This is a genomic window from Pseudomonas trivialis (assembly GCF_036864995.1).
Taxonomy (GTDB): domain Bacteria; phylum Pseudomonadota; class Gammaproteobacteria; order Pseudomonadales; family Pseudomonadaceae; genus Aquipseudomonas; species Aquipseudomonas trivialis.
Window position 1 is genome coordinate 3,440,531 of record NZ_CP142151.1, and the last position, 228,294, is coordinate 3,668,824.

General features: G+C 60.8%; 192 protein-coding genes, 14 tRNA genes and 16 pseudogenes (2 of these 222 only partly in view). 87 read left to right on the plus strand and 135 right to left on the minus strand.

The genetic code is table 11. The features are described 5' to 3' along the window. Window positions 1-436 (plus strand): annotated as a pseudogene (locus tag VRB54_RS14900) (M14 family metallopeptidase); it begins 715 nt to the left of the window's first position. A 222-nt stretch (window positions 437-658) separates the two neighbouring features. Here VRB54_RS14900 and VRB54_RS14905 read toward each other — a convergent pair. Together VRB54_RS14905 and VRB54_RS14910 are read right to left on the minus strand one after the other, a co-directional pair. Further along, on the minus strand, window positions 659-1,213 hold the full coding sequence (locus VRB54_RS14905) for a cytochrome b (protein WP_338477805.1): 555 nt from the start codon (window positions 1,211-1,213) through the stop codon (window positions 659-661). Then, window positions 1,210-2,292 (minus strand): catalase family peroxidase, encoded by a 1,083-nt coding sequence (locus tag VRB54_RS14910; protein ID WP_338477806.1) that lies wholly within the window; start codon window positions 2,290-2,292, stop codon window positions 1,210-1,212. The genes VRB54_RS14905 and VRB54_RS14910 overlap by 4 nt, the downstream gene beginning before the upstream one ends. Before the next feature lie 171 nt (window positions 2,293-2,463). On the opposite strand from VRB54_RS14910, the gene VRB54_RS14915 reads away from it, so the two are divergent. After that, window positions 2,464-2,970: a sigma-70 family RNA polymerase sigma factor gene (locus VRB54_RS14915; RefSeq protein WP_338477807.1), complete on the plus strand. Its 507-nt coding sequence runs from the start codon at window positions 2,464-2,466 to the stop codon at window positions 2,968-2,970. Next, entirely contained in the window at window positions 2,967-3,704 is a 738-nt protein-coding gene (locus tag VRB54_RS14920; RefSeq protein ID WP_338477808.1) for an anti-sigma factor, read from the plus strand. The genes VRB54_RS14915 and VRB54_RS14920 overlap by 4 nt, the downstream gene beginning before the upstream one ends. Here the strand turns inward: VRB54_RS14920 and VRB54_RS14925 are convergent. The 7 genes from VRB54_RS14925 to VRB54_RS14955 all read right to left on the minus strand — a co-directional run bounded on the left by VRB54_RS14925 (window position 3,701) and on the right by VRB54_RS14955 (window position 10,066). Continuing rightward, window positions 3,701-4,681, minus strand: coding sequence for a spore coat U domain-containing protein (locus tag VRB54_RS14925; protein WP_338477809.1), 981 nt, complete (start codon window positions 4,679-4,681; stop codon window positions 3,701-3,703). The genes VRB54_RS14920 and VRB54_RS14925 overlap by 4 nt on opposite strands. 70 nt (window positions 4,682-4,751) lie before the next feature. Then, the gene (locus VRB54_RS14930) at window positions 4,752-7,061 is read right to left on the minus strand and encodes a fimbria/pilus outer membrane usher protein (protein ID WP_338481113.1); all 2,310 of its coding nucleotides are present in this window, start codon (window positions 7,059-7,061) and stop codon (window positions 4,752-4,754) included. A 111-nt stretch (window positions 7,062-7,172) separates the two neighbouring features. Then, window positions 7,173-7,961 (minus strand): molecular chaperone, encoded by a 789-nt coding sequence (locus VRB54_RS14935; RefSeq protein ID WP_338477810.1) that lies wholly within the window; start codon window positions 7,959-7,961, stop codon window positions 7,173-7,175. Window positions 7,962-7,986: 25 nt separating this feature from the next. Beyond that, on the minus strand, window positions 7,987-8,475 hold the full coding sequence (locus VRB54_RS14940) for a Csu type fimbrial protein (protein ID WP_057007578.1): 489 nt from the start codon (window positions 8,473-8,475) through the stop codon (window positions 7,987-7,989). Between the two features lie 2 nt (window positions 8,476-8,477). Then, window positions 8,478-9,020, minus strand: coding sequence for a Csu type fimbrial protein (locus VRB54_RS14945; protein ID WP_209982974.1), 543 nt, complete (start codon window positions 9,018-9,020; stop codon window positions 8,478-8,480). A gap of 18 nt (window positions 9,021-9,038) precedes the next feature. Further along, the gene (locus VRB54_RS14950; RefSeq protein ID WP_338477811.1) at window positions 9,039-9,581 is read right to left on the minus strand and encodes a spore coat U domain-containing protein; all 543 of its coding nucleotides are present in this window, start codon (window positions 9,579-9,581) and stop codon (window positions 9,039-9,041) included. Then, complete coding sequence (locus VRB54_RS14955) at window positions 9,575-10,066, minus strand: spore coat U domain-containing protein (protein WP_338481114.1); 492 nt, start codon at window positions 10,064-10,066, stop codon at window positions 9,575-9,577. Before VRB54_RS14955 ends, VRB54_RS14950 begins: the two co-directional genes overlap by 7 nt. Window positions 10,067-10,258: 192 nt before the next feature. Here VRB54_RS14955 and zapE point away from each other — a divergent pair, with 192 nt between their 5' ends. Together zapE and VRB54_RS14965 are read left to right on the plus strand one after the other, a co-directional pair. Then, window positions 10,259-11,350: a cell division protein ZapE gene (zapE, locus tag VRB54_RS14960; RefSeq protein ID WP_338477812.1), complete on the plus strand. Its 1,092-nt coding sequence runs from the start codon at window positions 10,259-10,261 to the stop codon at window positions 11,348-11,350. 40 nt (window positions 11,351-11,390) lie between these two features. After that, complete coding sequence (locus VRB54_RS14965) at window positions 11,391-12,692, plus strand: leucine-rich repeat-containing protein kinase family protein (RefSeq protein WP_338477813.1); 1,302 nt, start codon at window positions 11,391-11,393, stop codon at window positions 12,690-12,692. Between the two features lie 270 nt (window positions 12,693-12,962). Here VRB54_RS14965 and VRB54_RS14970 read toward each other — a convergent pair whose 3' ends face one another. Both VRB54_RS14970 and VRB54_RS14975 read right to left on the minus strand, forming a co-directional pair. After that, window positions 12,963-13,670, minus strand: a complete 708-nt coding sequence (locus VRB54_RS14970; RefSeq protein ID WP_057007583.1) for a YebC/PmpR family DNA-binding transcriptional regulator — start codon at window positions 13,668-13,670, stop codon at window positions 12,963-12,965. A 100-nt stretch (window positions 13,671-13,770) separates the two neighbouring features. Further along, window positions 13,771-14,628, minus strand: coding sequence for a LysR substrate-binding domain-containing protein (locus VRB54_RS14975; RefSeq protein WP_338477814.1), 858 nt, complete (start codon window positions 14,626-14,628; stop codon window positions 13,771-13,773). A 112-nt stretch (window positions 14,629-14,740) separates the two neighbouring features. Between VRB54_RS14975 and VRB54_RS14980 the strand changes: the two genes are divergently transcribed. The 3 genes from VRB54_RS14980 to VRB54_RS14990 all read left to right on the plus strand — a co-directional run bounded on the left by VRB54_RS14980 (window position 14,741) and on the right by VRB54_RS14990 (window position 17,359). Beyond that, a complete protein-coding gene (locus tag VRB54_RS14980) occupies window positions 14,741-15,853 on the plus strand; it encodes a 2-aminoethylphosphonate--pyruvate transaminase (protein ID WP_338477816.1) in 1,113 nt (370 codons plus the stop codon). A gap of 3 nt (window positions 15,854-15,856) precedes the next feature. Continuing rightward, on the plus strand, window positions 15,857-16,684 hold the full coding sequence (phnX, locus tag VRB54_RS14985; protein WP_338477818.1) for a phosphonoacetaldehyde hydrolase: 828 nt from the start codon (window positions 15,857-15,859) through the stop codon (window positions 16,682-16,684). Window positions 16,685-16,798: 114 nt separating this feature from the next. Continuing rightward, window positions 16,799-17,359 (plus strand): cytochrome b, encoded by a 561-nt coding sequence (locus tag VRB54_RS14990; protein ID WP_338477819.1) that lies wholly within the window; start codon window positions 16,799-16,801, stop codon window positions 17,357-17,359. A gap of 308 nt (window positions 17,360-17,667) precedes the next feature. Here VRB54_RS14990 and VRB54_RS14995 read toward each other — a convergent pair whose 3' ends face one another. Together VRB54_RS14995 and VRB54_RS15000 are read right to left on the minus strand one after the other, a co-directional pair. Continuing rightward, window positions 17,668-18,558, minus strand: coding sequence for a 1-aminocyclopropane-1-carboxylate deaminase/D-cysteine desulfhydrase (locus tag VRB54_RS14995; RefSeq protein ID WP_338477820.1), 891 nt, complete (start codon window positions 18,556-18,558; stop codon window positions 17,668-17,670). A gap of 57 nt (window positions 18,559-18,615) precedes the next feature. Continuing rightward, a complete protein-coding gene (locus VRB54_RS15000) occupies window positions 18,616-20,655 on the minus strand; it encodes an NADPH-dependent 2,4-dienoyl-CoA reductase (RefSeq protein WP_338477821.1) in 2,040 nt (679 codons plus the stop codon). Between the two features lie 338 nt (window positions 20,656-20,993). Between VRB54_RS15000 and VRB54_RS15005 the strand changes: the two genes are divergently transcribed. The 4 genes from VRB54_RS15005 to VRB54_RS15020 all read left to right on the plus strand — a co-directional run bounded on the left by VRB54_RS15005 (window position 20,994) and on the right by VRB54_RS15020 (window position 26,534). After that, window positions 20,994-22,619 (plus strand): methyl-accepting chemotaxis protein, encoded by a 1,626-nt coding sequence (locus VRB54_RS15005; RefSeq protein WP_338477822.1) that lies wholly within the window; start codon window positions 20,994-20,996, stop codon window positions 22,617-22,619. A 52-nt stretch (window positions 22,620-22,671) separates the two neighbouring features. Beyond that, window positions 22,672-24,174 (plus strand): bifunctional diguanylate cyclase/phosphodiesterase, encoded by a 1,503-nt coding sequence (locus tag VRB54_RS15010; protein WP_338477823.1) that lies wholly within the window; start codon window positions 22,672-22,674, stop codon window positions 24,172-24,174. Window positions 24,175-24,364: 190 nt separating this feature from the next. After that, on the plus strand, window positions 24,365-25,495 hold the full coding sequence (locus VRB54_RS15015) for a carbon-nitrogen hydrolase family protein (RefSeq protein ID WP_338477824.1): 1,131 nt from the start codon (window positions 24,365-24,367) through the stop codon (window positions 25,493-25,495). 4 nt (window positions 25,496-25,499) lie between these two features. Next, window positions 25,500-26,534, plus strand: coding sequence for an AraC family transcriptional regulator (locus tag VRB54_RS15020; RefSeq protein WP_338477825.1), 1,035 nt, complete (start codon window positions 25,500-25,502; stop codon window positions 26,532-26,534). Between the two features lie 235 nt (window positions 26,535-26,769). Here the strand turns inward: VRB54_RS15020 and VRB54_RS15025 are convergent, their stop codons facing one another. From VRB54_RS15025 to VRB54_RS15075, 11 genes are all read right to left on the minus strand, one after another. Then, window positions 26,770-27,573 carry a DUF2242 domain-containing protein gene (locus VRB54_RS15025; RefSeq protein ID WP_338477826.1) on the minus strand — a complete coding sequence of 268 codons (804 nt, stop codon included), beginning with the start codon at window positions 27,571-27,573 and terminating at the stop codon, window positions 26,770-26,772. Between the two features lie 179 nt (window positions 27,574-27,752). Continuing rightward, the gene (locus VRB54_RS15030) at window positions 27,753-29,627 is read right to left on the minus strand and encodes a SurA N-terminal domain-containing protein (RefSeq protein ID WP_338477827.1); all 1,875 of its coding nucleotides are present in this window, start codon (window positions 29,625-29,627) and stop codon (window positions 27,753-27,755) included. A 229-nt stretch (window positions 29,628-29,856) separates the two neighbouring features. Beyond that, entirely contained in the window at window positions 29,857-30,129 is a 273-nt protein-coding gene (locus VRB54_RS15035) for an HU family DNA-binding protein (RefSeq protein ID WP_003174819.1), read from the minus strand. Window positions 30,130-30,278: 149 nt separating this feature from the next. Beyond that, window positions 30,279-32,675: an endopeptidase La gene (gene lon / locus VRB54_RS15040; RefSeq protein ID WP_338477829.1), complete on the minus strand. Its 2,397-nt coding sequence runs from the start codon at window positions 32,673-32,675 to the stop codon at window positions 30,279-30,281. 172 nt (window positions 32,676-32,847) lie between these two features. Then, complete coding sequence (clpX, locus tag VRB54_RS15045) at window positions 32,848-34,131, minus strand: ATP-dependent Clp protease ATP-binding subunit ClpX (protein ID WP_003238279.1); 1,284 nt, start codon at window positions 34,129-34,131, stop codon at window positions 32,848-32,850. A gap of 112 nt (window positions 34,132-34,243) precedes the next feature. After that, a complete protein-coding gene (gene clpP / locus VRB54_RS15050; protein ID WP_003238276.1) occupies window positions 34,244-34,879 on the minus strand; it encodes an ATP-dependent Clp endopeptidase proteolytic subunit ClpP in 636 nt (211 codons plus the stop codon). A 91-nt stretch (window positions 34,880-34,970) separates the two neighbouring features. After that, entirely contained in the window at window positions 34,971-36,281 is a 1,311-nt protein-coding gene (gene tig / locus VRB54_RS15055) for a trigger factor (protein ID WP_057007596.1), read from the minus strand. A gap of 395 nt (window positions 36,282-36,676) precedes the next feature. Beyond that, window positions 36,677-36,752, minus strand: a tRNA-His gene (locus VRB54_RS15060). A 76-nt stretch (window positions 36,753-36,828) separates the two neighbouring features. After that, window positions 36,829-36,913, minus strand: a tRNA-Leu gene (locus VRB54_RS15065). Between the two features lie 56 nt (window positions 36,914-36,969). Then, window positions 36,970-37,045 (minus strand) — tRNA-His (locus tag VRB54_RS15070). Between the two features lie 32 nt (window positions 37,046-37,077). Then, window positions 37,078-37,154: transfer RNA gene (locus VRB54_RS15075), tRNA-Arg, on the minus strand. Between the two features lie 276 nt (window positions 37,155-37,430). Between VRB54_RS15075 and folD the strand changes: the two genes are divergently transcribed. Together folD and pbpG are read left to right on the plus strand one after the other, a co-directional pair. Beyond that, window positions 37,431-38,285 carry a bifunctional methylenetetrahydrofolate dehydrogenase/methenyltetrahydrofolate cyclohydrolase FolD gene (gene folD / locus VRB54_RS15080; protein WP_338477830.1) on the plus strand — a complete coding sequence of 285 codons (855 nt, stop codon included), beginning with the start codon at window positions 37,431-37,433 and terminating at the stop codon, window positions 38,283-38,285. A gap of 209 nt (window positions 38,286-38,494) precedes the next feature. Continuing rightward, window positions 38,495-39,418 carry a D-alanyl-D-alanine endopeptidase gene (gene pbpG / locus VRB54_RS15085; RefSeq protein ID WP_209983012.1) on the plus strand — a complete coding sequence of 308 codons (924 nt, stop codon included), beginning with the start codon at window positions 38,495-38,497 and terminating at the stop codon, window positions 39,416-39,418. 85 nt (window positions 39,419-39,503) lie between these two features. Here pbpG and VRB54_RS15090 read toward each other — a convergent pair whose 3' ends face one another. Next, the gene (locus VRB54_RS15090; RefSeq protein ID WP_338477831.1) at window positions 39,504-40,166 is read right to left on the minus strand and encodes a peptidase C39 family protein; all 663 of its coding nucleotides are present in this window, start codon (window positions 40,164-40,166) and stop codon (window positions 39,504-39,506) included. Between the two features lie 188 nt (window positions 40,167-40,354). On the opposite strand from VRB54_RS15090, the gene VRB54_RS15095 reads away from it, so the two are divergent. Continuing rightward, window positions 40,355-40,522 carry a hypothetical protein gene (locus tag VRB54_RS15095; protein WP_163001008.1) on the plus strand — a complete coding sequence of 56 codons (168 nt, stop codon included), beginning with the start codon at window positions 40,355-40,357 and terminating at the stop codon, window positions 40,520-40,522. Here the strand turns inward: VRB54_RS15095 and VRB54_RS15100 are convergent. Next, a complete protein-coding gene (locus VRB54_RS15100) occupies window positions 40,503-40,907 on the minus strand; it encodes a hypothetical protein (RefSeq protein ID WP_338477832.1) in 405 nt (134 codons plus the stop codon). The two genes, VRB54_RS15095 and VRB54_RS15100, sit on opposite strands and share 20 nt — an antisense overlap. A 192-nt stretch (window positions 40,908-41,099) precedes the next feature. Here VRB54_RS15100 and VRB54_RS15105 point away from each other — a divergent pair, with 192 nt between their 5' ends. The 13 genes from VRB54_RS15105 to VRB54_RS15165 all read left to right on the plus strand — a co-directional run bounded on the left by VRB54_RS15105 (window position 41,100) and on the right by VRB54_RS15165 (window position 56,286). Next, window positions 41,100-44,321 (plus strand): efflux RND transporter permease subunit, encoded by a 3,222-nt coding sequence (locus VRB54_RS15105; protein WP_338477833.1) that lies wholly within the window; start codon window positions 41,100-41,102, stop codon window positions 44,319-44,321. Next, window positions 44,311-45,474: an efflux RND transporter periplasmic adaptor subunit gene (locus VRB54_RS15110; RefSeq protein ID WP_338477834.1), complete on the plus strand. Its 1,164-nt coding sequence runs from the start codon at window positions 44,311-44,313 to the stop codon at window positions 45,472-45,474. The genes VRB54_RS15105 and VRB54_RS15110 overlap by 11 nt, the downstream gene beginning before the upstream one ends. Window positions 45,475-45,490: 16 nt before the next feature. Further along, window positions 45,491-46,867, plus strand: a complete 1,377-nt coding sequence (locus tag VRB54_RS15115; protein WP_422396110.1) for an efflux transporter outer membrane subunit — start codon at window positions 45,491-45,493, stop codon at window positions 46,865-46,867. Between the two features lie 494 nt (window positions 46,868-47,361). Continuing rightward, complete coding sequence (locus VRB54_RS15120) at window positions 47,362-47,820, plus strand: REP-associated tyrosine transposase (RefSeq protein WP_338477835.1); 459 nt, start codon at window positions 47,362-47,364, stop codon at window positions 47,818-47,820. A 120-nt stretch (window positions 47,821-47,940) separates the two neighbouring features. Then, window positions 47,941-48,306: a copper homeostasis periplasmic binding protein CopC gene (gene copC / locus VRB54_RS15125; protein WP_338477836.1), complete on the plus strand. Its 366-nt coding sequence runs from the start codon at window positions 47,941-47,943 to the stop codon at window positions 48,304-48,306. Between the two features lie 3 nt (window positions 48,307-48,309). After that, entirely contained in the window at window positions 48,310-49,164 is an 855-nt protein-coding gene (gene copD, locus VRB54_RS15130) for a copper homeostasis membrane protein CopD (RefSeq protein ID WP_338477837.1), read from the plus strand. Window positions 49,165-49,324: 160 nt separating this feature from the next. Then, on the plus strand, window positions 49,325-50,587 hold the full coding sequence (locus tag VRB54_RS15135) for an OprD family porin (protein ID WP_338477838.1): 1,263 nt from the start codon (window positions 49,325-49,327) through the stop codon (window positions 50,585-50,587). A 232-nt stretch (window positions 50,588-50,819) separates the two neighbouring features. Next, the gene (locus VRB54_RS15140) at window positions 50,820-51,635 is read left to right on the plus strand and encodes an NAD(P)-dependent oxidoreductase (RefSeq protein WP_338477839.1); all 816 of its coding nucleotides are present in this window, start codon (window positions 50,820-50,822) and stop codon (window positions 51,633-51,635) included. 30 nt (window positions 51,636-51,665) lie between these two features. Continuing rightward, window positions 51,666-52,541 carry an SMP-30/gluconolactonase/LRE family protein gene (locus VRB54_RS15145; protein WP_338477840.1) on the plus strand — a complete coding sequence of 292 codons (876 nt, stop codon included), beginning with the start codon at window positions 51,666-51,668 and terminating at the stop codon, window positions 52,539-52,541. A 52-nt stretch (window positions 52,542-52,593) separates the two neighbouring features. Then, a complete protein-coding gene (locus VRB54_RS15150; RefSeq protein ID WP_338477841.1) occupies window positions 52,594-53,556 on the plus strand; it encodes a TRAP transporter substrate-binding protein in 963 nt (320 codons plus the stop codon). Window positions 53,557-53,619: 63 nt separating this feature from the next. Continuing rightward, on the plus strand, window positions 53,620-54,147 hold the full coding sequence (locus VRB54_RS15155; protein WP_338477842.1) for a TRAP transporter small permease: 528 nt from the start codon (window positions 53,620-53,622) through the stop codon (window positions 54,145-54,147). A gap of 1 nt (window position 54,148) precedes the next feature. Next, on the plus strand, window positions 54,149-55,429 hold the full coding sequence (locus tag VRB54_RS15160; RefSeq protein WP_338477843.1) for a TRAP transporter large permease: 1,281 nt from the start codon (window positions 54,149-54,151) through the stop codon (window positions 55,427-55,429). Next, window positions 55,429-56,286, plus strand: a complete 858-nt coding sequence (locus VRB54_RS15165; protein WP_338477844.1) for an aldose 1-epimerase — start codon at window positions 55,429-55,431, stop codon at window positions 56,284-56,286. Before VRB54_RS15160 ends, VRB54_RS15165 begins: the two co-directional genes overlap by 1 nt. 325 nt (window positions 56,287-56,611) lie before the next feature. On the opposite strand, the gene VRB54_RS15170 is transcribed toward VRB54_RS15165, so the two are convergent. From VRB54_RS15170 to VRB54_RS15185, 4 genes are all read right to left on the minus strand, one after another. Further along, window positions 56,612-57,757 carry an HlyD family secretion protein gene (locus tag VRB54_RS15170; protein ID WP_338477845.1) on the minus strand — a complete coding sequence of 382 codons (1,146 nt, stop codon included), beginning with the start codon at window positions 57,755-57,757 and terminating at the stop codon, window positions 56,612-56,614. Next, window positions 57,754-59,397 (minus strand): MFS transporter, encoded by a 1,644-nt coding sequence (locus VRB54_RS15175; RefSeq protein WP_338477846.1) that lies wholly within the window; start codon window positions 59,395-59,397, stop codon window positions 57,754-57,756. The genes VRB54_RS15170 and VRB54_RS15175 overlap by 4 nt, the downstream gene beginning before the upstream one ends. Before the next feature lie 454 nt (window positions 59,398-59,851). Next, window positions 59,852-60,658, minus strand: a complete 807-nt coding sequence (locus tag VRB54_RS15180; RefSeq protein ID WP_338477847.1) for a sulfite exporter TauE/SafE family protein — start codon at window positions 60,656-60,658, stop codon at window positions 59,852-59,854. Then, entirely contained in the window at window positions 60,659-61,903 is a 1,245-nt protein-coding gene (locus tag VRB54_RS15185; RefSeq protein ID WP_338477848.1) for an FAD/NAD(P)-binding oxidoreductase, read from the minus strand. Window positions 61,904-62,071: 168 nt separating this feature from the next. On the opposite strand from VRB54_RS15185, the gene VRB54_RS15190 reads away from it, so the two are divergent. Next, window positions 62,072-62,935 (plus strand): MBL fold metallo-hydrolase, encoded by an 864-nt coding sequence (locus VRB54_RS15190; RefSeq protein ID WP_338477849.1) that lies wholly within the window; start codon window positions 62,072-62,074, stop codon window positions 62,933-62,935. Window positions 62,936-62,975: 40 nt separating this feature from the next. Here the strand turns inward: VRB54_RS15190 and bkdR are convergent, their stop codons facing one another. Next, on the minus strand, window positions 62,976-63,464 hold the full coding sequence (gene bkdR, locus VRB54_RS15195; RefSeq protein ID WP_338477850.1) for a Bkd operon transcriptional regulator BkdR: 489 nt from the start codon (window positions 63,462-63,464) through the stop codon (window positions 62,976-62,978). A 195-nt stretch (window positions 63,465-63,659) separates the two neighbouring features. Between bkdR and VRB54_RS15200 the strand changes: the two genes are divergently transcribed. The 5 genes from VRB54_RS15200 to VRB54_RS15220 all read left to right on the plus strand — a co-directional run bounded on the left by VRB54_RS15200 (window position 63,660) and on the right by VRB54_RS15220 (window position 69,756). Beyond that, window positions 63,660-64,895, plus strand: a complete 1,236-nt coding sequence (locus tag VRB54_RS15200; RefSeq protein WP_338477851.1) for a 3-methyl-2-oxobutanoate dehydrogenase (2-methylpropanoyl-transferring) subunit alpha — start codon at window positions 63,660-63,662, stop codon at window positions 64,893-64,895. 2 nt (window positions 64,896-64,897) lie between these two features. Further along, window positions 64,898-65,956, plus strand: a complete 1,059-nt coding sequence (locus VRB54_RS15205) for an alpha-ketoacid dehydrogenase subunit beta (protein WP_338477852.1) — start codon at window positions 64,898-64,900, stop codon at window positions 65,954-65,956. Next, window positions 65,957-67,207 carry a dihydrolipoamide acetyltransferase family protein gene (locus VRB54_RS15210; RefSeq protein ID WP_338477853.1) on the plus strand — a complete coding sequence of 417 codons (1,251 nt, stop codon included), beginning with the start codon at window positions 65,957-65,959 and terminating at the stop codon, window positions 67,205-67,207. It begins immediately after the preceding gene. Between the two features lie 4 nt (window positions 67,208-67,211). Continuing rightward, the gene (gene lpdA, locus VRB54_RS15215) at window positions 67,212-68,591 is read left to right on the plus strand and encodes a dihydrolipoyl dehydrogenase (protein WP_338477855.1); all 1,380 of its coding nucleotides are present in this window, start codon (window positions 67,212-67,214) and stop codon (window positions 68,589-68,591) included. Window positions 68,592-68,736: 145 nt separating this feature from the next. Then, window positions 68,737-69,756, plus strand: coding sequence for a branched-chain amino acid aminotransferase (locus VRB54_RS15220; RefSeq protein WP_338477856.1), 1,020 nt, complete (start codon window positions 68,737-68,739; stop codon window positions 69,754-69,756). A 126-nt stretch (window positions 69,757-69,882) separates the two neighbouring features. Here the strand turns inward: VRB54_RS15220 and VRB54_RS15225 are convergent, their stop codons facing one another. The 5 genes from VRB54_RS15225 to VRB54_RS15245 all read right to left on the minus strand — a co-directional run bounded on the left by VRB54_RS15225 (window position 69,883) and on the right by VRB54_RS15245 (window position 75,126). Then, window positions 69,883-70,776 carry a GNAT family acetyltransferase gene (locus VRB54_RS15225; protein ID WP_338477857.1) on the minus strand — a complete coding sequence of 298 codons (894 nt, stop codon included), beginning with the start codon at window positions 70,774-70,776 and terminating at the stop codon, window positions 69,883-69,885. A 258-nt stretch (window positions 70,777-71,034) separates the two neighbouring features. Continuing rightward, complete coding sequence (locus tag VRB54_RS15230; RefSeq protein ID WP_338477858.1) at window positions 71,035-71,868, minus strand: TIGR03915 family putative DNA repair protein; 834 nt, start codon at window positions 71,866-71,868, stop codon at window positions 71,035-71,037. Beyond that, window positions 71,865-73,085 carry a putative DNA modification/repair radical SAM protein gene (locus VRB54_RS15235; RefSeq protein ID WP_057007625.1) on the minus strand — a complete coding sequence of 407 codons (1,221 nt, stop codon included), beginning with the start codon at window positions 73,083-73,085 and terminating at the stop codon, window positions 71,865-71,867. The genes VRB54_RS15230 and VRB54_RS15235 overlap by 4 nt, the downstream gene beginning before the upstream one ends. A 100-nt stretch (window positions 73,086-73,185) precedes the next feature. Then, window positions 73,186-74,523 (minus strand): lysine N(6)-hydroxylase/L-ornithine N(5)-oxygenase family protein, encoded by a 1,338-nt coding sequence (locus VRB54_RS15240; protein ID WP_338477859.1) that lies wholly within the window; start codon window positions 74,521-74,523, stop codon window positions 73,186-73,188. 120 nt (window positions 74,524-74,643) lie between these two features. After that, window positions 74,644-75,126: a sigma-70 family RNA polymerase sigma factor gene (locus VRB54_RS15245; RefSeq protein ID WP_338477860.1), complete on the minus strand. Its 483-nt coding sequence runs from the start codon at window positions 75,124-75,126 to the stop codon at window positions 74,644-74,646. 281 nt (window positions 75,127-75,407) lie between these two features. Here VRB54_RS15245 and VRB54_RS15250 point away from each other — a divergent pair, with 281 nt between their 5' ends. The 5 genes and pseudogenes from VRB54_RS15250 (at window position 75,408) to VRB54_RS15270 (ending at window position 81,932) form a co-directional block, all read left to right on the plus strand. Then, a complete protein-coding gene (locus tag VRB54_RS15250) occupies window positions 75,408-76,556 on the plus strand; it encodes an efflux RND transporter periplasmic adaptor subunit (RefSeq protein WP_338477861.1) in 1,149 nt (382 codons plus the stop codon). A 1-nt stretch (window position 76,557) separates the two neighbouring features. Then, on the plus strand, window positions 76,558-78,531 hold the full coding sequence (locus tag VRB54_RS15255; RefSeq protein WP_338477862.1) for a MacB family efflux pump subunit: 1,974 nt from the start codon (window positions 76,558-76,560) through the stop codon (window positions 78,529-78,531). Then, window positions 78,524-79,935, plus strand: a pseudogene (locus VRB54_RS15260) (efflux transporter outer membrane subunit). Before VRB54_RS15255 ends, VRB54_RS15260 begins: the two are co-directional and overlap by 8 nt. A 106-nt stretch (window positions 79,936-80,041) precedes the next feature. After that, the gene (locus VRB54_RS15265) at window positions 80,042-80,797 is read left to right on the plus strand and encodes an alpha/beta hydrolase (RefSeq protein ID WP_338477863.1); all 756 of its coding nucleotides are present in this window, start codon (window positions 80,042-80,044) and stop codon (window positions 80,795-80,797) included. Between the two features lie 271 nt (window positions 80,798-81,068). Then, complete coding sequence (locus VRB54_RS15270; protein WP_209983072.1) at window positions 81,069-81,932, plus strand: LysR family transcriptional regulator; 864 nt, start codon at window positions 81,069-81,071, stop codon at window positions 81,930-81,932. 16 nt (window positions 81,933-81,948) lie between these two features. On the opposite strand, the gene VRB54_RS15275 is transcribed toward VRB54_RS15270, so the two are convergent. After that, on the minus strand, window positions 81,949-84,351 hold the full coding sequence (locus VRB54_RS15275; protein WP_338477864.1) for a TonB-dependent receptor: 2,403 nt from the start codon (window positions 84,349-84,351) through the stop codon (window positions 81,949-81,951). Window positions 84,352-84,591: 240 nt separating this feature from the next. Between VRB54_RS15275 and VRB54_RS15280 the strand changes: the two genes are divergently transcribed. Next, window positions 84,592-85,020, plus strand: a complete 429-nt coding sequence (locus VRB54_RS15280; RefSeq protein WP_338477865.1) for a VirK family protein — start codon at window positions 84,592-84,594, stop codon at window positions 85,018-85,020. A gap of 51 nt (window positions 85,021-85,071) precedes the next feature. Here the strand turns inward: VRB54_RS15280 and VRB54_RS15285 are convergent, their stop codons facing one another. Both VRB54_RS15285 and VRB54_RS15290 read right to left on the minus strand, forming a co-directional pair. Continuing rightward, complete coding sequence (locus VRB54_RS15285; RefSeq protein ID WP_338481116.1) at window positions 85,072-85,383, minus strand: cupin; 312 nt, start codon at window positions 85,381-85,383, stop codon at window positions 85,072-85,074. Between the two features lie 150 nt (window positions 85,384-85,533). Continuing rightward, window positions 85,534-85,809 (minus strand): annotated as a pseudogene (locus VRB54_RS15290) (energy transducer TonB family protein); the annotation flags it as partial. A gap of 364 nt (window positions 85,810-86,173) precedes the next feature. Between VRB54_RS15290 and VRB54_RS15295 the strand changes: the two are divergent. Next, window positions 86,174-86,329, plus strand: a pseudogene (locus tag VRB54_RS15295) (site-specific integrase); the annotation flags it as partial. An 87-nt stretch (window positions 86,330-86,416) separates the two neighbouring features. Here VRB54_RS15295 and VRB54_RS15300 read toward each other — a convergent pair. The 9 genes from VRB54_RS15300 to thrS all read right to left on the minus strand — a co-directional run bounded on the left by VRB54_RS15300 (window position 86,417) and on the right by thrS (window position 93,872). Further along, window positions 86,417-86,493 (minus strand) — tRNA-Pro (locus VRB54_RS15300). Between the two features lie 90 nt (window positions 86,494-86,583). After that, window positions 86,584-86,940, minus strand: a complete 357-nt coding sequence (locus VRB54_RS15305) for a MerR family transcriptional regulator (protein WP_003174972.1) — start codon at window positions 86,938-86,940, stop codon at window positions 86,584-86,586. After that, window positions 86,921-87,223 (minus strand): integration host factor subunit alpha, encoded by a 303-nt coding sequence (gene ihfA, locus VRB54_RS15310; RefSeq protein WP_002553164.1) that lies wholly within the window; start codon window positions 87,221-87,223, stop codon window positions 86,921-86,923. Before ihfA ends, VRB54_RS15305 begins: the two co-directional genes overlap by 20 nt. A gap of 3 nt (window positions 87,224-87,226) precedes the next feature. After that, window positions 87,227-89,605: a phenylalanine--tRNA ligase subunit beta gene (gene pheT / locus VRB54_RS15315; RefSeq protein ID WP_338477866.1), complete on the minus strand. Its 2,379-nt coding sequence runs from the start codon at window positions 89,603-89,605 to the stop codon at window positions 87,227-87,229. Window positions 89,606-89,631: 26 nt separating this feature from the next. Next, window positions 89,632-90,648 (minus strand): phenylalanine--tRNA ligase subunit alpha, encoded by a 1,017-nt coding sequence (pheS, locus tag VRB54_RS15320; RefSeq protein ID WP_209983088.1) that lies wholly within the window; start codon window positions 90,646-90,648, stop codon window positions 89,632-89,634. Between the two features lie 109 nt (window positions 90,649-90,757). Beyond that, window positions 90,758-91,114, minus strand: coding sequence for a 50S ribosomal protein L20 (gene rplT / locus VRB54_RS15325; RefSeq protein WP_003234252.1), 357 nt, complete (start codon window positions 91,112-91,114; stop codon window positions 90,758-90,760). A 29-nt stretch (window positions 91,115-91,143) separates the two neighbouring features. Next, window positions 91,144-91,338 (minus strand): 50S ribosomal protein L35, encoded by a 195-nt coding sequence (gene rpmI / locus VRB54_RS15330; RefSeq protein WP_002553160.1) that lies wholly within the window; start codon window positions 91,336-91,338, stop codon window positions 91,144-91,146. 60 nt (window positions 91,339-91,398) lie between these two features. Beyond that, window positions 91,399-91,950, minus strand: coding sequence for a translation initiation factor IF-3 (infC, locus tag VRB54_RS15335; RefSeq protein ID WP_015884933.1), 552 nt, complete (start codon window positions 91,948-91,950; stop codon window positions 91,399-91,401). Then, window positions 91,950-93,872 carry a threonine--tRNA ligase gene (gene thrS / locus VRB54_RS15340; RefSeq protein WP_338477867.1) on the minus strand — a complete coding sequence of 641 codons (1,923 nt, stop codon included), beginning with the start codon at window positions 93,870-93,872 and terminating at the stop codon, window positions 91,950-91,952. The genes infC and thrS overlap by 1 nt, the downstream gene beginning before the upstream one ends. 366 nt (window positions 93,873-94,238) lie before the next feature. On the opposite strand from thrS, the gene VRB54_RS15345 reads away from it, so the two are divergent. Further along, the gene (locus VRB54_RS15345; RefSeq protein ID WP_082638466.1) at window positions 94,239-94,553 is read left to right on the plus strand and encodes a hypothetical protein; all 315 of its coding nucleotides are present in this window, start codon (window positions 94,239-94,241) and stop codon (window positions 94,551-94,553) included. 288 nt (window positions 94,554-94,841) lie between these two features. Further along, window positions 94,842-95,054 (plus strand): cold-shock protein, encoded by a 213-nt coding sequence (locus VRB54_RS15350; RefSeq protein WP_003234260.1) that lies wholly within the window; start codon window positions 94,842-94,844, stop codon window positions 95,052-95,054. A 73-nt stretch (window positions 95,055-95,127) separates the two neighbouring features. Here the strand turns inward: VRB54_RS15350 and VRB54_RS15355 are convergent, their stop codons facing one another. Further along, window positions 95,128-95,448 (minus strand): I78 family peptidase inhibitor, encoded by a 321-nt coding sequence (locus VRB54_RS15355; protein ID WP_338477868.1) that lies wholly within the window; start codon window positions 95,446-95,448, stop codon window positions 95,128-95,130. Window positions 95,449-95,591: 143 nt separating this feature from the next. Further along, window positions 95,592-95,900: a hypothetical protein gene (locus VRB54_RS15360; RefSeq protein ID WP_338477869.1), complete on the minus strand. Its 309-nt coding sequence runs from the start codon at window positions 95,898-95,900 to the stop codon at window positions 95,592-95,594. A gap of 173 nt (window positions 95,901-96,073) precedes the next feature. On the opposite strand from VRB54_RS15360, the gene VRB54_RS15365 reads away from it, so the two are divergent. Continuing rightward, the gene (locus tag VRB54_RS15365) at window positions 96,074-96,286 is read left to right on the plus strand and encodes a hypothetical protein (protein ID WP_209983098.1); all 213 of its coding nucleotides are present in this window, start codon (window positions 96,074-96,076) and stop codon (window positions 96,284-96,286) included. Between the two features lie 33 nt (window positions 96,287-96,319). Here the strand turns inward: VRB54_RS15365 and VRB54_RS15370 are convergent, their stop codons facing one another. The 7 genes from VRB54_RS15370 to VRB54_RS15400 are packed head-to-tail and all read right to left on the minus strand — an operon-like array spanning window position 96,320 to window position 103,286. After that, window positions 96,320-97,348 carry a nucleoside hydrolase gene (locus VRB54_RS15370; protein ID WP_338477870.1) on the minus strand — a complete coding sequence of 343 codons (1,029 nt, stop codon included), beginning with the start codon at window positions 97,346-97,348 and terminating at the stop codon, window positions 96,320-96,322. 26 nt (window positions 97,349-97,374) lie between these two features. Then, on the minus strand, window positions 97,375-97,779 hold the full coding sequence (rbsD, locus tag VRB54_RS15375) for a D-ribose pyranase (protein ID WP_338477871.1): 405 nt from the start codon (window positions 97,777-97,779) through the stop codon (window positions 97,375-97,377). After that, window positions 97,776-98,693, minus strand: coding sequence for a ribokinase (rbsK, locus tag VRB54_RS15380; protein ID WP_338477872.1), 918 nt, complete (start codon window positions 98,691-98,693; stop codon window positions 97,776-97,778). Before rbsK ends, rbsD begins: the two co-directional genes overlap by 4 nt. A gap of 23 nt (window positions 98,694-98,716) precedes the next feature. After that, on the minus strand, window positions 98,717-99,739 hold the full coding sequence (locus VRB54_RS15385) for a LacI family DNA-binding transcriptional regulator (protein ID WP_338477873.1): 1,023 nt from the start codon (window positions 99,737-99,739) through the stop codon (window positions 98,717-98,719). A 3-nt stretch (window positions 99,740-99,742) separates the two neighbouring features. Further along, window positions 99,743-100,756 carry an ABC transporter permease gene (locus tag VRB54_RS15390; protein WP_338477874.1) on the minus strand — a complete coding sequence of 338 codons (1,014 nt, stop codon included), beginning with the start codon at window positions 100,754-100,756 and terminating at the stop codon, window positions 99,743-99,745. Then, the gene (locus VRB54_RS15395; RefSeq protein ID WP_338477875.1) at window positions 100,716-102,269 is read right to left on the minus strand and encodes a sugar ABC transporter ATP-binding protein; all 1,554 of its coding nucleotides are present in this window, start codon (window positions 102,267-102,269) and stop codon (window positions 100,716-100,718) included. Before VRB54_RS15395 ends, VRB54_RS15390 begins: the two co-directional genes overlap by 41 nt. Window positions 102,270-102,326: 57 nt before the next feature. Then, complete coding sequence (locus VRB54_RS15400) at window positions 102,327-103,286, minus strand: sugar ABC transporter substrate-binding protein (protein WP_338477876.1); 960 nt, start codon at window positions 103,284-103,286, stop codon at window positions 102,327-102,329. Window positions 103,287-103,778: 492 nt separating this feature from the next. On the opposite strand from VRB54_RS15400, the gene VRB54_RS15405 reads away from it, so the two are divergent. The 3 genes from VRB54_RS15405 (at window position 103,779) to VRB54_RS15415 (ending at window position 105,963) form a co-directional block, all read left to right on the plus strand. Then, window positions 103,779-104,867 carry an asparaginase gene (locus VRB54_RS15405; protein ID WP_338477877.1) on the plus strand — a complete coding sequence of 363 codons (1,089 nt, stop codon included), beginning with the start codon at window positions 103,779-103,781 and terminating at the stop codon, window positions 104,865-104,867. A gap of 150 nt (window positions 104,868-105,017) precedes the next feature. Beyond that, entirely contained in the window at window positions 105,018-105,269 is a 252-nt protein-coding gene (locus VRB54_RS15410; protein ID WP_338477878.1) for a DUF1654 domain-containing protein, read from the plus strand. Window positions 105,270-105,273: 4 nt separating this feature from the next. Next, on the plus strand, window positions 105,274-105,963 hold the full coding sequence (locus VRB54_RS15415) for an endonuclease I family protein (RefSeq protein ID WP_338477879.1): 690 nt from the start codon (window positions 105,274-105,276) through the stop codon (window positions 105,961-105,963). A 28-nt stretch (window positions 105,964-105,991) separates the two neighbouring features. On the opposite strand, the gene VRB54_RS15420 is transcribed toward VRB54_RS15415, so the two are convergent. Beyond that, window positions 105,992-106,372: an SPOR domain-containing protein gene (locus tag VRB54_RS15420; RefSeq protein ID WP_338477880.1), complete on the minus strand. Its 381-nt coding sequence runs from the start codon at window positions 106,370-106,372 to the stop codon at window positions 105,992-105,994. A gap of 246 nt (window positions 106,373-106,618) precedes the next feature. Here VRB54_RS15420 and csrA point away from each other — a divergent pair, with 246 nt between their 5' ends. The 3 genes from csrA (at window position 106,619) to VRB54_RS15435 (ending at window position 107,648) form a co-directional block, all read left to right on the plus strand. Then, window positions 106,619-106,813 carry a carbon storage regulator CsrA gene (gene csrA / locus VRB54_RS15425; RefSeq protein WP_003192511.1) on the plus strand — a complete coding sequence of 65 codons (195 nt, stop codon included), beginning with the start codon at window positions 106,619-106,621 and terminating at the stop codon, window positions 106,811-106,813. A gap of 199 nt (window positions 106,814-107,012) precedes the next feature. Continuing rightward, complete coding sequence (locus tag VRB54_RS15430) at window positions 107,013-107,267, plus strand: hypothetical protein (protein WP_209983121.1); 255 nt, start codon at window positions 107,013-107,015, stop codon at window positions 107,265-107,267. A gap of 84 nt (window positions 107,268-107,351) precedes the next feature. After that, complete coding sequence (locus VRB54_RS15435) at window positions 107,352-107,648, plus strand: hypothetical protein (protein ID WP_338477881.1); 297 nt, start codon at window positions 107,352-107,354, stop codon at window positions 107,646-107,648. Between the two features lie 19 nt (window positions 107,649-107,667). Here the strand turns inward: VRB54_RS15435 and VRB54_RS15440 are convergent, their stop codons facing one another. Beyond that, window positions 107,668-108,345: an HAD family hydrolase gene (locus VRB54_RS15440; RefSeq protein WP_338477883.1), complete on the minus strand. Its 678-nt coding sequence runs from the start codon at window positions 108,343-108,345 to the stop codon at window positions 107,668-107,670. Window positions 108,346-108,542: 197 nt separating this feature from the next. Between VRB54_RS15440 and VRB54_RS15445 the strand changes: the two genes are divergently transcribed. The 4 genes from VRB54_RS15445 (at window position 108,543) to VRB54_RS15460 (ending at window position 111,372) form a co-directional block, all read left to right on the plus strand. Further along, window positions 108,543-108,803 (plus strand): DUF2790 domain-containing protein, encoded by a 261-nt coding sequence (locus VRB54_RS15445; RefSeq protein WP_338477884.1) that lies wholly within the window; start codon window positions 108,543-108,545, stop codon window positions 108,801-108,803. 42 nt (window positions 108,804-108,845) lie between these two features. Further along, the gene (locus VRB54_RS15450) at window positions 108,846-109,517 is read left to right on the plus strand and encodes a heavy metal response regulator transcription factor (RefSeq protein ID WP_338477885.1); all 672 of its coding nucleotides are present in this window, start codon (window positions 108,846-108,848) and stop codon (window positions 109,515-109,517) included. After that, the gene (locus tag VRB54_RS15455) at window positions 109,514-110,911 is read left to right on the plus strand and encodes a heavy metal sensor histidine kinase (protein ID WP_338477886.1); all 1,398 of its coding nucleotides are present in this window, start codon (window positions 109,514-109,516) and stop codon (window positions 110,909-110,911) included. The genes VRB54_RS15450 and VRB54_RS15455 overlap by 4 nt, the downstream gene beginning before the upstream one ends. 215 nt (window positions 110,912-111,126) lie before the next feature. Continuing rightward, window positions 111,127-111,372, plus strand: coding sequence for a hypothetical protein (locus tag VRB54_RS15460; RefSeq protein WP_338477887.1), 246 nt, complete (start codon window positions 111,127-111,129; stop codon window positions 111,370-111,372). 62 nt (window positions 111,373-111,434) lie between these two features. Here the strand turns inward: VRB54_RS15460 and VRB54_RS15465 are convergent, their stop codons facing one another. Beyond that, window positions 111,435-111,860 carry a GNAT family N-acetyltransferase gene (locus VRB54_RS15465; protein ID WP_338477888.1) on the minus strand — a complete coding sequence of 142 codons (426 nt, stop codon included), beginning with the start codon at window positions 111,858-111,860 and terminating at the stop codon, window positions 111,435-111,437. A 492-nt stretch (window positions 111,861-112,352) separates the two neighbouring features. Between VRB54_RS15465 and VRB54_RS15470 the strand changes: the two genes are divergently transcribed. Beyond that, on the plus strand, window positions 112,353-112,775 hold the full coding sequence (locus tag VRB54_RS15470; RefSeq protein ID WP_338477889.1) for a hypothetical protein: 423 nt from the start codon (window positions 112,353-112,355) through the stop codon (window positions 112,773-112,775). A 180-nt stretch (window positions 112,776-112,955) separates the two neighbouring features. On the opposite strand, the pseudogene VRB54_RS15475 reads toward VRB54_RS15470, so the two are convergent. From VRB54_RS15475 to VRB54_RS15500, 6 genes and pseudogenes are all read right to left on the minus strand, one after another. Beyond that, a pseudogene (locus VRB54_RS15475) lies at window positions 112,956-118,668 on the minus strand (S8 family serine peptidase). An 893-nt stretch (window positions 118,669-119,561) separates the two neighbouring features. Continuing rightward, window positions 119,562-120,335 carry a hypothetical protein gene (locus VRB54_RS15480; RefSeq protein ID WP_338477891.1) on the minus strand — a complete coding sequence of 258 codons (774 nt, stop codon included), beginning with the start codon at window positions 120,333-120,335 and terminating at the stop codon, window positions 119,562-119,564. A gap of 57 nt (window positions 120,336-120,392) precedes the next feature. Next, entirely contained in the window at window positions 120,393-121,817 is a 1,425-nt protein-coding gene (locus tag VRB54_RS15485) for an HlyD family type I secretion periplasmic adaptor subunit (RefSeq protein WP_338477892.1), read from the minus strand. Window positions 121,818-121,822: 5 nt separating this feature from the next. Continuing rightward, window positions 121,823-123,967: a type I secretion system permease/ATPase gene (locus VRB54_RS15490; RefSeq protein WP_338477893.1), complete on the minus strand. Its 2,145-nt coding sequence runs from the start codon at window positions 123,965-123,967 to the stop codon at window positions 121,823-121,825. 43 nt (window positions 123,968-124,010) lie between these two features. Beyond that, the gene (locus VRB54_RS15495; RefSeq protein WP_338477894.1) at window positions 124,011-125,429 is read right to left on the minus strand and encodes a TolC family outer membrane protein; all 1,419 of its coding nucleotides are present in this window, start codon (window positions 125,427-125,429) and stop codon (window positions 124,011-124,013) included. 441 nt (window positions 125,430-125,870) lie between these two features. Then, a tRNA-Val gene (locus VRB54_RS15500) sits at window positions 125,871-125,947 on the minus strand. Window positions 125,948-126,131: 184 nt separating this feature from the next. Between VRB54_RS15500 and VRB54_RS15505 the strand changes: the two genes are divergently transcribed. Further along, complete coding sequence (locus VRB54_RS15505) at window positions 126,132-127,415, plus strand: FAD-binding oxidoreductase (RefSeq protein ID WP_338477895.1); 1,284 nt, start codon at window positions 126,132-126,134, stop codon at window positions 127,413-127,415. A gap of 232 nt (window positions 127,416-127,647) precedes the next feature. On the opposite strand, the gene VRB54_RS15510 is transcribed toward VRB54_RS15505, so the two are convergent. The 19 genes and pseudogenes from VRB54_RS15510 to leuC all read right to left on the minus strand — a co-directional run bounded on the left by VRB54_RS15510 (window position 127,648) and on the right by leuC (window position 146,543). Then, window positions 127,648-127,724 (minus strand) — tRNA-Asp (locus VRB54_RS15510). A gap of 106 nt (window positions 127,725-127,830) precedes the next feature. After that, window positions 127,831-127,907: transfer RNA gene (locus VRB54_RS15515), tRNA-Asp, on the minus strand. Window positions 127,908-127,962: 55 nt separating this feature from the next. Further along, a tRNA-Val gene (locus tag VRB54_RS15520) sits at window positions 127,963-128,038 on the minus strand. A 106-nt stretch (window positions 128,039-128,144) separates the two neighbouring features. Then, complete coding sequence (locus tag VRB54_RS15525) at window positions 128,145-128,924, minus strand: SDR family oxidoreductase (protein ID WP_338477896.1); 780 nt, start codon at window positions 128,922-128,924, stop codon at window positions 128,145-128,147. Then, window positions 128,921-130,131, minus strand: a pseudogene (locus tag VRB54_RS15530) (O-succinylhomoserine sulfhydrylase). Before VRB54_RS15530 ends, VRB54_RS15525 begins: the two are co-directional and overlap by 4 nt. 69 nt (window positions 130,132-130,200) lie before the next feature. Then, complete coding sequence (gene purF, locus VRB54_RS15535) at window positions 130,201-131,706, minus strand: amidophosphoribosyltransferase (RefSeq protein WP_003234313.1); 1,506 nt, start codon at window positions 131,704-131,706, stop codon at window positions 130,201-130,203. A gap of 41 nt (window positions 131,707-131,747) precedes the next feature. Then, window positions 131,748-132,305, minus strand: a complete 558-nt coding sequence (locus tag VRB54_RS15540; RefSeq protein WP_003234314.1) for a CvpA family protein — start codon at window positions 132,303-132,305, stop codon at window positions 131,748-131,750. Window positions 132,306-132,498: 193 nt separating this feature from the next. After that, window positions 132,499-133,143: an SPOR domain-containing protein gene (locus tag VRB54_RS15545; RefSeq protein WP_338477898.1), complete on the minus strand. Its 645-nt coding sequence runs from the start codon at window positions 133,141-133,143 to the stop codon at window positions 132,499-132,501. Then, on the minus strand, window positions 133,127-134,434 hold the full coding sequence (gene folC, locus VRB54_RS15550) for a bifunctional tetrahydrofolate synthase/dihydrofolate synthase (protein ID WP_338477899.1): 1,308 nt from the start codon (window positions 134,432-134,434) through the stop codon (window positions 133,127-133,129). The genes VRB54_RS15545 and folC overlap by 17 nt, the downstream gene beginning before the upstream one ends. Next, entirely contained in the window at window positions 134,431-135,351 is a 921-nt protein-coding gene (gene accD, locus VRB54_RS15555; RefSeq protein WP_003234319.1) for an acetyl-CoA carboxylase, carboxyltransferase subunit beta, read from the minus strand. The genes folC and accD overlap by 4 nt, the downstream gene beginning before the upstream one ends. 245 nt (window positions 135,352-135,596) lie before the next feature. Further along, window positions 135,597-136,217: a phosphoribosylanthranilate isomerase gene (locus tag VRB54_RS15560; RefSeq protein ID WP_338477900.1), complete on the minus strand. Its 621-nt coding sequence runs from the start codon at window positions 136,215-136,217 to the stop codon at window positions 135,597-135,599. 64 nt (window positions 136,218-136,281) lie between these two features. Beyond that, window positions 136,282-137,106: a tRNA pseudouridine(38-40) synthase TruA gene (gene truA, locus VRB54_RS15565; RefSeq protein WP_338481117.1), complete on the minus strand. Its 825-nt coding sequence runs from the start codon at window positions 137,104-137,106 to the stop codon at window positions 136,282-136,284. Between the two features lie 170 nt (window positions 137,107-137,276). Next, a complete protein-coding gene (locus tag VRB54_RS15570) occupies window positions 137,277-139,853 on the minus strand; it encodes a FimV/HubP family polar landmark protein (RefSeq protein ID WP_338477901.1) in 2,577 nt (858 codons plus the stop codon). Between the two features lie 161 nt (window positions 139,854-140,014). Then, the gene (locus VRB54_RS15575; RefSeq protein ID WP_338477902.1) at window positions 140,015-141,025 is read right to left on the minus strand and encodes an aspartate-semialdehyde dehydrogenase; all 1,011 of its coding nucleotides are present in this window, start codon (window positions 141,023-141,025) and stop codon (window positions 140,015-140,017) included. Between the two features lie 238 nt (window positions 141,026-141,263). Further along, window positions 141,264-142,376 carry an aspartate-semialdehyde dehydrogenase gene (gene asd, locus VRB54_RS15580; RefSeq protein WP_003234328.1) on the minus strand — a complete coding sequence of 371 codons (1,113 nt, stop codon included), beginning with the start codon at window positions 142,374-142,376 and terminating at the stop codon, window positions 141,264-141,266. A 64-nt stretch (window positions 142,377-142,440) separates the two neighbouring features. Further along, window positions 142,441-143,523 (minus strand): 3-isopropylmalate dehydrogenase, encoded by a 1,083-nt coding sequence (gene leuB / locus VRB54_RS15585; protein ID WP_003234330.1) that lies wholly within the window; start codon window positions 143,521-143,523, stop codon window positions 142,441-142,443. Between the two features lie 52 nt (window positions 143,524-143,575). Then, window positions 143,576-144,340 carry a class I SAM-dependent methyltransferase gene (locus tag VRB54_RS15590; protein WP_338477903.1) on the minus strand — a complete coding sequence of 255 codons (765 nt, stop codon included), beginning with the start codon at window positions 144,338-144,340 and terminating at the stop codon, window positions 143,576-143,578. A 129-nt stretch (window positions 144,341-144,469) separates the two neighbouring features. After that, the gene (gene leuD, locus VRB54_RS15595) at window positions 144,470-145,114 is read right to left on the minus strand and encodes a 3-isopropylmalate dehydratase small subunit (RefSeq protein WP_209983181.1); all 645 of its coding nucleotides are present in this window, start codon (window positions 145,112-145,114) and stop codon (window positions 144,470-144,472) included. A gap of 10 nt (window positions 145,115-145,124) precedes the next feature. After that, window positions 145,125-146,543, minus strand: a complete 1,419-nt coding sequence (gene leuC / locus VRB54_RS15600; protein ID WP_209983183.1) for a 3-isopropylmalate dehydratase large subunit — start codon at window positions 146,541-146,543, stop codon at window positions 145,125-145,127. Window positions 146,544-146,683: 140 nt separating this feature from the next. On the opposite strand from leuC, the gene VRB54_RS15605 reads away from it, so the two are divergent. Both VRB54_RS15605 and VRB54_RS15610 read left to right on the plus strand, forming a co-directional pair. Next, on the plus strand, window positions 146,684-147,574 hold the full coding sequence (locus VRB54_RS15605; RefSeq protein ID WP_209983185.1) for a LysR family transcriptional regulator: 891 nt from the start codon (window positions 146,684-146,686) through the stop codon (window positions 147,572-147,574). Between the two features lie 66 nt (window positions 147,575-147,640). Further along, complete coding sequence (locus VRB54_RS15610) at window positions 147,641-149,758, plus strand: putative bifunctional diguanylate cyclase/phosphodiesterase (protein ID WP_338477904.1); 2,118 nt, start codon at window positions 147,641-147,643, stop codon at window positions 149,756-149,758. Window positions 149,759-149,768: 10 nt separating this feature from the next. Here the strand turns inward: VRB54_RS15610 and VRB54_RS15615 are convergent, their stop codons facing one another. The 11 genes from VRB54_RS15615 to uvrB all read right to left on the minus strand — a co-directional run bounded on the left by VRB54_RS15615 (window position 149,769) and on the right by uvrB (window position 158,865). Next, window positions 149,769-150,356 (minus strand): hypothetical protein, encoded by a 588-nt coding sequence (locus VRB54_RS15615; RefSeq protein ID WP_338477905.1) that lies wholly within the window; start codon window positions 150,354-150,356, stop codon window positions 149,769-149,771. A gap of 377 nt (window positions 150,357-150,733) precedes the next feature. Further along, on the minus strand, window positions 150,734-151,879 hold the full coding sequence (locus VRB54_RS15620; protein ID WP_338477906.1) for a hypothetical protein: 1,146 nt from the start codon (window positions 151,877-151,879) through the stop codon (window positions 150,734-150,736). A gap of 438 nt (window positions 151,880-152,317) precedes the next feature. Then, window positions 152,318-153,277, minus strand: a complete 960-nt coding sequence (locus tag VRB54_RS15625) for a tRNA-dihydrouridine synthase family protein (RefSeq protein ID WP_338477907.1) — start codon at window positions 153,275-153,277, stop codon at window positions 152,318-152,320. A 55-nt stretch (window positions 153,278-153,332) separates the two neighbouring features. Then, the gene (locus VRB54_RS15630) at window positions 153,333-153,767 is read right to left on the minus strand and encodes an acyl-CoA thioesterase (RefSeq protein WP_231423067.1); all 435 of its coding nucleotides are present in this window, start codon (window positions 153,765-153,767) and stop codon (window positions 153,333-153,335) included. 38 nt (window positions 153,768-153,805) lie between these two features. Continuing rightward, window positions 153,806-154,345 (minus strand): TetR/AcrR family transcriptional regulator, encoded by a 540-nt coding sequence (locus VRB54_RS15635; protein ID WP_338477908.1) that lies wholly within the window; start codon window positions 154,343-154,345, stop codon window positions 153,806-153,808. 181 nt (window positions 154,346-154,526) lie between these two features. Further along, window positions 154,527-154,602, minus strand: a tRNA-Glu gene (locus VRB54_RS15640). A gap of 79 nt (window positions 154,603-154,681) precedes the next feature. After that, window positions 154,682-154,757 (minus strand) — tRNA-Ala (locus VRB54_RS15645). A gap of 49 nt (window positions 154,758-154,806) precedes the next feature. Further along, window positions 154,807-154,882: transfer RNA gene (locus VRB54_RS15650), tRNA-Glu, on the minus strand. Window positions 154,883-154,960: 78 nt separating this feature from the next. After that, window positions 154,961-155,036: transfer RNA gene (locus VRB54_RS15655), tRNA-Ala, on the minus strand. A gap of 147 nt (window positions 155,037-155,183) precedes the next feature. Then, window positions 155,184-156,665, minus strand: coding sequence for a glutamate--tRNA ligase (gene gltX / locus VRB54_RS15660; protein ID WP_003234349.1), 1,482 nt, complete (start codon window positions 156,663-156,665; stop codon window positions 155,184-155,186). A gap of 184 nt (window positions 156,666-156,849) precedes the next feature. After that, on the minus strand, window positions 156,850-158,865 hold the full coding sequence (uvrB, locus tag VRB54_RS15665; protein ID WP_338477909.1) for an excinuclease ABC subunit UvrB: 2,016 nt from the start codon (window positions 158,863-158,865) through the stop codon (window positions 156,850-156,852). Between the two features lie 364 nt (window positions 158,866-159,229). Here uvrB and VRB54_RS15670 point away from each other — a divergent pair, with 364 nt between their 5' ends. Together VRB54_RS15670 and VRB54_RS15675 are read left to right on the plus strand one after the other, a co-directional pair. Then, the gene (locus VRB54_RS15670) at window positions 159,230-160,426 is read left to right on the plus strand and encodes an amino acid aminotransferase (protein WP_338477910.1); all 1,197 of its coding nucleotides are present in this window, start codon (window positions 159,230-159,232) and stop codon (window positions 160,424-160,426) included. A gap of 99 nt (window positions 160,427-160,525) precedes the next feature. Next, the gene (locus VRB54_RS15675) at window positions 160,526-160,741 is read left to right on the plus strand and encodes a hypothetical protein (RefSeq protein WP_015372505.1); all 216 of its coding nucleotides are present in this window, start codon (window positions 160,526-160,528) and stop codon (window positions 160,739-160,741) included. A 257-nt stretch (window positions 160,742-160,998) separates the two neighbouring features. On the opposite strand, the gene ptrR is transcribed toward VRB54_RS15675, so the two are convergent. Continuing rightward, window positions 160,999-161,862: a putrescine utilization regulator PtrR gene (gene ptrR / locus VRB54_RS15680; RefSeq protein ID WP_338477911.1), complete on the minus strand. Its 864-nt coding sequence runs from the start codon at window positions 161,860-161,862 to the stop codon at window positions 160,999-161,001. A gap of 102 nt (window positions 161,863-161,964) precedes the next feature. Between ptrR and VRB54_RS15685 the strand changes: the two genes are divergently transcribed. Further along, window positions 161,965-163,356 (plus strand): aldehyde dehydrogenase family protein, encoded by a 1,392-nt coding sequence (locus VRB54_RS15685; protein WP_338477912.1) that lies wholly within the window; start codon window positions 161,965-161,967, stop codon window positions 163,354-163,356. Between the two features lie 12 nt (window positions 163,357-163,368). On the opposite strand, the gene VRB54_RS15690 is transcribed toward VRB54_RS15685, so the two are convergent. Both VRB54_RS15690 and VRB54_RS15695 read right to left on the minus strand, forming a co-directional pair. Further along, window positions 163,369-163,674: a protealysin inhibitor emfourin gene (locus VRB54_RS15690; RefSeq protein ID WP_209983207.1), complete on the minus strand. Its 306-nt coding sequence runs from the start codon at window positions 163,672-163,674 to the stop codon at window positions 163,369-163,371. A 28-nt stretch (window positions 163,675-163,702) separates the two neighbouring features. After that, complete coding sequence (locus VRB54_RS15695) at window positions 163,703-164,764, minus strand: M4 family metallopeptidase (protein WP_338477913.1); 1,062 nt, start codon at window positions 164,762-164,764, stop codon at window positions 163,703-163,705. A gap of 133 nt (window positions 164,765-164,897) precedes the next feature. Here VRB54_RS15695 and VRB54_RS15700 point away from each other — a divergent pair, with 133 nt between their 5' ends. The 4 genes from VRB54_RS15700 to VRB54_RS15715 all read left to right on the plus strand — a co-directional run bounded on the left by VRB54_RS15700 (window position 164,898) and on the right by VRB54_RS15715 (window position 168,914). Continuing rightward, window positions 164,898-165,827, plus strand: a complete 930-nt coding sequence (locus tag VRB54_RS15700) for a DNA/RNA non-specific endonuclease (protein WP_338477914.1) — start codon at window positions 164,898-164,900, stop codon at window positions 165,825-165,827. Window positions 165,828-166,138: 311 nt separating this feature from the next. Beyond that, window positions 166,139-167,152: an ABC transporter substrate-binding protein gene (locus tag VRB54_RS15705; protein ID WP_231423073.1), complete on the plus strand. Its 1,014-nt coding sequence runs from the start codon at window positions 166,139-166,141 to the stop codon at window positions 167,150-167,152. Further along, entirely contained in the window at window positions 167,149-168,153 is a 1,005-nt protein-coding gene (locus VRB54_RS15710) for a FecCD family ABC transporter permease (protein ID WP_057008049.1), read from the plus strand. The genes VRB54_RS15705 and VRB54_RS15710 overlap by 4 nt, the downstream gene beginning before the upstream one ends. Further along, window positions 168,150-168,914: an ABC transporter ATP-binding protein gene (locus VRB54_RS15715; RefSeq protein WP_338477915.1), complete on the plus strand. Its 765-nt coding sequence runs from the start codon at window positions 168,150-168,152 to the stop codon at window positions 168,912-168,914. The genes VRB54_RS15710 and VRB54_RS15715 overlap by 4 nt, the downstream gene beginning before the upstream one ends. Here the strand turns inward: VRB54_RS15715 and VRB54_RS15720 are convergent. Then, window positions 168,906-172,730 (minus strand): ATP-binding protein, encoded by a 3,825-nt coding sequence (locus tag VRB54_RS15720; RefSeq protein WP_338477916.1) that lies wholly within the window; start codon window positions 172,728-172,730, stop codon window positions 168,906-168,908. The two genes, VRB54_RS15715 and VRB54_RS15720, sit on opposite strands and share 9 nt — an antisense overlap. 175 nt (window positions 172,731-172,905) lie before the next feature. Then, the gene (locus VRB54_RS15725; RefSeq protein WP_338477917.1) at window positions 172,906-173,130 is read right to left on the minus strand and encodes a hypothetical protein; all 225 of its coding nucleotides are present in this window, start codon (window positions 173,128-173,130) and stop codon (window positions 172,906-172,908) included. 331 nt (window positions 173,131-173,461) lie between these two features. On the opposite strand from VRB54_RS15725, the gene VRB54_RS15730 reads away from it, so the two are divergent. Then, window positions 173,462-173,890 carry a hypothetical protein gene (locus tag VRB54_RS15730; protein ID WP_338477918.1) on the plus strand — a complete coding sequence of 143 codons (429 nt, stop codon included), beginning with the start codon at window positions 173,462-173,464 and terminating at the stop codon, window positions 173,888-173,890. Between the two features lie 61 nt (window positions 173,891-173,951). Here the strand turns inward: VRB54_RS15730 and VRB54_RS15735 are convergent, their stop codons facing one another. The 4 genes and pseudogenes from VRB54_RS15735 to VRB54_RS15750 all read right to left on the minus strand — a co-directional run bounded on the left by VRB54_RS15735 (window position 173,952) and on the right by VRB54_RS15750 (window position 176,650). Continuing rightward, entirely contained in the window at window positions 173,952-174,884 is a 933-nt protein-coding gene (locus tag VRB54_RS15735) for an alpha/beta hydrolase (protein ID WP_338477919.1), read from the minus strand. Continuing rightward, window positions 174,884-175,324, minus strand: coding sequence for a tryptophan-rich sensory protein TspO (tspO, locus tag VRB54_RS15740; protein ID WP_003234380.1), 441 nt, complete (start codon window positions 175,322-175,324; stop codon window positions 174,884-174,886). The genes VRB54_RS15735 and tspO overlap by 1 nt, the downstream gene beginning before the upstream one ends. Window positions 175,325-175,602: 278 nt before the next feature. Then, the gene (locus VRB54_RS15745) at window positions 175,603-176,136 is read right to left on the minus strand and encodes an AAA family ATPase (protein ID WP_338477920.1); all 534 of its coding nucleotides are present in this window, start codon (window positions 176,134-176,136) and stop codon (window positions 175,603-175,605) included. A 113-nt stretch (window positions 176,137-176,249) separates the two neighbouring features. Beyond that, window positions 176,250-176,650 (minus strand): annotated as a pseudogene (locus VRB54_RS15750) (GFA family protein). Between the two features lie 668 nt (window positions 176,651-177,318). On the opposite strand from VRB54_RS15750, the pseudogene VRB54_RS15755 reads away from it, so the two are divergent. The 4 genes and pseudogenes from VRB54_RS15755 (at window position 177,319) to VRB54_RS15770 (ending at window position 182,373) form a co-directional block, all read left to right on the plus strand. Further along, window positions 177,319-178,395: pseudogene (locus tag VRB54_RS15755) on the plus strand (SagB/ThcOx family dehydrogenase). Window positions 178,396-178,397: 2 nt separating this feature from the next. Beyond that, a pseudogene (locus VRB54_RS15760) lies at window positions 178,398-179,374 on the plus strand (diiron oxygenase). Next, a pseudogene (locus VRB54_RS15765) lies at window positions 179,367-180,577 on the plus strand (MFS transporter). Before VRB54_RS15760 ends, VRB54_RS15765 begins: the two co-directional pseudogenes overlap by 8 nt. Before the next feature lie 1,175 nt (window positions 180,578-181,752). Further along, window positions 181,753-182,373 (plus strand): hypothetical protein, encoded by a 621-nt coding sequence (locus VRB54_RS15770; RefSeq protein ID WP_338477921.1) that lies wholly within the window; start codon window positions 181,753-181,755, stop codon window positions 182,371-182,373. Between the two features lie 190 nt (window positions 182,374-182,563). On the opposite strand, the pseudogene VRB54_RS15775 reads toward VRB54_RS15770, so the two are convergent. Both VRB54_RS15775 and VRB54_RS15780 read right to left on the minus strand, forming a co-directional pair. Then, window positions 182,564-182,788: pseudogene (locus VRB54_RS15775) on the minus strand (IS66 family transposase); the annotation flags it as partial. A gap of 78 nt (window positions 182,789-182,866) precedes the next feature. Then, on the minus strand, window positions 182,867-183,385 hold the full coding sequence (locus tag VRB54_RS15780) for a nucleotidyltransferase family protein (RefSeq protein WP_422396111.1): 519 nt from the start codon (window positions 183,383-183,385) through the stop codon (window positions 182,867-182,869). A 375-nt stretch (window positions 183,386-183,760) separates the two neighbouring features. Between VRB54_RS15780 and VRB54_RS15785 the strand changes: the two genes are divergently transcribed. Next, the gene (locus tag VRB54_RS15785) at window positions 183,761-183,997 is read left to right on the plus strand and encodes a DUF6124 family protein (RefSeq protein ID WP_338477923.1); all 237 of its coding nucleotides are present in this window, start codon (window positions 183,761-183,763) and stop codon (window positions 183,995-183,997) included. A 3-nt stretch (window positions 183,998-184,000) separates the two neighbouring features. Here VRB54_RS15785 and VRB54_RS15790 read toward each other — a convergent pair whose 3' ends face one another. Together VRB54_RS15790 and VRB54_RS15795 are read right to left on the minus strand one after the other, a co-directional pair. After that, window positions 184,001-184,234 carry a hypothetical protein gene (locus VRB54_RS15790; RefSeq protein WP_032870736.1) on the minus strand — a complete coding sequence of 78 codons (234 nt, stop codon included), beginning with the start codon at window positions 184,232-184,234 and terminating at the stop codon, window positions 184,001-184,003. A gap of 120 nt (window positions 184,235-184,354) precedes the next feature. Beyond that, a complete protein-coding gene (locus tag VRB54_RS15795; RefSeq protein ID WP_003234402.1) occupies window positions 184,355-184,654 on the minus strand; it encodes a hypothetical protein in 300 nt (99 codons plus the stop codon). Window positions 184,655-185,087: 433 nt separating this feature from the next. Between VRB54_RS15795 and VRB54_RS15800 the strand changes: the two genes are divergently transcribed. Together VRB54_RS15800 and VRB54_RS15805 are read left to right on the plus strand one after the other, a co-directional pair. Then, window positions 185,088-186,302 carry an aldose 1-epimerase family protein gene (locus tag VRB54_RS15800; RefSeq protein WP_338477924.1) on the plus strand — a complete coding sequence of 405 codons (1,215 nt, stop codon included), beginning with the start codon at window positions 185,088-185,090 and terminating at the stop codon, window positions 186,300-186,302. Window positions 186,303-186,701: 399 nt separating this feature from the next. Next, the gene (locus VRB54_RS15805) at window positions 186,702-186,953 is read left to right on the plus strand and encodes a hypothetical protein (protein ID WP_338477925.1); all 252 of its coding nucleotides are present in this window, start codon (window positions 186,702-186,704) and stop codon (window positions 186,951-186,953) included. A 147-nt stretch (window positions 186,954-187,100) separates the two neighbouring features. Here the strand turns inward: VRB54_RS15805 and VRB54_RS15810 are convergent, their stop codons facing one another. The 3 genes from VRB54_RS15810 to VRB54_RS15820 all read right to left on the minus strand — a co-directional run bounded on the left by VRB54_RS15810 (window position 187,101) and on the right by VRB54_RS15820 (window position 189,880). Next, on the minus strand, window positions 187,101-187,535 hold the full coding sequence (locus VRB54_RS15810; protein ID WP_338477926.1) for a barstar family protein: 435 nt from the start codon (window positions 187,533-187,535) through the stop codon (window positions 187,101-187,103). Between the two features lie 85 nt (window positions 187,536-187,620). Next, window positions 187,621-188,112, minus strand: coding sequence for an N-acetyltransferase (locus VRB54_RS15815; RefSeq protein WP_338477927.1), 492 nt, complete (start codon window positions 188,110-188,112; stop codon window positions 187,621-187,623). 331 nt (window positions 188,113-188,443) lie between these two features. Then, window positions 188,444-189,880 (minus strand): IS1182 family transposase, encoded by a 1,437-nt coding sequence (locus VRB54_RS15820; RefSeq protein WP_338477716.1) that lies wholly within the window; start codon window positions 189,878-189,880, stop codon window positions 188,444-188,446. 166 nt (window positions 189,881-190,046) lie between these two features. Between VRB54_RS15820 and VRB54_RS15825 the strand changes: the two genes are divergently transcribed. The 4 genes from VRB54_RS15825 to VRB54_RS15840 all read left to right on the plus strand — a co-directional run bounded on the left by VRB54_RS15825 (window position 190,047) and on the right by VRB54_RS15840 (window position 192,497). Next, window positions 190,047-190,343: a DUF7660 family protein gene (locus VRB54_RS15825; protein ID WP_338477715.1), complete on the plus strand. Its 297-nt coding sequence runs from the start codon at window positions 190,047-190,049 to the stop codon at window positions 190,341-190,343. 258 nt (window positions 190,344-190,601) lie between these two features. Further along, window positions 190,602-190,754: a hypothetical protein gene (locus VRB54_RS15830; RefSeq protein ID WP_338477928.1), complete on the plus strand. Its 153-nt coding sequence runs from the start codon at window positions 190,602-190,604 to the stop codon at window positions 190,752-190,754. Window positions 190,755-191,371: 617 nt separating this feature from the next. Further along, window positions 191,372-191,824, plus strand: coding sequence for a hypothetical protein (locus tag VRB54_RS15835; protein WP_338477929.1), 453 nt, complete (start codon window positions 191,372-191,374; stop codon window positions 191,822-191,824). Between the two features lie 217 nt (window positions 191,825-192,041). Continuing rightward, the gene (locus tag VRB54_RS15840; protein WP_338477931.1) at window positions 192,042-192,497 is read left to right on the plus strand and encodes an isoprenylcysteine carboxylmethyltransferase family protein; all 456 of its coding nucleotides are present in this window, start codon (window positions 192,042-192,044) and stop codon (window positions 192,495-192,497) included. Window positions 192,498-192,534: 37 nt separating this feature from the next. On the opposite strand, the gene VRB54_RS15845 is transcribed toward VRB54_RS15840, so the two are convergent. From VRB54_RS15845 to VRB54_RS15865, 5 genes are all read right to left on the minus strand, one after another. Beyond that, the gene (locus VRB54_RS15845) at window positions 192,535-192,981 is read right to left on the minus strand and encodes a GNAT family N-acetyltransferase (protein ID WP_338477932.1); all 447 of its coding nucleotides are present in this window, start codon (window positions 192,979-192,981) and stop codon (window positions 192,535-192,537) included. Window positions 192,982-193,135: 154 nt separating this feature from the next. Beyond that, window positions 193,136-193,546, minus strand: a complete 411-nt coding sequence (locus tag VRB54_RS15850) for an SgcJ/EcaC family oxidoreductase (protein ID WP_338477933.1) — start codon at window positions 193,544-193,546, stop codon at window positions 193,136-193,138. A 229-nt stretch (window positions 193,547-193,775) separates the two neighbouring features. Next, window positions 193,776-194,981 carry a methylaspartate mutase gene (locus tag VRB54_RS15855; protein WP_338477934.1) on the minus strand — a complete coding sequence of 402 codons (1,206 nt, stop codon included), beginning with the start codon at window positions 194,979-194,981 and terminating at the stop codon, window positions 193,776-193,778. Between the two features lie 49 nt (window positions 194,982-195,030). Continuing rightward, entirely contained in the window at window positions 195,031-195,486 is a 456-nt protein-coding gene (locus VRB54_RS15860; protein WP_338477935.1) for a cobalamin B12-binding domain-containing protein, read from the minus strand. Between the two features lie 14 nt (window positions 195,487-195,500). Beyond that, window positions 195,501-196,499, minus strand: a complete 999-nt coding sequence (locus VRB54_RS15865; protein ID WP_338477936.1) for a fatty acid desaturase — start codon at window positions 196,497-196,499, stop codon at window positions 195,501-195,503. Between the two features lie 238 nt (window positions 196,500-196,737). Between VRB54_RS15865 and VRB54_RS15870 the strand changes: the two genes are divergently transcribed. Beyond that, window positions 196,738-197,619, plus strand: coding sequence for a LysR family transcriptional regulator (locus VRB54_RS15870; protein WP_338481118.1), 882 nt, complete (start codon window positions 196,738-196,740; stop codon window positions 197,617-197,619). A gap of 18 nt (window positions 197,620-197,637) precedes the next feature. Here the strand turns inward: VRB54_RS15870 and VRB54_RS15875 are convergent, their stop codons facing one another. The 3 genes from VRB54_RS15875 to msrA all read right to left on the minus strand — a co-directional run bounded on the left by VRB54_RS15875 (window position 197,638) and on the right by msrA (window position 200,069). Beyond that, entirely contained in the window at window positions 197,638-198,624 is a 987-nt protein-coding gene (locus tag VRB54_RS15875) for a quinone oxidoreductase (protein WP_338477937.1), read from the minus strand. Between the two features lie 9 nt (window positions 198,625-198,633). After that, on the minus strand, window positions 198,634-199,254 hold the full coding sequence (locus VRB54_RS15880) for a LysE family translocator (protein WP_338477938.1): 621 nt from the start codon (window positions 199,252-199,254) through the stop codon (window positions 198,634-198,636). Window positions 199,255-199,562: 308 nt separating this feature from the next. Continuing rightward, complete coding sequence (msrA, locus tag VRB54_RS15885) at window positions 199,563-200,069, minus strand: peptide-methionine (S)-S-oxide reductase MsrA (protein WP_338477939.1); 507 nt, start codon at window positions 200,067-200,069, stop codon at window positions 199,563-199,565. 471 nt (window positions 200,070-200,540) lie between these two features. Between msrA and VRB54_RS24655 the strand changes: the two are divergent. From VRB54_RS24655 to VRB54_RS15905, 5 genes and pseudogenes are all read left to right on the plus strand, one after another. Continuing rightward, window positions 200,541-201,260: pseudogene (locus VRB54_RS24655) on the plus strand (PAS domain-containing protein); the annotation flags it as partial. A 63-nt stretch (window positions 201,261-201,323) separates the two neighbouring features. Continuing rightward, a pseudogene (locus tag VRB54_RS24660) lies at window positions 201,324-201,545 on the plus strand (methyl-accepting chemotaxis protein); the annotation flags it as partial. 244 nt (window positions 201,546-201,789) lie between these two features. Continuing rightward, window positions 201,790-203,412, plus strand: coding sequence for a methyl-accepting chemotaxis protein (locus VRB54_RS15895; RefSeq protein ID WP_338477941.1), 1,623 nt, complete (start codon window positions 201,790-201,792; stop codon window positions 203,410-203,412). A 93-nt stretch (window positions 203,413-203,505) separates the two neighbouring features. Then, complete coding sequence (locus tag VRB54_RS15900; protein WP_338477942.1) at window positions 203,506-205,269, plus strand: S8/S53 family peptidase; 1,764 nt, start codon at window positions 203,506-203,508, stop codon at window positions 205,267-205,269. A gap of 31 nt (window positions 205,270-205,300) precedes the next feature. Then, window positions 205,301-205,786, plus strand: a complete 486-nt coding sequence (locus VRB54_RS15905) for a GNAT family N-acetyltransferase (protein WP_338477943.1) — start codon at window positions 205,301-205,303, stop codon at window positions 205,784-205,786. 1,049 nt (window positions 205,787-206,835) lie between these two features. Here VRB54_RS15905 and VRB54_RS15910 read toward each other — a convergent pair. The 3 genes from VRB54_RS15910 to VRB54_RS15920 form a co-directional block, all read right to left on the minus strand. Further along, window positions 206,836-207,921, minus strand: coding sequence for a GlxA family transcriptional regulator (locus tag VRB54_RS15910; protein ID WP_338477944.1), 1,086 nt, complete (start codon window positions 207,919-207,921; stop codon window positions 206,836-206,838). A 23-nt stretch (window positions 207,922-207,944) separates the two neighbouring features. Continuing rightward, window positions 207,945-209,351 carry an amino acid permease gene (locus VRB54_RS15915; RefSeq protein WP_338477945.1) on the minus strand — a complete coding sequence of 469 codons (1,407 nt, stop codon included), beginning with the start codon at window positions 209,349-209,351 and terminating at the stop codon, window positions 207,945-207,947. A gap of 136 nt (window positions 209,352-209,487) precedes the next feature. Further along, complete coding sequence (locus tag VRB54_RS15920) at window positions 209,488-210,219, minus strand: BPL-N domain-containing protein (RefSeq protein WP_338477946.1); 732 nt, start codon at window positions 210,217-210,219, stop codon at window positions 209,488-209,490. A 155-nt stretch (window positions 210,220-210,374) separates the two neighbouring features. On the opposite strand from VRB54_RS15920, the gene VRB54_RS15925 reads away from it, so the two are divergent. Then, window positions 210,375-211,001: a glutathione S-transferase gene (locus VRB54_RS15925; protein ID WP_338477947.1), complete on the plus strand. Its 627-nt coding sequence runs from the start codon at window positions 210,375-210,377 to the stop codon at window positions 210,999-211,001. 304 nt (window positions 211,002-211,305) lie between these two features. Here VRB54_RS15925 and VRB54_RS15930 read toward each other — a convergent pair whose 3' ends face one another. The 4 genes and pseudogenes from VRB54_RS15930 to VRB54_RS15945 form a co-directional block, all read right to left on the minus strand. Further along, a complete protein-coding gene (locus tag VRB54_RS15930) occupies window positions 211,306-213,042 on the minus strand; it encodes an OPT family oligopeptide transporter (protein ID WP_338477948.1) in 1,737 nt (578 codons plus the stop codon). 75 nt (window positions 213,043-213,117) lie between these two features. Next, window positions 213,118-215,256, minus strand: coding sequence for a methyl-accepting chemotaxis protein (locus tag VRB54_RS15935; RefSeq protein ID WP_422396061.1), 2,139 nt, complete (start codon window positions 215,254-215,256; stop codon window positions 213,118-213,120). A gap of 185 nt (window positions 215,257-215,441) precedes the next feature. Further along, the gene (locus tag VRB54_RS15940) at window positions 215,442-216,137 is read right to left on the minus strand and encodes a tRNA (adenine(22)-N(1))-methyltransferase (RefSeq protein ID WP_338477950.1); all 696 of its coding nucleotides are present in this window, start codon (window positions 216,135-216,137) and stop codon (window positions 215,442-215,444) included. Between the two features lie 16 nt (window positions 216,138-216,153). Continuing rightward, window positions 216,154-216,521: pseudogene (locus VRB54_RS15945) on the minus strand (addiction module antidote protein). Window positions 216,522-216,811: 290 nt separating this feature from the next. Here VRB54_RS15945 and VRB54_RS15950 point away from each other — a divergent pair. After that, the gene (locus VRB54_RS15950) at window positions 216,812-216,973 is read left to right on the plus strand and encodes a DUF2986 domain-containing protein (RefSeq protein WP_069665338.1); all 162 of its coding nucleotides are present in this window, start codon (window positions 216,812-216,814) and stop codon (window positions 216,971-216,973) included. A gap of 1 nt (window position 216,974) precedes the next feature. Here the strand turns inward: VRB54_RS15950 and VRB54_RS15955 are convergent. The 4 genes and pseudogenes from VRB54_RS15955 to VRB54_RS15970 form a co-directional block, all read right to left on the minus strand. Continuing rightward, window positions 216,975-218,187, minus strand: a pseudogene (locus VRB54_RS15955) (YeeE/YedE family protein). A gap of 89 nt (window positions 218,188-218,276) precedes the next feature. Further along, a complete protein-coding gene (locus VRB54_RS15960) occupies window positions 218,277-219,071 on the minus strand; it encodes a DNA/RNA non-specific endonuclease (RefSeq protein WP_338477951.1) in 795 nt (264 codons plus the stop codon). Window positions 219,072-219,200: 129 nt separating this feature from the next. Continuing rightward, a tRNA-Asn gene (locus VRB54_RS15965) sits at window positions 219,201-219,276 on the minus strand. A gap of 60 nt (window positions 219,277-219,336) precedes the next feature. Further along, entirely contained in the window at window positions 219,337-220,233 is an 897-nt protein-coding gene (locus VRB54_RS15970) for a LysR family transcriptional regulator (RefSeq protein ID WP_338477952.1), read from the minus strand. A 98-nt stretch (window positions 220,234-220,331) separates the two neighbouring features. Here VRB54_RS15970 and lldD point away from each other — a divergent pair, with 98 nt between their 5' ends. Together lldD and VRB54_RS15980 are read left to right on the plus strand one after the other, a co-directional pair. Continuing rightward, entirely contained in the window at window positions 220,332-221,474 is a 1,143-nt protein-coding gene (lldD, locus tag VRB54_RS15975) for an FMN-dependent L-lactate dehydrogenase LldD (RefSeq protein WP_338477953.1), read from the plus strand. Between the two features lie 183 nt (window positions 221,475-221,657). Next, window positions 221,658-222,584, plus strand: a complete 927-nt coding sequence (locus VRB54_RS15980; RefSeq protein ID WP_338477954.1) for a GGDEF domain-containing protein — start codon at window positions 221,658-221,660, stop codon at window positions 222,582-222,584. 21 nt (window positions 222,585-222,605) lie between these two features. Here VRB54_RS15980 and VRB54_RS15985 read toward each other — a convergent pair whose 3' ends face one another. From VRB54_RS15985 to VRB54_RS16000, 4 genes and pseudogenes are all read right to left on the minus strand, one after another. Further along, window positions 222,606-223,373 carry a TenA family transcriptional regulator gene (locus tag VRB54_RS15985; protein WP_422396112.1) on the minus strand — a complete coding sequence of 256 codons (768 nt, stop codon included), beginning with the start codon at window positions 223,371-223,373 and terminating at the stop codon, window positions 222,606-222,608. A gap of 78 nt (window positions 223,374-223,451) precedes the next feature. Next, window positions 223,452-225,913, minus strand: a pseudogene (locus tag VRB54_RS15990) (EAL domain-containing protein). Between the two features lie 71 nt (window positions 225,914-225,984). Next, on the minus strand, window positions 225,985-227,778 hold the full coding sequence (locus VRB54_RS15995) for an ABC transporter ATP-binding protein (protein WP_338481119.1): 1,794 nt from the start codon (window positions 227,776-227,778) through the stop codon (window positions 225,985-225,987). A 1-nt stretch (window position 227,779) separates the two neighbouring features. Further along, a protein-coding gene (locus tag VRB54_RS16000) for a DsbA family protein (protein ID WP_338477955.1) crosses the window boundary here: on the minus strand, window positions 227,780-228,294 show its 3' portion. 121 nt of this gene lie beyond the right edge of the window; 515 of the gene's 636 nt are visible here — the last part of the coding sequence; its start codon lies beyond the right edge, outside the window; it ends in the stop codon at window positions 227,780-227,782.

The following is a 228,294-nucleotide window of genomic DNA, read 5'->3' on the forward strand; positions in this document are numbered from 1 at the left end:
GCGCCAGCCAGGAAATGAGCCCCGAAGTGCTGTTCGTGCAGCAACAGATGGAAAAGTACGGCGTGGACCTGTTCCTCGATATCCACGGCGACGAAGAAATCCCCTACGTGTTCACCGCCGGCTGCGAAGGCAACCCAGGCTACACGCCGCGCATCGAAGCGCTGGAAAAACACTTTCGCAGCCACCTCAGTGCCTTGACCCGCGACTTCCAGACCACTCACGGCTACACCCGCGACCTGCCGGGCGAAGCCAACATGACCCTGGCCTGCAACGCCGTGGTCAGAAGTACGATTGCCTGTCGCTGACCCTGGAGATGCCGTTCAAGGACAACGACGATGCTCCCAACCCCAAAACCGGCTGGTCAGGGGATCGCTCCAGGCAACTGGGCAAGGATGTGTTGAGTACCGTGGCGGATATCGCCACGAGCCTGCGCTGATCCATTTACAGGGTGCACCTGACATTTCAGGCAGCCACACTCCGGTGGCGAGTGGGCTTGCCCAGCGTTGGGCTGCGCAGCTGCCCTAAAACCTTGCTCCGGGCAGTGTCAGGTACACCGCGTTTTCATTGACTGGGGGCGCTGCGCGCCCCAACGCGGGGCAAGCCCGCTCGCCACAGAGGCTCCAGTTTGCTGCGCGACCGCGCTAGGAGCCTCCCGCAGTTAGCGCTCATCTGCTCCAGCATTTCGCCCTGTCATACTCTGCAACACCCCATCGCGCCGAATCCACCCGTGAAACAGCGCCGCCGCCAGGTGCGCCAACACGGTAAAAAACAGCACATACGCCAAAAACCCATGGGCCCTGCGCAACAGCGCAAACAACGGCGCATTCGCTGCCACCAGGGCCGGCAACTGCACCGAACTGCTGAGCATCACCGGGTCCCCGGCCGCTGAAATCATCGCCCAGCCAAGCAATGGCAACACCAGCATCAACCCATACAGCAGCAGATGAGACGCCTTGGCCGCCAGCACCTGCCACAGCGGCAAATCAGCCGGCAGCGGCGGTTGACGCGTAGAAAAGCGCACCACCAACCGCACAATAACCAACGCCAGAATCGCGATGCCCAGCGGCTTGTGCAGGTGCAGCAGCCACTCATGCCGTTCCGATACCGATGCCGCAAGCCCTGCACCGATAAACAGCATGGCAATGATCATCAGCGCCATCACCCAATGCAGAAGGCGCGCCAGCGGAGCAAAAAAACGTGGTTGAGCACTCATGGTTTCGACTCCTGCGGGGCACTGTGCAGCGGGCTGACTTCACCGGCGCGGCGCAGATACGAACTGGCATAAGCCGCCGAACGCGCAGCCAACAATGGGTCACTGGAGGCTTCAATACCGCTCGGCAAGATCAGCGGGTCGAAGTTGATGTCACGGCAATCGCCATCCGCCTGCGGCTGGCTGCCTTGCAGCACCAGCGTGCCGGCGTTCAGCACCTTGTGTTCACCACTCCAGGCCTTGCTTGCGTCGTCCACCGGATCACCGGGGTTAGCCAGGGTCATGTTCAGTTGCCACCGTAGCGGCCCGGCAGTCAGGCGCTGCACCAGGTCCTTTTCCAGAAAGTCGCTGCCCGACGGTGCGACATCGCCCGCTGCATCCTGACTCTGCGGCACCACGCCCCACCGTACGGCCTGGCGCTTGCCCTCGGTATTCACCAGGTAAAACGCGTTGATGCCGTTATAGGACTCGGTGGCATAACTGGCAGAAGGCTTCGCTGTCTTGACCCACGCCAGAAACGCCGCCGTCTCAGGGTGCGCGGCAAAAAACGCCGGCATGTTCGCCGGGTTCGGCTTGCCGGTGGCCGGGTCGGGCGCACCGGCCTTGAGCATCTGGTAGAACGCCTCGGGCGTGCCCACCGGGAACACCGGCATGCTGTTCATGCCCGTGCGCCATTGCTGGCCGTTGGCCTGGCTGAACTGCACGGCAAAACTGCGGATCGGCACACTGCTGTCCGGCGCGTAGGGGTTGCCGCTGGGCAAGGCGAACCGGCCGATCACCGGCGTCCTCGCCTCGCTGAACACCTGCGCGCGGGAGTACGCGCGTGCCTCGGCGCTGCTCTCGAAATATCCCGCCACGCACACGCCTTTGGCATGGTTGCGTCGAAAACCCGGATGCACACCGTTGTTGGTTTCCAGCGCGTTGACCAGGGTCTTGGGACGCAAGCGTTGTGGGTCGAGTGTGCCGTTGACGTAGGCAAACGCCCCGGCTACAACCGCAACCACAGCGCCGATACCGGCGAGCCGTGCGATCAGGCTCGCCGTGCTCAAAGGAGGACGCGGCGGTGATGAGTGATCTACCATGAAGGAACTCCAGGGCCAATGGCCTTAGGGATGAAACATAAGGTCGGAGCATTGAGACGAATGCCGATCCACCCTATTCCCCGGCGCTGGATTTATTTTTTCAGCGCGGGGGGAATAACCTTCAACGCCGGACGTCTCTCAAGTCCAAGCGTAGTGGACAGCCAGACGCCCATGCATGCACTCGACGAACCGCTACGTGAACTCATCCCCAGGCTGCGGCGTTTTGCCGTGTCCCTGACCCGTAACGCCAGCAGCGCCGACGACCTGGTGCAGTCGACACTCGAGCGAGCGATCATTAGCTGGGCCGACAAACGCGTCGAAGGTGACCTGCGCGCCTGGCTGTTCTCGATTCTCTATCGCCAGTTTCTCGACGCCCACCGTCGCAGCCGACGCTACGCGCGCATGCTCGAATTCTTCACCGGACGCGACGACGCGCAGCCGTCGGTAGAGCGCACGGTGATGGCCCAATCCACCCTGCAAGCCTTCGATAAACTCAACACCGAGCAGCGCGCCCTGCTGTTGTGGGTGTCGGTCGAAGGCCTGAGCTACAAGGAAGTCGCCGACATACTCCAGGTGCCCCTTGGCACCGTGATGTCACGCCTGTCTCGCGCCCGCCAGGCCCTGCGCCAACTCAGCGATGGCGAAATTGCCAGCCCTTCCCTGCGGATACTCAAATGATCAGCCTGCCCCCCAGCGAACGCGATTTACATGCCTACGTCGATCATCAACTGCTGGAGAATGATCGCCGCACGATGGAAACCTGGCTGGCCGGCCACCCGGAGGTGGCGGCCCAGGTGCATGCCTGGCAACAGGATGCGCAATTGCTGCGCGCCTCGTTGAGCGGCGCCCTGCAAACACCTGCCAACCCACAGTTGGACCCGGCACTGATTCGCCAGCGCATCCGGCACCGGTCGCGTCGGCACCTGGCCACCGCCGCCGTGCTGCTGATCGCCGTCAGCCTCGGCGGGCTGGGCGGCTGGCACGCCCGTGAAGCCACCCATCCGCCGACGCTGCCAATGACCGATGCGATGCAGGCCTACCGCCTGTTTGCCCAGGACGGCATCATGCCCGCCGACTACAACACCCAGGACAGCGACACAATGCAAGCCTGGCTCGACCGCTACTTCAACCAGGCCCATCGCTTGCCCGACCTGAGCCAGGCGGGTTTCAGGCCGGTCAGCGGGCGCCTGCTCACCACCGAGCAAGGCGCGGCCGCCATGGTGCTGTACGAAGACCCGCAGGGCCGACGCATCAGCTTTTACATTCGCCCGCCGGGCCCGGGAAACGGCTTCCTGCCCCGTGGCAGTCGCAGCGCCGACGGTCTGCAGGCCGAGTACTGGTCCGGTGACGGCTACAACTATGCGATGGTCAGCCCGGTGGGCCAGCCCGGCACGCCGCTGCTGAAGTTCTAGAAGCCGACGTCGAGCACCACGTTGTCCACATAGACGCCGGCCGGCGGCGTGGTCTGGTCGGTGTAGATCCTGGCGTTGTAGTTGTACACCTGGCTGCCGATACCCAGCCCATTGCCCGGGTTGACCTCGGCCGTCGAACTGGCCCGCCGCGCCGCGCCGACACTGCCCCAGCGCGTGGTGCCGGCACTTTTGAAAATATCGTAGGCCAGGTAGTTGGTGCCGGAAACCATCCGCCGCCGCCCGCCGACACTCACCGGGTTCTGCCCGTCACTGAGCCCGACGGTATAGGCGCTGCCCTTGGTGCAGGCGATGTTGATGGTCTGCCCGGTTACCGCAGTGAACCCACTGACCACCGGTGCACTGCCAAAGAGGATATTCGGCGCAGTGATCTGGCAGTCGTTGGTCACTGTCATGCTGACGGTCAGGGTGGCTGTGCCGTTACCGATATCGCGGCCCAGGCAGATGCCGCCAAGGCCCACCCCCGAGCAATAGTTCCAGTTCCAGGCGATGTTCAGTGTCTCGCTGTACAGGCCGGCGGCGACGTTGCTGCCGGTGATAGTGCCCATGTACAGCGGCACGGTTTTCGCGCCAGGCCCTGCGATCAGCCCGATAAGCTGGGCGATGCCGCCCGTGCCGCCAAAATCGAACTGGGTGTTGCGTGCAATCGGAAAGCTCGCGGTATTGGTGCCATAGATCGTGTAGCCGATCACATCACCGGTTGGCCCGACCATGCCGGTGCTGGCCGAGGTGATGGTGGCGTAAAAATGGTCAGACGGCACCAGCAGCGAAATCAACGCCGAGGTGCAAGTCAACCCGGCGCTGGTGGTGGAACTGGCCTGCGCAGCCGTGCGTACCGTCATCGAACTGATCGAGCCGAAGCTGGCCGGCACACTGGCCGCCACCGAACACGCCGCCATCGCCTGGCCCGAACACAGCAGCCCCAGCCCCAACAGCCATCCCTTGCCCCTCACCCGCATACTCCCCGTTCCTGTCCCTGTGGCAAGCCCGCTTGCCACAACAGCTCTTTCAACAAAGAAAATGGCGCGTTCATTGGCACACCAACGGCCCGATCAGCGGCACGTCCTGTTGTTGCTCGTCCATGTCGAATGTGGCCTGGCAGCTCTGGCCTTCGCCCAGGGTGACCTGCAGCGTGTTATGGGCGCTGAGGTTTTCCAGGTAGACCAGGCCATCCCAGCCCACCACCGCCTGGGTGTTGCTCTGCTCATGCACCACCAGGCTGCCCAGCGGCAATTCCTGATGCTGGCGGTCCACCAGGGTGATGCTCGCGGCAAGTACCCGTCGCAATGGAAACTCCAGCAGGTAGCCGCTGCCCCGACGCACCGACACCCGCTGCTCGACATTCTGGCTCTGGATATTGGGCGGCAGGTTCAGCGGATCGATCTCGTATTTGGCGCGGTAATACGCACTGCTCCACGGCACCAGCAGGTGGCCATGCCGATCGGTCTGGCCGACCAACTGGTTCTCGTAGCGCACCGGAATCCCGGCAAACCCCTGAGTACTCACCACCACAAACGCGTCGTTGATGCGGTTGGCGGCAAACACGTTGCCGCCCATCCAGACGAGTGAGCCGCTGGCGTCCGCCCAGCGCGTTTCGGCATCGCTGCTGCCGTACACGCCGGCCTGCAATTGCACCGACTGCAAGCGCCAGGTCAGGTCGGCCTGGCGATAGGTCGGGCCATCGCCCTGGGCATACCCGAGGTTGTAGCCAACACCGCCTTCGCTGGGCACTGCGCTGCTGTAGTTGAGGCGCTGGCGACTGGCGCCGTCCTTGCTGCGCTCGGTGCTTACCGCCAGGCTGCCATTGAGGTCGAACGGAATCACCAGTTGCGCCTGCATGGCCCAGTTGCTGTCGCCGATCTCGCGGTTGGCCGACAGGTAAAAGCTGGTGTTGCGCCACAGCGGTTTGCTCCAGCTCAGGTTGAGCAGCCGCGTGCGCGAATCGTCCGCCGCCTGCACATCGAAATAGCCCACGCCCAGGCTGCCGAAACGCTGCAGATTGAGGCTCAGGGTGACCTGCTCGCTGCGCTTGCTGAGGCTGGCGTAGGGCGTGTCGACCAGGGTCAGGTCGGCATACTCGTCGCGGCGCTCGACCCGTTGGTACGACAGGCTGTAGCGCGTGCTGTTGTACTGGTAACCCAGGCTCAGTTGCTGGCCGCTGCGGCCGTCGAACCGGCTTTCACTGATGGCGGTATTGAGCACGCCGAAGTTGCCCAGGCGCAGGTTGCCGCCAAGCCCGCCAAGGGTAAGGTTGCTGGACGCTTCGGCATGGCTTTCCAGGGTCACATTGTCGGAGTAGCCATAGCGAAAGGTGCCGCTGGCCACGCCCGCCCCGTAGCCGAAATCGCGCAGGGCATAATCGCGACGCAAGGTGCCGGCGGCTACCGAGAAGTCGCTCAGGCCCTGTTGCAGCAGCGTGCTGGTGACGTAGAACGGCACCGTGGTCGACACCTGCCGGCCCAGTGCATCGGTGGTAACCACCACGGCTTCACCGGCGCCATTGATGAACGGAATGTTGGTGAGGGTGTAGGGCCCGGGTTGCAGCAGTGCGCTTTCGGATTTGTATCCGTTGATAAACAGATCCACCGACGACGGCACCGCCGCCTCCCCGGCAAACTGCGGCAAGGGATAGGTGACCAGGTCCGGGCGCACCGCAAAGTCCCGTGACAGTTGCACCCCGCCCAGGCGCACCGAACTGCTCCAGGGCAGCGAGCCGCTGACCACATCGCCCGCCTCGTAGGTGAGCAAGCGCTCATCATCGGAAAAGCGCCAGGTGGTGTCGTAAAGCCGGTAACCGTTATTGAGTGTGCTGTCGCTGATGCCGCCGGCCAGGGTCTGACGAAACTGCCCGGTGGTGGACAAGGTGCCCCAGTTGTCGAACAGCCGCACCTCGTTCCAGGCGGCCAGATAGCTGCCGCCTTCATCGGTATCGTTGAAATAGACATCGTAGTTGAGCAACGCACCGAAGCTGCTCATGGCCTGGGTGCGTGGGTAGGTGCTGCGGTTGCCGATGAACTGCTCCTGCAGCCAGGACGGCGGCACATCCAGCAGCAGGCGCTGGCCGGTGCTGTCGTAGTCGCTGTGCAGGCCGGGCACCGTGTCCAGGGCCACGCTGGCCCCGAAGTCACCGGGCAGGGTCATGCCCACCTCCTGCAATGAGCCGGCGGGCACGAAAAGCTGCCCGGCACGCTGCTCCACCGCGATCACGCGTCCGGTGTCCATCTGGTTGACCACCAACTGCAGAAACAATTGAGCATCGGCGACAGCCTCCATGCTGCTCGGCGGCGGCGGCAGCTCACCCGCCACCGCTGCGCCCCACAGCCCGCCAGCCACGGCCATCGACAGCCATATGCTGCGAGTCTGACCACAGCTCACCATGGCGTTGTGTCCTTCAATGGACATCTCCATCCTGTTAACACCCGGGTAACGGCCGGTTCCACTGCATCACGCTTACCGCTTGGGCGCCAGGCTCTCCAGTTGTGGCGCGCCATTGATCCGTACCTGCAACGGCTGGTCGGCCGACACAGCATCCGGCACCGGCCAGCGCATGGTCGCGCCGGGCAGCACATAGCCGAGCAGGCCATCGACCAGTGGCCGGGTCTGCCCGTTCTGCTTGAAGGACGCGTCGGTGAGCCGTGCGTGCACGGCGCCCTGGTTACGCACTTCGACATAGCTGCGCCCGGCCACATTGACCTTGTGCCAGCTCAGGTCAGGCTTGCCGGCGCCCTTGGGGTCACGCTGGCGGGTCGCGTCCTCCTTGCTCCACAAGCCCGCGCCGTAGGCGAACAACGGCACCGAATAGCGCATCTGGAAGCGAATCGCCGCTGCGGTGTTCTTGCCTTCCGGTGGCGCGGGCACCTGCAGCGCGGAGGGAATTTCATCGATGATGATGCGGTAGGCCTGCTCCTGCCCGGGCGGTACTTCCTTAGTGCGGGTCAGGCGCACCAGTTGCTTCTGGCCGGGCTCGATCCTTGCCACCGGCGGGCTGCCGATTACATCGCGCTGGTTCTGGTACTGCTCGTCGAAGTTCTGCTGACTCCAGGCAAACACGCGCACCTGCAGGTTGGCGGTCTCGGTGCCACGGTTTTCCAGCCACAGTGCGCTGGCCTGCTGATCGGCCTCAAGCACCGGGTCAATCGGCCAGATCAGCACTGAGCTTGCAGCCTGCACAAGCCCACTCACGCTCGCGGCAAGCAAGGCAATACCCACGGCGCACAAGCGCCGGGAAGGTGAACGCATAAAACCACTCCTCATACTCAAATTCCTACCAAGACAGCTGCACCTGCAACGTGTCGCTGTACGTCCCATTCGGCTGATTGCCCGGCAGTACCACCCGCCCGTAGATCGGCAGACGGATGTTGTTTGCATCGCTGTAGCTCACGCTGACGCTCTGGCTCACGCCCAGGCTCTGGCTGAATGCGGCATCCCGAAATAACTGGTAACCCACCTGGGCACTGCCGCTGCTGTGCTTGAGATTGCGCCCGCTGGTGCTGTGCAGCCCGCCGTCGACGCTCACGCTCAGTGCCACCCCCGGCGTGCATTGCAGGGTGATGCCACCGGTCATGGCCGCTGTCACGGTGCTGGTGGCCAGGGCGGAATAGCTGCCGTAGTTCAGCGAACCGTAATTGACCCCACCGCCCACGATCAGGCAGCCCGGCGTAATGGTCGCGCTCACTTGGAAGCTCTGGTTGGTAACCGCCGACAACGGCAACGGCAGCGCCAGCCCGAAGGCCAGCAACGCTGTGCGCCACATGGTCAGAACGTCAGTTCAACGGCCACCGTGTCCGTGTAGGTGCCCGCCGGCAACCCTGGTTTGCCGACGGCCCGACCATACAGCGCAACGGTTTGCGCTACACCGGTGCTGGCGGCCAGGGTCACCACACCGTCAATCGCCAGCAGCGCGGAGTGTCCGCTGTCGGTGTAGAAGTCGTACGGCACAAAGTTGCCGGCGCCGTCGGCCAGGGCGCGGGTGCCGCCCGGCGATGCGCCGTCATGGGCGCCGGCGCGCACCTTCACCGCCGGCGTGGTGCCAGCCGAACACAGGATCGACAAGGCCCCGCCGGTGCCGGTGCCGCCCAGCAGCTGGGCGTCGGCATTGGTGAACAGGCTGTTGATGGTGCCGAAGTTCAAGGCACCGAAATTCAGCCCGGTTGCGGCACCGGAGCCGTTGACCTGACAGCTGGCGATCAACGTCAGGCTGGAGGTGATCTGCCCGGTGACAGTGGTCGCCGCATTCAGGCTGGAGGCCATCGCAAGGCCCAGGGCGCAGACGCCGATTCGCGATACAAGTGGGTGCATGAGAGTCATCCTTTGGGTTTACCAATCCAGTGTCACGGTCAATGTGTCGGTGTAGGTTCCTGCCGGGAGGGCGGTGGTATTGGCCACCACGGCGCCCCACACCGGGATGGTCATTTGCGTGCCATTGCTGGCGACGAAACTGCGCTGCTCGCCGATGCTGTACGGAATGCGCCCAAGAGGGTCGGCCATCAGGTGATAAGCGATTGTCTGGCGCCCGTTGCTCAGGCGCCGAGTGGTGCCGACGGCATTGGTGCCGCCGTCGATGGTCACGGTGAAACTGGCGACCGTCGGGTTGCAGGAAACCATCAACGGCGCGTTATCGCCGGCCGACATGCCGGCCGCCAACGGGTTGCTCCAGGTGGGCCCCTGGCTGCCGAAATCCAGCATGGCGGTGCCGCCGGTCGGGCTGACGGGGGCCACGTCCGTGCCTTTGCTCACCTCGCAACTGGCGGTGATCACCATGCGCGCCTGGATAAAGCCGCTGGCCACCGCCGCCCGGGCATCCGGCGCCAGCAACCACAGGCCGCCCATGGCCATCAGGGTCAAACGCCGGCCTACCATGTGACCGTCACCTTGAGCAGGTCGGTGTAACGGCCGACGGCGGGAATGTCCTTGAGCGGTTCGATGCGGCCGTAGAGCGGCAGGTCGACCGAGCCGCTCTCTGGCACGCGGCCGCTGACCGGCACGTTCACCGGCAACGGGATCAGCCGCGCGGCATCCGCATAAATACGATAGGGAATGGGTTTGCTCGAAGAGGTGGCATTGCCCAGATAGCGCACTTCGCCAGTGCCACCGTGCAGGCCGCCGTCTACGCGCATCTGATACGGCGTGTCGGGGTTGCACTCCAGGCGCAGCTGGCGCTGGCTGATCAGCGCCGCACTCAACGGCCCGGCCGGGTCGTCCAACCGCGGGCCGCTGCCAAAATCCAGCACGCCAAGCTGCTCCACACCGGCACTGCGCGTGGTGCCTACCAACTGGCAACCGCGCTGCACGTCGATACGCACCACAACCTGAAGTTGCGCTGCATAAACCGTGTTGCAGAGCATTGCGCCCATGATTGCCAATACCGCTCGTCCCTTCACAGCACCAAATCCTTATGCGCGGGTGACACCTGCATATGAGGGTAGTCACTCAGGCAGAATCTGCCAGTCGAGGCAGGATTTAGCCTGGATCGTGGCTTTTCGAGACCGCACCGGTCGCCTAAAGTAGGCCACCACCGCACCCTGGAGTGACTTGTATTGGCCGGTTCCCTGATTCGTCGCCTGCTCGGTAAAAAAACCGACACCCGCACCGACGTATCCATTGCGATGTTCTTTCAGACAAAAGCCGCGCAGCAGGGCTACACCCTCAGTGCCGGCCAGACCCGGGCGATTGCCGCCATGGACCGCGAGACCGCGCATCTGCTCGCCGGCCGTCCTACCCGCAGCCTGTATCTGCACGGTCCGGTGGGGCGCGGCAAGAGCTGGTTGCTCGACGGCTTTTTCCAGGCGTTGCCGCTGGCCGAGAAACAGCGCGTGCACTTCCATGAATTTTTCACCCGCCTGCACCAGGGCATGTTCCGGCACAGCGCGCAGGACGACGCCCTTGCCGTGACCCTGGATGAATTACTGGCCGGCTGCCGGGTGCTGTGTTTCGACGAGTTCCATGTGCACGATATCGGCGATGCCATGCTGATCAGCCGGCTGTTCAAGGCGCTGTTCCAGCGTGGCGTGCTGGTGCTGGTGACGTCCAACTATGCGCCCGAAGGCCTGCTGCCCAACCCGCTGTACCATGAGCGCTTCAAGCCGGTGATCGACCTGATCGCCGCGCGCATGGAGGTGCTGGAAGTCAGTTCACCCGAGGACTTTCGCAGCCTGCCCCAGGCCCACGCCCAACAACGTTTTACCAGCGGGCACTACGTGTGGCCGGGCACGCCGGCGCAACGCGAGGCGCTTGGCCTGCCCGGGCCGGACGCCGCCGAGCACAGCCTGACGGTGGGTAACCGGCAGTTGAAGTGTCGCGGCCATCAGGCGCGCACCATCGCCTTCACGTTCGCCGACCTGTGCGAACAACTCACCGCCGTGATGGACTACCTGCTGCTGTGCCAGGACTATGATCACTGGATCATCGATGGCCTGCCCCACCTCGCCGACTGCCCGATTGCCGTGCAACAGCGCTTTATCAATCTGGTGGACGTGCTTTACGACCGTGACAAACAGCTGATGCTGATCGGTGAGCAATCACTGGCGCAGGCCATGAGCGGCCAGGCCATCGACCTCGCGCGTACCGCCAGCCGTCTTGGGCAATTGCAACAGACCTGCCCGCAACCTGCGCCCGAGCCGCTATCATGAGCGCCTTTTTACGCCCCCTTGCCGAGTGACCGCGCCGTTCATGAATACCCTCGCCCAACTCAAGGCCGGCCAATTGGCCGGTGCCACGCGCCTGGACCTGTCCTGCGGGCTGACCGAATTCCCCCGGGAAATCTTCGAACTGGCCGACACCCTGGAAATCCTCAACCTCACGGGCAACGCCCTGAGCAGCCTGCCCGACGATCTGCACCGGCTGACGCGCCTGCGCGTGCTGTTCTGTTCGGACAACGCGTTTACCGAGCTGCCGGCAAGCCTGGGCCACTGCACGACGTTGAGCATGATCGGCTTCAAGGCCAACCAGATCAGCCATGTACCGGCGGCCGCGTTGCCACCGCAATTGCGCTGGCTGATCCTCACCGACAACCGCATCAGCCAGTTGCCCGACGAGCTCGGCCAGCGACCGCTGCTGCAAAAACTGATGCTGGCCGGCAACCGGCTGGCGCAATTGCCCGAGAGCCTGGCCAACTGTCAGAACCTCGAATTGATCCGCATCGCCGCCAATCGCCTGACCCACCTGCCACGCTGGCTGCTGACGCTGCCCAGCCTGACCTGGCTGGCCTACGCCGGCAATCCGGTGGAAATGGCAGCCGACCTCGCAAGCGAGGACGCGACGCCGAACATTCCCTGGACCGAACTGCAACTGGGCGACGTGCTGGGTGAAGGCGCCTCGGGGATCATTCGCCAGGCGCTGTGGACACCCCAGGCGCTGCCGGTGGCGGTGAAACTCTACAAAGGCACGATCACCAGCGACGGCTCACCGTTGCACGAAATGCAGGCCTGCATCGCCGCGGGCCTGCACCCCAACCTGATCAAGGTACGGGGCCGCGTGGTCGGCCACCCCGATGAACAGGCTGCGCTGGTGATGGACCTGATCGAGCCGAGCTACCGCAACCTCGCTGCCCTGCCGAGCCTGGCGTCCTGCACCCGCGACATCTACGCGCCCGCCACCCGGTTCAGTCTCGACGTGGCACTGCGCATGGCACGCGGAATCGCCTCGGTGGCCGCGCACCTGCACCGGCACGGCATCACCCATGGCGACCTGTACGGCCACAATATTCTGTGGAATGAAGCCGGGGAGTGCCTGCTGGGGGACTTTGGTGCCGCGTCGTTCCACGCCAAGGCCGACACGCTGGAGACCCGGGCCTTGCAGAGGATTGAAGTGCGAGCGTTCGGCGTGTTGCTGGGGGAATTGCTGGAGCGGGTTGACGGGCAGGTGAGCGACGAACTGCTGGCACTGCACAAAAACTGCTGTCAGCCCGATGTGCTGGCGCGGCCGGGCTTCGAAGACATCGAAGCCCTGCTCGATTCCCTCCAACACCGCTAAACAACTGCGCCTCTGTGGCGAGCGGGCTCGCCCCGCGTTGGGGTGCGAAGCGCCCCCAATCAAAGAAAACGCGGTGTGCCCGACACTACGCAGAACATGGTTTTGGGGCCGCTGCGCAGCCCAACGCGGGGCAAGCCCGCTCGCCACAAAGCCCGCTCACCACAGGAATGTGGCGGCCTGAAACTTCAGGTTTTAAAATCAATAAGTTACTTTGTGTTTGATAAGAGGGGGCAAGGCCCCTCCCAAATTGGGTCTGCGCTTTTACAGTTATCAGCCTGCCAGGCCGACAAACATGTCCTGCACATCGTCGTGGTTATCCAGGCCTTCGAGGAACGCTTCGACCTCGGCCATCTGCTCATCGCTCAACCCGGTCACCGGATTCTTGGCGATATAGCCCAGCTTGGCCGACAGCACGGTGAAGCCCTGCTCAGGCAGCGCTTTCTGCACGGCGTCCAGGTCGGTGGTCTCGGTGATGAACAGGCTGGTGCCTTCTTCTTCACCCTCTTCGAAGTCCTGGGCACCGGCTTCGATGGCAGCCATCTCGGGATCGGCGTCCGGGCTGTCCGGCGAGGCTTCGATCAGGCCGACATGGTTGAAGTCCCAGGCCACCGAGCCGGATGCGCCCAGTTGGCCCTTGCGGAACGCCACGCGGATTTCCGCCACGGTGCGGTTGATGTTGTCGGTGACGCATTCGACGATCAACGGCACCTGATGCGGGGCAAACCCTTCGTAGGTCACGCGGTGGTATTGCACGGTTTCACCGAGCAGACCGGCGCCCTTCTTGATAGCGCGTTCCAGGGTTTCCTTGGGCATCGAGGCCTTTTTGGCCTGTTCCACCACCAGACGCAGGTGGGCGTTGGTGGCGGTGTCGGCGCCGTTGCGCGCGGCAATGGTGATTTCCTTCACCAGCTTGCCGAAGATCTTGCCCTTGGCATTGGATGCCGCTTCTTTATGTTTGACTTTCCACTGTGCGCCCATGACTCACTCTCTAACTGTCCATGGCGCCGAAACGTCTACTGGCCGGCGCTTTGGGGGCAGAGTTTATAGCGCAGCCACACTTCCTTCCAGCAAAAAACCCTCAGGGCGCCAACTCGAAAAGCGCCTGGATCATGCGCTGCGAGCGCCGCCGTTGCAGACAGCCGAGCAGGTGCCGGTTCACCAGGCCATCGCCCTGGATCGGCAGCGCGCGCACCCTCGGGTCGGGGCTGACCTCAATCGAGGACACCACCCCGACGCCCAGTTCGGCCGCGACCGCTTCGGTCACCGCTTCACGGCTGTCCAGTTCCAGCAACACCCTGGGCTGCACATCGGCCGCCCGGCAGGCGCCATCAAAGGTGCGCCGGGTGATGGAGTCAGGTTCACGCAGCACCATGATCACATCATGCAACTGCTTGAGCGCAATACCTTCGCGCAGGCTCGCCCACGGATGCGCCGCCGGCACGAGGGCGCAAATGCGCGACTCACTCAAGGGTTGCAGGTGCACGCCATTGCGCGGCGCCACTTCGGTGAGCACGGCCACATCGGCGTGCTCGGCCAACAACGCTGCCAGGGTTTCCTGGGCATTGCCCAGGCGCAGGTTCACGGTGATACCCGGATAACGCGCACGCAGGCTGGCGATCATCGGCATCACCAGGTGCGGGCCGTCTGCCGCGACTTCCAGGCGTCCGCTGAGCAGTTGGCGATTGGCCTCCAGCAGGGTCTGCGCTTCGTCCACCAGGCCGAAGATCGCCCGGGTGATCGCCGCCAGGCGCGTGCCCTCCTCTGTCAATTCCACCCGTCGTGCGGTGCGGCGCAGCAGCGGAATCTGATAGTGCTCTTCCAGCGCCTTGATGTGCCCGGTCACCGCCGGCTGGCTGATAAACAGCCGCGCCGCCGCCCGGGTAAAGCTGCCCTCACGGGCCACGGCGTCAAACGCACGCAATTGAAACAGATTCATTGTTATCGGCCTCACTGATGGCTTGCATAACAACAAACAATTTGATTGATGACAAGCCAAACTGCAATTTAGGCGCCGTAGCTTTCACACCAACGCCTCGCGAGAACCTGAAATGACCACTGCCGCGCCGCTCCTGCTGACTCCCGGGCCCCTGACCACCTCGCTGCGCACCCGCCAGGCGATGCTGGAAGACTGGGGCTCATGGGATGCGCGCTTCAATCAACTCACCGCCAGCGTCTGCGCCCGGCTGCTGGCGATTCTCAACGGTGCGCACAGCCACCATTGCATTCCCCTGCAAGGCAGCGGCACCTTCGCCGTCGAAGCCGCGATCGGCACGCTGGTGCCCCGCGACGGCAAGGTGCTGGTGCTGATCAACGGCGCCTACGGCAAGCGTCTGGCGAAGATCTGCGCAGTGCTCGGGCGCACGTTCAGCACCTTCGAAACCGCCGAGGACGCCCCCACCACCGCCGCCGATGTGGACCGCCTGCTGCACGCCGACAGCCGCATCAGCCATGTCGCCCTGGTCCACTGCGAAACCAGCACCGGCATCCTCAACCCGCTGGCAGAGATTGCGCAGGTGGTTGAGCGCCACGGCAGGCGGCTGATCATCGACGCCATGAGCTCGTTCGGTGCGCTGCCCATCGATGCTCGCGAAATACCTTTCGAAGCGCTGATCGCAGCCTCGGGCAAATGCCTGGAAGGCGTGCCAGGCATGGGCTTTGTGTTCGCACAGAAAGCCGCGCTGGCCGCAGCCCAGGGCAACAGTCACTCCCTGGCGATGGACCTGTTCGACCAGCACAGCTACATGGCCAGCACCGGCCAGTGGCGTTTCACCCCACCGACCCACGTGGTTGCCGCCCTGCACGAGGCGCTGCTGCAATTTGACGAAGAAGGCGGCCTGCCCGCCCGTTACCGGCGCTATGCCAGCAACTGCCAGGCGCTCCTGGACGGCATGGCCGCCCTGGGCCTGCGCGCTTTCCTGCCGGCCGCCATCCAGGCGCCGATCATCGTCACCTTCCACGCCCCGCAAGACCCGCGCTATCGGTTTCAGGATTTCTACGAACGGGTCAAGGCCCGGGGCTTCATCCTGTACCCCGGCAAACTGACCCAGGTGGAGACGTTTCGCGTCGGCTGCATTGGTCATGTCAACCCCGCGCACATGCAAGCAGCGGTCACCGCGATCGGTGAAGCGCTTCTACTAGACAACAGCATCCACAGGACTTGAACCATGCAGTATCAAAACCCCAACACCCTGCAAGCCGTGATCCTCGACTGGGCCGGCACCGTGGTCGATTTCGGCTCGTTCGCGCCCACACAGATCTTCGTCGAGGCCTTTGCCGAATTCGACGTGCAGGTGTCCATCGAAGAAGCCCGTGGCCCCATGGGCATGGGCAAGTGGGACCATATCCGCACCCTCTGCGACCAGCCTGAGGTGGCCGAGCGTTACCGCCAGGCGTTCGGCCGCACGCCCACCGATGCGGACGTGACCGCGATCTACCAGCGCTTCATGCCGTTGCAGATCGAAAAGATCGCCGAGCACTCGGCGCTGATCCCCGGCGCCCTCTATACCATCGCGGCACTGCGTGCGCAGGGCATCAGGATCGGCTCCTGCTCCGGCTATCCCCGGCAGGTCATGGACAAGGTGGTCGCCCTGGCGGCGGGCAACGGTTATGTCGCCGACCACGTCGTGGCCACCGATGACGTCCCCAACGGCCGCCCGTGGCCGGCGCAGGCCCTGGCCAACGTGATCGCCCTGGGCATTGACGATGTGGCGGCGTGCGTGAAGGTCGATGACACCGTACCGGGTATCCTCGAAGGCCGTCGCGCCGGCATGTGGACTGTGGCCCTGACCTGTTCCGGCAATGCGCTGGGCCTGACCTATGCGCAATTTCTGGCCCTGGACAGCGCCACGCTCACCACCGAGCGCAAGCGTATCGAGGCGATGTTCGCCGGCTCGCGCCCGCACTACCTGATCGACACGATCAACCATTTGCCGGCAGTGATAGCCGACATCAACGAGCGCCTTGGGCGCGGTGAAATGCCCCAGAGCGTCTGACGCAGATAAGGAAAACGGCATCCCGGGCGCGCGCGGCGGCTGAATCAGGCATACAGTAAACGGAGTCCGTCGCCAAAGAACGGAAACATGCCCTGATGAGTGAGGAAACCAGCGATGCCGTGGAAAAACTCCGATACGCGCTACAGCACCATGTCGATCGCGCTGCACTGGTTGATGGTGGTGCTGCTGGCGGTGGTCTATGCCTGCATCGAATTGCGCGGGCAGTTCCCCAAAGGCAGCGGGGCACGCACGCTGATCGTCGAAATGCACTTCATGTTCGGCCTGACCGTGTTTGTGCTGGTGTGGCTGCGCTTGTTTGCGCGCATCCTCGGAGTGGCGCCAAAGATCGTGCCGGCCCCACCGCCGTGGCAGCGTCTGCTGGCCAGGCTCACGCACACCGCGCTTTATGCGCTGATGATCGGCATGCCGATCGCCGGTTGGCTGATCGTCAGCGCCGAAGGGCACTCGGTGATGTTCTACGGGATGGAATTGCCGCCGTTGATCGCCGAGAACAAGGCATTGGCCAAGGAGATCGAGGGCTGGCATGTGCTGTTCGGGCAGATCGGTTACTGGCTGATCGGGCTGCACGCGCTGGCAGGGATTTTTCACCATTATGTGATGCGCGATAACACGGCGTTGCGAATGCTGCCAGGCGGGCGGCAATCGCTCGAGTGACACACCGCTGTCGGAAGCATGAGCGATTTCAAGCACCCACACTCCTTTGAAGAGCCCGCTTCTTGTGGCGAGCGGGCTTGTTGTGGTGAGCGGGCTTGTCGTGGCGAGCGGGCTTGCCCCGCGTTGGGGTGCGAAGCGCCCCCAATCAAGTAAAACGCGGTGCACCTGACACTACGCAGAACATGGTTTTGGGGCTGCTTCGCAGCCCAACGCGGGGCAAGCCCGCTCGCCACAACAAGCCAACTCGCCACAGCGGCTCCAGTTTGTTGCGCCACATCGCCAGGCAGAGCCTCCCGCAGGGTGTCGCATCAGAGATCGAATCCGCGGCGGCCCTGAAGGCCGCCGGTGTGGATGAAGATCAGGCGGGTGCCGGGGGCGAAGCGGCCGGCCTCGATCTGTTGTTTCAGCGCCAGCAGCGCCTTGCCGGTGTAGAGCGGCTCCAGTGGCAGGCCGCATTGCCGCTGCGTGGCGTCAATAAATGCCAGCAACAAAGGGTCGACTCTGGCAAAGCCGCCCCTGCTCGCGTCCAGCAGCTCATAACCTTGCGCCACGATTGACTGCACAGTGCGCGCCACACCGTGGTCATCCGGCACGGCCAGTGCACCGTACACCGGATGCGCGCCCGCCTCGGCCAGCACCAACCCCGCCAACGTGGTGCCAGTGCCGGCGGCCAGCCACCAGCCGTCATAGCCGGCCCAGCCCAGCGCATTCAACTGCGTACGCGCCTGTTCGACCAACACCCCACATCCCAACGCCCCGGTCAATCCGCCACCGCCCTCGGGCACGGCATGCAGATGGGGATAGTGCTCATGCCACGGCTCCCAAAATCCCGGTTCGTTACGCGCACGATAGCCGCCATACCCCAGCCAGTGCAGCTGCATGCCGAACGCTTTGAGGTCGAGCACCGTGGGCGTGTCCTGCGGGTGACCGCGCAACAGGCCGACCGTGTCAAAACCAAAGCGCTGGCCTGCCGCCGCCAACGCGTGCAGATGGTTGGAGTAGGCACCGCCCAGGCTGATGATGCCGCTGGCGCCAGCCTGCCGCGCCTGGGCCAGATGACCACTGAGCTTGAACCATTTGTTGCCGCTGATCAGCGGGTCGATCAGGTCCAGGCGCAGCACCGCAAGCTCGACGCCGCGCAGCCAATCAAGCTGCACGGGTTCAAGGGGCGCGTGGGGGAGCCAGTCGAATGGGGCCATCCGGGTGGCACCTGCGCGAAAAAGGGGCGGTAGTCTAACACCGCCCCTGCATGGGTCTCACAGCTCGGCGGCGAGGCGCGAGCCCTGGTTGATGGCGCGCTTGGCGTCCAGCTCGGCCGCCACATCGGCGCCGCCGATCAGGTGCACGCTCTGACCCGCCACGACCAGACCGTCGTGCAGTTCGCGCAGAGGTTCCTGCCCTGCGCAGATGACGATGTTGTCCACCGCCAGCACCTGGGGCTCGCCCTCGGCGCCGATGCGGATATGCAGACCGTCGTCATCGATCTTCAAGTACTCGACGCTGTTGAGCATCTGCACCTGCTTGTTCTTGAGCCCCGTGCGGTGGATCCAGCCGGTGGTCTTACCCAGGCCGTCGCCGACCTTGGAGGCCTTGCGTTGCAGCAGGAAGACTTCACGCGCCGGCTGGTGAGGCTGCGGCTTGATCCCGGCCACGCCGCCACGGGCTTGCAGTTGGGTGTCGATGCCCCACTCCCGCCAGAACGCGTCGCGGTCCAGGCTGGTGGACACGCCCTGATGCACGAGGAACTCCGAAACGTCAAAACCGATGCCGCCGGCACCGATCACCGCAACGCGTTTGCCCACCGGCTTGCGTTCGAGAATCACGTCCAGGTAGCTCAACACCTTGGCGTGGTCGACTCCTGCAATGGCCGGAGTACGCGGTGCGATACCGGTGGCCAGGATGATTTCGTCATAGCCGCCCGCCGCCAGCTGCGCGACGTCCACACGCGTGTTCAGGCGCAGCTCGACCTCGGTGGTTTGCAGCTTGCGCGTGAAGTAACGCAGGGTTTCGAAGAACTCTTCTTTACCTGGCACACGCTTGGCGATGTTGAACTGGCCGCCGATTTCGCTCGCCGAATCAAACAGCGTCACCTGATGGCCGCGTTCGGCGGCCACGGTGGCAGCGGCCAGCCCGGCCGGGCCTGCGCCGACCACGGCGATTTTTTTGCGGTGGGTGGTCGGTAAATAGTTGAGTTCGGTTTCGTAACACGCGCGCGGATTGACCAGGCAGGTGGTCAGCTTGCCGCCAAACGTATGGTCCAGGCAGGCCTGGTTGCAGCCGATGCAGGTATTGATCTCATCGGCACGCCCGGCCGCAGCCTTGTTGACGAACTCCGGGTCGGCCAGAAACGGGCGCGCCATGGAGACCATGTCCGCATCGCCCTGGGCAAGGATCTGCTCGGCAATCTGCGGGGTGTTGATGCGGTTGGTGGTGATCAGCGGGATCTGCACTGCGCCACGCAGCTTGGCCGTGACCTTGCTGAACGCACCCCGTGGCACCTTGGTGGCGATGGTCGGGATACGCGCTTCGTGCCAGCCGATGCCGGTGTTGATAATCGTCGCGCCGGCCTGCTCGATGGCCTTGGCCAGTTGCACGATTTCTTCCCAACTGCTGCCACCTTCCACCAGGTCAAGCATCGACAGGCGAAAGATGATGATGAAATTCGGGCCGACGGCTTCACGCACCCGACGCACGATTTCCACCGCCAGGCGCATGCGGTTCTCGTAGCTGCCGCCCCAACGGTCGGTGCGGTGGTTGGTGTGGGCGGCGAGGAACTGATTGATGAAGTAGCCTTCGGACCCCATGATTTCCACGCCGTCGTACTCGGCGACCTGGGCCAGCCGCGCGCAAGTGACGAAATCCCGAATCTGTTTTTCGATGCCCTCTTCGTCCAGCTCCCTGGGCTTGAACGGATTGATCGGCGCCTGAATCGCGCTCGGCGCCACCTGCTTGGGGCTGTAGGCGTAACGGCCGGCGTGAAGGATCTGCATGCAGATCTTGCCGCCAGCTGCGTGCACCGCCTGGGTGACGATTCTGTGCTGGTGTGCTTCTTCCTCGGTGGTCAGCTTGGCCGCACCGGCATACACCCCGCCTTCATCATTCGGACCAATCCCGCCGGTGACCATCAGGCCGACACCGCCTCGGGCACGCTCGGCAAAATAGGCCGCCATACGTTCGAAACCGCCGGGCTTTTCTTCAAGGCCGGTGTGCATCGAACCCATCAGGGTGCGGTTGCGCAAGGTGGTAAAACCCAGGTCCAACGGGGCCAGCAGGTGCGGGTAGGCAACAGCGGTCATGGTACAGCTCCACAACGGATCATCACGGGACGTGAGGTATTCGAATGACACCCCATCGGTTTATGTCCCACAGACTAAGAGGCGATGGACTGCCGCTCAATGACCCAAACTGACAACTTATTGACCGAAATGCACAGCACCGTATCTGTCACTTCGCCGCGCGCACTGATGTAGCGCCCCTATCAACCCGATCCAATTTGCTGACTTCAGTAAACCGCGCGACGCCATCATTCTGCTACCAAGCGGCCATCCGGGATTTGCCTGGAGCCCGTGTCTTCCACCTGTTTAATGCCGCCGTGCATTTACCACGCCCCAATCCCGGCCATCGGAGGCCCCCAATGACTCTCAGATCATTGAATATTGCACGCCGCGCATTCGTCTGCTTTGGCTTGATCACCCTACTGCTGTTCAGTTTCGCCGGTTTTTCCTATGTGCAGATCGGGCACTTGCGCAGCGCCGAGCAGGATATCGAGACCAACTCGCTGCCCAGCATTCAAGTCATCGACGATATTCAAATCGCCTTGTTGCACATCCGCCTTGAAAGCATCCGCATGCTCTCACGCGCGACTGAAGAGGTGCGCGCAGCGTCATTGAACAAGGTTCAAGAGGGGTTGCAGACGCTCACTTCACGCACGGAGTTCTATCGCACCCACCTGATATCGGGAACCCAGGACCAGGACCAGTTTGAAAAAACCAATCAGGTAATGAACAGCTATATCGAAGGGTTGAATCGCGTCATAGCGCTGGACACGTCCAATCACGAACAGGCAGTGGCGCTGGCCAACACCGAACAGATGCAGCTTGGCAATGACTACCAGGAGCAACTGACGCTGCTGCGCGAGCAAAACGCCCGTCAGGCCGCTGAATCCGGCAAGGAGGCCGGCAACGTGTACGATCACAGCGTCAGCGTCCTGATCGCCGTGCTGCTCGCCGCCGCCGTCCTCACCGTCATGCTCGCGACGTTCTTCACCCGCAGTATTGTCCATCCGATGACCTCATCACTGCGGTTGGCAGAGGACATTGCCGAGGGCGATTTGACCCATGGGCTTGAGGTCAGTGGCTCGGATGAAGCCTCGCGCCTGATGAACGCGCTCAACCTGATGCGGGAAAATCTGCGCAACACGATTCTGGAAATCTCGGGAGCCTCCGCTCAATTGAGTACAGCAGCGGTGGAGATGACCGCAATCACCGAGAATGCCGATCGCACGTTGCAACAGCAGAACAGCGAAATCGAACAGGCAGCAACGGCCGTTAACGAGATGAGCGCTGCCGTTGAGGAAGTCGCCAGGAACGCCACTTCCACCTCCGAGGCCGCCCGGCAGTCGAGCCTGTCGGCAGACCTGGGGAACACACGTGTGAACGAAACGCTGATCGCCATGCAAAACCTGACGGGCCTGGTTGAATCGTCTTCGGATCAAGTCAAGGTGCTGGCCGGGCAGGCACAGGACATCAGCAAAGTCTTGAGCGTAATCCGCGCCATTGCCGAACAGACCAACTTGCTGGCATTGAACGCGGCCATCGAAGCCGCGCGCGCAGGCGAACAAGGACGCGGATTTGCGGTGGTGGCCGATGAAGTACGGGCGTTGGCGCATCGCACACAAACCTCGACCGAAGAAATCGAGCACATGATCAGCGCGATTCAGGCGGGCTCACGCGCGGCCGTCGACTCGATGAGCAAAAGCACATCACAGGTTCACAACACCCGAGACACGGCCGAACAGGCAGGCCAATCCCTGCGCCAGATCACCGATTCGGTGCTTGAAATCAATGATCGAAACCTGCAGATTGCGACCGCGTCCGAGGAACAGGCCCACGTTGCACGTGACGTTGACCGCAGCTTGATCAGCATCCGTGACCTTGCCATTCAGAGCAGCGAGGGTACTCGCCAGACCTTGACCGCGAGCAACGAGCTCTCACGCCTGTCCGTCAACCTGAACGGGCTGGTGCTGCGCTTTAAAACCTGACGCCCTGCCCGGCACACGCCACCTTGTTCATTGCCCTTACAGGATTGAAAAAATGCCCAATTCCTTATCCGAGTTGACTGAACAAGCGCGCGTGCCCGAGGTGGATGAGGTGCTCGACAGCATCGTGGCCATGGTGTCGGCGCATTTTGCGGCGCCGACTGATGCAGGGAGACGCACGCCGATGAGCGAGCAGGACAACCTGTTTCTGCATAACGCCGCCGCAGTCGCCGCCGCCCGCCTGGACTTCATTCACGATAGGCACTTCGTCGATGCGCTGACCGGGCTGCCCAATCGCGCGTGTTTTGAACGCGACGTTGCCAGAGAAGCGGCAGGCCTGCCGGAACGTCTGGCCATACTGGTCGAGCCACTGACCGCATTCGGCATGGACAGGCTGGTAAAAGCCCTGGGCCTGGACTGTTTCGTCGAGTTCATGCTGGGGGTGAAAAATGTACTCGCCGCTTTACTGCCGGGGCATGCACGCCTGTATCGCGCCGGCACGCTGAGCTTCGCCGTGTTGATGGAGGATGGCCCCGAGGTTGACCTGCCCGCCCTTATCCAGCGACTCACCGCAGCTCTGGCGCAGCCCGTGCACTTCCAGAATGTACCGGTGTTCGCCGACGTGGGCATCGGCGTGCTCAGGATCGGACCCAGCGCTGCGCCCCCGGTCGATAACGTGCGGCTGATGGCCAGCGTGACGGACACGGCACGGCGTTCCGAGCACCGGTGGCTGTATTACGACGCCACCATCGACGCCCATGCACAACGCAGTGCAATGCTGCTTCACTCGATCGAGTCCGCGTTGCTCGCGCCGGACCAGTTGCGCCTGGAATATCAGCCTCGAATCAATCTGGCCGACAAACGCTGCGACTCGGTCGAGGCGCTTTTGCGCTGGACGCATCCGGTGCTGGGAGAAATCGGGCCTGCCGAATTCATCGGGCTGGCAGAGACCACCGCCGCCATCCGGCATATCACCAGTTGGGTGGTGAGAAACGTGTGCAAGCAGATAGACGCGTGGCGGAGCCAGGGTCTGCACCTGAACGTGTCGCTCAATGTGTCCTCGATAGACCTGACCGACGGCCAACTGATTGATGAGCTGACCCACTCACTGGCGCAGTTCAACCTGGCGCCGCAATGCATTGAACTGGAGTTCACCGAAAGCGTGCTGATTCCCGACTTCGACGCCGTCCAGCACCAGCTCATGCGTCTGCACCAGTTGGGCGTGGCCATCGCCATCGACGACTTTGGCAGCGGCTATAGCAATTGGCGGTACCTGCGCGACATCCCGGCCAAAAGCGTCAAGCTCGACCGCTCACTGCTGGTGGATTTGCGGCCCGACACCAGCAATTGGCATATCGTCAAAGGCATCATCAGCCTGGCGCGAAACCTCAATCTCACCGTGGTGGCCGAGGGCGTGGAAACCCTGTTGAACTACCGGCTCTTGCGTGACTGGCAGTGCCATCAGGGCCAGGGCTATTTCTTCTGCAAACCCCTGTCGCCCGCCGCCCTGCGCGAGTGGATAGCCGGCGGGCAAGCGTTTGAGGGCTGCAAAGAATAAAGCCGGGCAGGAACCAAGCCGGACGATCCGGTTCCAACGCGCAGGCGTCAACATTGGCGAAACTGCCATCGATACCAGGAAAAAACTGCGCATCGCCCCAATAATTCCTGTAACCCGCTGACTCTGTGTATCCTCATTCGCACTTCAGTCGAAAATTCATGCCCCGTCCCAGGTTCGTTGTCCGTTATCCATGCGTAAACTCTTAGCCCTCACCGTCACCATGGCCCTGGTTGCCGCCCTCACCGCCTATCTGGTCTGGACCCAGGATCGCCCTGTGGCGCATTACCTGTCGGACCTGCGCATCAATGTCGCCGTCAACCAGGGCCAGCCTGCCGACCGGGGCAACCTGCTGGGCATCCAGCCGGAGCTGTTCCCCGCCGATTACCAGAGTGTGGAACGCCTGCACCTGAAACTCGCAGCCTATCTGCAAAAGGCCCGCGACCAGGGCTTTATCAACGACAAAACCATCGTGGTCATGCCCGAACATATCGGCACCTGGCTGATGCTCGGCGGCGAAAAAAACGAGTTGTACCAGGCCACACATTGGCAGGACGCGATGAGCTGGCTGTCGCTCAGCAACCCGCTGTCGTTCGCGCGGGCATGGATCAGCGCCACCGGCGACAACCGCATGAACGACGCGTACCTGCGCATGAAAGCCGAAACCATGGCGCGCGACTATCAGTTGCTGTTCGGCGGATTGGCCAAGGAGTTCGGTGTAACCCTGGTGGCCGGTTCCATCGCCCTGCCCAACCCGACTGTCAGCCAGGGACAACTGCAGGTCGGCCATGGCGCGCTGTATAACGCCAGCGTGGTATTCGCCGCCGACGGCCTGGCAGTGGGCCAGCCACAACGCCAGTTCTACCCGATCTATGACGAGCGCGGTTTTATCGAGCCGGGCGATGAAAACATCGTCAGCGTGGTCGACACTCCGGCCGGCCGCCTGGGCATCCTGATCGGCAGCGACAGCTGGTACCCCGACAACTACCGCAAGCTCAACGAACAAGGCGCTCAACTGATCGCGGTGCCGGCCTATGTGATCGGTCGGGATACCTGGGACCGCCCATGGCGCGGCTTCAAAAGCGTGTCCACCCCCACGGAAATCAGCCTCAAGCCCGAAGAACTCAGCGAGGGTCAGGCCTGGCATCGCCTGACGCTGATCAGCCAGCAACCGATCAGCCAGGCCACCGCCGGCATGAGTGTGTTCCAGCGTGGACAGTTCTGGGACCTGGGCAGCTCCGGCCAGAGCTTTTTGAGCAGCAACGGCCAAGTGTTTGCCGACGGCAGCGCCCGTGGCGCACGCCTGCTGAATATCTGGCTGTAACAGCGTGAAGCCGGTGCGCCTTGGGGACTTGTCGGTCGGCTTCGTGCACAGCCTGGCCGACGCGATCCAAAGCCATGGCCTTGATCCGCAACCGCTGTTGCTGCAATACGGCTTTGACCCGGCGCGTCTCGCTGAAGCCGGCGCACGCTTGTCGATACCGCGCTACATGCGCCTGGGCCATGCGGCCATCCAACTCACCAACGACCCGGCGCTGGGCCTGCGCATGGGCAGGCTCAGCCGGCTGAATCAGACGGGCCTGGCGGGCGTCACCGCAGCCCAGGCGCCTACGGTGCGCGAGGCCGCTCGCACGCTCACGCGCTTCGAAGCGTTGTACGGCTCCAACTATCGAGGGCAGTCGAGCTTTCACGAAGATGCCGATGGCGCTTGGCTGCGGTTCTATTCCATCAGCCCTTACAACGCCTATAACCGCTTTGTGGTGGACTCGATCATTGCCGGCTGGCTGCAGCAACTGTCGAGCCTGGCGCAACAGCCCGTGCAAGCGCAGCGCATCGACATCGAATTCGACGCGCCGGACTACCACGAACAATACAGCGTGTTGGTGGACGGCCCGATCCACTTTGGCGCCGAGGCCAACCAACTGCGACTGAGCCAACAGAGCCTGGCCCTGCGCAACCCACAGCATTGCCCGAGTACCTGGCAGCTGTTGCTGCAACTGTGCGAAAGGGAATTGGAGCAGCTGACACGCACCCGCAGCCTGCGCGAGCGCATCACCCGTTTGCTCGGGCCTATGCTCAATGGTGGCCGGGAACCCGACCTTGAAGAAGTGGCAGCACGCTTGCAACTGCCGACCTGGACACTGCGGCGCAAACTGGCCGACGAAGGCACTCAATTTCGCGCCATTCTCAACGACACTCGCCGCGACTTGGCCATGACCTACATTCGCGATACCGAACTGGCATTCGGCGAGATCGCCTACCTGCTCGGTTTTGCCTCGGCACAGGCGTTTCAACGGGCCTTCAGGCGCTGGAACAACCAGACCCCAGGGGAATTTCGCCGCAGTCAGCGGCATTCCGCCTGAAGTCGGGGGTTACAACTCGGTGGCGTCGTCGACCGGATCCAGTGGATCCAACTCAAAGGCCTGATACTCCAGCAGTTCTTCCTGATAATCGTCCATGGTGGGCTCCTTTTTGACTGGACAGCGATGACAGGTTAATGACCTGTATCACCAGCCTAAAGTGCCGTCATGACGAAAAAAGGCAACACCGTGAAGTTCCTGCACTTCAGGATGTGCGGCTTTCCACTGTATGCAAGGCTCAAGGCTGCGTTGGCAGCGGCGGAATCGCCTCCGTGGGCGCGGGCAGGTTTGGATTGGTCGGCGCAGGTGCCGGCTCGGTTGCAGGCGCCGCCGCCGGTTCTACCTGCGGCGCAATCGGCGCTGCCTCAGGTGGCGGAGCGACCGGCTGCGACGCGGCCGGCGCTTCTTTCGGCGTTTCGACCTTCTCGGCTGTCGGTGTCGTCAACGGCGCAGCCTTGGGTTCCGGCATGCCCAGGTCTGCCTTGGGCGTCTCCGGAATGTGCGCCGCCTTTTTCACCTCCTGGGGCAGGAACACGTCCACCAGCGCAAAGTAGCGGTCATAGAACTTGGGCGCTGAAACCGTCTCACTCGCCACTTTCACCATCGAGTCATCGGTGGAGCCGATAGGCATCGACACCGAGCCCAGCACGCCCACGCCGAGGCTCGCAGAGTTGTTGACCTTCTTCAGCGCGTAGCGGTCCTGCAAGGCGTTGGCGAACATCGTCGAATGCTTGCCACTGCCATCATCGGCGCACACCACGTTGAAGCTGATCTGCAGGTGCGTCTCGCCGGTCTGCTGAAAGCTCTTGTTGCCCACCACCAACTTCGGATCGCTGCTGGTGATGATATAGCCCTGGCTGAGCAATGCACGCCGGGCGGCTTCGCACGCGGCGATGTCGCTGACCGGGTAATCACGGGAAAACGTGCCGGAGTCGTCGAAGTTCTCATGCTCATAAATAGCGGTCTTGGGTGACGAGCAGCCCGCAGCGCCCGCCAGCACCAGCGCCAGCCCGAGGCCACGCAAGTGAAATGATGTCGACATCGAAAATCCTGAGAAAAACAGTCCGGCCGGTATTGTGCAACAGAACGGTCCCCGGGCGCGCGCATTCCTGTCAGTAAAAATTCCGGGCCCCTCACACACTGGCGCTTCAATATTGGATCAGCAGGCGCAAAAAAAGACCCCGGCCTTTTCAGGACGGGGTCTTTTTGTTCAAGCCGACATCAGTACTTCTTGATGTCCGCCTGGGTTTCCAACTGCTTGCGGTACGCAGCGAAGTCCTGCTGACCAACACGGGAAGCGAGGAAACGACGGTATTGCGCCTTTTCTTCATCCGTTGGAGCAGCCGCTTCGTTGACACCGTTCAAGCGCACCAGCACCAGGCTGCCGTCAGCCAGGGTCACGGTGGTGAAGGACGGCTTGTCCTTGGCCGCAGGCTTGGGCATGCGGAACAGGGCCTGCAGCACAGCTGGGTCAATCCCTTCCTGGCTACGGGTAGCCGCTTCGGTGACTTTCCAGGCCTGACCATCAATAGACTGGTTCAGCGCGGTCTTGCCATCACGCAGGCTGGCGATCAACTCGTCAGCGTGGGTTTTGGCAGCGGCTATTGCGCGCTCCTTGGTCATCTGTGCACGGATCGCGTCAGACACTTTTTCCAGCGGCAGTTGCGAAGGCTTCAGATGTTCCTTGGCGCGCAGCACGATGATGGTTTCAGGGTCCAGCTCGATGGCGCTGCTGTTGGCGCCTTCATCCAGCACTTCCGGGCTGAACGCAGCAGTTACCACGGCACGGTTGGCCGCAACACCTTCGCCACCTTCACGGCCAAACGGCGCGGAAGTGTGCACAGTGAGCTTCAGGTCCGACGCCGGCTGGGCCAGGTCGGAGGCTTCGAAGGCCGCATCTTCCAATTGCTTGGTGGCTTCGACATACCGCTGTTCAACCTGCTGGGTCTTCAGCTCGCGGGTCAGCTTGTCTTTCAGGCTGGCGAAGGTCGGCACCTGTGGTGCTTCAACGCCCAGCAGCTTGATCAGGTGCCATCCGAACGCACTGCGTACCGGCGCCGAAACCTGATCCTTGTTCAATGCATACAAGGCGGTTTCGAAATCCGGATCGTAGACGCCAGGACCGGCAAAACCCAGATCGCCGCCATTGTTGGCAGAACCTGGATCCTGGGAGAACTCCTTGGCCAGCGCCTCGAATTTCTCGCCCTTGGCCAGGCGTGCCTGGATCTCTTCAATCCTGGCCTTGGCCTGCGCCTCGGTGACCTTGTCGTTGACTTCAATCAGGATATGCGCGGCACGACGCTGTTCAGCGAGGTTGGCGATTTCTTTCTGATAAGCCGCCTGCAGCTCATCATCCTTGACCGTAACCTGATCGAAGAAAGACGACTTCTTCAGCTCCAGATAGTCGATGACCACCTGGTCCGGCGTCATGAACTCCTTGGCGTGCTGGTCGTAGTAGGCCTTGACCTCATCGTCGGTGAGTTTCACCGCAGCAGGGTCTGCCTTGATGTTGACAGTGGCGAAGTCGCGGGTCTGTTTCTCCAGACGGGCGAATGCCAGCACTTGGGCGTCGGTCACGAAACCACTGCCGGCGATGCCTGCGCGAACCTGGCCAATCAGCATTTCCTGAGTCAGCATCTGACGGAACTGCATCCGGGTATAGCCCAGTTGACGGATCACCTGGTCAAAGCGCTCGGCGCTGAACTTGCCGTCCACCTGGAATTCCGGTGTCTGCAGGATCACCTGGTCCAGAGCCGCTTCAGAGAAGCCGAACTTGGAATCCGCCGCGCCTTGCAGCAGCAGCTTGCGATCGATCAGGCCCTTGAGCGCCGCTTCGCGCAGCAGTTTCTCGTCGAGCATGGAAGCGTCGAAATCCTTGCCCAGCTGTTGCATCAGCTGGCGCCGTTGCATGTCGACGGCCTGGCTCAGCTCAGTCTGGGTGATTTCATCACCGTTGACCTTGGCCACGTCCTGCTTGGTGTTGGTCGAAGCCTGGAAAATGGCCTCGATACCGGTGAACGCCATCAATGCGACGATGATCCCGATAATGGTCTTGGCAATCCAGCCTTGTGAATTGTCCCTGATATTTTGCAGCATGCGTCCCCCAGAAACGGTTGAACTTCAAAAATTGGCAACCGTGGAGCGTGGGTAGAATCCGGATAGAAGAAAGGCGCATCCGAGGATGCGCCTTCTCGTAACTGGCGGAGCGGACGGGGGTTTGAACCCACACCCCCGGCGTGCAACCCAATGGATACGTGGGTCAGCTGCCGCTCCGCTGCCAGGCCAGACCTGCGTCTGGCCCGGGTAGGCAAGGCGTGAACAAAGCTTAGTTAACAGCTTCTTTCAGGGCTTTACCGGCTTTGAAACCTGGTTTCTTGGCAGCAGCGATTTGCAGTGCTTTGCCGGTCTGTGGGTTACGGCCAGTGCGAGCTGGGCGATCAGTCACGGAGAAAGTACCGAAGCCTACCAGTACCACGGAGTCGCCAGCCTTCAGAGCGCCAGTGACGGATTCGATTACTGCGTCCAGCGCACGGCCGGCGGCAGCTTTCGGGATATCAGCGGATGCAGCGATAGCATCAATCAGTTCCGACTTGTTCACTCTAAGTCCCCTTATATATCTATTGAGTATGATTCTAAGTTTTTTTGTAACAGCAAAAAACGGTGCTGAATGGCCTACAGACACTTAAGAGCCGCTTTATAACAAGGGCTCTAAAAAGCTGTCAAGGAAACCCCCAAGGCTTCAACACATTAATGCGTGCTAATTCTTTCCTTGGAATCAGACTCGCGTTTTTCATCCTTGGCGACTATCTCCGGAGCCACATCCGGCAAGGGCTCCGGCGCGTATTGCAGCGCAATTTGCAGGACTTCGTCAATCCATTTAACCGGTTTAATCTGAAGATCCTGCTTGATATTGTCGGGAATTTCCTTCAAGTCGCGAACATTCTCTTCAGGAATGATCACGGTCTTGATGCCACCTCGGTGTGCCGCCAGCAATTTCTCTTTAAGGCCACCAATGGCCAGCACCTGTCCGCGAAGGGTAATTTCACCAGTCATGGCCACATCGGCACGCACCGGAATGCCGGTCAGAGCCGATACCAATGCCGTGCACATGCCTACGCCAGCGCTGGGGCCGTCTTTCGGGGTCGCGCCCTCCGGCATATGGATGTGGGTGTCGTGCTTCTCGTGGAAGTCCATAGGGATCCCCAGGCTGCGAGCGCGGCTGCGCACCACGGTCTGCGCGGCCGTGATGGACTCGACCATCACATCACCCAGGGAACCGGTCTTGATCAACTGACCCTTGCCCGGAATGACCGCCGCCTCAATGGTCAACAGTTCACCGCCCACCTGGGTCCATGCCAGCCCGGTCACCTGGCCAACCTGATCCTGCTGCTCGGCCAGGCCATAGCGGAATTTACGCACACCGAGGAAGTGCTCCAGGGAGTCGGACGAAACCTTCACCGAGAAGCGTTTTTCCAGCGCGTGCTCCTTCACCGCCTTGCGGCAGATCTTTGCGATCTGACGCTCAAGACCCCGTACACCGGCCTCGCGGGTGTAGTAACGCACGATGTCGCGGATCGCCTCGACCTCGAACTCGATCTCGCCTTTTTTCAGACCATTGGCCGACGTTTGCTTGGGCGCAAGGTACTTGACCGCGATGTTGATCTTCTCGTCTTCGGTGTAACCCGGCAGACGAATCACCTCCATCCTGTCCAGCAGCGCCGGCGGAATGTTCATGGAGTTGGAGGTGCACAGGAACATCACGTCGGACAGGTCGTAGTCGACTTCGAGGTAATGGTCATTGAAGTTGTGGTTCTGCTCGGGATCGAGCACTTCCAGCAACGCCGATGCCGGATCGCCACGCATGTCGCTGCCCATCTTGTCGATTTCATCAAGCAGGAACAGCGGGTTACGCACCCCGACCTTCGTCATCTTTTGAATCAATCTTCCTGGCATCGAACCGATGTAGGTACGGCGATGACCACGAATTTCCGCTTCATCACGCACGCCGCCAAGTGCCATGCGTACGAATTTACGATTGGTGGCACTGGCAATCGACTCGGCCAGGGACGTTTTACCCACGCCAGGCGGACCGACCAGGCACAACACCGGACCGCGAATTTTCTTCACGCGCTTTTGCACGGCGAGGTATTCGAGGATGCGCTCCTTGACCTCTTCGAGGCCGTAGTGGTCGGCATCCAGGATTTCTTCGGCGCGGGTCAGGTCCAGACGTACCTTGGTCTGGGCCTTCCACGGCACCTGCACCAGCCAGTCGATGTAGGACCGCACCACGGTGGCTTCAGCCGACATCGGTGACATCTGCTTGAGCTTGTTCAGCTCGGCGGTCGCCTTGGTCAGCGCATCCTTGGGCAGGCCAGCGGCATCGATACGTTTCTTCAGCTCCTCGATCTCGTTGTGGCCTTCCTCGCCGTCGCCGAGCTCTTTCTGAATGGCCTTCATCTGCTCATTCAGGTAGTACTCGCGCTGGCTGCGCTCCATCTGCTTCTTCACGCGGCCACGGATACGTTTCTCGACCTGCAGCAGGTCGATTTCGGCATCCAGCAGCGCCAGCACGTGCTCGACACGGGCCGACAGATCGATGATTTCGAGGATGTCCTGCTTCTGCTCGATCTTCAACGCCATGTGCGCGGCCATGGTGTCTACCAGGCGGCTCGGCTCATCGATGCTGTTGAGGGACGACAACACTTCAGCCGGGACTTTCTTGCCCAACTGCACATACTGCTCGAACTGCGAGAGCAGGCTGCGTACGAATACTTCGGACTCGCGCTCAGGCGCTTCGACTTCGTCAATCAGCGACACTTCAGCCCGCAGGTGACCGTCCACTTCCATGAAGCGCTCGACCGCTCCGCGCTGCTCGCCTTCCACCAGCACCTTGACGGTGCCATCAGGCAGTTTGAGCAGTTGCAGGACTGTGGCAATGGTACCGACGCGATACAGGGCGTCTTCGCCCGGATCATCATCAGCAGGATTTCTCTGGGCCAACAGCAGGATTTGCTTGTCGCCCGTCATCGCGGCCTCGAGGGCTTCGATAGACTTCTCGCGCCCCACGAACAGCGGGATAACCATGTGCGGATAGACGACGACATCACGCAACGGCAGGAGAGGCAATTCAATGGTTGTCTTCATGATTTCGCCTCTATGACAGTTGAAAAATAAGCATGAAACCAAGATGGGGGCTGCATGCAAAAAAAACAAGCTTATTGCCAGCAGTTAAACGCAGTTAACGCTCGCAGGTAAAAACCCAGCCAAAACAAAGGGGCCCCTGGAGGCCCCTTGTTTGTATCGCGACTGCAAACGCTTACGCGTCTGGCGCAGCCTTGGCAGTCGGCTCACTGTTTTCATAGATATACAGTGGCTTGGACTTGCCTTCTATAACGCTTTCGTCGATCACCACTTTACTCACTTCGGACTGCGAAGGAATTTCGTACATGGTGTCGAGCAAAACGCCTTCGAGGATCGAGCGAAGACCACGTGCACCGGTCTTGCGCTCCAGTGCCCGTTTGGCCACCGATTTGAGCGCGTCGGTACGGAACTCCAGGTCTACACCTTCCATCTCGAACAGCTTGGCGTACTGCTTGGTCAGGGCGTTTTTCGGCTCGGTGAGGATCTGAATCAAAGCAGCCTCATCCAGCTCGTCCAGCGTGGCCAGAACCGGCAGACGACCAACGAATTCCGGGATGAGACCGAACTTGACCAGATCGTCAGGCTCGACTTCACGCAGGGACTCGCCCACCTTCTTGCCTTCTTCCTTGCTGCGCACTTCTGCACTGAAACCGATGCCGCCACGGGTGGAACGCTGCTGGATAACTTTCTCCAGCCCCGAAAATGCACCGCCACAGATGAACAGAATGTTGCGTGTATCCACCTGAAGGAATTCCTGCTGCGGGTGCTTGCGGCCGCCCTGTGGCGGTACGGAAGCAACCGTGCCTTCGATCAGCTTCAACAGGGCCTGCTGCACGCCTTCACCGGAAACGTCCCGGGTGATCGACGGGTTGTCGGACTTGCGCGAAATCTTGTCGATTTCGTCGATGTAGACGATACCCATCTGGGCCTTTTCCACATCGTAGTCGCACTTCTGCAGCAGCTTCTGAATGATGTTCTCGACGTCCTCACCCACGTAGCCAGCCTCGGTGAGGGTGGTGGCGTCGGCGATGGTAAACGGAACGTTCAGCAGGCGGGCCAAGGTCTCTGCAAGCAGGGTCTTGCCCGAGCCTGTAGGACCAATCAGCAGAATGTTGCTCTTGCCGAGTTCGACTTCGTCGCCTTTCTTGTCACGCTGGTTCAGACGCTTGTAGTGGTTGTACACCGCTACGGCCAGAACCTTCTTTGCACGCTCTTGACCGATGACATACTGGTCAAGGATGCCGCTGATTTCTTTAGGCGATGGCAATTTATGCGCGCTGCTTTCGGCCTGGGCTTCCTGCACCTCCTCGCGGATGATGTCATTGCACAGGTCGACGCACTCGTCGCAGATAAAGACCGAGGGACCGGCAATCAATTTGCGTACTTCATGCTGGCTTTTGCCACAGAAGGAGCAATAGAGCAGCTTGCCGTTGTCCTCGCCGTTGCGGGTGTCAGTCATTCGTTCGATCCAAATCCGATAGGCTTGCAACACAAGATGAAGGCTTATGCGGGCTTTTTCAAGCCCGCCGATGATCGGACAAACCGATCAGCCTTGTTTTGCGCCGCTTATATTAGGCTGGGCGCTTTTCGATCACAGCGTCGATCAACCCGTACGCACGTGCGGCTTCGGCGCTCATGAAGTTGTCGCGGTTGGTGTCGCGCTCGATTTCTTCCAGGGTGTGACCGCTGTGCTTGGCCATCAGCGTATTGAGGCGCTCGCGGATGAAGAGAATCTCCTTGGCGTGGATTTCGATGTCCGACGCCTGGCCCTGGAAACCACCCAGTGGCTGGTGAATCATCACACGCGAGTTCGGCAGGCAGAAACGCTTGCCCTCGGCACCCGCGGTCAGCAGGAATGCGCCCATGCTGCAGGCCTGGCCGATACAGGTAGTCGACACGTTCGGCTTGATGAACTGCATGGTGTCGTAGATCGACATGCCCGCCGTGACCGAACCGCCTGGGGAGTTGATGTACAGATGGATGTCCTTGTCCGGGTTTTCCGCTTCAAGGAACAGCAGCTGCGCACAGATCAGGTTGGCCATGTAGTCCTCTACCGGACCAACCAGAAAGATCACTCGCTCCTTGAGCAGGCGCGAGTAGATGTCATAGGCGCGTTCGCCACGAGCGGATTGCTCGACAACCATCGGGACCAGGCCGCCTGCGGCCTGGATATCAGAGTTCTGCTGAATATAGGAATTACGGAACATGCTCTGCAGTTACTCCCAAATAGTCATGTCTTGAAAACGCATAAGCCAGCGCGAGGCTGGCTTATGGTTGAATTTCCAACGAGTTGGACAATCAGTCGGCTTGTGCTGCTTCCGCCGGTTTGACTGCTTCTTCGTAAGAGACCGTCTTGTCGGTCACCTTAGCCTTCTGCAGAACAGTATCCACAACTTGTTCTTCCAGCACAACCGAACGTACTTCGTTCAGTTGCTGGTCGTTCTTGTAGTACCACGACACAACCTGCTCAGGCTCCTGGTAGGCCGAAGCCATTTCCTGGATCATCTCACGCACGCGGTCTTCATCAGGCTTGAGGTCGAATTGCTTGACCACTTCAGCCACGACCAGACCCAGTACAACGCGACGCTTGGCTTGCTCTTCGAACAGCTCGGCCGGCAGCTGGTCAGGCTTGACGTTGCCGCCAAACTGTTGAACAGCCTGTACGCGCAGACGGTCCACTTCGTTGGACAGCAGAGCCTTTGGCACTTCGATCGGGTTGGCGGCCAGCAGACCGTCCATGACCTGGTTCTTGACCTTGGACTTGATGGCCTGACGCAGCTCGCGTTCCATGTTCTTGCGAACTTCGGTGCGGAAGCCTTCGATGCCGGATTCCTTGATACCGAACTGAGCGAAGAACTCTTCGTTCAGCTCAGGCAGCTTGGGCTCGGACACGGTATTGACCGTAACGGTGAACTCGGCGGCCTTGCCGGCCAGGTCCAGGTTCTGGTAGTCAGCCGGGAATTCCAGGTTCAGCACGCGCTCTTCGCCGGCTTTGGCGCCAACCAGACCGTCTTCAAAACCCGGGATCATGCGGTTGGAGCCCAGCACCAGCTGAGTACCCTTGGCGGAGCCGCCAGCGAATGCTTCGCCGTCAACCTTGCCCACGAAATCGATGTTCAGTTGGTCTTCGTTCTGGGCGGCACGTTCGGCCACTTCAAAACGGGTGTTCTGCTTGCGCAGGATGTCGAGCATGTTGTCCAGGTCGGCATCAGCCACTTCGGCGCTCAGGCGCTCGATTTCGATACCGTCGAAACCGGCAACTTCGAACTCCGGGAACACTTCGAATACGGCAACGTATTCCAGGTCCTTGCCCGCTTCCAGGGACTTGGGTTCAATGGAAGGCGAGCCAGCCGGATTCAGCTTTTGTTCAACCACAGCTTCATAGAAGGAAGCCTGGATCACGTCACCTACCGCTTCCTGACGCGCATCAGCACCAAAACGGCGCTTGATTTCGCTCATTGGCACCTTGCCTGGACGGAAACCAGCGATCTTGGCTTTTTGGGCGGTCTGCTGCAGACGCTTGTTGACCGCAGTTTCGATACGCTCAGCCGGCACGGTGATGCTCATGCGGCGCTCGAGAGCAGTAGTATTTTCAACAGAAACTTGCATGGATATTCCTCGTTGCACAGACATTAGCCGGCCATTTCCGACCCCAATCAAGGGCATGCATTCTAGTGGGTCAAACTCAAGAAGTCACCCTGCTGAAAATGCGCGCGAAAACAGCCGCCGTTTTATCGGTACGAAGGCACTGACGGACTTCGCCCCGGTGACAAATACAGCCAATCGCGCCAGGGCTCTGCACCGCCTCTTCTATATAGCAAAGAGGCCATTCATCTCCCTGACGACCCTCCCTGCGGACAGGGACGGCAGGCAGCGCAGCATCATCGAGACACAAAAACGATGAAGCGCCCCGCCCTTGCGACCCAATACCTGCAGCCGCCGAATACTCGAACCGCCAAAACCAAAAAAGGCGCCAGACTGTTAAATCTGGCGCCTTTCGAATATGGGGTGGACGAAGGGGATCGAACCCTCGACAACGGGAGTCACAATCCCGTGCTCTACCAACTGAGCTACGCCCACCATCTTGCATCGACGAAGCACTCAAACAACTTCTTCGTCTGGCCTCATCAAGCCCAGTGGCTCAATGACGCTTGATTGGTGCGGATGAAGAGACTCGAACTCTTACGCCTCGCGGCGCTGGAACCTAAATCCAGTGTGTCTACCAATTCCACCACATCCGCGCTTGCAGCTCTTAAAGCAAAGGCGCCAGATGGTTAATCTGGCGCCTTTCAAAATATGGGGTGGACGAAGGGGATCGAACCCTCGACAACGGGAGTCACAATCCCGTGCTCTACCAACTGAGCTACGCCCACCATCTAGCGCTACTTGTGCCAAAGCTGCCTAATGGCGCACCCGGCAGGACTCGAACCTGCGACCATCCGCTTAGAAGGCGGATGCTCTATCCAGCTGAGCTACGGGCGCCTTATTAATCTGTACTCTTGGAGGATTACAAACTAAGTGCTTTCCAGCCTTGCAGAACAACGATTCTGCTCGACCTTCTTAACCAGTGCTAGGCTGTGCCCGACAAGTGCGACGAATAGTATAGAGGGCCCGGAAACCCGTCAAATCTTTTTTGAAAAAAACTGATTTTATTTAAGGGCTTAGGGCAATTTGCGGACCAAGCGCCTTTGCCCTCACGCCTCGGCGTGCGAGAATGCGCGCACTTTTCTTCCCCCTCTCGATGGTTAATCACGCGTAATGACTGCACAACTTATCGACGGCAAATCAATCGCCGCCAGCCTGCGCCAGCAGATTGCCAAACGCGTCACCGAGCGTCGCGAGCAAGGCCTGCGCACGCCGGGCCTCGCGGTGATCCTGGTGGGCAGCGATCCTGCCTCTCAGGTTTATGTCTCGCACAAGCGTAAAGACTGTGAAGAGGTCGGCTTTATTTCCAAGGCCTACGACTTGCCCAGCGACACCACTCAACAGGCGCTTACCGACCTGATTGACGGCCTCAACGACGACCCGCGCATCGACGGCATCCTGCTGCAGCTGCCACTGCCCGAACACCTGGACGCGTCCAAACTGCTCGAACGCATCCGCCCGGATAAAGACGTCGACGGCTTCCACCCTTATAACGTCGGTCGTCTGGCCCAGCGTATCCCGCTGCTGCGCCCGTGCACCCCGAAAGGCATCATGACGCTGCTCGAAAGCACCGGCATCGACCTCTACGGTCTCGATGCGGTAGTGGTCGGCGCCTCGAATATCGTTGGTCGCCCGATGGCGATGGAGCTGCTGCTGGCCGGCTGCACCGTTACCGTTACCCACCGTTTCACCAAGGATCTGGCCGGCCATGTCGGTCGCGCCGACCTGGTCGTGGTCGCCGCCGGCAAGCCTGGCCTGGTGAAAGGTGAGTGGATCAAACCAGGCGCCATCGTTATAGATGTGGGCATCAACCGTCAGGACGACGGCAAGCTGGTGGGCGACGTGGTGTATGACACCGCCCTGCCCCGCGCCGGCTGGATCACACCGGTACCGGGCGGTGTGGGCCCGATGACCCGCGCCTGCCTGCTGGAGAACACGCTGTACGCCGCAGAGACCCTGCACGGCTAATAACCTTGCGGACTGAAAAAGCCCTGCGTTATCGCGGGGTTTTTTATTGCCTGCTGAAAAACTGTTTTTTGTTATTTTTTAAGCACTTTCGTCTGGTTCTGGAAGAACATTCGACAGTTATTCATCCATACTCCTAGAATGTAACGTCATTTTTCTTACCAAGCCGTTTCCCCAACGGTATTTCATTACCTTTTAGCGAGTTCACCCGCGTGAAAATTCGTCTTTCTCTCGTCAGTCTTTTTTTCGCTTTGACAGGCACATTCGCCCACGCCGCCGAAACCACCCAGGCCCCGCGTGACACCTCCAAACTGCAGATCGCTTCCGGCAGCGCCATGCTGGTGGACTTGCAAACCAACAAAGTCATCTATTCCAGCAACCCCGACGTGGTGGTGCCCATCGCCTCGGTGAGCAAGCTGATGACCGGCCTGATCGTGCTGGAAGCCAAGCAGAACATGGACGAGTACATCGATATCAACATCACCGACACGCCGGAGATGAAAGGCGTGTTCTCCCGCGTGAAGATCGGCAGCCAGATGCCGCGCAAGGAAATGCTGCTGATCGCCCTGATGTCCTCGGAAAACCGCGCCGCCGCGAGCTTGGCGCACCACTATCCAGGGGGTTACGCAGCCTTTATCGCGGCGATGAATGCCAAGGCCAAGGCGCTGGGCATGACCAGCACCCATTATGTGGAGCCCACCGGCCTGTCGATCCACAACGTGTCGACCGCCCGCGACCTGAGCAAGCTGCTGGCCGCCGCACGGCATTACCCGCTGCTCAGCCAGTTGAGCACCACCAAGGAAAAGACCGTGTCGTTCCGCAAGCCCAACTACACCCTGGGCTTCTCCAACACCGACCACCTGATCAACCGCGCCAATTGGGACATCAAGCTGACCAAGACCGGTTTCACCAATCAGGCCGGCCACTGCCTGGTGCTGGTGACCAGCATGGGCAACCGCCCGGTGTCACTGGTGATCCTGGATGCGTTCGGCAAATTCACCCACTTTGCCGATGCCAGCCGTATTCGCAACTGGGTCGAGACCGGCAAGAGCGGTTCGGTGCCGGATGTGGCGCTGCGTTACAAGGCTGACAAGAATCTGAAAAGTCGTCCGAATGCGGCGCATGTGCAGCGCTGAATAACGCAGCAGGCTCCAATGTAGAAGCAGTTCCAACGGTGGGAGAGGGCTTGATCACTCCCACAGTTACTTGCAAGCCAACATTCTATTTATGTTCGGCCAACACTTTGAGCGCCTGGGCCGCTGCCTGCTCCTGCCCGGCCTGAGCGGTGGCATTGGCGGCGTCGCGCCAGCGCTGCGCATCGACATTCGCCGGTAACTGACTCGGGCGCTGGGTGACGATTGCCCAGCTCCCTGCGCTGTTCCATTTCGATTCGAAATCACTAAAGTCCATCAACAGACGCCGATTCATGCCCGAGCGCAGCAACACCGTGCTCTTCTGCTGGTTGAAGCCGACCACCACCACATACCGCGCGTCCGACCACAGCCCGCCACCCAGGCGCGCCATCACCGGGTAACCCGCCGCCACCTGCGCCAGCACCGCCGTCAGCCTGGCATCCAGCGGGTACACCATCAGCCCGTATTCACGCGCCAGCACCTGCATGTTGCGCGCAAGGTCCGCCTCGGCGCCGGGCAAGTGCAGCGGTTTATCCAGCAGCCCCGGTGTCATGACAATGCCTTGTTGCGACAGCATGCTGGCTAATGCCGTGGGACCGCTTTGATAGGCCTCGCTGCGAAAGGTCGGCACGCCGTTGAGTTCGACGCGTTCCGGCAGGCCCGCGAGCTTCGAGGGGTGCGAGGAACACGCCGCCAGCCCCAATGCACAGGCCAGCAACAAGGTGGGTTTCAGGTTCGAGGGTAACCGCAATTTTCTATTCTCTTGTTCAACCGCCGATGAGGGCTCAAATCATAGCCCAAACACGTGCCCACCACGGCCGTGGTTATAGCAAACGAGTTGGACGGCATGACCATTGGTCAATAACAGGCAACCGCCACGTCGCTACACTGTCAACCAAGAAGACCGAGTGTGCCCCGTGCGGGCGAGAGGAGGCCGGAATGAGCCTTGTAACAACCATTGCGATGTTGATCTGCGGTTGGCTGGCGGTAGCCGCCGCCATGTTGTGGGGGGTATTGCGCATTGCCCGTCGGCACCATCACCCCCACGCCACCCCCGTAAAGCCGCAAAAGGCGCGTTGCGCCACGCCTAGCCAGGCATGCAATTGAAGTCCTGAGTCGCTGCAACCTCCTTGCCGTGCCCATCCATCAGGGCTGCGCGCACGGCCGTGCCCAGGCTGGACTCCACCAGCGTGTAGTGCTCACCCGCCTTGAAATGCCTGTACTCGACCCGGCCCTGGCAGTCCTGCTGATTGTCGTCGCCCGCCGGCTCCTCGAATAACGTCACGTCCAGCCGATGATCCCCCGGTGTCACTTCGAAAAAGCGCCCGTCGTCCACGCGCTTGCCGTCCACCCGCTCGGCCATCAGGTCATTCGGCGTTTCTTCCTTCAGGCCGATCCACGCATCGCCCGGATCCGCCTTGGGGACGGGACCGGCGCAGGCCGAGAGCAATACGGCAACAACAGGAATCAAGCACAGCGTTTTCAATGACATGACAAAGCTCCAAAAAAGACAGTTGCGATGGGCAACAAGCTTGGAGAGCGGTCGTTCGCAGAACAAATGAATAGAGATGAAGCAATCTTAAGCCGCTGACTAAATCTTCCTTCATCTGGCTGAAAGGTGCGTGTTAGGTGGGTCGCTCAAGACTGCCGGGGTTTGCAATCCCGCCTTTTTGGAGAGTCACGCATGCTCGGGCTGGTAAAGACCGCACTGCACAAACCGTACACGTTCATCGTGTTGGCCATCGTCATTTGCATCATCGGGCCGATGGCGGCCCTGCGTACCCCCACCGATGTGTTCCCGGATATCGGCATCCCCGTGGTTGCGGTGGTATGGCAATACAACGGCCTGTCGCCGGACGCCATGGCCGGTCGGGTGATCTACACCTACGAACGCTCCTTGAGCACCACCGTCAACGACATCGAACATATCGAATCGCAATCGCTGCCCGGCATGGGCATCGTCAAGATTTTCTTCCAGCCCGGCGTGGATATCCGCACCGCCAACGCCCAGGTCACCGCCGTTTCGCAAACCGTGCTCAAGCAGATGCCACCGGGCATCACGCCGCCGCTGATCCTCAACTACAGCGCCTCCACGGTGCCGATCCTGCAAATGGCGTTTTCCAGCCCGAGCCTCTCGGAAGCGAAGATTCGCGACCTGGTGCAGAACAATATCCGCCTGCCCCTCAGCGCCCTGCCCGGCCTGGCCATGCCTACTCCCATGGGCGGCAGGCAGCGCCAGATCACCCTCGACCTGGACCCACAGGCCCTGGCCGCCAAAGGCCTGTCGGCGCAGGACGTGGGCACGGCCCTGGCGCTGCAGAACCAGATCATCCCGGTGGGCACCGCCAAGCTTGGCCCCAACGAATACACGATCCTGCTCAACAACAGCCCCAAGGCCATCGACGAACTCAACGACCTGCCGATCAAGACCGTCGACGGTGCGTTGATCACCATCGGCCAGGTGGCCCATGTGCGCGACGGCTCGCCGCCGCAGACCAACATCGTGCGCGTCGACGGCCACCGCGCGGTGCTGATGCCGGCGCTGAAAAACGGCAGCATCTCGACCCTGTCGATCATCGACGGCATCCGCCAGATGCTGCCGCGCATCAACGAAACCCTGCCGCCGTCGTTGAAGACTTCGCTGCTGGGCGACGCCTCGGTGTTCGTCAAGCAATCGGTGGGCAGCGTGGCCCGGGAAGGCATCATCGCCGCGCTGCTGACCAGCGCGATGATCCTGCTGTTCCTCGGCAGTTGGCGCTCCACGGTGATCATCGCCGCGTCTATTCCGCTGGCCGTGCTGTCGGCCATCGCGCTGCTCGCCGTCAGCGGGCAAACGCTCAACGTGATGACCCTCGGCGGGTTGGCGCTGGCGGTAGGGATTCTGGTGGACGACGCCACGGTGACCATCGAAAACATCAACTGGCACCTGGAACAGGGCAAGGCGGTGAAGACCGCGATCCTCGACGGCGCCGCGCAGATCGTCGGCCCGGCCTTCGTTTCGCTGCTGTGCATCTGCATCGTGTTCGTGCCGATGTTTCTGCTGCAAGGCATCGCCGGCTATCTGTTCCGGCCGATGGCGCTGGCGGTGATGTTCGCCATGGCCAGCTCGTTCATCCTCTCGCGCACTCTGGTGCCGACCCTGGCGATGTATTTGCTCAAGCCACACGCACCGGAGCCGGGCCCAGGCCATCACCCGGAAGACGCCTTCATCAATCACCATGAGGGCGAGCATCACCCGCAGCCGCGCCATCGTGTGCTGCAATTGGTGGTGAATGTCCAGCAGGGCTTCGAGCGCCACTTCTCGAACCTGCGCGATACCTACCATGGCCTGCTGACGCTCGCCCTGGGCCGGCGCAAGCACTTTATCGCAGGCTTCCTCGCCTGCGTGCTGGCCTCGTTTCTGCTGCTGCCGAGCCTGGGCGAAGACTTCTTCCCCGCCACCGATGCCGGTGCCCTGGCACTTCACGTGCGCCTGCCGCTGGGCACGCGCATCGAAGAAAGCGCGGCCGCGTTCGACCGCATTGAAGCGCGCATTCGCCAAGTGATCCCGGCCACGGAGCTGGACACTATCGTCGACAATATCGGCATACCGCTCAGCGGCATCGACATGACCTACAGCAGCAGCGGCACCATCGGCCCGCAGGACGGCGATATTCAGGTCAGCCTGAAAAAGGATCACGCGCCCACCGCCGACTACGTCAAACAACTGCGCGAAGCCTTGCCGCAAAGCTTCCCCGGCAGCCAGTTCGCGTTCCTGCCTGCGGACATCAGCAGCCAGATCCTCAACTTCGGCACGCCGGCGCCCCTGGACATTAAAATCTCCGGGCGAAGCGATGCCGAAAACCGCGCCTATGCCGTGGCACTTGAGCGTCGCTTGCAGCATGTGCCGGGCATCGCCGACCTGCGCCTGCAGCAGTCCACCGGCTATCCGTCGTTGCAGGTGAATGTCGACCGCCTGCGCGCCAATGGCCTGGGCATCACGGAAAAGGACGTGACCAACAGCATGGTGGCATCGCTGGCCGGCAGCTCCCAGGTGGCGCCGACGTTCTGGCTCAACCCGGCCAATGGCGTATCGTATTCGATTGTGGCAGCGACGCCGCAATACCGCCTCGACAGCTTGCCGGCGCTCGAAGCGCTGCCGGTGACCGGCGCCGACGGCCAGTCGCAGATCCTCGGCGGTGTTGCCAGCATTTCCCGCACCCACAGCCCGGCCGTGGTGACCCACTACAACATCCAGCCGACCCTGGACCTCTACGCCAACGTGCAGGGCCGTGACCTCGGCGGCGTCGCCCGTGACGTACAAACCGTACTGGACGACACCGCACACCTGCGCCCCAAAGGCGCGACGATCAGCCTGCACGGGCAGATCGACGCACTGCACGAAGCCTTCACCGGCTTGAGCGTCGGCCTGCTCGGCGCGGTGCTGCTGATCTACCTGCTGATCGTGGTCAACTTCCAGTCCTGGGCCGACCCGTTCGTGATCATCACTGCCTTGCCGGCCGCGCTGGCCGGCATTGTGTGGATGCTGTTCCTCAGCGGCACATCGCTGTCGGTGCCGGCACTCACTGGCGCGATCCTGTGCATGGGCGTGGCCACTGCCAACTCGATCCTGGTGGTGAGCTTCTGCCGTGAGCGCCTGGCCGCCCATGGCGATGCGTTGAAGGCCGCGCTGGAGGCGGGCTACACACGCTTTCGCCCGGTATGCATGACCGCCCTGGCGATGATCATCGGCATGTTGCCCCTGGCGCTTTCCCAGGAGCAAAACGCGCCCTTGGGCCGCGCCGTCATTGGCGGCCTGATCTTCGCCACCGTCGCCACCCTGTTATTCGTTCCCGTGGTTTTCAGCCTGGTCCACGGGCCCCACCCTACTCGCGCCACTGCCGGAGAAACCCCTCATGTCGTCTGATCACAACCCCTCGCGCAAGCGTTTGATGCTCCTGGGCGTTGGCGGCCTGACCCTGGCCGCCCTGCTGGTCGCCAACGGCTTGCACGCGCGCGCGCTGCACGCACGGTCGGTCAGCGCCTGGACCGAAACCGCCGCCATCGCGCAGGTAAGCGTGGTGCAACCCGAACGCAGCGCCGCCGGCGACACCCTGCGCTTGCCCGCGCACCTGGAGGCCTGGAGCAAGGCGCCGATCCATGCGCGGGTCAGCGGCTACCTCAAGGACTGGAAAGTCGATATCGGCAGCCGGGTCAAGGCCGGGCAGGTGCTCGCCGACATCGACAGCCCGGACCTGGACCAGCAATTGGCGCAAACCCATGCGCGCCTGGTCCAGCAGCAAGCCAATGCACGCCTGGCGGCCACCACCGCCACGCGCTGGCAACACCTGCTGGCGAGCCATTCGGTGTCGCGCCAGGAAGCCGACGAGAAAACCTCGGATGCGGCGGCGGCCAAGGCCAACGCCCAAGCCGCCGCGGCCGACTATGCGCGACTGTGTGCACTGGAAAACTACAAGACCCTGCGCGCACCGTTCGCCGGCATCATCACCGCGCGCAACACCGATATCGGCCAGTTGATCAAGGCCGATACCGACAGCAACCTGGCCTTGTTCAACCTCGCCGACACGCACCAATTGCGCTTGTATGTACCGGTGCCGCAGAACTACGCGGCGGTTATCCATCCCGGCCTGCAAGCCGAACTGACGGTGCCCGAGCATCCCGGTGAACACTTCAACGCGCGCCTGATCGGCGACTCCACCGCCATCGACCGCCGCTCCGGCACGCTGCTCGCGCAGTTCGTCGTCGATAACCCCGACGACGCGTTGCTGCCCGGTGATTACGCCGAAGCCACCCTGCCGGTTCCGGCCGATACCCACGGCGTGAGCATCCCCGCCAGCGCGTTGATCTTCCGCGCCCAGGGCACTCAGGTGGCGCTGCTGGATGCGCAGAACCGTGTGCACTTGCAAGGCATTCATATCGGCCTCGACCTGGGCGCACGGCTGGTGATCGATCAAGGGCTCAACCCCGCCGACCGCGTGGTCGACAACCCGCCCGATGCCTTGCGCGAAGGCGATCCGGTGCAACTGGCCGCTGTCGCGGGAGGTGCGCATTCGGCGTGAATCAGTTGTGGCGTTGATGCTGCTGGCGTTGCAGGGTTGCTCGATGGCGCCGGCCTACAAGGTGCCGACGGTGGATCTGCCGGCGGATTACCGCGAGGGGCCGTGGCACAGCGCACAGCCGTCCGACCGAGTGACGCCGCAATGGTGGACGCTCTACAACGATGCGCGTCTTGATGACCTGCAGCAGCGACTGCTCCAGGCCAACCCGGACCTGGCGGCGGCGCTCGCGCATTACGACGCGGCCCAGGCGTATGCCAGCCAGTTGCATGCCGGACTGTTCCCGCAGATCAGCGCCAGCGCACAGCCGCTGCGCCAGCGGCAGTCGGATTCGCGGCCGCTGCGCGGGGGTACGCAGCCGTCGGTGTACAACAGCGATACGGCCGGATTTTCCCTGAGCTACGACCTGGACCTGTGGGGCAGAATCCGCAACCAGGTGGCCGCGGGTGATGCCCAGGCGCAAGCGTCCGGGGATGAGCTGGCGATGGCGCGCTTGAGTCTGCAGCAGCGGCTGGCGACCCTGTATGTGCAGCTCGACGGATTGGATGCGCAAAGCCGGATTCTTCAGCGTTCGCTGGATGACTTCAGCCAGGCGCTGCAACTGACGCGCAGTCGCTATGCAGGCCAGATCGCTTCAGCGCTGGACCTGACGCGCGCGCAAAGTCAGCTGGCAGAGGCCAGGGCGCAACTGGATGAAGTGCGCGGCCAACGCAACCTTGTCGAACATGCCATCGGTGAGCTGGTGGGTGTGGCGGCGAGTGATTTTTCCTTGTCGCCCAGCCCGCATCTGATCGCCCTGCCGCAGATTCCTGCGCAACTGCCCAGCCACCTGCTGCAACGTCGCCCCGACATTGCGGCAGCGGAGCGTCGCGTGTTTGCGGCCAACGCAACGATCGGCGTGGCCAGAGCGGCGTGGTACCCGGATTTCAGCTTGACCGGCTTGATCGGCGGACAGACCCAGGGCGTTGGCAACCTGCTGTCTGCCAGCAATCGTTACTGGGCACTGGGACCGCTGGTGAACCTGCCGATCTTCGACGGCGGGCGCTTGAGCGCCAATGAGCGCCAGGCCAAAGCCGAGTTCGAAGAGGCCTCGGCGCAGTACCGCAGCCAGGTGCTGAAGGCCGTGCGCGAGGTGGAAGACAACCTGGCGCAACTGCGCGACTTGCAGCGCCAGGCCGAGGATGAACAGGCCGCGGCAGATGCGGCGCAGCACACCCAGGCGCTGGCAATGAACAGCTATCAGGCGGGCGCGGTGAGTTACCTGGATGTGGTGACCGCGCAGACTGCGGCATTGCAGGCCCAACGGGCGTTGCAGGCGGTGCAGACGCGGCAGTTACAGGCAAGTGTGGGGCTAGTCACCGCCCTCGGCGGCGGCTGGCAAACTGGCACGCTTTAAAGCCAAACGCTGCTTCAAATGCGGGAGGGGGCTTGCTCCCGATTGCAGCAGGTCAGCTAATACAAGTGTGACTGACCCACCGCTATCGGGAGCAAGCCCCCTCCCACAGGTTTTGCGCCAGACGCACTAGGTGTGAACACCGCTGGATTCATGTGGGCTTGCTTCTGATGGCAGCGGGTCAGTTGATACATGTGTCGCTGACCCACCGCTATCGGGAGCAAGCCCCCTCCCACGGTTTTGCGCCAGACGCACTAGGTGTGAACACCGCTGGACTCATGTGGGCTTGCTTCTGATGGCAGCGGGTCAGTTGATACATGTGTCGCTGACCCACAGGCTCTGCGCCAGACACACTATGTATGAACACCGCTGGCCCCCTGTGGGAGGGGGCTTGCTCCCGATGGCGCCCTTCCAGACACATCCTGCCAAAAGCCTGCCGATCAAGCTCAGCCGCAGCACCTAGCCTTTCTTGAACACCCATGCAGAGAGGCCAGGGAATGCCTGATCTACCCGCGTCACACCGCCTGCGCATCGGCCGATTCAGCGAGCCGGACCGCATCTACCTCATCACCACCAATACCCACGAACGCATACCCATTTTCAGCGATTTCCAGCTGGGCCGTCTGGTTGTCCGGCAGATGCGGATCGCTCAGTTCCAAGGCCTGGCGCAGTCCCTCGCCTGGGTGATCATGCCCGATCACTTTCACTGGATTATCGAGCTGCAAAAAGGCTCGCTGGCGGACCTGATGTGCCAGGTAAAATCCAAAAGCACCCGCACGGTTAACGGCGCGAGCGGGCGCAAGGGCCGCCTTTGGCAGGAGAGTTTCCATGACCGGGCGCTGCGCAAGGAGGATGACCTGGTGAAAATGGCGCGGTATGTGGTGGCCAATCCCCTGCGGTCCGGGCTGGTGCGCAGAATTGGCGACTACCCGCTGTGGGACGCGATATGGCTGTAGCGCCGCGAGCCCCCTTCAGCCTTTTTTAACTGCATTCCTGGCTTAAACACTAACTCCCACTCACAGCCTTATCCGAAACTTCGTACACTGCCCGCCCTACTCCTTGATTGGTATTGCACAATGTTGATCAAAAAAGCCCTCACCACCGTCGCGCTGCTGGCTTCTCTGCTGGGCGCTGCGTCAGCTTTCGCCCACGCGCACCTGAAAAGCTCGGAGCCTGAGGCGGACAGCAGCGTCGCAGCGCCCAAGGATCTGCGTCTGACGTTCACCGAAGGCGTTGAAGCCACGTTCACCAAAGTTTCACTGAGCAAGGACGGCACCGAAGTCGCGATCAAAGGCCTGGAGACACCGGATAAAGACAAGAAGGTGTTGGTCGTGACACCCGCTGCGCCGCTGGCGGCCGGCAACTACAAGGTGGTGTGGAACGCCGTCTCCGTCGACACCCACAAGAGCAACGGTGAATACAGCTTCAAGGTCGGCCAATAATCCATGGCAACGCTGCTGGTGCTGTGCCGTTTCGTGCATTTCATCGTCGTGCTGTTGATGTTCGGGGCCTGCGCGTTCAGGCCCTGGCTGCTGGGCACGCACGCGCAACCGGCATTGGACCGGCAACTGCTGCGCATCAACCGTGGCCTGGCCTGGCTGGGGCTCGGTTCGGGCGTGGTGTGGCTGTTGTTGATCACCGCGAGCATGGCCGGTAACTGGGACGCGGCCCTGCAACCGGCAACGGTGCAACGGGTACTGGGCAAGACCTTCTTTGGCCAGGTGTGGGTGTGGCATCTGTTGCTGAACCTGCTGGCGGTGATCGCGCTGATCAAACCTTGGCCGGTGCTGCGCCTGCCATTGCTCGCGCTGTTACTGGCAACCCTTGCACCCGTGGGCCACGGCGCGATGCTCGACGGCCTCAGCGGGCAGTTGCTGATCCTCAATCAGGTGGTGCACCTTGTGTGCGTCGGCGCCTGGCTCGGGGGTTTAATGTTGCTGGTGCTGATACTGCGCTCCCCAACGCCGGCACTGGAGCCGATCCTGCGGCGCTTCAGCGGCGTCGGTTATGGCCTGGTGGCCGGCCTGCTGGTGACGGGTTTGATCAACGTGCGCGTACTGACCGGGCAACTGTGGCCGACACCGTTGTTCAGCGGGTTCGCGCTGATTTTGTTGATCAAGGTGCTGCTGGTGCTCGGCATGCTGGGGTTGGCATTGCTGAACCGTTTGCGCCTGGAGCACTGCGAGCAGCGCGTGAGCGCGTTGAAAGCCAGTGTGACGCTGGAATGGTTACTCGGTGTTTCAGCAGTGGCAACGGTTTCCCTGTTGGGCACCCTTCCGCCAATGACCATGGCTGGCTGAATCACGCCTCCGGACCTTGAAGGCGCTCACGGACAGTTTATTTGGTCATCGTACAACTTCCGCTTGACACACCCAGCAAACCCCGCAAATATCCGCCCCAATGTTGTACGACAACGTATAACAAATAATAAAAACAACAAAAGAAAATGGGAGCTTCACTGTGAGTCAATTCGCCCGCAATTCCTCCTCGCACCTCGGTCTCATCAGCCTCGCCAGCCTTGCATTAACCCTGCCCCTTACCGCCCAGGCGGATGGGTTTCTCGACGACGCCAAGGCCTCTCTCAACCTGCGCAACGCCTACTTCAACCGCAATTTCACCAACCCGGACAACCCCCAGGCCAAGGCTGAAGAGTGGACGCAGAACTTCATTCTCGACGCCAAGTCTGGCTTCACCCAGGGCACCGTGGGTTTCGGGCTGGATGTGCTGGGCCTGTACTCGCAGAAGCTCGACGGCGGCAAAGGCACCGCCGGCACGCAACTGCTGCCGGTGCACAGCGACGGCCGCCCGGCGGATAACTTCGGGCGCCTGGGCGTGGCCCTGAAAACCCGGCTGTCGAAGACTGAACTGAAGGTCGGCGAATGGATGCCGGTGCTGCCGATTCTGCGCTCCGACGATGGCCGCTCCCTGCCGCAAACCTTTCGCGGCGGTCAGGTCACCTCCAACGAAATTGCCGGGCTGACCCTCTACGGCGGCCAGTTTCGCGGCAACAGCCCGCGCAACGATGCGAGCATGGAAGACATGTTCATGAACGGCAAAGCGGCGTTCACCTCCGACCGCTTCAACTTCGGCGGCGGCGAATACACCTTCAACGACAAGCGCACCCAGGTCGGCCTGTGGTACGCCGAACTCAGCGATATCTACCAGCAGCAATACCTCAACCTCACCCACAGCCAGCCCGTGGGCGACTGGACCCTGGGCGCCAATCTCGGCTTCTTCAACGGCAAGGAAGACGGCAGCGCCCTGGCCGGTGACCTCGACAACAAAACCGTCTCCGCGCTGTTCTCGGCCAGGTACCAGGGCCACACCTTCTACGTGGGCCTGCAGAAACTCACCGGCGACAGCGTGTGGATGCGCGTCAACGGCACCAGCGGCGGCACCCTGGTCAACGACAGCTACAACTCCAGCTACGACAACGCCAGGGAGAAATCCTGGCAGGTGCGGCATGACTTCAACTTCGTGGTGCTGGGCGTACCGGGGCTGACCTTGATGAACCGCTACATCAGCGGCAGCAACGTGCACACCGGGGCGATCACCGATGGCAAGGAATGGGGACGCGAGTCCGAGTTGGCCTACACCGTACAAAGCGGCGCGCTGAAGAACCTGAATGTGCGCTGGCGCAACTCGACCATGCGTCGGGATTACAGCACCAACGAGTTCGATGAAAACCGGCTGTTTGTGAGCTATCCGATTTCCCTGCTGTAACACTCAATCTCCCACTCACCGGGATCCCCTGTGGAAGGGGGCCTGCTCTCGATAGCGGTGTGTCAGCAAGTGCATGCGTCACTGACGCACCGCTATCGAGAGCAAGCCCCCTCCCACATTTTGATCCTCACTGTGCTTTCATTCTGTCTGCAAGAACGTTGACAAGCCGGTGAAACCCTAACGATACTTCGACAAAGTCATACGACAACCTACAACAATAAATGGAACGCCCATGACCACCTCCACCGCCATTCCATTCAACCGCCTGCTGCTCACTGGCGCCGCCGGCGGGCTGGGCAAGGTACTGCGCGAGCGCATGCGCCCTTACGCCCAGGTGCTGCGCCTGTCGGACATCGCCGACATGGCCCCCGCCGCCGCCCACGAAGAAGTGCAGCCGTGCGATCTCGCCGACAAACAGGCCGTGCACCACCTGGTCGAAGGCGTCGACGCCATCCTGCACTTTGGCGGCGTGTCGGTCGAGCGCCCGTTCGAAGAAGTGCTCGGCGCCAATATCAGCGGGATTTTCCATATCTACGAAGCCGCACGCCGCCATGGCGTCAAGCGCGTGATCTTCGCCAGCTCCAACCACGTGATCGGTTTCTACAAACAGGGCGAGCCACTCGACGCCCACTCGCCGCGCCGCCCGGACAGCTACTACGGCCTGTCCAAGTCCTACGGCGAAGACATGGCCAGTTTCTACTTCGACCGCTACGGCATCGAGACCGTCAGCATCCGCATCGGCTCCTCATTCCCCGAACCGCAGAACCGCCGGATGATGCACACCTGGCTCAGCTTCGACGACCTGACCCAACTGCTCGAACGCGCGCTCTACACGCCAAACGTCGGCCACACCGTGGTGTACGGCATGTCGAACAACCTCGACACTTGGTGGGACAACCGCTACGCCGCGCACCTGGGCTTTGTTCCCAAGGACAGCTCCGAGGTGTTCCGCGCCCAAGTGGAAAAACAACCGCCCGTGCCTGCCGATGACCCGGCAGCGGTGTATCAGGGCGGCGCGTTCTGCGCAGCCGGGCCGTTCGGTGACTGAGTCTGCCTCCAACCCAGGGAATGAGTGGCCATGACCGCTGAATTGATTGTCGACGCCCGCAATGCCGTGGGCGAATGCCCGGTGTGGGTGCCCGAGGAAAACGCCCTGTACTGGGTGGACATCCCCAACGGCGGCCTGCAGCGCTGGAGCGCCGACAGCGGCCACATCGCCGCGTGGACAGCCCCGCAGATGCTCGCCTGCATTGCCCGCACCACCGCCGGCAATTGGGTGGCGGGCATGGAATCGGGCTTTTTCCAGCTCACGCCTTACAACGATGGCAGCCTCGACACCACGCCACTGGCCGGCGTCGAGCACCCGCGCGACGACATGCGCCTCAACGACGGCCGCTGCGACCGGCAGGGCCGTTTCTGGGCCGGCAGCATGGTGCTGAACATGGGTTTGAACGCGGCCGAAGGCACCCTCTATCGCTATGCCAGCGGCGCCGCGCCCCATGCCCAGTTGAACGGTTTCATTACCCTCAACGGCCTGGCCTTCAGCCCCGATGGCCGCACGATGTACGCCTCGGACTCGCACCCGCTGGTGCAGCAGATCTGGGCCTTTGACTACGACACCGACAGCGGCACCCCGAGCAATCGCCGCGTGTTTGTCGACATGCATAAATTCCTCGGCCGCCCCGATGGCGCGGCGGTGGATGCCGACGGCTGCTACTGGATCTGCGCCAACGACGCCGGACTGGTGCACCGTTTCACCCCCGACGGTCGCCTCGACCAGTCACTCACCGTACCGGTGAAAAAACCCACCATGTGCGCCTTCGGCGGCAGCCGTCTGGATACGTTGTTCGTCACCTCGATTCGCGATGACAACAGTGACCAGTCCCTGTCCGGCGGCGTGTTCGCCCTCAACCCCGGCGTCAAGGGACTGCCCGAACCGTGCTTCATCCTCTAGCTGCATCGCTGTGCCTTGAATACAAAAATAACAAGACAGGAGTGATACCCCCATGGACTTCAAACGCACTTTGCTCGTCGCCGCACTGTTCACCCTCAGCAGCGCCGCTCAGGCGCTGGAAATCAAATTCGCCGATATCCACCCCGACGGCTACCCCACCGTGGTCGCCGAAAAGAACATGGGCGCCGCGCTGACCAAAGAGAGCAACGGCGAACTGACCTTCAAGTTCTTCCCTGGCGGCGTGCTGGGCTCCGAGAAAGAAGTGGTCGAACAGGCCCAGGTCGGCGCTGTGCAAATGACCCGCGTCAGCCTCGGCATCGTCGGCCCGGTGGTGCCGGCGGTGAACGTGTTCAACCTGCCGTTCGTGTTCCGCGACCAGGCGCACATGCGCAAGGTCATCGATGGCGAGATCGGCGATGAGATCCTCGCCACCATCACCGACTCCGAATTCGGTCTGGTGGCCCTGGCCTGGATGGACGGCGGCACGCGCAACCTCTACACCAAAAAGCCGGTGCGCAAAATCGAAGACCTCAAGGGCATGAAGATTCGCGTGCAGGGCAACCCGCTGTTCATCGACGCCTTCAACGCCATGGGCGCCAACGGTATCGCCATGGACACCGGCGAGATCTTCAGCGCCCTGCAGACCGGCGTGATCGACGGCGCGGAAAACAACCCGCCGACCCTGCTTGAACACAACCACTTCCAGAACGCCAAGTTCTACACCCTCACCGAACACCTGATCCTGCCCGAGCCCATCGTGATGTCGAAGATCACCTGGAACAAACTCACCCCCGCCCAGCAAGACATGGTGAAAAAGGCCGCCAAGGCCGCGCAGGCCGATGAGCGCGTGTTGTGGGACGCCAAATCCGCCAGCAGCGAAACCAGGCTAAAGGCTGCGGGGGTGGAGTTCATCACCGTCGACAAAAAGCCCTTCTACGACGCCACCGCAGCAGTGCGCGCCAAGTACGGCGCGCCCTACGCTGACCTGATCAAGCGCATCGACGCGGTTCAATAACGCCCTCCTTCCTGACAAGGCCCGGCGCGGTCGGCACCGACGCGCCCGGTCACGGTGAACGCCATGAAGAATCTACTGCTGCGCTTCAATGACCGCCTCTACATGACCTGCATCTGGGTCGCCGGCCTCTCGGTGCTGGGGGTGGCGCTGATCATTCCGTGGGGCATCTTCGCCCGCTACATTCTCGGCACCGGCTCCAGCTGGCCGGAGCCCACCGCGATCCTGCTGATGCTGGTGTTCACCTTCGTCGGCGCCGCCGCCAGCTACCGCGCCGGCGCGCACATGTCGGTGGCCATGGTCACCGACCGCCTGCCGCCCACCCAACGCCGCATCGTCGGCATCCTCTCGCAATTGTTGATGGCGACCATCTGCCTGTTCATGACTATCTGGGGCAGCAAGCTGTGCCTGTCCACCTGGAACCAGTTCATGAGCGCCATCCCCACGCTGCGCGTGGGTATCACCTATATGCCGATCCCGATCGGCGGGCTGCTGACCCTGGTGTTCGTGCTGGAAAAACTCGTGCTGGGCGACCAGAGCCAACGGCGCGTGGTGCGCTTTGACCTGGTGGAAGAAAGCGAAGGAGCTGCCTGATATGGACGCATTGATTCTGCTCGGCAGCTTCATCGCCCTGATCCTGATCGGCATGCCGGTGGCCTATGCCCTGGGCTTGTCGGCGTTGATCGGCGCATGGTGGATCGACATTCCGTTCCAGGCCCTGATGATTCAGGTGGCCGGCGGGGTGAACAAGTTTTCGCTGATGGCGATTCCGTTCTTCGTACTCGCCGGGGCGATCATGGCCGAGGGCGGCATGTCGCGACGGCTGGTGGCATTTGCCGGCGTACTGGTGGGCTTTGTGCGCGGCGGCCTGTCGCTGGTCAACATCATGGCCTCGACGTTTTTTGGCGCCATCTCCGGCTCGTCGGTGGCCGACACCGCCTCGGTGGGCTCGGTGCTGATCCCGGAAATGGAACGCCGTGGCTACCCCCGGGAATTTGCAACGGCGGTCACCGTCAGCGGTTCGGTGCAGGCCCTGCTGACCCCGCCCAGCCATAACTCGGTGCTCTACTCCCTGGCGGCCGGCGGCACGGTATCGATTGCCTCGCTGTTCATGGCCGGCGTGGTGCCGGGGCTGTTGATGAGCGCATGCCTGATGGTGCTGTGCCTGATCTTCGCGAAAAAACGCAACTACCCCAAAGGCGAAGTCATCCCCCTGAAGCAGGCGCTGAAAATCGCCGCCGATGCGCTCTGGGGCCTGATGGCCATGGTGATCATCCTCGGCGGCATCCTCTCGGGCATCTTCACCGCCACCGAGTCGGCGGCGATTGCGGTGCTGTGGGCGTTCTTCGTGACCATGTTCATCTACCGCGACTACAAATGGCACGAGCTGCCCAAGCTGATGCACCGCACGGTGCGCACCATTTCCATCGTGATGATCCTGATCGCCTTCGCCGCCAGCTTCGGCTACATCATGACGCTGATGCAGATCCCGGCGAAGATCACCACGATGTTCCTGACCCTGTCGGACAACCGCTACGTGATTCTGATGTGCATCAACGCCATGCTGCTGTTGCTGGGCACGGTGATGGACATGGCGCCCCTGATCCTCATCCTCACGCCGATCCTGCTGCCGGTGATCGTCGGCATCGGCGTCGACCCGGTGCACTTCGGCATGATCATGCTGGTGAACCTCGGCATCGGCCTGATCACTCCGCCAGTGGGCGCGGTGCTGTTTGTCGGCGCGGCGGTGGGCAAGACCACCATCGAGAAAACCGTGAAGGCGCTGTTGCCATTCTACGCGGTGCTGTTCCTGGTGCTGATCGCGGTGACCTACATCCCGGCACTGTCGCTGTGGCTGCCGAGCGTGGTGTTGTAATGATTGAGCTTGAAGATCACCTGACGCGCCTCACCCTGTCCCCGGCCGTGGGTGGCAGCATCGTCAACTGGACGGTGCGCGCCACCGGGCAGCCGCTGTTGCGACACAGCGATGAGCACGCGATCACTACCGGGTTGCCGGGCAAGCTGGGGTGCTATCCGTTGGCGCCCTGGTCGAACCGGATTGCCGAAGGCGGCTTTGATAACCCCGAGGGTTGGCTGGCGTTGCAGCCCAACAGCCTCACCGAGCCCCTGCCGATTCATGGCTCGGCGTGGCAACAGGCTTGGCAAGTGGTGAGCCGGACGGCGGATGAAGTGGTGCTGGCGGTGGTCTGTGAGACGCCGTTCGCCTACCGCGCCGAGCAGCGGTTTCGCTTGAGCGACGGTGAACTGAGTATTGCGCTGCGGGTGACCCATTTGGCTGCAGAGCCGGCCTGGCACGGGTTGGGATTGCACCCCTACCTGCCCCGCAGGCCGGGCACGCGGCTGCAGGCCAAGGCGTCGCAGGTGTGGATGAGCGATGCCTCCAAATTACCCACGGCGTTGGCGCAGATACCCCAAGCGTGGGACTTTCGCCAACTCAAGGGCCTGCCGGAGGAACCGGTGGATAACGGTTTTTGCCAGTGGGACGGGTACTGCCGGATCGAACAGCCGGAACTGGGCTATGCCCTGGAGTGCCAGGCCACCGGGGCTGATTACTTCCTGCTGTATTGCCCTGCGGGGCTTGAGTTCTTTTGCATCGAGCCGGTGAGCCATCCGGTGAATGCCCACCACCTGCCCGGCCGACCCGGCCTGAAGCTGCTGGAACAACACCAGTCAACCCAGATCGATTTCACCTTGAAATACACCCCCCTGTAACACCAAAAAATCTGTGGGAGGCTCCGCCAAGTCTTCGGCTTAGCGCTGTCGCGCAGAAAACTGGGCCTCTGTGGCGAGCGGGCTTGCCCCGCGTTGGGCTGCGCAGCAGCCCCAAAACCATGTTCTGCGTAGTGTCGGGTACACCGCGTTTTCTTTGATTGGGGGCGCTTCGCCTAGGCTCGGTGTGCCCGAACGCAGGCTTTGGAGCGTGTTTGACGGGGCGCCTAAGATCAAAAGCAAAAGCGCGGCGGCCTGAGAACCGACCGAAATGGGGAATGTGAACGCGATCAAATGTGGGAGCTGGCTTGCCTGCGATAGCGGTGTATCAGGGCGGACTGTTTTTCAAGCGGCCGGCGGTATCGATACTGACCACCACCGACAACCCCGGCCGCAGCCGCTCACTCTCTGCCTGCCCCGGGTCCACAGTGATCCTCACCGGCACCCGCTGAGCGATCTTCACAAAGTTGCCAGTGGCGTTGTCCGCCTGCAACAGGCTGAACTCCGAGCCCGTCGCCGGCGAAATATGCTGCACCGTGCCATGAAACCTGCGGTGGTTCAGCGCATCCACGGTGAAGGTCACCGGCTGGCCGACCTGCACGTCGGCCATCTGGGTTTCTTTCATATTGGCGATCACCCACAGCTGATTGGGCACCAGCGCCATCAACTGCGCGCCGGAATTGACGTAGGCGCCCAGGCGCACGCCGATCTGCCCCAACTGGCCGTCGCGGGGCGCTGTGATGCGCGTGTTGGCCAGGTCGATGCGCGCCAGCGCCACTGCGGCATCGGCGCTCGCCACCGCCGCTTCCAGCGAACCGCGATTGACCATCACGGTCTGCAGGTCCTGCCGCGCGATCTCCAGGTTGGCCTGGGCCTGGGCCACCGCCGCAACGGTTTGTGCCTGGGCGGCGCGGGCCACGTCCAGCTCGCGCCTGGAGACCGAGCCGTCGCTGATCAGTTCTTCATTGCGGCGCAGGTCGGCGCTGCTTTTGCGCGCTTGGGCCTGGCTGTCCACCAGTGCAGCCTGGCGCAGCTTGATGGTGGCTTGCGCGCTGTTGCGCTGCTGCACCACATTGGCCAATGCCGCTTTCTGCACCGCCCGTTGCGCCAGCGCCTGATCGAGGCGCTGCTGGTAGATGCGGTCATCCAGGCGCACCAGCAGGTCGCCGGCCTTGACGTACTGGAAGTCCTGCACCGGCACCTCGAACACATAGCCGCTGAGCTGCGGGCCGATGATCGTCACCTGGCCGCGCACCAAAGCGTTCTCGGTGGTTTCCACCGCACTGCTGAACGGCGGCAACTGCCAGGCGTAGAGCACGATCAGCACACCGACGATGGCAATCGCGGCAAAGCCCAGGGAAGAGATGATGCGCACCCGCAAGGAGCGCGGCTCGGTCGCCGTGGCGCCCGGCGGCGTGCTGCCTTCCGGCGTGGCAGCGATGGCATTGGTGGTTGTGGTGGTCGGTTCGGTCATGAAGGTGCGCCGCTGGGTTGAACGGGAGGAGCTGCCTGGGTGGTGCTCATCAGCCACAGGCTGCGAATGAAGATCCAGCTCATGGTGAGGATCGCGATGATCGCGATCAGCATGAAGACATCGTTGTAGGCCATCACATTCGCCTCACGGGTCGCCGCCGTGGCGAGGCTGCGAATGCCCTGCAGGTTGCGCAGTTGCGGATCGGCGATCACCCCGCCATAGGCCGCCCCGCCGCTCTGCACCCGCGCCGCCACGCGCGGGTCGAGCAGGGTCAGGTGTTCGACGATCATGCTGGAGTGATACTTCTCGCGCACGATCTGGAAGGTGCCGAGCAATGCCGCGCCGATCAGCCCGCCGAGGTTCTGGCAAATGCCGAACATCACCGAGAAGCTCACCAGGTTGCGCGGGTTGGCCAACACGTTTTTGGTGCCGAGCACCATGGTCGGCCCGAGGAAAAACGTGCCGCCGAAGCCCAGCAGGAACTGGCTGACATACAAGTTCTGCGGCCGGGTGAGGTTACTGGAGAAACTGTCCATGACCGAGCCGGTTGCCATCAGCGCCAGGGAAATCACCAGCGGCATCAGCAGGTGCGCCGGGTTGATCGTCAACGCACTGACCACCAGCCCCGCAAGCGCCCCGGCCAGCATCACCACGTACAGCGTGTGCATCTGCTCGTAGCTCATGTTGAGCATCTGCATGAAACCCACCGCGCCGGTGGACTGCTCCGACAGCACCATGCGAATCAGGATCACCGCCAACGCCAGACGAACCATCACCCCGCTGCCGAGCCAGCGCGTCATCAGCAGCGGGTTGGCGCGGTTATGCTCGATGGCAAGGCCCGCCATGATCAGCACCAGGGAACAGGCCGACGCCACGCCGATCCACGGCGCCTCCAGCCACCAGTCGATACGCCCCAGGGACAGCACCGCACACAGCAGGGCCACGCCGGTGGCGAGGATGGCGAAGGTGAGGAAATCGAGTTTTTCAAAGGTCTTGAAGCGGTCGCCGGGCGGCAATTTGAGCAGGAACACGCAACCCAGGCAGATCAGCGCCAGCCCCAGCTCAAACAGGTACAAGCCGCGCCACTCAGCAATCTGCAGCAAGTCTTCAGAGAACAACCGCGCCAACGGCAAGGCCAGCTGCGCGGTGCCCAGCCCGAGCACCAGCGAGCGCAAGCGCCACTTGGCCGGGAAGGCCTGGATCATGTAGTACAAGCCCAACGAACTCAGCGCCGCCCCCACCATGCCATGGGCCGCCCGCACGGCGATGGCCGAGCTGAGGTCGTTAACGAATAAATGGCCGAAGGTCACCAGCACGTACAGCACCAGAAACACCTCGGTGAACGCACGCAGGCCGAACTGCTGGCGAAACTTCACGAGCAACAGGTTCATGCACACATTGGTCATCACATAGGCGGCGGGCAGCCAGGCCATCTCTGCAGTGGTCGCACCCAGGGCGCCCTGCAGGTATTGCAGGTTGGCGATGACCAGCGCGTTACCCAGCCCCCCGGTGATCGCCACCAGCGCACCGACCAGCGCGAACAGCCAGCGCTTGTGGGTGGGATGCAGCGGCGTCGACGGCGAACCGGGCAAGGTCGGTCGCTCGTGGGGCTGCCAGGGGTGGGGGGTGTAGTTGTCCATTCGGTGACCTTGGTGAGCCGACGGGGAAGTCGGTGAAATCCATGCTCAGAGACAGTAAACGCGAGTGGAGTTCATCTTGCCAGCGGTGGTTGGGCAAATGAGTAGACAAATGGAGATCCAAATGTGGGAGGGGCTTGCTCCCGATGGCGGTGGGTCAGCTACACATAAGTTGACTGACCCACCGCCATCGGGAGCAAGCCCCTCCTACATTTTGTACAGTGTTCGGCAGAGAATTCCGGTCGGTTCTCAGGCCGCCGCGCTTTTGCTTTTGATCTGAGGCACCCCGTCAAACACGCTGGCCGGAGGGCATGCCGAGCCTGGGCGAGGCACCGAGTGTAGGGGCGAGGACCTTTTGGTTACTTTTGGCTGGGCCGGCTTCCGGGCCTTCCAAAAGTGACCCGCCGTAAGGGCAGAACCACCAACCGCCGTTACCCCAATAATGGATATGTCCCCCCTAAACCAAAGCCTTCAACAACATCCCAACCGCAACCAATACGCACAAACCGGCAAACCCCACCTGCAATGCCCGCGCTGGAATCACCGAACACAACCGCCTTCCCGCAAGCATGCCGACGACACTCGATCCGATAAACGCCCAGCCCACCGGCTCGATGCTCACCCCCGCATGAAACGCCCCCACCACGCCGATCAGCGAAAGCAGGCTGACAACCATCAGCGAAGTCGCAACGATCCCGCGCATTTGCACATCGGTCAGTTGCTTGAACGCCGGCACGATCAGGAAGCCGCCACCCACGCCCAACAAGCCCGATACAGCACCGGTAACGGCACCCAGTGCAGCCAGGGTGGCGCTGCATTTGGCGGTCCAGGCCAGGCGCCCGGTCTGCTGATTGAGCATGCAGTTCTTCTGCCCCCACAACGCCGCACCATGGTCGCTCGGCCCGGGCTCGATCTTTTCGCGCTGCAGCATGCGCCAGGCCACCAGCACCATCAGCGCGCTGAACAGCCCCATCAGCACCGTTTCCGAGAGCTGATGAGCGACAAACACGCCCAACGGTGAAAACAGCGCACCGAGCAAGGCGATCAACAGCGCGGCGCGATAACGCACCAGCCCGTGGCGCAGGCCGTCAATCGCCCCGACCGCTGCCGCCGCGCCCACGGCGAGCAACGACACCGGCGCGGCCTGGGTCATCGTCAACCCCAGTCCCAACACCAGCGCCGGCACCCCGAGAATGCCGCCGCCCGCGCCGGTCAGGCCCATGACCAGGCCCATCAATACCCCAAGAACACTCGCCAGCAGCATTCAGTCCACCTTGCTCAGGCGGGTCAGCCACTCGCGGCCCTTGAGCATGCCGTTCCAGTAGAACCACGGCAGCAGCGTGGCTTTGAGGAACCACATCGAACGCCGTGCCCGGGTGGGATCGAGGGGAAAGGTCGGCAGCAGCTTGCCGCCGTAGCCGAACTCGGCCAGCACCACCTTGCCCTTCTCCACGGTCAAGGGGCAGGAGCCATAGCCGTCGTACTTGAGCGGCAACGGCGCCTGTTTGCGCAGGGCCAGCAGGTTTTCGGCGACCACCACGATCTGCTTGCGCACCGCTGCGGCGGTCTTGGCATTGCTGGTGCCGCACACATCGCCCAGGCCGAAGATGTGTGGGTAGCGCACATGCTGCAGGCTGTGAGGGTTCACATCACACCAGCCGGCCGCATCGGCCAGCGCGCTTTGGCGGATGAAATCCGGGGAGACTTGCGGCGGCACCACGTGCAGCAGGTCGAAGGACTTTTCCGCAACGCTGACGTTGCCGTCGGCACCCTTCACCTCGAACCAGGCCTTGCGTGCCGGGCCGTCGACCTTGATCAAATTGGAATTGAAGGCCAGCCGCGCGTTGTACTTTTCCACGTACTGCATCAGCGGTGGCACAAAGGTCGCCACGCCGAACAGTGCGGCACCGGCCAGGTTGAACTCGACGTCGATATGTTTCAGGTGGCCCTGTTTGAGCCAGTGATCGCAGGACAGGTACAGGGCTTTCTGCGGCGCACCCGCGCATTTGATCGGCATGGCCGGCTGAGTAAAGATCGCCTTGCCACCCTTGAGTTGCTGCACCAGTTGCCAGGTGTAGGCCGCGTGCTGATAGCTGTAGTTGGAGGTGACACCGTGTTGGCCGAGCGTGTCCTGCAGGCCTTCGACTTTCTCCCAGGCCAGGCGCAGGCCGGGGCAGACGATGAGGTTGCTCCAGCTCACGTGCTGGCCGCTGTCGAGCACCAGGGTTTGCTGGTCGGGCAGCAGCTCGGTGACTGCCGCCTGGATCCAGGTGACGCCGTTGGGCAATACGTCGGCCAGCGGGCGACGGGTCTTTTGCAGGTCGTAGGCACCGCCGCCGACCAACGTCCAGGCGGGCTGGTAACTGTGGTGGTCGCTCGGCTCGATCAGCGTGATGTTCAACTTCGGGTCGCGCTTGAGCAGGCTGGCAAGCAGGCCGATGCCTGCCGAGCCGCCGCCGATGACGACGATATCGCCACTGATGGTTGGGCCCCAGTGTTGTTCGGTCATGGTCTACTGCCTTTTTTTGGTCAATGCACACAGGGACGCTGCCGGATGGCGTCACGCCCGGTTACAGGTCGATCCTTTGCCTCGAACCGTTTTTTTCCCTTAAGCTCGCAAGCCTATGTGGAAAACATCTCGAATGTAAGCCGCAATCCACCACCAAGGACCGCCGCCATGCCCGCGTTGATACAAGCCTTTCTGGACGAGGCGTCGTCGACCTACACCTACGTCCTGTATGAAGCGGACGACGGCCCCTGTGCCATCGTCGACTCGGTGCTCAACTACGACCCGGCCTCCGGGCACACCGATACGCGCCAGGCCGACAAGGTCATCGCCTACGTGCGCGAACATCGCCTGCAGGTGCAGTGGCTGCTGGAAACCCATGCCCATGCCGATCACCTCTCCGCCGCGCCGTACCTGCGCCGCATCCTGGGCGGCAAGATTGCGATCGGTCAGTCGATCAGCAAGGTGCAGGGAGTGTTCAAGAACCTGTTCAACCTGGAGCCGGAGTTCCGCGCCGATGGCTCGCAGTTCGACCATCTGTTTGCGCCGGACGAAATCTTTCATATCGGCGGCTTGAAGGCCCAGGCGCTGCATGTGCCGGGGCATACGCCGGCCGACATGGCGTACCTGATCGACGACCGCCTGATCCTGGTGGGCGACACCCTGTTCATGCCCGACGTCGGCACCGCCCGCTGCGACTTCCCCGGCGGCGATGCGCGGCAGTTGTACGCCTCGATGCGCAAGCTGCTGGCGTTCCCGCCGCACACTCAGCTGTATGTGTGCCATGACTATCCGCCAGAGGGCCGCGAAGCCAGGTGCCTGACTACCGTGGCCGAGCAGCGCGCGGGCAACATCCATGTGCATGACGGTGTGGATGAGGCGACGTTTGTAGCGATGCGCACCACTCGCGATGCCGGGTTGGGGATGCCGACACTGTTGCTGCCGGCAATACAGGTGAATGTGCGGGCGGGAAATATGCCGCCGGCGGAGGAGAATGGCGTGACCTATCTCAAGATCCCCATCAACAAACTTTGACATGCGATTCAAGCCCCCACCGACATTGTTCAGTGTTGAGTCAGGACCCGAGACTGATGCCATTGGCCGGCAGCGGCAACGCCGTCTTGTAGCGCACCTGCTTTAACGCAAAACTCGACCGGATATTGGCCACCCCCGGCACTTTGGTCAGAAAATCCATCATGAACCGCTCCAGCGCCTGAATCGTGGGCACCAGCACCCGGATCAAGTAATCCGGGTCGCCGGCCATCAGGTAGCACTCCATCACTTCCGGCCTGTCCGAAATCGCCCCTTCAAACTGCTGCAGGGCCAGCTCGTTCTGCTTCTCCAGGCTCACGTGAATGAACACATTCACATGCAGCCCCAGCAGATCGGCATCCAGCAGCGTCACCTGCTCGCGGATCAACCCCCGCTCTTCCATGGCCTTCACCCGATTGAAGCACGGCGTGGGCGACAGGTTGACCGAGCGGGCCAGGTCGGCGTTGGTGATGCGGGCGTTCTCCTGCAGTGCGTTGAGAATGCCGATATCCGTACGGTCCAGTTTGCGCATGAGACAAAATCACCTCTTTATTATGTTTATGCAGTTTTTTTATCCGCAAATGATCGGCAACGCAACGAAACACAGATAAATATTCTTCTACGCCCCGCCTATGATTGTTGTAGGACAGGATTTCTTCTACCCGAAGACTGACTGTCAGCTAGCGCGCCCACTACAAGAAATTCACAAGATCGAGCGTAGAAAGCCATGAATCAGCCGTATGCACCGCTGCGCCTGCACGTTCCCGAACCCTCGGGGCGACCAGGTTGCAAGACCGATTTCACCTACCTGCGCCTGACCGACGCAGGCACGGTGCGCAAACCCGCCATCGACGTAGAACCCGCCGACACCGCCGACCTGGCCAAGGGCCTGATCCGCGTGCTTGACGACCAGGGCCAGGCCCTGGGCCCATGGGCCGAAGGCATTCCCGTCGACATCCTGCGCGCCGGCATGCGCGCCATGCTCAAGACGCGCATCTTCGACAACCGCATGGTGGTCGCCCAGCGCCAGAAAAAAATGTCGTTCTACATGCAGAGCCTTGGCGAAGAAGCCATCGGCAGCGCCCAGGCCCTGGCCTTGAACATCGACGACATGTGCTTTCCCACCTACCGCCAGCAAAGCATCCTGATGGCCCGCGATGTGCCGCTGGTGGATCTGATCTGCCAACTGCTGTCCAACGAGCGCGACCCGCTCAAGGGCCGTCAGCTGCCGATCATGTATTCGGTCAAGGATGCCGGCTTCTTCACCATTTCCGGCAACCTCGCCACCCAATTCGTACAAGGCGTGGGCTGGGGCATGGCCTCAGCGATCAAAGGCGATACCAAGATCGCCTCGGCCTGGATCGGCGACGGCGCCACTGCCGAATCGGACTTCCACACCGCCCTCACCTTCGCCCATGTGTACCGCGCCCCGGTGATCCTCAACGTGGTCAATAACCAGTGGGCCATTTCGACCTTCCAGGCCATTGCCGGTGGCGAAGCCACCACCTTCGCCGGACGCGGCGTAGGCTGCGGCATCGCCTCGCTGCGGGTGGACGGCAACGACTTTATTGCGGTGTACGCCGCCTCCGCCTGGGCTGCCGAGCGTGCGCGCCGCAACCTGGGCCCGACCCTGATCGAGTGGGTCACCTACCGCGCCGGCCCGCACTCCACCTCCGATGACCCGTCCAAATATCGCCCGGCCGACGACTGGAGCCACTTTCCCCTCGGCGACCCGATTGCGCGCCTCAAGCAGCACCTGATCAGGATCGGCCAGTGGTCCGAAGAGGAACACGCGGCGGTCAGCGCCGAACTTGAAGCCGACGTGATCGCCGCGCAAAAACAGGCCGAACAGTACGGCACCCTCGCCGGCGGCCAGATTCCAAGCGCCGCGACCATGTTCGAAGACGTCTACAAAGAGATGCCGGAGCACTTGAAGCGCCAGCGTCAGGAGTTGGGGATCTGACCATGAACGATCACAACAACAGCATCGAAGTGGAAACCGCCATGACCACCACCACCATGACCATGATCCAGGCGCTGCGCTCGGCCATGGACGTGATGCTTGAGCGCGACGACAACGTGGTGGTGTTCGGCCAGGATGTCGGCTACTTCGGCGGCGTGTTCCGCTGCACCGAAGGCTTGCAGACCAAATACGGCAGCTCGCGGGTGTTCGACGCACCGATCTCCGAAAGCGGCATCGTCGGCGTGGCTGTGGGCATGGGCGCGTATGGCCTGCGCCCGGTCGCCGAAATCCAGTTCGCCGACTACGTCTACCCCGCCACCGACCAGATCATCTCCGAAGCCGCGCGCCTGCGTTACCGTTCGGCCGGCCAGTTCACCGCGCCGCTGACCATGCGCATGCCCTGCGGCGGCGGCATCTATGGCGGCCAAACCCACAGCCAGAGCATCGAAGCGGTGTTCACTCAAGTGTGCGGGCTGCGCACGGTGATGCCGTCCAACCCTTACGACGCCAAAGGCCTGTTGATCGCCTCCATTGAAAACGATGACCCGGTGATCTTCCTTGAGCCCAAGCGCCTCTACAACGGCCCGTTCGACGGCCACCACGACCGCCCGGTGACGCCGTGGTCGAAACACCCGCAGGCGCAAGTGCCGGACGGCTACTACACCGTGCCGCTGGACGTGGCCGCCATCGTGCGCACGGGGTCCGCCGTGACCGTGCTGACCTATGGCACCACCGTGTACGTATCGCAGGTCGCCGCCGAAGAAACCGGCATCGACGCCGAAGTCATCGACCTGCGCAGCCTGTGGCCGCTGGACCTGGACACCATCGTCAAGTCGGTGAAAAAGACCGGCCGCTGCGTGGTGGTGCACGAAGCCACGCGCACCTGCGGCTTCGGCGCCGAGCTGGTGGCGCTGGTGCAGGAGCACTGCTTCCACCACCTGGAAGCGCCAATCGAGCGCGTCACCGGGTGGGACACGCCCTACCCGCACGCGCAGGAGTGGGCGTATTTCCCAGGGCCGACCCGCGTGGGCGCGGCGTTGAAACGGGTCATGGAGGTCTGAATGGGCACGCACGTTATCAAGATGCCGGACATTGGCGAAGGCATCGCAGAAGTTGAGTTGTCGGTGTGGCATGTAAAGGTCGGCGACATGGTCGTCGAAGACCAGGTGCTGGCGGATGTGATGACCGACAAGGCGATGGTGGACATTCCCTCGCCGGTGCACGGCAAGGTGATTGCCCTCGGCGGCGAGCCGGGTGAAGTGATGGCCGTGGGCAGTGTACTGATCAGTATTGAAGTGGAAGGCGCGGGCAATGCCAAAGAGGCGCCGGCCGTGGCTGCAAGCGAGCCCGTGCAGACCGCTCCGGTGGTGGTCGCCAAACCAGCGCTGCCGGTGACGCAAGCGAAACCCGCAGCAGCGCCGGTGGCCCGTGAAGGCGACGAACGCCCGCTGGCCTCCCCCGCCGTGCGCAAGCATGCGCTGGATGCCGGCATTCAATTGCGCCTGGTGCAGGGTTCCGGCCCGGCCGGGCGAATCCTGCATGAAGACCTCGACGCGTATCTGCAACAGGGTTCGGCGAAGGCTTCCATGGCGTCGAACCCTTACGCCGAACGCCACGATGAAGAGCAGATCCCGGTGATCGGCATGCGCCGCAAGATCGCCCAGCGCATGCAGGACGCCACCCGCCGCGCCGCGCATTTCAGCTATGTGGAAGAAATCGACGTGACGGCGCTGGACGAGTTGCGCGTACACCTTAACGAGAAGCATGGCGCCACCCGCGGCAAGCTGACCCTGTTGCCGTTTATCGTGCGGGCCATGGTCGTCGCGCTGCGGGAGTTTCCGCAGATCAACGCGCGTTACGACGACGAGGCTCAGGTGATTACTCGCCTGGGCGCGGTGCATGTGGGCGTTGCCACCCAGAGCGATGTCGGCCTGATGGTGCCGGTGGTGCGTCACGCCGAGGGGCGCAGCCTGTGGGGCAATGCCGAGGAAATCGCGCGACTGGCCGCCGCTGCGCGCAACGGCAAGGCCAGCCGTGAGGAGCTGTCCGGCTCGACCATCACCCTGACCAGCCTCGGCGCGTTGGGCGGCATCGTCAGCACACCGGTGCTGAACCTGCCGGAGGTGGCCATTGTCGGCGTCAACCGTATCGTTGAGCGGCCGATGGTGGTCAAGGGCCAGATCGTGGTGCGCAAGATGATGAACCTCTCCAGTTCCTTCGATCACCGCGTGGTCGATGGCATGGACGCGGCGCAATTCATCCAGGCCATTCGCGGCCTGCTCGAACAACCCGCCAGCCTGTTCCTGGAGTAAGGGCATGACCCAGACATTACACACCACGCTGCTGATCATCGGCGGCGGTCCCGGCGGCTATGTGGCGGCGATTCGCGCCGGCCAACTGGGCATCCCGACCATCCTGGTGGAAGGCCAGGCCCTGGGCGGCACCTGCCTGAACATCGGCTGTATTCCGTCCAAGGCACTGATCCATGTGGCCGAGCAATTTCAGCAGACCGAGCATCACAGCCAGGGGTCGGCGCTGGGCATCGAAGTGGCTGCGCCCACCCTGAACATTCAGAAAAGCGTGGAATGGAAAGACGCCATCGTCGACCGCCTGACCACCGGTGTCGCCGCGCTGCTGAAGAAGCACAAGGTGCAGGTGATCCACGGCTGGGCCAGGGTGGTGGACGGCAAGACCGTCGAGGTCGGCGACCAGCGCATCCAGTGCGAACACCTGGTGCTGGCCACCGGTTCGAAAAGCGTCAACCTGCCGATGCTGCCCATTGGCGGGCCGATCATTTCGTCCACCGAAGCGCTGTCGCCGCAACGGGTGCCCAAGCGCCTGATCGTGGTGGGTGGCGGTTATATCGGCCTCGAGCTGGGCATTGCCTATCGCAAGCTGGGGGCGGACGTGAGCGTGGTTGAGGCGCAGGATCGCATCCTGCCGGCGTACGACGCCGAGCTGACGCAGCCGGTGGCCGATTCGCTCAAGCACTTGGGCGTGACGCTTTACCTTCAGCACAGCGTGACCGGTTTTGCCGACAACCGCCTGCAGGTGCGTGATCCGAATGGCGAGACCCTGTCCCTGGACACCGACCAGGTGCTGGTGGCCGTGGGCCGCACCCCCAACACCCGAGGCTGGAACCTCGAAGCGCTGAACCTGGACATGAACGGCGCGGCGATCAACATCGACAGCCGCTGCCAGACCAGCATGCGCAACGTGTATGCCATCGGCGACCTCAGCGGCGAGCCGATGCTGGCGCACCGCGCCATGGCCCAGGGCGAAATGGTCGCCGAACTGATCAGCGGCAAGGCCCGCGAATTCAACCCGGCGGCGATTCCGGCGGTGTGCTTCACCGACCCGGAGCTGGTGGTGGTCGGCAAGACCCCGGAGCACGCCACGGCCGCAGGCCTGGATTGCATCGTGGCAAGCTTCCCGTTCGCGGCCAATGGGCGGGCGATGACACTGGGGTCCAAAAGTGGCTTCGTGCGAGTGGTAGCGCGGCGTGACAACCACCTGATTGTCGGCTGGCAGGCGGTGGGAGTGGGTGTGTCGGAGCTGTCCACCGCGTTTGGCCTGAGCCTGGAGATGGGCGCGCGCCTGGAAGATGTGGCGGGCACCATTCACGCCCATCCGACCCTCGGCGAAGCGGTGCAGGAGGCGGCATTAAGGGCTTTGGGTCACGCGTTGCACCTGTAAAACCGGGATGGGGCCATCGCAGGCAAGCCAGCGATGGCGATACAGAGGCTGAAGCTGTCCACCCTGTGGCTCCCACACCGGCCAAGAATGCAGTATTGTTGCCACCATCCAGAAAAAACCGACTTGACCAGAGATAGAGGGTGTCATGGGTAACGAAAGCATCAATTGGGACAAGCTGGGTTTTGACTACATCAAGACCGACAAACGTTTTCTCCAGGTCTGGAAAAACGGCGAATGGCAGGAAGGCACCCTGACCGACGACAACGTGCTGCACATCAGCGAGGGCTCCACCGCCCTGCACTATGGTCAGCAGTGCTTTGAAGGCCTCAAGGCCTACCGCTGCAAGGACGGCTCGATCAACCTGTTCCGCCCGGACCAGAACGCCGCGCGCATGCAGCGCAGCTGTGCGCGCCTGCTGATGCCGCACGTGTCCACCGAAGACTTCATCAACGCCTGCAAACAAGTGGTCAAGGCCAACGAGCGGTTCGTCCCGCCATACGGCAGCGGCGGCGCGCTGTACCTGCGCCCGTTCGTGATCGGCACTGGTGACAACATCGGCGTGCGCACGGCGCCGGAGTTCATCTTCTCGGTCTTTGCCATCCCGGTCGGCGCCTACTTCAAGGGCGGCCTGGTGCCCCACAACTTCCAGATTTCCACCTTCGACCGCGCCGCGCCACAAGGCACCGGTGCCGCCAAGGTCGGTGGCAACTACGCTGCCAGCCTGATGCCGGGTTCCGAAGCCAAGAAGTCCGGTTTCGCCGATGCGATCTACCTCGACCCGATGACCCACTCGAAAATCGAGGAAGTCGGCTCGGCCAACTTCTTCGGAATCACCCACGATAACCAGTTCATCACGCCGAAGTCGCCGTCGGTGCTGCCGGGCATCACCCGCCTGTCGCTGATCGAACTGGCCGAAACCCGCCTGGGCCTCACCGTGGTCGAGGGCGACGTGTTCATCGACAAGCTGGACCAGTTCAAGGAAGCCGGCGCCTGCGGTACTGCTGCCGTGATTTCGCCGATTGGCGGCATCCAGTACAACGGCAAGATGCATGTGTTCCACAGCGAAACCGAAGTGGGCCCGGTCACCCAGAAGCTCTACAAAGAGCTGACCGGCGTGCAGACTGGCGATGTTGAAGCGCCGGCGGGCTGGATCGTCAAGGTCTGATCCGGCAACACCGCAAAACACTGTGGGAGGGGGCTTGCTCCCGATGGCAATGGGTCAGTCAGCACCTGTATTGACTGACACACCGCCATCGGGAGCAAGCCCCTCCCACATTTGCTTGCAGCGCTCTCAGGAGGGCGGCGGAATATTCTCGGCAATCTTCTTGCCCATGCTGGTCCTCGGCTCCACGCCATACCCCAGCGCCTCATAGAACCCCACCACGGCCTCATTGCCGCCGCTGATCTGCAGGTTGATCTTCATGCAACCCAGCGCAGTCAACGCCTGTTCGGCATGGCGCACCAGTGAAGAGCCCAGGCCGTGCCGACGATAGTCCGCATGCACCGCCACCGAATACAACCAGCCGCGATGACCGTCATACCCGGCGAGAATCGTACCAATCACGGCTTTTTTATCCGTCGCCACAAAAAACAAACCGTCGTTGACCGCCAGCTTTTTATCGATGGCCAGGGTTGGCAGGTTATGCGCGGTGTCGTAGCCAAAGGCTTCCCGCCATAACGCCGCCACCTGTGCGCGATGCTGACGGTCGCGATACAGCCCGATGGGGTGGCGCGACGACAGCGCCTTTTCCATCACCAGCGTGCGCTCATTGCCGTGGTAAACGTTGCGTACCGTGTGAAACCCCAGCCGGGTATAGAACGGCTCGGCCGTCAGCGAGGACGGCACGCTCAATACCGTTACGCCGGCTTCACGGGCCCGCAGTTCGATTTCGATCATCAGCAGCCGGCCAATGCCCTGCCCTTGCAGCGCCGGGTTGACGAACACCGAACGCACCACATTGCCGTCGAGGGCCGCCGTGGCGACGATGGTCTGATCCTGAGTGGCCACCAGCACGACGCGGCGTTCGAGCAGCGTCAGCACCGCCTCGGGACTGAAGTTGCCCGCCACCCGGGCAATCACATCGGCCGGGTAATCCCGCGCATTGCTGCTGTGCAAGGCCGCCAGGATGACCTGGCTGATGCCCTCGGCATCGGCGGTTTGGGCGAGGCGAACGGCGGTAGACATGATTCCTCCTGGCTGACGGCGGTTAAGCAAACGCCACAATACCAATGTGGGAGCGGGCTTGCTCGCGAATGCGGCGTATCAATCACTGAAGATGACCACCAATCCAGCGTCGTCGCGAGCAGGCCCGCTTTTATCAAGCGCACAATAACGTGTTGATTTTAAAGCCTGAAATTTCAGGCAGCCACATTACTGTGGCGAGCGGGCTTGCCATAGACGTTCCGGCTTGCTGCGCTACCGTGCAAATGCCTCCCACGGGTTTTAACCCTGCCCGCTCGAGATGCGTTTACCAGGCTTGGCGCCGATCAAACTGGCCTGCCCGTCTTTCTGCTTGCCCGTGCGCGCTTCGGTGATCAGCCCCGGGATCAACTTGCCCTCCGGCAGATTCTTCCAGAACCGGCTGGGAAAGTGCCCTTCCATGACCTTGGGGTTGAGCCGCGCCGGGTTGAAGATGTGGCTGTAATAGGTCAGCCACATGGCGCTGTGGGGGTCTTCGACATTCTGCGCCAGTTGCTGCCACGCCTCGGGGCACTTGCGTTGATGAATCAACTGCTCGCCGTCGTAATACACCCCATCAAGCGGCGTGGCAATCATCCAGCGGTGGCGGCCCATGCGCCCGATAAAGTGCTGACTGGCCGAGTGCAATATGTCATGGGCCGGCTCGTGCCAGGCCACGTATTCCGGTAACTGCGGACCCGCCTCGGGGGGCAGCGCGATGAAGCGTACGAACGCGTGCAAATGGTGCGCCTCGCGACTCACCTGCTTGATGCGCCGCTGCAACTCACTGCCCAGTTTGTCGCCGGCTAGCATCGCGGTGCGGTCGCCATGGCTGACCCGCCACAACACCTCGTAGAGCAGGCTCCAGCGTTGGTCGCCGTGATAACACGCGGCAGACTCCAGCAGGTCGATCAGCGCCTTGGGAATCCGCGCCTGGAACGGCCCCGGCGTGTCAGGAATGGCCTGGTCGGTGGCAAACAGGTCGGCGACTTCCGTCGCGCCCCAGCTCACCTGACTCGGGTCGACCTGATGGCTGAGCAGCCAGCGCGCCTGTTCGCGCCAGGTGCTGAACAGGTTGTCGCATTCCAGGCTGATCATCCCCACAGGCCCATTTGCTGCGGCGCCGGGCGGTCGCGCAATTGCTCGCGCAGCAGCACGCTGGTGCTTTCGGCCTGTTGCGGGTGGTAGTCGCTGGTGATGAAAAACGGCTTGGCCTTGGCCAGCACGCAGCGCATGCGCGCCAGGTCTTCAAAGCGGATCTTGCGTTCGCGACGCAGGTCGACCAGCCGCTGGGTGGTACGCAGGCCAATGCCCGGGATGCGCGCGATCAGGGTCGGCTCGGCGCGGTTGAGGTCGAGGGGGAAAACTTCGCGATGCTCAAGCGCCCAGGCCAGCTTGGGGTCGATATCCAGCGCCAGATCGCCGGGGCCGGCAAGCAGCTCGCCGGCGCTGAACCCGTAGCTGCGCAACAGGAAATCCGCCTGGTACAGACGGTGCTCGCGCATCAGGGGTGGCGCGGCCAGGGGCACGCTTTTCGGGCTGTTGGGGATCGGGCTGAACGCCGAGTAATACACGCGGCGCAGCTTGAAATTGCCGTAAAGCGCTTCGGCGCCGTGGAGGATAGTGCTGTCATCGGTGTCGTCGGCGCCGACGATCATCTGCGTGCTCTGCCCGGCCGGGGCGAAACGTGGCGCGCGCGGTTCGTTGCGCACGGTTTGCTCGCCGGTGTAGATGGTCTGCATGGCCTGCCTGATGGAGACAATCTGCTTCTCCGGCGCCAGGGTGTGCAGGCTGGCTTCGGTCGGCAGCTCGATGTTCACGCTGAGGCGATCGGCATAACGCCCGGCCTCGGCGATGAGGGCCGGGTCGGCATCGGGGATGGTCTTGAGGTGGATGTAGCCGCGAAAGTCGTGTTCTTCGCGCAGCAGCTTGGCCACCCGCACCAGTTGCTCCATGGTGTAGTCCGACGAGCGGATGATGCCGGAACTGAGAAACAGCCCGCTGACGCAATTGCGCCGGTAGAAGTCCAGGGTCAGGGTGACCACCTCCTCCGGGCTGAACCGTGCGCGGGGCACATCGCTGGAGCGGCGGTTGACGCAGTATTGGCAGTCGTAGAGGCAGAAATTGGTAAGCAGTACCTTGAGCAGCGACACGCAACGGCCGTCGGGCGTATAGCTGTGGCAGATGCCCATGCCGTTGGTGGAGCCCAGCCCCGCCTTGCCTTCCGAGCTGCGCTTGGGCGCGCCGCTGCTGGCGCAGGAGGCGTCGTACTTGGCGGCGTCGGCGAGGATGCTGAGTTTTTCGATCAACTGCATGAAAGGCTACCGATACTGGTTTTTTGTACAGTATCAGCGGCCCGACGGTGTCACAAGTACCGTCTGTAGGAGCGAGCGTGCTCGCTCCTACAAAGGGAGGTCAACTGGCGGTGGCCAGCAGCAGGTCCTGGACCGAGCGGCCTTGACCACGATGACGATCGTTTTCATACAACGAGGCGGCAATCTCATCGGCGCGGATCGGCAGCACCGACAGCAAGGTATCGCTCAAGCCATGGCTGGCCTGGCTGAACCCCTGGATGTAAATACCCGCCTTGCAGCGTTCGTCGGTGACGATGCGGTAATCGCGCGCCACTTCGAAATCGCCCATGTAGGCGTGCAGCGGCGCCAGCAGTTCACGGTGCATCTGGCGCTCGTAGCCGGTGGCGAGGATCACCGCGTCGTAGTGGCTGACGCTGGTTTCGCCAGTGGCGTTGTCGCGCAGGGCCAGTTCGATGCCCAGCGGGCCGGCGCTGGCTTTTTCGACCACGGTCATGGTGCGGAACGCCTGACGCGCGATGCCCGAGACCTTCTGGCGATAGAAGATGCCGTAGATGCGTTCGATCAAGTCCAGGTCGACCACCGAATAGTTGGTGTTCTGGTACTCGGCCACCAGTCGCTCACGCTCGGCACCGACCTGCTGGAACACCAGGTCGGTAAAGGCCGGCGAGAACACTTCGTTGACGAACGGGCTGTCATCGGCCGGCTTGAGCGCCGAGCCGCGCAGGATCATGTCGACCTGCACCGAGGGGAAGCTGTCGTTGAGGTCGATGAAGGCTTCGGCCGCGCTCTGGCCGCCGCCGATCACTGCGATGCGCATCGGTTTGCCCTCAACGCACGGTTGCTGGGCCATGCGCGTCAGGTACTGGGAATGGTGGAAGACGCGGCCGTCATCCTTGAGCGCCTTGAACGCATCAGGCACACGCGGTGTGCCGCCGGCGCTGACCACCACCGAACGGGTGGTGCGCACGTGCTGCTCGCCTTGTGTATCGCGGGAGATCACGCGCAGCGCCTCGACCTGCTGCTGATGCAGGATCGGTTCGATGGCCAGGACTTCCTCGCCGTAGTTGGCCTGGCCCTGGAACTGCCCCGCCACCCAGCGCAGGTAGTCGTTGTACTCCATGCGGCACGGATAGAAGGTGCCAAGGTTGATGAAGTCCACCAGGCGGTCGTGGGCCTTGAGGTAATTGACAAAGGAATAGGGGCTGGTGGGGTTGCGCAGGGTGACCAGGTCCTTGAGGAAGGAGATCTGCAGTTCACTCTGGGTCACCAGGGTATTGCCGTGCCAGCGGTAGTCGGCCTGCTTGTCGAGAAACAGCACGTCCAGTTTACCCTGGGCTTTTTCACGCTCCTGCAGGGCGATGGCCAGCGCCAGGTTCGAAGGGCCGAAACCGATACCGATCAGGTCGTGAACCGCGGGCGAAGCAATTGCCTGTGTCATTCCAGTGTCCTCTGGATAAGCCCCTTGGCGGACGGGGCGGGAATACCGTCAAGGCCTGAACAACAGGCCGTGTGTTGATAGGAAACGAGGACAGTGAAATAAAATTTAACTAACAGCTGATCAGTGCGCGTCCCACTCGCGCATGCGCACGCGGCAGTGCTTCATGGCGTTGACGATGTGTTTTTCCACCAGCGCGCGGGAAATGCACAGGCGCTCGGCGATCTGCAAGTGGGACAAACCGTCGAGCTTGCGCAGCAGGAAGCTGTCGCGGCAGGCGCTCGGCAGCTCGGCCAGGGCGCGTTCGAGCATGTCCAGGCGCTGGGCCTGATCGTGGCTGGCATGGGGCGAGCCGCTGGCGAAACGCTCCTCGCTGTCGAGCACCTCCAGTGGCTCGACCTGGCGCAGGGCGTTGCGCCGGTGGCCGTCGATCACCAGGTTCAGCGCGGTGCGGTACAAAAATGCGCGGGGCTGGTCGATGGGCGTGTCGCTGGTGCGCTCCAGCACCCGCACGTAAGCGTCATGCACCACATCTTCGGCCACCTGACGGTTGCCCAGCTTGGCGTTGAGGAAACACACCAGCTCGCGATAGTAGTTTTCCAACATGACTCCCGTCCGTGTCGCGCAGCGATAAGACTCTTGAATAAGAACACCCCTGCAGACGCAAGCTTGTCCGCGCCTGCAGGCAAGCCACCGTGATGGCAGTTTGAGTGCGTGCAATTTATAGTAATTCTCATCTACTTTTAAAGAAGTCTCGCATTGACGCGCCTTTTTTTATTCATCGGCGCTGTTACAGCCTGTGTAACCGCCTAAATTTGCGCGCCATGCCCTCGTATAACAGTCAGCTCTCCGCGACTGCGGCCATACCTCCCGGCTGGAACCCACGCATGAAACGCCCTCGCCTCGCCCGACGCGCCCTGCCTGCTGTGGCGTGCCTGATTGCCCTCATCGCGCTGATCACCTGGTACAACTTGCCGCCGAGCCGCGATGCGCTGACCACCGTCACCGTCACGCGCGGCAACATTGAAAGTAGCGTCACCGCACTGGGCACCCTGCAACCGCGCAGGTACGTGGACGTGGGTGCCCAGGCGTCGGGGCAGATCCGCGACATTCATGTTGAGGCCGGCGATCAGGTCAAGGCAGGCCAACTGCTGGTAGAGATCGACCCTTCCACACAAAAAGCCAAACTCGACGCCAGTCGCTACGCCATCGACAATCTCAAGGCCCAATTGCAGGAACAACAGGCCCTGCACGCACTGGCGCGGCAGAAATTCCAACGTCAGCAGCGCCTGGCGGCAGGTAACGCCACGCGCGAAGAAGACGTGCAAGCCGCCAGGGCCGAGCTGAGCGCCACCCAGGCGCGGGTCGAAATGTTTCAGGCGCAGATCCGCCAGGCCCAGGCCAGCCTGCGCAGTGACGAAGCCGAGCTGGGCTACACACGCATCTATGCGCCGATGAGCGGAACGGTGGTGGCGGTGGATGCCCGCGTCGGCCAGACCCTCAACGCCCAGCAGCAGACGCCCTTGATCCTGCGCATCGCCAGGCTGTCGCCTATGACGGTGTGGGCCGAGGTGTCGGAAGCCGACATCGGCCACGTCAAACCGGGCATGACCGCCTACTTCACCACGCTCAGTGGCGGCAGCCGTCGCTGGACCAGCACCGTGCGGCAAATCCTGCCGATTCCGCCCAAGCCGCTGAACGAAACCAGCCAGGGCGGCGGCAGCCCCAGCAGCAAGAGCGGCAGCGGCCGCGTGGTGCTCTACACCGTGCTGCTGGACGTGGATAACACCGACAACGCGTTGATGGCCGACATGACCACCCAGGTGTTTTTCGTCGCCGGCCAGGTCAAGGACGCCCTCACCGCGCCGGTCGCCGCCTTGCACGGCAGCTCGGCCCGCGTGGTCGCGCAGAACGGGCGCATCGAGGAGCGCCAGGTGCGCCTGGGCATCAGCGACCGGCTGCGGGTCGAAGTGCTCGACGGCCTCAGCGAGGGCGATCACCTGCTGATCGGCCCGGTCGACGGCAGCGGAGGTTGAGGTGACCCCGCCGCTGATCGAACTCAAGAACATCCGCAAATCCTACGGCGGCGGCGACAGCCCGCAGGTGGATGTGCTGCGCGGCATAGACCTGTCGATCCATGCCGGCGAATTCGTCGCCATCGTCGGCGCGTCCGGGTCCGGCAAGTCCACCCTGATGAACATCCTCGGCTGCCTCGACCGCCCGACCGTGGGCGACTATCTGTTCGCCGGAGAAAACGTCGCGCACCTGGACGGCGATGCGCTGGCCTGGCTGCGCCGTGAAGCCTTCGGTTTCGTGTTCCAGGGCTACCACCTGATTCCCTCCGGCTCGGCCCAGGAAAACGTCGAGATGCCGGCGATCTACGCCGGCATCAGCGCCGCCGAACGTCATGCGCGCGCCAACGCCCTGCTCACCCGGCTGGGCCTGGCCGAGCGCACCGCCAACCGCCCGCACCAGCTTTCCGGCGGCCAGCAGCAGCGGGTGTCCATCGCCCGCGCCTTGATGAACGGCGGCCATATCATCCTTGCGGACGAACCCACCGGCGCCCTCGACAGCCACAGCGGCGCCGAGGTCATGACCCTGCTCGACGAACTGGCTAGCCAGGGCCATGTGGTGATTCTGATCACCCACGACCGCGAAGTCGCGGCGCGCGCCAACCGTATCATCGAGATTCGCGATGGCCTGATCATCAGCGATTCCGCCGACAGCGACAGCAGCGTGCCGACATCGGCCAACGGCAACGTGCTGCAGGCCGTGGACCTGCGCCAGCGCCTGGCCGACGGCGCCGAACACAACGGCGCCTGGAAGGCCGAACTGGTGGACGCCGTGCAAGCGGCGTGGCGCGTGATGTGGATCAATCGCTTCCGCACCGCGCTGACTTTGCTGGGCATCATCATCGGCGTGGCATCGGTGGTGGTGATGCTGGCGGTGGGCGAAGGCAGCAAGCGCCAGGTGATGGCGCAGATGGGCGCGTTCGGCTCCAACATCCTCTACCTCAGCGGCACCTCGCCCAACCCGCGCACGCCGCAGGGGGTGGTCAGCCTCAGTGACGTTGCCGCCCTGGCCACGCTGCCTCAGGTGCAGCGCATCATGCCGGTCAATGGCAGCGATGCCGGGGTGCGCTTTGGCAATGTCGACTACATGGCGTATGTGGGCGGCAATGACACCCACTTCCCCGGCATCTTCAATTGGCCGGTGGTCGAGGGCAGCTATTTCAGCGAAGCCGACGAACGCAATGCCGCCACGGTGGCGGTGATCGGCCATCGTGTGCGCCAGAAGCTGCTCAAGGATGTGGCCAATCCCATCGGCCAGTACATCCTGATCGAGAACGTGCCGTTCCAGGTGGTCGGGGTGCTGGCGGAAAAAGGCGCAAGCTCCGGCAACAAGGACAGCGACGACCGCATCGCCATCCCCTACACCGCCGCCAGCGTGCGCCTGTTTGGCAGCTACAACCCCGAATACGTGGTGATCGCCGCCGCCGATGCGCGCAAGGTGCGCGAGGCCGAACAGGCCATCAATGAATTGATGCTCAAGCTGCACAACGGCAAGCGCGACTTCGAACTGACCAACAATGCGGCGATGATCCAGGCCGAGGCGCACACGCAGAACACGCTGTCGCTGATGCTGGGATCGATTGCCGCGATCTCCCTGCTGGTGGGTGGGATCGGCGTGATGAACATCATGTTGATGACCGTGCGCGAACGCACCCGTGAAATCGGCATCCGCATGGCCACCGGTGCGCGCCAGCGCGACATTCTGCGCCAGTTTCTCACTGAGGCGGTGATGCTCTCGGTGGTGGGCGGCCTGTTCGGCATTGCCCTGGCATTGCTGGTGGGCGGTGTGCTGGTGCTGGCCAAGGTGGCGGTGCAGTTTTCGCTGCTGGCGGTGCTCGGCGCGTTTGGCTGTGCGCTGGTCACCGGCGTGCTGTTCGGCTTCATGCCGGCGCGAAAAGCGGCCCGGCTCGATCCAGTCAAGGCGTTGACCAGTGAATAAATCTTCGTTTATCCCGCACCTGTCGGCCGTCAGCCTGTGCCTGCTGCTCAGCGCCTGCGGCGGCAACCCGCCGGTCGTCGACGGCGGCATCACCGCGCCCGCCGCGTGGCAATTCGCCGAGCGCAATGCGTCCCGGGCGACCCACCAGCGCTGGTGGACGCAGTTTGGCAGCCCGCAGCTCAATCGGCTGATCGACCAGGCTCGACGCGACAGCTTCGATGTTGCCGCTGCCATGGCGCGAGTGCGCCAGGCCCAGGCGAGCGCCGTGATTGCAGGGGCGCCATTGTTGCCCGAGGTGAAATTCAACCTCGCCACCGGCCATCAGAAACTGCTGCGCGGCAAGGGTGGCCCCGACCTGGATGTGTCGCAGAATGATGATGCCGTCGACAACTTCGGCGCCAATTTCAGCGCCAGCTATGAAGTGGACTTCTGGGGGGACGCGCCGCCGCGCGGGACAGCGCCCTCTATGGGTTGCGCGCCAGCGAGTCCGACCGGGCCACCGTGGAGCTGACCCTGCTCGGCAACGTCGCCGACCGCTATGCGCAAACCCTGGCGGCACGCGAGCGCCTGCAGATTGCCGAGCTGAACCTGACCAACGCACGCAACGTGCTCAAGCTGGTGCAGACCCGTTACGACGCAGGCTCAGCCACGGCGCTGGAACTGGCCCAGCAGAAAAGCCTGGTGGCCGGACAGCAGCGCCAGGTGCCCTTGATCCAGCAACTGGCCGAAGAATCGCTGATCAGCCTGGCCACCCTGCTCGGCCAACCGGTGCAGGCTCTGGCGCTGGAGGCCGAACCCTTCCACACGCTGACGTGGCCGAGCATCGGCCCCGGCGTGCCCAGCCAACTGCTGATCCGGCGCCCCGACCTGGCCAGGGCCGAGGCACAATTGGCGGCGGCCCGGGCAGATGTCACGGTCGCCCGCGCTGCCATGCTGCCCGCCGTAACCCTGGGGGCCACCGTAGGCTCAGATGCCTACAAGGCGGCAGAGATCCTGCGCAGCCCCTACTACACGCTGACGGCCGGCCTGGTGGCGCCGATTTTCGACCATGGCCGTTTAAGCGCCGAGCGCGACAAGGCCCGTGCACGCCAGGATGAATTGCTGCAAACCTATCGCGCCGCCATCCTCAATGGCTTTGCCGATGTGGAGAAATCCCTGAGCAGCATCACGCGCCTGGACCAGCAGCGCCAATGGCAGGACGAAGAATTGCAGCAAGCGCAGACGGCATTGCGGATCGCCGAAAGCCGCTACCAGGCCGGCGCCGAAGACTGGCTGACGCTGCTTGCGGCCCAGCGCACCCTGTACGCGGCCCAGGACGTGAACGTGCAACTGCGGCTGTCGCGCCTGCAAGCCAGCATCGCGCTGTTCAAGGCGCTGGGGGGCGGCTGGAATACCGACAGTTGATAAACGAATCTCCGCTTTCCTACACAAACCGTTTATTCACCCTACATTATCCAGACTGGGGTCCTTGGTAAAAAAGCCGCTATCTCACGGCTGACCGAACCCCTTGATGAAACTCCGCGCTCTAGCAAAATGCCTGGCCGGCCTCGGCTGTTGGCTTGCAGCTCCCCTGTTGCTGGCCGATCCGTTGATCGCGCCGACCGCAATTGACTGGCTGCTGGATTGCCCCTTTTCCGGCGTTGTGCCGCTGGACCCCGAGGTGGTGGCGCGCACCCAGTGCGGTCAGGTGAGCGTGCCGCGCGACCATGCCGCCCCCGGGCGCGGGCGCGTGAATCTCACCCTGACCCGGGTAGGTGCCCGGCAGCCGCTGAACCGCGAAGGCGTGGTGTTTATCCAGCCGGGCACATCAGGCACGGCCAGCGGCGTGCATTTCGCACTGCAATTGGCCAGCCGCTGGGAATCCCTGGCGACACCGGCGTACCGCAAGCTGGTTGACCGGTATGACGTGATCGAACTGAGCGTGCGTGACCTGTCGCAGGACAACGCGGTCGAGCAGGTCGCGCAGGACATGGAATACGTGCGCGGGCAACTGGGCGAGGTGCAGCTCAGCTTTGTGGGGAATGCCGACGCCACCCTGCTCGGCAGCCGGTATGGCTCGCTGTTTCCCGAGCGGGTCGCACGCATGGTGCTGGTGAACGCGAGCAAAGGCTCGCCGATGGCCACAGGGGTGGAGCAATTGCTGCTCAAGGACGCCTCCAGCGCCGACGTGAATGGCTGCGTGACCCGTTGGCTTGGCGACTTCCTCGCCGACGGCAAACAACCGCCTGCGTCCGCGCGCTGCCTGGACCGCGGGGCGTGGGAATAACAACCGCCCATCCCAAGTGACCGCAACTCTGTGGCGAGCGGGCTTGCCCCGCGCTGGGGTGCGAAGCGCCCCCTTCGCAGGCCAACTGCGCAGGGCCAGATACTGCGCGGGCCCTGGTTTGGGGCTGCTGCGCAGCCCAACGCAGGGCAAGCCTGCTCGCCACAAAGAATCTGCGCTTGAGTGGACGGCACTGGGGCTTGCCACAGGAGTGCGAACGCTCACAGCCCCACGCATTCCACTACAATGCCCGGACTCAATCGCAAGGCATTTTATGGACATCGAACTGGCTCGCACCTTTCTTGAAATTATCCGCTGCGGCAGCCTGGCGGCGGCGGCCGAGAAGCTGCACGTGACCCAGACGGCCATTACCGCGCGGGTCAAGAGTCTCGAAAGCCAACTGGGCAGCACGCTGTTCATCCGCAACCGCGCCGGTGCGCGGTTGACTGCCGACGGCGAGGCCTTCGTGGTGTATGCCAACCAGTTGCTGCAGACTTGGGAGGCCGCGCGCCGCGACCTGCCATTGCCCGAAGGCTATCGCAACATGCTGCACATCGGCGGCGAGGTCAGCCTGTGCAACCCGCTGATGCTGGGCTGGGCCCAAGCCCTGCGCGAACACATTCCCGGGCATGCACTGCGCACCGAAATCGGCGAAGGCCAGCACCTGCTGCGCCAACTGGAACTGGGCGTGCTTGACGCCGCGCTGGTGTTCCAGCCGCAGTACTGGCCGGGTTTGCAGGTGGAGCAGGTGCTCGAAGAAAAACTGATCCTGGTGCAATTGGTGAGCAAGCCGGCGCCCTACGTGTATATCGATTGGGGCCCGGGCTTTCGCCAGCAGCACGACGCCGCCCTGCCCGACAAGGCTCGCGCGGCGTTGAGTTTCAATGTGGGGCCGCTGGCCTTGCAGTACATTCTGGAGAATGGCGGCGCGGGGTATTTCCGCACGCGCGTGGTGCAGAGCTACCTGGACAGCGGCGTGATGCAGCGTGTACCCAAGGCGCCGGAGTTCAGCTTTCCAACTTACCTTGTGTACGCGCGGGCGCGGGACTCGGCCGTGTTGCAGCAGGCACTGGCACTGCTGCGCGAGGTGGTCAGGGCGGAAAGTGACTGGTCACAGCGCTGGGACCCGCTGATCTGAATCCCCCTGTGTCAACTCAGAAATCGACCGTGGCCGACAACAGATAGGTGCGCGGCGTCGAGAGGGTCAAACCCGGCTCGCTGTCATCCGAGGCACCGGCCGAGCTCCAGTAGCGCTTGTCGGCCACGTTCTCAACGTTTGCGCGCAGGGTGATGTGCTTGTCATCCACCTTGAAGGCGTAACGCGCGCCGACATCGATGCGGTTCCAGGCATCGATCTGCTTGACGTTGGCCTGGTCCAGGTACTGGGAGCTGGAATAGATGCCACGGCTGGTCAGGGTCAGGCCTTCGAGGCTCGGCACATCCCACTCAGCACCCAGATTGACGTTGTACTTGGGCGTTGCCGGCGCGCGGTTGCCGTCGAAGGTGCCGTTGGTGGTGTGGGTCAATTCGCTGTCGATGTACATCACGCCGCCGAGCAGACGCAAGCCCTTGAGCGGCTCGCCAAACAGGCTCAGCTCAACCCCCTCGTTCTGCCGCTTGCCATTGGGGCCGAACACCCGCGAGCCGGCATTGGTTTCGTAGGCCGGTTGCTTGATGCGGAATACCGCCGCCGTCACAGCGAAGGCGCCGGCGTCGTACTTGGCGCCCACCTCAACCTGACGACTGATAAAGGGCGGGAAGATTTCATCTTCGTTGATCGAGGTGGACGGCGCGATCTTGCCCTGGCTCAAGCCTTCCATGTAGTTGGCGTACAGCGAGAGGGTGTCGGTGGCCTTGAACAGCACGCCGCCCGAGGGTGAGATCTTTTCTTCGTCATAGGCGGTGGCGCCTTTGACGTTGTCGGTCCAGTCGTCGACCTTCACGCGCTGCCATCGTGCGCCCAAGGTCAGCAGCAGGCGGTCGTCAAAAAAGCCCAGGGTGTCGGACAACGCCAGGCCGCTGAACGTGTTTTCGGTGTACACCTTGGAGTCAAAACGCGTCGGCCGCGAAGGCGTCGGGGTTTGCACGGGGTTGTAGAGGTTGCTCGGCGCCGCCGCATAGCGCGCGCCGCCGTTTTCAAAGTCCATGTAGAAGTAGCTGGCCGCGAGGTTGACCTCATGGCTCACCGGCCCGCTGTGAAACCAGCTGCGCACGCCGGCGGTGGCGGTGCGCACATTTTCGTCACGGGTAAAATCACGCGGCTGCACACTGAAATCGCCGGCGTTATTGCTGACCGACACCGCATGGCGCAGGAAGTCGTGGTTACTTTTGCGCGCGCCCACCCCGCCGTACAGCATCACATTGTCGCTGAGGTCGAACTCACCATTGAACGTGCCGAAGGTGTCGTTGGTGCTGGCCTTGCTCCAGGACTGCGCGTAGTTGCGGCGCACATCGCTGGCGCTTGGCACCCTGGCATTGGCGGCCACCTGCACACGCTCCTGAGGCGCGTCGGTGTCCCGCTCGGTGCGGCCAATGTCAGTCGAGAGACGCAGGCGCTCGCCGCGAAAATCCAGGCCCAGCACGGCCATCTCGCGGTCGACGCTCTGGTGGTCCCACTCGGTGTCGCCGGCCTGCTTCACGCCGTTGAAACGAATGCCGAACTTATTGTCCTCGCCGAACCGACGGCCAATATCCACCGCCCCGCCCGCCTGGCTGCCCGAAGCCCAGGTGCCGGTAAATGAATTGATATCCTTGTCGGTCGCCCGCTTGGGCACCACGTTGATGCCGCCCCCCACACTGCCGCGCGGCGAGATGCCGTTGATCAACTGGCTCGGGCCCTTGAGGATGTCGACGCGGTCGGCCATTTCCATGTCAATCGTGTACGTCGGCAATACGCCATACAGGCCGTTGTAGGACACATCACTGTTGAACAGGCTGAAACCGCGAATGGTGAACTGCTCGTACCGCCCACCCGCCGGGTTGGTGGTGCGCACTGAAGGGTCGCTGGCAATCAGGTCGCCCAGCGTGCGCGCCTGCTGATTCTTGACCGCCTCCTGGGTGTAGGTGGTCATGCTGAAGGGCGTTTCCATGAAGTCCCGCGCGCCCAGCAAACCCTGCGAGCCGCGGCGCGCAACCTGCCCACCGGCATAGGCATCACCGCCCGCCAGGTAGTTGGTGGCGAGGATAGACGTCGGCGCCAGTTGCAGGCTGCTGCCTTCGGGCGCCGGCACCAGCATGAACGCCTGCTCACCCATCGGCTGCAACTGCAGGCCGGAACCTTGCAACAGGCGAGCAAACCCCTCCTCCACACCATATTCGCCCGTCAGACCGCTGCTGTTGCGACCGCTGACCAGCGCAGGGTCCACCGACAGGTTGACGCCAGCCAGGCCGGCAAACCGGGTCAGCGCGGCGCTCAGGCTACCGGCGGGTACCTGATAGCTGCGGCGTGTGGTGTCATCGCCGTAGCTGAGTGAAACGAACAGCGGGCTGACGCTGAGGCTCAGCATCAGGCTCAAACGGAACAAAGGGCGCAAGCGCGGGGGCAAAACGGCGGACATGGGAAGGCTCTCGATTTTGTTCACTTACCGGGTATGACAGGTGAAGTGAAAAAAGGGACAGGCGCAGGCGCAATACCAGAGTCCATCGAAAACAGGTGCTGGGGAACATTCAGTTGAACAACTCGTCAATTGGCTAGCCGCTCTGTGGGCAAGACCGCACTGCAACGTTCATCCACGCGGCGTACTGTAAAAAACCGCTACAGAGAACCTGCTCCCACCCTGACTGTTACTGGAGACACTATGAACAAGTCCTGCCTGTTTTTGCTCGCCATGTCATTCCCCGCCATGAGCTGGGCCAGCGAGGCCTTACCCGACTTGCCCGCAGTGACACAGTCGTTATTGACCGGAAAGTCCGTCTCCGTGGTGCTTGACCTGGGGCTCTGCAAACCGGGATCGAGCGACGTTGAGCCCACCAAAACCCGCGGAGGGCTGCGTATTGACGCCTTTCGCGTGACCGAAGACGGCACCCTGGCATTCGCCGACGATCATTTCAGCGTGAACCGTGACGGCAAGCCTATTAATCAATTTTTGCGCTATCGGGTGCACCCGGATGGCAGTGCCGAATTCAGCATGACGATATTCTCGGTGCCCGATTACCGGCAGATTGATAAAACGCTCACGTATCAATGCGGTATTGGCAAGGGTTTGAGTTTTTTTGCGGGGGGTTGAATTCAGGAGGGTTGAGAGTGCGCTGGCGGCATCGGACCAGCCCGCTCTCAATCACACGCTATCCTCGCGCTCAATGACAAGTATTCGAGCTTCGCCAAGAGGGTGAGCAACGTGCTCACAACCGATACCCGCAAAAAACACATCCCCCGCCGACAGCACAGCAATGTGTTCAATACCTAGATCGCGATAGTGCATTTCGACAACGCCGTCCAGAACCGCAAATACTTCCTCGCCATCGTTCACATGCCACTTGTAAGGCTGATCCGTCCAATGAAGACGCACTGTCGTGCCGTGCATGTTTGCAATATCCAGTGCCCCCCATGCGCGAGCAGCGGTGAACTCTTTACTTCGGATTACCTTCAATCGTTTTCTCCCTGGTGGCTGATAACGCATTGTTTGGCTTAACAATTTTATCCGGTGAGATTGAAAAACCATTTATGCCTCACTGGGTTTCAACGCACACCGGCGCGTAATCCAAATCGCCAGATAACTCTAACGTTTTGCAAGTGCTGCTCAGATATTCCCGTCTAGAGAGTAGATAAGAGGGGCAGTGATCGTAATCGGGCCATTTTTCATTAAATCGGCTGGTGGTTTTGGCAATGGCTGGGCGCGACGGATTAATCCTAGAGTGGCTGCGTCCAAGTCCGCATTGCCTGAACTTTGTACCAGCTCATAAGAAACGACATTTCCGTCGCCATCTATTGTAAAACGCAGTTGGTTTGTGCCTTCAACCCCGGCCAATTGTGAGGCGATTGGGTAACTCTTGAATTTATTCAAATGCGTTACGAGCCCGGCGCTCAGTGTTTTTTCTTGTTCGGCAGTGGAAGAGCAACCAGAGATTGCGCCGAGAAACACAAGGGCAAAAACAGTGGCTGGGAAAAATCTGAACATTCGAATGTCTCGCTATTTGGCAGTGCCATTCTCGCACAGGGCTGTTTTTAGCCTATCCGTACACTCAACTGCCCAGCAATAAAAACACAGTTTCAACGAAGTTGGATGACCTGTCCCTCCTTCCAGCCTCTACCCGCGAAGAAGCACTCAACGCCTACGCCTAACTTATGAATCAGCCTGCCGCCGCATGATCGGGTGAATCAACGGATGGAGAGCGTCATGGAAACGAAACATGAGCATGGGCCCTGGGTCGTTGATCCGGATGACCGAAGAAGATCGCGAGTCCCTACTGGGGCACAAGAACGGCAGCATAACCAATCACTACTCGGGCGCGGAGCTCGGGCATCTGATTGAAGCTGCGAACATGGTATCAGCAACCGATTCACGAGGGCCGGTCCTGACAATTTTGAAGAGAAAGAGGCATGAAAAAACGACAAGTCACGCAGATGTCACGCACATGAAAAAGGCCAATGCTGTGAACATTGGCCTAAGTCATTGAATAATATGGTCGGGACGGAGTGATTCGAACACTCGACCCCTAGCACCCCATGCTAGTGCGCTACCGGACTGCGCTACGCCCCGACTAGGCGTGTTACTGGGTTTGCTTCGCAACGAAGCGATCAGGAATATACCGCAAGCTTTTGAAATGTGGAAGTATTTTAAAAGCTCAAGTCACTTCTTCAACACCACCAGCACATCTTCGAGCTCGGAGATCATCTGGCGGATCAGTTGCTTGTATTGGGTGGTGTCGTCTTTGGCCTCATCACCGGACATGCGCTGACGCGCGCCGCTGATGGTGAACCCCTGGTCGTAGAGCAACGCGCGGATCTGTCGGATCATCAGCACGTCCTGGCGCTGATAATACCGACGGTTCCCGGTGCGTTTGACGGGGTTGAGTTGAGGAAACTCCTGCTCCCAATAGCGCAGCACGTGCGGTTTGACCGCACACAGCTCGCTGACTTCACCAATGGTGAAGTAGCGTTTGCCTGGGATGACGGGTAGCTCGTCGTTATGACTTGGTTCCAGCATAAGCCTCAACTCGGGCCTTTAACTTCTGCCCTGGACGAAAGGTGACCACACGGCGAGCCGTGATCGGGATTTCTTCTCCCGTTTTTGGATTGCGGCCAGGACGCTGGCGTTTGTCCCGCAGGTCAAAATTGCCGAAACCGGACAATTTGACCTGTTCGTTGTCTTCCAGAGCGTGCCTGATTTCTTCAAAAAACAGCTCGACCAATTCCTTGGCCTCGCGCTTGTTCAGACCCAGCTCTTCGTACAGACGTTCCGCCATCTCAGCTTTCGTCAAAGCCCCCATACGTCACTTCCTTAACGTGGCGTTTAACCTTTGTTCAAGCGAGGTGAGGATATTTTGTGTCGTGGTATTCACCTCATCGTCGTTAAGAGTGCGCGATGGATGCTGCCAGGTCAAGCCGACGGCGAGGCTTTTTCTATGCGGATCAATGCCTTTACCCTGATAGACGTCAAATAGCCTGAGGTCTGTCAGCCATTCCCCTGCATTTTCACGGATTACGTCCAGAACTGCAGTGGCGGCAACCTCACGATCGGCAATCAGGGCCAGGTCGCGGCGCACTTCAGGAAAGCGCGATAACTCGCTGAATTTCGGCATTTTGCCCGAAGCGACTTCCGCCAGAACCAGTTCAAAAACGAACACCGCACGGTCCAGCCCCAGGTTTTTCGACAACTCGGGGTGAATCGCGCCAACAAAGCCTACCAGGCGACCGTCGCGCTCAATGCGCGCTGTCTGGCCCGGATGCAGCGCAGGATGACTGCCCGGCACAAACGTGAAGGCGTCCAATGCACCGGCAAAGCCCAGTACCGCTTCCACGTCAGCCTTGACGTCGAAGAAGTCCACGGGATCGCGGCCCTGTGCCCAGCCTTCCGGCAAACGGCTGCCACAGACCACGCCAGCCAGCATCGGCTCTTGCTTCAGGTCGCCCAACTGACCGACAAAACGCAGGCCGCTTTCGAACATGCGCACGCGGTCTTGCTGGCGATTGAGGTTGTGGGAAAGCGCTTTGACCAAGCCTGGCCACAGCGATGAACGCATGGCCGCCATGTCATTGGAGATCGGGTTAGCCAGCAACAGCGGCTCGACGCCTGGGTTGAACAGCTCGAACTGCCTGGGATCGATGAAACTGTAGGTCACCGCTTCCTGATAACCACGGGCTACCAGCAGACGACGCAGCTCAGGCAGGTGCGCGCGCGCTTCGGCCTTGGGTTGCGGTGCCAGGCGAGCCTGTGGGTAACGAACCGGCAGGCGGTTGTAGCCGTACAGGCGAGCCAGCTCTTCGATCAAGTCGACTTCGAGACTGATATCGAAGCGATGGCTTGGCACATCAACGTGCCACTGCCCTTCCCCGCTGGCCGAAATGCCCAGCCCCAGGGCCGACAGCAATTGCTCGATTTCAGCAGGCGCGATCACCAGGCCAAGCATTTGCTCGACACTTTTGGCACGCAGGGTAACAGGCGCAACGGACGGCAGGTGCTGCTCGCTGACCACTTCGGTGATCGGGCCGGCTTCGCCGCCGGTGATTTCCAGCAGCAGGCCAGTGGCGCGCTCCATGGCTTCACGGGCCAGTTGCCAGTCCACGCCGCGCTCGTAACGGTGCGAGGCGTCGGTGTGCAGGCCGTAGGAGCGGGCCTTGCCGGCGATGGCGATCTGATCGAAAAACGCGCTTTCGAGGAACACATCGCGAGTGGTTGCGGATACGCCGCTGTGCTCGCCCCCCATCACACCGGCAATGGCCAGCGCTCGGGAATGGTCGGCGATCACCAGAGTATCGGCACGCAGGCTGACTTCCTGGCCATCGAGCAGCACCAGCTTCTCGCCTTCTTCGGCCATACGCACGCGGATGCCGCCGTTGATTTCGGCAAGATCGAAAGCGTGCAGCGGTTGGCCCAGCTCCAGCATCACGTAGTTGGTGATGTCGACTGCGGCGTCAATGCTGCGCACGTCGGCGCGACGCAGGCGCTCGACCATCCACAGCGGGGTTGGCCTGGCCAGGTCGACGTTACGGATAACGCGGCCCAGGTAACGCGGGCAGGCATTGGGGGCCAGCACTTCGACCGGGCGCACTTCGTCGTGCACTGCTGGCACGGCGGTGACTACCGGGCGGGTAACCGGTGCGTTGTACAGCGCGCCCACTTCACGGGCCAGGCCCGCCAGGGACAGGCAGTCGCCACGGTTCGGGGTCAGGTCGACCTCAATGCTGGCGTCTTCCAATTCGAGATAAACGCGGACGTCCTGACCCACGGGCGCATCCGCCGGCAGTTCCATCAGGCCGTCATTGCCCTCACCGATTTGCAGCTCGGCCTGGGAGCACAGCATGCCGTTGGATTCGACACCGCGCAGCTTGGCCTTCTTGATCTTGAAGTCGCCCGGCAGCTCGGCACCGATCATGGCAAACGGGATCTTCAGGCCCGGACGCACGTTGGGCGCTCCGCACACGACCTGAAAGGTCTCGGCGCCATTGCTGACCTGGCACACACGCAATTTGTCGGCATCCGGGTGCTGCTCGGTGCTCAGCACCTCGCCCACCACCACGCCGCTGAAAACACCGGCGGCCGGCGTCACGCTATCGACCTCAAGACCGGCCATCGACAGACGAGCAACCAGCTCGTCGCGATCTACCTGCGGGCTTACCCAGCCACGCAGCCATTGTTCACTGAATTTCATCCTGCTCTCCTAAAGATTCGTTACGACTAGCGAAATTGCGCGAGGAACCGCAAGTCGTTGTCGAAGAACAGACGCAAGTCGTTCACGCCGTAACGCAGCATGGCCAGACGCTCAACGCCCATGCCGAAGGCAAAGCCCGAGAACTCTTCCGGGTCGATCCCGGACATGCGCAGCACATTGGGGTGCACCATGCCGCAGCCCATCACTTCCAGCCAACCGGTCTGCTTGCAGACACGGCAGCCTTTGCCGCTGCACATCACACATTCCATGTCGACTTCAGCAGACGGCTCGGTGAACGGAAAGAACGATGGACGGAAACGCACGGCCAGTTCCTTCTCGAAGAACACCCGCAGGAATTCTTCAATGGTGCCCTTGAGGTCGGCGAAGTTGATATCGCGGTCAACCAGCAGGCCTTCGACCTGGTGGAACATCGGCGAGTGGGTGATATCCGAGTCGCTACGGTACACACGGCCAGGGCAGACGATGCGGATCGGCGGCTTGTTCGCTTCCATGGTGCGCACCTGTACCGGCGAGGTATGGGTGCGCAACAGCATGTTGGCATTGAAGTAGAAGGTGTCGTGCATCGACCGGGCCGGGTGATGGCCTGGGATGTTGAGCGCCTCGAAGTTGTGATAGTCGTCTTCGACCTCAGGGCCTTCGGCGATGCCGTAGCCGATGTGGGTGAAGAACTGTTCGATACGCTCCAGAGTCCGGGTGATCGGGTGCAGACCGCCCGACGCCTGGCCACGGCCAGGCAAGGTCACGTCAATGGACTCGGCCGCGAGCCTGGCCGCTAGATCGGCCTCCTCGAGCGACGCCTTGCGCGCATTGAGAACCTCGGTGACGCGCTCCTTGGCAACGTTGATCAGCGCACCGACTTGCGGACGCTCCTCTGCCGGCAAATTCCCCAGGGTCTTCATCACCTGAGTCAATTCACCCTTTTTGCCAAGGTAGTGAACCCGGATTTGCTCCAGGGCATTGATATCTTCAGCGCTATGCACAGCCTCAAGAGCTTGGGCAACGAGCGCGTCCAGGTTTTCCATGTACAGACTCCAGATACAAAATAGGGGAAGAGCTTGAAGGCTCTTCCCCTATTTATGACGTTTACCACCCTGGATTGCAGGAGCAACCCAGAGTGACTGTCGGGGGTACTTAAGCCAAGGTGGCTTTAGCTTTCTCGACAATCGCAGCAAACACCGCTTTTTCGTTCACGGCCAGTTCAGCCAGAACCTTACGGTCGATTTCGATGGACGCTTTTTTCAGGCCAGCGATGAAACGGCTGTAGGACAGACCGTTAACACGAGCACCAGCATTGATACGAGCGATCCACAGAGCGCGGAACTGACGTTTTTTCTGACGACGGTCGCGGTAGGCGTATTGGCCTGCCTTGATTACCGCTTGCTTGGCAACACGGAATACGCGTGAACGCGCGCCGTAGTAGCCTTTAGCAAGTTTCAGAATTTTTTTGTGACGCTTACGGGCCATGACGCCACGCTTAACACGAGCCATGAGTTACTTCCTCTATTCTTGATCCAAAATTAACGAAGGCGCAGCATGCGCTCGACTTTTGCCACGTCAGACGGATGCAGCAAGCTGCTACCGCGCAGTTGACGCTTACGCTTGGTCGACATTTTGGTCAGAATGTGGCTCTTGAAAGCGTGCTTGTGCTTGATACCGTTAGCAGTTTTCAGAAACCGCTTAGCAGCACCACTTTTAGTCTTCATCTTTGGCATGTTCGGATACTCCGCATTCAGTTGATAAACATAATCAGAAGGCCTGCCGTGCCCTGTTGATTACTTCTTCTTTTTCGGGGCGATGACCATGATCAGCTGGCGTCCTTCCATCTTAGGATGCTGTTCGACCGAACCGTACTCGAGCAGGTCAGCTTCAACCCGCTTGAGGAGTTCCATCCCCAGCTCCTGGTGGGCCATCTCACGGCCGCGGAATCGCAAGGATACCTTGGCCCTGTCCCCATCACTCAGGAAACGTACCAGGTTGCGCAGTTTTACCTGGTAATCCCCTTCCTCCGTCCCTGGACGAAACTTGATTTCTTTTACTTGAATCTGCTTCTGGTTCTTCTTCGCCGCGGCAACCTGCTTCTTCTTCTCGAAGATCGACTTGCCGTAGTCCATCACCCGGCATACGGGTGGGATTGCATCGGCGGAGATTTCCACCAGGTCCAATTTGGACTCTTCTGCAATACGAAGCGCTTCATCAATCGAGACGATGCCAATCTGCTCGCCGTCAGCGCCAATTAACCGAACCTCGCGTGCCGAGATATTCTCGTTGATCGGGGCTTTCGGTGCAGCTCGTTTATCTTGTCTCATTTCACGCTTAATAATAATTACTCCGAATCTGGGCGACCACGCCGGGAAACCGCTTGCGCGAGGAACTCAGCGAACTGGGCGACGGGCATCGAGCCCAGGTCAGCACCTTCGCGAGTACGCACAGCGACAGTCTGCATCTCGACTTCCCTATCTCCAATAACCAAAAGATAGGGAACCTTGAGCAAGGTATGCTCGCGGATTTTAAAGCCGATCTTTTCATTTCTCAAGTCGGACTTGGCACGAAATCCGCTTTCGTTGAGAGTTTTTTCAACCTCAGCGGCAAAATCTGCCTGTTTATCAGTGATATTCATGATCACTGCCTGGGTCGGAGCCAGCCACGCGGGGAACGCACCCTCGTAGTGCTCGATCAGGATACCGACGAACCGCTCGAACGAGCCGAGGATCGCCCGGTGCAGCATAACCGGGTGTTTACGGCTGTTGTCTTCGGAGACGTATTCGGCTCCCAGACGGATCGGCAGGTTAAAATCGAGCTGCAGGGTACCACACTGCCAGACGCGACCAAGGCAATCTTTCAGCGAGAACTCGATCTTCGGACCGTAAAACGCGCCCTCCCCTGGCTGCAGGTCGTACGCAAGGCCCGCACTGTCGAGCGCTGCGGCGAGTGCAGATTCAGCGCGATCCCACAGCTCATCGGAGCCAACGCGTTTTTCCGGACGAGTGGACAGCTTCATTTCGACTTCGGTAAAGCCAAAATCGCGATACACGTCCATGGTCAGCTTGATAAAGGCGGCGGATTCGGCCTGCATCTGCTCTTCGGTGCAGAAGATATGCGCGTCGTCCTGGGTAAAGCCCCGAACACGCATGATGCCGTGCAGCGCACCCGATGGCTCGTTACGGTGACAGGCACCGAACTCGGCCAGGCGCAACGGCAACTCGCGGTAGCTCTTCAGGCCCTGATTGAACACCTGCACGTGGCAAGGGCAGTTCATCGGCTTGATGGCGTAGTCGCGGTTCTCAGACTGCGTGGTGAACATGTTGTCGCCGTAGTTGGCCCAGTGCCCGGATTTTTCCCACAGACTGCGATCAACGACCTGCGGCGTCTTGATCTCCAGATAACCGTTGTCGCGCTGAACCTTGCGCATGTACTGCTCGAGCACCTGGTACAGGGTCCAGCCGTTCGGGTGCCAGAACACCATGCCCGGCGCTTCTTCCTGCAGGTGGAACAGGTTCAGGCGCTTGCCGATCTTGCGGTGATCGCGCTTCTCGGCTTCCTCGATGCGCTGGATGTAGGCGGCCAGCTGCTTCTTGTCAGCCCAGGCCGTGCCGTAGATCCGCTGCAATTGCTCATTTTTCGCGTCGCCGCGCCAGTAGGCACCGGACAGCTTGGTCAACTTGAACGACTTGAGAAAGCGCGTGTTCGGCACATGCGGGCCACGGCACATGTCGACATATTCTTCGTGGTAATACAGGCCCATGGCCTGCTCGTCCGGCATGTCTTCCACCAGACGCAGCTTGTAGTCTTCGCCGCGGGCGGTGAACACATCGATCACTTCAGCGCGCGGCGTGACCTTCTTGATCACGTCGTAGTCCTTCTCGATCAGCGCATGCATGCGCTGCTCGATGGCCGCCAGGTCATCCGGCGTAAAAGGACGCTCGTAGGCGATATCGTAATAGAAGCCTTCATCGATGACCGGCCCGATCACCATCTTCGCGGTTGGATACAGTTGCTTGACCGCATGGCCAATCAAATGCGCGCAGGAGTGGCGAATGATCTCCAGCCCCTCCTGGTCCTTGGGCGTGATGATCTGCAGGCTCGCGTCGCCAGTGATCAGGTCACTGGCGTCCACGAGCTTGCCGTCGACCTTGCCGGCCACGGTGGCCTTGGCCAGGCCCGCGCCGATGGATGCGGCGACTTCGGCTACGGAAACCGAATGATCGAATGAACGTTGACTGCCGTCGGGTAGAGTAATAGTTGGCATGGCGCCTCCTCTCCTAGTGGTGACCCCTACCAAAGGTCACGTGGGTTGGGATGAGCCAGTACAAGATCCAATACCAGGCCGTTCAGTGATGAACGCCTGCCTTACAGCGGCAGGAGCCTTTCGGCCAACCGATAATCGAACCAGAGTGACTGGATTGAGCTGAAAAGAAACATGGCAAGGTGAGCAATAGCGCACCCGAAAATAGCCAGGCGGACGATGCTAGCACAGATGAACGGTCATCGCGCCGACGACGTGTCTGTTGAGGCAATTTCCAGCCTTTATGGCCGCAAAAGTGAACTTGGACTGTACGACAGGCCTCAAACCCACCGAGAATCGCCGTTCGTCCTCGACCCAAAGGAGCATCCCATGATGCGTTTTACTTCGACCCTCGCTATCGCTGCCACCCTGAGCCTGCTGTCTCTCGGCGCTCAGGCTGCCGCCCCTTCCAACTGGCCAGCCGGTGCCCGCGAAGCCTTCGTCCAAGACTGCAGCGCCGCCGCCAGCCAGAACGTGGACGCCAAGACCGCCAAAGCTCACTGCGATTGCGGCGCCGACAAGATCAACGCCGAGTTGAGCACTGCCGAAATCAAAGAACTCATGACCAATCAGAACGCCAGCCCGGAGCTTAAAAACAAAGCCGTGGCCGCTATTTCGTCCTGCAAAGTCGTGAAGAAAAAGTAACACCGAGACGCCTTCAGACGCCTCTTTTGCTGGAAAAACAGCCTGAAAACTGCCTTTTCTCACAAATTACGCAGCTTTTACTGCTTTTTTTACCAGTTGATATTTCTGACGCAAGCCCCGTAGATCGGGGCTTTCAGCCGATCATTGCGCTAAACGCAACGCTATTGATTAGCAAACAATGCCTTGGGGGGCTCCCAAGCCGAACATTTCGACTATGATAGCCCGGTGTGCCCAGTTGGCCTGAGCAGCACAGCACTACTGAAAATATAAGTTTCTTGGAGATACACCATGTCTAATCGCCAAACCGGCACCGTTAAATGGTTCAACGATGAAAAAGGCTTCGGCTTCATCACTCCTCAAGGTGGCGGTGACGACCTGTTCGTACACTTCAAAGCTATCGAAAGCGACGGTTTCAAAAGCCTGAAAGAAGGCCAAACCGTTTCCTTCGTGGCTGAGAAAGGCCAAAAGGGTATGCAAGCTGCACAGGTTCGCGGCGAGTAATTCTCCGCTGAGCTAAAAAAACCCCGTCCATGTGACGGGGTTTTTTATGGGCGCTGCAAAAGCCTGGTGAAACTCAGCCGCAATTGACGCGCGTGATGACCAGATTGTCATCGGTATTCAGGTTCAAGCGGTCGGAGCGGTATTCCAGCGTGATCATATCGCTGGGCTTGAGGATCCGTGCGTTCTGCGCACCGGCGCGGGTGCGGGCCTGATCCAGCAACTGCGGCGAGGCTTTCTGGCCAACTGCAAATTCAGCAGCCTTCGACTCACAGCGGCTATGAGCTGAATCGGCCACGGCGGCGTCTTTACCTGGCTCAGAGGCACCCGGGGTGCTGCAACCCGCCAGTGCGAGTGCCGCCAACAAAGAACCGAATGATGCGAGCTTCCAAGGCATGAAGCCTCCTATGAAAAAAGTGGACAGAGATTGTGCGACAGTCGTCAGACCGATTGGTTTCAAGACGTAAAACGTGCGTAGGCAAGTCTGCCTGACTCAGCATCGGCATTCGCCCGGTCAATCGTCACCAGATATGAATGTGCTCAGTAGATGTCGATGTAGTCAAACGCCGGCACCGGCCAGTTCTGTTTCAACGCGTTGAAAATCTGCATGACCCAGACCTCGTCACTGGCGGCCACGTTACCGACATAACCAGAGCCTTTGGCCCAGGTTTCGAGGCGAAACAGCAGCCCGTCGATCTCCACACCGCCTACAGCCTTGCCGGAGGAGATGTACGCGATGCCCTCCCTGGTCACGCGCAATTGCGTATGTTCGTCGTCGCTGGCACTGGCGAGCAGCTGGCGCACGGCCGCCGGCGTCAGGTTATCCGGACTGTTCAGGTCAATCTGCACGCGGTGCTCCCCGGTCATTTAAAAAGGGAGGACAGTGTCGCACAGCCTTACCTGTTGCCAAACGCTTCATGCCTAAGTCGCAGTGCCAAATGCTGCGCAAAATGGTTAACTGCGCCCGTAAGAGCCGCGCTCCAGCGCACTGCCGCCGTTTTTCCGACCCGTGAGCCCCGACCATGAGCACCGTTATTCTCCAAGCCGATATCAAAGCCAAGTGGCCTCAAGGACAAAGCTCCTACAGCCCAGGAAGCCCGGAAGAATTGGCGATCATTGGTATCGACCTACTGGTCAAGGAACTGGGCACACAAGCCGCGCAAGCGTTCATCAGCCAGGTATTCGAGAAATACCCGGCCGATCATACAGGGGCGCATGACCCCGAGCGCGAATGAGACCCGGCCGACGAGCGCCGACCGGAAAACCCGTTATTTCAGACGCGACAGACGCTCAGTCAGCAAGTCGAAAAAGCCCTGGGCGTCGCCGTTTTCAACCCAGAATGCATTTTTCGGTTGTTTCAGGCCGTCATACCAATCGACGATGGTCTGGCCGAAGGTCGGACCATCGCGGCTGTCCACGACCACATTGACCTCACGGCCACTGAACAGCGAAGGCTTGAGCAGGTAGGCAACGACAGTGGCGTCATGCACCGGACCACCCGGAATACCGTAGTGCTCCATATCGCCCTTGACGTATTCGTTGAGAATGTCGCCCACGATTTTGCTGGCGTTGTTGTTAATGTCGGCGATCTTTTTCAGGCGGGCTTCACTGGTCAGCACCTTGTGGGTCACGTCCAGGGGCAGGTAGGTCAGCTTGACGCCACTTTTGAGCACGATCTCTGCAGCCAGAGGGTCGGCAAACAGGTTGAATTCAGCCACCGGCGTGATGTTGCCACCGTTGAAGTGCGCGCCGCCCATCACCACCACTTCCTTGATGCCCTGGGTGATTTCCGGGTCCTGGGTCAATGCCAGCGCCAGGTTGGTCTGCGGACCGAGCATGGCGATCGTGATGCTGTGCGGCTTGGCAGCACGCAGGGTCTTGATCAGGTAATCCACGGCATTGCCTTCAGCAAGGCCTTTTTGCGGCTCATGCACGGTGACGCCGGAGATGCCTTCCTTGCCATGGATGTTCTCGGCATAGATCGGCGTGCGCAGCAGCGGCCGGGGCGCACCGGCGTACACCGGGATATCCTCGCGCCCTGCCCACTCACGCGCCAGGCGCGCGTTGCGGGAGGTCTTGTCCAGACGCACGTTGCCGGTCACGGTGGTCAGCGCACGAATGCTCAACTCATCCGGCGACGCCATGGCGAACAGCAGGGCCACGACATCGTCGGCACCCGGGTCGGTGTCGATGATCAGGTCAATTTTTTCCGCCGCCTGGGCGCTTGCAGCAGTGAGCGCGGACAAAAGCAGAACACTCCGGAACAGGTTTTTCAGGGTCGGGAGACTACGTTGCATAAAACACTCCTTGTCGTTGGGAAACTCTAGAAGGTGACGCCGGACACCAGCGCGATATTGCAATAAGGCTGGCACTCACCCGTGCGCACCACCGCGCGCGCCGAGCGGCTCAGTTGCTTGAACTGAGCGTGGCTGAGCAGGCGTCGCTCACCCAGTGCGGCCTGCTCGGTCAGGCTGTCGAGGTCGGCCAGCGCAGTCGGCTGCTTGAGCAGGATTTCTTCCGCCAGCACATGGCTTTCCACCTGCATCTCGCTCAGCACGATGCGCAGGGTGCTGATGAAATCGGGGATACCCTGGGTCAGCGCGAGGTCGATCAACTCGACGCCCGGCGGCACCGGCAAACCCGCGTCACCGATGACCAGAATGTCACCGTGGCCAAGGGAGGCGATCACACGGGAAAGGGCAATATTGAGCAAAGGGGTCTTTTTCATGAGGGCACAAAACCTTGAACGTCGTTTAGCGTGGGAATGGAAGGTTGCGCACCGTCACGCGTGACCGACAAAGCCGCAGCGACCTGACCAAAGCGAATGGCGTCTGCTTCGCTTGTGCCATTGACCAGCGCCGCAGCAAAACCACCGACAAAGGTGTCGCCGGCAGCGGTGGTGTCGACCGCCTTGACCTTCGGCGCCGCCAAGTGCTCGAAGCGCTCGCCATCGGCGAACAATGCCCCCTCGGCGCCCAGGGTAATGATGACCTTGCCTGCACCGGCCTTGATCAGTTGCGTCGCTGCCAGCCTGGCGCTGTCGAGGGAATCAACGATCACACCGCTCAGTGCGCTGGCTTCACTTTCGTTGGGGATCAGGTAGTCGATCGAAGCGTACCACTCGGTCGGCAGCGGGCCGCTGGCCGGCGCCGGGTTGAGAATCACTGTCTTGCCCAGCTCGCGGCCACGTTTGAGCGTATAGCCCACCGTGTCCATCGGCACTTCAAGCTGGCAGACAATCACTTCGCCAGCCTGCAATACGGCATCCACTGCGAGCATCGCTGCAGGCGTCAATTCACCGTTGCTGCCGGCGACAATGACGATCGCGTTCTGGCTGCCGTCATCCACCACGATCAACGCCACCCCGCTGGAGCCGTCCACCGTGCTGACGGCCTGGCAGTCGATACCCTCGACCAGCAGCGCATCGCGTAATTGATCACCATAGGCGTCAGTGCCCACGCAGCCAATCATGGCCACCTCCGCCCCAAGGCGCGCGGACGCGACGGCCTGGTTGGCGCCCTTGCCGCCCGGCACGGTCGAGAATGACTGACCGATCAGCGTTTCGCCGGCACGCGGCAAGCGACTGGCGCGGGTGACCAGGTCCATGTTCAAACTGCCTACTACCACTACTTTTGCTGGCATACATCAGTACTCATCAATTCGGTTCAGCGGTATTGCGCAAACGCACCAGCGACGGGCGCCGTCGACTCACGCAACACAATGCTCGGCGTCACGATACGTTGATCGATCGGCAGTTGGGGGGTAGCAATTCGTCGCAGTAACAGTTCGGCCGCCGTTTCGCCCAGTTGCACGATCGATTGCCCGACCGTGGTCAATGCCGGATAGACGTAGCGGCCCATTTGTATGTCATCAAAACCGATCACCGAAAGCTCGGCCGGCACGCGAATATTACGCTCCGCGGCTGCACGCAACACGCCGAAACCAATCATGTCGTTGCTGGCGAAAATCGCGCTGGGCGGGTTCTCGGACAACAACTTCACGGCGGCGGCGTAACCGCCGGTGCTGGTGAAATCGCTTTCCTCTGTGCGACCGGGCGCAACGTCCACCCCTGCCTCGGCGAGCGCACGGTGATAGCCCGCCAGGCGCATTCGCGCGACGCGGGTGTGACTGGGCCCGCCGATGCAGGCGATGTCGCGATGCCCCAGTTCAAGCAGGTGCCGAGTCGCGAGGTAAGCGCCCTCTTCGTGGTCAATGCGCACCAGATCGACATCTATGCCGTCCAGCGCGCGGTCGACAATGACCATGGGGGTGCGCACCGCGCTCAGGCCGGCCGCCAGGCCGCTGTCGTCGCCGCCTACCGAGGTGACGATCAAGCCGTCGATGCGCTTTTCCAGCAGCACCCGCAGGTAACTGCGTTGCTTGGCAGCGTTGTCATCGGAGTTGCACAGAATCACGCAATAACCGTTACGTTCGCAGTAATCCTCGATACCGCGGGCCAGCTCGGCGAAGTACGGGTTGAGGCTGTTGGGCACCAGCAGACCGATGGTGGCGGTGGTCTTGGCCTTGAGCGAGCGCGCGACGGCGCTCGGTACGTAGTCGAGCTGCTTGATCGCCGCCTCGACCTTGATGCGCACAGGCTCGCTGACCGGGCGTGTCTTGTTCACCACATGAGACACCGTGGTGTAGGAAATACCCGCAAGCGCTGCCACATCCTTGATCGTTGCCATGGTTCAGCCTCGCCGACTGGCGCGCTGGCTGCGGTAAGTGTCGAGGACCACGGCAATCACGATCACGGCACCGGTAATGATGCGTTTGGTGGGTTCCGTGGCACCGATCTGCGCCAGGCCTGCGGCCAGCACCGAAATAATCAACACGCCAAAAAACGTACTGATCACCGAACCGCGCCCGCCCATCAGGCTGGTGCCGCCGATCACTACCGCCGCGATCACTTGCAGCTCCAGGCCGGAACCAGCGTTCGGGTCGGCCGCTTCCAGGCGCGATATCTGGAACAACGCCGCCACACCGGCAAGCAGGCCCATCAGGCTGAACACCAGGATTTTATAGGGCTTGGGATTGATACCAGCCAGGCGCACGGCTTCTTCGTTGGTGCCGATGCCGATCAGGTAGCGACCAAAGACCGTGCGGGTCAGCACCAACTGGGCGACGATGATCACCAGCAAGGCAATGATGAACGACGGCGAAATACCGAAGGCGATCGGGTTGGACAGCCAGGCAAACGAGTCACCGATATAGGCCGTACGCGAACCGGTCATCTGGTACGCCACACCGCGCGCCATTTCCAGCACGCCGAGCGACACAATAAAGGACGGAATGCGCCAGGCCACGGTGATCGAGCCGGTGATAGTGCCGGCCAATGCGGCACAGCCCATGCCCAGCACGGCGGCCGGCAACACGCTCCAGCCCCAGCTCAGAATGGCCACGCTAACTGCCGACGCGGCCAATGCCAGCACCGATCCCACCGACAGGTCGATGCCGCCGATGATCAGGATGAAGGTCATACCCACCGCCAGCACCATCAGGTCCGGGATCTGGTTGGCCAGGGTGCTGAAGGTGTCGTAGGACAGGAAGTGATCGCTGAGTACCGAAAACAGCGCGATCATCGCCAGCAAGGCGCCCGCAAGCCCGAGGTAAGTGCCCAGGCCGTAGAAATTGCCGCCAGTCTTGCCGGGGAAGTTGTAGTTTTCATGGGGTATCCCTAAGCACTGCGTCGTTGAGCAGCGCATCACGTTTCTGATAGCCGGCAAACGCGGCGGCGAGCAATTCGTCCTGGGTCCAGCTGTCGCGCTCGAAGGTCTCGATCAGGCGCCCGGCAGACAGTACGCCGATGCGGTCGCAGATCAGCATCAGCTCGCGCAGGTCACTGGACACCACCACCAGCGCTTTGCCCTGACGGGTCAATTCGCCGAGCAAGGCATAAATATCGAACTTGGCACCGACATCGATACCGCGGGTGGGCTCATCGAACAGCATCACCTGGCAGTCGCGCTCCAGCCAGCGGCCGATCACGACTTTCTGCTGGTTGCCGCCGGACAGTTCCGAGACCAATTGTGCCGGGCTGGAACTGCGAATGCGCATGGCGTCGATCTGGCGCTTGGCCAGGGCCGTTTCATCGCGGCTGTTGACCACCCCGCCGCCGGAAATCTCCGGCATGTTGCCAAGGGCGATATTCGCGCTGATCGACTGGGTCAGCAGCAGGCCCTCGCCTTTGCGGTCTTCGGTGATCAGGGCGATACCGTGCCCCACTGCGTCGACCGGCGAGCGAATGCTCACCACCTTTGCCGGCGAACCCAGGGCGACGGTGCCGCTGTCGGCCAGGTCGGCACCGAAGATAAGGCGCAGCAGTTCAGTGCGGCCGGCGCCGATCAAGCCGGAAATGCCATAGATCTCGCCGGCGCGTACCTCAAAGGACACATCGCGAACCTTGTCCGACCGTGTCAGGCCTTTGACCGTCAAGGCCGGGCCGCCGATGTTGCGCGGGCCCAGGTCAATCTGTTCGCCCAGCTCACGGCCGACCATCAAGGTGACCAGTTGCTCGCTGTTGTAATTGGCCATCGGTTCGGCACACACCAGCTTGCCATCACGCAATACCGCAATGCGCTGGGCGACGCGGGCCAGTTCTTCGAGCCGGTGTGAAATATAAATGATCGCCACGCCCCGGGCCTGCAGACGGGTGATCTGTTCAAACAGCATCTCGACTTCACGGGCCGTGAGCATCGCTGTGGGTTCGTCGAGAATCAGTACGTGGCAGTCGCCGATCAGGTTGCGGGCTATCTCGACCATCTGCTGATGGCCAATGCCCAGACTGCCGACCAGCGTGTCCGGGTCGATCGCGTCCAGGCCAACCTGCGCCATCGCTTCGATCGCTGCTTTACGCAGTTGCTTGCGGTTGATCCAGCCACCATGGCTGGGCAGGTTATGCAGGAACAGGTTCTCGGCCACGGTCAGGGTCGGCAGCAGGTTGAGCTCCTGCATGACCATGCGCACACCCAGGGCTTCAGCCTCGGTGCGGCTGCCCGGCTGGTAATCCTGGCCGTTGAACTGCATGTGCCCGGTGGTGGGCGTGACCAGCCCGCCGATAATCTTCGACAAGGTGCTTTTGCCTGCGCCGTTCTCGCCGGTAAGCGCCAGCACTTCCCCGCGATTGAGCGTCAGCGTGATGTCGGACAGCACCGGTTGGGCATAGGTCTTGCCGATACCGCTGACCGAAAGGACAGCCGCCTGGGCGGAAGGTGACATAGGAAAATCTCCAGGCGCCCGCTCAGGACGAGCGGGCGCTGTTGGGTGCTGCCAGGATTACTTCTTGAGGACGAGTTCGACCGGGGTTTCGATCACGCCGTCCTTGGCATCGACTGTTTCACCCTTGACCAGCTTGAGCGCGTTCTGCAGACCGAAAACGGCTTGCTGGGCAGCGGCCTGGTCAGCCGTTGCGAGAACGCGGCCGTCCTGCAACATCGGCTTGATGGCTTCGATATTGTCATAGCCCACCACCAGCACCTTGCCGGCCTTGCCTGCTGCACGAACTGCGGACACAGCACCGAGGGCCATGTTGTCGTTACCGGCCAGCAGCGCCTTGAGGTCCGGGTATTCGCTCAACATGGCCGATGCCACTTTCTGGCCCTGGTCGATTTCCCAGTTGCCCGATTGTGTGGAAACGATCTTCATGCCGGCAGCGTCCATCGCGTCCTTGAAGCCTGCGGTGCGCTGCTGGGCGTTGGTGGTGGTCGGGACGCCTTCGATAATGCCGACCTTGTCACCCGAAGCCAGTTGCTTGGCCAGGTAATCACCCACCAGCTTGGCGCCTTTGCGGTTGTCAGGGCCTACGAATGGAATGTTCAGGTTTTTGCTTTTCAGTACGTCCGGGTCGAGACGGTTGTCGATGTTGACGATCTTGATGCCGGCATCGGAGGCTTTCTTCAGCACGGTGACCAGCGCCTTGGAGTCGGCGGGGGCGATAACGATGGCGTTGACCTTGGCCAGGATCATCTGGTTGACGATATCGATCTGGGCGCTGGTATCGGTTTCGTTCTTGATACCGTTGGTGATCATGTCAAAGTCGGCGGCATGATCTTTCTGGTAGGCCTTGGCACCATCCTGCATGGTCACGAAAAATTCGTTGGCGAGAGACTTCATCACCAGGCCGACCTTGGGTTTGGCGGCGGCGTCATCGGCGAATGCAGAGGAGAGAGGCAGAGCAGCGGATGCGGCAGCAAGCACAGCGACAGCGAGAAGACGTGCAGCGAATGGCAGCTTCATGGGTTCACTCCGATCTTATGATTATTGTAAGCAACGCTTGCACCGAAATATCTCGCAAACGTTTGCGTTAATCGAACTATGAGAACCTTGTCGAGATTTGTCAACGCCGGAAAAGTGCCTTTCATTCAATCCTCCAACACGCGACGTTACGGTTCGTATGCTCTGCTGTTTAAACCTCGCCTGCGCCAGCTCGTTCTTTAAAACGACAGGCTGCTGCCTGCCCGTCGCTCATCACCTGACAGCAGGTGGCGGTTATTGTCGGACAACCGAACGCGCTATCGCCCAATTGTTCGGAAAGCCGGACAGACGCGCTGTTTTACAATCCAAAAAATCATAAATAGTTGTTTTAAATCAAAATCTTAATTTATATCGCCTGCCAGAATCAGGCTGGTACAAATCCTGCTCCTCCCCTGCACCTCGACGCGTTCAGATACGCCCGAGGGTTCTAGATGAACCTGCAACAGCACTCATCAAAAACCAGAGAGAAAAATAATGAAATCTGCATTGAAAACTTTTGTACCGGGCGCTTTGGCCCTCCTGCTGCTGTTTCCCGTTGCCGCCCAGGCAAAGGAAGTCGAGACCAACACCAAACTCTCCAACGTAGTGATTCTCGCCACTGGCGGCACAATTGCTGGCGCCGGCGCCAGTGCGGCCAACAGTGCCACCTACCAGGCGGCCAAAGTCGGCATCGAACAACTGATCGCCGGCGTTCCTGAGCTTAGTCAGATTGCCAATGTTCGCGGCGAACAAGTGATGCAAATTGCGTCTGAAAGCATCAACAACGACAACCTGTTGCAACTGGGCCGACGCCTCGCGGAGCTGGTCGACAGCAAGGATGTCGACGGCATCGTGATCACCCATGGCACCGACACCCTGGAAGAGACCGCCTACTTCCTCAACCTGGTGGAAAAAACCGACAAGCCTATCGTGGTGGTCGGCTCGATGCGTCCAGGCACCGCCATGTCAGCCGATGGCATGCTCAATCTGTACAACGCCGTTGCCGTGGCAAGCAGCAAAGAGGCACGCGGCAAAGGTGTGCTGGTGACCATGAACGACGAAATTCAGTCGGGTCGCGATGTCAGCAAGATGATCAACATCAAGACTGAAGCGTTCAAGAGCCCATGGGGCCCGTTGGGCATGGTGGTTGAAGGCAAATCCTACTGGTTCCGCCTGCCTGCCAAGCGCCACACCATGGATTCGGAATTCGATATCAAGACCATCAAGAGCTTGCCGGATGTGGAAATTGCCTACGGCTACGGCAACGTGAGCGATACCGCCTACAAGGCCCTGGCCCAGGCTGGCGCCAAAGCCATCATCCACGCCGGTACTGGCAATGGCTCGGTGTCGTCCAAAGTGGTTCCCGCGCTGGTGGAACTGCGCAAGCAGGGTGTTCAGATCATCCGCTCCTCCCACGTCAACGCCGGCGGCATGGTGCTGCGCAACGCCGAACAGCCTGACGACAAATACGACTGGGTTGCCGCCCTGGACCTGAACCCGCAGAAAGCGCGGATTCTGGCGATGGTGGCGCTGACCCGCACCCAGGACAGCAAGGAACTGCAACGGATATTCTGGGAATACTGATTCCTGACGCCGTCCTGTAGGAGCGAGCTTGCTCGCTCCTACACCAACCAACCCAAATTACCGTCAGACGGACCTCTCGGATTTTAAGCAGTTGCGAAATTGCCTACAGTTAAATACTGTATGTGCGTACAGCTTATTAAGGAATACTCCGTGGCAAAGTCCTCTCCCGCCGTTGCAACAGCGCCTGACGCCTATCAGCAACTAGCCGTTCGCGTGCAAAAAATCATCAATTCGACCAATGCGCAAAAAGCCAAGGCAGCCTTGATCTTCCGCCTGCCGGAAGAACCTGAGGATGAATGGGCACGTTTGCTGGAGGAAATCGCGGAAAACGACAACGTCACCCTCGCCTATCGGGACGATGGCGGTGTGCAGATTTTCTGGGTTGTGCCGAAGGAAGATTGATTCAATGAGTGTCCGTTTTATTGCTGTGTGCTGCCTGTTATTCGCCATCACCGCCCACGCCCAGGCACCCCGAACGTTCAGTGAAGCCAAGAAAGTCGCATGGAAACTCTACGCCCCGCAATCCACCGAGTTTTATTGCGGCTGCAAATACACCGGCAACCGTGTCGACCTGAAAGCCTGCGGTTATATCCCGCGCAAAAATGCCAGTCGCGCCGCGCGTATCGAGTGGGAACACATCGTCCCTGCCTGGCAGATCGGGCATCAGCGCCAGTGCTGGCAAAACGGAGGGCGCAAGAATTGCACGCGCCATGACGCTGTGTTCAAGCGCGCCGAGGCGGACCTGCACAACCTGGTGCCGAGTATCGGTGAAGTGAATGGTGATCGTAATAACTTCAGTTTTGGCTGGCTGCCAGTACAAAACGGGCAATACGGCTCATGCCTGACCCAGGTCGACTTCAAGGCGAAGAAGGTCATGCCACGACCGTCGATTCGCGGCATGATTGCTCGAACCTATTTTTATATGAGTAAACAATACGGGTTGCGCCTGTCGAAACAGGACCGGCAGCTGTATGAAGCCTGGAACAAGACCTATCCGGTACAAACCTGGGAGCGCCAGCGTAACCAGACCGTTGCCTGTGTAATGGGGCGCGGCAATGAGTTTGTCGGCCCGGTCAACCTGAAAGCCTGCGGCTGAAAGTGGGCGGGGACCCGCCCAATTGGCGTTACTGCGCCGCCTTGTGCTCGATGATTTCCGACACGGTATCGGTCTTCTTGGCGCGGGCCATTTTTTCCGCGAGCAATGCCTGCTTGGCTTCAGCTTCAGCCTTGCTGGCGAACGGCCCGAGCAGTACCTCGTCCTTGCCGTCCACCTTGACGATATAAAAACTGAAACCATGCTCCAGCAACCAGGCCGTCAGGTCGGTGATCGCCTGTAACTTGTGGTCTGGCGGGCCTACGCGCAGGTCCCATTCCTGGGCGGCAATCGCACCGCTCTGCGGCTGGCTCTGGCTCGCGGCAGCCCTGGCCTTGGGCGCCTCGACAGGCTTACCCTCACCGCAACCGGCCAATGCCACCACCGCCATTGCCATCGCTACTTTACGCACTGCCCTGCTCCTTTAAGGAAAAGAGGCAACTTTATCATCCACTGTCTATTCTGGCCTTCATAAACCTTGGCTTAAACAATGCGAATGATGTATCGCAGACCTGTATGATGCCGCCATGGGAATTAATGTCGCCTCTATGCGTCCTAAAAGAGGCAGTCACAGGGAAGCGCTTAGCAGTAAGCTACACACATCCGACACCTGCCCTGTCTGAAACATGTGTCCTTAAAAGTAATCAAGGAGAAGTCCATGCTGATACTCACCCGCAAAGTTGGTGAAAGCATAAACATCGGTGATGACATTACGATCACCATTCTGGGCGTCAGCGGCCAGCAAGTAAGAATCGGCATCAATGCTCCGAAAGACGTTGCCGTGCATCGCGAAGAGATCTATCAGCGCATCCAGGCCGGCCTTACCGCTCCGGATAAAAACCAGACGCCTTGAAGCGCACTCAGTAGCCAGCCTTTTCGTTCACTGTCACGGCTGGCGAAGACCCATTCGATTCAATCGCGCCTTTTTTCATGCTCCGGCCCCCGTCTTCGCCGAAGATGAAACTGTTCCGATGCCCGGAACTTGTTGCGCGATCCCAAGCCCAATTCCTGATACTACTCACTACCGCCCAAGCAAACTCGGGAGCCTGTCGATGAGGTATTCCTCAACGAAACGCTTTGCCCTCCATTCCTGGATGATTGTCCTGCTGATCGGACTGGTCTTCGTGGGTGTGGAATTTGGCTTGAGGTTCGAAGTAGCTGGCGCGGATGCCCCTTCGTGGCTGGATCTGGCATTGCTGCTTGGAGCTTATCTATTCGTGTTTTGCCTCAAACCGCTTCAGAAGACAGTGCAACGCAAGTTGTGTCAGCACGCCATTCAACGTGCGCGGCAAAAATCCGCAGGTTGAAGGCCTATCTGATCGCCGGTATTTACAGCCATGCAGCAGCGCCTATGCTTGGGCTTGCACGGTCAGTAAAGGGTGCTGAAACAGATGGAAACGCTCAACAAATCCCAAATCGAAGCCGCACTGGCAGCCCGTCTGCCCAGCTACAGGATCACCTGCACGCTGCACGCGGATGGCACACTTTCAGCCATGCTCAGCAGTCCCGAAACCGACCACTTCGCGATTACCGGCATCGTCCGCTCTCACTATAATGGCGAGCAAGCCATTGCCCGCCTTGCCAATGAAATACTCAGAGAAATGGTGCTTTCGCGTCAGGGCATGAAAAACAGCCGGCTGCACACGCCACCCGATCATTCCGACAACGTGAAAGGCCGAGACCGATAACCGGCTCGACCTTTTCGTATCAGCTCGCCAGGCTCCGCAGGTACAGCAAACCCTTACTGTCACGTTGAACATGAATGTGCTCGTAGCCATCGATGCACGCGTGCGCCGTCACCATCGGCGTGAGGTGGGTCGAGGTCACGACCATCACATCCGCTCCCGCTGCCTCCCCGGCTCGAATTCCGACCGTAGCGTCCTCGAAAACCAAACAATCCTGGACGGGTACGCCAAGTCGTTGCGCTCCCAATACGTAGCAAGCAGGGTCCGGTTTACCTCGGGCGACGTCCTCCGCCGTCACCAGCACAGCCGGCGGGGCAATGCCCGCGACTCGCAGGCGCCGCAACGCCAACGCTCTGGGCGCGGACGTTACCAGCGCCCATTGATCACCCGGCAGGCCATTGAGGAACTCAACTGCGCCAGGTATCGCCACAACGCCTTCGACATCATCAAGTTCAGCCTGGGTTATCCATTGTGCCTCCACGTCGGGATCCACACCGGGCAGTGCCTGGCGCGTGATCGTATCGATCGCGCGCGCGCCATGGATCGTCTTGAGGAACGCCGCCACATCCAGACCGTGGCGTTCGGCCCAGGTACTCCATACCCGCTCTGCGGCGGCGATGGAGTTAAGCAAGGTCCCATCCATATCGAACAGAAAGGCGCGGTACGGTCGTGCAGGTAAAGCTGAACCTTGGATGGACACTGCGTGGCTTCCTCTTGAGCTGTAGGCGTAAACGGCCCGATGCAATCTACGGCTCAGCCTGACGCTTGTAAACGTCATCGGCACTGCGGCCTTTCATTACGAACTTGTCATCGTCCTGTTGGCCGTCTGTTCGGATCGCCTGGTTACTCTGAACTCACTGCCAGGCCCGGCAGCCGACTTCTGAGAGAGGAACCAACATGAAACGATTTGTCGCAGGTCTTGCCGCTTTGCTCGTCACCGCTTCGGTATTCGCTGCCGAGCCCGCCTCAGATACAAGGGTAATCCACGATAAAACCGGCTTCTTCGTGCATCTGGATATCGCCAGGCAACTGTCGAGCAGCGACACTTATGGCCAGTGCGGCATCGTGCCTGCGCAATTGCGCTACCTCGATAACCAGAACCGCGAACACGTGCTCGACTACAAGGTGCAAGCCATCGGTTGCCCCAGTGAGAATTGATCACGCTAAACTGGCGCCACCTACTGAAACAGGGCAACTCCCATGAACATCCTCGTCGTCGAAGACGAACCCAAGGCCGGTAATTACCTGCTCAACGGCTTGCAGGAGCTGGGTTATTCCGTGAGCCTGGCGCGCGATGGTGTGGACGGCTTGCACCAGGCGCTGGAAACGCCGTTCGACGTCATAGTGCTGGATGTGATGATGCCGAAAATGGATGGCTGGGAGGTGCTGCGGCGCCTGCGCAGGGAAGCGGACACGCCCGTGCTGTTTCTCACCGCCCGCGACGACATCGCAGACCGCATCAAAGGGCTGGAACTGGGCGCCGATGACTACCTGATCAAGCCTTTCTCGTTCGCCGAACTGGTCGCACGCCTGCGCACTCTGACCCGGCGAGGCCCGAGCCGCGAAGAAGAACAGGTGAACATCGCCGATCTGCAGATAGACGTGCTCAAGCGCCGCGTCACCCGCGCCGGCACGCGGATCACACTGACCAATAAGGAGTTCGCCCTGCTGCACCTGTTTGCCACCCACCCCGGCCAGGTACTGTCGCGCTCGCTGATCGCCTCACGGGTGTGGGACATGAATTTCGACAGCGACACCAATGTGGTCGACGTGGCCGTGCGGCGCCTGCGTCTGAAAATCGACGACCCGTTCCAGCTCAAACTGATCCACAGCGTGCGTGGCATTGGCTACCGCTTCGATACCCAGCCATGAGCCGCCGCCCTTACTCCCTCACGTTACGCCTGGCATTGATCTTTGCCCTCCTCGCTTTCGCCCTGTTGACCACCCTTGGCGTGGCACTCTACCGCGAGCTGGAGCAGGAGCTGGTGCGCCGCGACGACGCGGCGCTGATATCGCGGGTTGATCAACTGCGCAACCTGCTCAACGACAGCAACACCCTGGAACTGATCCGCACCAAACCGGAATTGTTCCAGAATATGCTGGGCAATCGCGAATCGGTGCTGAGCATTGCCGCGCCAGGGCAAAAACCGCTGCTGCTGGTAAACCCCGCGAACATCGAGCTGCCTCCTGTCAATCCGGTGCCCAAAGACCACATCCTCGCACTGAGTGACGTACAACACCTCCCGGGAATCAATGGCGTACCCTTTTCAACCGTCGCCGCCTCCATCGACTCCGGCGACCTGGGCAGCCTGCAAGTGACCAGCGGGCGCCTGATGACCGAGCGCACCGCCGTGCTCGCCAGCTACCGGTTGAGCGTCTATATCCTGGCCAGTATCGCGGCGCTCATCCTCGCCGTGGTGGGCTACATACTGGTGCGCCGTGGGCTGCTGCCCTTGCGGCGTCTGGCCCGGCATGCGCATGGCATCGGCGTGAGCAACCTGGCCGAACGCCTCGACGGTCGCGGTGCGCCCAGGGAATTGCTGCCAATGATCGAGTCGTTCAATACCATGCTGGAACGCCTGGCCAAGGGCTTTGTGCAACTGGGCCAGGTGTCCACCGACATGGCCCATGAACTGCGCACACCGATCAACAACCTGCTGGGAGAAACCCAGGTCGCCCTGCAACAGGACCGCAGCATCGAGAGCTACCAGCAACTGCTCGCATCCAATGTCGAAGAGCTGGAACGCCTGGCGCGGATGCTCGACAACATGCTGTTCCTGGCCCGCACCGATCCCGCCAGTGCCCTGCGCCAGCGACAGGAATTGAGCGCAGCCGATGAAGTACAGCGCATAGCCGATTACTTCGAGGGCCTGGCCGGTGATGCGGGCATGCGCATTCTGGCCATGGGCGAAGGCGTGATCTGGGCCGAACCGATGCTGCTGCGACGAGCACTGGCCAACCTGTGCGCCAACGCCATCAAATATGGCGCGCCCGACTCCGACCTGTTGATCCAGGCGATACCCGACACGGAGGGTGTTCGTCTGAAAGTCAGCAACCAGGGCACGACCATTCCAGCCGAGCATTTGCCACGCTTGTTCGAACGGTTCTATCGGGTGGACGAGTCTCGAGAACGCTCTGCCCAGTCCAACGGGCTCGGACTGTCGATTGTAGCGACCATCATGCAGTTACATAACGGCCGATACGGCGTAAGCAGCGAAGCCGGAGTGACGTCTTTCGAGCTGGTCTTCCCTCGGCGGGAGGACTGAGCGCGACACGGAAAACCTCGGTGGTATTTTGCAAAACACTTGCGGTCACAGACCGGTCAAACACCCACTATTCTGATCTCCCAAGCGCTATCTCACATTGTTCAAAAAACAGGTGTCCGGCTTTGGAGAAAAAACAGTATCAATTCGCAGCAGTAAATACGTTGAACATCCCGGCTCAAGGCGGAGACGGTGGAGGTCATGACGGAGACTCAGGCATGGAAAAACGCATGGGCCTACTGGAAAAAGGGCTGGCTGAGATGAAAGAAAAACTATTCGCCGTTTCGAGCAGGACTGACGCCATGGAGCAACACTCCACCGCCATCGAAAAGCACTTCGCAACCAAGGCGGACCTGGCAACCACCGAGCTGAATCTCATCAAATGGTACGTCGCAACCGCATTTGCGATGACATCACTGGCCTGCGCCATTACCTTCGGCCTTGGCCGACTTTTGATCACCTGACGCAACCGGCGGCCAGTCAGCTGATTTGACGCGTATGGCGCCGCACGAAGCGGCGCCACATTTCAGAGCAAGCGCTTCTGAAAAAAGTGGCGCCGGTGACCCGGCGGGTAATCAACAATCTGGCCGACCTCAGTGAAACCCAACTTGCGATAAAACCCGGGCGCCTGAAAGCTGAACGTGTCCAGCCAGATGCCGGTACAGCCTTTCTGCTGGGCCAGGTCTTCGGCAGTACACATCAAGCGCGTGCCGGTGCCCTGGGTGCGCATCTGATCGGGGATGCTCAGCAGCTCGATGAACAGCCACCCGTAGGAAATTTTTCCGTAGAGTCCGCCCACCACCTCATCAGTAGCGGGATCGCGCAGCAGGATGCCCACGGTTTCAAATGGCATACTGCCTGTGTGACTGAGGTTGTAAGCCCTCAGCGGCTTGAGAATCGCCTCACGCTCCTGCTCCGTTACGTCGAACGACACCTCCATCGCCAGCTCCATTGCCCTCTCCTGCATTCAGTGCAAACACCATTAGTATGACTTTAATTTCAAGGCCTATACTCAGCGCAGTAACGACGCGTTCCCACGCCGGGCTCACGGTGATTCAGCCAAAAAAGGTAGCGATCATGTATGCCGGACAAATGAGTAGCATGGCAACAACAAATGGCGAAATACGGTGCCAATTGATTGCGCAAATTATTTGCCTGCTAGCGGTGGCTTCGCTTTTCTGCTGATTGGGGTTGCCACCTCTAAACAGCAATCTAAGCGGCCTGGCGACACATAGCCCGGTTCAGGGGCCATACGCGAGCTTGCGCCTTCAGTTCGGTCCCTTGTCGACGCGTTAAAAGCATCAACATCCCTCTCCAGCCATCAAAGCGCGACACAACGACTGTCACTTTAATGCAGGACCATCCCATGGCGGGACAGGAGTCGCGCTGAAGTAAGTCGACCACGGGTCGATTTAATCGGACAACTCATAACCGGGTACTTTTCATGCTGATCAATCTTAATATTCCAGCCTCAGTCCCCACTCCTCCAGCGTCCAAAGACACAGCTGATGCCGCGAAAGCTGACAGCCCAGGCAGCCTGACGGTCAGCCTTGACCATGACGCTAAAGGTTCGGCCGGCGTGGGCGGTAGCGATGCACCGCCGGCCAAGCAAGAGTCGGAAACGGTCAAGGAACTGAAAAAACAAATCGAGCAGTTGCAAAAGCAGCTACTACAGCAACAGCAGGCGCTGCAAAAGGCGCAGTCCAGTAACGAAAACGCAGAGGCAAAGGCCGTAACGATCGCAGCGGCGCAAGTGCAGGTGGCAAGCACATCAGCTGCTTTGCAGACGGTGAGCGCAGCCTTGTTGCAGGCTGTGACCAGTGAGGGCAAGAGCAGTTCGGGCTCGTTGGTCAGCACCACCGCATGACTGGCCGGCAGCCAGGCCCTGTTCGAACAGAGCCTTGGTGTGAGGCTGATTGTTTATTTCCCTTCATCGAGTCGTGGTTCGGATAACTGAATCATAGGCAAAGAAAGCCGCTCTCGAACGAGAGCGGCATACACCCGCAATACCTACCTCGGGCGCCGATACCCCATTAAACGAGTGTCATCACGTCCAGGCGGCCGCCAGCACGGGCTGCAAAGCTGGCTGCTCATTCGGCGTGAAAGTCACTGTGCCAGGCGCCGACGGCGAGAATGCCGCCATGGCTCTGCACCAGGCTTTCAACGTCACTGCCCAGCAATCGATGCCGATCCCCCGCCATAATATCCTGCGGGCGTTCGGGAGTACTTGCATACCAGTTATGCAGCGTCACCTCTTGCTGGCTGCCAATGACCGATATCTGCAAGTCCAGGCCGTCATGCCCGAACCAGAGGCGCTCCGGGCTGACGTCCTGACCGAACACCAAATGTCCCATCGCGCCACTGAATTCAAGATCGTTGTCCCCGTGTCCGACTTCAACGGTGGACATGCTGCCGCTAACCAGAACGCGGTTGTTGCCATTGCCCAGCTTCACCGTCGTGAAGGCCCCGCTGTCGTTGATGCTGTTGTTGCCATCACCGACCGTGAGTGTGTTGATGTCCCCGACGATCACGTTATGACCATCACCCAAGGTGATCTGCGCACGACTACCAGTGACATTGATGTTGTTGTCACCGTTGCCACCTACCAATTTCGCCCCCATGGCTTCGACGTTGATCGTCTTGTTCTCGTCCCCCAGGGTGACATCGACGAAGAACCCCTTGACCGTCATTACGTTGGGGTCGACTACACCTTCCGCCGCGTCAACCGTCGAAAACGGACTAAGAATAAGCGGGTCGCGCGACGAAATCGTCACCGGGTCCACTGGCACCGGTGTCGGACGCACGCGTGCCCGGTCACGAATCGACGCATAGGAGGAGTCTGAATTTTCAGTCATGTTGGGGATATCGTCGAACTTCAGCCGTGGGTCCTGGCCCCTCGGGATATCCGGAACAGTCACCGGTGTGCGAGTTAAATCCTCCAGATCACGGGTGGACATATCAACAAGCGGGATATCTGGAATCACGATCGGTCGCGGGTTCGGCGTATCCACAGGGCTGCGCCCGGGTTGATCACGTCCTGTCGCTCCGATGTCCGGTACCGGCGAAGGTGCCAACGAACCGACACCGCGCTCTGCCAGGATTTGCTCGACCGTCTTGTGTTCCGGCACGCCTGGATTCAGTTCGATGCCACGCTCGGCGAGTATCTGCTCGAGCGTTTTGTGTTCAGGCAGAGTGATGTCTGGAATCGTGACCGAAGGAGATAACACCGGATCGACCACGGGCACGGTAACCGACGGCGACAATTCAGTCGGTGGCAACGGCAGCACCACTGACGGCTTGTCTACCTCCGGGTGCTCGACAATCGGCGTCGGCGTACCCGGCACCGTTACCGACGGAGTTTCGGACGCCGCAGGCACAGGGCCGATCATCGGTACCACTTCCGGGGCATGCTCGGCAAAGATAAAGTCCGTGGCACTAACCTGCGCGACATCCAACGCATCCAGATACAGCAGGTTAACGTTTGAATCAGTGCCGTGAGCACCGATACGCGTTACATAAACTCCGTGAATCTGTGTTAACCCGTTGAGGGTAGCTCGATTTTTATGTTCGATGATCAATTGATTAAAGTCGGTGACTCCGGTCTGACGCAGGTCGATCTTGTCGACCCCATGGCGGAAGCCGCGCAAGGCGTTGTTGTAGTCCTTGGACCCTGACTGCTCAGCAACGACAAACACGTCCGACGTTGCGCTGTCATGGCTGTAAAGGGTGCCATTCAACGACGCCACCATTCTGCCCTGGGCATCGCTGCTGTACATCACCCCCTTGCCGCCACCGTTGAGTATTACGGTACCCAAGCCTTCATGCGGTTTGACCGCCGAGGCATCGCTGTTAATGTAGGACGTCGGGGCGACAAAGGTATCCTGGAACTTAAAGTTAGCCGCCGTTATCCCGGCCAACAGTTGGTTCTTCAGGACCACACTCTGGCCCTCGGTCAGGTCGATCTTCAGGTCCGCACCCTGTTGGCTGAACACCAGGTCAGTGAATGCCTTCCCGGCGAACCCCACCAGATCGATGACCTCGCCACGTGCAGCCTCAAAGTTGCCGATAACGTCGCTGCCGCCATCGCGGCGATGAACCACAAAGAAGTCCTTGCCGGCCCCTCCCGTCAGACTGTTGCTGCCACGTCCGCCATCGAGCAATGCATCCGCATTACCGGCCACCAGTACATCATTGCCGTCGCCCGTGACAATGTTCTGAATGCTGGACGGATTTTTCACTGTCAACGCCGCGCCGCCGATGCTGACGCCTCCTGTCAACAAGTTGACCGAGCTGTCCCCAGAAACAGCTGCCGCGTTTAGGGTATTGCGCCCGCCCGCTACACCGTTGACTGCGTCGTCCAGCACACTACGGTTAGCATGCCCGACCACCGATTTGACGTATTCGTCTGTGTAGAAGTACGTGTCGTCCGCGCTGCTCTTACTGCCGTACAAACGCAGCGACCAAGCATTGAGCGTAACTGGCAAACCGGTCACTGAATCGCTGACCTGTAATGTCCAATTGCCCGCCGAGCGCTCGCCGAAGTCATGAGTCGACATGAAAGTGTATTTGAATGCCCCCGATTGCGTGCTGCCAAGGTCACTGGCACCCGCGCCCGGCATCCCTTCTGGCACCTTGCCCTGACGGTTGAGCAGCACGCTTTGCGTACCATCTGGCGAGATCAGTTTGAGAGTCAGGTCACCAAGGCGCCCTACTTGGGCGTCGAAATCGATCTCGACATGCTCAACATTGAGACCAGCATTCATTGTGATGGAAGACGTCAGTGTGCCCCCAGCCGCCAGATTCTTGCCCAGAGCACCGCTTGAGGCGCTGTAAACGTATTCATTGGCGCCAGTACTCTGAGTCATCCACGCTTCAGACAGGCGTACCGCCGCCCGCGCATCGACTTCGCCGAACCCATAGTCGTTACTGGTGTGCATACCACCACCGTTCCAGCCGCGGGCGCCATTGCTCGTCCATTGAGTCGAGGGGTCATTGATCTGACGCGCCGAAAGCGCCAGGATTTGCTGCACATCTCGATAGCCCAGATTCGGATTGGCTTCAAGCATCAGCGCGACGATACCGGAGACGATCGGCGCGGCAAAACTGGTGCCTTGCATGCTGGTGTAATCGTTACCGAAGGTCGAGCCACGGTCGGTTTCTACCATATGGCTAGTGGAAACCACATTGCTGCCCGGCGCCGACACCAGAAGGCTGGCACCCGGGTTGGAGAATGGCGAGGAGCCAATCTGCAAAGTCGACAAGTCACCCTGAGCATTGATCGCGCCGACCTCAACCGAAAATCGGTTGTTGTTGGTCAAAGAGCCCTGGGCGTTACCACCTGTCGCTCGGCTGTTACCACCGGCCGCGACAATGATCGTGCCAAGGCCGCCACGACCGTTACTCGCAGCATACTGAGCATTCATGCTCAGCGCCGAAGCGGTGTTGAGGAACCCATCCTGGAAACTGCTCAGGGCAAAATCGTGGGTGAACCCCCAGCTATTGTTAGCGATATCAAAGCTGACCATGTGCCCCAACCCCGCCAGGTCGGCGCCGCTGTTGGCCAGATAGTAACCGCCAAGCGTCGCGTCGTACGCCACCCCTACCCCACCCAAACCATTGCGGGCACCCACCATCACGCCTGCGACCATAGTGGCGTGGTTGGACACCAGCCCGGGCAGTGTGCCGTTGCTCTGTTGAGTCTGCAGCCACGCCTTGTCAACGTTTGCAGCCAAGTCTGGGTGTGCAATATCGAATATCTCGGGCGCGGTGGCGAATTCGCCCCCAGGCTCGAACTGGCCAATACGGATACCTTTGCCGGTGTAGTCGTTCCAGACCGGCAGGACGTTGGTATCACTCAGGTACCACTCCTGGGCGGCCAATGGGTCCAGCGGCACCTCAGGGGTCAGCAAGGTCACCTCGGCACGCATTGGCGCGGACTGCCCGCTGCTCAAGTCGACGACAGAGGCCGACAGGTTACCGGCGGCATCGACCACGCCATACTTGAAGCTGAGCAGACCGGTGTAATGAGCATCCGGCGTAAACAGCACATCGCCCTGGGCGGTAAGGCTGACAGAGCCTCCGACCGCATCTGCGACATTGGCGATGCGTAGCGCACCTTGGCTATTGAGGTGTTGGTCGTTACCCAGCAGGCTCTGCGCCGAAATCAAATGAGCCTGGCTCCGGCTGAAGGCTTTACCGTCCTTGTCGAGGGTCAGTACGTCCGCCACAGGCATGGCATTGGGCGTTTGCAGATCAACTGCCGAAATATCCGAAAAGTTCAGCTTTTGAATGTTCTTCAGCGTCACGGTGCCGTCACGCCCGAAGACATTGTCGGCCACTTCATAGCCGCTGTCGGTGCGGGTGATACGGTACTCGCCATGCCTGCCATGCAGCGTTACCAGGTTGATCCCGCCGCCGCCGTCGATGGTCGCGTTGCCATGGCCGAGCTCGATCACGTCATTGCCGGCGCCGCCGAAAATCCGGTCAGCGCCGCCACCGGCATGAATGATGCTGCCCCCTTCTGCGGCGTAAATCACATCGCCTTGAGGCCCGGCGTAAATCACCGCCTTGCCGCTTCCGCCGAGGATGGTGTTATGGCCACTACCGCCGACCAGCACATCGCTGCCACCACCACCGACCAAGGTCGAGTTTCCAGAGCCGCCCTTGATAAAGGCACCGCCAGTGCTCCCGCTGATCAGCGTGTCGTCACCGCTACCGCCTTGAGCGATGGTCAGACCGGCCTGGGCCATGTTCAGCACCACGCCTTTGTCACCGACAATAATTGCCGTGTCGTGACCGCCATTACCGTGGATATTTTTCGTGTCGTCCGAGGCACTGATCACAAAAACATCATCGCCTTTGCCACCGACATAGGTATTGCTGCCCCCTCCACCCACCAACCAGCCACCGGCAGGCGCTGCAATCAGCGTGTCGTTACCGCTGCCGCCGTACACATTGCCGACGCCCAGTTGTGCCGCATCCAGGGTTTCGCCCGTGGTGCTCTGACTGGCATAGGCCGTGGTGCTGATACCATTGGTTGTCGAGGTAACCCGGGTGCCTGCGCCCTGAACACTCAGGGTGTTGCTGACCGGATCGCCCAGAAAATCCACCGCCAGCGCTTCCTGTGACTTGCCATTGATAGTGAACGAACCACTGGCAAGCACTTTGTTGCCGTCACGTATTTCGGTGCTGGTCGATGTCGGTCGCACGTTGATTTGGGTGATTCCCAACTCGCTCAGGGTCTTGAGCTCGCCAGCATCGACTTTCGCATCATGGGTGCTGTCGACCCAGACCCGCAGCTTGCTCCAGACAGGATCACGTTGATCAATCACGCCGTCCTTGTTGCCATCTTCACTGGCCAGGGCGGCGAAACCATCCTTGAACCGCACCTCACCCGCTGCTCCCTCCACGCCGGCCTTGCCGCCGTAGTACTCCGAGAACATCTGGCTAACGTCCTTGACCTGCCCACTGCCATCGTCGATCACCAACATGCCAGTACTGTGATCGGCCCAGCCACTGCGCTTGAGGGTGCCACTGTGGTCGGTGTCGAATAGGACGCCGTCGCGGATGTCGGTCATGTGCACGCCGCTACCGGTCAGGTCCAGCAGCAGCGGGTCAACGTAGGTGTTGAAGGTGGTCATCGCCGACAAGCCGTTCAGTGTCACTGCATTGCGCAGACTGAAGTCCGGTGTGTCAGGGCCGGACGGCTGGTAGAACTGCGTCAGGTAAGTATTAGGGCGGGCGTTGGGGTCAAGCTGCATTTCTCCTGGTCGGATGCCACCCGAAGCCAGGCTGGACAGTTGAGCCGAGGTGAAATCGGTTTTTTCGAGAATGCCACCGACTGCGAAAATACTGTGTGTCGCCGCGTTTTGAATAAAACCGTTGGCCACATCTTGCTGGGCTTTGCTCTCACCTTGAATGTGTTGTTGGGGCTGAGGCGAAGGGTTGATATCAATCTTGATCAGATCAGGCTGCGATGCGCTCAGCGCTTCGTCGACGATCAACCCCCGCGCCCACTTGTAGACCTGATCCCCTAGACTGGATATGACGGTGCCAACGCCTGAAGGCGAATCGACACGGCTGATCCAGCTTGCAGCGGCAATTCTGGTTTCAGCGGTGCCAATGCGAGAGGCCAGCGACATAAGCCTGTCGGTATCGGCGGACAGCATCAGCTCTTGCCCCACACTACCGGCAGATTCTAGAACGTTTTGCCAGTAGCTTTCACGGCTGCCCTCACCCAACACGCTGAATACCGCGTTCAATGTCCACGCATCGGTTGGCAGGCCATTGTTAATGAAAACCTTGTTGTGAAATCTCCACGCCTCGCTATGGGTGATGTCCGCAGAAACGACACCGTTGGCGTTCAGATTGCCGCTCAACGTAGTGATGTATTCGGTGGCCATCTGCCGCCGAACAAGATTGACGTCGGCCTCTGACATAGCGTGACCAGCATCTGACGCCGTCATTTTCATGAAGTTAATGGCGACTTCACCGGCGACGGAGTCACCTTTTGCAACACCGTTGGCAAGCACCGCATATTTGTAACCTTTGGCGGCCAGATAGTCATACATTGCACCTGGGCCCGAAACATTCAGCAGTTCTTTTGCATGATTCAAATCTACAGCAGTTAACGCCTGTGGCACGGAAACGCTCCTTATTTCTCGACACTAAATAAAACAAAGTCCTTCACGGAACGCTCAATGCGGTTCCAATCCTTCAGCTTTTCCGAGGTAAACCCGACGGTCACCAACACCTTCAGTTCTCTTAAAACAAAGGTTGCCTGGCAGTTGTAATAACCGTGCCGTCCTTTATTTCCCAGGCACTCAAATACGGCGTCAACTTCTCCGTCCTTCTCTTTCCAGTAATAACCATTAATTACATCTGGAAAAGTCTGGTCCTTACGTTCTATCAGGTAGAGCCCTGACGCTTCCAAATAGGTGGGCCGCTCACTCTTCTGGCTCTGCGCAGCGGCAAGGAGTGCGTTCAGCCGTGTGCGCAGGTCGAAGTTTTCGTCCGGCGCAGGCGCAATCACTACCTCCAAACCATCGAATTTCAACCCATCACGAAAATACTCGGATTGGTTCGCGGGCTGCAGTTGGGGCCAGGTCATCACCAGCGGCAAGGAAACCAGCGGCGCCTCACAACCTCGCTCATTGTGGACCCGGTTTTTATCCCATACGCTGGCCCCTTCGTACTCAGGCCAAAAGACTACATAGTGACGCGGTACAACGAAGGTGTTCCCTGAAAGACGCCCGCATACTGACCGCGCCGTTTCAGCCGCCTTTGGGTCTGGCGGTTCTGGTGCAGTCGCGACGGCATAGATATAACAACCCAGTCCGACCAACAGAATAAGTGCACTACTTATCCGCAGCAGGTGCCACGTATAAAGACTGACTTTCACCCACAAGCGCTTAAGTGCATGAGACATATTCCCTCATCGCCTCCTTGAATAAATCACAAACTATCATTCCTGCTTTCATACGCCCTAACGCTCCCGCAAACTTTCATCAACGTGCTGTTGTAACGGGCTCAGGAAGTAGTCGATCACCCGGCGCTGATCGGTTTTAACCTCCGCAGTGACCGACATGCCTGGCGACAACGCCACGCGCTGACCATGCACCATCAGGTGGTCGGTCTTCAGGCGAATGCGACTGCTATAGATCAACCCAAGTTTCTCGTCTTCAATCGCGTCATTGGACACGCTGACGACTTCACCCTCGACTGTTCCATACTTGGTGAACGTGAAGGTTTCCACTTTAACTGTCACGGTTTGCCCGGCACGGACAAAGCCAACGTCTTTGTTCTCCAGCATGGCCTCGACCTCGACAGGCTGGTCACTCGGCACCACGACCATCAATGGTTGTGCGGCTGTCACCACCCCACCGACAGTGTGGATCGCCAATTGCTGAACGGTGCCGTCGACGGGGGCCGCCAGGCTCATCAAATGATCGCGTTGTTCAGCTTTGCGCAGCTCTTGAATCAGCGAGGCGGCCTTCTGTTCGGACTGCTGCTGCAGGTCGAGCATGGCGCGACGTGTTTGCGCCAGGATGCTTTGACGGCGCCGCTCGGCCTCTTTGCGGCTGGCATTGAGTTCAATCACCCGGGCCTGTTGCACAGCCATGTCGCGGTTCTGATCCAGCAGCGCCTGCTGTTTTTCCAGGTAGGCATGGCGTGGCACATATTGCTGATCAAGCAGTTCTTTATAATCCTCAGCCAAGCGGTGAGTGATCGGCACTGACAGCCGCAATGCGCTCACCATCGCGTTGGCTGACTGAATCTCCGCAGTACGCTGTTCGACTTCGGCATCCACCTGATCCAATGAGCTCCGCATTTCCAGGTATTGCCCGTTTAGCCAGCGTTGCGCCGCCAGAACCTGTTGCGGCTCGGCTTGCAGCATATAACCCGCCAGGGACCCCGGCGCCTTGCCACTGCCAATAGACTCAAGCATGGCGCTGGCGCGTGCACTGTCGACCTGCGCGGCTAATACGTCACTCTGGAAACGTTTTACATCGGCACCAGAGGCGCTGGTATCCAGTTCCACCAGGATGTCTCCGGCCTTGACCGACTGGCCGTCGTAAACACGTATCGCCTTGACCACCGCCACCTCGCTCGGCTGGATGGTCTTGCTCTTGCCGCTGGCGACAACCTTGCCGCGCGCCGTCGCCACCACTTCTATTTCGCCCAGGCAAGCCCACACCAACGCCAAGGCCGCAAAGCACATGATGGTCCACTGCACGTAGCGCGGTGCCGGATGGCTGGGCTGGTCCTGCAAGGCTAACGCCGCCGGCAGAAACTGCACTTCGTGGGCCAGACGTGACGGCGTATCCAGCTGTTTGCGTTGACGCCAAGCATGGCGCCAGGCGTGTCGATAACGTTGCAGTAATTCCCGTGCCGCTGAAGGATCACTCATGGCCACTATCCCTGTTGCATACGGTGAAGGCGCGAGTAGTGGCCCGCCTGATGGGCCAACAGCTCGCCGTGACTGCCCTGTTCCACAATTCGTCCACGGTCCATCACCACAATGCGATGGGCATCGCGCACCGCGGACAATCGGTGGGCGATAATGATCACGGTGCGGCCCTGGCAGATCACCTGCATGTTCTGCTGGATGATGCGCTCGGACTCATAGTCCAGGGCACTGGTGGCCTCGTCGAAGATAAGAATGCGCGGGTTGCCGATCAGAGCTCTGGCGATGGCTACGCGCTGCCTTTGACCACCTGACAGTGAAGCCCCATGCTCGCCCACAACGGTGTCATAGCCTTCAGGCAGCTCCAGGATAAAGTCGTGAGCACCGGCCATCTTGGCGGCCTGCATCACCGCTTCAAGTGGCGCGCCAGGATCGGTCAATGCGATGTTTTCACGGATGCTGCGGTTGAACAGCATGTTGTCCTGCAGGACCACGCCGATCTGCCGACGCAGCGACGATACATCGGCCAGAGCCAAGTCCATGCCGTCCACCAGCACACGTCCTCGCTCCGGCACATACAGGCGCTGCAACAGGCGCGTGAGGGTGCTTTTTCCGGAGCCGGAGCGCCCCACTACGCCGATCACCTCGCCCGCGTCAATGACCAGGCTGACACTGCACAGCACCTGCGAACCGTCCGGACGATAGCGGAAACGCACCTGGTCAAACTCGATGCGGCCCTTAAGAGTCGGCAGAGCACTTCGGTTGGCTTGGGACATCTCGGTCCGTGTGTTGAGGATATCGCCAAGGCGCTGGACCGAAACGCCGGTCTGCTGGAAGTTGGTCCACAACTGGGCCAGACGCATGATCGGCTGCGCCACCCGCCCCGCCAGCATATTGAACGCAATCAACTGGCCAACGGAAAGCTGGCCATCAATCACCAGACGGGCGCCCAGCCAAAGCGTCGCAACGGTGACCAATTTGCCAATCAGGGACACGCTCTCATTGGCAACAGTGGACAGGGTTTGCGTCTTGAAACCCGCACTCACATAGGCCGCTAACTGATTGTCCCATTTACGTGTGATCTGTGGCTCGACGGCCATGGACTTGAGCGTGTCGATACCGTTGACCGTCTCGACCAGAAACGCCTGGTTTTCCGCGCTCCGCGCAAAACTTTCATTCAAACGCGCCCGTAACATCGGGGTAATCAGCAGCGACACCACCAGGTACAGCGGCAAGGACATCAGTACCACCAGCGTCAGCCAGCCGCTGTAGAAAAACATCACTGCGATAAACACCACGGAAAACAGCACATCCAGCACCAACGTGATGGTGTTGCCGGTCAGGAAGCTGCGGATGTTTTCCAGTTCGCGCACCCGTGCGACCGAATCCCCGACCCTGCGCGCCTGGAAATACGAAAGCGGCAGCGTCACCAAGTGTCGGAACAACTTTGATCCCAGTTCAACGTCAATCCGGCTGGCCGTATGGGCGAACACGTAGCTGCGCAACCCACTCAGGACGGTCTCAAACACCATGATGCCCAGCAGGCCGATGGCGACAACATCCAAGGTGGTGAGGCCGTGGTGTACCAAAACTTTGTCCATCACCACCTGAAAAAACAACGGTGTCAGCAGAGAAAATATCTGCAGGACAAAGGACACCAACAGCACCTCACCCAGCAACTTGCGGTATTTGACAATGGCCGGAATAAACCAGGTGAAATCGAACTTCGAAAGATCGGCAGCCAGGGACGACTGGGACCGCAGCAATACCAGTTCGCCGCTCCAGCGTGATTGCAGTTGTTGGGCGTTGATCATTTCCGGACGCAGGGACTGCGGGTCGTGAATCAGGATGCTGTTCTGGTCAAGGCGAGCAATGATAAAAAAGCGGCCATCGTTGGCGCAGGCGATGGCGGGCAATGGGGTTTTAGCCAGCCGCTCGTAGGTGGTGTCGACCACCTTGGCCTTCAGGTCCAACTGCCGCGCGGCCATGAGTATCTCGGCCTTGCCGAACACCTGCCCGTCTTCGACATATTCGTGGGCCAACTGCTCCGGGGAAACTGCAACATTATGAAAGCGCGCCAGCATGGCGAGGCACGCCAGGCCTGTATCGAGCACGGCCGTTTGCTTGGCCGTCTCTGTCCCTTGTTCTTGCATAAACGCTTCCGTGCTATGGCATTGATTGATGATCGGTGAACGTCTACGAACGGCCTGCGGTTGAGGCGTGTATCAGCTCGGGAGGGAGGAAATCGAGTTGCGGCTCATAATCGGGCTTCAGGTAGTCAGCCAGCCTGAGCAAGTCGTCGGCACTCAAGGTGCCGGCGACTTCCTTCAACCGTAGAGTGTTGAGAATGTAGTCATACCGTGCGTTGTTGTAATCGCGCACGGCCTTGAACAACTGGCGCTGGGCATTGAGTACATCGACGGTATTGCGGGTGCCCACGTCGGCACCGACTTTGGACGCTTTCAGCGAGCGCTGGCTGGAGATGATCGTTTGTCTGCGGGCCTTGATCTGCTCGATGTCCGAGTTGACCGCACGGAAGAAATTACGCGTATCAAGCACCACTTCCCGGCGCTGGCTTTCCCTCAACTCTTCACTTTGCGTGAGTCGGTCATACGCCTCACGGGACTGCGAACTGGTGCGACCGCCACTGAAAATCGGAATGGTCATTTCCAGCGCGACGCTGCTTTGAGCAACGTGGCTGCGATAGCCATCGAGACCAAAGTCACTGGGATTGCTGTAGCCAAAACTGTCGTTGTCACCGCGTCGGTAAGACGCGACAGCATCCACGGTGGGCGCGTGTCCGGACTTGCGCTGATTCAGGTTTTGCTCGGCGGCGCGCACGGCATAGTCGCTCGCCAACAATGCCAGGTTCTGCCCCACCGCCGCATCGACCCACGATTGGGTGCTATCAGGCACCGGGGCGGATACCGGCAGTTGGTGTTGCATGCCCTCAATGCTGACGTAGGTATTGTTGGTCAGGCGTATCAGTTGCTCAAACGCGTCATCGACTTTGCGCTGGGCCAGTTTGCGATTGGCAAACGCGTTGTCATAAGCCGATTCGGCATCCAGGACATCGGTGATACTTGACAGCCCACCCTTCAGTCGCGCTTGCGCCTGATCAAGCTGCTGCTTGAGCGCGGCTTCTTCAGCGACTGAGGCTGCCTGTTCATCGGTCGCGCGCAAGGCTTCAAAATAGGTCTCAGCGGTCTTGAGAATGAGTTCCTGCTCTTTTGCGGAGAGTTCCAGCGCGGCTTGTGCCGTACTGGCTTCAGCCGCTTTGAGTTCAAACCAGAACGCCGCGTTGAACACTGGCTGCTTCAGATTGGCTTGCACTGTCGTGCCACTGCGCTCGCGCATCAGCTGCGGCTCATCACGATTCATGCGAGTGGACTCCACTGTCGTGCCTGCACTGATCACGGGTAACAGATTGGCCCAGGCCTGCGGCACGGCTTCCTGGCGGGCGGCAAAGTCGGCACGGGCAGCGGCGAGGTCGGAGTTGTGCAGTACGGCCTGTCGATAGACACCCATCAGTTCGGCGCGGTCCATCATGACCGCAGCCTGCACAAAGGAGGGGAAAAAGAAGGCGAGAAGAAAGACGCCTCGGGTACCGCGCATTTACAAATCCTTTTGATGATATCGACAGCGGCCCAACCAAACTGGGCGCTTCCCCTAACCAGGGGGCGCACAAAATAGATGGGGTTGTAACCAATTGCAACAAACTCGATACAATTAACGTGAATTGGCGGCTCGTCACATCATCCCCTGGCAGCGCCTCCATCAACCGGGCACGGCACTGTGGGAAGTCATTGTCGAATGCATGACATCACCGGTGGTCTGCCCTTACCGCGTGAACTGGACTCCAAAATCACACCGACGGGAAGATGACGAAGCGCTATCAGGAGGGGCACCACGAATATAAGATCGAATATTTGGAGGTGGCGCCGAATTGGCGTTCTGAGGAGGGAGTCTTGCAAAAGTTTTGCAAATCGCAGAAAGCAAAAAGGGGTCACCGTTTCCGGTGACCCCTCTAGACCGCCCAGCAGAGCGGATTTTGTTTGGTAGGCGCGATTGGACTCGAACCAACGACCCCCACCATGTCAAGGTGGTGCTCTAACCAACTGAGCTACGTGCCTGCTGTGAGGCGGCATTCTACGGAATTCAGAAGGTGTGTCAACCTCTTTTTCGCAGCTAAGCCCATGAATATGCGAATTTTTTATTTTCGGAACGCGCGCCCGTGTTTTCCCGGTGGCTGGCGGGCAATTTTCAACTCAGGTAGGATCGCGGCACTCGTAAAAAATATAAAACAGAGGTTCCAGGATGGCGAACATCCCCTATCCCCAGTCATATTACGCCGCATCCGCCAATGCGGTCCCGCCTCGTCCGATGCTGCAAGGTGAGGTCGAAACCGATGTCTGTGTGATCGGCGCCGGCTATACCGGCCTTTCCAGCGCGCTGTTTCTGCTGGAGAACGGTTTTCGCGTCACGGTGCTGGAGGCCGCCAGGGTGGGATTCGGTGCATCGGGCCGCAATGGTGGGCAGATCGTCAACAGCTACAGCCGCGATATCGACGTGATCGAGCGCAGCGTCGGGCCCAAACAGGCGCAGTTGCTGGGTGAGATGGCATTCGAGGGCGGCAGGATCATTCGTGAGCGCGTGGCCAGGTATCAGATTCAGTGCGACCTGAAGGACGGCGGCGTGTTCGCTGCACTCAACAGCAAGCATATGGGCCATCTGGAGTCGCAGAAACGCCTGTGGGAGCGCTACGGTCACACGCAACTGGAGCTGCTGGACGAGCGCCGCATCCGCGAAGTGGTGGGCTGCGACAACTATGTCGGCGGCCTGCTGGACATGAGCGGCGGGCATATCCATCCACTCAACCTGGCGCTGGGTGAAGCGGCTGCCGTTGAGTCGCTGGGCGGCACGATCCACGAACAATCTGCTGCACTGCGTATCGAGCGCGGCGCTAATCCGGTTGTGCATACGGCCGAAGGCAAGGTCAGGGCCAAGTTCATTATTGTCGCGGGCAACGCCTACCTGGGCAACCTGGTGCCGGAACTGGCCGCCAAGTCGATGCCCTGCGGCACGCAAGTGATCACCACCGCCCCCTTGGGCGATGAATTGGCCAGGAGCCTGTTGCCGCAGGACTACTGCGTCGAAGACTGCAACTACCTGCTCGACTACTACCGTCTCACCGGTGACAAGCGTCTGATCTTCGGCGGTGGCGTGGTCTATGGCGCGCGCGACCCGGCGAATATCGAAGCGATCATTCGTCCGAAAATGCTCAAGGCCTTCCCGCAACTCAAGGACGTAAAGATCGACTACGCCTGGACCGGCAATTTCCTGCTGACCCTGTCGCGCTTGCCTCAGGTGGGCCGCCTGGGCGACAACATCTATTACTCCCAAGGCTGCAGCGGCCACGGCGTGACCTACACGCACCTGGCAGGCAAAGTGCTGGCCGAAGCCCTGCGCGGCCAGGCGGAACGTTTTGATGCGTTCGCCGACCTGCCGCACTACCCCTTCCCCGGCGGGCAGATGCTGCGTACACCGTTCGCCGCGCTGGGTGCCTGGTACTACGGGCTGCGGGATAAGCTGGGATTCTGACATAAGGTGGGAGCCGGTTTACGGCTCCCTCGGCCGACCTGAGTACTCCTCGCGGCCACCTCAGCCTGACTACACGCTTCATCAGGTTACGCTGTGAGCCGCGCCGGCCGCTCATAACCAAATCGCAGACACAAAAAACCCCGGTCTTTCGACCAGGGTCTTTGCTATCGGATCAAAGCAGCCAATGGCTTTCTTTGCGCTTCAAGGCGTTCAGCGAGCCTTGTAGCAGATATGGCGCAGCGGACGGGACTCGAACCCGCGACCCCCGGCGTGACAGGCCGGTATTCTAACCGACTGAACTACCGCTGCGTATCGCTTGACCGGTTAAGCGTTAAGCCCTCAACCGTCTTTAAACATCTGATCGATCAGCCTTTGCTGTTCAATCTCAAGCCCGATCATTCGAACCTGGAAAATATGGCGCAGCGGACGGGACTCGAACCCGCGACCCCCGGCGTGACAGGCCGGTATTCTAACCGACTGAACTACCGCTGCGCGTCGGTGCAACCTTTAACGTTGCGTCTTGCCCGTAAGCAAAACTCTCAAGAAGTGGTGGGTGATGACGGGATCGAACCGCCGACCCTCTGCTTGTAAGGCAGATGCTCTCCCAGCTGAGCTAATCACCCTTTGCTTCGTTGAGGCCGCGAAATTTACGCAGATAGCAGACCTAAGTCAATAGCCCGCTTGAAGTTTTCCTGAAAAAGACAAAATTGCTTCAAGCTCCAGCTCGCCTCACTCGCTGTAAATCATCTTCTTGCTCATGCCACCATCCACCACGAACTCTTGCCCGGTCACAAACCCGGCCTGACGTGACAGCAACCACGCAACCATCGCCGCTACATCCTCCACGGTGCCCACCCTGCCCCCCGGATGCTGGGCATGATCAGCATCGCTCAGCGGCTCGGCACGCCGCGCCGATGGATCCCGCGCATCGATCCAGCCGGGGCTCACCGCATTGACCCGCACCTCCGGCCCCAGACTCATCGCCAGCGCGTGGGTCAAGGCCAGCAGGCCGCCCTTGCTCGCCGCATAGGCTTCAGTGTCCGGCTCCGATTGACGGGCGCGGGTGGACGCCAGATTGACGATGGCGCCCCCATGGGCGCGCAGGTACGGCGCGCAATGTTTGGCCAGCAGCATCGGCCCGCTGAGGTTCACCGCCAGCACGCGGTTCCAGTAGGCCAGGTCCAGGCTTTCCAGGGTGATATTGTGCGGATCGGCCACCGCGGCGTTGCACACCAACGCATCCAGACGCCCGAACTGCCCCAGCACTTGCGCAACACCCTGGACCACCTGCTTCTCGTCAGCCACGTCCATGGTGACAAACCAGGCATTGTCGCCGAGCACCCTGGACACCCTGGAGCCACGCTCACGATCCAGGTCGGCCAACACCACCTGCCAGCCTTCGCTGATCAGCCATGCAGCGATGCCCAGGCCAATCCCGCGAGCAGCGCCGGTTACCAGCGCGACACGCCCATTACTGGCCACTGCGGCCTCGGTGGACCACTCGATCACAAGGCAGCCAACCCGCGGGCCAGGTCTGTCTGCAAGTCAGCCACGTCTTCCAGGCCTACCGCAACGCGGATCAGGCTGTCACGAATGCCCGCCGCTTCACGCTCCTGCGGCGCCAGACGGCCGTGGGACGTGGTACCCGGGTGGGTAATGGTGGTCTTGCTGTCACCCAGGTTCGCGGTGATCGAGATCAGACGCGTTGCATCGATAAAGCGCCAGGCGCCCTCTTTGCCGCCCTTGACTTCAAAACTCACCACCGCCCCGAAACCGCGCTGCTGGCGCTGGTCAATGCGTGTTGCGGGTGACTCTTGAGGCCGGCGTAGTGCACCTTCTCGATACCGTCCTGCTGCTCAAGCCACTCGGCCAGGGCCTGGGCATTGGCACAATGGGCCTTCATGCGCAGGCTGAGGGTTTCCAGGCCCTTGAGGAAAATCCACGCGTTGAACGGGCTGAGGGTCGGCCCGGCAGTGCGCAGGAAGCCGACGACTTCCTTCATCTGCTCGCCACGACCGGCCACCACCCCGCCCATGCAACGGCCCTGGCCGTCGATGAACTTGGTCGCCGAGTGCACGACGATATCGGCACCCAGCTTCAGCGGCTGTTGCAGCGCCGGCGTGCAGAAGCAGTTGTCGACCACCAGCATCGCGCCCTTGGCATGAGCCACTTCGGCCAACGCGGCGATATCCACCAGTTCGGCAAGGGGGTTGGACGGTGACTCGACAAACAGCAACCGGGTATTGGCCTTGATCGCCGCATCCCATCCGGACACGTCCGCCAGCGGCACGTAGTCCACCTCAATGCCGAAGCGCTTGAAATACTTTTCGAACAGGCTGATGGTCGAACCGAACACACTGCGCGACACCAGCACATGATCGCCGGCGCTGCACAGGCTCATCACCACCGCCAGGATCGCCGCCATGCCGGTGGCCGTGGCCACGGCCTGCTCGGCGCCTTCCAGCGCGGCAATACGCTCTTCGAACGCACGCACGGTCGGGTTGGTATAGCGCGAATAGACGTTGCCCGGCACTTCGCCGGCAAAACGCGCGGCAGCGTCGGCGGCCGTGCGGAATACGTAGCTGGAGGTGAAGAACATCGGATCACCGTGCTCACCTTCCGGGGTACGGTGCTGGCCGGCGCGCACAGCCAGGGTATCGAAAGCTACGCCGTCGAGGTCGCTGTCCAGCCGACCGGCATCCCATTCCTGACTCATGCTGCGACTCCTTACTCTCGAAATTCTTTATTTAAGATACAAAACCGGCCCCTCAGGGCCGGTGTTTACTCAGTTGTTATACAGATCGATGATAGCGCTGACCGCCTGGGTCTTGACCTTCGACGAGTCGTTACGCGCCTGCTCGATCTTGTTCAAGTAGGCATCGTCGACGTCGCCGGTCACGTACTTGCCGTCGAACACGGCACAGTCGAACTGATCGATCTTGATCTTGCCACCGCCGACGGCCTCGATCAGGTCCGGCAGGTCCTGGTAGATCAACCAGTCGGCGCCGATCAGGTCGGCCACGTCCTGGGTCGAACGGTTGTGAGCGATCAGCTCATGGGCGCTCGGCATGTCGATACCATACACGTTCGGGTAACGCACAGCAGGCGCGGCGGAACAGAAATACACGTTCTTCGCACCGGCTTCGCGGGCCATCTGGATGATCTGCTTGCACGTGGTGCCGCGCACGATGGAATCGTCCACCAGCATCACGTTCTTGCCGCGAAACTCCAGCTCGATGGCGTTGAGCTTCTGGCGCACCGACTTCTTGCGCGCAGCCTGGCCGGGCATGATGAAGGTACGGCCGATGTAACGGTTCTTCACAAAGCCTTCGCGAAACTTGACGCCCAGGTGGTTGGCCAGCTCCAGGGCGGCGGTACGGCTGGTGTCCGGAATCGGGATCACCACGTCGATATCGTGCTCGGGACGCTCGCGCAGGATCTTGTCGGCCAGCTTCTCGCCCATGCGCAGGCGCGCCTTGTAGACCGAGACGCCATCGATGATTGAGTCCGGACGCGCCAGGTAGACGTGTTCGAAAATGCACGGGGTCAGCTTCGGCGCCACTGCGCACTGACGGGTGTGCAACTTGCCATCTTCGGTGATGTACACCGCTTCGCCCGGTGCGAGGTCGCGGATCAGGGTGAAGCCCAATACGTCCAGCGACACGCTTTCGGACGCGATCATGTACTCGACGCCTTCATCGGTGTGACGCTGACCGAACACGATCGGGCGAATGCCGTGCGGGTCGCGGAAACCGACGATGCCGTAACCGGTGATCATCGCCACCACGGCGTAACCGCCGACGCAACGGTTGTGCACGTCGATCACGGCGGCAAACACGTCTTCTTCGGTGGGCTGCAGCTTGCCGCGCTGGGCCAGCTCATGGGCGAACACGTTGAGCAGCACTTCCGAATCGGAACTGGTGTTGACGTGGCGCAGGTCGGATTCGTAAATCTCCTTGGCCAACTGTTCAACGTTGGTCAGGTTGCCGTTGTGCGCCAAAGTGATGCCGTACGGCGAGTTGACGTAGAACGGCTGAGCTTCGGCCGACGTCGAGCTGCCGGCAGTCGGGTAGCGCACATGGCCAATGCCCATATGCCCGACGAGGCGCTGCATGTGACGCTGGTGGAACACGTCACGCACCAGGCCATTGTCCTTGCGCAGGAATAACCGGCCGTCGTGGCTGGTCACAATACCGGCAGCGTCCTGGCCGCGGTGCTGGAGGACGGTTAGCGCGTCATACAGCGCCTGATTCACGTTCGACTTACCGACGATACCGACGATGCCACACATGCGACGCAACCCCTACTTAATGAATCTTGACTGAACCCTGCTTACTGAGGCGTTTTGGCCGGTAAGAGGTGTTCCTTGAACGGAAGATCAGCGGGTACGCTGATTCCGCTGGCCAGCCACTGACTGCTCCACCCCAATATGAGGTTCTTGGACCAGTCTGCAACCAAAAGAAATTTTGGCACGAGCACCGACTCCTGCCACCACGCATCCTGCTGAACCGGCCCCAGGCTCAACAGCCCGACCGCCACGACCACAAGCAACGCGCCACGCGCCGCGCCAAAAGCCATGCCGAGAAATCGATCGGTCCCGGAAAGGCCGGTGACGCGTATCAATTCGCCAATAAGGTAATTGACCATTGCCCCCACCAGCAGCGTGGCGATGAACATGATGGCGCAACCCGCGATGACGCGGGCCGAAGGTGTCTCGATGTAGCCGGCCAGGTAAACCGACAGTGACCCCCCGAACATCCAGGCTACGACTCCTGCGATGATCCAGGTCAGCAACGACAGTGCTTCTTTTACGAAGCCGCGGCTCAGACTGATCAAAGCGGAGATGGCGACGATGGCAACAATCGCCCAATCAACCCAGGTAAATGGCACGTTAGAGCCTACGGACGGATAAGGCGGCGCATTTTAGCAGAGCGTCGGGCTGTCGGTAAGCGGTGTTTGCGGGTGCTTTGCAAATCAATGATTTGTGGCGGGTAAAGCCCCTTTCAAGGCCACCGCAAAAACAATGTGGGAGGGGCAAGCCCCTCCCACAGTTGATTGCATTCCAGGCTGAATCGCTGCGGACTCAGCCGCGCTCAGGCTGGAAGCGCGTCACGAAGCCCTTCAGGTTCTGCTGACGATCCAGCAAGTCCCGCAGGCGATCCGCCTCGGCTCGCTCGATCAGCGGCCCGATAAATACGCGGTTCTTGCCATCGGCACTGCGGATATAGGCGTTGTAACCCTGGCTGCGCAGTTTTTTCTGCAAGGCGTCGGCACCTTCGCGATTGCCAAGGCTGGCCACCTGAATTGACCAACTGATGGGCAGGCCATTGGGGTCGATACGACTCTGCCCCACATCCGGCTTGCCCGGCGTTGCCGGTTGCGGTGTAACCGGCTTGGGCGCAGGTGTCGGTGTAGCGGGCTTGGCCGCCACCGCAGGCGCTGGCTTGACCACCGGCACGCTCTGTTGCACGGGCGCTGACGGCGCAGCAGCAGGCTCGTCGACGGGCACCGGCTCATCTTCGGGCAATGCCTGCGGCTCGGGCACCACCACCGGCTCGACCTGCACCTGAGGCACGGCGGGCGCCTGGGGGGCTGCCGGGGCTTCGACGACTACCTGGCGCTGTTCGTCCTGGCGGGAAAACAGCATCGGCAGGAAAATCACCGCCAACGCCACCAGCACCAGCGCTCCGACCATTCGCTGCTTGTATGCGCTATCCAGTAATGCCATGTGCAGCTTCCTCCGTGGGGCGCCGGGCCAACCACTCAAGCGCCTCGGCAACACAATAAAATGATCCGAACAACAGAATCTCGTCCTCGGTCGTTGCCACCGCACATTGCGCCTCGAGGGCTGCGGTCAGGCTTGCATACGACGCCACGCGCGCACCAAGGTTCTGCAAGGCCAGTTCCAACTCCGCCGCCGGTCGACTGCGCGGCGTATCCAGCGGCGCCACCGCCCACGCCTGGACACTGTCGAGCAACGGCGCAACCACGCCATCGAGGTCCTTGTCAGCCAACAGACCGAATACGGCGAGTCGTCGCCCCTGCGGCGGCGTGCGCGCCAGGCGCTGCGCCAGGTACTGCGCCGCATGGGGATTGTGCCCCACATCCAGCAGCAGGTTCAGACGCTTGCCCTGCCACTCGACTGCACGACGATCCAGACGCCCCACGACCCTGGTCGCCAGCAATGTCGCGGCAATCTGCGCAGCATCCCATGGCAGGTCCAGCAACAGATAGGCCTGCAGCGCAAGCGCGGCATTTTCCATCGGCAGGTTCAACAGCGGCAAATCGTGCAGCTCAACCGTTTGGCCGCGCGCATCGCGCCCGCGCCACTGCCAGTGCTGCTCGCCGATGTCGAGGCTGAACTCGCGACCGCGCAGGAAGAACGGACATTCCAGCTCACGCACCTTGTCGAGCAAGGGCTGCGGCGGATCCAGATCGCCGCACAGTGCGGGCTTGAGCGCTCGGAAGATACCGGCCTTTTCGTAGGCCACCGATTCGCGGGTATCGCCCAGGTATTCGACATGGTCAACGCCAATGCTGGTCACCAGCGCCAGGTCGGCATCCACCACGTTGACCGTGTCCAGGCGCCCGCCCAGGCCCACTTCCAGCACGACCACATCCAGTTGCGCACGCTCGAACAGCCAGAACGCCGCCAGGGTGCCCATCTCGAAGTAGGTCAGGGAGATTTCGCCACGTCCGGCATCGAGTGCGGCGAACGCTTCACAGAGTTGCTCATCGGTGGCTTCGAGCCCGTTGAGCTGCACCCGCTCGTTGTAACGCAGCAGGTGCGGAGAACTGTAGACGCCGACGCTCAGGCCTTGAGCCTGAAGCAGCGCCGCGACAAAGGCGCAGGTCGAGCCTTTGCCGTTGGTGCCGGTCACCGTGATCACACGCGGCGCCGGCCGGCCCAACCCGAGGCGGGTCGCTACCTGTTGCGAGCGTTCCAGGCCCATGTCGATGGCGGACGGATGCAACTGCTCAAGGTAGGCGAGCCATTCGCCCAGGGTACGTTGGGTCATAGGTTTGCAGGCACCGGCGGCACGACGATCGGTTCGATTTTAGGCGCGACGTACACCGGTGTCGGCAGCCCCATCATTTGTGCCAGCAGGTTGCCCAGGCGTGGACGCAGCTCGCCGCGCGGGATAATCAAATCGATTGCACCGTGCTCCAGCAGGAATTCGCTGCGCTGGAAGCCTTCCGGCAGCTTTTCGCGCACGGTCTGCTCGATCACGCGAGGGCCGGCAAAGCCGATCAGGGCCTTGGGCTCGCCGACGATCACGTCGCCGAGCATGGCCAGGCTGGCGGAAACACCGCCGTAGACCGGGTCGGTCAGCACGGAGATAAACGGAATGCCTTCTTCACGCAGACGCGCCAGCACCGCAGAGGTCTTGGCCATTTGCATCAGGGAAATCAGAGCTTCCTGCATGCGCGCGCCACCCGAGGCGGCGAAGCAGATCATCGGGCAACGGTTTTCGAGGGCATAGTTGGCGGCGCGTACAAAACGCTCACCGACGATGGCACCCATGGAGCCGCCCATGAAGGAAAATTCAAACGCCGACACCACCACCGGCATGCCCAGCAGCTTGCCACTGACGGAAATCAGCGCGTCTTTCTCGCCGGTCTGCTTCTGCGCAGCGGTGAGGCGGTCCTTGTACTTCTTGCCGTCGCGGAACTTGAGACGGTCGACCGGCTCCAGATCAGCGCCCAGTTCGTTACGACCGTCGGCGTCGAGGAAGATGTCGATGCGCGCGCGCGCGCCGATGCGCATGTGGTGATTGCACTTGGGGCAAACGTCCAGGGTCTTTTCCAGCTCCGGGCGGTACAGCACCGCGTCGCAGGAAGGGCACTTGTGCCACAGACCTTCAGGAACCGAGCTTTTCTTCACCTCGGAACGCATGATCGAAGGGATCAGTTTGTCTACTAACCAGTTGCTCATGCTTTCTTTCTCCAGTACCGGTGGCTTGAACACAGCCCCGCGTATGCCCTTGAGCTAAATTCATGTGTGGCGATGACGCGGGCGGGACGGGGTCAGACGTTCGACCAGCCATTTCCCATCCGCATCCTCAGCCTTCCAGACAACCTGCCTGTGCAGGGTTGCCACTTCGTTCTCGGCCCTCCCGCAGGCGGCGCCGATGCTGCGTTACACAGTGGTAGTTACTGACGGCGGCAGACTGCCAGCCGTCACATCGCGCGCACGGCCTGCATGAATGCGCGAATCTTGTGGTGATCCTTGATGCCCTTGCTCTGCTCTACTCCGCCGCTCACATCCACGGCATACGGCCGAACCTGTTCGATGGCCGCCGCGACATTGGCGCAGTTCAAGCCACCGGCAAGGATGATCGGCTTGCTCAACCCTTCGGGGATCAACGACCAGTCGAACGCTTCACCCGTGCCGCCCGGGACGCCTTCGACGTAGGTGTCCAGCAGGATCCCGCGAGCGCCCGCATAAGTGGCACAGGCGGCGGCAATGTCATCACCGGCCTTGACCCGCAGCGCCTTGATATACGGGCGTTGATAGCTTTCGCATTCGTCGGGGCTTTCGTCGCCGTGAAACTGCAGCATATCCAGAGGCACCGCATCGAGGGTCTCGTTAAGCTCGCAGCGGCTGGCATTCACGAACAGCCCCACGGTGGTGACAAACGGTGGCAGCCCGGCAATGATCGCCCGCGCCTGCAACACGTTCACCGCCCGCGGGCTTTTGGCATAGAACACCAGACCAATGGCATCCGCCCCCGCCTCGACTGCCGCCAGCGCGTCTTCCATGCGGGTAATCCCGCAAATTTTGCTGCGAACGGCTGGCATGTCTTGGAAACCTCAGGGATTGCACCGAGAAAGTCCCGGATGGTAACAAAAGCTTTTCCGGGCGTCAGCCGCCAAGTTCGCTGAAACCTGTGAGGAAGTGTGGCCCGATGAAGCGCTGCGGCAACTCGAACTCGTCGCGGTACTCCACGCCCACCAGATACAGACCAAACGGATGGGCCGTCACGCCGCCCGTGCGGCGAACACGGCTTTCCAGCACCTCCCGGGCCCATTCCACCGGACGCTCGCCGGTGCCGATGGTCATCAGAACGCCCGCAATGTTGCGCACCATATGGTGCAGGAACGCCCCGGCGCGAATATCCAGCACGATCATCTTGCCGTGCCGGGTGACGCGCAGGTGGTGGACTTCCTTGATCGGTGACTTGGCCTGGCACTGGCCGGCGCGGAATGCGCTGAAATCATGCACGCCCACCAGATGCTGCGCAGCTTGGGCCATGCGCTCGGCATCCAGCGGACGATGGTTCCAGGTGATTTCCTGATTGAGGTGCGCCGGGCGGATCTGGTCGTTATAGATCACATAGCGGTAACGCCGGGCGATGGCCTTGAAACGCGCATGAAAATGCGCAGGCATGACCTTGGCCCAGGTCACGCTGACGTCGTGGGGCAGATTGATATTGGCGCCCATCACCCAAGCCTTCATGGTGCGCTCGGCCTGGGTATCGAAGTGCACCACCTGACCACAGGCGTGCACGCCGGCGTCGGTACGCCCGGCGCACATCAGCGACACTGGCGAGTCGGCGACCTTGGACAGTGCATTTTCCAGAGTTTCCTGCACGGTCAACACACCCGACGCCTGACGCTGCCAGCCGCGGTAGCGCGAGCCCTTGTATTCGACGCCGAGGGCGATGCGGTAAAAGCCTGCGGCCGCCATTTCGGCGGCCGCGTTATCTATGTTTGCCAAGAACTGAGAGCCCGATGAGTTGCGCAAAGGCGCGCATTATAAAGGCGACGGACGAAGCAGGGGCGCTTTTGTTCGCAATGGACGCTCATACAAATGTGGGAGGGGGCAAGCCCTCTCCCACACTTCTCCTGAATCGGGCTTCAGATTCTGCCGAGCATTTCCTTGGCCTCGCTGCGCTGCTCTTCGCTGCCTTCGGTCAGCACTTCGGACAGGATGTCACGTGCGCCATCGGCATCGCCCATGTCGATGTAGGCCTGGGCCAGGTCCAGCTTGGTGGAGACCTCATCGGTGCCCGAAAGAAAGTCGAACTCCGGCTCGTCATCGCCCAGCGCCGCGTCTTCAGCGGTAAAGGTAGGCTCGATCGGCGGATGCTCCAGGCTCTGGGACAGACGATCGAGCTCAGCGTTGACATCATTCAGTTCCGAGGCGAATGCATCCGGCTTGGGCGCCGCTGGCGCTTCAGGCTCATCGGCCAGGGACAGATCGAAGTCTTCCGGCAGCTCGAAGTCATCCACGGCAGTGGGCTTGAGGGTTGGCGGTTCAACGGCCGAGACATCGTTCATCTGGTCTTCAAGACCGGAAAGAAAGTCGTCATCGGCCTGGGAGGACGGCGGATCCAGTTGCAGATCGAAGTCCGAGCCTTCATTCGACGTGGCTTTGTCGTTGGTCTGCTGCTTCAACAGCGATTCAAAAGTGGGCTGATCGGCGCTCACTACCGTGGGCGAAGCGGCTTCCAGCTCATCCAGGCTAAGGTCGAAATCGTCGGCTGCTGCATCGGGCGCGGGCGCAGGCTTTTCTTCGAGCAGGTCCTTGACGTATTGGGCATCGAGCGCCGCAGCTGCAACAGCGGCACTGACGCCCGCCGCGAGTACGGCCATGGCCGGGAAGCGCGATTTGAGCTGTTCGACCTGGGCGTGGTTTTCACCGGTGGCCACCAGTTGACGCTCCTGCGTCACGAACCCGTCCTTATCGTTCTGCAGGCCATAGACTTCCATCAGCTTCAGGCGCAGGTCGCTGCGCTTGGGATCGCGCTTGATCGCTTGCTCAAGCACATCGGCAGCCTGGTTCAAGTGACCACGGTCGATGTGGGACTGTGCTTGTACCAGGGCACCACTGGCGTTGGTCGGGTTGACAGCAGCGGCCAACGGCGAAAGCACCGATGCCACCGTTGGCACAGCTACCGGCTCGACCACGGGTGCCGGGGCGGGGGCCAGCTTGACACTTGGCGGTGCGACTTCCAGGCCATCGAAGCTGTCCGAGGGCAGGTCACGGTCGATGCTCGACGTGAATTCCGCCTCCTCGGCCAGTGCGCGGGCCATGCGCAGGTGCTTTTCTTCTTCAAGCCGGGCATTGCGATGACGCGCCCACAGCAGCAGCAACAACAGCACCAGCAAGCCGGCCGCACCGCCAATGACGCCGAGCACGATGGGATTGGTGAGCAGGTCGTTGAACTTGCCTTCGGTGCTGGCAGGTGTTGCCGCCGGCGTGGCCACCTCGGGTGCAGGCGTTGCAGACGCGGGGGCCGCTGGCGTGGCAGGGGTTTGAGTCGCAGGCGCTTCAGGCGATTCAGCCGCTGAATCCGCAGCCGCCGGGTTAGCAGCAGGATCAGCCGCCAACTGCGCCGGCATCGCTGCCGTCGCCGTGGCCGGCTGACCTTTTTCAGCCTGCAGCCTGGCCAGTTGATCATTCTTCAGTTGGATCAGCTTTTGCAGCTTGTCGAGCTGGCTTTGCAGGTCGGCCGCGCGGCTCTTGAGTTCTTCGTTGTCGCGACGGGTAGTGTCCAGTTGTTCCTGGGTCACGGCCAGCTTTTCGCCCAGGGCCTGGCTGTCGCCGGCGTTGCCCTTGGCGCCCTTGCGCGCGGCTTCGGCAGAGACCAGGCTCAAGGTGTCCTTGGCATCGGTGGTCGCGGCGGCATTGCCCGCCTGGGTGCGGCGGGTGGCGTCCAGTTGCTGCCGGCCGGCGGGCTGATTGGTCGCACTGCGGCGGCCCTGGCGCCAGGCTTCGTTCTGCGCGCGCACCTCGGCAATCGCCTGGGGTTGCGGCAGCGCGGTACTTTGCGTGGCATCGGGCAGGCGCAGGACCTGACCGGTCTTCAAGCGGTTGATGTTGCCATCGATGAACGCATCAGGATTCAACGCCTGAATGGCCAGCATGGTCTGCTGCACCGAGCCGCCATTGCGGTTCTTCTGCGCGATTTCCCACAAGGTGTCGCGGGACGTGGTGGTGTGCTGAGCCGAGGAACGTGCCGCAGCCGGAGCGCTGCCAGCGGGCGCAGACAGACGCGGTGCGGGCGCAGCGGCCGGCGTTTCCTGATCGAACTTGGCCGGGTCGAGCAACACGCTGTAGTCACGCATCAGGCGGCCACTGGGCCACTGCACCTGCAACAGGAAACGTACGTAGGAATCGGGCAACGGCTTGCTGGAGGTGACCCGCACCACGCTGCGACCATTGGGGTTGATCACCGGGGTGAACGTCAGGTCATCGAGAAACGCCTGGCGATCCACGCCCGCATCGACAAAGGCCTGGGAGGACGCCAGGCTCGGCCTGATCTCGGCAGCGGTAAGCCCACCCACATCGAGCAATTCGATGTCCACCGACAGCGGCTGGTTCAGCTTGGACTTGAGGGTCATCTCCCCCAGCTGCAGCGCTTGCGCCATACCGGAAGACAGCGCCGAGGCGGCCGCTATTGCTAACACCAGTTTGCGAACTTGAACCATAGCCTCATCCTTTGTCTGAACACTCCCCGGCCTGCGAGAAGGTTGGTAACCGCTGCCATTAGGCATGGCGAGCCGATAGGTTACCGACGCGCTTCTGTGCCGCTTCCGACCAAGCATAGCGCCTGGTTAGAATCAATCTACAAATTGCCGCCAAGTATCTTTTACACAAGGCGTTTTATCAACAACTGCGCCAACTGCACTGCATTCAGGGCTGCGCCCTTGCGTACGTTATCTGACGTCAGCCACATATTTAGTTCCGCAGGGTCGTCCACGCCTGCGCGAACGCGCCCTGCATACACCACGTCCTGACCCACCGCATCGCCCACAGCGGTGGGGTAATCCCCCTCCTCCACAAGCTCGATACCCGGCGCGGCTTCGAGCGCGCGGTTGACGGCGGCGAGGTCCACCGGCGCCGCCAGTTGCAACGACACCGTGAGGCTGTCGCCAAAGAACACCGGGGCTTGAACGCAGGTGGCGGAAACTTTCAGCGCCGGAGTGTCCAGCACTGAGCGCAGTTCGTGTATCAGACGTTTCTCAAGGTCTGTATGACCTTTCGCATCTGGCTTGCCGACTTGTGCCAACAGGTTAAAAGCCATTTGCCGGTCAAAGAAGGCTGGCTCCAGTGGACGCACATTCAGCAATTCAGCGGTTTGCCGGGCGAGTTCGCTAACGGCTTCGCGGCCCAGGGCCGATACCGCCAGGTTGGCGGTGACGCTGACGCGCTGGATATCCACCAGGCCGCGCAACGGTGCCAGCACCACGGCGAGGTTGGTCGCCGATGGGCTGGGGCTGCTGACCTGGAACGGTTTCTTCAAGCCTTCCAGCACATGAGCATTGGCTTCCGGCACCACAGGCGGCGCCTGTTCGGCCGGCAACGCGCCGGACAGATCGATCACCGCACACCCGGCTGCGGTAGCGCGCGGGGCAAAACCCAGGGTCACCGCCGGCCCTGCGGCAAAGAACGCCAACTGCGCCTTGCTGAAATCGAACTCATCGACTTCCCGCACCCGCACGTTCTTGCCACGAAACGGCACCGACGCACCGGCAGAATTGCTGCCCGCCAGCAGATACAGAGTGCCGACCGGGAATGCCAGCTCTTCGAGAATCTGCACCAGGGTCTCGCCGACGGTGCCGGTGGCGCCGATCACGGCGATTTCAAAGGTCTGGGTCATGGGGGCTGCCTCGGGCATTGCGGGGGGAGCGGCACTTTACCGGGTGGTTGGGGGTGAGGCAATTGGGCTGGGTCTGGTGGTGAAGCTGATGGCGCTATCGCAGGCAAGCCAGCTCCCCCTGTGAAGCTGCGAACACATTCCACTATGGGAGCTGGCTTGCCTGCGATAGGGCCCGAAAGCCCAATAAAAAACCCCGCGCCTGTCACCAGAGCGCGGGGTTTTCAACATCCGACAGCAATCAACGCTCCAGCAGAATCCGCAACATCCGACGCAGCGGCTCGGCCGCGCCCCACAGCAACTGGTCGCCAACGGTGAACGCGCCGAGGAACTGGCTGCCCATGTTGAGCTTGCGCAGACGGCCCACCGGTACATTCAGGGTGCCGGTGACCTTGGTCGGGCTCAGCTCCTGCATGCTGATATCGCGGTTGTTCGGCACCAGCTTGACCCACGGGTTGTGCTGGCTGATCAGCCCTTCGATATCGGCAATCGGCACGTCCTTGTTCAGCTTGATGGTCAACGCCTGGCTGTGGCAGCGCATGGCGCCAATGCGCACGCAGATGCCATCCACCGGGATCGGGCTCTTGAAGCGACCGAGGATCTTGTTGGTCTCGGCCTGGGCCTTCCACTCCTCGCGGCTCTGACCGTTCGGCAGTTCCTTGTCGATCCACGGGATCAGGCTGCCGGCCAATGGCACACCGAAGTTCTCGGTCGGGTAGGCTTCGCTGCGCATGGCGTCGGCCACACGGCGGTCGATATCGAGGATCGCGCTGGCCGGGTCGGCCAGTTGATCGGCGACAGCGGCGTGGGTCGCGCCCATTTGCTTGATCAGTTCACGCATGTTCTGCGCGCCAGCACCGGACGCCGCCTGATAGGTCATGGCGCTCATCCACTCGACCAGACCGGCTTCGAACAGGCCGCCCAGGCCCATCAGCATGAGGCTGACGGTGCAGTTGCCGCCGACGTAGTTTTTGGTGCCGGCGTCCAGTTGCTGGTCGATGACCTTGCGGTTGACCGGATCGAGGATGATCACTGCGTCATCCTGCATGCGCAGGCTCGAGGCAGCGTCGATCCAGTAGCCCTGCCAGCCGGCTTCACGCAGCTTGGGGAAGACTTCACTGGTGTAGTCGCCGCCCTGGCAGGTCAGAATCACGTCGAGGGTTTTCAGCTCTTCAATGCTGTAGGCGTCCTTGAGCGGAGCAATATCCTTGCCCACAGACGGCCCTTGGCCACCCACATTCGAAGTGGTGAAAAACACCGGCTCAATAAGATCGAAATCCTGCTCTTCCAGCATCCGCTGCATGAGCACGGAACCGACCATACCGCGCCAACCGATCAGACCTACACGTTTCATCGCAACTACACCTTGTTCAAAAGTGGGCCGCCTGGCAGCAACAACTGCAAGCGGGCCCGAGAGATTACAGATTCCGCAGCGCGGCGACTACTGCGTCGCCCATTTCTTGCGTCCCGACCCGGGTGCAACCCTGCGACCAGATGTCGCCGGTGCGCAAGCCCTGGTCCAGCACCAGGCTGACGGCCTTCTCGATAGCGTCCGCCGCGTCGCCCAGGTTGAAGCTGTAACGCAGCATCATCGACACCGACAAAATGGTCGCCAGCGGGTTGGCAATGCCCTGCCCCGCGATGTCCGGCGCCGAACCGTGACATGGCTCGTACATGCCTTTGTTATTGGTGTCCAGGGACGCCGACGGCAGCATGCCGATGGAGCCGGTAAGCATCGAGGCCTGGTCGGACAGGATGTCGCCGAACAGGTTGTCGGTGACGATCACGTCAAACTGCTTGGGCGCGCGCACCAGCTGCATGGCGGCATTGTCGACGTACATGTGGCTCAGTTCGACGTCGGGGTAGTCCTTGGCGACTTCTTCGACGATTTCGCGCCACAGTTGGCTGGAGGCCAGTACGTTGGCCTTGTCCACCGAGCAGACCTTCTTGCCACGCACGCGAGCCATGTCGAAACCGACACGGGCGATACGGCGGATTTCGCTCTCGCTGTATGGCAGCGTGTCGTAGGCCTGGCGCTCGCCATTTTCCAGCTCACGCACGCCCCGTGGCGAGCCGAAGTAAATGCCGCCGGTCAGCTCACGCACGATGAGGATATCCAGCCCCGCCACCACTTCCGGCTTGAGGCTCGATGCGTCGGCCAGTTGCGGATAGAGGATCGCCGGGCGCAGGTTGCCGAACAGGCCCAGTTGCGCGCGGATCTTCAGCAGGCCGCGCTCGGGGCGGATGTCGCGTTCGATCTTGTCCCACTTGGGCCCACCCACGGCGCCGAGCAGCACGGCGTCGGCCGCACGGGCGCGGTCCAGGGTTTCGTCGGCCAGGGGCACGCCGTGCTTGTCGATGGCCGCGCCGCCGATCACGTCGTGACTCAGTTCGAAGCCCAGGCTGTACTTGCTGTTGGCCAATTCCAGCACCTTGACCGCTTCGGCCATGATTTCCGGACCGATACCGTCGCCAGGGAGAATCAGAATCTGCTTGCTCATGGGTTCCTCATTTCATCAAGCGACCCGCCCGCAGGCAGGTCGGGAAAATTGATCAGCGTTCGGCCCACACCACCAGCACATCGGTGCTGAAAGTGCCGTCGGCCTGAATCTCGTAGTAATCGCGCACTTCCTGGCCCATCGCCTGTTGCAGCTCGAGGATGGCTGCGCGCAAGGCCGGCGGCGTGCGCATGCGCTCCACCCAGGAGGTGTATTCCAGGCGCAGACGTTGACGGCTGCTGCTGCGTACATGCAAACCGGCTTCGCTGAGCTGGCGCATCCACTCGGCGGCCGAGTAATCACGCACATGGCTGGTGTCACGCAGCACTTCGACGGTTTGCAGGTAAGTGTCCAGCAACGGGCTGCCCGGCGACAACACGTCGACGAACGCCGCCACCCCGCCTGGTTTGAGTACGCGGCGCACTTCGCGCAGGGCCAGGCCGAGGTCGCTCCAGTGGTGGGCCGAATAGCGGCTGAACACGAAGTCGAACTCGCCATCGGCGAAGGGCAGGCGTTCGGCGGCGCCGTGGACGGTGCTGATATTGGTGAAACCGCGATCCTGCGCGGCGGCGGCCACCACGTCGAGCATCTGTTGGGACAGGTCGTAGGCCACCACTTCTTTAACCAGCGGCGCGACGTGAAAACTCACATGCCCGGCGCCGCAGCCCAGGTCCAGCAGGCGTGCAGCGCCTTGCCCGGCCAGTTCGGCCTGCAGCAGCGCGAATTCGCTGCCCTGGGCGTGCACGGCACTGCTCAGGTAGGCCGAGGCTTGCTCGCCGAATTGTTTTTGCACGACTTGGGTGTGGGCGGTGCTGGTCATGGTGGCTTTCCTTGGATTTTGTGGCGGTTGTACTGGCGCTATCGCAGGCAAGCCAGCTCCCGCATTTGGAATGCATTCCAAGGTGGGAGTCGGGCTTGCCCGCGATGGGGCCCGCACGGTTACCGCAAATCAGGCATCACGAAACAACCAGGGCTGGCTCGCCCGATGCTTGCTCTCGAACGCCGCAATCGCATCGCCGTCCTGCAAGGTCAGGCCGATATCGTCCAGGCCATTGATCAGGCAGTGCTTGCGGAACGCGTCCACCTCAAAGTGATACACCTTGCCATCTGGACGAGTCACCGTCTGCGCTGCCAGGTCGACGGTCAACTGGTAACCCTCCTCGGCCTCCACCTGCTTGAACAGCTCGTCCACTTCGGCATCGGTGAGGATGATCGGCAGCAGCCCGTTCTTGAAGCTGTTGTTGAAGAAGATGTCGGCGTAGCTCGGCGCGATGATGCTGCGAAAGCCATATTCTTCCAGGGCCCACGGCGCATGTTCACGGCTGGAGCCGCAACCGAAGTTTTCCCGCGCCAGCAACACGCTGGCGCCCTGATAACGCTCGGCGTTGAGCACGAAATCCTTGTTCAGCGGGCGCTTGGAGTTGTCCTGATAGGCATAGCCCACATCCAGGTAGCGCCACTCGTCGAACAGGTTGGGGCCGAAACCAGTGCGCTTGATCGACTTCAGGAACTGCTTGGGAATGATCTGGTCGGTGTCCACGTTGGCACGGTCCAACGGCGCGACCAGACCTGTGTGTTGGGTAAAAGCTCTCATCAGGAATTCCTCAGATCAATTCGCGAACGTCGATGAAACGACCGTTGACGGCGGCCGCAGCGGCCATGGCCGGGCTGACCAGGTGGGTACGCCCGCCGGCGCCCTGACGGCCTTCGAAGTTACGGTTTGAGGTGGACGCGCAGTGCTCGCCGGATTCCAAACGGTCCGGGTTCATCGCCAGGCACATCGAGCAGCCCGGCTCACGCCATTCAAAACCGGCTTCGAGGAAGATCTTGTCGAGGCCTTCGGCTTCGGCTTGCGCCTTGACCAGGCCCGAGCCCGGCACCACGATCGCTTGCTTGATGGTCGAAGCTACCTTGCGGCCCTTGGCAATCACCGCCGCCGCGCGCAGGTCTTCAATGCGCGAGTTGGTGCAGGAGCCGATGAACACGCGATCCAACTGAATGTCGGTAATCGCCTGGTTGGCTTTCAAACCCATGTACTTCAAGGCGCGCTCGATGGAACCGCGCTTGACCAGGTCGGTTTCCTGCGCCGGGTCCGGCACGTTCTGGTCGACGGCCAGGACCATTTCCGGCGAGGTGCCCCAGCTGACTTGCGGCTTGATCTGCGTGGCGTCCAGCTCGACCACGGTGTCGAACACCGCATCGGCGTCGGAGACCAGGTCTTTCCAGGCCTCGACAGCAGCGTCCCAATCGGCGCCTTGTGGCGCAAACGGACGCCCCTTGACGTACTCGACGGTTTTCTCATCCGCCGCCACCATGCCTACGCGGGCACCGGCTTCGATGGACATGTTGCAGATGGTCATGCGGCCTTCGATGGACAGGTCGCGAATCGCGCTGCCGGCAAACTCGATGGCGTGGCCGTTACCGCCGGCGGTGCCGATCTTGCCGATCACGGCGAGCACGATGTCCTTGGCAGTCACGCCGAACGGCAACGTGCCTTCGACGCGCACCAGCATGTTCTTCATTTTTTTGGCGACCAGGCACTGGGTGGCGAACACGTGCTCCACCTCGGACGTGCCGATGCCATGGGCCAGGGCGCCGAACGCGCCGTGGGTGGATGTGTGGGAGTCACCGCAGACCACGGTCATGCCCGGCAAGGTCGCGCCCTGCTCCGGGCCGATCACGTGGACGATGCCCTGGCGCACGTCATTCATCTTGAATTCGGTGATGCCATATTCGTCGCAGTAGTCGTCGAGGGTCTGCACCTGCAGACGCGACACGGTGTCGGCAATTGCGTCGATGCCACCCTTGCGTTCCGGGGTGGTCGGCACGTTGTGGTCGGGAGTGGCGATGATCGAGTCGACGCGCCAGGGCTTGCGCCCGGCCAGTCGCAGGCCTTCGAACGCTTGGGGCGAGGTCACTTCATGGATGATGTGACGGTCGATGTAGATCAGCGACGATCCATCATCGCGACGTTTCACTTCATGGGAATCCCAAAGCTTGTCGTACAGCGTTTTGCCGGCCATCAGTCGGTCCTCATCAGCGGTGCATCTCTATGCCGGGCTTTTCAATAACCCTTTGGCTTGTGAGGCTGATGGTATGGCGCTACATTAAATAACTCAAATTCATAATTTTTATGCTTTGGATTACCAACTGGAATACCACCATGGACCTGGCCAACCTCAATGCCTTTATCGCCATCGCCGAAAGCGGCAGCTTTTCCGGTGCCGGCGAACGCCTGCACCTGACCCAACCGGCCATCAGCAAACGCATTGCCGGCCTGGAACAGCAATTGAACGTACGGCTGTTCGACCGCCTGGGCCGCGAGGTGGGCCTGACCGAGGCGGGCCGGGCCTTGCTACCGCGCGCCTATCAGATCCTCAATGTGCTGGATGACACCCGCCGCGCCCTCACCAACCTCACCGGCGAAGTGAGCGGGCGCCTCACCCTGGCCACCAGTCACCACATTGGTCTGCATCGCCTGCCGCCGATCCTGCGCGCCTTTACCCGGGAATACCCCCACGTCGCGCTGGATATTCAGTTCCTCGATTCGGAAGTGGCCTACGAAGAAATCCTCCACGGCCGCGCCGAAGTGGCCGTGATCACCCTGGCGCCCGCGCCCCATCATCTGGTGCGCGCCACGCCGGTGTGGGATGACCCGCTGGACTTTGTGGTGGCGCCAGAGCACAGCCTGACCGGCAACGCCCGCGTGAGCCTGGCCGATATCGCACGGCACCCGGCGGTTTTCCCCGGCGGCAATACCTTTACCCATCATATTGTCAGCAAGCTGTTCGGCGCCCAGGGCCTCACGCCCAACATCGCGATGAGCACCAACTACCTGGAAACCATCAAGATGATGGTCTCCATCGGCCTGGCCTGGAGCGTGCTGCCGCGCACCATGCTCGATGATCAGGTGACAAGCATCGCTTTGCCGGGCATACAGCTCAGTCGCCAGCTAGGCTATATCGTGCACACCGAAAGGACGCTGTCGAACGCTGCACGAGCTTTCATGAGCCTGCTGGATGCACAGGTCGATCTGCCAGGGATACCGGCATAACACCGTGCGGCCGTGGGCCTTGAACAAAACCGCACTGTCTGCCCATCGAGCCAAGGCCCTTTGATAATGCACAACCCTGTCGACCCCGAGCACAACACTGCCGAGCAGGCGCTCAAGGACAGCCAGGAGCGCCTTGACCTGGCGCTGGAATCGGCGCAACTGGGCACCTGGGACTGGCACATTCCCACCGGCATGCTCCATGGCTCGGCCCGCGCCGCTCAACTGCATGGTTTGCCGCCCGAGCCCTTCCATGAGCCCTTCGAGGCATTTTTCGAGGGCATGCCCGATTCCGATCGCGACAACATGCGCAGCGCCTACCGCTCTCTGCGCAAAGGCCCGGCCGGCAACTACCAACTGATTTACCGCGTGCCTCTGGAAGACGGCAGCGCGCGCTACCTGGAAAGCCGTGCCCGGCTGTATCGCGACGAACACGGCGCACCGCTGCGCATGGCCGGCACCCTGCTGGACATCACCGACCAGGTCGAGCGCGAACAACAGCTGATTGCCTCCGAGGAAAAATTCGCCAGCGTATTTCATGCCAGCCCCAACGCGATCTCCATCACCGAACGCGACACGGGCCGGTATGTCGAGGTCAATGACGGCTTTTGCCGCCTGACCGGCTACCGCGCCGAGGAGGCCATCGGCCTTACGCTGTACCAGATCGGCATCTGGGCCGATGAAAACCAGCGCTCGGCGTTATTGGCCGAACTCGCGATCAAGGGTCGCATTCATCACCTGGAAATGCTCTGGCACAACCGGCGTGGCGAAGTGCTGTCAGTGGAGGTCTCGGTAGAGCCGATTACCCTCAATGAAACCCCGTGCCTGCTGTTGACCGCGCGGGACGTGAGCCTGCTGAAAAACGCCGAGGCGCAGATCCGCCATCTGGCCTACCACGACCCCCTCACCAACCTGCCCAACCGCGCGCTGCTGATGGACCGCCTGAGCCAGCAGATCGCCCTGCTCAAGCGCCACGACCTGCGTGGCGCGCTGCTGTTTCTCGACCTCGACCATTTCAAGCACATCAACGACTCCCTCGGACACCCGGTGGGCGACACCGTGCTGAAAATGATCACCGCGCGCCTGGAAGCCAGCGTGCGCATGGAAGACACCGTCGCGCGCCTGGGTGGCGATGAGTTCGTGGTGCTGCTCAGTGGCTTGCAAGGTTCACGCACACAGGTCAGCCGACAGGTGCAGGACCTCGCCGAGACGTTGCGCCACTTGCTCTCGGAGCCGATGTTCCTGGACGGCCACCGCCTGCAGGTCACACCGAGCATTGGCGTGGCGTTGATTCCCGACCATGGCTCGACCCCGACCGACCTGCTCAAGCGCGCCGACATTGCGCTGTACCGCGCCAAGGACTCGGGGCGCAACACCACGCAGATGTTTCACAACAGCATGCAGAAAGCCGCCAGCGAACGCCTGCGCATGGAAACCGACCTGCGCCTGGCGCTCGCGCGCGGCGAGTTCAGCGTGCATTACCAGCCCCAGGTGGACGCGCGCGGCAGCCGCATCGTCGGTGCCGAGGCGTTGGTGCGTTGGCAGCATCCGCAACTGGGGGCGCAGTCGCCAGCCGAATTTATCAAGGTATTGGAAGACAGCGGCCTGATCCTCGAGGTGGGTACCTGGATTCTCGATGAGGCCTGCGCAGGTTTTGCGCAACTGATCGCCGACGGCCTGGTGGACCCGTTGAATTTCAGCCTGTGCGTGAACATCAGCCCACGGCAGTTTCGCCAGAACGACTTTGTGGAACGGGTGGAGCACAGCCTCAAGGAGCATGTATTGCCGTTCAGCCTGCTGAAACTGGAAATCACCGAAGGCATTGTGATCCAGAACCTGGACGACACGGTGCTGAAAATGCGCCGCCTGAAAAAGCTCGGCGTGAGCTTTGCCATGGATGACTTCGGCACCGGCTATTCGTCACTGACCTACCTCAAGCGACTGCCGGTAGATGCGCTGAAAATCGACCAGTCGTTCGTGCGCGATGCGACCCACGACCCCAACGACGCCGAGATCATCCGCGCGATCGTGGCGATGGCGCGCAGCCTGAACCTGGAGGTGATCGCAGAGGGCGTGGAAACCCTGGAACAGCTGGCGTTCCTGCAAGGGCTGGGCTGCCACCTGTATCAGGGTTACCTGCACAGCCGGCCGTTACCCATCGAGCGGTTCAGGACGCTGCTGATGTAGCGCACGGTTCTCACACCAAGGCGACCGCTTCGCCCTCCCTCGGCCCGCCGCCCCTGCGGCCCCACAGTTCTTCATGGCCGCCAATTACCGCAACCGAATGGGTGTCGGTGTTGATCATGCCCAACTGGCCGCAGGCCAAGGCCTCGACTGAGGTTTTTCTTACATAACGGCTCAAACCCAGGCGCTTGAGCGCCTCGCCGGTTTCCTGCTCGTCTTCGCCATCGTTGAGGCTGTTGATGGCCGCGCTGAAGCTGGCGCCCGCCGTGCCGTCGTTGTCTTGCTGCTGTGCACGCTTGGCGCTGACGGCAAACAGAAAGTTGGCATCCTTGAGCATTCCGGCATCCGCGCCTTTGAAGCGTGCTTCGCGAGCGGCTTGTGATAACTCACGATTGGATACGCTGAGCGTATGGCCGTCCCGCAATGTCACGTCATAGCCGCGCGGCGTTCTCTGAACCCTTTCGAAAATACTTCCGGGGCTCTGGCCGAAACGGACCATGGCCACCTTGATCGCTGCCACCGTGACGCAGTTGCCCTGATTGCTCTGGCGAAAACCGCGCCAGATATCGTCGGGCTGTTCGCCAACGGCTTTTGTGGACACGTGCGGAGGGCTTTCCACACTTGCGCTGACACCCGGCCATTGGTTCACCACTGTCCTGAAGAAGCTCCCCAGACGCAAGCCGTTACCGGCAAGCCGGCAACACTCGCGGTTGCGTTGTACGAATGCCCATGAAGGCGCGGGATAAACGTAACGCTGATGGACCTGCTCAGGCGTGTGGCGGACAGCGCTGCACACGTCCGTAACCGCCCGGTAATACTCATCCCTGAAACCTGCGGCGCGCGTATTGAAGATTGAAAACATGAACCCTCCCTTGAACGCGTCTCCCCGACTGCATGGGCAGTCGGGGAGTCTTGGTCAGCCATTAGCTAGTAGTGAAGATGTCTGCGAGGCTGTATCGACATAGCCTGCCGACGGTCTCAGCCAAAACGTCCAAAGATCGGATGTCCAGCGGCGGGAGCAGGCGACCTGATACCTGGGCGGACCTTGATCTCGCTGTCAGCCTCTGCAGTGGTCTCCCGCTCAGCGTCCTTGTGCGCGGTCGTTGTGTGCTCATGCTCATGCTCATGCACCGCCTCTGTTGCGGTCGTCGTTTGCGCGCCTGCGTCCAGCGCGGTATCGACCTTACTTTCTGCATCCATCTTCATCTCGGCCTCCGTTTTGAACGCACTCGGCGTCGCTGCAAGGGTTTTCGCCTCGGCGCGCAACGGGTTCGCGGCCCTGGTTTCAGTGATCAAGGCTGCGCCGTCGGGCTCACCGACCTTTGCCTCGTCGATAATCAATCGTGGCTTGAGCGACGAGGCTGTACTCGACCCGTCATGGGAAGTCACCTTGACCTGAACGCCGGCAGCCAGGCTGATTCTGTACTGTTTGCCGCTCTCGGGCGTCAAGTTCACCTGGGTGCTGCCATCGGGCATGACCGTCACCTGCGCATCGCCATCGGCGGAGACATTCAGCGGCGCGTCTTTTTCGATGCCTTGCGCTACCGGTGCAGGGCTGTCAGTACGTGCGCTTAGCTGCACGCCGTGCTCGGCGCCAAGCTTGCCTTTTGCCGCTTGCTCTTGGTTCATGGGCAGCATTTGGTTGTCAGCGTCTTTCAGGTCGATCTGTATACCGCCATCAGCGCCAAGCTTCATCTGAGCGCCAGTCTCGGCCATTGCAGGCCTGGATTGGGTGTCGGGATCTTTCAAGCTCACTTGCGCATTACCTTCAGCGCCCGCTTTCATCTGAACATCGGGTTTCACCAACGTTACCGGCGGACTCTGCACATCAACCGGCAACCTGGAACTGCCGCCCCAGCTCGATAGAAAGTTGCGCATTGCTTTGAGAACCAGTTCGAACATTTCCAGCATTTTGTCCAGGGCATCGGCACTCACGGTAACTTGCCTGTCACTGCCCTCGGCATTGTCGAGACGCGGCGTGATGTTGCTTTTTGGAACAAACCCGAGATTATTAACCGGTTGTGCCCGCTCTTTCGACATCTGCGCTGGCGTATCGCTGGCCGCATTCAGATCCGACTTGAAACCCGCAATATTATTCATCGATATAGTGGACATCTGATTCATCTCATTCCTGGGGGTGGCGCCGCCGGTGCAGTAACCATTTAAAACCGGCAACGATAGATTGGGGCTGCTAGTAACCATCATCACTTCGCAGTCCCTACTTTCGTGGAGCGCAACGGCATTGGGTTCCAGAAATCCGCGATCACATAAGGAAAACAAAATCGCAAATCAGACTTTGCCCCGTCTCGCCCCCGGAAAAACGAGCGTTTCAGCCCCTGAAAACGGTTCTTGCGCAGATATATAAAGTAATAAGCAGGCCAAACTCTAAACTTATGAAATCATTAAACCCCGCCACCGACTGACGCCCATGTTAGTTCGCGCGCGCGAATCTCGCAGCCGAGCCAACACCCATCAACTGCCGAACACTACTTTTAGACGATCAAAAAAAGGAGCGCCCATGGCACCCCTGATTTAGTGTTTAAAAACGTTATGAATATGAAGTTAATCTTTCAGTGCAGATTGCACACCGATCAACTCAGCAACCTTGTCCAATGCGGTCTCGCGGCGCAAGGCGTGGAACAGCTCCACCGCCTGCGGATAGTTGCGCGTCAGCATCGCCAACCATTGCTTCAAACGACCGGGCGCCTGTTTTTCCGTCAACTGCGCGACCGACTGCCTCCAGAAGTCATGGAGCATGGGCTGCATCTGCGCCCAGGTCATCTCCACCACGTCCTCACCGGCACGTGCGGCCGCAATCTGCCGCGCCAAGTCGGGGCGTGCGACCAGACCACGGCCCAGCATGATGTGTTCGGCGCCACTGATTTCGCGGCAACGCTTCCAGTCTTCAACGCTCCAGATATCACCATTGGCAAACACCGGCACCTTGACCACGTCCTGCACTCGCGGGATCCACTCCCAATGGGCCGGCGGCTTGTAGCCGTCGGTCTTGGTGCGCGCATGCACCACGATATGCGCCGCGCCGCCCTCGACCAGCGCGGTGGCACACACCAGCGCGCCATCCGGGCTGTCGAAGCCCAGGCGCATCTTGGCGGTCACCGGGATATGCGCCGGCACGGCCCGGCGCACGTGCTCGACAATCCGGTTAAGCAGCTCCGGCTCCTTGAGCAGCACCGCACCACCGCGTGACTTGTTGACCGTCTTGGCAGGGCAGCCGAAGTTCAAGTCGATCACCTGCGAGCCCAGCTCACAGGCCAAAACGGCGTTTTCCGCAAGGCACACCGGGTCCGAACCGAGCAACTGCACACGCAGCGGCACACCCGCAGCGGTCCGGGCACCTTGCAGCAGTTCAGGAGCGAGCTTGTGGAAATAGGCCGGGGTGAGCAGGCGGTCGTTGACGCGGATGAACTCGGTCACGCACCAGTCGATCCCGCCGACGCGGGTCAGCACGTCACGCAGGATGTTGTCGACCAACCCCTCCATGGGTGCCAGGGCAATTTGCATGGAAAACACTCAACAAAAATCGTGGCGCAGTTTACTGGGTTTCCTTGGGGAAACGTTAACCCCCGGTCAGTGCAGGGCCGTAACCGTCGAGAAACTCACTGGGCATGCGCTTGGGCTTGCCGCTGGACAGCTCAATACACACGAAGGTGGTTTGCGCGCGCAACAGGGTGACACCGTCACGCGGGCGCATCAGCTGGAAGCGGCGAGTCATCTTCAGGCGCTGGTCCCAGTCGACGATCCAGGTGGCCAGTTGCAGCTCATCGCCTTCGTAGCCAGCCGCCAGGTAGTCAATCTCATGGCGCACCACGGCCATGGCGCGGTCCAGGCGGCGATACTCGGTGAGGTCCAGCCCCAGGCGCTGGGAGTGCCGCCAGGCGCAGCGTTCCAGCCAGGATACGTACACCGCGTTATTGGCGTGTCCCAGGCCATCGATGTCCTCGGGACCGACCTGCAGATCGATGATGAACGGCGTTGCCAGATCCCAGCCCATGCCTTGCTCCTGTCGGTTGATGTCGGCGGGGCAGTGTATCAACGCACCGCCGACTTCGCTGCGCGCAACACGCGATCCGACAACTCGCCAGGTCCAAGGGCGCGTGCAAGTGAGAGGCCGCCGATCATCAAGGCCATGCCCGCCAGGGCCTTGTCGGTGTCTTCGGGGCTGGCGGCCAGTTGAGCGGCCATCAGCTCCGTGTGCTGATTGAGCGCCTGGCGGAATTCATCCGGCAGGCGGCCCATTTCGCCCACGGTGGCCGGCAGCGGGCAGGCTTGCGTGGTGGAGTCGCGATGCTTGCGCGACAGGTAAAACGCCGCCGCCAGGCCGCGACGCTCTTCGCCGCTGAGTTGGCCATCGATATCCTCAATCGCCGCGCGACGCCTGGCAAGCAACGCAGTAAAGGCCTCCAGCATCAACGCGTCCTTGCTTTCAAAGTGCGCGTAGAAACCGCCGACGGTCAGCCCCGCCGCGCCCATGACTTCGACCACGCTCGGCTCGGCCGGGCCGCGCTGGATCAACGCGGCGCTGGCGGCCTGCAGAATGCGTTCGCGGGTTTGCGCTTTTTTATCGCTCATCAAAGGGCTCCGTCGTTCATGGGCCGGATATTATTATCATGATAATACTTGGCAGGCGAGCGATGCGGCGGCGGGTCGGTACGGCAGAAGGGATCAGCAGCAGATTGGCCAAACGCCAGACAAACAAAAGGGCCATTCAATAATTGAATGACCCTTAAAAATCCCGCAGAGCGGGTAATCGTGGCGTCCCCTAGGGGACTCGAACCCCTGTTACCGCCGTGAAAGGGCGGTGTCCTAGGCCACTAGACGAAGGGGACACAAACCTTCTGTACAACAGACCAGCGCTGAGTGCTGATCGATTCAAGGCCGGTGTGGCCAAACCTTGAACCTGTAGATTGGTGGAGCTAAACGGGATCGAACCGTTGACCTCTTGCATGCCATGCAAGCGCTCTCCCAGCTGAGCTATAGCCCCGATTTTTCGCCTGGCGGCGCAGCAGACCTTGCGAACTGCTTGTTGAAACTGGCGTCCCCTAGGGGACTCGAACCCCTGTTACCGCCGTGAAAGGGCGGTGTCCTAGGCCACTAGACGAAGGGGACAAAACCTTCTGTACAACAGATCAGCGCTGAGTGCTGATCGATTCAAGGCCGGTGTGGCCAGGCCTTGAACCTGTAAATTGGTGGAGCTAAACGGGATCGAACCGTTGACCTCTTGCATGCCATGCAAGCGCTCTCCCAGCTGAGCTATAGCCCCTCATCGGTGAGGATGGGGCGAATCTTAATGGCGGTTTGGAAGTGTGTCAAATTTATTTTCAACAATTTCCAAAGTTTTTTGCCGGGATAACAATCACTTACCAACGAAACCCCGGAAAGCCGGGGTTTCGTCACTGCCACAGAGGACTTAGCCGATAGCGCCCAGCAGCTTTTCCCATTCCTTGTTTTCTTTCTTGGAAACACCACCCAGCAAATCAAGCGCTTGGCGCAGGCGGAAGCGCGTGAGGTCCGGTCCGAGAATTTCCATCGCATCGAGCACCGACACCGAGCTGGCCTGCCCGGTGATCGCAGCGAACATCAGCGGCATGGCATCGCGCAGCTTCAATTCCAGAGACTCGACCACCGCCTGAATCGTCGCAGTGATCGCATCCTTTTCCCACTGGCGCAGGCTTTCGAGCTTCCACAGAATCAGCTGCATCAACTGGCGCACCTGATCGCCCGACAGCTTCTTGGACTCGAACAGCTTCGCGTCCGGGTTCACGCCACCGGCAAAGAAGAAGCTGGCCAACGGAGCGACCTGGCTGAAGGTCTCCACCCTGCCCTGCACCAGCGGCGCGATCTTCATCATGTACTCAGGGTTCAACGCCCACTGCTGCACACGGCTGGCGAACTCCTCCACCGGCAAGTCACGCAGCCACTGGCCGTTGAGCCAGGACAGTTTTTCGATATCGAAGATCGGCCCGCCCAGCGATACGCGGGACAAGTCGAAGTTGTCGACCATTTCCTGCAACGAGAACTTCTCGCGCTCGTCCGGCATCGACCAGCCCATGCGGCCCAGGTAGTTGAGCATCGCTTCGGGCATGAAGCCCATGCGCTCGTAAAACGTCACCGAAGTTGGGTTCTTGCGCTTGGACAGCTTGCTCTTGTCCGGGTTACGCAGCAGCGGCATGTAGCACAGCTGCGGCTGCTCCCAGCCGAAGTATTCATAAAGCAGGATCAGTTTCGGCGCCGACGGCAGCCATTCTTCGCCGCGCAGCACGTGGGTGATGCCCATCAGGTGATCGTCGACCACGTTGGCCAGGAAGTACGTCGGCAGACCGTCGGTCTTCATCAGCACCTGCATGTCCATGCGGTCCCACGGGATCTCGACGTCACCGCGCAGCATGTCCGGCACCACGCACACGCCTTCGCTCGGCACCTTCATGCGGATCACGTGCGGCTCACCGGCCGCCAGGCGGCGGGCCACTTCTTCTTTCGACAGCAAAAGCGCGCGGCCGTCGTAGCGCGGGGTTTCGCCACGGGCCTGTTGCTCGGCGCGCATCTGGTCCAATTCTTCAGCGGTGCAGAAGCATGGGAACGCATGGCCCATGTCGACCAGCTGCTGAGTGTATTGCTTGTAAATATCGCTACGCTCGCTCTGGCGATACGGGCCGTGCGGGCCACCGACGTCCGGACCTTCGGCCCAGGTAATGCCGAGCCAGCGCAGGGCATCGAAAATCTGCTGTTCCGACTCGCGGGTGGAGCGCAGTTGGTCGGTGTCTTCGATCCGCAGGATGAATTCACCGCCGTGCTGCTTGGCAAAGCAGTAGTTGAACAAGGCGATGTAAGCAGTGCCGACGTGGGGATCGCCGGTAGGCGATGGCGCGATGCGCGTGCGGACGGTGGTCATGGCAGGTCTCGAATGGGCGATATAACTGAAAATTGAAACAAGCGGCGAATGGTAACAGCCTGGGTGATATCTGGAAAACCGAGGCGCGGCTATCGGGGGCAAGCCCCCTCCCACATTTGACCGTGTTCACAAATCAAGGCGGGAGGGGGCTTGCCCCCGATGAGGCCGGCACAACCACTACAAATCAAACAGCCAGCAACCGCTCGCGCAACTTGCCAATCTCATCGCGCGTCTGCGCCGCTGCCTCGAACTCAAGATCGCGCGCCAACTGATACATCTTCTCTTCCAACTGGCGAATCCGCTTGGTGATCTCACTCGGCGAGCGCAATTCGTTCTCGTACTTGGCGCTTTCCTCGGCGGCCTTGGCCATGCCCTTGCGCTTCTTGCTGCGCGAGCCCGGCACGGTGGCGCCTTCCATGATGTCGGCGACGTCCTTGAACACGCCTTTGGGGGTAATGCCGTGTTCCAGGTTGAAGGCAATCTGCTTGTCACGGCGCCGCTCGGTCTCGCCAATCGCGCGCTCCATGGAGCCGGTGATGCGGTCCGCATACAGGATCGCCCGGCCATTGAGGTTACGCGCCGCGCGGCCGATGGTCTGGATCAGCGAACGTTCGGAGCGCAGGAAGCCCTCCTTGTCCGCATCCAGAATTGCCACCAGCGACACTTCCGGCATGTCCAGGCCTTCGCGCAGCAGGTTGATGCCCACCAGCACATCAAAGGTGCCCAGGCGCAGGTCGCGGATGATCTCCACCCGCTCCACCGTGTCGATGTCCGAGTGCAGGTATCGCACGCGCACGCCGTGGTCGGCCAGGTAGTCGGTGAGGTCTTCGGACATGCGCTTGGTCAGCGTGGTCACCAGCACCCGCTCTTCCAGCGCCACGCGCTTGTTGATCTCCGACAGCAGGTCATCGACCTGGGTCAGTGCCGGGCGGATTTCGATCTGCGGGTCGACCAGGCCGGTCGGCCGCACCACCTGCTCGATCACACGGCCCGCATGCTCGGCCTCATAATTGCCCGGCGTTGCGGACACAAAAATGGTCTGCGGGCTGATCGCCTCCCACTCGTCAAACCGCATCGGCCGGTTATCCAGCGCCGACGGCAGGCGGAAACCGTATTCCACCAGGGTTTCCTTGCGCGAGCGGTCGCCCTTATACATCGCGCCCACCTGCGGCACGCTGACGTGGGACTCGTCGATCACCAGCAAGGCGTCCGGCGGCAGGTAGTCGTACAGCGTCGGCGGCGGCGCGCCGGAGTCACGGCCCGACAGGTAGCGCGAGTAGTTTTCGATGCCGTTGCAGTAGCCCAGCTCCAGGATCATCTCCAGGTCGAAGCGGGTGCGCTGCTCCAGGCGCTGGGCTTCCACCAGCTTGTTGTTGGCGCGCAGGTATTCCAGGCGCTCGGCCAGCTCAACCTTGATGCCTTCGATGGCGCCCATCAGGGTTTCCCGGGGCGTTACATAGTGGCTTTTGGGGTAAAAGGTGAAGCGCGGCAGCTTGCGGATCACCTCGCCGGTCAACGGGTCGAAGGCCGACAGGCTTTCGACTTCATCGTCGAACAGCTCGATGCGGATGGCTTCCAGGTCCGATTCGGCCGGGTAGATGTCGATCACATCGCCGCGCACGCGGAAGGTGGCGCGGGCAAAATCCATGTCGTTGCGGGTGTACTGCAGGCTCGCCAGGCGACGCAGCAATTCGCGCTGGTCGAGTTTGTCGCCACGGTCGACGTGCAGCACCATCTTCAGATAGGTTTCCGGGCTGCCCAGGCCGTAGATGCACGATACGGTGGTGACGATTATCGCGTCCTTGCGCTCCAGCAACGCCTTGGTCGCCGACAGGCGCATCTGCTCGATATGGTCGTTGATCGACGCATCCTTCTCGATGAAGGTGTCGGACGACGGCACATAAGCCTCGGGCTGATAGTAGTCATAGTAGGAGACGAAATACTCCACCGCGTTGTTCGGGAAGAACGCCTTGAACTCGCCGTACAGCTGCGCGGCCAGGGTCTTGTTCGGCGCCAGCACCAGGGTCGGGCGGTTGATCTGCGCGATTACGTTGGCAATGCTGAAGGTCTTGCCCGAACCAGTCACCCCGAGCAGCGTCTGGTGCGCCAGGCCGGCCTCGATGCCTTCGACCATCTGGCGAATGGCTTCGGGCTGGTCGCCGGCCGGTTCAAAGCGGGTGACGAGCTGGAAATCCGACATAACGTACCTCTTTCAGTCACCCCGGGCCTGTGGCCGCCAAGGACGAATAGCTCAGCAACCCGCGAATACGCTTCGCTGGTTGCAGGAAAAAATCATGATAGCTGTAGAAGTGGTGGCGAAGGCGACGGGTTTCAAGGCACTTGTCCTACATAGCGCCTGTATGGCCCCTGTACAGCCCCGGCCTGCTGAATGCCAATAAGACTAACGGTCGGCGCCTCAACCGAAAAACTTGGCCGAAAAGCAGTTTCAACGGTCGCCCTCGGCCGTGCGGGCCTCTATACTAGCTCCCCGTTTGTGCACCGCTCTAGTGCCTCCGGCCGGAGCGCGACACGTCCCTCCCTTCCCCCCATAGAGCTGCCGCAAAATGAGCCTGTTCTCCGCTGTCGAAATGGCACCACGCGATCCAATCCTGGGCCTCAACGAAGCATTCAACGCCGACACACGAACCACCAAGGTCAACCTTGGCGTGGGCGTTTACTGCAACGAGGAGGGGAAGATTCCACTCTTGCGTGCCGTTGCCGAAGCGGAAGCAATACGCGTGGCGCAACACGCGGCCCGTGGCTACTTGCCGATTGACGGGATCGCTGCCTATGACAAGGCCGTGCAAACCCTGTTGTTCGGTGATGCGTCACCCCTGCTGAGCGCCGGCCGTGTGGTCACAGTGCAGGCCGTCGGCGGTACTGGCGCGCTGAAAATCGGCGCTGACTTCCTCAAGCAGTTGCTGCCAGACGCCGTCGTCGCCATCAGCGACCCGAGCTGGGAAAACCACCGCGCGCTGTTCGAAACCGCCGGTTTCCCGGTTCACAACTATCGCTACTACGACGCCGCCACTCACGACGTCAACCGCGCCGACCTGCTCGAAGACCTCAACGCCCTGCCGCCACAATCCATCGTGGTGCTGCACGCCTGCTGCCACAACCCGACCGGCGTCGACCTCAGCCCGGCCGACTGGCAGGACGTGCTGGACGTGGTCAAGGCTAAAAACCTCGTGCCGTTCCTCGATATGGCGTACCAGGGTTTCGGCGACGGCATCCACGAAGACGCGGCCGCCGTGCGCCTGTTCGCCGAATCGGGGCTGACCTTCTTTGTGTCCAGCTCGTTCTCCAAGTCGTTCTCCCTGTACGGCGAACGGGTGGGCGCGCTGTCGATCGTCAGCGAATCCGCGGAAGAAAGCGCGCGCATCCTGTCCCAGGTCAAGCGCGTGATCCGCACCAACTACTCCAACCCGCCGACCCACGGCGCCGCCATCGTCGCAGCCGTGCTGAACAACCCTGAGCTGCGCGCCCAGTGGGAAGCGGAACTGGCTGAAATGCGCCTGCGCATCCGTGGCATGCGCGAGCAGATGGTTGCCGAACTGGCCAAAGCTGCACCGGGCCACGACTTCAGCTTCGTCGGCCGCCAGCGCGGGATGTTCTCCTACTCCGGCCTGAGCGTGGCGCAGGTCACGCGCCTGCGCAGCGAGTTTGGTGTCTACGCGCTGGACACCGGGCGCATCTGCGTGGCGGCGTTGAACCAATCGAACATTGGCGCCGTCACAAAAGCGATCGTTCAGGTGCTGTAAGCCGGCGGTCGTGATGAAAAAGGGGAAACCGATGGTTTCCCCTTTTTCGTGTGCAGCCCCTAGACTGAACCCCGACTGCCCCTTTGCTGTGAGAGCCCTATGAGAAACGACGACCTGGACCTTGACCTGCGCGCCGACCGCGACGAACTACACGACTTCACCCCGCGCGCGCCGCACGCCAAGCGCCAGAAAAGCCTGGTGCTGCAAGTGGCGCTCGGCGTGTTCCTCGGTGGCCTGGCGCTGTGGCTGGTGCAATTGGGCGCAACGGCGATCATGGCCAAACTGGCCATGGGCACCTTTCAATTCGGCGGCTGATCACCAGCCCAGGCGAACTGGAACCTGTGTGGCGAGCAGGCAAGCCCCAATGCCGTTCAGTTAAGCGCAGATTCCCTGTGGCGAGCAGGCTTGTCCTGCGTTGGGCTGCGCAGCAGCCCTCAAACCAGGCGCTGAGCCGTATCAGGCACACCGCGTTTTGCTTGATTGGGGGCGCTTCGCACCCCAACGCGGGGCAAGCCCGCTCGCCACAGGGATCGGATTGCCTGAACCACAGGGATAGGATTGCCTGAAATAGCTCAGGTTGCGCGTTCCTCCAGTAACCGCACGAAGCTGTTCAGGCTCTGGGACACGGTGCCGCGTCGCCAGATCAGCCAGGTGTTGAGCATGCGAAACCCGTCTGCCAGCGGCCACACGCTCACCGCCGCAAACCCCGGCATGCTTTCCAGCATGCTGCGCGGCATCAGCGCCAGGCCCGCGCCGGCGCTGACGCAGGCCAGCATGCCGTGGTACGACTCCATCTCGAAAATCTTGCCCGGCACCGCGCCATCGTGTGAGAACCAGCGCTCAAAGTGGTGCCGGTAGGAACAGTTCGAACGAAACGTATAGATATTCTCGCCATTCACGTCCCGCCCCCGGCTGATCGGCGCGTGGTGCAGCGGCGCGATCACCACCATTTCCTCCTCGAACACCGCCACGCCTTCAAGGGTCGCGTGCAGCACCGGCCCATCGACGAACGCCGCCGCCAGCCGGCCGGACAGCACCCCTTCGATCATCGTGCCCGACGGTCCGGTGCTCAGGTCCAGCTCGACCTTGGCATACCTCTGGTTATAAACCGCAAGCAGCGCCGGAATTCGCACCGCCGCCGTGCTTTCCAGCGAGCCCAGCGCAAACGCGCCCTGGGGCTCCTCCCCCGCCACCGTCGCCCGGGCTTCCTGCACCAGATCGAGGATGCGCCGCGCGTAGCCAAGGAAATTCCAGCCGGCCGGCGACAGGCGCAGGCGGCTTTTTTCGCGGATAAACAACTCCACGCCCAGGTCCTGCTCCAGTTGCTTGATGCGTGTGGTCAGGTTCGACGGCACGCGATGAATCAACTGCGCGGCCGCGCTGATACTGCCCTGCTCGGCCACGGCCTTGAAAATTTCCAGCTGCACCAGATCCACACCATTCTCCAATCGTGAACGTATTGCTTAATATTATTCACTTTCAAGAAAACATACAGCCCCGTAGGCTGGCGTCATTCACTCATTCAGCTGGACGGTGCCATGAACGCTATTTCCTCCAACACTCACGCCCTGTCGATCAATCCCGCCAACGGCGAAACCATCGGCAGCTACCCGTACGAAACCCAGGCGCAACTGGATGCCGCGCTCGACCGTGCTACCGCCGCCTTCCGCACCTGGCGCCGCCAGCCTGTGAGCCAGCGCGCCGAACGGCTGCTGGCCCTGGCCCGCGCCCTGCGCGAGCAGGCCGAAACCATGGCGCAGATGATCACCCGGGAAATGGGCAAACCCATCGCCCAGGCCCGCGCCGAAATCGAAAAATGTGCGCTGATGACCGAGTGGTACGCCGCCCACGGCCCGGCCATGCTCGCCTCGGAACCGACCCTGGTGGACAACGGCAGCGCGCGCATCGAGTACCGCCCGCTGGGCCCTATCCTTGCGGTGATGCCGTGGAACTTCCCAGTGTGGCAAGTGCTGCGCGGCGCCGTGCCGAGCCTGCTGGCCGGCAATACCTACGTGCTCAAACACGCGCCGAACGTGATGGGCAGCGCCTACCTGATCCAGCAGGCATTGCACACCGCCGGCTTCGCCGAAGGCCTGTTCGAAGTGATTAACGTGACCCAGGACGGCGTGTCCAAGGCCATTGCCGACCCGCGCATAGCTGCTGTCACCCTCACTGGCAGCGTGCGCGCCGGCATGGCCATCGGCTCCCAGGCCGGTGCGGCGCTGAAAAAATGCGTGCTGGAACTGGGCGGCTCCGACCCTTTCATCGTGCTCAACGACGCCGACCTCGACGCCGCCGTGCAAGCCGCCCTCATCGGCCGCTTCCAGAACAGCGGCCAGGTTTGCGCCGCCGCCAAGCGCCTGATCATCGAAGAGGGCGTAGTTCAGGCCTTCACCGAAAAATTCCTCGAAGCCAGCCGCGCCCTGGTGATGGGCGACCCGACCTCCGCCGCCACCTACATCGGCCCAATGGCCCGCTTCGACCTGCGCGACGAACTGCACGGCCAGGTGCAGGCCACGCTCGCGCAAGGTGCAACCCTGCTGCTGGGCGGCCATAAAATCGACGGCGCCGGCAACTACTACGCGCCGACCGTCCTGGCCGACGTCACCGACCAGATGACCTCATTCAAACAGGAACTGTTCGGCCCGGTGGCCTCGATCATCACCGCCCGCGACGCCGAGCATGCCGTGGCGCTGGCCAACGACAGCGAGTTCGGCCTCACGGCCAGCATCTTCACCCGCGACGCGGACAAGGCACGGGCGATCACCGACGAGCTGGAAACCGGCGGCGTGTTCGTCAATGCGTTCAGCGTCTCCGACCCCCGCGTGGCGTTTGGCGGGGTGAAGAAAAGCGGGTTCGGCCGCGAGCTGTCGCACTTTGGCGTGCGCGAGTTCTGCAACGCACAGACCGTGTGGCTGGATCGCAAGTGACCGCACATCACCTCAAGATCGGCTGTGGCGCCTCACACACTGCACCAGCCCATCCAGCGCCTGGGACTTGACCGGCGCGAGCACGCACACCGTGTGCTCGCGCTCGCCCTCCGTGACGGTCAGGGTGTAGTGCACCTGGCCCGGCTTGCCGGGCTCCGGGGCATTGCTTTGCGGCAACTTGAAGAAATCCGACGCCTGGATCAGTTGGCGCAGCTCCTGCTGATCCGGCTCCGGCAGCGCATCCAGCTCGACGCTGCGAGGTTTGGCCAGGCCCGGAAAAAATGCCGGGCCTCCGTTTTCCTTGATCGAAATTCGCATGGCTGTTCCTCACCGCCCAGGCGGTTTGTCAGACGTTGATACCCACCGCTTTCCAGCCTGCCTTGACTGCCTTCTGCTCGTCCTTGTTGGCGCCGTACAGGCGACCGGCCACATCATAGGTGACGCGCGCGAAACGCAGAAACCCCGAGTTCGGCCGCAGCCGTGCATCGCGCAAGGCGTCGTACCAGATGCGACCGGCACGCTCCCAGGCAAACCCGCCGATCTTCGTCGCGACCTGATAGAACGCATGGTTGGGAATACCCGAATTGATGTGCACGCCGCCGTTGTCATCATAGGTATGCACAAAGTCATCCATATGCCCGGGCTGCGGGTCCTTGCCCAACAGGGCGTCATCAAACGCGGTGCCCGGTGCTTTCATCGAGCGCAGCGCAGTGCCCTTGATCTTTTTGGTGAACAGCCCCTTGCCGATCAACCAGTCGGCTTCCTCGGCCTTCTGCTTCAACGCGTACTGCTTGATCAGCGAGCCGAACACGTCCGACAGCGACTCGTTCAACGCCCCGGACTGGTTGAAGTACATCAGCTTGGCTTCGTCCTCGGTGACGCCGTGAGCCAACTCATGGCCGATCACGTCGAGCGCAATGGTGAAGCGGTTGAACAGCTGCTGGTCACCATCGCCGAACACCATCTGGGTCGAGTTCCAGAACGCATTGTTATAGGCCTGGCCAAAGTGAACCGTGGCGTCCAGCGCCATGCCGGAATCGTCGATGGAGTTGCGGTCGAACACCTCGTCGAAAAAATCGAAGGTCGCGCCCAGGCCGTCGTAGGCCTCGTCCACTGCCGCATCGCCGCTGGCAGGCTGCCCTTCACTGCGGATCAGCTTGCCCGGCAGGGTATCGGTGCCGTCGGCGCTGTAGATGGAGCGGCGTTTTTCCGCGGCCATGGCCAAGGCCATGTGCGCGGTGCCCTTGGCGGGCACGGCAAGCATGCGCAACGAGCGGAACGTGCTGTCCTTGGCGCGCGTGCGCAGCGCGATTTCGCGTTGGGCTTTATCGCCGTGGCGCGCGATCTGATCGAGCATGTACGGCGGGATCAGGCAGAAGATCGGGTTGCGGGGATGGCGAATACACATAAGCTGGCTCCCTTTTGACGTGTGATGAACTCCCAATAACCGTTTCAGGATAGTCCTGCCGACGGAAACTGGCCTAAATTGTCATGAACCTGTGTTGCAGTAGTGTTTATTCCAGGCCCGCAAGGAGCAGTCCATGCCACCCCGCACCCGCAAAATCGACCTGTCACACCGTCCCCGCCTTGGCGATCTGCGCCCGCTGGTCACGGCCAGCCCTTCCCTGCTGCAGGCGCGGGCGGCAACCCCGCGCATCACTGCCGCCAAGGACCTGAAAAACCGCACCGGCTACGCCGAGGATTTTCTTGGCGGCTTCGAAGTGCCCTGGCCCACGGTTGACCAGGCCCTGGCCGATGATGTGCAGCCAAAGCGCCTGGACTACACGCATTTTTCCATCACGATGTCGCGTTCCAGGCGCCTGGCCTTCTACGTCGGCGTCAATATCGACGGCGCGCAACACGTGGACATCGTGCGCAGCAACGACACCTGGGCCTACGATGGCCGCTTGCCCGTCGAGGCCCAGGTCGGTGAGGAGCTCTACGCCAGCAATGGCCTGGACCGTGGCCACCTGGTGCGACGCCAGGACCCCAACTGGGGCGCCGAGGCCGCCACCGCCAACGTCGACACCTTCCATTTCACCAACTGCTCGCCGCAGATGAGCGGCTTCAACCAGAAGACCTGGCTGGAACTCGAAGACTATATCCTCGACAACACCCAGCGCTGGAAAGCCCGGGCCACGGTGTTTACCGGCCCGGTGTTCGGCGAAGACGACCGCCTTTACCGGGGCATCCGGATTCCCAAGGCCTTCTGGAAAGTCGTCGCCTACCTCGGCGATGATGGCAAGCCCTCAGCCAGCGCGTACATGATCGACCAGAGCCGGGAACTGGGCCAACTCGACCTGGTGTTCGGACAGCTGCGGACCTACCAGCGCAGCGTGCTTCAGATAGAACACCTGACCGGCGTTCGCTTCGGCAACCTGGCCGATTACGACGGCTTCAGCAACGAAGAACGCGCCACAGGCACACGCATTGAAGCGCTGATTCGCGGCCCGGAAGATATTCGTTTGTGATTCATCGCCGATAGCGCACCTGCCCTGTGGCGAGCAGGCTTGCCCTGCGTTGGGCTGCGCAGCAGCCCTAAAAACCTGACTCCGCGAAGTTTCTGACACACCGCATTCTTAATTACAGGGGCTGCTGCGCAGCCCAACGCAGGGCAAGCCTGCTCGCCACAGGGCAAACCCGCTCTCCACAATGGAAGCGGTCTGCTGTTGAGAGCAGCCGCCCATCTTCCCGCCCACCCCGCCATGCACTACCATACCGCGCCGTTTCCCGGACGGGACTCATTGGGGTTTCGCCAACGGTTCAAACGGAGATTGCCCCCATGCTGCCACGCGTTACCGCCTTGATGATCGGCCTCGGGCTGTCCGTTGCGGAGGCCCACGCCGCGCCGACCCACTACCCGCTGACTCTGGAAAACTGCGGCAGCCACATCAGCTTCGCCCAGGCCCCCGCACGCAGCGTGACCATCGGCCAGGCCGCCACCGAGATGCTTTATGCCCTGGGCGTCGGTGACAAAGTGGTTGGCACCTCGCTGTGGTTCAACAACGTGCTGGCGCAGTACAAGACCCTCAACGATGGCATCGAGCGCCTGGCCAACAACGAGCCGAGCTTCGAATCCGTCATCGCCAAGCGCCCGCAGCTGGTGGCCGCCGAGCTGGAATGGGTGGTCGGCGCACAAGGCGTGGTAGGCACCCGCGAGCAGTTTCATGAACTGAACATCCCCACCTACCTGCTGCCGTCGGACTGCGAAGGCAAGGACAACCTAGTGGGCGCCGACGGCACGCGGCTGGAGCCGTTTCGCATCGACACGATCTACAAGAGCATCAGCCAGTTGGCCGAGATCTTCGACGTGCAGGCACGCGGTCAACAGCTCAACGACGAACTCAAGGCACGCCTGGCCAAATCCGTCGCCACCGCGCAAGGCAAAGGCTTGAAGCAGGCCAGCGCGCTGGTGTGGTTCTCCAGCGCCGAGATGGCCAGCGATCCCTACGTGGCCGGCCACAAGGGCATCCCCGAATTCATGTTGCACACACTGGGCCTGTCCAATGTGGTGCAGTCCGATGAGGAGTGGCCCGCCGTCGGCTGGGAAACCATCGCCAAGGCCAACCCGACCTTTCTGGTGATCGCACGCATGGACCGGCGCCGCTACCCTGCCGACGACCACCAACAGAAACTCGCCTTCCTGCGCAGCGACCCGGTGACCCGCAACATGGACGCCGTCAAACACAACCGCATCATCGTCCTCGACGCCCTGGCGCTGCAGGCCAGCATCCGCATGTTCGACGGCCTTGAACAACTGGCCGGCGCCATCGACGGCTACGACCTGCCCCAATGATGCGCACCCTGCTCGCCCTCACGCTGCTGCTGATCGCCCTGCTCGCCGGGGTGGCCATCGGCGAAACCGCCATCGCGCCGCAGGTAGTGCTCAAGGTCCTGGCCAATAAACTGTGGGCGGCCGGCTACGTGCTCGACCCCATCGACGAGGGCGTGGTGTGGAACTACCGCCTCACCCGCGCGCTGGTGGCCGCCGCCTGCGGGGCCGGGCTGGCGACCTGCGGGGTGATCCTGCAGTCGTTGCTGCGCAACCCGTTGGCCGACCCGTACCTGCTGGGCATCAGCGCCGGCGCCTCCACCGGCGCGGTGCTGGTCGCCCTGATCGGCGTGGGCGGCGGGCTGATTTCACTGTCGGCGGGGGCATTTGTCGGCGCCATGGCCGCGTTCGCGCTGGTGACCCTGCTCGCACGGGCCAGTGGCTCGGCGCGCGGCACCGGGCAGATCATCCTCGCGGGCATCGCCGGTTCCCAGCTGTTCAATGCGCTCACCGCGTTCCTGATCACCAAATCGGCCAGCTCCGAACAGGCGCGCGGCATCATGTTCTGGCTGCTCGGCAACCTCAGCGGCGTGCGCTGGCCGTCGGTATGGCTGGCCGTGCCGGTGGCGGTCGCCGGCCTGATCGTGTGCCTGTGGCACCGCCGCGCGCTGGATGCGTTTACCTTCGGCAGCGACTCGGCGGCCTCCCTCGGCATTCCGGTGCGCCGCGTGCAATGCGTGCTGGTGGGCTGCGCCGCGCTGGTGACGGCGGTGATGGTATCGATTGTCGGCGCCATCGGCTTTGTCGGCCTGGTGATTCCCCACGCCGTGCGCCTGCTGCTCGGCACCGCGCATTCGCGGCTGCTGCCAGCCAGCGCTCTGGGCGGCGCGCTGTTTCTGATCGCGGCGGACGTGCTCTCGCGCAGCCTGATCAAGGGCCAGGTGATTCCGGTCGGAGTGGTCACCGCGCTGGTTGGCGCACCGGTGTTCGCGTTGATCCTGATCGGCCGGAGAAACGCGCGATGAGCGTATTGAGTTGCAGCGGCCTGGGCTTCAAGGTGCGCGATGCGCAGTTGCTGCACGATATTGATCTGGAGGTGCAGGCGGGGGAAACCCTGGGCATCGTCGGGCCGAACGGCTCCGGCAAATCCACCCTGCTCAAGCTGCTGGCCGGCTTGCGCACGCCCGCCAGCGGCGACGTGTGCCTGGGCGGCAAGCGTCTGGGCAGCTTGTCGCGCCGCGTCATTGCGCAACAACTGGCAGTGGTGGAACAACAGGCCGACACCGACGACGCCATCGGCGTGTTCGACGCCGTGGCCCTGGGCCGCACGCCCTGGCTGTCGGCGCTAAGCCCCTGGTCCAGCGAGGACGAGGCCATCGTGCACCAGGCCCTGCACGACGTGGATGCTACCCACCTCAGCCAGCGCGCCTGGCGCAGCCTCTCCGGCGGCGAGCGACAGCGCGTGCATATCGCCCGTGCGCTGGCGCAACGGCCACAAATTCTGCTGCTGGATGAGCCGACCAATCACCTCGACATCCAGCACCAACTGACGATCCTCAAAGGCGTGCAGGCGTTACCGGTGACCACCCTGATTGCCCTGCACGACCTCAACCAGGCGCTGACCTGCGACCGCCTCGCCGTGCTGGATCGCGGACGGCTGGTGGCGCTGGGCAAACCGCTGGAGGTGCTCACGCCACAGCGGTTGCAGGACACCTTCGGCGTGCAGGGCCATTACCTGACCGACCCGTTCGACGGCGCACAGATCCTGCGCCTGCGCTCAAGCTGACCCCTGTTTCACACAAGCCTTGCGCAGGATCTGCAGCAACTGGTGAATGGAATACGGCTTGTGCAGCAAGTCGAAGCCGTGGGTGCCTTGCTGCGCCAGCACATGGCTGTAGCCACTGGTGAGCACAATCGGCAACGCCGGCCACAACTGCTGGATCTCCTTGGCCAGTTCCAGGCCATTCATGCCCGGCATCATCACGTCCGAAAACACCACGTCGAAATCCTCGGCGGCGTCGGTCAGACACTTGAGCGCCTGCTCGGCATTCACCGCCCAGGTAGCCTGATAGCCCAGTTCTTCCAGGGCCTGGGTGGCGAAGGTGCCGACTTCGATATTGTCTTCCACCACCAGCACGCGGCCGCCCTGGCCGTCGCTGAGGAGCGCCGGCTCCAGCGGCACATCGGGCTCCAGTGGTTGCGCGGTGACCCGGGGCAGGTACAGGGTAAAGGTCGAGCCCTGGCCCAGTTCGGTGCTCACCCGCACTTCGCCGCCCGATTGCTTGGCAAAGCCGAACACCTGGCTGAGGCCAAGCCCGGTGCCCTGCCCCACATTCTTGGTGGTGAAGAACGGCTCGAAAATCCGCTCCAGATGCTCCGGCCGGATGCCGCTGCCGGTGTCGCGCATGGCGATTGCAACGAAGTCGCCTTGCACCTGTGGCTGGCCGCGCAGCGCAGGGAGGGTGTCGACCGCCGCCACGGCGATGGTCAAACGGCCAACGCCCTTCATCGCATCCCGCGCGTTGACCGCCACATTCACCAGCGCCGAGTCGAACTGGCTGGAGTCGGCGTACACACAACAGTCCTGGGGCGCCAGGTCGGTGCTGATCTGGATATGGGCGCCGCACAGCGACTCCATCATTTCCACCAGCGAGGTCACGCTCTGGCTGACATCGAAGGCCTGCGGCTTCAACGCCTGTCGCCGTGCGAAGGCGAGCAGTTGCCCGGTAAGACGTGCTGCGCGATTGACCGTATCCGAGATGGCCGCCAGGTAACGGCTGCGCCGCACCTCGGGCAGTTCCGGGCGTTCCAGCAGGTCGAGAGACGAGCGAATCACCGTCAACAGGTTGTTGAAGTCGTGCGCCACGCCGCCAGTGAGTTGGCCCAGGGCCTCGAGTTTCTGCGCCTGGCGCAGTTGCTCTTCGGCCTTGCTGCGTTCTTCCATGGCCTCGGTGATGCGCTGCTCCAGGGTTTCGTTGAGCGCCTGCATGCCCAACTCGACGTGTTTCTGATCGGTGATGTCCTGCACCAGGCCGAACAGTTTCTGGGTACGGCCCTGAGCATCGAGTTGCGGCGTGCTGCGCGCCAGGATCCAGCGCACCTGCTGGTCCTCGGCGCGGCGGATGCGGCACTGGAAATCCCAGCCGGTGCCCTGCTCGGCCGCCCGCCTGAATGACGCCTCCACCTCGGGCCGGTCCTCGGGCAACACATGGGACATGAAGGTTTCGATGCCCCAGTGCTCAACCGGCTTGCTGTGGCCGAAGATCTGGTCATGCCGGGCGGCCCGCACCGAGCTGTCGGCCCCGATGTCCAGCTCCCATTCACCGATCTGCCCGGCGTCGATGGCCAGGCGCAGCCGCGCTTCACTTTCGCGCAACATGGCCTCGCGCCGGTTGCGCGCACGGGCCAGCTGCGAGGTGACACGCGAGATCAGGTCGCGCGCTGAAAACGGTTTGATCAGGTAGTCATCGGCGCCGGCCGCCAGGCCTTCGGCGAGGGCCTCTTCGCCCGCGCGGGCCGACAGCAGAATCACTGGGGTCGCCTGCAGGCGCGTGTCCTCACGCACCGCGCGCAACAGGCCAAAGCCATCGAGCACCGGCATCATCACGTCGGTAAGAATCAACTGCGGCAAGCGCTCGCGCGCAGCCTCCAGCGCCGCCTGCCCATCGGTCGCCGTCTCCACGCGCAGGCCTTCGGCTTGCAGCAGGCGGGAGACATAGGCGCGCATGTCGGCGTTGTCATCGGCCAGCAGCACGCATTCTTCAAACGGTTCAGCGGCAGGCTCATCCTGCACCTGCGGCGCCGGCGCGTCGGGCAACCAGCTCATAGCTTCTTCGACAAAGGCGCTGACGTCGGTGGTGGAACCGTGCAGCAGCGCCGGGCTGTGCAGCGGTTTGGGCACATGGCGGCTGCCCAGCGGCAAGGTGATGGTGAAGGTGCTGCCCACTCCGACTTCACTGCTCACCGAAAGCCTGCCGCCCTGCAGGCGCACCAGCTCATCCACCAGCGCCAGGCCGATGCCCGAACCTTCGAACGAGCGACCGGCGGGGTTGTCGATCTGGTGGAAACGTTCGAACAGGCGCGGCAGTTCATCGGCCGCAATGCCGGTGCCGGTGTCAGTGACACTGACCTGAGCACTCGCGCCATCGGCGCCGGGTTCGACGCTGACCCGAATCTGCCCGGCCAGGGTGAACTTGAAGGCGTTGGAGATCAGGTTCAGCACCACCTTTTCCCACATGTCCCGGTCGACGCAGGCCACCTCGGGCAGCGGCGTGGTATCGATGATCAGCGCCAGGCCCGCACGCTCGCAGGCCGAGCGAAAATTCGAGGCGAGGTCGGCGGTCAATTCGGGCAGGTCCACCGGTTCGTAGGACGCCTGGGCGCGACCGGCCTCGATGCGCGAAAACTCCAGCAGCGCATTGACCAGCTTGAGCAGGCGCTGGCCGTTGCGATAAGCCAGGGTCACGCGCTCGCGCTCATCGGCAGGCAGCGCGTCGCCCAGGGCCAGCGACTGCTCCAGCGGCCCGAGCATCAGGGTCAGCGGCGTGCGGAATTCATGACTGATATTGGTAAAGAAGGTGGTCTTGACCTGGTCGATGGCAGCCAGGGCATCGGCGCGTTGACGTTCGTAAGCCCGCGCCCGCACGGTGGCCAGCGCCGCCGAGAGCGCAGCGCCCAACAGCTCGAAAAAGCCGCGGTAAATATCATTCATCGGCAGGCGCGGCGAGGCACCGGCCACCAGGATCAACGGCGTCTGCGTATCGTCCGGCACCACCAGCGGCAACACGAAAGCCGTGAGCGGTGATTCCGGGTACGGCCCGCAGTCAATGCCGGCGAACAATGCCTCGATGTCGTCCACCTGCAGCGTGCGCTTTTGTACGCACGCCGCGCCCAACGGCCATGGCGCGGTGTCATCCAGGCCGATCCAGGCCGGTGATGCGGCGGTATCTGCGCCAATGCCGTCGTGCTGCACCAGGCGGTAGCCGTCGGCTTCCCGCGCGTAAAACAGCAGGAAGGGAATATCGACGTTGAACGTCGCCAGTGTCTCGACCGTCAGCGCGATCAGCTGAGGCAAGTCCTCGGCACCCGCCAGCCGGCCAGTCAGGTCACGCAGCGCACGGGTGCGGCGCTCGGCCAGGATGGTCACGGTGGTTTCGGTCACCGGGTGAAACAGCCCGCCAATGCCGCCGGTTTCATCGCGGATGGGCGAAGTGGAAAAGGTGAAGAAGGTCTCTTCCAGGTAACCGTTGCGCGTGAGGAACATACGCTGGTTTTCGAGAAAACTGGTCTCCCCTGCCAGCGCCCGCGTGAACGGCTCGCCGATGGCCGGCCAGGCGCTGGCCCAGGTCACGTGGTAACCCTCGCCCAGCGCGCGCGGGTGCGACTCGCCACACAGCACCTTGTAGCCGTCGTTGTAGATCTGCGTGTTCTCCGGCCCCCAGATGATATTGATCGGGAAGTTCGACGCCAGGCACAGGCTGACGGTGGTGCGCAGGCTCTGCGGCCAGTGCTCGATCGGACCCAAAGGCGTTGCCGACCAATCCCTGGACTGGATCAGGGAGGCGAGCTCGCCGCCACCCGACAAGAAGGAATGCGTAATCACGGGATTGAACCACCAGCAGATTTAAGGGCGCGTATTAGTCAGTCTGACCGCCGCCGACAGAAATCCTCCCATGGGTGGGTCAAGCATTTATTGGCCGCTGCATGTGCGTGGTTTGCCACACGGGATCAAAGCCCTGGCGCAGCCAGAAATCACGTGACGGCCTGGATGCGCGGGCTCATGCCACCTGGATCCGGGTGATGCCGACGATGGCGGCTTGCGCGAGGATCTGTTCTGACGTGGCATCGGCGGGCGGCATGATCAGGCTGTTCTCGGCGTCGCCCAGGTGCAGGGCCAGCAGGTGCAGGGCAGCGTCGTGATCGGGGAGTTCGGGTTGGTTGAGTTCGAAGGTGTGGGTACGGGGCTGGTTGTTGAAGAGGTAGGTGACGGTGTATTCGCGCATCGCAGTGTCCTTTGCCAGGTGGTGACTTCTCTCTGATTTCAACCCTAGCAGAACCACTATGGGCAGGCCGACTGAATAAGAAGATAAAATACTCGGCAGTTACGTTCGCGCGTTAGAAAACGTCGACAAATGGATTTCAGATAAGAAATCGCAAATCAATCAACAGCATGAAAAAAATATGCAGGCTATTGATTCAGAAATTTTTTGCGGGCCGCTGGAGCGGCCCAAACAGCGGCAGGCACGTCCAGGGAAGAGTTTGACAAGTGGTGGTCAGAGGCACCGTACGGTGACGATCCCGTTGACCAATTGTGGATCAAGGCAGGTATAGAGTATGCAAAATCGAAAGGATATTAAGTGGTACGTCTGGCTGCTGCTTGCCATTTGTTCAGGGCAAGCGCTTTACATTTACGTAAGCGGGCCCAGCAGGCCGGACCCGGCGAAGGTCGTTACCGTTACTCCTGTGAGCGATGGCGGCGCAATCTACGAAGTTCTTTACGATTCAGGAGGTGCAACGGTGCCGTTTATTTATCGGTACTTCCTGATGGATCTGCAGCCCAGTGACGCCGAAGCGCTCAAGAAAAGCGGATCAGCAACCCCCTTCCTTGTGACCAAAGGCACACAGGCCGTTGGCGAGGTTTCGGGCAACCACGTCAAACTAAAAACAAGCGAGACCATCTACGACTTTCACAACACCGCCTACTTTAAAATCGATGGAGAACTCAACATCGTTAAATTCAATCTGGAAGCGACCCTTCCCTAGCAGAGGATTTGAAAACACCGGCATTGCGCCGGTGTTTTCGTTTGGACCTCAACGTGAAGCTTCAAGCGTAGTAACTTAACGCAGCGATCCTTCCTGTTATCCAGCGCCGGCTATAAACCAACACACCCTCCGCCATAGCCACCGGAAAATGGATAAACCCATGGGCAGATTCCGGCAGAAGATGGGTCTCGGCCCCCGGCCAACGTTCAGCCATCTGCAGCGTGTCATCCTTCAGCGGATCCAGCTCCCCGACGAACATCAACACCGGCGGCATTCCGTCAAAGTCACCATACAGCGGCGACAATGGCGCCTGTCGGCGTTCTTCATCATTCAACCCCGGCGTCAGCAGGCGCAGTGCGTCGACCATTCCCGGGCCGTCCAGCAGCAAGGTGTCCGGCCCGGCGGTGCGCACGCTCGGCGTGCCGGTCAAATCGTAAACCCCGTAATACAACACCGCCCCGCTCACGCGCTTGAGCAGATCCGGCCATTGCTTGAGCGTCAGCAAGGTCGCGGTCGCCAGATGCCCACCGGCCGACTCACCCACGACAAACACCGGCAAGCCTGCAAACTCATCGGCCGTCAGCAGCCACCGCGCGGCGGCGAGGCAGTCGTCCATCAGCCCCTCAACCGGCGTGTCGACCGCCAACCGATAATCCACCGACACCACCGTCACATCGCACGCCCGCACCATGCCCAGATTCAGCGCGTCGTCCATCTGCGCATTGCCGATAACCCAGCCGCCACCGTGGATATCCAGCACCACCCCCTTGGGCGTGCCGGCTGGCCGCAAAATGCGCACCGGCACGCCATTCACCACCCTGCTCTCAGCCGGCGTTGCGCGCTTGATCTTCTGACTGACGCGCAACAGCGCCTGAATCAGACGCGGGGTAACGCGGTTGCGGATCTTGAAGCGCGGCATCCACGCGAGCTTTTGGTTGAAGCGGCGCATCTGCGCGAGTTCGGCCTCGGAGGCGGGCCAGTGTTTATGGGCCATTAACGGTTATTCCGCAAAATCGAAAAATTCAACGCCGCCGCCACACACAGCCACGCCAGGTAAGGGAACAGCATCAAGCCGGTGATCAAGTCCAGGCGTACCGCGAACACCACCATCGCCGCCACGGTGAGCCACAGCAACACAATAATCACCATGCCGGCAAACAGCCGATGGGCGCCGAAGAACACGGGCGTCCACAGCGTGTTCAACGCAATCTGCGCCGCCCACAGCGCCAGCACCAGCTCACTGCCAGGGATCAGACTGAGGCGATAACCGGCCCAGGCGAGCAGCAGATAGATAATCGTCCAGGCGACCGGGAATAGCCAATTGGGCGGGGTAAAGCTGGGTTTGACGAGGGACTCGTACCAGGCACCCGGCTTGAAAATCACACCGGTACTGGCCGCAGCGGCGCAGGCGAGCAGGAAGATAAAAAAGGTCATGGACGATCCTTGATCTGGAAGGGTTCCCACCTTGGACGGGCAATACGGGGTTAAAAGTTCATCGCCGAGACAAGGATCATTCCTACGCGTCGTACGGGAATGAAGCGCGAAAACAAATCACCATAGAGAAGGTGTTCGCTTGAGCCTACCTTATATCGTCAATTGCAAAATGACTCACGTCAGCCATTAGCTGCCACCCGTGATCGGCAACATTCGACCAGGAGCCGCCACTTGCAACCAACAGTTTCCCTGGTGAAGCAGTCAACCATCGACCAATCTCACGGAGTTGGGCCTGCCGAACTCCCAATGCCCGCGAGAAAAATCCTGGTGTCTCGATTAGAACGCAGATGAACCACGCGGCAAGCTGATGGCGCAGTTGCCACGAGTTGCTGCATCTTTGCTCGCGCTGATTGGTTCGTCCGCCACATGAATTTGAAAAACTCCGGCAGGTTCGCCAGCAGTTCGGGGCAGTTCTCCGGCAAGTCAGGCCGAGACTTACCCTGTTGGAGCAGCGTTCTGAGCAGTACGCGCAAGAATCGAAGCGGCGCCGAACGATCAATCCATATTAAAAGATCTGCACGGGCCATCCGGTTGTCCCAAGTGGCTGAATGGCCACCGTCGAATATCCAGCAATCACGGGCCTCAACGTCGAGACAAAGCCGCGTTTTCTCGTCCCGACTTCGCTCGATCCACCCCGGCTGCCAGTGGATAGTGTCGATATGAACAACCGGCAACCCCGTACGCTGGCCAAGCTTACGCGCCAAAGTGCTTTTTCCAGACCCAGGTTGACCAACAATCATCACCCTTTGCATCCGAGCTCCTTCTGACTATGCAAGCTGATTTTTGGGGGTGACGATTTTACGTCAATGCCTATCTGCGTCAACAAAAGCGGTCAGCACGACAGGCAACTTTCACCCGGAAGACTTCAGTCGATTGGAGGGCATGGGTTGGATGAACGGTGCCAGTGTGCTGCGGAGTCGAGATGAACCTGTTTCTGCTTTCGAGGTGAGAAAGGCGTATCGAGCGTGCCCAGCGCTATTGAAACCCAATTGGCAAACTCACCTTGAGATCGTGACCAGAACAAGGCAGAACCGCAGTGCACGCAGAACTCGCGCGATACCCTCTTTGAAGAAGCATAGGTTTTAATATGCAGGGCACCGCTGAGTATTCGCAGCGCGCTACGCGGAACGCTGCCGTACGAAGCAAATGCGGCACCATGAGCTTTGCGACACTGGCTGCAATGACAATGACTGACGGCTTCAGGTGGGGTGATAGCTCATAACTGACGGCCGCACATAGACAGCTTCCTTTATAGACCCCTGTCATACCCTTATCCCTGCATGCAAAGCCCCAGCGTAACTGTCCCGGTCTAACCAGTCGACCGAGCGCTACTGGCCTGAAGCGCCTGCGGTTCGCAGCGAACGGTTGCGCAAACTTTACGAAGCGGATGGAGAGAAAGCCTGAGAACTAATTTTGCGAATTTTCCATCTCCACTGATAGGCAGTTTTTGGCCAATTTCTGTCAGTCGTAGCTGACAAAAATCGAGTTGCGGTTTTATCTGGATAATCACATTGCTATGGCGAATAAACGCTCCGCCCACCTCTGGCTACGCGGGGCTTATGGCGTGCTTAGACTTTTCATGCCGCTGATAGTCATCATGGCAGCGCAGGCTGGATGGGCTAATCGGGCAAGCCAAAACATGGAAAGTAGGCAATCTCTTACAGGTCAGAAATTTAATGTCTCATTTGATCTTAATTTTTTAATTTTAGTTATTTTTATTTTGGGCTAGCCTTTCAACGTCACTTAGAAAAGTGACACTCACTCAAAATGAGGAGCAATACCTATGAAATCTATTTCTTTAGAATCGAAAAAAATCGCTAACTTGGCTTGCCTTGCGGCGGCCAAATCCCGCTGATTGCTGAGTTGAGTCATTGATGAGCTGGGGAGTGCCGGCTACCCAGCCTCATCATTAACCTGGTGCAGAATAAAAAAAAATGATAATAAATCCAAATATTTTCATGCTGGCTCGCACACCGTTCATCGTCATTTGGGACTACAAAAATCACACTCAGTTTGAACTTGACCTAGCTCATTCCACTCGATTTATACAGCTTATTGAAGATCCTTCTAGATATGATAGTACAAGCGAAATTGACGCGGCATTTCTCGCTGCGCGACTGTTATTGACGAATATATCCCCACAGCGTGAATGGGGGTGGGACGATCTTTCAAAGATCTTTCATATCGGTACTAAAAATCTGCACATCGAAAAACTACCAAACGATATTCACGATGGGCCGCTTTATATTTAGATCACTGTGAACACGTCCTTGATACCCCGGCACCGATAGACCGTTTTACCGAGAGCTCCCATGGGGGGTTGATCTCGCTACCTACTCCCAATTCGGTAAAAAAACCAGCTCCCTTACAACGACTTTGCTCGAGCGAAAAACCTCGCGTTCGTTTTCAGACCAAGCCGTTACTCTGAACGACTTAAGCTCACTACTTTATCTGTCCTTAGGTTACCTCAAGGAGCGCGAAGCCGAAGCTGACGACACAATTCCTGAAACACTCAGAGCGAGACGCAGCAGCCCTTCCGGGGGTGGGCTGAATGCATGCGAAGGCTACGTCTACGCTGCCAGGATAGTGGGGCTGAAGCCCGGCATCTATTACTACCACCCAGACCTTCATGCGTTAAGGCAAGTTCACTCGTTTCCCAACGAGCCTTTGGGATTACTACTTGCCGGACAACACTTTATCAACGAACTTCCCATGGGACTGTTCATAACGTCACGCTTTGATAAATTATGGTGGAAATACGAGCACTCACGTGCCTATCGTATGGCTTACGTCGAAGCTGGGCATATCTCTCAAACCTTCAGCTCGTTGCAACTGCCCTAGGGTTGGCCACTTGGTTGACTGGTGCGTTGAGTGATGAGCGAGTAGAGCTGTTATTAGGCGTGGAAGAGTCAGCAGAGCAACCGCTGTTCTTCGTAGGCGGCGGCTATGGCGATGGGCAGGTGCAATGCAAAGAACTCAGGACTCTGATAGAGAGTCGAGAGAGAGGTTAATAATGCCCGTTACAAATACATTCGTCTTTACACCTGACGAGCTCCGCTCATATACGCTGGGTGATTGGGACAACCGTTCGGCCGTGCGCAGCAAGAACAGTACCTTCTTGCTTCCACCTGACGCAGAGATTCGTCTGCAATTACAGACCAAGAAGTGGTTTCCTCAAGCCTTTATTCCTTACCTTAACGACAACACTATCCAGACGTCGGGAGAGTATATCCAGCATCGATTGGCTGCGAATCATCTAGTCTATTTTCTCCGATATACGACACTCTTGGAGCATAAGATTGTTAACCGCTCGGTTGAGACACTCATTCATGAAGAGTTGGGAGTTGAGTTGCCACAAACGATGAAACTTACGGCCTTACAGCTTTACCCTGACGAGGGTTATCACGCCCTTTTCTCCTTTAAACTCTCGGAACAGGTTGCGCACTTTTATGACATGCCAACCTGGGAAGCCCCACCTAAACGTATCACTCTGCTACTCGAACTGATGGCACGCAACTAGGGACGCACATCGTCCACTCACTTGGTTTTTTCGGTTTTGTGTCTGAGACTATCATCGCCAAGGAGTTATTGAGCATCACCGGCGACACGCTGATCTCTACGGTGTATCAAATGTTTCGAGAGCATCTGGAGGATGAAGCCCGACACAGTCGCTATTTTTCCGAAGTGTTCCGTTACCTATGGCCGAAGTTGTCACTTGTCCAGCAAGAACACTTCGCGAGTCTATTGATTAAAATTATTTTTATCTTTGCTGAAGTGGACGAGCCTTGGTTGAGCGCCAGCCTGGCAGGCGTCGACATCCCCTTACTCGAAGTCACTAGGATAGTCCAAGCACTACAGATGCTGGATGTACGCACACAGCGAGCACGCTCTATTGCCATGGGAACGCTTCAGGCGATGACGCGCGCCGGTTTCTTCGAGTTGCAAACTCACCGGAAATTATTCAGCCAATCAGGGCTCATTGATGCTTGAAATAAAGGACCACTCCGTTGTCAAGACCAGGAAAGTCGGTGCCACGGTACTACTTATGGCGATGGTCATGCTGGGCGTGTTTCCGGTGGACGTACTTCTGCCTTCGTTTCCTTCGCTATCGCAGCACTTCAGCACCACAACGTCCGAGATCGCTTTGTCGATCAGCTTCTTTGCCATCGGTATCTCCTTATCTCAGTTACTGATTGGCCCTTTGTCGGACATGCTCGGCCGAAAAACGTTGTTACTGGCTGGCATGGCAGTATCCATAGCAGGCGCCTTGGGTTGCATCTGGGCCACGAACTATGAGTATTTTTTGCTATTCCGTGTGATCCAGGCAGTAGGCTGTGGCTGCTTCGTATTGTCTCAGGCATTGGTTCAGGACCTATTTATCGGTAAAGAGCGGGATCGTTTACGAATTCTGATGGTAACGGCCAGTGGAATCTTCATTTCGGTCTCCCCCTGGCCGGAAGCGTGTTGCAGGAGTTGATGGATTGGCAAGGTAGTTTCTATGTCTTCGCAGTGATTGCCGCTTTGGTATTCGTCAAGGCTTTGGTATCGCTGGAAAACCTGCCTATCAATAATACGGGGCCGCGCATTAGTATATTGCGAGCCTACCGGCGAATCTGCAGTGACTTCAATTTCGTGGCCTACTGGCTAGTCGCTGCAATTGTTTTTGCTTGCCACTTCTCATTCATCGTCATATCGCCCCTAATATTCATGGAGCAGTTGCAACTAAGCAGCTATGAGTTTTCTCAGGCCCTGCTAGTGTACGGAGCAGCCTATGTGACTGGCGGTATTCTTGCAGGCGTAATGAATAAGCATATGGAGGCGGGTACACAAATTGTTATAGGACTATCACTGATTTTCGTTGCGGGGTTAGTGATGCTTATATTACGGAACCAATTTGGCCTGTCCGTCTTCACCATGCTGGTCCCAATGATTATCTGTACCGCTGGCACTACCATAACGCGGCCAGCAGCCACGTCCAAAGCTATGGAGCTATTCCCGGATAACGCCGGTGCCTCAGCCTCGGCAGGCAATACTCTAATTTTTATCTCAGGCGGATTGATCAGTGCCCTGATCAACCTTAGCACCAACAACCTGCAAATTATCCTGGCGCTGAGTTTCATCGTCTTAAGCGGCATAGGTCTGCTGTTAAACCAACACATAAATCGTCACGCTAGGCCGTCAAGTTTGGCGTAATTCTCATTTGCGGCGACCCAGGGCTGGCATACCTGTCAACGTGCGCCCGAGCTTCGCGGTGCGGCGCGGGTACAGAGTTTTAACGATGATATTCGCAGTTCCTTGCGCCACTGATTGCATAGGCACCAGGATAAATGCAGGTTGAAGCGCCATGCTGTTCTGCGTTTGCACTTGAATCCACTTGTGGACGAGGCTCGCGGTGAGGCTATGCCTGAGGGCGACACAGCAATGGAGGCTCCGGGTTGGGCGCACTTTTGAATGACATAGGCTTTGAAGGGTTTGGAATACGAACGGCATGTCGGAGGCATGAAATAACGCTTAACTGGCGCCCGCCTAAGTTTAAGTGCACACGATGTCCTGAATTTTCGAAGATGGGTAGACGACTTGGCCCGGCGCACAAGAAGAACTTGCGCACCGCACGGGCAATGCAGGCCGGTCTCGATCACACCGAGTTCGAAGCTGGTCTTGTAGTAGCCGACTGTTCGTCGCCCTTGGTTCAGCCTGCGACGGTTATTTACGACCCAAAGAGGATGGTCGACAGGATTACCTGCGCTCACCTTTTTTCACGGTTGAGTTAATGGCCAAATACCCGAAGATTCACGCTTAGCGCCATGTCACTGATAAAGTGCCTCGCCCAAATTAGAGAAACAGAGCGTCACATGAGCTTCGACATTATTATTTTGAGACCTACAGACCTGAGCATAAACGACTTGGCGGACGTAGAGAGTGTGGAGGATATCGGGTCTCCAGCCTTTGTCAGCACCTCTGTGGATTTAGTATTCCCTGGATGTACCCAAGGTGCATTTTCCGTAGGTGGTTGTTACTTCGTTGAGTCAGCTCTGAGCGGAGACCCAGTGATGTCCATACACTTGACTCTCAGATATGGCAGCGCCTGGTCTGAATCAGCCAACAGTGAGTTCTTAGCGTTACTTTCCAGGCTATGCCAACGGCTCCAGTCGCAAGCCTATGCGGTGTCTGACAATTCACGGATCGCCTCCTTTCTATAAGGATGGTCGCTCATGCCGATTCCTGTCGTACTTTGTAAGCGTCCAGTCAAGTCCTCTACCGATCCAGCTATCAGCACGAGGATGACTGCTTGCCGCCCATGCCGTAAGGTTCGCTACCAAAATCACCACAGCCTTCCAGTGGTGGCAATACAGCAGGGAGAGCGAACAATGAACACCTTCAAATCATCAATCCAAAACGTAGCTGCGGCCATCGGCCTCATCGCAGCAGCGACAGTCGGGGGATGCGTGATGATCCCTTACGATACGCCGGAATCAAAAGCTCAAATCCAGCGCGATCTGAAAATTGAACCAGCGGATATTCAAGCCGTGTCGGAAACGAACTGGTGCTTGTTCCCATATGGAAGCGAAGGCAGCTGCAGAGCCACTCAAGGCCTGGGAGTGTTGACCAGCAAAGGCCTGATCCTCAGCCTCTACAAAAACCACACCTATACTGAAACCGCACGCATCCTCCCAGAACAAGTGCAGTGCGTGAAGACAGTTGGTGGTCGCACTGGAGTCGAACCGTTCGTTGTATTCACCAAAGACCGAGCAATCATGCTCGCCGTCATTACACCAGGTGGACAAATGAATGTGCCGGTAAAAGTTAGTTTCTTTGATTATTTGACGAAGCCAGGGCAGCACGTTTTCACTGGAACGGATGGCGGATATGTGCGCAAGTCGGGTCGGAAGCAAACCGTAGGCGGAATGGTGTCAGGCACTGCCATCCCGTGGCATACAACACTCGACGTAACCGAGGTTTTTAACCCTTGCCCTCAGGTTACAGATTAACGGGTAGTGGTGCGTTCCCTCGCAAGCGGTGCGCGCAGGCCGAAGCCCGTAGGTGTGAAGGATGAATGCCTGAAGGGCCGAGACGCCTCTGCGGCTCGGCTCGCGACAGCCGCCCTCGAAGAGGCACAACCTGAGACAGCAAGTACAGGGCTTCTAGCATCCGCTCAAGCGTCTGATGTCCCGAAGTCGACAGCACCGCTTCGCGTAGCGCATCGACTAGGGGTTGGCGCTGCACACCGGTTTGCCCAACCCATTGCGCCAGTGTCGAGAGGGAGATAGCCAGGCCGGCGCGGCCGAAGACTTTCTCTTGCCGATACGGCGGCAAATGGTCGGCGAACTTGGCCACCATCACGTGAGCCAGCAGGCCGGTAGTCGGGATACCTTTGTCGATCACCTGCGCCGGTACCTGACCCTGCGCAGAACATGGTTTTGTCGCTGCTGCGCAGTCCAACGCGGGGCAAGCCCGCTCGCCACAACATAATAGAGATCGGCATCAAACAATCCTCAGCCAGGGCCACCGCGCCTGATAACTCTGCGCCTTGGCCTCAAACAACGCCTGCTCCGGATGCAGCGGGTTGATCCGCAAAATCCCCTGCTCCACATCCGCCAACCCATATGGCGCATACACCTCCCCCGTCGCCACCTCCAGCGCCACGCACGTGCCAGCCACCAGATACCGATCAACCCCCTGTCGCGCCGAGTGCAGTTGCGAATAGGGCCGGCCAAACCGCTGGCCATACCAGAGATGAACCCGCGCCTGATTGCGCACCTCGACATTCACACCCAGGTCCGCGAACAGCGCGTTCGCCTTCTGGATCACCACGTCCTCAGCCTCGTAGGACAGGTCCGTATCGAAGTAAAAAACGTCGTAGTCCTTCACCCCATGATCCGCCGGCAGATTCGCCTGATGATTCCACACTGCCTGAAACAGACACCCCGCCGTCAGCAGGCATTGATCCACCCCAAGCGCCGGCAGGCGCGCGGTGATTTCAGCGTTGATCGGGTTGGCCATGGCCAGTGTGATAAATGCGTCAGCACTCAACGTCACGGTTAACGCTCCTGAAGGCAAAATCCGAATCCCACGCGGCGCCTTGCTCCGTTGCCTACACGTGCGTCAGAATCCGCCGGCTTGTGCACTGGGATGGCCGTCTCTAAGGTGGCTCGGTCGCTGAATCTCTCGGTGATCGGGTTTAGTAGCCTGAATTGTGGGTATCTTCAAGTGCATAAGTTTCATCAGCAAGACATTGCGTCTTTGCTTGATGGTAGCTGTGCGTAGGGCGCTTTCGGGCGCGCCGGCTTTGGATATCCACCGGTCTACTAACCTGCGTACAGCTGCCACCCTTTCGTTTAGTAGCGGCAAGGTGGCGGCCCAATCCAGGATATCCATATGTTTAAAATCACTCCGGATTCAAACCTCTTCACCGTCGCCCCCAACGCCAGCACCGAAACCCTCATCACCAACAGCTACGAAACCTTCACCTCAGTCAGCACCCTGCTGCTCGACCTGTCCGAAGACCTGAACGGCAAACACCGCGACATCGCCCTGGCGATCCACCAACTGAGCGAACTGGGCGTACTCCTCACCGCCAAATTGCTCGACCGTGAAGCGCCCTGCCCTGGCTGAAGCCTAACCTTTCAACTCACCGGCCCGATTACTCGCCGCGTCGTCGTAAGCTACATACAACGACTCGGCGACCTGGCTTTTGATGGCTTTGGTCGATTCCAGCCCCAAGACAAACCCCTCAGCCTTGCCGCCTGCGCGGTTGAGTTCTTCGTGGGTGGAGGCGCCAGTGATGGCGTCGAGCAGCTTGGCCGCATGAGGGCCCACGCCTTTGGGGAGGGAGATTTGGTCGATGGTCATCGCGATGCCTTTATAGAAAATGAACGGAAGCGCTGTGAACCACTGCCGGGCCGCCATGGTAGACCGGTTTGCGCCGTTGAGGGCTGCTTTCGCCCCCTATCGCCCTCAGCGCCACAGCGACTATTGACGAGTGTCCGCCTCCTCGGCCGGATAAAACTCGCCCTCCTTGCCCATTTTTTCCAGCCGCTCGCGCACGATCACCTCAACGTGGGCCACTGCGGCCTGGTCGTCAGGATCGACCAACTGCAAGCACAGGCGTCGAACATTCTGATCGTGAGTACCCTCGCTGAGCATTTCGTGGGTGAAAACCGCCTCACCACGCCAGAGGCACAACTCGGTATGCGTGCCGCCAAGCCATATTTCGTTGATTGATCGGAGGTCAGTGGTCGCCAGTTGATCCACGGTGATTGTCTTGTCCATTGCGCAGTACCTTACCGGTGATGGGGTATCGGTAGACTTGCGGGGGTAGCGGGTCGTTCCCGGGGCTGGGGATTTGAGTGTGGTCGTGGTTCGGCTCAGCGGTGCCTCACCGACAGCGAACGTGGGCGCCTGCGCGAACTGCATCCGCTTGTCTGGATTTGACCTCGGGTTGCTGTCGATCTTTGCCGTTGCACTGGGGGTGGGGTTGTTCCTAAAGCGGCGGCGGTGACTGCCAAAGAACTGGAGAAGCTCGCCTCGGATTAGCGGTAGAAATGGATAGGTTCTGCTGAGTCGTTGCCGCGATGGCATGGACTCAATTTTCCGACTTGCCCCCAATCTTCTTGGCGTTGGCTGGCCCTGCCCCCTTTTTTAGCTTGCTGAAACGTTTCATCGCGTTTATAAAAATGGCACAACTCCAAGAAAGGCTGCCGCCATGACCCCGCTCAAACTCGTTGTTGCCCTCAGCGCACTGTCCGCTGCCTCTCACGCCATGGCCTGGGATTACGTTCTGCTCGACACCGACAAAGCCGCCCAGAGCTGGCAGATCACCAGCCAGCAACTCGGCATAAAAACCGACAAACCCTTCAGCGTTACCCTACGCACCTTGCACGGCGGTCGGCAGGAGGGCGTCAGTATCGTCGACATCGATAACGGTACGATGAAACTCTCGGTAGTGCCGACTCGCGGAATGAACGTCTTGCAGGCCTCGGTTGGCAATGTACGCATGGGCTGGGATTCGCCGGTCAAGGAAGTGGTCAATCCGTCCTTCATCGAACTCAATGGCCGCGGTGGCCTGGGCTGGCTGGAAGGTTTCAATGAACTGGTCACCCGCTGCGGATACGAATGGGTCGGCCATCCCGGCGTCGACAACGGCGAACTGCTGACCCTGCACGGTCGGGCCGCCAACATTCCTGCGAATAAAGTCACGCTGCATATCGATGAAGAACCACCGTACGCCATCACCCTGCGCGGCGAACTGAAAGAACAGGCGTTCAAGAAGGTCGACTTCTCGGTCGCGACCGAACTGGTCACCGAACCCGGCAGCGTCGTGTTTGCCCTCAACGACACCCTGACCAACAACGGCGACTATCCAAAGGAATACCAGGCGCTGTATCACAGCAACTTCAGCACCCCGTTCCTGGAGCAGGGCGCTCGTTTCGCCGCGCCGGTGAAACAGGTGTCGCCTTTCAACGCCAAGGTCAAGGGCGAGCTGCCCGACTGGCAAACCTACCGCGCACCGACCAAGGACTACGACGAAACGGTTTACAACGTGGTGCCGTATGCCGACGCCAAGGGCGATACGTTGACCGTGTTGCACAACAAGGCCGGCAGCCTGGGCGTTTCGGTCGGCTTCAATACCCAGACACTGCCCGTATTTTCCCTGTGGAAAAACACCGATACCCAAGGCCAGGGCTATGTCACGGGGCTGGAGCCAGGGACGAGTTTTTCCTACAACCGCCGTTATCAGCGGCCACTGAACCTGGTACCGACAATTGGGCCCAAGGAACACAAGCAGTTCCGCATCAGCTACAGCTTGCTGGCGGACAAGGCGGCAGTGGATAAGGCCTTGAAGCAGGTGAGCGAGATTCAGGATGGGCGGGAGACTGAGGTGCGGCAGACGCCGTTGGTTGATTTGACCAAGGAGTGAGCATTGTCGGCTGATATAGCAGCCCCTCGGCCGTCTGACACCGTCGGCTTGTTCAAGGCCCGCCAGCGCGCGCGACCTTGAGCAGTCGGTGGGCTGCTCGAAACGATTCGGGCACGGTCCGATCTTGACTCACGTCGGCCGTTAGCTGCCCATTCATGATCGGCAACATTCGGCCAGAAGCTGCCCGTCACGAACGGCAGTAATCGGCCAAAAGCGGACGCTTATCGGAGCGTGATCGAAATAAGTGCATCCGGCGCCATAAAATTAATCTTGGTCTGACCAGTATTTTGCGCACCTAGAAGAAGCGCGCGGAAGGGGTTCAACCTGAGGCAGGCTTTTAGTAATATTTTTAATACTCAGCCAATTTGAGTCCCAAAACAATTAACCGCAGGAAAGAGTATGTCCGACATACCCGTGATTAAATCGACGGAAGTGTTCTCTCGCCTTAGCGCATTTCATCCCAGTATTGAAGTTTGGCCAGATAGCGAGTTTTCAAATGATGGTTATGCTTACTACTGGTTGGTGGCGCACAGCGATGGCGCAACCCGTATGCTTTCCTATGTCCGCTGCAAAGACGGTGGCTGCGAGCAGCGCACATATGATGTTGAGGGCGATGATCTTTGGATCCCAGCTGGAACGGCCGTGGCCTGACAATTTATTCAAGCCGACACCGCTTCGCGGCTTGGCTTAATTCTCAGGTGTTAGTGACTGCTTTTGGCCGATAACAGCCTGTCAGGACAATCAACTTTCCTCCCAATGCAGTCATTGATACCCCCGTTGATTGACGTGCGCGAGCACTTAGACATTGAAAGCAAGTGCCAGGATCGGGCTGCCACCCGAAAAGATGACTCGCCAGTTCACAAAAGCAGCGCATTCCACCAGAGCTTCAAATTGTTCAGGACAGCGATGCTTAAAACTCTGGGCATTGTCGATGACCAATGAGAGTGTTTGTCCGCTCTGAACGTGGACAGACGACATTTCTGCGCTGGGGTCATCGAGGTATGAAAGGCAGTCAACCCAAGCGTCCATATTGCGGCCGTAGAAACCAGGGAAACCGAATTTTTTTGCGAATACGCTGTGGAATGTGTGCCAGTCAGTTATCAGGTTTGCATCCACTCGCACCATTGTCAGATCAACCTCTGTCGAATTGGAAAAAACAGGTATGGCGGTCTCGCGAGGTGAAGTCAATTGCTGACAGCGTATTCGCGCAACCTTGGGCTCGATCCGCGACAAACGACGCTCCAGCGGCCGTTGCTGACCGTAACAGCCTCTCACGAAGGTCTGTTTTCGGCCAGAAGCGGACCCGCACCGCCCCCCCTCACGCGTGGCGCTTATACGTCAGGTAATCATGGGCACCGGTACCGGTGCATAAAAACCCCGCCTTCTCGTACATCCTCTTCGCGGGGTTATCAGGTCGCACACTCAACCGCAACTGCGTGAATCCGTGCCGTGCCGCGTCCAGTGCATAGGCATCCAAGAGGGCCATTCCCACCCCGCTACGCCGATGTTCTGGACTTACATGGATAGTGCAAAGTTCTGCGTAACTCTGCTCAGGTATCCAGAGTGAGTAACCGGCGAAGGCATTACCCATGAACGCGACGTTCAGACGGTCAAAATTCTCTACCCAACGCGTCAGGTGCCGTCCCAGTTGGGCTCGCCACGATGCTTCATGCTCGGGCTCCCAACAGCGGATATAGCTCTCCTCGCCTCTGTAGATGGCCGGAAGATCGGTAACACGTGCTTGTCTGAGTTGTAGTGCCATTCCATTAGCCTTTGATGACGTGAAGATATGGTATGGCCTGCCTGACATTTCGCAAAGCCGGACGATGGGTCACGATCCGGGTGCAGCGCGAGGTTACAGGTGGCTAACAGCCGGTCATGAAAGGCTGTTTCTGGCCGCTTTCTGCCTGTGCTGACCGGCAGCAATTGGCCGGTACCTGACGCTCATGAACGACACCTTCCGACCCAGGCTGTGTGAAAACGCACTGAATACGTCGAAAGTTGAGAACTACGAGCATTGTCTGCGACAACCAGCAGACGGAAGCGCGAATTGCCTTAGTCAGCTACATAGACATTCGTAATGCTGTTTGGGCCGCGTTAGCGGCCCAAACGGCTACTAACGGGCGAGCAAGTGGCTGGATTTACGTCCTGATCGCCTCAAGCAGTCCTACTATGCCGAAGATGCTCATCATTCGTTTGAGGTTGTAGGCGAGTACATGAAGACTCATTTCGGTACTTACCCGCGGAAGTGTTTTGGTCAGGAAGTGGGTGGCTCCCATCCAATATTTGAGCGTTCCAAAAGGATGCTCAACAGTCTGGCGGCGAACCTTCATCTTCCCCGGGTCATGTTCTAGCCGAACCTGCATCGCGTCGATTACCGCCTCATGTTCCCAGCGCTTCACACGGCGCTCCTTACCCGTCGTACATTGCTTTTGCATTGAGCAGGACTGGCAGCCCGAGAAGTAGTAACAATGCAATAACATGCCGTCTTCCATCGACGAATGCCGCCTGGTTAGTAACTGCCCCGCAGGGCATCGATACTCGTCCGACGCAATAAGATAGATGAAATCCTGCTTGCCGAATCTGCCTTCGGCTTTGCTGCCAGATGTGAGGGGTTTCGGTACGAAGGTAGTGATGCCGGCTTGCTCGCAAGCAAGGATTTCCAGACCTTTGTAATAGCCTCGGTCGGCCACCACCGTTAGCGTTTCAGCCTCGATTTCTTCACGCGCTTGGTTCGCCATATTGCTCAGTTGCCCACGATCATTACCAACGTTGGTCACCTCATGGGCAACGATCAGATGGTGTTTGTCGTCGACAGCTGTTTGTACGTTGTAGCCAACCGTTCCGGTGCCTCGGCCGCTCGTGGCCATTGAGCGTGCATCTGGATCGGTAAGAGAGATCTGCTGGTCTGGACTGTCGTGCAGCTGCGCCTCAATTTCCTTGAGTTTCTGCATCTGCTGTTTCAGCGTTTCGATTTTTTCTTTCAGTCGCTCGGCTTTGGCCTCGGCCACTTCTGGCGTTGCCCGATCCGCCGAATCCATCGCCGCCAGATAGCGATCAATGCTCTGCTCGATCTGTTGCATGCGCGCCTTCACTTTGCCCTGGGTGAAGTTACGGTCGCGGTTGTTGACGGCTTTGAATTTGCTGCCGTCGATGGCGATGATCGATTGGGAGAAGAGATTGAGGTTGCGGCAAAGCACTACGAACTGGCGGCATACGCTGCGAATGGCTTTGCCGTTGTCTTTGCGAAAGTCGGCAATGGTTTTGAAGTCCGGAGCCAAACGCCCCGTTAGCCACATCAACTCGACGTTGCGCTCAGCCTCACGCTCAAGCCGGCGGCTGGACTGAATCCGATTGAGATAGCCGTAGATATAGATCTTCAGCAACACCGCTGGGTGATAGGCCGGACGACCCGTTGCGGCAGGATCGACGCCCTCAAAACCAAGTGCGCCCAGGTCGAGTTCATCAACGAAAACATCGACCACACGCACTGGATTTTCTTCGGCTACGTAATCGTCCAGACACTCCGGCAGCAAGGTGACTTGCGTCCGAGCCTCACCTTCAATAAATCGCTTCATGATCGCCCCTGCTACGATCTCGACGATGAAAAGGTTAGACGATTACTGGCCCTTTCTCACAGCCTGGCCCCAAAGAGGACGTAAGCTTGCCCCTCATCTCGTGGCATAGCAGCATAGTGAGAATTTACTCCTTCGCTATCACCTATCACGCACCTCCAAGGTCACCATGTCCATAAATCTTGATGAGCTACTGAAAACCGTAGACGACGAACAATCATTCATCGGCTTCATTGAAGCTCTAGGTATGGATTTCGCCGAGGAGCGTTTGCTGGAGGAGACCTCTCCGTCGTCTGCCTATGGACCGGGGGCGTTGGGGTGGGAAAACGGCTCTATTGATACCTTTCTTGATGCTGCCGCAGCGTGGGCGACTGCCAGCTCACGCAGTTCCCCTGTGAGTGCCAGTAGATCAAACGTATGGCAACGCTGTGCGGCCATTTTGCTGGCTGGTAAATTTTATGAATGAGCCCAGCCATTGCTGTTCGAAGGACAACGACCGAACGAAGGCTGCCGGTCGTGAAAGTCCACTATCGACTCATACTGTTTTAAACCGCAGGTCTTGAACTGCTCGGCGGTGTTTTCACACAGCCTGGACCCAAAGCGGACATTGCCTGTAGCTGAAGTTGACCGACCATGAATCCGTATTGCAGCATGGAATTGAAGTGTGGCACCGCTGTGCGGCCACTCTGTAAGCGCTACCTTCGCACCTAACAGGAAGAAGCTCATGATCATGGTGTTATCGAAGGTCGAACTCAAGGAACTGTCGGTGAAAGCGGAAGCAGAGGGTTTAATGCTGAGTGATCTAGTCCCCATTTGCGAAAGGTTCGGCGTTGCACCGCATGATGTGCTGAACGAACTGTCCGTCAGCTGTTGCTGAAGGCTATCTACAAGGATCTCTACCCTATGATTTTTGCGACGCCGTTATGAACGGGATCATAAATGCTGTGGTTGAAGTAGGGATGACTAACGATATGCCTCAGCCCGCTTTCTCGCTTTACCAGGCATTCGATCAAGGTGAATGGTTCCGCAGTAACGACCCACCGGAAACTGACTCCAGTGAGAAATACACGAAGCATGTGGTCGAGGAAATAATGCGTACCCTTAGAGACTAGCTTTCTCAGATCGGGAGGTTTCCGCTTTTCGGCTGGAAGGTGGTGAATCGAACGCCGCTTTTGGCCGATTCCTGCCTCTCACGACGGAAAGCAAACGGCCCAGCGAATCCGCACTAATGCGACATCGAAATGCCTATGCCATCAGGCCTGAATGAGTCGTCGCATAGCTCAGGAGTAAGGCGACAGCTAAGGCTTGGCGCGACGTGTGGGCTAGGGGTGGGCAGTCTGCTAATGCATCAACAATGATGTACCCATCACTGTCGCGCTTACAAAATCACCTTTTATGATGATCAAGAGGTTATGTATGGCGATGGAAAGTTATACAACATACACTCAGTGATTCTCGAAAGAACCTTCGACTAATAAATATGCAGGAGCAATTATGAAACTTTTCGCGGCATTCACAATTTTGTTATTTGCATTAGTAGGATGCGCTACAACTGGGAGCCAATCGCCACAGAAAGCCGCACAATCTGCGGCAATTTTATTTGAGCAACAAAAATTCAATTTAGTTTGGGTTCCCGCAGCGAATAACGGCATTTCCGGAGCTATGGCATCCGCGCTTATCGGAAGTGCAGGTTTAGAATCTCCAATTGTTTCAAGCATCCACCAAATAATTGCCCCTGCAAGCAAAGCTGATGTTCGTGTCGCCATCTCAGGAACCAATAGTTCTTTTGCAGCCAACTCAGCTATTGCAGCCTTAAGTAACACATCAAGCATGCTCCCTAAGTTGCAACTTGCATTTATCGGCTCGACATCAGATGCCGCGGCAGTTCGCTCGGCAGTTGAAGCTAAAGGCGGTAAATTCTTACACGCCACACCAAATGGCTCCTAACTAGCGGTTTCTGCCTGTCATGATAGACGTCTGTCGGCCAGAGGCGGTCGCTCACTATCCGCAGCGATTCACTGATTGTAGTAGCGGATAATCACGGCCTTGATCTCCGTGATACGGGCTACCTGCCCCGCAGTCTCCATCGTGCTCCTGGTGCTTGACCCTATAGTGGCTACAACCCTCACTCTAGTAGCACGCCCGTATCTAATAGGAATTCATGATGGACAACCGCATCCCTCCGCCGCTGGTTGCTACCCTGTTCGGCTTATTGATGTGGTGCGCTGCTCGATACTTACCGGGCGCCATGCAGCTGACGATCGAGTGGCGCACTAGCCTGGCGCTGGTGGTGTTGCTAGCAGGCTTAGCTATTTGTCTAGCCGGCGTGCTGTCCTTCCGCAGGGTCCGTACCACGGTCAACCCTCTGAAGCCGGAAACGGCTTCGGCTCTGGTCAGCTCGGGCGTCTGCAGATATACACGCAACCCCATGTACTTAGGCTTCGCCACAGTCCTGATAGCCTGGTCAATCTTGCTCGCCTGGCCACCGGCACTCCTAGGCGTACTGGGCTTCGTGATGTATATGAACATCTTCCAGATCGGGCCGGAGGAGCGGGCCCTTACTAGCCTTTTCGGGAGAGAATTCACGCGATACTGCAGCCAAGTCAGACGTTGGCTCTAGCGAGGGAAGCGACCGCTTTTGGCCGAAAACCGCCTGATCAATCCTTTACCAGCTCCATGACATGGGTAGCATGGTCATCTTCTACTCGCACGAAACCGCAGCGCAGGTAAAACGCGTCGCCGCCAGAAGTGTCGGTTGAAAGACGCAATGTCTGAAAGTGAAGAGCGGCCTGCGCAACCAACGCGTTTACCAGAGCCTGACCGACGCATTGATTCCTTGCCGCCGGTGCCACGTACAAACGCCGTAGCCTTGCGGTATCGGAATTATTATAGGGATCAACAGATAACCCTCCGATTCCTATCAATTGCTGATTAAAATACGCGGCCATAAGACACTCACCTGGCGCATTGAAGCGATTCGCTCCAGAGCACCATTCCGAAATCAGACGCGTAGGAAACCTGAAACCTTCTGCAACTGCCTCTTTCTCCAAGGTAAGAACTTCCGCTGGCAGGTGCGTAATCTGTTGAATCTCGATTCGTTTCATTCATCGTTCCTGATTCCATGTGAAACTTTTTGGCTGATCGAGATGCATCGGGTGCATAAGCGAAGTGCTTACCTTGCTGATAGCTAAACCGCCACCTTTCGCCTCAGGATGATGGGGCCTGCTTACCAACGGTAGGCCTCACCTATTTTGAAACCTACGACCCGACAAGGCCATCCAGCAGCGTCGTCCCATAAGAATTATCCACGACACATAGCCAAGTTTCCGACACTTGTCGAAATACGTAAGTGGCCCTGCGCGCGATCTCATTTTTCACACCGGCTTTATCAGTGGTCTGTAGCAGGGTCTCCATGATAACGAGCGCTACATCACCTCCTCGTATAACCTGCATTTGCCCTTGTGTGACAATGATGCTGTTATTGAAATGCTCCGCAATGGCGACAAAGGCTCTACGGATGCTGTCTTTGCCGGTGACAGTCAATCCTGGCTTGACCACAAGACTTGCGTCATCCGCATAAAACTTCATCAGTTCATCGAAGTCTTCGGCGGTGATGGCGCGATCAGCGGCTTCGATTGTCTCTTTCAACGTCAGGGTAAGTGCATCCATTTCTGTGCTCCTGAGTGAGCCTCAGAGCAGGAATGAAAAACCCCGCATCTGAGGCGGGGTTCGGCATATCGTGCACAGTCCCACCCCCTAGTTGAAGGTGGTAATAATTAAATGTGCGCAATGGAGTCGGTAACTGTTCATGTCATGAACCTGCCGCATAAAGCCGAGAAAATCAACTGACATAACCCCGTAACGACGCCGGTCACCCGTGATCGTCAGATTCCCCCACTCACACCACCCCATCATAAGTCCGAATGTTCTGCCGCAACGCCGCCAGAAACGAAAACGCATTCTCCACTCGCTCCCCCTCAAACCCCTGGTAGTAATTGTTCGCCGTCAACACCGTACCGGCACCGCGTTTGTTGTCCGGGTGAAGGCAATAGGGAATCGATAAAAACCCACTGTCGAATGCGCTGAGTATCGCTTCGGACAAGTCGGCATCACGCGCCAGGGTTCCCTCAATCAGTCGCCTCGAGGCGTCCAGAATGCGAGCGTGCTCTTGCGCGTCGAACGGGACGTCCGGCAATACACCCTTCGTTTGCAGGCAATAGCTGGCGTATTCCAATGCAGCGATGTTTTCTTCGATGCGAGGAATACGCCGTGATTCCACCGGCGTTTTTATGATCACGCGCTGTACGCCGGTGGATCGAATCATGCCGAGTGCATCGCCGGTGATCCGGCAAAAACCGCCCAGGGTTCGTGGGAAAAACCCCATGAACACGTAGCCGACGAAGTGGTAGCTGCCCGGTGCGAAGTATTCGCTGGCGAGTTGTTGCAAGGCGGTCACGGCGGCACGGTCCTGCACGGGTGAGGTGCCCTGGGCGTAGGAGAACGACAACGTCTGGATGCCATGGGAGCGCAAAAACAAGCCTTCCAGAATGTTGAGTGCCACCAGAATGACTGGGTCGCACATCTGCCCCATCATGCAGCCGGCAAAGCTCTCGATGTGGCTGTGCTCCAATCCTGCGGAGAGCACCTGGCAGGCTTTTTCCCAGTGGCCGAAAGCCTCACGCAGCGGCGTGCGGCTGTATGGCAGGCAATAGGAAATGGGCCCGCCTTCGGTGGTGACCGAGCCGATTTCGACCATGCGTTCGAAGATGTGCAGCGGATCGGGCGAGCCATGGCGAATCTGCACCGGCAGGTGGTAGCGGGCATGGATCTGGTCGAGCATCGCGCGGGTTTTCGCCGCTGGGTGATTCACGATCGGGTAGCCGTTGAGCATGGACGCGCTGTCAATCGCCCGTTGCGCCGCCTCAAGATTATTCACTCGGGTGAACGCATCAAGGGTGATGGTGCACACGGTGTTCGCACGACTGGCCGCCGTGGCTTCAAGCCCGGACTGCATCAGGCCGGGGTCGCTGAAGCCCATGCGCGGCTGGAGCACCGGGCCGTGCAGGTCAAACTGTTCAAGCACGTGGGTGTTGAAGTCGATCATGTCAGCAGGCCCTTTCCGGTCCCTGTGTTATCTGGCGCGGAGTATGTGCTCATCGTGCGACCCGCTTTTCCAGGTAATGGGCGGGAAACAACTGTGCGCTGACAAGTGTCTGGAAGGCATCGAAACTGTTTGCCACGCTGTCATCGAACACCTCGTCGAAGCCCGCGGCCCGAAGGGTATCGCTGTGCCGGGCGATGGTCTGGGGATCGTTTTCAGTGCAGATTTTTCCGCCAATGTAGAGTCCGTCGACGTGATGGGTCTCGCTGCGAATGCGCCGGGCAAGTTCGGCGCCCTCAAGGTAGCCGTGCCCATTGACCGTGCTGATCACAACGATGGCGCAGCCATTGCGCTCAAGCCGCGCAATCACGTCGTCCATCGGCGTGTTGGGCCCCAGGTTTTCTACTTTGTAGCCCAGGTCATTGAGCAGAAACTCCATGAACACCAGATTCCAGCTATGGGAGTCTGATGGCACGGTGCTGAGCAGTGCGGTTTTGTTGAACGTCATCGTTAAAATCCCTTTTAAGTTTCTGTTCTGTTTGCGTAATACGCAAGTGCGTTCTGGAAGTTGCGAAAGTTGACGGTGACGGCGTTGATATAGCCCCAGTAATCGGCGTAGTTGGTCGGAAACGGTTTTGAGCCGTCGATCCTGTCCCGCTCGCGTGCGGTGATGTAGTTGGGCCACTCTTTGGAACGGGGCCGCCGGTGATGAAAGTCGTGGCACGGTGTATCGCCGACCATCACGAACACACGGATGAACAAATGGAAGCCCAGCATTTTGATCAGCCAGATGCTGATGCAGGCGATGCGGCGAACAGCGCCCGCGGCCTGCGGTATGCGCAACTCTTCACCAATGAACACGCCGGTGGTGCTTTCGCAGATGAAGTCGATACCGCGCCGTTCCAGCACCTCTACGCTGGGCCAGGTATGCTCGGCTGCCAGGCGGAACGTGGTGCTGATGTGATAGCCGGCAAACACCGGTACCACCCACGCCATGATGAAAAGGCCGAAATGGCCCAGGGCTGCTGCCAGCAGACTGGCCGTGGCCCAGAAGATCAGCGTCAGGGCGGCGACACGGCGGTTCGAGGCGGTTGCCGTGCCCTTCACTCGGCTCCAGAACGAGCGCAGGATCGCCAGCGGCGACAGCGCCGTGCACACCAGTTTGGTCCACATCGTGGTCACGCTGTCGGACGGTGTTAAGCCCACCACTCCTTGCAGGTACGACAGGGTATCGTCATCGTCGGTCAGCAGTGTTTTGGAACTGTGGTGCAACGCGTGCTCGCGCTTGTAGGTATCGAAGGGTTTGAGCATCAATGCGCCGGAAATGATCCGGCCCACGGTCACGTTGGTTTCACGCTGTTCAAACACCATCTCGTGGGCGCAGTTATGGCAGATCATCACCTGCATCTGCTTGATACCGCCGGTAGCCAGTACAAACCCCAGCACCCACAAAATGACGCTGGCGTGCAAGTAACCGACGCCGGCCAACACCACGCCCGATGCAATTAATCCCGTGGACACAAGAATATGGTGAATGGGTTTGAGCGTTCGAACCTGGTCAAGATCCTCAGGCAAAGGCTTGGCGGTCAGCCAGCTCAAAAATGGCTGTATGAACCCTGGAAGGGTGCGCATCGAGTTACGTATCATCCATGTTTCCTCTGCGGGTTCGCTCCATCGAAAAAAACTGTACCGTGACCTCTCGCTATTTCGAACAGAAATACGTGGGGATCGATTTTCCATTTTTGAGTACGGCATCAACGTGAACTGGGATGATCTGAAAGTTTTTATCTTCGTGGCCAAGTCCAATAACGTGACCGAGGCGGGAAACTCGCTGAAAGTTTCGGCATCGACGGTGTCGCGCAAGATCGCCGCACTCGAGGATTCGCTCAGTACCGTGCTGTTCCTGAAAAAGACCAACGGCTACTTCCTGACGGAGGCCGGCAAAGCGTTGCTTCCGCTGGCGCTGGAGACGCAGGAGCGCTTCAAGCTGATGGAGCGCCAGATGTCGCAGCCCAACGATCGGATGGCCGGGCCGGTGCGCATCGATTGCCCGGAGCTGATGGGCACGCACCTGATCATTCCCGGGCTGGCGGACTTCCGTGATCGATACCCGGACATCAGCTTCGACTTCATCAATACGGCGGTGTCATCAAAACTCACGCAAAGCCATAGCGACATCATTATCCGGCTGCGCAGGCCGGAAAACGGCAACTTCACCATGCGCCGGGTTGGCACGCTGATGCAGGGGCTTTTCTGTTCCGAAGGGTATGCAGCCGCCAACACCCTGCCCGCGACGCCGGATGACCTGAAGGACCACCACCTGATTGGCTGGACCGAGGAGATGTCCTATATGCCGCTCGCGCAATGGCTCAATGAGGTGAGCGGCGAGCAGAAGCCGTGGATGCGCGTGTCCAATCTCAATGCCCAGCTCAAGGCGGTGGAAGCTCATCTGGGTATCGCCGCGCTGCCGACCTATGTCGCACACCAGTCAGGCTTGCGTCAGGTTCTGGCAGACTGCCCGCTGCACAGCTCCGATATATGGCTGCTGCGCAATCAGGCGACCCAGGGCGTGGGCCGCGTCGATCAAGTGGTGGATTACCTGACGGAACTGTTCCACAGCAAAACGGCAGAGATGCAATAGCATCCTGTGGATGAAGGGTTATGGCACCAGGATCAGGGAGCCCTGAGTTTGCCGGTCCTGCATGATGCGGTGCGCCTCGGCTGCCATGGCGAGCGGCAGGCGTGTTATCTGGGGCGCAGCAATCAAACCTTTGGACAGGGCCGCGAGCACCTGTGCAGCGCTGCTGGCAAGCTCGGCGTCCTGACCGATGTAGTGCTTCAGGGACGGCCGCGTCACATGCAGCGAGCCCATGCTTCCAAGCCGCGACAGATTGAACCCCGTCACGTCGCCCGACGCATTGCCAAACAGCACCAGATGACCGCGCTGGCGCAGGCTGACCAATGACAGCTCGAAGGTAGCGCGTCCGACAGAGTCGAATACGGTGTGAGCGCCCTTGCCGTCGGTCACTTCACGAATGAACGACAAGGCCCCCGGCGCCTCCGGGTCAAGGGCCGCGTAGCAGCCGGCGTCCAGCACCTGGCGCCGCTTGGCTTCGCTGGAAGCCAGCCCGATGACCCGCACGCCCCTGGCCGCCAACCAGCCTGTGGCGATGCTGCCCACACCGCCGGCAGCCGCATGCCACACGACCCAATCGTCAGGCGCGAGCGGTACGCAGCGATGAGTCAGGTATTCGGCGGTCAGTCCCTTGAACAGCAACGCGGCGGCGGTTTCACTGGATACGTCATCGGGCAGTCGAATGGCGCGCGTGGCGGGCAATACGGCGTGGCTGGCGTAGCTGCCCGTGGAGCTGTCGACGAATGCGACGCGGTCGCCGGGGCTCAAATCTCGCACCTGCGGTCCACAGTCGACTACCCTTCCGGCGCCCTCCACGCCCAGGCTTCTTGGAAAGGCAGAGCCATCCTCAAGCGCCCCTGAGCGCCGATGCACATCGATGAAATTGACGCCGGCCGCCTCGATGGCGACGGTGATTTCCCCGGGGCCGGCGGTACGCAATGGGCAGTCCTGTAGATCCAGGACTTGAGGCTCTCCGGGTGCGGCGAAGACAACAGCATGGGCATGAGTCATGCAACCTCCTTACAGCGGGCCGGTGCGCAGGAAAATCCACACCGCCACCGCGATCAGCATCAGCCCGAACACCGCGTTCTGGAACACCAGCATTTTGGGGCGCGCCTGGATCAGTCTTTGTACGGACGAGCCCATCGATACCCAGACGACATGGGAGAAGAAATTCAGCGAAATCAGCGCAGCGCTCAAGATCAGTACTGCGCTGCTGCTGGTTTCTCCGGTGGGCATGAAGGTGGAAAACATCACCAGCAGCATCACGATGCCCTGCACATTGCCCAACTGCACGACGATGCCGTCTCGAAACTGCAGGTGTATGGCTTTGTCGCCGGGCGCTTTCAGCGGACGACGCAGCAGGCGCACACCCAGCCACAGAATGTAGAAACTGCCGAGCACTTGCAGGACCCACACCAGCCGCGGGCTGTTCATCAGCGTGTGGTAAAGCCCCAGCCCCACCAGCACCGCCAGCAGGAAATAGGTAATGTCCAGGCCGACGATAAACCGCACCGAACGACGTACGCCGCTTTGCGCGCCCGAGGTCGCAACCATCAAGTTGCCAGGCCCTGCACTCAGGGTCAGCGGGGCCATGGTTGACAGCCAAAGCAGCCAGTTGATGCTGAATATCTCTTGCACGTTGTTATCCTCGATCACGGCATGGACTGCACGTGCTCAAGTCTAATTGGCAGTTGCTTATAAGGTTATAGCGAAGGGCGCAAAGCGATATCCCATAAATGGGGCGAACGTGAATAACGACTTGCCTGCGAAGGCGTCGTGCCAGCAACCATTGATCTTCACTGACCCACCGCTTTCGCGGGTAAGCACGCCCTCACATTTGATCTTGGCGCTTTGAGTATTGCGTTGGCTTGACTGAACGATATTGGGGGCGCTTCGCACCCCAACGCGGGGCTAGCCCGCTCGCCACAATACTGATTGGTATCGGGTCAGGCGCGCTTTGGCAACTTCCAGCCCGCCCGTACAAAGTGACACGTGTACCCATCAGGAATCCGCTCCAGGTAATCCTGGTGCTCCGGCTCCGCCTCCCAAAACTCCCCCGCCGGTTCAATCTCGGTCACCACCGGCCCGGGCCATAACTTCGATGCATCAACATCAGCCACGGTGTCTTCGGCCACGTCCCGTTGCGCTTCGCTCAGGTAGTAAATCGCCGAACGGTAGCTTGGGCCCAGGTCGTTGCCCTGGCGGTTGGGCGTGCTGGGGTCGTGGATCTGGAAGAAGAACTCCAGAATCTGCCGATACGTGATCACCGCCGGATCAAACACGATCTCGATCGCTTCCGCATGGTCGCCATGGTTGCGATAGGTGGCATTGGGCACATCGCCGCCGGTGTAACCGACGCGTGTTTGCAGCACGCCGGGATAGCGTCGCAGCAGGTCCTGCATGCCCCAGAAGCAGCCGCCGGCGAGGATGGCGGTTTCGGTGTGGTTGGTCATGGTCTGCCCTCACGCTGAATGGATATGCAGGTAGTTATGGGGCTGTACCCGCCAATAGCAAGTCAACGCGTCAAACACCGATGCAAAACCAAAATAAATGTACAGTTTCTCAACAACCTGTCGACATAGATGGCAAGGTGCCATGGATGAGGCCCGCATCACTTATTGAGCCTTTACGCTATGTCCATCTTTGCCTTTCTACACCGTGACCGTCGCGCCCTGCACCAACTGACAGCGGCGATCAAAAGCGGCCAGCAGCCCCATATCGACCGCCGCAGAACCGCCCCAGCGGTGCTTGATGCGCTGGCCGTGCTTGAATCATCCAGCCGTGAATCGCAATTACGCATTACCCAGCTCGAAGACGAACTCGAGGCTGCCCGTGAGTTGCTGCGCGAGTCCGCCGCCTCCGCCCAGGCCTCCGAAATCCGCTTCGACCTGGTCAACCGCGCCTCCAGCGAGGGCCTCTGGGACATGGAGGTGGTGGCGGGCGACCCGATCAATCCGAAGAACCGTTTCTGGTGGTCGCCGCAATTTCGCAGCCTGCTCGGTTTTTCTGACGAGCGTGATTTTCCAAACGTGTTGGCCAGTTGGGCCGATCGCCTGCATCCGCAGGACAAGCAGGCGACGCTCGACGCCTTTGCGCGACATCTGAACGACAAGTCGGGAAACACACCGTACAACGTGAACAATCGGTTGGCGATGAAGGACGGTTCCTACCGCTGGTTTCACGCCCAGGGTGAAACGCTGCGCGATGAGCGCGGCACGCCGATCCGTGTAGCCGGTGCGTTGCGCGATATTCATGATCAGTTGCAGCGCGATCAGGAACACGACGTGATCATCACCCGCTTCGAACTGGCCCGGGAGATGCTTTCCGACGGTTTGTGGGACATGGAAGTGATTGCCGGCGACCCGGTGAACCCAAAGAACCCCTTCTGGTGGTCGCCTCAGTTTCGACGCCTGCTGGGTTTTGAAACGGTGCAGGAGTTTCCCGATGTGCTGGACAGTTGGGCCTCCCGGCTGCACCCGGATGACAAGGAGCGCAGCCTGAATGCGTTTGGCGCGCACCTCAATGACAAGTCAGGACACACGCCGTTTGATATCGAATACCGGTTGAAGATGAAAACTGGCGAATACCGCTGGTTCCGCGCGCGCGACCAGACGCGCCGCGACCCGCAGGGTGCGCCACTGCGGGTGGTGGGCGCGCTGGTGGATGTGCACTTGCAGCATGAGCAGCAAGCATTGCGCGCGGCGGAGGTCGAGCACCAGCGCACGCTGGAAACCAACATTGCGCAGTTGTCGCAGATTGTCGGGACGATTCAGAGCATCGCCAGCCAGACCAACCTGCTGGCACTCAATGCCGCGATTGAGGCGGCGCGTGCCGGCGAGGCCGGACGTGGTTTCGCAGTGGTGGCCGATGAGGTGCGCAAGCTGGCAACGCGTACCACTGAAGCGACCGAACAGGCTGCCGGGATGATTGCTCGTTAGTCCGCTGATTTCAGGCGCCTCTCCCGCTGCGGCGAGAGGCTGCCTATGGGTTAATGGAAAAACGTAAAAAGCAAAAAAGCAAAAAAGCAGTGAACTATCGCATCATTTACAGGCCGCTTCTAAAGTTGACAAAAACACGGCCGATAGTTAATTGCGGAGCCCTTAATCCCTGCCCGAAACACACAACAATCCCAATATACATGCCATGGATAGGCACGTTTCAGGACCGAACATCATGTTCAGCAAACTAAGCATCTCGCAAAAACTTTATGCAAGTTTTACCGCAGTCGTTGTACTGATCGGTTTATTGGTGGGGAGCGCCTATAAAGGCTTCGAAACAGTAGAAGATGCTACAAATAGTAACGTGCACACTTATGAAGTATTAAGCGCCGCACAATTGGCACTGGAACAGTTGATTAATATCGAAACCGGTATGCGCGGTTTCGTCATCGCGTCCAAAGACAACTTTCTGGAACCTTTGGTAGCCGGCGAAAAACGCTTTTTAGAGAAGTTGGAGCTGCTCAAACGCCTGACGGCGGATAACGCGGCGCAGCAACAACGCCTGGCCACCCTGGGCGAGACGCAAAAACGCTGGCTGGCCGAAGACATCGACCCGATCATCGCCCTGCGCAGAAGCCTCACCGCAAGCAAACTGCCCGATGACGAACTGGACGCGCGCATCACCGCCGGCGCAGACAAGGCCAAGATGGACAGCATGCGTGCGACCCTGGCTGAAATCACCGCCACCGAAACCGCCCTGCTGGCGCAAAGAAGCCAGGAAATGATCGATGCCAAGCACATGGCGCTGACGATCCTGATCGTGGGCGGCATTCTGTCGGCTGTGTTGTCGTTGATCCTCGCCACCTCCCTGGGCCGCAGCACCACTCGGCGCCTGCAACTGGCGATTGATGCCGCTACCGCAATTGCCAACGGCAAGCTGGATACGGTGATCGACACCAGCAGCCATGACGAGTTGCCCAAAGCCTTCGACCGCATGCAGAAACGCCTGCGGGAAATGATTCAACAGATCAGCGAAGCGGCCAACCAACTGGTGTTGTCGGTGCAGCAGATTTCCGGCGCGTCGGAGCAACTGTCCGGTGCGATTCAGGAGCAGTCGACATCGGCCTCGATGATGGCCGCCACCATTGAAGAGTTGACCGTGAGCATCCATCACGTCTCGGAAAACGCCGACGAGGCGCACCAGCTTGCCAGCCGTTCGGGCGAGCAATCCAAGGACGGCGCGCGCGTCATCGAAAATACGCTGTCGAGCATGAACGGCATTGCCAGGACCGTGCAGCACTCCTCCACCCAGGTGGCGGGGCTGGGCCAGCACTCCGAACAGATTTCCTCGATCATCAGCGTGATTCAGGGCATTGCCGACCAGACCAACCTGCTGGCGCTCAACGCCGCCATCGAAGCGGCCCGGGCCGGCGAGCAAGGGCGCGGGTTTGCCGTGGTAGCCGATGAGGTGCGCCTGCTGGCGCAGAACACCGGTAAATCGACCAAGGAAATCGCGATCATGATCGAGAAAATCCAGGCCGGCGTGCGCGAAACCGTCGAAAGCATGCGCGGTGGCGTGCTCGAAGTGAGCCAGGGCGTGGAAACGGCGGGTACCGCCGGTGCGGCCATCGTTGAAATTCGTGAAAGCTCGGAGAAAGTGCTGCAGGTGGTCGATCAGATCTCCTTCGCCTTGCGTGAGCAGACCATGGCCAGCCAGGACGTTGCGCGCAACGTTGAGCGCTCGGCGCAAATGGCGGAAATGAACAATGTGTCGGTGCAGGAGTTGCTCAAGACCAGCGGCGGCCTGAAGAACCTGGCCACCAGCCTTCAGCATGAAGTGAGCAAGTTCCAGTTGTAACCCACAGGCTGCGGGGCTGAGCTCGGCGCACGCTGAACGAAGCCCGCCCCGTTGGAGTCGGAGAAATACCCTCTCCGGCAAAGAACCTGGCTCATGCCTCTGAAAACCGCAGCCCTCGCCTCCCTCCTCTCCCTGGCGGCCAGCACGGTCGCCGCCGCCCAGGAACCGTTGCGCCTGCAAAATCTGCAGCGTTGCGGCGACCTGCTGGAAAACCGTCAGCAAGCCTGGTGCCTGACCGCACGCGGCCTGAGTGACGCCATGCCGACACTCAAACTGGGCGCCACGGCCCTGCCGGCAAGCGCGCTGCAGCGTGACGGCAATATCCTTCGTGTACATCTGGACAGCAGCCACTATCAAAGCGGCCCCGTGTGGCTTGAGGACGGTGCCCGCGCCAGCAACGCTGCCTGGCTGAGCCTGCGCAACAGCCATGTGGTGGCGGCAAAGCCCAGCGAAGTGGCGAAGAACATGGACGGGTTGACCACCTACGTCGACCTGGTCAGTGTGCTGATCGAGGAAGACCACGATGGCCGCCAGGAAGCCGAGCGCCTGGCCCGCAAGTATGGGGCGACGGTGGTCGGCAGCATCGCGCCGCTGAACCTGTTCCAACTGCGCCTGCCCGCCAGGGACCTGGTGCAGCGCGACGCGCTGGTGTTGCGTCTGGGCAGCGAGACCAGCGTCGATGCGGTGGTGGTCGAAGAATCCGCCGCCGAAGAGGCCGAGGCCGCTGCGCCGCGTGAGAAGCCCGACAAACCGGCGGCGGACTCCGACGAGTGGGCGGCCAATCGCTTTCTCGACGCTGTGACTTATTACCAGAGCCGCCTGCCGGGCCGGCATTCGCCGATCCTGCCGCAACCGGTGCGCGTGGGGGTGATCGAGCGCGGGGTGGATTTCGACACCGCCGACTTTGCCGATTACCTCGGAGCCTGCGCGACCAGGCGCACGTGCGTGTATGCGCGTGACACGAGCGCGCCGGACGGCCATGGCACCACGGTCGCGGGCATTCTCGCCGCACGCTGGGATGACGGTGGCAACAGTGGTTTGCTGCGCGGGCTGGACAAGGCCAGCGGCGGCTTCGAGGTGATCGTCGACCGTGACTCCGATGCGGGCATCACGGCCAATATCGCCGCATCGGTCAACCTGGTGGAAGACGGCGTGCGCGTGCTCAACTGGAGCTGGGGCATCCATCGCGTCGGCGCCAAGGACGTCAACGGGGACGACGTCGATTCCCTGCTGCGCTCGGGCATCGCCATGAGCGGCTATGAAGAATTGCTCGAGGAGTTTTTCCTCTGGCTGCGCAAGGAGCATCCCGATGTGATCGTGGTGAACTCCGCCGGCAATGGCTCGGCGTTCTCCGGCACGGATGACTATCGCCTGCCCTCCTCGTTTATCACCGAGCAATTGCTGGTGGTGGGCGGGCATCAGCGTGGCGAGCGCAGCGGGCTGGCGGTTGATGACCCGGCGTATGCGGTGACGCGCAGCTCCTCGAATGTGGACATGCGCGTAGACATCACCGCCGCCGCCTGCACCCACGCCTCCACCCGCGATGTTGGCCAGGAGGGCGCGGTGCATTGCGGCACCTCCTATGCCACGCCGATGGTTGCAGGGCTGCTGGCGGCGATGCTGTCGATCAACCCGCAACTGCAACCCGAGCAACTGCGCATGCTGCTGCGCCGCAGCTCAATGGCCATCGGCGAGAAAAACGACTTTGAACGCAGCGACGCCCAAGACCTGACCGCCCCCATCCTGCCGTCGGAGCGCAACTACCAACGCACAGATAAGGATATAGGGCGCTCGGCGCGGCTGGACATGCAGAAAGCGCTGGATCTGGCGGTGCAGAGCAGGACGCGTGTACGGTGATGGCTTTAGACTGAACGAGGTATTACCCATCATGGACGAAGCTATTACCTGCCGACGCGCAAGCGTGGATGACGCGATGAGCATGTGCGAGCTGGGCCAGTTGCTTAACGACGTGCACCACACCGCGCGGCCGGATATTTATGCACCGCCCACCCAGCACTTTTCCCGCGATTTACCGCACTGGTCGGGCCTTTTCGAAAAGCCGGGGCATGTGGTGTTCATTGCCGAAGCCGGTGAAAAGCCTGTGGCGTTCATCACCGCGAGCGTATCGGCAAGCGCCGGGCCGCTGATGCAACCGATGAATGTGGTGCGGATCGGTTCGGTGTGTGTGGCCGAGTCGTTCTGGGGCCGAGGGATTGGGCGTAGCCTGGTGCAGCGCGTCAAACAGTGGGCTATCGAACAGAATGCTCAGGACCTGCGATTGACGGTGTGGCCATTCAACGCCCGAGCCGCCCGCCTGTACACAGAGTTCGGCTTTGAAACGCGGGCTTTCGAGATGGGCATGCGCCTGCCATAAACCCATGAACGCAGCCGATCTCCTGTGGGAGCTGTCGAGCTTCAGCGAGGCTGCGATGCAGGCGGCTCGGTCTGGCAGGTACACCGAGGCGATCCCATCGCAGCCTCGCTGGGGCTCGACAGCTCCCACATTTGATTGGGGTTGACTGGGTGGACGGTGTCTTGTGGCGAGCGGGCTTGCCCCGCGTTGGGCTGCGCAGCAGCCCCAAAACCAGGCGCCTCGCAGTGTCAGGTGCACGGCGTTTTCTTTGATTTGGGGGCGCTTCGCGCCCCGACGCGGGGCAAGCCCCAATGCCGTTCAGTTAAGCGTAAACCCCCTGTGGGAGCGGCGCTGCGACTTGCCTGCGAAAGCTCTGGGTCAATTAGCCTCAATATTTGCTGGACTACCGCCTTCGCAGGCAAGCCAGCTCCCACATTTTGTACAGCGTTCGGCAAACCATTTCGGTCGGCTCTCAGGCCGCCGCGCTCTTGATCTTGATCTTAGGCGCCCCGTCAAACACGCTGGCCGAACGCAGGCTTTGGAGCGTGGGTAACCCGGCAGGACGCCGGGTTAGCCGCGCTGGGCCATGGATGGCCCATCGCGGCGGCCCACGCTCCAAAGCCTGCGTTCGGGCACACCGAGCCTAGGCGAGGTGCCGAGTGTTGGGGCAAGAGCCCTTTGGTTACTTTGGGGCTTTTCCAAAGTGACCCGCCGTAAGGGCGGAACCGCCAGCGGCCGTTACCGCAGAAACGGATATGTACACCGAAAAAGTCACACCGCTCTTTGCTTTGAACATCAGGCTGGCTTAACTGAACGGCATTGGGGCTTGCCCCAATGCCGTTCAGTTAAGGAAAATTTGTGGGCTTATGTGGCGAGCGGGCTTGCCCCGCGTTGGGGGGCGAAGCTCCCCCAATCCAGCAAAACGCGGTGTACCTGATACGGCTGAGCGCCTGGTTTTGGGGCTGCTGAGCAGCCCAACGCAGGACAAGCCTGCTCGCCACAGGGAATCTGCGCTTAACTGAACGGCATTAGGGCTTGCCCGCTCGCCACACAGATTCCAATTCGGTAATTCAGCGCCGTTGAATGCGCACGCTGGCGAAGGTCGGTTCGTCTCGGGCTTGTTCCAGGGTGCTTCTGGGGGTTGCCGGCGCGGGGGCGTGCAGCGGGGGCGGTGAGGCGAGTGGCGGGTGCAGGCGCATGTCGGCGCGTTCGTCGCTGGGGGCGACGCCGAAAAAATCGCGGTAGCACTTGGAAAAATGCGGCGTCGACACGAAGCCGCAGATCACGCCCAGTTCGACAATCGACAGGGATGTCTGCATCAGCAGTTGCCGCGCGCGGGTCAGGCGCAGTTTGAGGTAGTACCGCGACGGCGTGCAAAACAGATAACGCTGGAACATGCGCTCCAACTGACGCCGCGAGACCTGCACGTAGGCCGCCAGGTCGTCCAGTTCGATGGGCTCTTCCAGGTTGGCTTCCATCAGCGCGACCACCTCCTGCAACTTCGGCTGCTGCGTACCGAGCAGGTGTTTGAGGGGCACGCGCTGCTGGTCGCGTTCATTACGAATACGCTCGTACACGAACATCTGCGAGATCGCCGCCGAGAGTTCATGACCATGATCGCGACTGATCAGGTGCAGCATCATGTCCAGCGGCGCGGTGCCGCCGGAGCTGGTGAAACGGTTGCCATCAAGGGTGAACACGCTGGTGCTCACCGTGACGCGGGCAAAGGCTTCCTGCATCGAGGCCATCAGTTCCCAGTGCACGCTGCACTGGAAGCCGTCGAGCAGCCCCGCCAAAGCCAGCGCCCAACTGCCGGTGCACACCGCGCCCAATCGCCGGCAATGCAAACGCGCCTGGTTGCGCAGCCAGGCGATATGCTCGGCGGTCACGGCCTGTTGAATGCCGATGCCGCCGCACACCACCACCGCGTCGAGGCTGAGCGAGTCGCGAGTGGACGCATCCGGCGTGACCGCTACGCCATCGCTGGCCCACACCGGCTGGCCGTTGAGGCTCAGGGTCTGCCAGCGATACAGCTCCTCGCCGGCCAGTTGATTGGCCATGCGCAACGGCTCGACTGCGCAGGACAGGGAAATCAAGGTGAACTGGTCCAGCAGTAAAAAGCCGATGGTCTGGCAGGCCGGCGCATCAGGTGCCATGGCAGTCACTCCCCAGCGGCTGATCAGGACTGCTCCAGCGCTACCGGCTTGACCGCCGGCCCGTGCTGGCGCGCGGTGATCAGGCCGATAAACGAAATCACCAGCGCCAGGCCAATCGTCGACGACACTTCCAGGCGGTGGTCCGGCGTCACCATCATCACCCCCAGCGCCAGGCAGATGAACACAATCACCAGGTAGGTGAGCCAGGGAAACAGCCACATGCGAAAGGTCAGCTCAACGTTCTGCCGCAGCAGCAAACGGCGCATGCGCAATTGCGAAACCGCGATCACCAGATACACCAGCAGCGCGATGGCGCCGGAGCTGGCCAGCAGAAACTGGAACAGCCCGGCCGGCATGAAATAGCTCAGCAGCGTGATGCCCGCACCGATGATGGTGCTCGCGATCACCGCCGCCCGGGGCACGCCCGCCGCCGAGGTAGCTTTGAGCGCGCGCGGCGCATCACCGCGTTTGCCGAGGGAAAACAGCATCCGAGAAGAGATGTAGATCGAGGAGTTCATGCAACTGGCCACGGCGATCAGCACCACCAGGTCGACCATGAATTTGGCGTTGGGGATGTTCATCAGTTCCAGCGCACGCTGATAAGAGCCCACGGAGGCCAGCAGCGGATCGTTCCACGGCACCACCGAAATCACGATGGAGATCGACAGCAGATAGAACACGCCAATGCGCCAGATCACCGAGCGCGTGGCCTTGGCGATGTTCTGCGCCGGATTGCTCGATTCGGCGGCGGCGATGGTCACCGCTTCCGTGCCGATAAAGCTGAACATGATGGTGATAAACGCACCCACCACCGCCGACAGGCCATTGGGCGCAAAACCGCCGTGTTCCTGCATCAAGCGGCTCAGGCCGCTGGCTTCGCGGTCCGGAATCCAGCCCATCAGCACGCTGAAGCCCAGGCCGATAAAGCCGACGATGGCGATTACCTTGGCCATGGCGAACCAGAATTCGAACTCGCCGTACTTGGCCACACTGAACAGGTTGGTGATCACCAGCAGGATGATCGACAGCAGTGCGAACAGCCAGGCGTCCACCTGCGGGAACCACTGGTTGAGCACATGCCCGGCGGCCAGCGCTTCAATCGGGATCACCAGCACCCAGAACCACCAGTACAACCAGCCGATGGTGAACCCGGCCCAGGGGCCGATGGCCTGGTCGGCATAGGTGGAGAACGAGCCCGTGTCAGGCCGCGCCACCGCCATTTCGCCGAGCATGCGCATCACCAGCACCACCAGCAACCCGGAGGCCAGGTACGCCAGCAACACCGCCGGCCCGGCGGCCGCGATGGCATGCCCGGAACCGACAAACAGCCCGGCGCCGATGATGCCGGCAATCGACAGCATGGTCACATGGCGTGGCTTGAAGCCCTGCGCCAACTGACCGCTGGAATCCTTGGAGTTGAGGTTAATCATTGTTTTTGTTGTGCTCTGCGACCCAATTGCGCACCACCATACGGGCGCAGAGCCAGGCGAAAAGGCCTGAGTACGTCACGATCGTGCCTGATGTCGACATGCACAAAAGCGCAGGCCGCCCGTGACGCCGGCGGAGTTACTCCTGAACGCTGCGGATCAACGCACCGAACAGGTCGCCACGGGGCATTTTGTCCAGGGGGATATCGGCGTTTTCGAACCACTCGCGCCCGGCTTCCGGGTGCGGGCCACTGAGTACCACCACGCCCTTTTTATAGGTGTAGCGCGCGGCCGCGACGTCGCCATTGTGGTAGGTCGCGAGGGTCTGATAAGGCGTGGCTGCGGTGGATGTGGGGAAGTACGGGCCGTCCTGATAGAACACGTAGTCCGGCTTGCCGGCCCAGGTGACACGCACCGCTGCGTCGTCGATGCCGCTGACTTCAAAGCCCGGACGACCGGCTTCGGTGTCGATGGCGTCGGGGATCAGGCCGAGGTTGTTGTCGTCCGCCAGATAGGCGCCCATGCACAGGCCCAGGTAGCGGCCGCCCTTGGCCACATAGTTGCGGATAGCCTCGGCGCGCTCGTCGCCCAGGCTGTCGAGCGCGCCGGGAATATCCTGGCCGCCGCCTGGCTGCACGTAGAGGTCGTAACGCGCGAGGGTTTGCGCGGTGATGTCGATGTCCTCGTCCGCGCCGACGAAGTCGACCTGGTAGCCGGGGTTGAGGCGCAGCAGGGCCTTCTTCACGTTTTCCGAGCAGTCATCGCACCCTGCCGGGCCCCGGTAGATGGCGACGTGGGTGATCGGCGCGGCGGCGTACGCCTGGAAGGCGGCTAAGGCAAGGAAGGTGGCGACAATGGCGTGCAGTTTCATGGTGGCGGGTTCTTCACAGGTTGGGGGCACGCGCATAGCCTAAAGCGAATGGCCGCTTAAAAAAGTTAACAGTTGTAAACGCCCTGGAGCATCCCGGGGCACTCTGCGGCCCTGTGACAGTCCATTCCTGCACACCCCCTACTCTGGAGCCGTCCATGATCACCGTCCATCACCTCAACAATTCACGTTCCCAGCGCATCCTGTGGCTGCTGGAAGAGCTTGGCCTGCCGTACGAGATCAAGCGTTACCAGCGCGACCCGAAAACCAACCTGGCGCCGCCGGAACTCAAGGCGATCAATGCGCTGGGCAAGTCGCCGGTGATCGAGGACGGTGGCAACGTGGTGATCGAGTCCGGCGCCATTGTCGACTACCTCATCCGCCGCCACGGCGCCGGCCGCCTGCAACCGGACGCCGCCAGTGCCAGCTACGATCAGTACGTGCAATGGCTGCACTTTGCCGAAGGTTCGGCCATGTTGCCGCTGATGCTTAATTTGTATGTGGGCCGCCTGGGTGAAGCCGGTGCGCCGTTGCATCCGCGAATCGAATCGGAAGTGGCCAATTACCTGGGGTATCTGGATAACGCCCTGGCAAACTCGCCTTACCTGCTGGGGGATGAGTTGAGCGGCGCGGATATCCAGATGAGTTTCATCGGCGAAATCGCCAAGGCCCAGGGCAAGTTGCAGGCTTACCCCAACCTGGCGGCGTGGGTGCAGCGCTTCCAGGCGCGGCCCGCGTATCGCAAGGCGGTGGAGCAAGGTGGCGAGTATGCGTTCGCCAAGTGAGGCATAGAGCCAGTCCGTTGTAGCAAGCGGAACTGTTGTGACTAGCGGACTTGTTGTAGCAAGCGGACTTGTTGTGGCGAGCGGGCTTGCCCCGCGTTGGGGTGCGAAGCACCCCCAATCAAGCAAAACGCGGTGTACCTGACACAGCGCAAAGCCTGGTTTTGGGGCTGCTGCGCAGCCCAACGCAGGACAAGCCTGCTCGCCACAGGGAATCTGCGCTTAACTGAACGGCATCAGGGCAAGCCCGCTCGCCACAGGACTGGGATTGGCTGAAATATCTCACGCCCACATCGGATCTGCCGGCTTAGCGAAACATCTGCCACAACGACGCCCCCACGCCGGTGATGCTCTCACCGGCAATCAAACCCGCCGCTGCCGTGATCGCAAAGCGCTGCGTCACACTCGGCCAGCGCAGGCTGACCAGCCAGGTGAGCACCGCGCCCAGCGCCATCATCAACGACACCGAGGCCGGCAGTACAAACGCCAGGCCCAGGGCGGCGGCACTTGGCAGGTAGCGCGCGCGATGGGCCGGCAAGGTGCTGTCGAGCACGCCCAGCAGCACGCCGATCAGGCCGGCGATGCCGATGGCCCAGCGAATACTCGGCGACAGTGAGTCCAGGCCGTGGGTGAGGGTTTGCGCCACGGCTTTCCAGGTGGCCACGGCCGGTGCCGGCCACTCCTCGGTGAGCAGCATGCCCTGCGGATCAGGGATCAGCGCCAGGTACGCAAACACGCCGACGATGCTGCCGACGAAGATCCCCAGGATCTGCGCAATCATTTGCTTGCGTGGCGTCGCCCCAATCGCCTTGCCCACCTTGAAGTCGTTCATCAGGTCGGTGCACTGCCCGGCCGAACCGCCAGCGGTGTTGGCGCTCATCAGGTTGATCGGCACCTGTCCCGGCGCGACGATGCCGAAACTCAACTGGGACAATTGCCCGATCGCCCCGATCGGCGGAATGCCGGTGGCGCCGACCACCCGCGCCGCCACGGCCGCCAGGCAAATCGCCAGGGGAATGGTCAGCAGGGCCATGCTCAGGTTGATGCCGAACAGCAGCGCCTGCAGGCTCACCACCAGGATGATCGACAGCACGAAACCCGCCGCCGGCCCGGGCCTGGGCAGGGTCCAGGGCGTACCGCCGCCTGCTTTGCTCGAGGCATGCAACGCCCACAGGCGGATCGCCAGCGAGGCCAGGGTCGAGCACACCATCAGGCTCACGCCTGGCCACAGCAGCCATTCCACCAGCGCGGCGAACTGCGGGCCACTGCTGCCCTCGGGCAGGCTCACCAGATGCTGCGCCAGCAACCACGGCCCCAGCCCGCCCCAGGCGAGCAGCGCACCGAGCAACAGGGTCAGGCCCACGCGCAGGCCGATGATGCCGCCAAACCCGAGCAGCAACAGCGAAGGGTCGGCGGTAAACGTGAGGCGTTCGAGCTGCACGCTTGGCGACCAGCGCGGGAACGCCCACATGAAGGTATCCACCCACTTGACCAGCCCGGACAGCAACGCCGCGCCAAGCAGCACCTTCAAGCGTGTCGCGGCTTCGCGGCCGTGGTTGTAGATGTGCAGCAAGGTCTCCAGAGTGGCCATGCCTTCGGGAAATTTCAGCGCCTTGTCATTGAGCAGCGAAGGCCGCAGGTACCAGGCGATCCAGATGCCCAGAAAGCTCACCGAAAACACCCAGGCGATCATCGGAATCGGGTCCAGTTGGTGGCCGGTCAGCAAGGTGTAGGCCGGGATCGGCGCCACCAGCCCGCCGGAAATGATCGACGCCGCCGCCGAAGCGACGGTCTGGTTGATGTTGCTCTCGTGCAGCGTCCACGGCAGTGCCGTGGTGGAGCGCCTGGCCAGGCCTTGCCAGATCGCGTAACCGACCAGCAAGGCGATGATCGACATGTTGAATGACCAGCCGATCTTCAGGCCGGCGTAGACATTGGAGGGGGTCAACAGGATGCCGAGCACCACCCCGGTGATGACCGCACGCGGGCTGAGTTCACGTTCGACGGGGCCGTGCAGCGGGGAGGTTGGCGGGGTTGAAGGCATGCGGATTCCTTTCGGCAAGGGCACAGGGCGACTTTACAAGTGAGCCCCGTAACCCTCGAAGGTTCATCCGCAGCCTCAGCCCAGGCGGAACCGCGCGGTGTTGTCGCTCAAGGCGCGACTGCCTCTGCTCAAGGTATCCGCCGCCTGGTTCACCGCGCGTGCACCGTCGAGCAAGCGCCCGGCCGCCTGGTCCACCTGCTGGATATTGCCGCTCACTTCATCTGCGGTGGTGGCTTGTTCTTCCACTGCGGCCGCGATCTGCGCCAGGGTGTCGGTGACGTTCTGCACTGCGCCGGCGATTTCACCCAGGCGCGTGCCCAGGCCGGTGACCGACTCGGCGTCGGTGAGGGCCTGCTCGCAGGCGGCGCCCATCAGGCTGACGGCCTGGCTGACCGTGGCGCGCAGGCTGTCCACCGTGCTGGCGATCTGCGCGGTGGAGGCCTGGGTGCGTTGCGACAGGCTGCGTACTTCGTCGGCTACCACGGCAAAGCCCCTGCCCTGCTCCCCTGCCCGCGCGGCTTCGATGGCAGCATTGAGCGCCAGCAGGTTGGTCTGTTCGGCGATGCCGCGAATGGTGTCCACCACCGACTGAATCTGCTGGCCCTGCTGGCTCACCTGCTCCAGCGCGTTGGCGGTGTCGGTGAGGCGCTGGTTGAGCTGCTGGATGCTGGCAGTGGTGCGCTGGCTGTCGCGGCTGCTGTCTTCAGCGATGCGCCGGGTCTGCTGGGCGCTGCCGGATGCCTGTTCGCAGCTTCTGGCCACGCCCATCGAAGTGGCCGCCAGTTGGGTGGCGGCGGCGGCGATCTGGCTGATCTGGTGCTGCTGGTCTTCAACCTCGTTGAGGGTGCTGCCCGACTGGGCATTGAGGGTCAGCACCGCCGAACCGAGCTGCTGGGTCTCGTGGTTGACGCCCAGCAGGCTGGTGCGCAACTGCGCCACGGCAACGTTGAGCGCGGCGCTGATGGCGGCCAGTTCGTCACGGCCTTGCACCGCCACTTCCACGCACAGGTTGCCGTCGCGCAACGACTCGGCCAGCGTGGTGATGCCGCTGGCACTGCGTTGAATCGAGGCCTGCAGGCACATGAACAGATACAGCGCCGCCAGCGCCAGCAGGCTGAACGTGGCCGCCACCGGCACGAATTGCTGCAGGGAACGGGCGTGGTAATAGTTCAGGCGCGCGTCCAGCGAGTTCAGCGACTGGTTGCGCAGCGCGCCGAGGCCGCCGAGCATGGCGTCGACACTGCGGTCGAAGGCGGCGCTGTCGAGCTTGATGGTGCCGCCGAACACGCCGTCGTCGAGGATTTTGAGTTCGCTGTCGAGCAGTTGCAGGCTGTTATCGTACTGCGCGCTCCACGCCTCGAGACCGGCGTAGGGCTTGGCCTTGAGTGAGGCGGCGGCCTTGACCAACTGGTCCCGCGCGTCGCCGATGCGGCTACGCAGGTCGCGCATCTGCAAGCGGCTTTGCAGGGTGAACTGCCCGGATGCGATGGACGACTGCCCCACACTGGCCATGCGCCCAACGCGCTCGATCAGGTCCGGCGTCTGCTGGGTGGAGATCTGCATCAACAGGTAGGTTTCCAGCCACGGGTCGAGGATCAGGCCGGTGTCTAGAGCAATTTGCTCGCGCAGGCCTTGCATCGCGGTCAGCGCCGAGGTGAAGCGGTCGTAGCCGTCCGGCCACCAGCCGACGGCGCGCAGGGATTGCGTGTCCATGCCTTTGACCGTCGCTTGCAACGCCGTAAAACGGGCGAGGGTTTCGGCGCTGACCTGCTGGGCAGCGAGCGTGTCGCCCAGGGCTTGCAGGCTCTGCTGGATCATGGGGTTAAAGGCATCGACCTTGTCCATCGCCGCTTTGGCCGCCGGGGTGGGTTCGCGCAGCAGGTCCACCGCCTTCCACCGCGCGGCCAGGTTGCGCTGGGCGGTGAGTTGGCTGTCGAGGGAGTCCATGGCCAACAGTTGTTGAACGCCGGACTTTTCGCTGGAAATCACCGCACTTTTCTCGCGATAGTCCGCCGCGATCATCCACAGGCTGCCGACCAGCGGCAGCATGAACAGGAGGAACAGAATCTGAAACTTGCGCGCAAAACCGAAGCGCCCGAGCAGGCGCATACCGGGTGATAACAGACTGTGCATTGCCGACAACTCCTGGAACAACCCACACCGTGCACGGCGAGGCGAAGCCTTGAAACGACTAACGGCAAAATGCCATGTCATTGATTAGCCTGGCACAAGCAAGATATGGGCCGCTGGCCACAGGCCCGGAATTGGCGGTGCGGCGAGGAGTCGCCCCGTGGGAGGTGCGCAAAATTGGGGCGAAAGCACTCAGTGTGTGGCGAAGACTGTAACCGGGCACCGGATTGGTGCGGTGCCCTGTGGTAATGCGCTGATCATGGCGAGTGTTACCCCAGCAAAGCGGTGATCCAGCCAACCTGCCGTTGAAGTTCTTGCAGCCTGTGTTCCGGGCCCCCTTGCAACGCTCGCTCGAAGCCTGCCAGGGTGCGCTGCTTCAGGCGCAACAGACGCTGCCACTTGGCGAAAAACACCGGGCTGCGCGCCTGCAGGTTCAGCGGGCCGAAGTACAGTTGTTCGGGCGTATAGGCGACCGGCCCGGTGCGTTCGGCAACAATGATTTCGTAGTAGAAACGGTTCTCGTGCAGCAACTCCTCGTGAAGGATTTGGTAGCCGTTGTCCATCAGCCACTGACGCAGCGGTTGCTCACCGCCATTGGGCTGCAGGATCAGGCGTTCCTGGCCGGTGAGAAGCGCCTTGCCAGCGTCGAGAATGTCGCGAATCGTCTCCCCGCCCATGCCGCACAGGCTGATGGCGGTAATCACGTCATTCGGTTCGATAGCCGCCAGCCCACTGGCCAGGCGCACCCTGATCAGGGGCTCCAGACCATTCTCACGGACACTGCGCTCGGCCGCTCGAAATGGCGTCTCGGCCACCTCCCCTGCCACCGCGGCCGTGATCACTCCGCGACGCACCAACGCCACCGGCAGGTAACCGTGATCGGAACCGATATCCGCCAGGCGCGACCCCGCCGGAACCTGCGCCGCCACGCGCTCAAGGCGCCGGGATAATGTGTGTTCGTTCAACTGTGGATCCTTCGAATCATGAATCGCCGGCGACGGCACGTTTGGCCCGTACCGTTTTTTGACTGGCAGGTGCAGCCATTGGCCGCACCGTCAGCTCGACGCCCAGCGCCGCCATCAATTTCTGGACAGTCTCATAGCGCGTTTTGCTACCGCCCTTCAGGGTTTTATACAGACTCTCTCGGTTCACCCCGGCTGCCTCTGCCACCTTGTTCACACCCAACGCTTTGGCGATCTCGGCCAGCGCTTTCATCAGCAACTGTGCGCCAGGTAAGCACTGATGGTTTCCGGGCTGTCGAGGAAGCGCGAAGCTTCATAGGTGCGGGTGCCGGTCGCGTCCAGGTCGAGGATCGGCATGTCCTCGGGATTGAATTTTGAATCGCTCATTTCACTGACCTCTCAGGGCATCAAGACTCTCTTTTGCCCGTTTGATTCCTCTCTTCTGATCGGTTTTATCACTCGGGCCAATGCTAGTGGATATTAGATGCCGTTGCGTACCGGTCAAAAAACCCTGGTCCAGCCCGTGTAGTGGCTGCTTATCGATTCTATTAACACTTGTTTCCAGGTTGGATCGCGTCGCGCAATCAAGCCAGGTAAACCACTTGAGCCCGCCCAGCCAGCGGTCACGTCACTCAAACTGCTATCATCCGCGCCTGCACACATCCGGGCTGGAAACCATGAACCGTCAAAAGAAACTGCAGCAACTCTTCAAGGCGAAGGCCAAGAAGGCCAATGCCAAATTGGCGCCTAAAAGCAAAGACAAATACATCAGCAAGGCCGAGCGGGAAAGGCTGGCGAACGAAGCGGATCAAACACCCGAGCTTTCCCCGCAGAGCTGATTCAGCAACCGTTCAACGCCACCTGCGGCCTTTCACCTGCGAAGAAAAACGGCCGCAGGCGCACACCCACGCCGTTGCCGATAAACGCCGCCACCAGCCACACCCAGCCATGCAGGCTGCCCGAGGCGATGCCGCTGAAGTACGCGCCGATGTTGCAGCCGTAGGCCAGGCGCGAGCCGTAGCCGAGCAGCAGCCCGCCGATTACCGCCGCCACCAGTGAACGCGGGGGGATTTTCAGGCTGGGGGCGAAGCGTCCGGCCAGGCTCTGCGGCCAGCAGCGCGCCGAGCACGATGCCGATGTCCATCACGCTGGTGATGTCTTCCCACACCGGCGCTGCCAGGGCCTTGGCATTGCCGGGCATCTGCCAGAACGCCCAGCTGGACACGTCCACCCCCAACCCGCTCGCCACCTTGGCGCCCCACAGCGCGAACGCTGAGGTGATGCCCCACGGTCGACCGGCCAGGGCCAGGGTGGCGTAGTTGAGCAGCGCCAGGCCAATCGCGCCCCACACCAGCGGCCACGGCCCGCGCAGGAAGCGGCGCAGCCCCTGGTGCTCGCTTGTCACGCCTTCTTCAAGCTGGCCATGCCGGGCTTTTTCCAGGCGCACGGTCAGCAACGCAATCGCCGCAAACACCACAAGGCTCAGGACCAATGCCGGCACTACGCCAAGACTCTTGACGATGGACATCGCCGGGAACGCCGGCAGCGCAAACCACCAATCCACATGGTGCGTGGCGATCAACGAACCACAGATAAAGAACAACAGTGTCACCAACATGCGCGCATTACCGCCGCCCACGGTGAACAAGGTGCCCGACGCACAGCCGCCCCCCAGTTGCATGTCGATGCCGAAGATAAAGGCGCCAAACACCACCGACACCCCGGCCGGCGCCACCAGCCCCACCACCGGCTGGCCGAACAGCGTGCCCGCGCCCAGCGCCGGGAAAAACAGCAGCACCGCCACCGCCAGCATCACCATCTGCGCACGCAGCCCGGCACCGCGCCGGTCCTTGATGAACACGCGCCACGCAGAGGTGAAACCGAAGGCGGCGTGGTAGAGGGTCAGGCCCAGGGCAGCGCCGACCACCAGCAACAGCACCTGGCGCGCGCCGACCGTGTTTTGCAGGAACAGCGCGCCGGCGATCAGCAGGATAAAGGCCAGCAGCGGCGCGACTGGCTTGCGCGTGGGCGCCAGCGAAAGGGAGGTGCTCATTGAGATCTCGTTTGACATTGATTGCAGGACGGCAAGTATGCCGTTTTTCGTAGCAGCCGGCTCACCCACTCCTACAGTGGGACGCTTGATCAGCCACGGCCTATCGAACCGCTCACCGGCAGATTGCCCAACAATTTGAGCCCGGTGGTTTTCACGAAGCTGTCGTAATCCATCGGCCGTTGAATGCGGGTTTCCGTATTGGGCAGCACATAGGCCCAGGCACGTTTGGAAGAGGCGTCGTACACCAGTTTGAACAGGCGCGTCGGCACCCACACCTTATTGCGGCCAATGGTGCCGTAGCCCGCATCGAACAACGGCCCGGTGAACACAAACACATCGCCGCCCGCCCGCGCGGCGAACTTGCGCACGTCGGACTCGACCTTGCTCCAGATCTTGCGGTTGTTGGTGGGGTCTTGCGGCACCATGTTCGACAGCGCGAACGACTGCGCCATGGCATGCGCATCTGGCGCGTCGGCGGCCGGGGACTGATGGCCACGGTCCACCGCTGGGTGCTGGGCATGGTAGTCGCTCAGCTCGGCGCGACCGCCTTTGGGGATACGCGGGTCGGCGTAGAACTGGTTGGTACGCTCTTCGCCTTTCGCATCTTTCAACAACGCGGCGTTGAGGCGTTCGACCACCACCAGCGGCGTCTTGCTGGTCTGCGAGTAGAGCACGGCAAAGTTGTCGGAACACAGCGCCAGCGGTTTCAAGCTGGCGGGTACGGTGGCGGTGTTGATCGGTGCGGCCGGGAACAGGTCGGCGCAGCTGTCAAAGGACAGGCGCTTTTCGTCGTTCGAGTAGAGGGCCGACAGGTTGCGGGCGTGGGCGACAGGCGCGAGGAAAACCAGGGCAGACAAGGCAGCGGCAATAATACGTAAGTGCATGTTTCATATCTTGAAAGTGGGGGCCTGTTGACCGCCCTTTTTCACTTTAGTGCCTGCCCGGCCTGGTCTGTTACCTTCGGCAAATCCAAGGCAAAAAAAAGCCTGCATCGCTGCAGGCTTTTCTCTATCTGGCTCCACGACCTGGACTCGAACCAGGGACCCAATGATTAACAGTCATTTGCTCTACCAACTGAGCTATCGCGGAATGCGCCGTATGTTACTGATTAAAAAGAAGAAGTCAACCCTGCCCTGCTGACTGCCAGGTTTAAAGCCGATGGCCTGCAGAAAGCGGCTGTTCCTCGGCCAGATCCAGCCAGGCCCGCGCCGCCGGCGGCAGGTGTGCGCTGCTGCGCCAGGCCAGGGCGATGTGCCAGTCGGTGTGGGGTTCGTCCAGAGGGATCAGGGCAATGCCGGCGTGCTGGTGCTTGAGCGCGAGCATGCGCGGCAGGAAGGCGACACCGAGGCCGGCGGCGACCAGATCGACGATGAAGTCGATCTGTGCGCTGCGCGCGGTGACCTTGGGTGTCACACCCCTGCGTTCGCAGGCGGCGAGGATCTTGGCGTTCAGCGCGAAGCCGGCTTCAAAGAGAATGAACGGTGAGTCGGCCAGATCCGTGAAGTCGATGCGGCTGCGCAGCGCCAGAGGATGGCTGACCGGCAAGACGGCGATCAACGGTTCGTTGCGTACGGGCTGATAGTCGAAGCCTTCATCCACGGGCAACAGCAGTGCCGCGAGGTCGACCTCACCGGCTTGCAGGCATTCGCGCAATTTCTTGCTGCCGTATTCGGTCAGCTCGATCTCAATGTCCGGGTAGCGGCTGCGGTAAATCGCAAACATGCTCGCAAACAGCAGGCCGCAGCCCACCGGCGGCAAGCCAATGCGCAATACGCCGCGTTTGAGGCCGCGCAGGTCGTGGATTTCGGCCACAAGGTTGGCGTGTTCGGCGAGCAGCGCCAGCGCGTGGCGGTAGGTCATTTCGCCGGCGGCGGTAAGCTCGTTTCGGTGACCGAGACGATTGAGCAGCGGCATGCCCAGTTCCTCTTCCAGGGTCTTGACCGCCTTGCTTACGGTGGACTGGGTGAGGGACACCACCTCGGCCGCCTGGGAGAAGCCTCCCTGGCGCACCACCTCAACAAAGGCCCGCAATGTGCGCAGGTTCATCGACATTCCTTTTGCGACTTGGCTGTAGTGATAAAAGTTGTTTTTATCATGCCAGATCTTTGCCTATGGTTAACGCATCCTGCCGGAGACACTGCCCAATGATCATCTCGTCCGCTTCCGATTACCGCGCCGCCGCCAAGCGAAAGTTGCCGCGCTTTCTGTTCGACTACATCGACGGCGGCGCCTACGCCGAACACACCTTGCGCGCCAACTGCTCGGACTTGACCGACATCGGCCTGCGCCAGAGGGTGCTGCGCAATGTCGACAACCTGAGTCTGACCACCTCGTTGTTCGGCCAGGAACATGCCTTGCCGGTGATCCTGAGCCCGGTGGGGCTGACCGGCATGTTCGCGCGGCGCGGTGAAGTGCAGGCGGCCAGGGCTGCGGCCAACAAGGGCATTCCCTTTTGCCTGTCGACGGTGTCGGTGTGTTCGATTGAGGAAGTGGCGTCGCAAAGCTTGCAGCCCCTCTGGTTTCAGCTGTATGTGCTCAAGGACCGCGGCTTCATGCGCAACGCCCTGGAGCGCGCGCAGGCTGCCGGCGTGACCACTCTGGTGTTTACCGTCGACATGCCGACGCCCGGTGCACGCTACCGTGACGCGCACTCGGGCATGTCCGGGCCGTACGCCGCTCAGCGCAGGCTGTTGCAGGCCATCACCAAGCCGCAGTGGGCGTTCGATGTGGGGTTGATGGGCCGCCCCCACGACCTGGGCAACATCTCAACGTATCTGGGCAAACCCACGCACCTCGAAGACTACATGGGCTGGCTGGCCAACAACTTCGACCCGTCGATCAGCTGGCAAGACCTGGAATGGATCCGTGACGTCTGGAAGGGCCCGATGATCATCAAGGGCATCCTCGACCCGCAGGATGCGAGGGACGCGGTGAGTTTCGGCGCGGACGGCATCGTGGTGTCCAACCATGGCGGGCGGCAGCTCGATGGCGCGCTCTCCACCGCCAGGGCGCTGCCGCCCATTGCCGACGCGGTGGGCGATGAGCTGACCGTGCTGGTGGATTCGGGCATTCGTTCCGGTCTCGACGTGGTGCGCATGCTGGCCCTGGGTGCCAAGGCCTGCCTGCTGGGACGCGCCACAGCCTATGCGCTGGCTGCCGATGGCCAGAAGGGCGTGGAAAACCTGCTGGACATCTTCGCCAGGGAAATGCGCGTGGCCATGACGCTGACCGGCGTGACGTCGATTGAGCAAATTGATCACAGCATTCTGGTTCAGCCAGCCAAATAACCGGCGTGATATTCAGGCGAGTGTTTGCGCCTGTAGAAACCGCCGTTGATTTGTAAGGCGTTTTTTTTAATTAAACGAATTGGCATGAATCTCGCTCTAACACTTCCCAAGCAGGGCAAGTAATGGCACTCGACACGCTGACTTAGCCTGTAAGACGTTCAAGTGCTGAGAGGCCGATTGCTGATGAAAACACCTACCCAGATCCACGCAATCGACTTCGACAGCGCCAAATTGCAACGCCTGGGCTTCGGTCAGCCTTCGCCGCTGCCGCACCGCCCCGTAACGCTGGCTCAACTGCGCCAGCAACTGGGGCAGCATCTGCAAACCAGCCTGGAGCCGGAGCGCATCCTGGGTTTGTTCTTTCGCGAAATCCAGCGACTGGTGCCCCTCGACGCGATGGTTTACCGCCATCAGGCCAGCGACCTGCGACTTGAGTTTGGCCAGCGCGGTCATCATTCGGTGAGTTACACCCTCAGCCACGAGGGCGAGGCTCTGGGCGAACTGGTGTTGCGCCGTAACCAGCGTCTGGCCGAGGACGAGCTGGGGCAGCTCGAATCGCTGCTGTCCACCCTGCTCTACCCAATGCGCAATGCCCTGCTCTACCGCGCAGCCACCCGCAGTGCGCTGCGCGACCCGCTGACCCAGACGGGCAACCGCATCGCCATGGACCAGACCCTGCAGCGCGAAATCGACATGGCGCGTCGGCACTTGAATCCATTGTCGCTGCTGATGCTGGACATCGATCACTTCAAGCACATCAACGACACCCACGGCCACAGCGCCGGCGACAACGTGCTGCGCGCGGTGGCGGCGTCGATCAAGGGCCAGTTGCGTAATGTGGACATGGTGTTCAGGTATGGCGGCGAAGAATTTCTGATCCTGCTCTCCAACACCAGCCGGGAAGCGGCGGCGATGGTCGGCGAGCGACTGCGCCAGGCGGCACAGGCCGAGGATTATTGGGCGGACGATACCCGGATTGATCTGACGGTGAGCCTGGGTTGCTCCACCTTGCTGGCGGCCGAATCCGCCGAGAGCCTGCTGCGCCGCGCCGACAACGCCTTGTATGTCGCCAAGCGTGAAGGTCGCAACCGTCTGGCAATGGCGGGGTAAGGCCCCGCCACTGGGTTTACATCACGCTTCGCTGGCCACGCGTACCGGGCGTTCGCGGGCTGCCACCGGCGCTGTTTCTCTCTCCAGACGCATGCAGCTTTCCAGGAACAGGTACATGTAGTCGTAGCTCTTGCATACGGCCTGGCGCAGTTCTTCCTGCAGGGCTCTGGTCGGGTTCATGCCGGCCAGGGTGCAGATGATCTCAAGCGCTTCCCATGGGTGAGCATCGTCGTACTGGGCATGCATCTTCAACCACTTCATTGCCCGCTTGCGGTCTTCCTCAGGGAAGGCCGCCGCATACACGCCGGTTGAACACACCACGGCCGACCACTCCCCGGTCGCCCCCTCGATCGCATAGTTGGTGGCGGCAATCGCGACGATCAACGCATCGGACGAACTGGTGTGCCAGCACCAATGGCTCAGTGCGTGCAACTCCGGCGGCACGTTTTGCGCCTGCAGCTCTTCAAGACTGACGCCATGGGCACGGGCCCAATGAACCCAATAGTCGGCGTGGTTGAGTTCCACACGAATATTGCGCATCAGCCAACGTCGCGCCATATCCTCCCCAGGATGGCGCGCGAACTTGGTTTTGGTGAGGTTTTGTGCCATGTACAAGGCAAACTGTTCCACCACCGGCCAGCCACCGATCAGGTAGTGACGCATGGTTTTGGCGCTGAGCGTATTGTCGCGCATGCGCTGGTACAGTTCGTGTTCGACAACCCGGCGCTTGCTCTCGCTACAGTCCTGGATCAGCTGTTGTGCCCAGGCTGGGTAACTCGAGGCTTCCATAAGCGGGCCGGTTCGGTTGAATGTGTCGATCACTGTAGGGCTCCTTTTTAAGTGTGATTGTACAGACCAGCAAATGTTTCAGCGGAATGTGCCGGGCGCCTTGAATAACAATGGCTGCGGCCGCGCGGGTCGGCACTGCAAGCTATCGAAGGTAAACAATTGCGGGCGTTCAATCAGGTAGCCCTGAGCGTAATCCACACCAATCTCCAGTAACGCCTGTTCGATTTGGGGTGTCTCTACAAACTCGGCAATTGTGCGCTTACCCATGACATGGCCGATATGGTTGATCACTTCAACCATGGCACGGTTAATCGGGTCGTCCAGCATATCCTTTACGAAACTTCCATCGATCTTCAGGAAGTCTACAGGTAAATGTTTCAGATAAGCGAATGAGGACATTCCGGCGCAAAAGTCGTCGAGAGAGAAGTGGCAACCTAAGGCTTTGAGTTCATTAATAAAGCGAATTGCACTGCCCAAATTGGCGATAGCACTTGTCTCGGTTATTTCAAAACAAATCATTTCCGGTGGAATACTGTAAGTGTTGAATTTCTCACGTAAAAAGCCGAGAAAATCATCATCACCAATGGTGATGCCTGACAGATTGATCGCACACATCGCCATGGGCCGGCCCGGGCGCTCATGCAGGCAACGGGCGATGATCTTGAACACGTTTTCCACCACCCAGCGATCCAGAGACGTCATCAGCCCATAACGCTCGGCCGCCGGAATAAAACTGTCCGGCAGAATGATGCGGCCGGTTTCATCGTGCAGGCGCAACAGGATTTCAACGTGGCCGCTGCCCCCTCCGTTTGCCCCAGCGGCGAAATTTCCTGGGCGTACAGGCAAAAACGATCTTCTTCCAGTGCCATGTGCAAACGCTGTACCCAGGCCATTTCACCAAAGCGCATGGACAGCTCGGAGTCGTCGGCATGGTAGACCTGCACGCGGTTGCGGCCTTTTTCCTTGGCCATGTAGCAAGCCATGTCGGCAGTGCGCAACGAGGTTTCCAGGGTGGTCGGCGTGCTGGTGATATGCACCAGACCGATGCTCACGGTGGTCATGAACGGCCGGCCCTTCCAAACGAAATGCAGGCTTTGCACGGTATGGCGCAGGCTTTCGGCGATCTTTTCCGCCACCGGCGCCGGGCAGTTCTCCAGCAGGATGCCGAACTCGTCGCCGCCCAGCCGTGCCAGGGTGTCCTCTTCGCGCAGGTCCGATTGCAACAACGCGCAGATATGCCGCAGCAGTTCGTCGCCGGTCGCGTGCCCGCACGTGTCATTGACCAGCTTGAACTGATCCAGGTCGAGGAACATCAGCGCATGCCGTGCATTGGGCTGGCGCCCCGCCTGCTGCAACACCTGCTCCAGGCGGTGCTCGAATTCGCGTCGATTGGCCAGACCGGTCAAGGCATCGTGAGTCGCCTGCCAGGACAGGTTGGCGATGTATTGACGCTCCTGGGTCATGTCATGCAGCACCAGCACCGCGCCACTGACCTTGCCCGCGCTGCGGATCGGCGCCCCCACCAGCGTCACCGAAACAGTGCTGCCGTCCATGCGCTGGATCAGCGTTGAATGGTCACTGCCAGCCCTGAGCTGACCTTTGATGATGTGTTCGATCAGGGTAAATCCATCAGGCTCGGCATTTTCATCCAGCAACTTGAACAGCGCCGCCAGTGGCAAACCCTGGGCCTTTGCCGACGTCCAGTGGGTCAGCGCTTCGGCAGCCGGGTTCAGGTAAGTGATCGCGCCGTCGACATCGGTGGTGATGACGCCGTCGCCGATTGATTCCAGGGTGATCTGCGCGCGCTCCCTCTCCAGTTGCAGCGCATCGGCAAACGCGTGGCGCTGGGTCAGCAGTTTGTGCGTGCGCAGCAGCGCCAGTGCGATCAACACCAGGGCGGTGGCCAGATTGGTGATCACCAGCAGCCGCAGGATCATCCGCGACCCCTCGCCCAACGCATCGCTGAAGGCCATGGCTGCCGGCGTCACGCCATCGTTGATTGCAAAAATATGCGCCTTCCAGCGCCGCACATCCTGTTCGCTGACCTGGCCGCTGTTGATCGCGCCGTGCATCGAGCGGGCCAGGTCATCCAGTTGCACCAGGTAGCCGTCGCCCACCGTCCACAGTTCGATAGCTTTTTCCAGGTAGCTGAAATGGCGAAAGTTGAGGTACAGCCAGATCAGACTGGACACATCGTCCGGGTGATTGCCCCCCTTGAGGATGCCCTGGCGTGCAGCCTCGGTGTCCGGCACGGGCTGGTCGAGCGCGATGCGCAGTTCATGCCCGCCCTGGGGAACGGCGATGGCCTGCTGGTATTTGAGATAGGTGGCTGCGTCGCGGTTATCGGCGTAGAGCGTGAGGTAATAGATGGCGTCCTTCTGGCCCTTGGACCACAAGCTTTCACCCGCCACATAGCCACGCACCGCCGACAGCACATACAGACTGAGACAGCCCAACAGTGCCTGAAACAGTACGACGGCAATGAAGGGCCAGACGATGCCCAGCAGCCGTGGCGTTCCTAGAGTCCGCTTTTGCTTCATGAAGTCCCTTGCACATGCACGGCTGGGTAAGCACACGAAAATTTGCTTCCGATAGCTCAGCCTAGGCCAAATCAACGCACTTGTTGCAGGTGCCCGTAAAGTTTGGCGTAAAGCCCGCCATCGGCAATCAACTGCTGGTGGTCGCCATCTTCGGCAATGTGACCGCCATCGAAGACCAAAACTCGATCGGCCTGCTTCACCGCCGACAGACGGTGGGCGATGATGAGTGTAGTACGGCCGCTGAGAAACCGCGCCAGCGCCTGATGCAGGTTGTACTCGGTGGCCGCGTCCAGCGCCGAGGTGGCTTCGTCGAGTATCACCACCTTGGGTTCAGCCAGCACCATGCGCGCAATCGCCAACCGCTGGCGCTGCCCGCCGGAAAAGCGTACACCGGAGCGCCCCACCACACTGTCCAGGCCCAGAGGCAGGGACTTGACGGTCACATCCAGTTGAGCAATTTCCAGGGCCTGCCAGCAGGCCTCATCGCTGCGTTCACGGCCCATGGTCAGGTTGGCGCGCACCGTGTCGTTGAACAGCGCAGGATGCTGCAGCACCACCGCCACGTTTTCGCGGATGGTCTCAAGGCCGATGGCCTGCTGGGTTGCACCGCCGAACCGGATGCTGCCGGCTTGCGCCGTATATAGCCCGAGCAGCAGTTGCACCAGGGTACTTTTGCCGCCGCCGCTGGCACCGACAATCGCGACCTTCTCACCGGGCGCGATGCTCAGGTTCAACTGGTTCAGCACCAGCTCTTCGCCATAGCCGAAATCCACGCCGCGCACGTCAATACCGACCGTCTCGCGCCCGCTGAACGGGTCTTCGCCGCCGGCATACTGCGGCTCGTCGGCACGCGCCAGCAGCTCGTTGATCCGTGTCAGCGCACCGCCCGCCGCATAGTAGGCGTATTGCAGGTTCAGCAACTGTTCCACCGGGCCGATCATGAACCACAGGTAGCTGAACACGGCCAGCATCTGGCCGATGGACAGATCGGAAAACAGCACCGTGAGCATCGCCGCCGCGCGGAAAATATCGATACCGAACTGGAACAACAGGCCACTGGCGCGGCTGGAGGCATCGGTTTTCCATTGCGAGTGGATCGCGTAGTCACGCACTTCCCGGGCACGCTGGCCCAGACGCCCGAGAAAGAAGCCCTGGCGATTGCCGGAGCGCACTTCCTGGATGGCATCCAGGGTTTCGGTAAGCGCCTGGGTGAAGCGCGAGGTGCTGTCGTTTTCCAGCTTCTTGAGGTGCTTGACGCGCTTGCCCAACTGCACCGTGAAGTAGATCACCAGCGGGTTGAACAGCAAAATCAACAGCGCCAACTGCCAATGCATCCACACCAGAATCGCCGAGGTGCCCACCAGCGTCAGCATCGCCACCAGAAAACGGCTGAGGGTTTCGCCGACGAATTTGTCCAGCGTATCCAGGTCGGTGACCAGGTGCGTGGTCACGGTGCCGCTGCCCAGGCTTTCGTATTCGCCGAGGGAGATGCGCTTGAGCCGTTCGATCAGGCGCACGCGGATGCGGTACACGATGTCCTTGGCCAAGCGCGCAAACAAGCGCGCCTGCACCACGTTGAACACCAGCGCGCCACAGCGCAGGGTCAGGGTGACCAGCAGCATCAGGCCGATATAGCCAGCGGCTTTTTGCCAACCCAGGGGTAACGCGTGGTTCATCACCTTGAGCGCGGCATCGCCGCTGCCCAGCAGCACTTCGTCGACCAGCAGCGGCAGCAGCAGGGGAATCGGCACGCTGCACAGGGTCGCCAGCACGGCTACGCCATTGGCGATCCACAGGGATTTTTTGTGACGCAAGGCCAGGCGGCGAATTTCCGCCCAGGTCAGGCGGTCGATGCGGGCGGGCAGCTCAGGCACTGGCCGCTCGCTCAAGCCATCGGCTCAACAACGGCGAAAGCTCGGACAACGGCTGATAGCCGTTGGTCAGCAAGGCCAGTTGGCCATCGCGTTCGGCCAGCAGCGTCGGGAAACCGGCGATGCCCAGGTCCTGCACCCAGCTGAAATCCGCCGCCGTCGCCGCATGCTGCTCGGCACGGTCGAAGGCACCGGCAAATTCGATGCGCGGGATGCCCGCCTGTTCGGCCAACTCCACCAGCACGCTGGCCAGGGTCACATCGCGGCCCTCGACATAAAAAGCGCGCTGGATCAGCCCCAGCAGGATCCACGCGCAATCCGGTGCCAGGCTGCGCGCGGTGACGATGGCGCGGCAGGCAGGTTCGGTGTCGTAGACAAAGCCGTCGGGCAAGGCCCCTTCGCGCTTGAACGGCTGGCCGGTGGCGTCGGTGACGGCCTGCCAGTGTTCAAGGATGTAGCGCCGGGTGGTCGGTTCCAGCGCCGCGCCGCTGCCGGTACGCAGGCCGCCCA

What these genes read in the sequence shown, in the direction of transcription:
- VRB54_RS14905 (WP_338477805.1), bottom strand. Translation starts at nt 1,213, where the DNA reads ATGAGTGCTCAACCACGTTTTTTTGCTCCGCTGGCGCGCCTTCTGCAT.
- VRB54_RS14910 (WP_338477806.1), bottom strand. Translation starts at nt 2,292, where the DNA reads ATGGTAGATCACTCATCACCGCCGCGTCCTCCTTTGAGCACGGCGAGC.
- VRB54_RS14915 (WP_338477807.1), top strand. Translation starts at nt 2,464, where the DNA reads ATGCATGCACTCGACGAACCGCTACGTGAACTCATCCCCAGGCTGCGG.
- VRB54_RS14920 (WP_338477808.1), top strand. Translation starts at nt 2,967, where the DNA reads ATGATCAGCCTGCCCCCCAGCGAACGCGATTTACATGCCTACGTCGAT.
- VRB54_RS14925 (WP_338477809.1), bottom strand. Translation starts at nt 4,681, where the DNA reads ATGCGGGTGAGGGGCAAGGGATGGCTGTTGGGGCTGGGGCTGCTGTGT.
- VRB54_RS14930 (WP_338481113.1), bottom strand. Translation starts at nt 7,061, where the DNA reads ATGGCCGTGGCTGGCGGGCTGTGGGGCGCAGCGGTGGCGGGTGAGCTG.
- VRB54_RS14935 (WP_338477810.1), bottom strand. Translation starts at nt 7,961, where the DNA reads ATGCGTTCACCTTCCCGGCGCTTGTGCGCCGTGGGTATTGCCTTGCTT.
- VRB54_RS14940 (WP_057007578.1), bottom strand. Translation starts at nt 8,475, where the DNA reads ATGTGGCGCACAGCGTTGCTGGCCTTCGGGCTGGCGCTGCCGTTGCCG.
- VRB54_RS14945 (WP_209982974.1), bottom strand. Translation starts at nt 9,020, where the DNA reads ATGCACCCACTTGTATCGCGAATCGGCGTCTGCGCCCTGGGCCTTGCG.
- VRB54_RS14950 (WP_338477811.1), bottom strand. Translation starts at nt 9,581, where the DNA reads ATGGTAGGCCGGCGTTTGACCCTGATGGCCATGGGCGGCCTGTGGTTG.
- VRB54_RS14955 (WP_338481114.1), bottom strand. Translation starts at nt 10,066, where the DNA reads ATGCTCTGCAACACGGTTTATGCAGCGCAACTTCAGGTTGTGGTGCGT.
- VRB54_RS14965 (WP_338477813.1), top strand. Translation starts at nt 11,391, where the DNA reads ATGAATACCCTCGCCCAACTCAAGGCCGGCCAATTGGCCGGTGCCACG.
- VRB54_RS14970 (WP_057007583.1), bottom strand. Translation starts at nt 13,670, where the DNA reads ATGGGCGCACAGTGGAAAGTCAAACATAAAGAAGCGGCATCCAATGCC.
- VRB54_RS14975 (WP_338477814.1), bottom strand. Translation starts at nt 14,628, where the DNA reads ATGAATCTGTTTCAATTGCGTGCGTTTGACGCCGTGGCCCGTGAGGGC.
- VRB54_RS14980 (WP_338477816.1), top strand. Translation starts at nt 14,741, where the DNA reads ATGACCACTGCCGCGCCGCTCCTGCTGACTCCCGGGCCCCTGACCACC.
- phnX (WP_338477818.1), top strand. Translation starts at nt 15,857, where the DNA reads ATGCAGTATCAAAACCCCAACACCCTGCAAGCCGTGATCCTCGACTGG.
- VRB54_RS14990 (WP_338477819.1), top strand. Translation starts at nt 16,799, where the DNA reads ATGCCGTGGAAAAACTCCGATACGCGCTACAGCACCATGTCGATCGCG.
- VRB54_RS14995 (WP_338477820.1), bottom strand. Translation starts at nt 18,558, where the DNA reads ATGGCCCCATTCGACTGGCTCCCCCACGCGCCCCTTGAACCCGTGCAG.
- VRB54_RS15000 (WP_338477821.1), bottom strand. Translation starts at nt 20,655, where the DNA reads ATGACCGCTGTTGCCTACCCGCACCTGCTGGCCCCGTTGGACCTGGGT.
- VRB54_RS15005 (WP_338477822.1), top strand. Translation starts at nt 20,994, where the DNA reads ATGACTCTCAGATCATTGAATATTGCACGCCGCGCATTCGTCTGCTTT.
- VRB54_RS15010 (WP_338477823.1), top strand. Translation starts at nt 22,672, where the DNA reads ATGCCCAATTCCTTATCCGAGTTGACTGAACAAGCGCGCGTGCCCGAG.
- VRB54_RS15015 (WP_338477824.1), top strand. Translation starts at nt 24,365, where the DNA reads ATGCGTAAACTCTTAGCCCTCACCGTCACCATGGCCCTGGTTGCCGCC.
- VRB54_RS15025 (WP_338477826.1), bottom strand. Translation starts at nt 27,573, where the DNA reads ATGTCGACATCATTTCACTTGCGTGGCCTCGGGCTGGCGCTGGTGCTG.
- VRB54_RS15030 (WP_338477827.1), bottom strand. Translation starts at nt 29,627, where the DNA reads ATGCTGCAAAATATCAGGGACAATTCACAAGGCTGGATTGCCAAGACC.
- lon (WP_338477829.1), bottom strand. Translation starts at nt 32,675, where the DNA reads ATGAAGACAACCATTGAATTGCCTCTCCTGCCGTTGCGTGATGTCGTC.
- clpX (WP_003238279.1), bottom strand. Translation starts at nt 34,131, where the DNA reads ATGACTGACACCCGCAACGGCGAGGACAACGGCAAGCTGCTCTATTGC.
- clpP (WP_003238276.1), bottom strand. Translation starts at nt 34,879, where the DNA reads ATGTTCCGTAATTCCTATATTCAGCAGAACTCTGATATCCAGGCCGCA.
- tig (WP_057007596.1), bottom strand. Translation starts at nt 36,281, where the DNA reads ATGCAAGTTTCTGTTGAAAATACTACTGCTCTCGAGCGCCGCATGAGC.
- folD (WP_338477830.1), top strand. Translation starts at nt 37,431, where the DNA reads ATGACTGCACAACTTATCGACGGCAAATCAATCGCCGCCAGCCTGCGC.
- VRB54_RS15095 (WP_163001008.1), top strand. Translation starts at nt 40,355, where the DNA reads ATGAGCCTTGTAACAACCATTGCGATGTTGATCTGCGGTTGGCTGGCG.
- VRB54_RS15100 (WP_338477832.1), bottom strand. Translation starts at nt 40,907, where the DNA reads ATGTCATTGAAAACGCTGTGCTTGATTCCTGTTGTTGCCGTATTGCTC.
- VRB54_RS15105 (WP_338477833.1), top strand. Translation starts at nt 41,100, where the DNA reads ATGCTCGGGCTGGTAAAGACCGCACTGCACAAACCGTACACGTTCATC.
- VRB54_RS15110 (WP_338477834.1), top strand. Translation starts at nt 44,311, where the DNA reads ATGTCGTCTGATCACAACCCCTCGCGCAAGCGTTTGATGCTCCTGGGC.
- VRB54_RS15115 (WP_422396110.1), top strand. Translation starts at nt 45,491, where the DNA reads ATGCTGCTGGCGTTGCAGGGTTGCTCGATGGCGCCGGCCTACAAGGTG.
- VRB54_RS15120 (WP_338477835.1), top strand. Translation starts at nt 47,362, where the DNA reads ATGCCTGATCTACCCGCGTCACACCGCCTGCGCATCGGCCGATTCAGC.
- copC (WP_338477836.1), top strand. Translation starts at nt 47,941, where the DNA reads ATGTTGATCAAAAAAGCCCTCACCACCGTCGCGCTGCTGGCTTCTCTG.
- copD (WP_338477837.1), top strand. Translation starts at nt 48,310, where the DNA reads ATGGCAACGCTGCTGGTGCTGTGCCGTTTCGTGCATTTCATCGTCGTG.
- VRB54_RS15140 (WP_338477839.1), top strand. Translation starts at nt 50,820, where the DNA reads ATGACCACCTCCACCGCCATTCCATTCAACCGCCTGCTGCTCACTGGC.
- VRB54_RS15145 (WP_338477840.1), top strand. Translation starts at nt 51,666, where the DNA reads ATGACCGCTGAATTGATTGTCGACGCCCGCAATGCCGTGGGCGAATGC.
- VRB54_RS15150 (WP_338477841.1), top strand. Translation starts at nt 52,594, where the DNA reads ATGGACTTCAAACGCACTTTGCTCGTCGCCGCACTGTTCACCCTCAGC.
- VRB54_RS15155 (WP_338477842.1), top strand. Translation starts at nt 53,620, where the DNA reads ATGAAGAATCTACTGCTGCGCTTCAATGACCGCCTCTACATGACCTGC.
- VRB54_RS15160 (WP_338477843.1), top strand. Translation starts at nt 54,149, where the DNA reads ATGGACGCATTGATTCTGCTCGGCAGCTTCATCGCCCTGATCCTGATC.
- VRB54_RS15165 (WP_338477844.1), top strand. Translation starts at nt 55,429, where the DNA reads ATGATTGAGCTTGAAGATCACCTGACGCGCCTCACCCTGTCCCCGGCC.
- VRB54_RS15170 (WP_338477845.1), bottom strand. Translation starts at nt 57,757, where the DNA reads ATGACCGAACCGACCACCACAACCACCAATGCCATCGCTGCCACGCCG.
- VRB54_RS15175 (WP_338477846.1), bottom strand. Translation starts at nt 59,397, where the DNA reads ATGGACAACTACACCCCCCACCCCTGGCAGCCCCACGAGCGACCGACC.
- VRB54_RS15180 (WP_338477847.1), bottom strand. Translation starts at nt 60,658, where the DNA reads ATGCTGCTGGCGAGTGTTCTTGGGGTATTGATGGGCCTGGTCATGGGC.
- VRB54_RS15185 (WP_338477848.1), bottom strand. Translation starts at nt 61,903, where the DNA reads ATGACCGAACAACACTGGGGCCCAACCATCAGTGGCGATATCGTCGTC.
- VRB54_RS15190 (WP_338477849.1), top strand. Translation starts at nt 62,072, where the DNA reads ATGCCCGCGTTGATACAAGCCTTTCTGGACGAGGCGTCGTCGACCTAC.
- bkdR (WP_338477850.1), bottom strand. Translation starts at nt 63,464, where the DNA reads ATGCGCAAACTGGACCGTACGGATATCGGCATTCTCAACGCACTGCAG.
- VRB54_RS15200 (WP_338477851.1), top strand. Translation starts at nt 63,660, where the DNA reads ATGAATCAGCCGTATGCACCGCTGCGCCTGCACGTTCCCGAACCCTCG.
- VRB54_RS15205 (WP_338477852.1), top strand. Translation starts at nt 64,898, where the DNA reads ATGAACGATCACAACAACAGCATCGAAGTGGAAACCGCCATGACCACC.
- VRB54_RS15210 (WP_338477853.1), top strand. Translation starts at nt 65,957, where the DNA reads ATGGGCACGCACGTTATCAAGATGCCGGACATTGGCGAAGGCATCGCA.
- lpdA (WP_338477855.1), top strand. Translation starts at nt 67,212, where the DNA reads ATGACCCAGACATTACACACCACGCTGCTGATCATCGGCGGCGGTCCC.
- VRB54_RS15220 (WP_338477856.1), top strand. Translation starts at nt 68,737, where the DNA reads ATGGGTAACGAAAGCATCAATTGGGACAAGCTGGGTTTTGACTACATC.
- VRB54_RS15225 (WP_338477857.1), bottom strand. Translation starts at nt 70,776, where the DNA reads ATGTCTACCGCCGTTCGCCTCGCCCAAACCGCCGATGCCGAGGGCATC.
- VRB54_RS15230 (WP_338477858.1), bottom strand. Translation starts at nt 71,868, where the DNA reads ATGATCAGCCTGGAATGCGACAACCTGTTCAGCACCTGGCGCGAACAG.
- VRB54_RS15235 (WP_057007625.1), bottom strand. Translation starts at nt 73,085, where the DNA reads ATGCAGTTGATCGAAAAACTCAGCATCCTCGCCGACGCCGCCAAGTAC.
- VRB54_RS15240 (WP_338477859.1), bottom strand. Translation starts at nt 74,523, where the DNA reads ATGACACAGGCAATTGCTTCGCCCGCGGTTCACGACCTGATCGGTATC.
- VRB54_RS15245 (WP_338477860.1), bottom strand. Translation starts at nt 75,126, where the DNA reads ATGTTGGAAAACTACTATCGCGAGCTGGTGTGTTTCCTCAACGCCAAG.
- VRB54_RS15250 (WP_338477861.1), top strand. Translation starts at nt 75,408, where the DNA reads ATGAAACGCCCTCGCCTCGCCCGACGCGCCCTGCCTGCTGTGGCGTGC.
- VRB54_RS15265 (WP_338477863.1), top strand. Translation starts at nt 80,042, where the DNA reads ATGAAACTCCGCGCTCTAGCAAAATGCCTGGCCGGCCTCGGCTGTTGG.
- VRB54_RS15270 (WP_209983072.1), top strand. Translation starts at nt 81,069, where the DNA reads ATGGACATCGAACTGGCTCGCACCTTTCTTGAAATTATCCGCTGCGGC.
- VRB54_RS15275 (WP_338477864.1), bottom strand. Translation starts at nt 84,351, where the DNA reads ATGTCCGCCGTTTTGCCCCCGCGCTTGCGCCCTTTGTTCCGTTTGAGC.
- VRB54_RS15280 (WP_338477865.1), top strand. Translation starts at nt 84,592, where the DNA reads ATGAACAAGTCCTGCCTGTTTTTGCTCGCCATGTCATTCCCCGCCATG.
- VRB54_RS15305 (WP_003174972.1), bottom strand. Translation starts at nt 86,940, where the DNA reads ATGCTGGAACCAAGTCATAACGACGAGCTACCCGTCATCCCAGGCAAA.
- ihfA (WP_002553164.1), bottom strand. Translation starts at nt 87,223, where the DNA reads ATGGGGGCTTTGACGAAAGCTGAGATGGCGGAACGTCTGTACGAAGAG.
- pheT (WP_338477866.1), bottom strand. Translation starts at nt 89,605, where the DNA reads ATGAAATTCAGTGAACAATGGCTGCGTGGCTGGGTAAGCCCGCAGGTA.
- pheS (WP_209983088.1), bottom strand. Translation starts at nt 90,648, where the DNA reads ATGGAAAACCTGGACGCGCTCGTTGCCCAAGCTCTTGAGGCTGTGCAT.
- rplT (WP_003234252.1), bottom strand. Translation starts at nt 91,114, where the DNA reads ATGGCTCGTGTTAAGCGTGGCGTCATGGCCCGTAAGCGTCACAAAAAA.
- rpmI (WP_002553160.1), bottom strand. Translation starts at nt 91,338, where the DNA reads ATGCCAAAGATGAAGACTAAAAGTGGTGCTGCTAAGCGGTTTCTGAAA.
- thrS (WP_338477867.1), bottom strand. Translation starts at nt 93,872, where the DNA reads ATGCCAACTATTACTCTACCCGACGGCAGTCAACGTTCATTCGATCAT.
- VRB54_RS15345 (WP_082638466.1), top strand. Translation starts at nt 94,239, where the DNA reads ATGATGCGTTTTACTTCGACCCTCGCTATCGCTGCCACCCTGAGCCTG.
- VRB54_RS15350 (WP_003234260.1), top strand. Translation starts at nt 94,842, where the DNA reads ATGTCTAATCGCCAAACCGGCACCGTTAAATGGTTCAACGATGAAAAA.
- VRB54_RS15355 (WP_338477868.1), bottom strand. Translation starts at nt 95,448, where the DNA reads ATGCCTTGGAAGCTCGCATCATTCGGTTCTTTGTTGGCGGCACTCGCA.
- VRB54_RS15365 (WP_209983098.1), top strand. Translation starts at nt 96,074, where the DNA reads ATGAGCACCGTTATTCTCCAAGCCGATATCAAAGCCAAGTGGCCTCAA.
- VRB54_RS15370 (WP_338477870.1), bottom strand. Translation starts at nt 97,348, where the DNA reads ATGCAACGTAGTCTCCCGACCCTGAAAAACCTGTTCCGGAGTGTTCTG.
- rbsD (WP_338477871.1), bottom strand. Translation starts at nt 97,779, where the DNA reads ATGAAAAAGACCCCTTTGCTCAATATTGCCCTTTCCCGTGTGATCGCC.
- rbsK (WP_338477872.1), bottom strand. Translation starts at nt 98,693, where the DNA reads ATGCCAGCAAAAGTAGTGGTAGTAGGCAGTTTGAACATGGACCTGGTC.
- VRB54_RS15385 (WP_338477873.1), bottom strand. Translation starts at nt 99,739, where the DNA reads ATGGCAACGATCAAGGATGTGGCAGCGCTTGCGGGTATTTCCTACACC.
- VRB54_RS15390 (WP_338477874.1), bottom strand. Translation starts at nt 100,756, where the DNA reads ATGCGCTGCTCAACGACGCAGTGCTTAGGGATACCCCATGAAAACTAC.
- VRB54_RS15395 (WP_338477875.1), bottom strand. Translation starts at nt 102,269, where the DNA reads ATGTCACCTTCCGCCCAGGCGGCTGTCCTTTCGGTCAGCGGTATCGGC.
- VRB54_RS15400 (WP_338477876.1), bottom strand. Translation starts at nt 103,286, where the DNA reads ATGAAGCTGCCATTCGCTGCACGTCTTCTCGCTGTCGCTGTGCTTGCT.
- VRB54_RS15405 (WP_338477877.1), top strand. Translation starts at nt 103,779, where the DNA reads ATGAAATCTGCATTGAAAACTTTTGTACCGGGCGCTTTGGCCCTCCTG.
- VRB54_RS15415 (WP_338477879.1), top strand. Translation starts at nt 105,274, where the DNA reads ATGAGTGTCCGTTTTATTGCTGTGTGCTGCCTGTTATTCGCCATCACC.
- csrA (WP_003192511.1), top strand. Translation starts at nt 106,619, where the DNA reads ATGCTGATACTCACCCGCAAAGTTGGTGAAAGCATAAACATCGGTGAT.
- VRB54_RS15430 (WP_209983121.1), top strand. Translation starts at nt 107,013, where the DNA reads ATGAGGTATTCCTCAACGAAACGCTTTGCCCTCCATTCCTGGATGATT.
- VRB54_RS15435 (WP_338477881.1), top strand. Translation starts at nt 107,352, where the DNA reads ATGGAAACGCTCAACAAATCCCAAATCGAAGCCGCACTGGCAGCCCGT.
- VRB54_RS15445 (WP_338477884.1), top strand. Translation starts at nt 108,543, where the DNA reads ATGAAACGATTTGTCGCAGGTCTTGCCGCTTTGCTCGTCACCGCTTCG.
- VRB54_RS15450 (WP_338477885.1), top strand. Translation starts at nt 108,846, where the DNA reads ATGAACATCCTCGTCGTCGAAGACGAACCCAAGGCCGGTAATTACCTG.
- VRB54_RS15455 (WP_338477886.1), top strand. Translation starts at nt 109,514, where the DNA reads ATGAGCCGCCGCCCTTACTCCCTCACGTTACGCCTGGCATTGATCTTT.
- VRB54_RS15460 (WP_338477887.1), top strand. Translation starts at nt 111,127, where the DNA reads ATGGAAAAACGCATGGGCCTACTGGAAAAAGGGCTGGCTGAGATGAAA.
- VRB54_RS15465 (WP_338477888.1), bottom strand. Translation starts at nt 111,860, where the DNA reads ATGGAGCTGGCGATGGAGGTGTCGTTCGACGTAACGGAGCAGGAGCGT.
- VRB54_RS15470 (WP_338477889.1), top strand. Translation starts at nt 112,353, where the DNA reads ATGCTGATCAATCTTAATATTCCAGCCTCAGTCCCCACTCCTCCAGCG.
- VRB54_RS15480 (WP_338477891.1), bottom strand. Translation starts at nt 120,335, where the DNA reads ATGTCTCATGCACTTAAGCGCTTGTGGGTGAAAGTCAGTCTTTATACG.
- VRB54_RS15485 (WP_338477892.1), bottom strand. Translation starts at nt 121,817, where the DNA reads ATGAGTGATCCTTCAGCGGCACGGGAATTACTGCAACGTTATCGACAC.
- VRB54_RS15490 (WP_338477893.1), bottom strand. Translation starts at nt 123,967, where the DNA reads ATGCAAGAACAAGGGACAGAGACGGCCAAGCAAACGGCCGTGCTCGAT.
- VRB54_RS15495 (WP_338477894.1), bottom strand. Translation starts at nt 125,429, where the DNA reads ATGCGCGGTACCCGAGGCGTCTTTCTTCTCGCCTTCTTTTTCCCCTCC.
- VRB54_RS15505 (WP_338477895.1), top strand. Translation starts at nt 126,132, where the DNA reads ATGGCGAACATCCCCTATCCCCAGTCATATTACGCCGCATCCGCCAAT.
- purF (WP_003234313.1), bottom strand. Translation starts at nt 131,706, where the DNA reads ATGTGTGGCATCGTCGGTATCGTCGGTAAGTCGAACGTGAATCAGGCG.
- VRB54_RS15545 (WP_338477898.1), bottom strand. Translation starts at nt 133,143, where the DNA reads ATGGCATTACTGGATAGCGCATACAAGCAGCGAATGGTCGGAGCGCTG.
- folC (WP_338477899.1), bottom strand. Translation starts at nt 134,434, where the DNA reads ATGACCCAACGTACCCTGGGCGAATGGCTCGCCTACCTTGAGCAGTTG.
- accD (WP_003234319.1), bottom strand. Translation starts at nt 135,351, where the DNA reads ATGAGCAACTGGTTAGTAGACAAACTGATCCCTTCGATCATGCGTTCC.
- VRB54_RS15560 (WP_338477900.1), bottom strand. Translation starts at nt 136,217, where the DNA reads ATGCCAGCCGTTCGCAGCAAAATTTGCGGGATTACCCGCATGGAAGAC.
- truA (WP_338481117.1), bottom strand. Translation starts at nt 137,106, where the DNA reads ATGGCGGCCGCAGGCTTTTACCGCATCGCCCTCGGCGTCGAATACAAG.
- VRB54_RS15570 (WP_338477901.1), bottom strand. Translation starts at nt 139,853, where the DNA reads ATGGTTCAAGTTCGCAAACTGGTGTTAGCAATAGCGGCCGCCTCGGCG.
- VRB54_RS15575 (WP_338477902.1), bottom strand. Translation starts at nt 141,025, where the DNA reads ATGACCCAGACCTTTGAAATCGCCGTGATCGGCGCCACCGGCACCGTC.
- asd (WP_003234328.1), bottom strand. Translation starts at nt 142,376, where the DNA reads ATGAAACGTGTAGGTCTGATCGGTTGGCGCGGTATGGTCGGTTCCGTG.
- leuB (WP_003234330.1), bottom strand. Translation starts at nt 143,523, where the DNA reads ATGAGCAAGCAGATTCTGATTCTCCCTGGCGACGGTATCGGTCCGGAA.
- VRB54_RS15590 (WP_338477903.1), bottom strand. Translation starts at nt 144,340, where the DNA reads ATGACCAGCACCGCCCACACCCAAGTCGTGCAAAAACAATTCGGCGAG.
- leuD (WP_209983181.1), bottom strand. Translation starts at nt 145,114, where the DNA reads ATGAGAGCTTTTACCCAACACACAGGTCTGGTCGCGCCGTTGGACCGT.
- leuC (WP_209983183.1), bottom strand. Translation starts at nt 146,543, where the DNA reads ATGGCCGGCAAAACGCTGTACGACAAGCTTTGGGATTCCCATGAAGTG.
- VRB54_RS15605 (WP_209983185.1), top strand. Translation starts at nt 146,684, where the DNA reads ATGGACCTGGCCAACCTCAATGCCTTTATCGCCATCGCCGAAAGCGGC.
- VRB54_RS15610 (WP_338477904.1), top strand. Translation starts at nt 147,641, where the DNA reads ATGCACAACCCTGTCGACCCCGAGCACAACACTGCCGAGCAGGCGCTC.
- VRB54_RS15620 (WP_338477906.1), bottom strand. Translation starts at nt 151,879, where the DNA reads ATGAATCAGATGTCCACTATATCGATGAATAATATTGCGGGTTTCAAG.
- VRB54_RS15625 (WP_338477907.1), bottom strand. Translation starts at nt 153,277, where the DNA reads ATGCAAATTGCCCTGGCACCCATGGAGGGGTTGGTCGACAACATCCTG.
- VRB54_RS15630 (WP_231423067.1), bottom strand. Translation starts at nt 153,767, where the DNA reads ATGGGCTGGGATCTGGCAACGCCGTTCATCATCGATCTGCAGGTCGGT.
- VRB54_RS15635 (WP_338477908.1), bottom strand. Translation starts at nt 154,345, where the DNA reads ATGAGCGATAAAAAAGCGCAAACCCGCGAACGCATTCTGCAGGCCGCC.
- gltX (WP_003234349.1), bottom strand. Translation starts at nt 156,665, where the DNA reads ATGACCACCGTCCGCACGCGCATCGCGCCATCGCCTACCGGCGATCCC.
- uvrB (WP_338477909.1), bottom strand. Translation starts at nt 158,865, where the DNA reads ATGTCGGATTTCCAGCTCGTCACCCGCTTTGAACCGGCCGGCGACCAG.
- VRB54_RS15670 (WP_338477910.1), top strand. Translation starts at nt 159,230, where the DNA reads ATGAGCCTGTTCTCCGCTGTCGAAATGGCACCACGCGATCCAATCCTG.
- VRB54_RS15675 (WP_015372505.1), top strand. Translation starts at nt 160,526, where the DNA reads ATGAGAAACGACGACCTGGACCTTGACCTGCGCGCCGACCGCGACGAA.
- VRB54_RS15685 (WP_338477912.1), top strand. Translation starts at nt 161,965, where the DNA reads ATGAACGCTATTTCCTCCAACACTCACGCCCTGTCGATCAATCCCGCC.
- VRB54_RS15690 (WP_209983207.1), bottom strand. Translation starts at nt 163,674, where the DNA reads ATGCGAATTTCGATCAAGGAAAACGGAGGCCCGGCATTTTTTCCGGGC.
- VRB54_RS15695 (WP_338477913.1), bottom strand. Translation starts at nt 164,764, where the DNA reads ATGTGTATTCGCCATCCCCGCAACCCGATCTTCTGCCTGATCCCGCCG.
- VRB54_RS15700 (WP_338477914.1), top strand. Translation starts at nt 164,898, where the DNA reads ATGCCACCCCGCACCCGCAAAATCGACCTGTCACACCGTCCCCGCCTT.
- VRB54_RS15705 (WP_231423073.1), top strand. Translation starts at nt 166,139, where the DNA reads ATGCTGCCACGCGTTACCGCCTTGATGATCGGCCTCGGGCTGTCCGTT.
- VRB54_RS15710 (WP_057008049.1), top strand. Translation starts at nt 167,149, where the DNA reads ATGATGCGCACCCTGCTCGCCCTCACGCTGCTGCTGATCGCCCTGCTC.
- VRB54_RS15715 (WP_338477915.1), top strand. Translation starts at nt 168,150, where the DNA reads ATGAGCGTATTGAGTTGCAGCGGCCTGGGCTTCAAGGTGCGCGATGCG.
- VRB54_RS15725 (WP_338477917.1), bottom strand. Translation starts at nt 173,130, where the DNA reads ATGCGCGAATACACCGTCACCTACCTCTTCAACAACCAGCCCCGTACC.
- VRB54_RS15730 (WP_338477918.1), top strand. Translation starts at nt 173,462, where the DNA reads ATGCAAAATCGAAAGGATATTAAGTGGTACGTCTGGCTGCTGCTTGCC.
- VRB54_RS15735 (WP_338477919.1), bottom strand. Translation starts at nt 174,884, where the DNA reads ATGGCCCATAAACACTGGCCCGCCTCCGAGGCCGAACTCGCGCAGATG.
- tspO (WP_003234380.1), bottom strand. Translation starts at nt 175,324, where the DNA reads ATGACCTTTTTTATCTTCCTGCTCGCCTGCGCCGCTGCGGCCAGTACC.
- VRB54_RS15745 (WP_338477920.1), bottom strand. Translation starts at nt 176,136, where the DNA reads ATGCAAAGGGTGATGATTGTTGGTCAACCTGGGTCTGGAAAAAGCACT.
- VRB54_RS15770 (WP_338477921.1), top strand. Translation starts at nt 181,753, where the DNA reads ATGAACACCTTCAAATCATCAATCCAAAACGTAGCTGCGGCCATCGGC.
- VRB54_RS15780 (WP_422396111.1), bottom strand. Translation starts at nt 183,385, where the DNA reads ATGGCCAACCCGATCAACGCTGAAATCACCGCGCGCCTGCCGGCGCTT.
- VRB54_RS15785 (WP_338477923.1), top strand. Translation starts at nt 183,761, where the DNA reads ATGTTTAAAATCACTCCGGATTCAAACCTCTTCACCGTCGCCCCCAAC.
- VRB54_RS15790 (WP_032870736.1), bottom strand. Translation starts at nt 184,234, where the DNA reads ATGACCATCGACCAAATCTCCCTCCCCAAAGGCGTGGGCCCTCATGCG.
- VRB54_RS15795 (WP_003234402.1), bottom strand. Translation starts at nt 184,654, where the DNA reads ATGGACAAGACAATCACCGTGGATCAACTGGCGACCACTGACCTCCGA.
- VRB54_RS15800 (WP_338477924.1), top strand. Translation starts at nt 185,088, where the DNA reads ATGACCCCGCTCAAACTCGTTGTTGCCCTCAGCGCACTGTCCGCTGCC.
- VRB54_RS15805 (WP_338477925.1), top strand. Translation starts at nt 186,702, where the DNA reads ATGTCCGACATACCCGTGATTAAATCGACGGAAGTGTTCTCTCGCCTT.
- VRB54_RS15815 (WP_338477927.1), bottom strand. Translation starts at nt 188,112, where the DNA reads ATGTCAGGCAGGCCATACCATATCTTCACGTCATCAAAGGCTAATGGA.
- VRB54_RS15820 (WP_338477716.1), bottom strand. Translation starts at nt 189,880, where the DNA reads ATGAAGCGATTTATTGAAGGTGAGGCTCGGACGCAAGTCACCTTGCTG.
- VRB54_RS15825 (WP_338477715.1), top strand. Translation starts at nt 190,047, where the DNA reads ATGTCCATAAATCTTGATGAGCTACTGAAAACCGTAGACGACGAACAA.
- VRB54_RS15830 (WP_338477928.1), top strand. Translation starts at nt 190,602, where the DNA reads ATGATCATGGTGTTATCGAAGGTCGAACTCAAGGAACTGTCGGTGAAA.
- VRB54_RS15835 (WP_338477929.1), top strand. Translation starts at nt 191,372, where the DNA reads ATGAAACTTTTCGCGGCATTCACAATTTTGTTATTTGCATTAGTAGGA.
- VRB54_RS15840 (WP_338477931.1), top strand. Translation starts at nt 192,042, where the DNA reads ATGGACAACCGCATCCCTCCGCCGCTGGTTGCTACCCTGTTCGGCTTA.
- VRB54_RS15845 (WP_338477932.1), bottom strand. Translation starts at nt 192,981, where the DNA reads ATGAAACGAATCGAGATTCAACAGATTACGCACCTGCCAGCGGAAGTT.
- VRB54_RS15850 (WP_338477933.1), bottom strand. Translation starts at nt 193,546, where the DNA reads ATGGATGCACTTACCCTGACGTTGAAAGAGACAATCGAAGCCGCTGAT.
- VRB54_RS15855 (WP_338477934.1), bottom strand. Translation starts at nt 194,981, where the DNA reads ATGATCGACTTCAACACCCACGTGCTTGAACAGTTTGACCTGCACGGC.
- VRB54_RS15860 (WP_338477935.1), bottom strand. Translation starts at nt 195,486, where the DNA reads ATGACGTTCAACAAAACCGCACTGCTCAGCACCGTGCCATCAGACTCC.
- VRB54_RS15875 (WP_338477937.1), bottom strand. Translation starts at nt 198,624, where the DNA reads ATGACTCATGCCCATGCTGTTGTCTTCGCCGCACCCGGAGAGCCTCAA.
- msrA (WP_338477939.1), bottom strand. Translation starts at nt 200,069, where the DNA reads ATGACCAACCACACCGAAACCGCCATCCTCGCCGGCGGCTGCTTCTGG.
- VRB54_RS15895 (WP_338477941.1), top strand. Translation starts at nt 201,790, where the DNA reads ATGTTCAGCAAACTAAGCATCTCGCAAAAACTTTATGCAAGTTTTACC.
- VRB54_RS15900 (WP_338477942.1), top strand. Translation starts at nt 203,506, where the DNA reads ATGCCTCTGAAAACCGCAGCCCTCGCCTCCCTCCTCTCCCTGGCGGCC.
- VRB54_RS15905 (WP_338477943.1), top strand. Translation starts at nt 205,301, where the DNA reads ATGGACGAAGCTATTACCTGCCGACGCGCAAGCGTGGATGACGCGATG.
- VRB54_RS15910 (WP_338477944.1), bottom strand. Translation starts at nt 207,921, where the DNA reads ATGGCACCTGATGCGCCGGCCTGCCAGACCATCGGCTTTTTACTGCTG.
- VRB54_RS15915 (WP_338477945.1), bottom strand. Translation starts at nt 209,351, where the DNA reads ATGATTAACCTCAACTCCAAGGATTCCAGCGGTCAGTTGGCGCAGGGC.
- VRB54_RS15920 (WP_338477946.1), bottom strand. Translation starts at nt 210,219, where the DNA reads ATGAAACTGCACGCCATTGTCGCCACCTTCCTTGCCTTAGCCGCCTTC.
- VRB54_RS15925 (WP_338477947.1), top strand. Translation starts at nt 210,375, where the DNA reads ATGATCACCGTCCATCACCTCAACAATTCACGTTCCCAGCGCATCCTG.
- VRB54_RS15930 (WP_338477948.1), bottom strand. Translation starts at nt 213,042, where the DNA reads ATGCCTTCAACCCCGCCAACCTCCCCGCTGCACGGCCCCGTCGAACGT.
- VRB54_RS15935 (WP_422396061.1), bottom strand. Translation starts at nt 215,256, where the DNA reads ATGACATGGCATTTTGCCGTTAGTCGTTTCAAGGCTTCGCCTCGCCGT.
- VRB54_RS15950 (WP_069665338.1), top strand. Translation starts at nt 216,812, where the DNA reads ATGAACCGTCAAAAGAAACTGCAGCAACTCTTCAAGGCGAAGGCCAAG.
- VRB54_RS15960 (WP_338477951.1), bottom strand. Translation starts at nt 219,071, where the DNA reads ATGCACTTACGTATTATTGCCGCTGCCTTGTCTGCCCTGGTTTTCCTC.
- VRB54_RS15970 (WP_338477952.1), bottom strand. Translation starts at nt 220,233, where the DNA reads ATGAACCTGCGCACATTGCGGGCCTTTGTTGAGGTGGTGCGCCAGGGA.
- lldD (WP_338477953.1), top strand. Translation starts at nt 220,332, where the DNA reads ATGATCATCTCGTCCGCTTCCGATTACCGCGCCGCCGCCAAGCGAAAG.
- VRB54_RS15980 (WP_338477954.1), top strand. Translation starts at nt 221,658, where the DNA reads ATGAAAACACCTACCCAGATCCACGCAATCGACTTCGACAGCGCCAAA.
- VRB54_RS15985 (WP_422396112.1), bottom strand. Translation starts at nt 223,373, where the DNA reads ATGGAAGCCTCGAGTTACCCAGCCTGGGCACAACAGCTGATCCAGGAC.